230 protein-coding genes and 8 tRNA genes (2 of these 238 running past the window's edge) are annotated in these 224,362 nt (G+C 61.9%); 118 read left to right on the top strand and 120 right to left on the bottom strand.

Going from position 1 to position 224,362, the window contains the following annotated elements; all coding sequences use genetic code 11:
• Positions 1–2,162 carry the 3' portion of an alanine--tRNA ligase gene (gene alaS / locus IEY38_RS04065; protein WP_188975528.1) on the top strand. The gene continues 622 nt to the left of window position 1, outside the view, so only the last 2,162 of its 2,784 coding nucleotides appear in the window; its start codon lies off the left edge, out of view; the stop codon is at positions 2,160–2,162.
• A 350-nt stretch (positions 2,163–2,512) separates the two neighbouring features.
• A complete protein-coding gene (locus IEY38_RS04060; protein ID WP_005536973.1) occupies positions 2,513–2,704 on the top strand; it encodes a DUF7511 domain-containing protein in 192 nt (63 codons plus the stop codon).
• An 18-nt stretch (positions 2,705–2,722) separates the two neighbouring features.
• On the opposite strand, the gene IEY38_RS04055 is transcribed toward IEY38_RS04060, so the two are convergent.
• The gene (locus tag IEY38_RS04055) at positions 2,723–4,585 is read right to left on the bottom strand and encodes a cation:proton antiporter domain-containing protein (protein ID WP_188975526.1); all 1,863 of its coding nucleotides are present in this window, start codon (positions 4,583–4,585) and stop codon (positions 2,723–2,725) included.
• Positions 4,586–4,667: 82 nt separating this feature from the next.
• Here IEY38_RS04055 and IEY38_RS04050 point away from each other — a divergent pair, with 82 nt between their 5' ends.
• From IEY38_RS04050 to IEY38_RS04030, 5 genes are all read left to right on the top strand, one after another.
• Complete coding sequence (locus tag IEY38_RS04050; protein ID WP_188975524.1) at positions 4,668–5,429, top strand: alpha/beta fold hydrolase; 762 nt, start codon at positions 4,668–4,670, stop codon at positions 5,427–5,429.
• A 42-nt stretch (positions 5,430–5,471) separates the two neighbouring features.
• Positions 5,472–6,059, top strand: a complete 588-nt coding sequence (gene hisB, locus IEY38_RS04045) for an imidazoleglycerol-phosphate dehydratase HisB (protein WP_188975522.1) — start codon at positions 5,472–5,474, stop codon at positions 6,057–6,059.
• 74 nt (positions 6,060–6,133) lie between these two features.
• Positions 6,134–6,637 carry an ACT domain-containing protein gene (locus IEY38_RS04040; protein ID WP_188975520.1) on the top strand — a complete coding sequence of 168 codons (504 nt, stop codon included), beginning with the start codon at positions 6,134–6,136 and terminating at the stop codon, positions 6,635–6,637.
• Positions 6,637–6,972: a 2Fe-2S iron-sulfur cluster-binding protein gene (locus tag IEY38_RS04035; protein WP_188975518.1), complete on the top strand. Its 336-nt coding sequence runs from the start codon at positions 6,637–6,639 to the stop codon at positions 6,970–6,972. Before IEY38_RS04040 ends, IEY38_RS04035 begins: the two co-directional genes overlap by 1 nt.
• Positions 6,973–7,035: 63 nt before the next feature.
• On the top strand, positions 7,036–7,638 hold the full coding sequence (locus IEY38_RS04030; RefSeq protein WP_188975515.1) for an IMPACT family protein: 603 nt from the start codon (positions 7,036–7,038) through the stop codon (positions 7,636–7,638).
• A gap of 6 nt (positions 7,639–7,644) precedes the next feature.
• Here IEY38_RS04030 and ygfZ read toward each other — a convergent pair whose 3' ends face one another.
• From ygfZ to mutL, 4 genes are all read right to left on the bottom strand, one after another.
• Entirely contained in the window at positions 7,645–8,730 is a 1,086-nt protein-coding gene (gene ygfZ / locus IEY38_RS04025; protein WP_188975513.1) for a CAF17-like 4Fe-4S cluster assembly/insertion protein YgfZ, read from the bottom strand.
• A 38-nt stretch (positions 8,731–8,768) separates the two neighbouring features.
• The gene (locus tag IEY38_RS04020; RefSeq protein WP_188975511.1) at positions 8,769–9,941 is read right to left on the bottom strand and encodes a carboxypeptidase regulatory-like domain-containing protein; all 1,173 of its coding nucleotides are present in this window, start codon (positions 9,939–9,941) and stop codon (positions 8,769–8,771) included.
• A 114-nt stretch (positions 9,942–10,055) separates the two neighbouring features.
• Entirely contained in the window at positions 10,056–11,000 is a 945-nt protein-coding gene (locus IEY38_RS04015) for a sugar kinase (RefSeq protein ID WP_188975508.1), read from the bottom strand.
• A gap of 79 nt (positions 11,001–11,079) precedes the next feature.
• Entirely contained in the window at positions 11,080–13,218 is a 2,139-nt protein-coding gene (gene mutL, locus IEY38_RS04010; protein WP_188975506.1) for a DNA mismatch repair endonuclease MutL, read from the bottom strand.
• 134 nt (positions 13,219–13,352) lie between these two features.
• On the opposite strand from mutL, the gene IEY38_RS04005 reads away from it, so the two are divergent.
• The 4 genes from IEY38_RS04005 to IEY38_RS03990 all read left to right on the top strand — a co-directional run bounded on the left by IEY38_RS04005 (position 13,353) and on the right by IEY38_RS03990 (position 15,767).
• On the top strand, positions 13,353–13,496 hold the full coding sequence (locus IEY38_RS04005; RefSeq protein WP_170096710.1) for a hypothetical protein: 144 nt from the start codon (positions 13,353–13,355) through the stop codon (positions 13,494–13,496).
• A gap of 138 nt (positions 13,497–13,634) precedes the next feature.
• Positions 13,635–14,903, top strand: coding sequence for an HAD family hydrolase (locus IEY38_RS04000; RefSeq protein WP_188975504.1), 1,269 nt, complete (start codon positions 13,635–13,637; stop codon positions 14,901–14,903).
• A 92-nt stretch (positions 14,904–14,995) separates the two neighbouring features.
• Positions 14,996–15,502: a hypothetical protein gene (locus tag IEY38_RS03995; RefSeq protein ID WP_188975502.1), complete on the top strand. Its 507-nt coding sequence runs from the start codon at positions 14,996–14,998 to the stop codon at positions 15,500–15,502.
• 64 nt (positions 15,503–15,566) lie between these two features.
• Positions 15,567–15,767 carry a hypothetical protein gene (locus tag IEY38_RS03990; protein ID WP_050037213.1) on the top strand — a complete coding sequence of 67 codons (201 nt, stop codon included), beginning with the start codon at positions 15,567–15,569 and terminating at the stop codon, positions 15,765–15,767.
• 14 nt (positions 15,768–15,781) lie between these two features.
• On the opposite strand, the gene IEY38_RS03985 is transcribed toward IEY38_RS03990, so the two are convergent.
• The 10 genes from IEY38_RS03985 to mutS all read right to left on the bottom strand — a co-directional run bounded on the left by IEY38_RS03985 (position 15,782) and on the right by mutS (position 29,644).
• Positions 15,782–16,231: a molybdopterin-binding protein gene (locus IEY38_RS03985; protein ID WP_188975500.1), complete on the bottom strand. Its 450-nt coding sequence runs from the start codon at positions 16,229–16,231 to the stop codon at positions 15,782–15,784.
• 69 nt (positions 16,232–16,300) lie between these two features.
• Entirely contained in the window at positions 16,301–16,612 is a 312-nt protein-coding gene (locus tag IEY38_RS03980) for a DUF7521 family protein (protein WP_005536991.1), read from the bottom strand.
• Between the two features lies 1 nt (position 16,613).
• The gene (locus IEY38_RS03975) at positions 16,614–16,985 is read right to left on the bottom strand and encodes an ArsR/SmtB family transcription factor (RefSeq protein ID WP_049909028.1); all 372 of its coding nucleotides are present in this window, start codon (positions 16,983–16,985) and stop codon (positions 16,614–16,616) included.
• Positions 16,986–17,348: 363 nt separating this feature from the next.
• Positions 17,349–18,533 carry a LolA family protein gene (locus tag IEY38_RS03970; protein ID WP_188975498.1) on the bottom strand — a complete coding sequence of 395 codons (1,185 nt, stop codon included), beginning with the start codon at positions 18,531–18,533 and terminating at the stop codon, positions 17,349–17,351.
• 61 nt (positions 18,534–18,594) lie between these two features.
• A complete protein-coding gene (locus tag IEY38_RS03965) occupies positions 18,595–19,434 on the bottom strand; it encodes a LolA family protein (protein ID WP_188975496.1) in 840 nt (279 codons plus the stop codon).
• A gap of 107 nt (positions 19,435–19,541) precedes the next feature.
• Complete coding sequence (locus IEY38_RS03960) at positions 19,542–20,372, bottom strand: ABC transporter permease (protein ID WP_188975494.1); 831 nt, start codon at positions 20,370–20,372, stop codon at positions 19,542–19,544.
• 19 nt (positions 20,373–20,391) lie between these two features.
• On the bottom strand, positions 20,392–21,408 hold the full coding sequence (locus IEY38_RS03955; RefSeq protein WP_188975492.1) for an ABC transporter ATP-binding protein: 1,017 nt from the start codon (positions 21,406–21,408) through the stop codon (positions 20,392–20,394).
• A 600-nt stretch (positions 21,409–22,008) separates the two neighbouring features.
• Positions 22,009–24,474, bottom strand: coding sequence for a methyl-accepting chemotaxis protein (locus tag IEY38_RS03950; protein WP_188975490.1), 2,466 nt, complete (start codon positions 24,472–24,474; stop codon positions 22,009–22,011).
• 389 nt (positions 24,475–24,863) lie between these two features.
• Positions 24,864–26,804 carry a hybrid sensor histidine kinase/response regulator gene (locus tag IEY38_RS03945; RefSeq protein ID WP_188975488.1) on the bottom strand — a complete coding sequence of 647 codons (1,941 nt, stop codon included), beginning with the start codon at positions 26,802–26,804 and terminating at the stop codon, positions 24,864–24,866.
• A 74-nt stretch (positions 26,805–26,878) separates the two neighbouring features.
• Complete coding sequence (mutS, locus tag IEY38_RS03940; protein ID WP_188975486.1) at positions 26,879–29,644, bottom strand: DNA mismatch repair protein MutS; 2,766 nt, start codon at positions 29,642–29,644, stop codon at positions 26,879–26,881.
• A 97-nt stretch (positions 29,645–29,741) separates the two neighbouring features.
• Between mutS and IEY38_RS03935 the strand changes: the two genes are divergently transcribed.
• A complete protein-coding gene (locus IEY38_RS03935; RefSeq protein WP_188975484.1) occupies positions 29,742–30,134 on the top strand; it encodes a nuclear transport factor 2 family protein in 393 nt (130 codons plus the stop codon).
• A gap of 7 nt (positions 30,135–30,141) precedes the next feature.
• Here the strand turns inward: IEY38_RS03935 and IEY38_RS03930 are convergent, their stop codons facing one another.
• Positions 30,142–30,744 carry a class I SAM-dependent methyltransferase gene (locus IEY38_RS03930; RefSeq protein WP_188975481.1) on the bottom strand — a complete coding sequence of 201 codons (603 nt, stop codon included), beginning with the start codon at positions 30,742–30,744 and terminating at the stop codon, positions 30,142–30,144.
• Positions 30,745–30,909: 165 nt separating this feature from the next.
• Between IEY38_RS03930 and IEY38_RS03925 the strand changes: the two genes are divergently transcribed.
• Complete coding sequence (locus IEY38_RS03925; RefSeq protein WP_188975479.1) at positions 30,910–34,602, top strand: glycoside hydrolase family 97 catalytic domain-containing protein; 3,693 nt, start codon at positions 30,910–30,912, stop codon at positions 34,600–34,602.
• Here IEY38_RS03925 and hisA read toward each other — a convergent pair.
• A complete protein-coding gene (gene hisA, locus IEY38_RS03920) occupies positions 34,599–35,333 on the bottom strand; it encodes a 1-(5-phosphoribosyl)-5-[(5-phosphoribosylamino)methylideneamino]imidazole-4-carboxamide isomerase (RefSeq protein ID WP_188975477.1) in 735 nt (244 codons plus the stop codon). The genes IEY38_RS03925 and hisA overlap by 4 nt on opposite strands.
• A 110-nt stretch (positions 35,334–35,443) precedes the next feature.
• Between hisA and IEY38_RS03915 the strand changes: the two genes are divergently transcribed.
• The 6 genes from IEY38_RS03915 to IEY38_RS03890 all read left to right on the top strand — a co-directional run bounded on the left by IEY38_RS03915 (position 35,444) and on the right by IEY38_RS03890 (position 40,840).
• Entirely contained in the window at positions 35,444–36,364 is a 921-nt protein-coding gene (locus IEY38_RS03915) for a hypothetical protein (protein WP_188975475.1), read from the top strand.
• Positions 36,365–36,430: 66 nt separating this feature from the next.
• Positions 36,431–37,639, top strand: a complete 1,209-nt coding sequence (locus IEY38_RS03910) for an inorganic phosphate transporter (protein ID WP_170096724.1) — start codon at positions 36,431–36,433, stop codon at positions 37,637–37,639.
• 125 nt (positions 37,640–37,764) lie between these two features.
• Entirely contained in the window at positions 37,765–38,154 is a 390-nt protein-coding gene (gene fer1, locus IEY38_RS03905; protein ID WP_004959486.1) for a ferredoxin Fer1, read from the top strand.
• Between the two features lie 102 nt (positions 38,155–38,256).
• Complete coding sequence (locus IEY38_RS03900; RefSeq protein ID WP_188975473.1) at positions 38,257–39,279, top strand: A24 family peptidase; 1,023 nt, start codon at positions 38,257–38,259, stop codon at positions 39,277–39,279.
• Between the two features lie 47 nt (positions 39,280–39,326).
• On the top strand, positions 39,327–39,689 hold the full coding sequence (hisI, locus tag IEY38_RS03895; RefSeq protein WP_005537018.1) for a phosphoribosyl-AMP cyclohydrolase: 363 nt from the start codon (positions 39,327–39,329) through the stop codon (positions 39,687–39,689).
• Positions 39,689–40,840: a DUF7118 family protein gene (locus IEY38_RS03890; RefSeq protein WP_188975471.1), complete on the top strand. Its 1,152-nt coding sequence runs from the start codon at positions 39,689–39,691 to the stop codon at positions 40,838–40,840. Before hisI ends, IEY38_RS03890 begins: the two co-directional genes overlap by 1 nt.
• On the opposite strand, the gene glmM is transcribed toward IEY38_RS03890, so the two are convergent.
• Positions 40,825–42,204: a phosphoglucosamine mutase gene (glmM, locus tag IEY38_RS03885; RefSeq protein ID WP_188975469.1), complete on the bottom strand. Its 1,380-nt coding sequence runs from the start codon at positions 42,202–42,204 to the stop codon at positions 40,825–40,827. The two genes, IEY38_RS03890 and glmM, sit on opposite strands and share 16 nt — an antisense overlap.
• Before the next feature lie 86 nt (positions 42,205–42,290).
• On the opposite strand from glmM, the gene pyrE reads away from it, so the two are divergent.
• Complete coding sequence (pyrE, locus tag IEY38_RS03880) at positions 42,291–42,842, top strand: orotate phosphoribosyltransferase (RefSeq protein WP_004959471.1); 552 nt, start codon at positions 42,291–42,293, stop codon at positions 42,840–42,842.
• 85 nt (positions 42,843–42,927) lie between these two features.
• Positions 42,928–43,176 carry a glutathione S-transferase N-terminal domain-containing protein gene (locus tag IEY38_RS03875; protein WP_004590529.1) on the top strand — a complete coding sequence of 83 codons (249 nt, stop codon included), beginning with the start codon at positions 42,928–42,930 and terminating at the stop codon, positions 43,174–43,176.
• Positions 43,177–43,234: 58 nt separating this feature from the next.
• Here the strand turns inward: IEY38_RS03875 and IEY38_RS03870 are convergent, their stop codons facing one another.
• Positions 43,235–44,203: a transcriptional regulator gene (locus tag IEY38_RS03870; protein ID WP_170096730.1), complete on the bottom strand. Its 969-nt coding sequence runs from the start codon at positions 44,201–44,203 to the stop codon at positions 43,235–43,237.
• Positions 44,204–44,334: 131 nt separating this feature from the next.
• On the opposite strand from IEY38_RS03870, the gene IEY38_RS03865 reads away from it, so the two are divergent.
• The 3 genes from IEY38_RS03865 (at position 44,335) to IEY38_RS03855 (ending at position 46,184) form a co-directional block, all read left to right on the top strand.
• Positions 44,335–45,600 carry a tRNA(Ile)(2)-agmatinylcytidine synthase gene (locus IEY38_RS03865; protein ID WP_188975467.1) on the top strand — a complete coding sequence of 422 codons (1,266 nt, stop codon included), beginning with the start codon at positions 44,335–44,337 and terminating at the stop codon, positions 45,598–45,600.
• A 117-nt stretch (positions 45,601–45,717) separates the two neighbouring features.
• Complete coding sequence (locus IEY38_RS03860; protein WP_188975465.1) at positions 45,718–45,924, top strand: hypothetical protein; 207 nt, start codon at positions 45,718–45,720, stop codon at positions 45,922–45,924.
• Between the two features lie 56 nt (positions 45,925–45,980).
• Complete coding sequence (locus IEY38_RS03855) at positions 45,981–46,184, top strand: hypothetical protein (protein WP_188975463.1); 204 nt, start codon at positions 45,981–45,983, stop codon at positions 46,182–46,184.
• Here IEY38_RS03855 and IEY38_RS03850 read toward each other — a convergent pair.
• Together IEY38_RS03850 and IEY38_RS03845 are read right to left on the bottom strand one after the other, a co-directional pair.
• Positions 46,181–47,245, bottom strand: a complete 1,065-nt coding sequence (locus tag IEY38_RS03850) for a pyridoxal-phosphate dependent enzyme (protein ID WP_188975461.1) — start codon at positions 47,243–47,245, stop codon at positions 46,181–46,183. The genes IEY38_RS03855 and IEY38_RS03850 overlap by 4 nt on opposite strands.
• Before the next feature lie 196 nt (positions 47,246–47,441).
• Positions 47,442–48,398, bottom strand: coding sequence for a succinylglutamate desuccinylase/aspartoacylase family protein (locus tag IEY38_RS03845; protein ID WP_005537033.1), 957 nt, complete (start codon positions 48,396–48,398; stop codon positions 47,442–47,444).
• Positions 48,399–48,497: 99 nt separating this feature from the next.
• Between IEY38_RS03845 and IEY38_RS03840 the strand changes: the two genes are divergently transcribed.
• Complete coding sequence (locus IEY38_RS03840; RefSeq protein ID WP_446685124.1) at positions 48,498–48,749, top strand: DUF7536 family protein; 252 nt, start codon at positions 48,498–48,500, stop codon at positions 48,747–48,749.
• 7 nt (positions 48,750–48,756) lie between these two features.
• Here IEY38_RS03840 and IEY38_RS03835 read toward each other — a convergent pair whose 3' ends face one another.
• Positions 48,757–49,980 carry a potassium channel family protein gene (locus IEY38_RS03835; protein ID WP_188975459.1) on the bottom strand — a complete coding sequence of 408 codons (1,224 nt, stop codon included), beginning with the start codon at positions 49,978–49,980 and terminating at the stop codon, positions 48,757–48,759.
• 233 nt (positions 49,981–50,213) lie between these two features.
• On the opposite strand from IEY38_RS03835, the gene citZ reads away from it, so the two are divergent.
• Complete coding sequence (gene citZ / locus IEY38_RS03830) at positions 50,214–51,359, top strand: citrate synthase (protein WP_170096734.1); 1,146 nt, start codon at positions 50,214–50,216, stop codon at positions 51,357–51,359.
• Between the two features lie 337 nt (positions 51,360–51,696).
• Here citZ and IEY38_RS03825 read toward each other — a convergent pair whose 3' ends face one another.
• Positions 51,697–53,331, bottom strand: a complete 1,635-nt coding sequence (locus tag IEY38_RS03825; protein ID WP_188975457.1) for a potassium channel family protein — start codon at positions 53,329–53,331, stop codon at positions 51,697–51,699.
• Positions 53,332–53,618: 287 nt separating this feature from the next.
• Between IEY38_RS03825 and ilvA the strand changes: the two genes are divergently transcribed.
• From ilvA to IEY38_RS03805, 4 genes are all read left to right on the top strand, one after another.
• Positions 53,619–54,830: a threonine ammonia-lyase gene (gene ilvA / locus IEY38_RS03820; protein ID WP_188975455.1), complete on the top strand. Its 1,212-nt coding sequence runs from the start codon at positions 53,619–53,621 to the stop codon at positions 54,828–54,830.
• 175 nt (positions 54,831–55,005) lie between these two features.
• Positions 55,006–55,209 carry a hypothetical protein gene (locus tag IEY38_RS03815; RefSeq protein ID WP_188852489.1) on the top strand — a complete coding sequence of 68 codons (204 nt, stop codon included), beginning with the start codon at positions 55,006–55,008 and terminating at the stop codon, positions 55,207–55,209.
• A 29-nt stretch (positions 55,210–55,238) separates the two neighbouring features.
• Positions 55,239–55,320 (top strand) — tRNA-Ser (locus IEY38_RS03810).
• Between the two features lie 348 nt (positions 55,321–55,668).
• Positions 55,669–57,147 (top strand): polysaccharide biosynthesis protein, encoded by a 1,479-nt coding sequence (locus IEY38_RS03805; protein WP_188975453.1) that lies wholly within the window; start codon positions 55,669–55,671, stop codon positions 57,145–57,147.
• A 30-nt stretch (positions 57,148–57,177) separates the two neighbouring features.
• Here the strand turns inward: IEY38_RS03805 and IEY38_RS03800 are convergent, their stop codons facing one another.
• Together IEY38_RS03800 and IEY38_RS03795 are read right to left on the bottom strand one after the other, a co-directional pair.
• Positions 57,178–57,549, bottom strand: coding sequence for a VOC family protein (locus IEY38_RS03800; RefSeq protein WP_188975451.1), 372 nt, complete (start codon positions 57,547–57,549; stop codon positions 57,178–57,180).
• A gap of 59 nt (positions 57,550–57,608) precedes the next feature.
• Positions 57,609–58,487: a PhzF family phenazine biosynthesis protein gene (locus IEY38_RS03795; RefSeq protein WP_188975449.1), complete on the bottom strand. Its 879-nt coding sequence runs from the start codon at positions 58,485–58,487 to the stop codon at positions 57,609–57,611.
• A gap of 108 nt (positions 58,488–58,595) precedes the next feature.
• Here IEY38_RS03795 and IEY38_RS03790 point away from each other — a divergent pair, with 108 nt between their 5' ends.
• Complete coding sequence (locus IEY38_RS03790) at positions 58,596–59,207, top strand: DJ-1/PfpI family protein (RefSeq protein ID WP_188975447.1); 612 nt, start codon at positions 58,596–58,598, stop codon at positions 59,205–59,207.
• Positions 59,208–59,229: 22 nt separating this feature from the next.
• On the opposite strand, the gene IEY38_RS03785 is transcribed toward IEY38_RS03790, so the two are convergent.
• Both IEY38_RS03785 and rnz read right to left on the bottom strand, forming a co-directional pair.
• Positions 59,230–60,303, bottom strand: a complete 1,074-nt coding sequence (locus IEY38_RS03785; protein ID WP_188975444.1) for a Gfo/Idh/MocA family protein — start codon at positions 60,301–60,303, stop codon at positions 59,230–59,232.
• A 42-nt stretch (positions 60,304–60,345) separates the two neighbouring features.
• The gene (gene rnz / locus IEY38_RS03780; RefSeq protein ID WP_188975442.1) at positions 60,346–61,281 is read right to left on the bottom strand and encodes a ribonuclease Z; all 936 of its coding nucleotides are present in this window, start codon (positions 61,279–61,281) and stop codon (positions 60,346–60,348) included.
• A 372-nt stretch (positions 61,282–61,653) separates the two neighbouring features.
• Between rnz and IEY38_RS03775 the strand changes: the two genes are divergently transcribed.
• From IEY38_RS03775 to IEY38_RS03765, 3 genes are all read left to right on the top strand, one after another.
• Positions 61,654–62,832 (top strand): hypothetical protein, encoded by a 1,179-nt coding sequence (locus tag IEY38_RS03775; protein ID WP_188975440.1) that lies wholly within the window; start codon positions 61,654–61,656, stop codon positions 62,830–62,832.
• A 55-nt stretch (positions 62,833–62,887) separates the two neighbouring features.
• Positions 62,888–63,553, top strand: coding sequence for a potassium channel family protein (locus IEY38_RS03770; RefSeq protein WP_188975438.1), 666 nt, complete (start codon positions 62,888–62,890; stop codon positions 63,551–63,553).
• A gap of 385 nt (positions 63,554–63,938) precedes the next feature.
• Complete coding sequence (locus IEY38_RS03765) at positions 63,939–64,415, top strand: DUF7384 family protein (protein ID WP_005537054.1); 477 nt, start codon at positions 63,939–63,941, stop codon at positions 64,413–64,415.
• A gap of 7 nt (positions 64,416–64,422) precedes the next feature.
• Here IEY38_RS03765 and IEY38_RS03760 read toward each other — a convergent pair whose 3' ends face one another.
• The 10 genes from IEY38_RS03760 to IEY38_RS03720 all read right to left on the bottom strand — a co-directional run bounded on the left by IEY38_RS03760 (position 64,423) and on the right by IEY38_RS03720 (position 72,312).
• A complete protein-coding gene (locus tag IEY38_RS03760) occupies positions 64,423–66,126 on the bottom strand; it encodes a methyl-accepting chemotaxis protein (protein WP_188975437.1) in 1,704 nt (567 codons plus the stop codon).
• A gap of 132 nt (positions 66,127–66,258) precedes the next feature.
• Entirely contained in the window at positions 66,259–67,056 is a 798-nt protein-coding gene (locus tag IEY38_RS03755) for an SDR family NAD(P)-dependent oxidoreductase (RefSeq protein WP_188975435.1), read from the bottom strand.
• Complete coding sequence (locus IEY38_RS21610) at positions 67,046–67,168, bottom strand: hypothetical protein (RefSeq protein ID WP_268238735.1); 123 nt, start codon at positions 67,166–67,168, stop codon at positions 67,046–67,048. The genes IEY38_RS03755 and IEY38_RS21610 overlap by 11 nt, the downstream gene beginning before the upstream one ends.
• Complete coding sequence (locus IEY38_RS03750) at positions 67,158–67,829, bottom strand: non-canonical purine NTP pyrophosphatase (protein ID WP_188975433.1); 672 nt, start codon at positions 67,827–67,829, stop codon at positions 67,158–67,160. Before IEY38_RS03750 ends, IEY38_RS21610 begins: the two co-directional genes overlap by 11 nt.
• Positions 67,830–67,939: 110 nt before the next feature.
• A complete protein-coding gene (locus tag IEY38_RS03745) occupies positions 67,940–68,215 on the bottom strand; it encodes a DUF5808 domain-containing protein (protein ID WP_005537058.1) in 276 nt (91 codons plus the stop codon).
• 201 nt (positions 68,216–68,416) lie between these two features.
• Positions 68,417–70,078: a bifunctional N(6)-L-threonylcarbamoyladenine synthase/serine/threonine protein kinase gene (locus IEY38_RS03740; protein ID WP_188975431.1), complete on the bottom strand. Its 1,662-nt coding sequence runs from the start codon at positions 70,076–70,078 to the stop codon at positions 68,417–68,419.
• Between the two features lie 9 nt (positions 70,079–70,087).
• Complete coding sequence (locus IEY38_RS03735) at positions 70,088–70,222, bottom strand: 30S ribosomal protein S27ae (RefSeq protein WP_004590578.1); 135 nt, start codon at positions 70,220–70,222, stop codon at positions 70,088–70,090.
• Positions 70,223–70,531: a 30S ribosomal protein S24e gene (locus tag IEY38_RS03730; RefSeq protein WP_004516108.1), complete on the bottom strand. Its 309-nt coding sequence runs from the start codon at positions 70,529–70,531 to the stop codon at positions 70,223–70,225.
• Positions 70,532–70,713: 182 nt separating this feature from the next.
• Positions 70,714–71,721, bottom strand: a complete 1,008-nt coding sequence (locus IEY38_RS03725; RefSeq protein ID WP_188975429.1) for an AAA family ATPase — start codon at positions 71,719–71,721, stop codon at positions 70,714–70,716.
• 520 nt (positions 71,722–72,241) lie between these two features.
• Positions 72,242–72,312 (bottom strand) — tRNA-Gly (locus IEY38_RS03720).
• A 206-nt stretch (positions 72,313–72,518) separates the two neighbouring features.
• On the opposite strand from IEY38_RS03720, the gene IEY38_RS03715 reads away from it, so the two are divergent.
• Positions 72,519–73,352, top strand: a complete 834-nt coding sequence (locus IEY38_RS03715; RefSeq protein WP_188975427.1) for an NAD+ synthase — start codon at positions 72,519–72,521, stop codon at positions 73,350–73,352.
• Positions 73,353–73,373: 21 nt separating this feature from the next.
• Here IEY38_RS03715 and IEY38_RS03710 read toward each other — a convergent pair whose 3' ends face one another.
• Both IEY38_RS03710 and IEY38_RS03705 read right to left on the bottom strand, forming a co-directional pair.
• On the bottom strand, positions 73,374–74,150 hold the full coding sequence (locus IEY38_RS03710) for a DUF3105 domain-containing protein (RefSeq protein WP_188975425.1): 777 nt from the start codon (positions 74,148–74,150) through the stop codon (positions 73,374–73,376).
• A gap of 38 nt (positions 74,151–74,188) precedes the next feature.
• The gene (locus tag IEY38_RS03705; protein WP_188975423.1) at positions 74,189–74,863 is read right to left on the bottom strand and encodes an enoyl-CoA hydratase/isomerase family protein; all 675 of its coding nucleotides are present in this window, start codon (positions 74,861–74,863) and stop codon (positions 74,189–74,191) included.
• A gap of 60 nt (positions 74,864–74,923) precedes the next feature.
• Here IEY38_RS03705 and IEY38_RS03700 point away from each other — a divergent pair, with 60 nt between their 5' ends.
• The 4 genes from IEY38_RS03700 to IEY38_RS03685 all read left to right on the top strand — a co-directional run bounded on the left by IEY38_RS03700 (position 74,924) and on the right by IEY38_RS03685 (position 76,831).
• On the top strand, positions 74,924–75,580 hold the full coding sequence (locus tag IEY38_RS03700) for a DUF7114 family protein (protein WP_188975421.1): 657 nt from the start codon (positions 74,924–74,926) through the stop codon (positions 75,578–75,580).
• A gap of 67 nt (positions 75,581–75,647) precedes the next feature.
• A tRNA-Thr gene (locus tag IEY38_RS03695) sits at positions 75,648–75,719 on the top strand.
• Positions 75,720–76,334: 615 nt separating this feature from the next.
• Positions 76,335–76,571, top strand: coding sequence for a hypothetical protein (locus tag IEY38_RS03690; RefSeq protein WP_188975419.1), 237 nt, complete (start codon positions 76,335–76,337; stop codon positions 76,569–76,571).
• Positions 76,568–76,831, top strand: a complete 264-nt coding sequence (locus IEY38_RS03685; protein WP_004959237.1) for a hypothetical protein — start codon at positions 76,568–76,570, stop codon at positions 76,829–76,831. Before IEY38_RS03690 ends, IEY38_RS03685 begins: the two co-directional genes overlap by 4 nt.
• Positions 76,832–76,903: 72 nt before the next feature.
• Here the strand turns inward: IEY38_RS03685 and IEY38_RS03680 are convergent, their stop codons facing one another.
• From IEY38_RS03680 to IEY38_RS03650, 8 genes are all read right to left on the bottom strand, one after another.
• Positions 76,904–77,344 (bottom strand): acyl-CoA thioesterase, encoded by a 441-nt coding sequence (locus IEY38_RS03680; RefSeq protein WP_170096791.1) that lies wholly within the window; start codon positions 77,342–77,344, stop codon positions 76,904–76,906.
• 125 nt (positions 77,345–77,469) lie between these two features.
• Positions 77,470–78,018, bottom strand: a complete 549-nt coding sequence (locus tag IEY38_RS03675; protein WP_004590591.1) for a KH domain-containing protein — start codon at positions 78,016–78,018, stop codon at positions 77,470–77,472.
• Between the two features lie 118 nt (positions 78,019–78,136).
• Positions 78,137–79,270: a hypothetical protein gene (locus tag IEY38_RS03670; protein ID WP_188975417.1), complete on the bottom strand. Its 1,134-nt coding sequence runs from the start codon at positions 79,268–79,270 to the stop codon at positions 78,137–78,139.
• A 230-nt stretch (positions 79,271–79,500) separates the two neighbouring features.
• On the bottom strand, positions 79,501–80,550 hold the full coding sequence (locus IEY38_RS03665; RefSeq protein WP_188975415.1) for a PAS domain-containing sensor histidine kinase: 1,050 nt from the start codon (positions 80,548–80,550) through the stop codon (positions 79,501–79,503).
• A 274-nt stretch (positions 80,551–80,824) separates the two neighbouring features.
• The gene (gene rio1, locus IEY38_RS03660) at positions 80,825–81,760 is read right to left on the bottom strand and encodes a serine/threonine-protein kinase Rio1 (protein WP_188975413.1); all 936 of its coding nucleotides are present in this window, start codon (positions 81,758–81,760) and stop codon (positions 80,825–80,827) included.
• A 42-nt stretch (positions 81,761–81,802) separates the two neighbouring features.
• Positions 81,803–82,090: a translation initiation factor eIF-1A gene (gene eif1A / locus IEY38_RS03655; protein WP_004516096.1), complete on the bottom strand. Its 288-nt coding sequence runs from the start codon at positions 82,088–82,090 to the stop codon at positions 81,803–81,805.
• Positions 82,091–82,212: 122 nt separating this feature from the next.
• A complete protein-coding gene (locus tag IEY38_RS21605) occupies positions 82,213–82,341 on the bottom strand; it encodes a hypothetical protein (protein ID WP_268238734.1) in 129 nt (42 codons plus the stop codon).
• Positions 82,334–83,857: an aldehyde dehydrogenase family protein gene (locus IEY38_RS03650; RefSeq protein WP_188975410.1), complete on the bottom strand. Its 1,524-nt coding sequence runs from the start codon at positions 83,855–83,857 to the stop codon at positions 82,334–82,336. Before IEY38_RS03650 ends, IEY38_RS21605 begins: the two co-directional genes overlap by 8 nt.
• Positions 83,858–84,046: 189 nt before the next feature.
• Between IEY38_RS03650 and IEY38_RS03645 the strand changes: the two genes are divergently transcribed.
• Positions 84,047–84,763 carry a helix-turn-helix domain-containing protein gene (locus tag IEY38_RS03645; RefSeq protein WP_170096795.1) on the top strand — a complete coding sequence of 239 codons (717 nt, stop codon included), beginning with the start codon at positions 84,047–84,049 and terminating at the stop codon, positions 84,761–84,763.
• A 1-nt stretch (position 84,764) separates the two neighbouring features.
• Here IEY38_RS03645 and IEY38_RS03640 read toward each other — a convergent pair whose 3' ends face one another.
• Both IEY38_RS03640 and IEY38_RS03635 read right to left on the bottom strand, forming a co-directional pair.
• On the bottom strand, positions 84,765–85,601 hold the full coding sequence (locus tag IEY38_RS03640) for a proline dehydrogenase family protein (protein ID WP_188975408.1): 837 nt from the start codon (positions 85,599–85,601) through the stop codon (positions 84,765–84,767).
• Positions 85,602–85,672: 71 nt separating this feature from the next.
• On the bottom strand, positions 85,673–86,644 hold the full coding sequence (locus IEY38_RS03635; RefSeq protein WP_188975406.1) for a proline racemase family protein: 972 nt from the start codon (positions 86,642–86,644) through the stop codon (positions 85,673–85,675).
• A gap of 140 nt (positions 86,645–86,784) precedes the next feature.
• On the opposite strand from IEY38_RS03635, the gene IEY38_RS03630 reads away from it, so the two are divergent.
• The 7 genes from IEY38_RS03630 to IEY38_RS03600 all read left to right on the top strand — a co-directional run bounded on the left by IEY38_RS03630 (position 86,785) and on the right by IEY38_RS03600 (position 92,471).
• Entirely contained in the window at positions 86,785–88,080 is a 1,296-nt protein-coding gene (locus IEY38_RS03630; protein ID WP_188975404.1) for an ABC transporter substrate-binding protein, read from the top strand.
• 31 nt (positions 88,081–88,111) lie between these two features.
• Complete coding sequence (locus tag IEY38_RS03625) at positions 88,112–89,029, top strand: branched-chain amino acid ABC transporter permease (RefSeq protein ID WP_005537086.1); 918 nt, start codon at positions 88,112–88,114, stop codon at positions 89,027–89,029.
• Positions 89,026–90,135: a branched-chain amino acid ABC transporter permease gene (locus tag IEY38_RS03620; protein ID WP_005537088.1), complete on the top strand. Its 1,110-nt coding sequence runs from the start codon at positions 89,026–89,028 to the stop codon at positions 90,133–90,135. Before IEY38_RS03625 ends, IEY38_RS03620 begins: the two co-directional genes overlap by 4 nt.
• Positions 90,128–90,940, top strand: a complete 813-nt coding sequence (locus tag IEY38_RS03615; protein WP_005537089.1) for an ABC transporter ATP-binding protein — start codon at positions 90,128–90,130, stop codon at positions 90,938–90,940. The genes IEY38_RS03620 and IEY38_RS03615 overlap by 8 nt, the downstream gene beginning before the upstream one ends.
• Positions 90,937–91,659 carry an ABC transporter ATP-binding protein gene (locus IEY38_RS03610; RefSeq protein ID WP_008307449.1) on the top strand — a complete coding sequence of 241 codons (723 nt, stop codon included), beginning with the start codon at positions 90,937–90,939 and terminating at the stop codon, positions 91,657–91,659. Before IEY38_RS03615 ends, IEY38_RS03610 begins: the two co-directional genes overlap by 4 nt.
• Positions 91,660–91,776: 117 nt before the next feature.
• Positions 91,777–92,187: an SCP2 sterol-binding domain-containing protein gene (locus tag IEY38_RS03605; RefSeq protein ID WP_188975402.1), complete on the top strand. Its 411-nt coding sequence runs from the start codon at positions 91,777–91,779 to the stop codon at positions 92,185–92,187.
• Positions 92,188–92,225: 38 nt separating this feature from the next.
• Positions 92,226–92,471: a DUF7470 family protein gene (locus IEY38_RS03600; protein ID WP_004590621.1), complete on the top strand. Its 246-nt coding sequence runs from the start codon at positions 92,226–92,228 to the stop codon at positions 92,469–92,471.
• A gap of 11 nt (positions 92,472–92,482) precedes the next feature.
• Here the strand turns inward: IEY38_RS03600 and IEY38_RS03595 are convergent, their stop codons facing one another.
• Positions 92,483–93,529, bottom strand: coding sequence for a PAS domain-containing sensor histidine kinase (locus IEY38_RS03595; protein WP_188975401.1), 1,047 nt, complete (start codon positions 93,527–93,529; stop codon positions 92,483–92,485).
• Between the two features lie 117 nt (positions 93,530–93,646).
• Positions 93,647–95,623, bottom strand: a complete 1,977-nt coding sequence (locus IEY38_RS03590; RefSeq protein WP_188975399.1) for a DUF460 domain-containing protein — start codon at positions 95,621–95,623, stop codon at positions 93,647–93,649.
• A 165-nt stretch (positions 95,624–95,788) separates the two neighbouring features.
• Between IEY38_RS03590 and IEY38_RS03585 the strand changes: the two genes are divergently transcribed.
• The 4 genes from IEY38_RS03585 (at position 95,789) to IEY38_RS03570 (ending at position 98,204) form a co-directional block, all read left to right on the top strand.
• Entirely contained in the window at positions 95,789–96,349 is a 561-nt protein-coding gene (locus IEY38_RS03585) for a sugar O-acetyltransferase (protein WP_188975397.1), read from the top strand.
• Positions 96,350–96,426: 77 nt separating this feature from the next.
• Entirely contained in the window at positions 96,427–96,774 is a 348-nt protein-coding gene (locus IEY38_RS03580; protein WP_188975395.1) for a thioredoxin family protein, read from the top strand.
• Positions 96,775–96,836: 62 nt separating this feature from the next.
• Complete coding sequence (locus IEY38_RS03575) at positions 96,837–97,604, top strand: hypothetical protein (RefSeq protein WP_188975393.1); 768 nt, start codon at positions 96,837–96,839, stop codon at positions 97,602–97,604.
• A gap of 81 nt (positions 97,605–97,685) precedes the next feature.
• Positions 97,686–98,204 carry an HPP family protein gene (locus IEY38_RS03570; protein ID WP_188975391.1) on the top strand — a complete coding sequence of 173 codons (519 nt, stop codon included), beginning with the start codon at positions 97,686–97,688 and terminating at the stop codon, positions 98,202–98,204.
• Positions 98,205–98,231: 27 nt separating this feature from the next.
• Here the strand turns inward: IEY38_RS03570 and IEY38_RS03565 are convergent, their stop codons facing one another.
• Together IEY38_RS03565 and IEY38_RS03560 are read right to left on the bottom strand one after the other, a co-directional pair.
• The gene (locus tag IEY38_RS03565) at positions 98,232–98,669 is read right to left on the bottom strand and encodes a universal stress protein (RefSeq protein WP_188975389.1); all 438 of its coding nucleotides are present in this window, start codon (positions 98,667–98,669) and stop codon (positions 98,232–98,234) included.
• Positions 98,670–98,673: 4 nt separating this feature from the next.
• Entirely contained in the window at positions 98,674–99,768 is a 1,095-nt protein-coding gene (locus tag IEY38_RS03560; protein WP_188975387.1) for a sulfite exporter TauE/SafE family protein, read from the bottom strand.
• A gap of 166 nt (positions 99,769–99,934) precedes the next feature.
• Here IEY38_RS03560 and IEY38_RS03555 point away from each other — a divergent pair, with 166 nt between their 5' ends.
• Both IEY38_RS03555 and ddh read left to right on the top strand, forming a co-directional pair.
• Complete coding sequence (locus IEY38_RS03555) at positions 99,935–100,111, top strand: hypothetical protein (RefSeq protein ID WP_170096397.1); 177 nt, start codon at positions 99,935–99,937, stop codon at positions 100,109–100,111.
• 62 nt (positions 100,112–100,173) lie between these two features.
• Positions 100,174–101,100: a D-2-hydroxyacid dehydrogenase gene (ddh, locus tag IEY38_RS03550; RefSeq protein WP_188975385.1), complete on the top strand. Its 927-nt coding sequence runs from the start codon at positions 100,174–100,176 to the stop codon at positions 101,098–101,100.
• 37 nt (positions 101,101–101,137) lie between these two features.
• Here the strand turns inward: ddh and IEY38_RS03545 are convergent, their stop codons facing one another.
• Together IEY38_RS03545 and thiD are read right to left on the bottom strand one after the other, a co-directional pair.
• The gene (locus tag IEY38_RS03545; RefSeq protein WP_188975383.1) at positions 101,138–101,773 is read right to left on the bottom strand and encodes a DsbA family oxidoreductase; all 636 of its coding nucleotides are present in this window, start codon (positions 101,771–101,773) and stop codon (positions 101,138–101,140) included.
• 75 nt (positions 101,774–101,848) lie between these two features.
• Complete coding sequence (thiD, locus tag IEY38_RS03540) at positions 101,849–103,234, bottom strand: bifunctional hydroxymethylpyrimidine kinase/phosphomethylpyrimidine kinase (protein WP_188975381.1); 1,386 nt, start codon at positions 103,232–103,234, stop codon at positions 101,849–101,851.
• 122 nt (positions 103,235–103,356) lie between these two features.
• Here thiD and IEY38_RS03535 point away from each other — a divergent pair, with 122 nt between their 5' ends.
• The gene (locus IEY38_RS03535; protein ID WP_004590650.1) at positions 103,357–103,521 is read left to right on the top strand and encodes a DUF7331 family protein; all 165 of its coding nucleotides are present in this window, start codon (positions 103,357–103,359) and stop codon (positions 103,519–103,521) included.
• 5 nt (positions 103,522–103,526) lie between these two features.
• Here IEY38_RS03535 and IEY38_RS03530 read toward each other — a convergent pair whose 3' ends face one another.
• From IEY38_RS03530 to IEY38_RS03495, 8 genes are all read right to left on the bottom strand, one after another.
• Positions 103,527–104,408, bottom strand: coding sequence for an EamA family transporter (locus IEY38_RS03530; RefSeq protein ID WP_188975378.1), 882 nt, complete (start codon positions 104,406–104,408; stop codon positions 103,527–103,529).
• A 40-nt stretch (positions 104,409–104,448) separates the two neighbouring features.
• Positions 104,449–106,761, bottom strand: a complete 2,313-nt coding sequence (locus IEY38_RS03525; protein WP_188975376.1) for a peptidase — start codon at positions 106,759–106,761, stop codon at positions 104,449–104,451.
• 248 nt (positions 106,762–107,009) lie between these two features.
• Positions 107,010–107,303 (bottom strand): stress response translation initiation inhibitor YciH, encoded by a 294-nt coding sequence (gene yciH, locus IEY38_RS03520; RefSeq protein ID WP_004516073.1) that lies wholly within the window; start codon positions 107,301–107,303, stop codon positions 107,010–107,012.
• A 44-nt stretch (positions 107,304–107,347) separates the two neighbouring features.
• A complete protein-coding gene (locus tag IEY38_RS03515; protein WP_188975374.1) occupies positions 107,348–109,579 on the bottom strand; it encodes a transglutaminase TgpA family protein in 2,232 nt (743 codons plus the stop codon).
• Positions 109,576–110,550 (bottom strand): DUF58 domain-containing protein, encoded by a 975-nt coding sequence (locus IEY38_RS03510; RefSeq protein ID WP_188975372.1) that lies wholly within the window; start codon positions 110,548–110,550, stop codon positions 109,576–109,578. The genes IEY38_RS03515 and IEY38_RS03510 overlap by 4 nt, the downstream gene beginning before the upstream one ends.
• Complete coding sequence (locus IEY38_RS03505; protein ID WP_005537115.1) at positions 110,547–111,506, bottom strand: AAA family ATPase; 960 nt, start codon at positions 111,504–111,506, stop codon at positions 110,547–110,549. The genes IEY38_RS03510 and IEY38_RS03505 overlap by 4 nt, the downstream gene beginning before the upstream one ends.
• A gap of 194 nt (positions 111,507–111,700) precedes the next feature.
• On the bottom strand, positions 111,701–111,970 hold the full coding sequence (locus tag IEY38_RS03500; RefSeq protein ID WP_188975370.1) for a DUF7573 domain-containing protein: 270 nt from the start codon (positions 111,968–111,970) through the stop codon (positions 111,701–111,703).
• An 81-nt stretch (positions 111,971–112,051) separates the two neighbouring features.
• Positions 112,052–112,735 carry a class I SAM-dependent methyltransferase gene (locus tag IEY38_RS03495; protein ID WP_188975368.1) on the bottom strand — a complete coding sequence of 228 codons (684 nt, stop codon included), beginning with the start codon at positions 112,733–112,735 and terminating at the stop codon, positions 112,052–112,054.
• A 162-nt stretch (positions 112,736–112,897) separates the two neighbouring features.
• Between IEY38_RS03495 and IEY38_RS03490 the strand changes: the two genes are divergently transcribed.
• Positions 112,898–114,241: a tryptophanase gene (locus tag IEY38_RS03490; RefSeq protein WP_188975366.1), complete on the top strand. Its 1,344-nt coding sequence runs from the start codon at positions 112,898–112,900 to the stop codon at positions 114,239–114,241.
• 98 nt (positions 114,242–114,339) lie between these two features.
• Positions 114,340–114,558 (top strand): hypothetical protein, encoded by a 219-nt coding sequence (locus IEY38_RS03485; RefSeq protein WP_004590669.1) that lies wholly within the window; start codon positions 114,340–114,342, stop codon positions 114,556–114,558.
• On the opposite strand, the gene IEY38_RS03480 is transcribed toward IEY38_RS03485, so the two are convergent.
• The 8 genes from IEY38_RS03480 to IEY38_RS03445 all read right to left on the bottom strand — a co-directional run bounded on the left by IEY38_RS03480 (position 114,515) and on the right by IEY38_RS03445 (position 118,647).
• Positions 114,515–115,492 carry a 5,10-methylenetetrahydromethanopterin reductase gene (locus IEY38_RS03480; protein ID WP_188975365.1) on the bottom strand — a complete coding sequence of 326 codons (978 nt, stop codon included), beginning with the start codon at positions 115,490–115,492 and terminating at the stop codon, positions 114,515–114,517. The genes IEY38_RS03485 and IEY38_RS03480 overlap by 44 nt on opposite strands.
• Positions 115,479–116,252, bottom strand: a complete 774-nt coding sequence (locus IEY38_RS03475; protein WP_188975363.1) for a coenzyme F420-0:L-glutamate ligase — start codon at positions 116,250–116,252, stop codon at positions 115,479–115,481. Before IEY38_RS03475 ends, IEY38_RS03480 begins: the two co-directional genes overlap by 14 nt.
• Before the next feature lie 109 nt (positions 116,253–116,361).
• Positions 116,362–116,850 (bottom strand): metallophosphoesterase family protein, encoded by a 489-nt coding sequence (locus IEY38_RS03470; protein ID WP_188975361.1) that lies wholly within the window; start codon positions 116,848–116,850, stop codon positions 116,362–116,364.
• A 74-nt stretch (positions 116,851–116,924) separates the two neighbouring features.
• Complete coding sequence (locus IEY38_RS03465) at positions 116,925–117,221, bottom strand: winged helix-turn-helix transcriptional regulator (protein WP_170832126.1); 297 nt, start codon at positions 117,219–117,221, stop codon at positions 116,925–116,927.
• 121 nt (positions 117,222–117,342) lie between these two features.
• Positions 117,343–117,996, bottom strand: a complete 654-nt coding sequence (locus IEY38_RS03460; RefSeq protein WP_005537126.1) for a hypothetical protein — start codon at positions 117,994–117,996, stop codon at positions 117,343–117,345.
• A gap of 313 nt (positions 117,997–118,309) precedes the next feature.
• Positions 118,310–118,480, bottom strand: a complete 171-nt coding sequence (locus tag IEY38_RS03455) for a hypothetical protein (RefSeq protein ID WP_188975359.1) — start codon at positions 118,478–118,480, stop codon at positions 118,310–118,312.
• Positions 118,451–118,523: transfer RNA gene (locus tag IEY38_RS03450), tRNA-Asp, on the bottom strand. The genes IEY38_RS03455 and IEY38_RS03450 overlap by 30 nt, the downstream gene beginning before the upstream one ends.
• 51 nt (positions 118,524–118,574) lie before the next feature.
• Positions 118,575–118,647 (bottom strand) — tRNA-Asp (locus IEY38_RS03445).
• A 276-nt stretch (positions 118,648–118,923) separates the two neighbouring features.
• On the opposite strand from IEY38_RS03445, the gene IEY38_RS03440 reads away from it, so the two are divergent.
• Genes IEY38_RS03440 through IEY38_RS03415 form a run of 6 tightly spaced genes read left to right on the top strand, consistent with a single transcriptional unit; the run spans position 118,924 to position 127,065 of the window.
• Positions 118,924–119,151 (top strand): DNA-directed RNA polymerase subunit H, encoded by a 228-nt coding sequence (locus tag IEY38_RS03440; protein ID WP_004959115.1) that lies wholly within the window; start codon positions 118,924–118,926, stop codon positions 119,149–119,151.
• Positions 119,151–120,716 (top strand): DNA-directed RNA polymerase subunit B'', encoded by a 1,566-nt coding sequence (locus IEY38_RS03435; RefSeq protein WP_004959113.1) that lies wholly within the window; start codon positions 119,151–119,153, stop codon positions 120,714–120,716. Before IEY38_RS03440 ends, IEY38_RS03435 begins: the two co-directional genes overlap by 1 nt.
• 1 nt (position 120,717) lies before the next feature.
• Positions 120,718–122,544, top strand: coding sequence for a DNA-directed RNA polymerase subunit B (gene rpoB, locus IEY38_RS03430; RefSeq protein ID WP_023843439.1), 1,827 nt, complete (start codon positions 120,718–120,720; stop codon positions 122,542–122,544).
• Positions 122,541–125,450 carry a DNA-directed RNA polymerase subunit A' gene (locus tag IEY38_RS03425; RefSeq protein WP_005537131.1) on the top strand — a complete coding sequence of 970 codons (2,910 nt, stop codon included), beginning with the start codon at positions 122,541–122,543 and terminating at the stop codon, positions 125,448–125,450. Before rpoB ends, IEY38_RS03425 begins: the two co-directional genes overlap by 4 nt.
• 2 nt (positions 125,451–125,452) lie before the next feature.
• Positions 125,453–126,640, top strand: coding sequence for a DNA-directed RNA polymerase subunit A'' (rpoA2, locus tag IEY38_RS03420; protein WP_188975357.1), 1,188 nt, complete (start codon positions 125,453–125,455; stop codon positions 126,638–126,640).
• Positions 126,640–127,065 carry a NusA-like transcription termination signal-binding factor gene (locus IEY38_RS03415; protein ID WP_005537133.1) on the top strand — a complete coding sequence of 142 codons (426 nt, stop codon included), beginning with the start codon at positions 126,640–126,642 and terminating at the stop codon, positions 127,063–127,065. Before rpoA2 ends, IEY38_RS03415 begins: the two co-directional genes overlap by 1 nt.
• Before the next feature lie 57 nt (positions 127,066–127,122).
• On the opposite strand, the gene IEY38_RS03410 is transcribed toward IEY38_RS03415, so the two are convergent.
• Positions 127,123–129,510, bottom strand: coding sequence for a methyl-accepting chemotaxis protein (locus IEY38_RS03410; RefSeq protein WP_188975355.1), 2,388 nt, complete (start codon positions 129,508–129,510; stop codon positions 127,123–127,125).
• 470 nt (positions 129,511–129,980) lie between these two features.
• On the opposite strand from IEY38_RS03410, the gene IEY38_RS03405 reads away from it, so the two are divergent.
• From IEY38_RS03405 to IEY38_RS03385, 5 genes are all read left to right on the top strand, one after another.
• Positions 129,981–130,409 (top strand): 30S ribosomal protein S12, encoded by a 429-nt coding sequence (locus IEY38_RS03405; protein WP_004515440.1) that lies wholly within the window; start codon positions 129,981–129,983, stop codon positions 130,407–130,409.
• A gap of 2 nt (positions 130,410–130,411) precedes the next feature.
• The gene (locus IEY38_RS03400) at positions 130,412–131,032 is read left to right on the top strand and encodes a 30S ribosomal protein S7 (RefSeq protein ID WP_188975353.1); all 621 of its coding nucleotides are present in this window, start codon (positions 130,412–130,414) and stop codon (positions 131,030–131,032) included.
• A 264-nt stretch (positions 131,033–131,296) separates the two neighbouring features.
• Positions 131,297–131,869 (top strand): biotin transporter BioY, encoded by a 573-nt coding sequence (locus IEY38_RS03395; protein ID WP_188975351.1) that lies wholly within the window; start codon positions 131,297–131,299, stop codon positions 131,867–131,869.
• Positions 131,866–132,570 carry an energy-coupling factor ABC transporter ATP-binding protein gene (locus IEY38_RS03390; RefSeq protein WP_188975349.1) on the top strand — a complete coding sequence of 235 codons (705 nt, stop codon included), beginning with the start codon at positions 131,866–131,868 and terminating at the stop codon, positions 132,568–132,570. The genes IEY38_RS03395 and IEY38_RS03390 overlap by 4 nt, the downstream gene beginning before the upstream one ends.
• Positions 132,564–133,274: an energy-coupling factor transporter transmembrane component T family protein gene (locus tag IEY38_RS03385; RefSeq protein WP_188975347.1), complete on the top strand. Its 711-nt coding sequence runs from the start codon at positions 132,564–132,566 to the stop codon at positions 133,272–133,274. Before IEY38_RS03390 ends, IEY38_RS03385 begins: the two co-directional genes overlap by 7 nt.
• Here the strand turns inward: IEY38_RS03385 and IEY38_RS03380 are convergent.
• From IEY38_RS03380 to IEY38_RS03365, 4 genes are all read right to left on the bottom strand, one after another.
• Entirely contained in the window at positions 133,271–134,125 is an 855-nt protein-coding gene (locus tag IEY38_RS03380) for a hypothetical protein (RefSeq protein WP_188975345.1), read from the bottom strand. The genes IEY38_RS03385 and IEY38_RS03380 overlap by 4 nt on opposite strands.
• A gap of 76 nt (positions 134,126–134,201) precedes the next feature.
• Positions 134,202–137,300 (bottom strand): PAS domain S-box protein, encoded by a 3,099-nt coding sequence (locus IEY38_RS03375; RefSeq protein ID WP_188975343.1) that lies wholly within the window; start codon positions 137,298–137,300, stop codon positions 134,202–134,204.
• A gap of 151 nt (positions 137,301–137,451) precedes the next feature.
• Positions 137,452–138,246, bottom strand: a complete 795-nt coding sequence (locus IEY38_RS03370; protein WP_188975341.1) for a DUF5781 family protein — start codon at positions 138,244–138,246, stop codon at positions 137,452–137,454.
• Positions 138,247–138,312: 66 nt separating this feature from the next.
• Positions 138,313–139,506 carry a trans-sulfuration enzyme family protein gene (locus tag IEY38_RS03365; RefSeq protein WP_188975338.1) on the bottom strand — a complete coding sequence of 398 codons (1,194 nt, stop codon included), beginning with the start codon at positions 139,504–139,506 and terminating at the stop codon, positions 138,313–138,315.
• 203 nt (positions 139,507–139,709) lie between these two features.
• Here IEY38_RS03365 and IEY38_RS03360 point away from each other — a divergent pair, with 203 nt between their 5' ends.
• Positions 139,710–141,896 (top strand): elongation factor EF-2, encoded by a 2,187-nt coding sequence (locus tag IEY38_RS03360; protein ID WP_188975336.1) that lies wholly within the window; start codon positions 139,710–139,712, stop codon positions 141,894–141,896.
• A 202-nt stretch (positions 141,897–142,098) separates the two neighbouring features.
• Here the strand turns inward: IEY38_RS03360 and IEY38_RS03355 are convergent, their stop codons facing one another.
• Positions 142,099–143,196 (bottom strand): peptidase, encoded by a 1,098-nt coding sequence (locus tag IEY38_RS03355; RefSeq protein WP_390182258.1) that lies wholly within the window; start codon positions 143,194–143,196, stop codon positions 142,099–142,101.
• A 108-nt stretch (positions 143,197–143,304) separates the two neighbouring features.
• Between IEY38_RS03355 and IEY38_RS03350 the strand changes: the two genes are divergently transcribed.
• The 10 genes from IEY38_RS03350 (at position 143,305) to IEY38_RS03305 (ending at position 149,554) form a co-directional block, all read left to right on the top strand.
• Entirely contained in the window at positions 143,305–143,526 is a 222-nt protein-coding gene (locus tag IEY38_RS03350; RefSeq protein WP_004515429.1) for a hypothetical protein, read from the top strand.
• A 79-nt stretch (positions 143,527–143,605) separates the two neighbouring features.
• Entirely contained in the window at positions 143,606–144,139 is a 534-nt protein-coding gene (locus IEY38_RS03345) for an amino acid-binding protein (protein WP_170096839.1), read from the top strand.
• The gene (locus IEY38_RS03340) at positions 144,136–145,080 is read left to right on the top strand and encodes a homoserine dehydrogenase (RefSeq protein WP_170096840.1); all 945 of its coding nucleotides are present in this window, start codon (positions 144,136–144,138) and stop codon (positions 145,078–145,080) included. Before IEY38_RS03345 ends, IEY38_RS03340 begins: the two co-directional genes overlap by 4 nt.
• 275 nt (positions 145,081–145,355) lie before the next feature.
• On the top strand, positions 145,356–146,621 hold the full coding sequence (gene tuf / locus IEY38_RS03335; RefSeq protein ID WP_188975334.1) for a translation elongation factor EF-1 subunit alpha: 1,266 nt from the start codon (positions 145,356–145,358) through the stop codon (positions 146,619–146,621).
• A 3-nt stretch (positions 146,622–146,624) separates the two neighbouring features.
• Positions 146,625–146,936, top strand: coding sequence for a 30S ribosomal protein S10 (gene rpsJ / locus IEY38_RS03330; protein ID WP_004590697.1), 312 nt, complete (start codon positions 146,625–146,627; stop codon positions 146,934–146,936).
• 138 nt (positions 146,937–147,074) lie between these two features.
• Positions 147,075–147,146, top strand: a tRNA-Ala gene (locus IEY38_RS03325).
• Between the two features lie 191 nt (positions 147,147–147,337).
• Positions 147,338–147,601 (top strand): DUF7563 family protein, encoded by a 264-nt coding sequence (locus tag IEY38_RS03320; protein ID WP_188975332.1) that lies wholly within the window; start codon positions 147,338–147,340, stop codon positions 147,599–147,601.
• Positions 147,598–147,795 (top strand): helix-turn-helix transcriptional regulator, encoded by a 198-nt coding sequence (locus IEY38_RS03315; RefSeq protein WP_188975330.1) that lies wholly within the window; start codon positions 147,598–147,600, stop codon positions 147,793–147,795. Before IEY38_RS03320 ends, IEY38_RS03315 begins: the two co-directional genes overlap by 4 nt.
• Positions 147,792–147,950, top strand: coding sequence for a hypothetical protein (locus IEY38_RS03310; RefSeq protein ID WP_188975328.1), 159 nt, complete (start codon positions 147,792–147,794; stop codon positions 147,948–147,950). Before IEY38_RS03315 ends, IEY38_RS03310 begins: the two co-directional genes overlap by 4 nt.
• Positions 147,938–149,554: a DUF7845 domain-containing protein gene (locus tag IEY38_RS03305; RefSeq protein ID WP_188975326.1), complete on the top strand. Its 1,617-nt coding sequence runs from the start codon at positions 147,938–147,940 to the stop codon at positions 149,552–149,554. Before IEY38_RS03310 ends, IEY38_RS03305 begins: the two co-directional genes overlap by 13 nt.
• Positions 149,555–150,305: 751 nt before the next feature.
• On the opposite strand, the gene IEY38_RS03300 is transcribed toward IEY38_RS03305, so the two are convergent.
• From IEY38_RS03300 to IEY38_RS03270, 7 genes are all read right to left on the bottom strand, one after another.
• Complete coding sequence (locus tag IEY38_RS03300) at positions 150,306–150,695, bottom strand: hypothetical protein (protein ID WP_188975324.1); 390 nt, start codon at positions 150,693–150,695, stop codon at positions 150,306–150,308.
• Between the two features lie 160 nt (positions 150,696–150,855).
• On the bottom strand, positions 150,856–152,031 hold the full coding sequence (locus IEY38_RS03295) for a hypothetical protein (RefSeq protein WP_188975322.1): 1,176 nt from the start codon (positions 152,029–152,031) through the stop codon (positions 150,856–150,858).
• Positions 152,024–152,818, bottom strand: coding sequence for a DUF2062 domain-containing protein (locus IEY38_RS03290; protein WP_188975320.1), 795 nt, complete (start codon positions 152,816–152,818; stop codon positions 152,024–152,026). The genes IEY38_RS03295 and IEY38_RS03290 overlap by 8 nt, the downstream gene beginning before the upstream one ends.
• Positions 152,815–153,366 carry a hypothetical protein gene (locus tag IEY38_RS03285; RefSeq protein WP_188975318.1) on the bottom strand — a complete coding sequence of 184 codons (552 nt, stop codon included), beginning with the start codon at positions 153,364–153,366 and terminating at the stop codon, positions 152,815–152,817. Before IEY38_RS03285 ends, IEY38_RS03290 begins: the two co-directional genes overlap by 4 nt.
• 6 nt (positions 153,367–153,372) lie before the next feature.
• On the bottom strand, positions 153,373–155,208 hold the full coding sequence (locus tag IEY38_RS03280; protein WP_188975316.1) for a hypothetical protein: 1,836 nt from the start codon (positions 155,206–155,208) through the stop codon (positions 153,373–153,375).
• A complete protein-coding gene (locus IEY38_RS03275; protein WP_188975315.1) occupies positions 155,205–155,435 on the bottom strand; it encodes a hypothetical protein in 231 nt (76 codons plus the stop codon). The genes IEY38_RS03280 and IEY38_RS03275 overlap by 4 nt, the downstream gene beginning before the upstream one ends.
• Before the next feature lie 6 nt (positions 155,436–155,441).
• Positions 155,442–155,873, bottom strand: a complete 432-nt coding sequence (locus tag IEY38_RS03270; protein WP_188975313.1) for a hypothetical protein — start codon at positions 155,871–155,873, stop codon at positions 155,442–155,444.
• A 122-nt stretch (positions 155,874–155,995) separates the two neighbouring features.
• Here IEY38_RS03270 and IEY38_RS03265 point away from each other — a divergent pair, with 122 nt between their 5' ends.
• The 11 genes from IEY38_RS03265 (at position 155,996) to IEY38_RS03220 (ending at position 163,202) form a co-directional block, all read left to right on the top strand.
• Positions 155,996–156,178, top strand: coding sequence for a hypothetical protein (locus tag IEY38_RS03265; RefSeq protein WP_005537171.1), 183 nt, complete (start codon positions 155,996–155,998; stop codon positions 156,176–156,178).
• Between the two features lie 223 nt (positions 156,179–156,401).
• Entirely contained in the window at positions 156,402–156,659 is a 258-nt protein-coding gene (locus IEY38_RS21810; protein ID WP_390182257.1) for a DUF7386 family protein, read from the top strand.
• 115 nt (positions 156,660–156,774) lie between these two features.
• Positions 156,775–157,446, top strand: coding sequence for a hypothetical protein (locus IEY38_RS03260; RefSeq protein ID WP_188975311.1), 672 nt, complete (start codon positions 156,775–156,777; stop codon positions 157,444–157,446).
• Positions 157,447–157,503: 57 nt separating this feature from the next.
• Entirely contained in the window at positions 157,504–158,535 is a 1,032-nt protein-coding gene (locus IEY38_RS03255) for a hypothetical protein (RefSeq protein ID WP_188975309.1), read from the top strand.
• 61 nt (positions 158,536–158,596) lie between these two features.
• Entirely contained in the window at positions 158,597–159,220 is a 624-nt protein-coding gene (locus IEY38_RS03250; protein WP_188975307.1) for a hypothetical protein, read from the top strand.
• Between the two features lie 113 nt (positions 159,221–159,333).
• Entirely contained in the window at positions 159,334–159,858 is a 525-nt protein-coding gene (locus IEY38_RS03245) for a hypothetical protein (protein WP_188975305.1), read from the top strand.
• A gap of 70 nt (positions 159,859–159,928) precedes the next feature.
• Positions 159,929–160,981, top strand: a complete 1,053-nt coding sequence (locus IEY38_RS03240; RefSeq protein ID WP_188975303.1) for a Cdc6/Cdc18 family protein — start codon at positions 159,929–159,931, stop codon at positions 160,979–160,981.
• A 119-nt stretch (positions 160,982–161,100) separates the two neighbouring features.
• Complete coding sequence (locus IEY38_RS03235; RefSeq protein ID WP_188975301.1) at positions 161,101–162,036, top strand: uracil-DNA glycosylase family protein; 936 nt, start codon at positions 161,101–161,103, stop codon at positions 162,034–162,036.
• Positions 162,037–162,115: 79 nt separating this feature from the next.
• Positions 162,116–162,487, top strand: coding sequence for a hypothetical protein (locus tag IEY38_RS03230; protein ID WP_188975298.1), 372 nt, complete (start codon positions 162,116–162,118; stop codon positions 162,485–162,487).
• Between the two features lie 51 nt (positions 162,488–162,538).
• A complete protein-coding gene (locus tag IEY38_RS03225; protein ID WP_188975296.1) occupies positions 162,539–162,907 on the top strand; it encodes a pentapeptide repeat-containing protein in 369 nt (122 codons plus the stop codon).
• 58 nt (positions 162,908–162,965) lie between these two features.
• The gene (locus IEY38_RS03220) at positions 162,966–163,202 is read left to right on the top strand and encodes a hypothetical protein (protein ID WP_188975294.1); all 237 of its coding nucleotides are present in this window, start codon (positions 162,966–162,968) and stop codon (positions 163,200–163,202) included.
• Between the two features lie 7 nt (positions 163,203–163,209).
• Here the strand turns inward: IEY38_RS03220 and IEY38_RS03215 are convergent, their stop codons facing one another.
• A complete protein-coding gene (locus tag IEY38_RS03215; protein ID WP_229775213.1) occupies positions 163,210–163,554 on the bottom strand; it encodes an ArsR family transcriptional regulator in 345 nt (114 codons plus the stop codon).
• Between the two features lie 297 nt (positions 163,555–163,851).
• Between IEY38_RS03215 and IEY38_RS21600 the strand changes: the two genes are divergently transcribed.
• Both IEY38_RS21600 and IEY38_RS03210 read left to right on the top strand, forming a co-directional pair.
• Positions 163,852–163,974, top strand: coding sequence for a hypothetical protein (locus tag IEY38_RS21600; protein WP_268238732.1), 123 nt, complete (start codon positions 163,852–163,854; stop codon positions 163,972–163,974).
• Positions 163,971–164,993, top strand: coding sequence for a tyrosine-type recombinase/integrase (locus tag IEY38_RS03210; RefSeq protein ID WP_188975292.1), 1,023 nt, complete (start codon positions 163,971–163,973; stop codon positions 164,991–164,993). Before IEY38_RS21600 ends, IEY38_RS03210 begins: the two co-directional genes overlap by 4 nt.
• Positions 164,994–165,335: 342 nt before the next feature.
• On the opposite strand, the gene IEY38_RS03205 is transcribed toward IEY38_RS03210, so the two are convergent.
• The 4 genes from IEY38_RS03205 to engB all read right to left on the bottom strand — a co-directional run bounded on the left by IEY38_RS03205 (position 165,336) and on the right by engB (position 170,842).
• Positions 165,336–166,661, bottom strand: a complete 1,326-nt coding sequence (locus IEY38_RS03205) for a cohesin domain-containing protein (protein ID WP_188975290.1) — start codon at positions 166,659–166,661, stop codon at positions 165,336–165,338.
• Positions 166,658–168,508, bottom strand: coding sequence for a DNRLRE domain-containing protein (locus IEY38_RS03200; protein WP_188975288.1), 1,851 nt, complete (start codon positions 168,506–168,508; stop codon positions 166,658–166,660). The genes IEY38_RS03205 and IEY38_RS03200 overlap by 4 nt, the downstream gene beginning before the upstream one ends.
• Positions 168,509–168,838: 330 nt before the next feature.
• Positions 168,839–169,975: a hypothetical protein gene (locus IEY38_RS03195; protein WP_188975286.1), complete on the bottom strand. Its 1,137-nt coding sequence runs from the start codon at positions 169,973–169,975 to the stop codon at positions 168,839–168,841.
• 249 nt (positions 169,976–170,224) lie between these two features.
• Complete coding sequence (gene engB / locus IEY38_RS03190; RefSeq protein WP_188975284.1) at positions 170,225–170,842, bottom strand: GTP-binding protein EngB; 618 nt, start codon at positions 170,840–170,842, stop codon at positions 170,225–170,227.
• Positions 170,843–170,989: 147 nt separating this feature from the next.
• Here engB and IEY38_RS03185 point away from each other — a divergent pair, with 147 nt between their 5' ends.
• Both IEY38_RS03185 and IEY38_RS03180 read left to right on the top strand, forming a co-directional pair.
• Positions 170,990–172,270, top strand: a complete 1,281-nt coding sequence (locus IEY38_RS03185; protein ID WP_188975282.1) for a TIGR00341 family protein — start codon at positions 170,990–170,992, stop codon at positions 172,268–172,270.
• 61 nt (positions 172,271–172,331) lie between these two features.
• Entirely contained in the window at positions 172,332–173,042 is a 711-nt protein-coding gene (locus IEY38_RS03180; protein ID WP_188975280.1) for an SIMPL domain-containing protein, read from the top strand.
• A gap of 174 nt (positions 173,043–173,216) precedes the next feature.
• Here IEY38_RS03180 and IEY38_RS03175 read toward each other — a convergent pair whose 3' ends face one another.
• Positions 173,217–174,212, bottom strand: a complete 996-nt coding sequence (locus IEY38_RS03175) for an NOG1 family protein (protein ID WP_188975278.1) — start codon at positions 174,210–174,212, stop codon at positions 173,217–173,219.
• 94 nt (positions 174,213–174,306) lie between these two features.
• Here IEY38_RS03175 and IEY38_RS03170 point away from each other — a divergent pair, with 94 nt between their 5' ends.
• Together IEY38_RS03170 and IEY38_RS21595 are read left to right on the top strand one after the other, a co-directional pair.
• Entirely contained in the window at positions 174,307–174,624 is a 318-nt protein-coding gene (locus IEY38_RS03170) for an ASCH domain-containing protein (protein ID WP_188975276.1), read from the top strand.
• 103 nt (positions 174,625–174,727) lie between these two features.
• Positions 174,728–174,859, top strand: coding sequence for a hypothetical protein (locus IEY38_RS21595; protein ID WP_005537193.1), 132 nt, complete (start codon positions 174,728–174,730; stop codon positions 174,857–174,859).
• 5 nt (positions 174,860–174,864) lie between these two features.
• On the opposite strand, the gene IEY38_RS03165 is transcribed toward IEY38_RS21595, so the two are convergent.
• From IEY38_RS03165 to pdxT, 3 genes are all read right to left on the bottom strand, one after another.
• A complete protein-coding gene (locus tag IEY38_RS03165; protein ID WP_188975274.1) occupies positions 174,865–176,802 on the bottom strand; it encodes a hybrid sensor histidine kinase/response regulator in 1,938 nt (645 codons plus the stop codon).
• A 63-nt stretch (positions 176,803–176,865) separates the two neighbouring features.
• Positions 176,866–177,162 (bottom strand): phosphoribosyl-ATP diphosphatase, encoded by a 297-nt coding sequence (gene hisE, locus IEY38_RS03160; RefSeq protein WP_188975273.1) that lies wholly within the window; start codon positions 177,160–177,162, stop codon positions 176,866–176,868.
• Between the two features lie 36 nt (positions 177,163–177,198).
• Positions 177,199–177,792, bottom strand: a complete 594-nt coding sequence (pdxT, locus tag IEY38_RS03155; RefSeq protein WP_188975271.1) for a pyridoxal 5'-phosphate synthase glutaminase subunit PdxT — start codon at positions 177,790–177,792, stop codon at positions 177,199–177,201.
• Positions 177,793–177,958: 166 nt separating this feature from the next.
• Here pdxT and IEY38_RS03150 point away from each other — a divergent pair, with 166 nt between their 5' ends.
• The gene (locus tag IEY38_RS03150) at positions 177,959–178,993 is read left to right on the top strand and encodes a PrsW family intramembrane metalloprotease (RefSeq protein WP_188975269.1); all 1,035 of its coding nucleotides are present in this window, start codon (positions 177,959–177,961) and stop codon (positions 178,991–178,993) included.
• Here IEY38_RS03150 and IEY38_RS03145 read toward each other — a convergent pair.
• Complete coding sequence (locus IEY38_RS03145; RefSeq protein WP_188975267.1) at positions 178,990–179,568, bottom strand: riboflavin synthase; 579 nt, start codon at positions 179,566–179,568, stop codon at positions 178,990–178,992. The genes IEY38_RS03150 and IEY38_RS03145 overlap by 4 nt on opposite strands.
• Positions 179,569–179,696: 128 nt before the next feature.
• On the opposite strand from IEY38_RS03145, the gene IEY38_RS03140 reads away from it, so the two are divergent.
• Positions 179,697–179,843 carry a hypothetical protein gene (locus tag IEY38_RS03140; protein WP_188975265.1) on the top strand — a complete coding sequence of 49 codons (147 nt, stop codon included), beginning with the start codon at positions 179,697–179,699 and terminating at the stop codon, positions 179,841–179,843.
• Here IEY38_RS03140 and IEY38_RS03135 read toward each other — a convergent pair.
• Entirely contained in the window at positions 179,840–181,045 is a 1,206-nt protein-coding gene (locus tag IEY38_RS03135) for a phosphoglycerate kinase (RefSeq protein ID WP_188975263.1), read from the bottom strand. The genes IEY38_RS03140 and IEY38_RS03135 overlap by 4 nt on opposite strands.
• Positions 181,046–181,364: 319 nt before the next feature.
• The gene (gap, locus tag IEY38_RS03130; RefSeq protein WP_188975261.1) at positions 181,365–182,369 is read right to left on the bottom strand and encodes a type I glyceraldehyde-3-phosphate dehydrogenase; all 1,005 of its coding nucleotides are present in this window, start codon (positions 182,367–182,369) and stop codon (positions 181,365–181,367) included.
• 201 nt (positions 182,370–182,570) lie between these two features.
• Between gap and IEY38_RS03125 the strand changes: the two genes are divergently transcribed.
• On the top strand, positions 182,571–182,957 hold the full coding sequence (locus tag IEY38_RS03125; RefSeq protein ID WP_004590910.1) for an Hsp20/alpha crystallin family protein: 387 nt from the start codon (positions 182,571–182,573) through the stop codon (positions 182,955–182,957).
• Between the two features lie 57 nt (positions 182,958–183,014).
• Here the strand turns inward: IEY38_RS03125 and IEY38_RS03120 are convergent, their stop codons facing one another.
• The gene (locus tag IEY38_RS03120; protein WP_188975259.1) at positions 183,015–183,878 is read right to left on the bottom strand and encodes an ATP-grasp domain-containing protein; all 864 of its coding nucleotides are present in this window, start codon (positions 183,876–183,878) and stop codon (positions 183,015–183,017) included.
• 175 nt (positions 183,879–184,053) lie between these two features.
• On the opposite strand from IEY38_RS03120, the gene IEY38_RS03115 reads away from it, so the two are divergent.
• Positions 184,054–184,485, top strand: a complete 432-nt coding sequence (locus IEY38_RS03115; protein ID WP_188975257.1) for a universal stress protein — start codon at positions 184,054–184,056, stop codon at positions 184,483–184,485.
• 67 nt (positions 184,486–184,552) lie between these two features.
• On the opposite strand, the gene IEY38_RS03110 is transcribed toward IEY38_RS03115, so the two are convergent.
• Positions 184,553–184,750 (bottom strand): hypothetical protein, encoded by a 198-nt coding sequence (locus IEY38_RS03110; RefSeq protein WP_188975255.1) that lies wholly within the window; start codon positions 184,748–184,750, stop codon positions 184,553–184,555.
• A 245-nt stretch (positions 184,751–184,995) separates the two neighbouring features.
• Positions 184,996–185,529: a 50S ribosomal protein L16 gene (locus IEY38_RS03105; RefSeq protein ID WP_004515406.1), complete on the bottom strand. Its 534-nt coding sequence runs from the start codon at positions 185,527–185,529 to the stop codon at positions 184,996–184,998.
• Between the two features lie 218 nt (positions 185,530–185,747).
• Here IEY38_RS03105 and IEY38_RS03100 point away from each other — a divergent pair, with 218 nt between their 5' ends.
• Together IEY38_RS03100 and IEY38_RS03095 are read left to right on the top strand one after the other, a co-directional pair.
• Positions 185,748–186,746, top strand: a complete 999-nt coding sequence (locus IEY38_RS03100) for a glutathione S-transferase family protein (RefSeq protein ID WP_188975253.1) — start codon at positions 185,748–185,750, stop codon at positions 186,744–186,746.
• Positions 186,747–186,854: 108 nt separating this feature from the next.
• Complete coding sequence (locus IEY38_RS03095; RefSeq protein ID WP_005537210.1) at positions 186,855–187,322, top strand: type IV pilin; 468 nt, start codon at positions 186,855–186,857, stop codon at positions 187,320–187,322.
• A 36-nt stretch (positions 187,323–187,358) separates the two neighbouring features.
• Here the strand turns inward: IEY38_RS03095 and IEY38_RS03090 are convergent, their stop codons facing one another.
• The gene (locus tag IEY38_RS03090) at positions 187,359–188,411 is read right to left on the bottom strand and encodes a TrmB family transcriptional regulator (RefSeq protein WP_188975251.1); all 1,053 of its coding nucleotides are present in this window, start codon (positions 188,409–188,411) and stop codon (positions 187,359–187,361) included.
• A gap of 175 nt (positions 188,412–188,586) precedes the next feature.
• Between IEY38_RS03090 and IEY38_RS03085 the strand changes: the two genes are divergently transcribed.
• A complete protein-coding gene (locus IEY38_RS03085; RefSeq protein ID WP_188975249.1) occupies positions 188,587–190,605 on the top strand; it encodes a glycoside hydrolase family 15 protein in 2,019 nt (672 codons plus the stop codon).
• 144 nt (positions 190,606–190,749) lie between these two features.
• On the opposite strand, the gene IEY38_RS03080 is transcribed toward IEY38_RS03085, so the two are convergent.
• On the bottom strand, positions 190,750–191,916 hold the full coding sequence (locus IEY38_RS03080; protein ID WP_188975248.1) for an ABC transporter ATP-binding protein: 1,167 nt from the start codon (positions 191,914–191,916) through the stop codon (positions 190,750–190,752).
• A 92-nt stretch (positions 191,917–192,008) separates the two neighbouring features.
• Positions 192,009–194,099: an alpha-amylase family glycosyl hydrolase gene (locus IEY38_RS03075; protein ID WP_188975246.1), complete on the bottom strand. Its 2,091-nt coding sequence runs from the start codon at positions 194,097–194,099 to the stop codon at positions 192,009–192,011.
• Between the two features lie 211 nt (positions 194,100–194,310).
• Here IEY38_RS03075 and IEY38_RS03070 point away from each other — a divergent pair, with 211 nt between their 5' ends.
• Genes IEY38_RS03070 through IEY38_RS03060 form a run of 3 tightly spaced genes read left to right on the top strand, consistent with a single transcriptional unit; the run spans position 194,311 to position 197,642 of the window.
• Positions 194,311–195,591 (top strand): extracellular solute-binding protein, encoded by a 1,281-nt coding sequence (locus tag IEY38_RS03070; protein WP_188975243.1) that lies wholly within the window; start codon positions 194,311–194,313, stop codon positions 195,589–195,591.
• Positions 195,592–195,600: 9 nt separating this feature from the next.
• Positions 195,601–196,563, top strand: a complete 963-nt coding sequence (locus tag IEY38_RS03065) for a carbohydrate ABC transporter permease (RefSeq protein WP_188975241.1) — start codon at positions 195,601–195,603, stop codon at positions 196,561–196,563.
• Positions 196,563–197,642, top strand: a complete 1,080-nt coding sequence (locus tag IEY38_RS03060; protein ID WP_188975239.1) for a sugar ABC transporter permease — start codon at positions 196,563–196,565, stop codon at positions 197,640–197,642. The genes IEY38_RS03065 and IEY38_RS03060 overlap by 1 nt, the downstream gene beginning before the upstream one ends.
• Here the strand turns inward: IEY38_RS03060 and IEY38_RS03055 are convergent.
• Both IEY38_RS03055 and IEY38_RS03050 read right to left on the bottom strand, forming a co-directional pair.
• The gene (locus tag IEY38_RS03055) at positions 197,639–198,235 is read right to left on the bottom strand and encodes a DUF4864 domain-containing protein (protein WP_188975237.1); all 597 of its coding nucleotides are present in this window, start codon (positions 198,233–198,235) and stop codon (positions 197,639–197,641) included. The two genes, IEY38_RS03060 and IEY38_RS03055, sit on opposite strands and share 4 nt — an antisense overlap.
• Before the next feature lie 57 nt (positions 198,236–198,292).
• Positions 198,293–199,015 (bottom strand): nucleotidyltransferase family protein, encoded by a 723-nt coding sequence (locus IEY38_RS03050; RefSeq protein WP_188975234.1) that lies wholly within the window; start codon positions 199,013–199,015, stop codon positions 198,293–198,295.
• Between the two features lie 75 nt (positions 199,016–199,090).
• Here IEY38_RS03050 and IEY38_RS03045 point away from each other — a divergent pair, with 75 nt between their 5' ends.
• The 3 genes from IEY38_RS03045 (at position 199,091) to IEY38_RS03035 (ending at position 200,328) form a co-directional block, all read left to right on the top strand.
• Positions 199,091–199,249, top strand: a complete 159-nt coding sequence (locus IEY38_RS03045) for a hypothetical protein (RefSeq protein WP_188975232.1) — start codon at positions 199,091–199,093, stop codon at positions 199,247–199,249.
• Between the two features lie 42 nt (positions 199,250–199,291).
• The gene (locus IEY38_RS03040; protein WP_005537226.1) at positions 199,292–199,477 is read left to right on the top strand and encodes a hypothetical protein; all 186 of its coding nucleotides are present in this window, start codon (positions 199,292–199,294) and stop codon (positions 199,475–199,477) included.
• A gap of 110 nt (positions 199,478–199,587) precedes the next feature.
• Complete coding sequence (locus IEY38_RS03035; protein ID WP_188975230.1) at positions 199,588–200,328, top strand: DUF429 domain-containing protein; 741 nt, start codon at positions 199,588–199,590, stop codon at positions 200,326–200,328.
• A 166-nt stretch (positions 200,329–200,494) separates the two neighbouring features.
• On the opposite strand, the gene IEY38_RS03030 is transcribed toward IEY38_RS03035, so the two are convergent.
• Both IEY38_RS03030 and IEY38_RS03025 read right to left on the bottom strand, forming a co-directional pair.
• On the bottom strand, positions 200,495–200,689 hold the full coding sequence (locus IEY38_RS03030; protein ID WP_004515391.1) for a cold-shock protein: 195 nt from the start codon (positions 200,687–200,689) through the stop codon (positions 200,495–200,497).
• Positions 200,690–200,691: 2 nt separating this feature from the next.
• Positions 200,692–200,886, bottom strand: coding sequence for a cold-shock protein (locus IEY38_RS03025; protein WP_004515390.1), 195 nt, complete (start codon positions 200,884–200,886; stop codon positions 200,692–200,694).
• A gap of 223 nt (positions 200,887–201,109) precedes the next feature.
• Between IEY38_RS03025 and IEY38_RS03020 the strand changes: the two genes are divergently transcribed.
• Together IEY38_RS03020 and IEY38_RS03015 are read left to right on the top strand one after the other, a co-directional pair.
• Positions 201,110–202,306, top strand: coding sequence for an ATP-binding protein (locus IEY38_RS03020; protein WP_229775212.1), 1,197 nt, complete (start codon positions 201,110–201,112; stop codon positions 202,304–202,306).
• 52 nt (positions 202,307–202,358) lie between these two features.
• Positions 202,359–202,886 (top strand): hypothetical protein, encoded by a 528-nt coding sequence (locus IEY38_RS03015; RefSeq protein WP_188975226.1) that lies wholly within the window; start codon positions 202,359–202,361, stop codon positions 202,884–202,886.
• On the opposite strand, the gene IEY38_RS03010 is transcribed toward IEY38_RS03015, so the two are convergent.
• Positions 202,878–205,943, bottom strand: coding sequence for an FAD-binding and (Fe-S)-binding domain-containing protein (locus tag IEY38_RS03010; RefSeq protein WP_188975224.1), 3,066 nt, complete (start codon positions 205,941–205,943; stop codon positions 202,878–202,880). The genes IEY38_RS03015 and IEY38_RS03010 overlap by 9 nt on opposite strands.
• Positions 205,944–206,162: 219 nt before the next feature.
• Between IEY38_RS03010 and IEY38_RS03005 the strand changes: the two genes are divergently transcribed.
• Both IEY38_RS03005 and IEY38_RS03000 read left to right on the top strand, forming a co-directional pair.
• Entirely contained in the window at positions 206,163–206,663 is a 501-nt protein-coding gene (locus tag IEY38_RS03005; protein ID WP_188975222.1) for an Hsp20/alpha crystallin family protein, read from the top strand.
• 16 nt (positions 206,664–206,679) lie between these two features.
• Positions 206,680–206,823 carry a hypothetical protein gene (locus IEY38_RS03000; RefSeq protein ID WP_229775211.1) on the top strand — a complete coding sequence of 48 codons (144 nt, stop codon included), beginning with the start codon at positions 206,680–206,682 and terminating at the stop codon, positions 206,821–206,823.
• Here IEY38_RS03000 and IEY38_RS02995 read toward each other — a convergent pair whose 3' ends face one another.
• Both IEY38_RS02995 and IEY38_RS02990 read right to left on the bottom strand, forming a co-directional pair.
• Positions 206,824–207,069, bottom strand: a complete 246-nt coding sequence (locus IEY38_RS02995) for a hypothetical protein (protein WP_188975221.1) — start codon at positions 207,067–207,069, stop codon at positions 206,824–206,826.
• 98 nt (positions 207,070–207,167) lie between these two features.
• On the bottom strand, positions 207,168–207,737 hold the full coding sequence (locus tag IEY38_RS02990; RefSeq protein ID WP_188975218.1) for a hypothetical protein: 570 nt from the start codon (positions 207,735–207,737) through the stop codon (positions 207,168–207,170).
• A 159-nt stretch (positions 207,738–207,896) separates the two neighbouring features.
• Here IEY38_RS02990 and IEY38_RS02985 point away from each other — a divergent pair, with 159 nt between their 5' ends.
• Positions 207,897–209,144: a site-specific integrase gene (locus IEY38_RS02985; RefSeq protein WP_188975216.1), complete on the top strand. Its 1,248-nt coding sequence runs from the start codon at positions 207,897–207,899 to the stop codon at positions 209,142–209,144.
• Positions 209,145–209,156: 12 nt separating this feature from the next.
• Here IEY38_RS02985 and IEY38_RS02980 read toward each other — a convergent pair whose 3' ends face one another.
• From IEY38_RS02980 to IEY38_RS02970, 3 genes are all read right to left on the bottom strand, one after another.
• Entirely contained in the window at positions 209,157–209,345 is a 189-nt protein-coding gene (locus IEY38_RS02980; protein ID WP_011224159.1) for a hypothetical protein, read from the bottom strand.
• Entirely contained in the window at positions 209,342–209,488 is a 147-nt protein-coding gene (locus tag IEY38_RS02975) for a hypothetical protein (protein WP_188975214.1), read from the bottom strand. Before IEY38_RS02975 ends, IEY38_RS02980 begins: the two co-directional genes overlap by 4 nt.
• Before the next feature lie 507 nt (positions 209,489–209,995).
• Positions 209,996–210,295 (bottom strand): twin-arginine translocation signal domain-containing protein, encoded by a 300-nt coding sequence (locus IEY38_RS02970; protein WP_188975212.1) that lies wholly within the window; start codon positions 210,293–210,295, stop codon positions 209,996–209,998.
• 204 nt (positions 210,296–210,499) lie between these two features.
• Here IEY38_RS02970 and IEY38_RS02965 point away from each other — a divergent pair, with 204 nt between their 5' ends.
• Positions 210,500–210,700: a hypothetical protein gene (locus IEY38_RS02965; protein ID WP_188975210.1), complete on the top strand. Its 201-nt coding sequence runs from the start codon at positions 210,500–210,502 to the stop codon at positions 210,698–210,700.
• A gap of 69 nt (positions 210,701–210,769) precedes the next feature.
• On the opposite strand, the gene IEY38_RS02960 is transcribed toward IEY38_RS02965, so the two are convergent.
• Both IEY38_RS02960 and IEY38_RS02955 read right to left on the bottom strand, forming a co-directional pair.
• On the bottom strand, positions 210,770–212,650 hold the full coding sequence (locus IEY38_RS02960; RefSeq protein WP_188975208.1) for a DUF2075 domain-containing protein: 1,881 nt from the start codon (positions 212,648–212,650) through the stop codon (positions 210,770–210,772).
• 5 nt (positions 212,651–212,655) lie between these two features.
• Positions 212,656–213,003, bottom strand: a complete 348-nt coding sequence (locus tag IEY38_RS02955; RefSeq protein ID WP_188975206.1) for a nucleotide pyrophosphohydrolase — start codon at positions 213,001–213,003, stop codon at positions 212,656–212,658.
• 1,053 nt (positions 213,004–214,056) lie between these two features.
• On the opposite strand from IEY38_RS02955, the gene IEY38_RS02950 reads away from it, so the two are divergent.
• Positions 214,057–214,665, top strand: coding sequence for a transcriptional regulator (locus IEY38_RS02950; protein ID WP_188975204.1), 609 nt, complete (start codon positions 214,057–214,059; stop codon positions 214,663–214,665).
• A 67-nt stretch (positions 214,666–214,732) separates the two neighbouring features.
• Positions 214,733–215,365: a hypothetical protein gene (locus IEY38_RS02945; protein ID WP_188975202.1), complete on the top strand. Its 633-nt coding sequence runs from the start codon at positions 214,733–214,735 to the stop codon at positions 215,363–215,365.
• 7 nt (positions 215,366–215,372) lie between these two features.
• Here IEY38_RS02945 and IEY38_RS02940 read toward each other — a convergent pair whose 3' ends face one another.
• Positions 215,373–215,972 (bottom strand): site-specific integrase, encoded by a 600-nt coding sequence (locus IEY38_RS02940; protein ID WP_188975201.1) that lies wholly within the window; start codon positions 215,970–215,972, stop codon positions 215,373–215,375.
• Between the two features lie 561 nt (positions 215,973–216,533).
• Between IEY38_RS02940 and IEY38_RS02935 the strand changes: the two genes are divergently transcribed.
• Positions 216,534–218,198, top strand: coding sequence for an ATP-binding protein (locus tag IEY38_RS02935; RefSeq protein ID WP_188975199.1), 1,665 nt, complete (start codon positions 216,534–216,536; stop codon positions 218,196–218,198).
• A gap of 8 nt (positions 218,199–218,206) precedes the next feature.
• On the opposite strand, the gene IEY38_RS02930 is transcribed toward IEY38_RS02935, so the two are convergent.
• The 5 genes from IEY38_RS02930 to IEY38_RS02910 form a co-directional block, all read right to left on the bottom strand.
• Complete coding sequence (locus IEY38_RS02930) at positions 218,207–220,384, bottom strand: pentapeptide repeat-containing protein (protein ID WP_188975197.1); 2,178 nt, start codon at positions 220,382–220,384, stop codon at positions 218,207–218,209.
• Positions 220,385–220,609: 225 nt separating this feature from the next.
• The gene (locus IEY38_RS02925) at positions 220,610–222,655 is read right to left on the bottom strand and encodes a minichromosome maintenance protein MCM (RefSeq protein WP_188975194.1); all 2,046 of its coding nucleotides are present in this window, start codon (positions 222,653–222,655) and stop codon (positions 220,610–220,612) included.
• A gap of 211 nt (positions 222,656–222,866) precedes the next feature.
• Positions 222,867–223,436 (bottom strand): hypothetical protein, encoded by a 570-nt coding sequence (locus IEY38_RS02920; RefSeq protein ID WP_229775209.1) that lies wholly within the window; start codon positions 223,434–223,436, stop codon positions 222,867–222,869.
• A 69-nt stretch (positions 223,437–223,505) separates the two neighbouring features.
• A tRNA-Phe gene (locus IEY38_RS02915) sits at positions 223,506–223,579 on the bottom strand.
• Positions 223,580–224,061: 482 nt separating this feature from the next.
• Positions 224,062–224,135, bottom strand: a tRNA-Val gene (locus IEY38_RS02910).
• Positions 224,136–224,232: 97 nt separating this feature from the next.
• On the opposite strand from IEY38_RS02910, the gene IEY38_RS02905 reads away from it, so the two are divergent.
• On the top strand, positions 224,233–224,362 hold the 5' end (the start) of the coding sequence (locus IEY38_RS02905; protein ID WP_188975190.1) for a DUF192 domain-containing protein. Its footprint extends 461 nt past the window's final position; only the first 130 of its 591 coding nucleotides appear in the window; it begins with the start codon at positions 224,233–224,235; the stop codon falls past the right edge of the window.

Below are 224,362 nucleotides of genomic sequence, written 5' to 3'. Positions count from 1 at the left end.
CCGGCCCGGCCATCGAGGTCATCTACCGGGGAGCCGAACTCGCGACGCTCGTGTTCATGTCGATGGAGCAGGACCCCGACGGCGAGTACGAAATGAAAGACGGCAACCGGTACTCGCCGATGGACACCTACATCGTCGACACCGGCTACGGGCTGGAACGCTGGACCTGGATGAGCCAGGGGACGCCGACGGTGTACGAGGCTGTCTACCCCGACATGATCGCCTTCCTCAAGGACAACGCCGGCATCGAGCTCACCGACGAGGAGGAACGAATCGTCCACGAGGCCGCGAAACTGGCCGGCCGGATGGACATCGACGAGGCCGAAGACATCGAGGCCGAACGCGACACCATCGCCGCCGAGGTCGGCGTCGAGGTCGAGGAGATGCGGGACCTGATGGCACCACTGGAGGACATCTACGCCATCGCTGATCACTGCCGGACGCTCGCGTACATGCTCGGCGATGGTATCGTCCCGTCGAACGTCGGGACGGGCTATCTGGCCCGGATGGTGCTGCGCCGAACGAAGCGGCTGGTCGACGGTGTCGGCGTCGACGCGCCGCTCGACGAACTCGTCGATATGCAGGCCGAGCGCCTCGACTACGAGAACCGCGACACCATCCGCGACATCGTCCGCACCGAGGTCGAGAAGTACCGCGAGACGCTGGACCGGGGTGGCCGGCGCGTCCGTCAGCTGGCCGACGAGTACGCCGAGAAGGGCGAGCCGATCCCGACCGCAGAACTGGTCGAGCTGTACGACTCCCACGGCATCCAGCCGGACATGGTCGAGGAGATCGCCGCCGAGAAAGGCGTCGCGGTCGACGTACCCGACGACTTCTACGCGGTCGTCGCCCAGCGCCACGGCGGCGACGACACCGCCACCGAGGAGTCACAGACGCCCTACGAGGACCGGCTCGACGAACTGCCCGAGACCGACCGGCTCTACTACGAGGACCAGCAGCGGACCGAGTTCGAGGCCGTCGTTCTCGAGGTCTTCGACCGCGATGAGGACACCTACGACGTGGTGCTCGACCAGACGATGTTCTACCCCGAAGGTGGTGGCCAGCCGCCGGACGAGGGGACGCTGTCGACCGACGACGTCTCCGCCGAGGTGACCGACGTCCAGCAGTACGGTGACGTTATCGTCCACACCTGCGACGACGACCCCGGCAAGGGCGAGTTCGTCCGCGGGCAGGTCGACGCGACCCGTCGCCAACGCCTGATGCAACACCACACGGCGACCCACATCGTCATCCACAGCGCCCGGCAGGTGCTCGGCGAGCACGTCAGACAGGCCGGTGCCCAGAAGGGCACCGACTCTGCCCGCATCGACATCCGCCACTACGAGTCGGTGAGTCGCGAGGAAGTCAAGGAGATTGAACGCCTCGCAAACGACATCATTCAGGACAACATCACCGTCTCTCAAGAGTGGCCCGACCGCAACGAGGCTGAGGAACGGTACGGTTTCGACCTCTATCAGGGCGGGATTCCGGCCGGTGAGCAGATCCGGCTCATCACCGTTGGCGATGACGTGCAGGCCTGCGGTGGTACCCACGTCGCCCGAACCGGTGACATCGGGGCTATCAAGCTCCTGAACACCGAGCGGATTCAGGACGGCGTCATCCGGCTGACGTTCGCGGCGGGCAACGCCGCCATCGAGGCCACCCAGCGCACCGAGGACGCGCTCACCGAGGCCGCGGATATCCTCGATGTCGCGCCCGATGCCGTCCCGGAGACTGCCGAGCGATTCTTCGACGAGTGGAAGGCCCGCGGCAAGGAGATCGAACAGCTCAAAGAGCAACTCGCCGAGGCTCGTGCCAGCGGCGGCGGTGATAACGAGGAAGTCGAGGTCGGTGAGGCGACCGCCGTCGTCGGGCGTATCGACGCCGACATGGACGAACTCCGCGCACAGGCGAACGCGATCGTCGAGCAAGGCAACATCGCGGTGCTTGGCTCAGGGCTGGACGGCGCGCAGTTCGTCGTCTCTGTGCCCGACGGTGTCGACGTCGACGCCGGTGAAGTCGTCGGCGAACTGGCCCGTCGCGTCGGCGGCGGCGGTGGCGGCCCGCCGGACTTCGCACAGGGCGGCGGCCCCGACGCGGACGCGCTGGACGACGCATTGGACGACGCGCCGGAGATCCTCCGAACTGTCGCAAACGCCTGAACCGTCCCTGTTTTCTCTCGCCGCTGGTCTTGTTTTCCGCGCCGTTGCTTCGCACAGTTGTCCGATTACGGATCGACGTTCTGCCCGAACGATTCGAATGCACCTAATGGATACAATTACATTTAGTTGTATTAGGTATATCTGGATGGGTTTCCAAAAGTGTTTTTAGTAACTGCCCATCTATAGCAGATATGAGCGGAGAACGTGACATCGCACACATTCAGTCCCACACCGAATACGTACGGTCACAACGGACGTGTCGGCGGTGTGGGAGCAGTATTCCAGCTGCTAGCGGCCGTGCTACCGACGAACTGTGTGAAAACTGCAGTGTTACCCACGCTACCTGACTCATGAGTGCTACCACGTCACCCCTGTCGGACACCGATCTGGACGAGACGCCGGAGTTCGAACTGGACTGCCTGTACGACGACCCCGAGAACCCATCGGAACTGACTATCTTCCCTTCGGACTGTCAGCAGTCCGTGACAGAGTGGGTTACCGCGGACCGTTCGGCGACCGTCTCGCTTGAGGAACTGCGCTGAGCGGCACGCGTCGCCCGGCTATCCGCCCTGACACAGTCTTCTGGCGTCCTGCATTGCCTCGTTGGTCTCGCAGACGAGTGTCAGGTGATCGCCGTTCGCGAGGCGGAAATCGCTGTCGGGGACTCTGTCTGTGCCGTTGCGGCTCACCATTGCGACCAGACAGCCGTCCGGGAGCTTGTCGGCGGTCTCCTCTATGGTCCGGTCGACCAGCGAGTCGTTGCTGAGTTCGACTTCCAGTACGTCCCCTGTTCGGCCGGAGTCCGACAGCCAGTGGGCCAGCGCTGGTCGCTCGACCGCGTCATCGATTGCGTCGGCGACGGCGAAGCCGGCGGAGATGGTCTCGACGTCGAGATCCTCGAAGGCCTCGACGTTGTCCGGCTGGTTCGCTCTGGCGACCACGGTATCGACGTCGAACCGGGTCGTCGCCAGCTGTGCCACGAGCAAGTTCACGTCGTCGTCTGCGGTCGCAGCGACGACGACGGATGCCCGATTCGCCCCTGCTTCTTCGAGGACGGTCGCGTTCGTCGCGTCCCCGTGAACGACGCGGTGGCCGTCGGCCCGGGTCCGCTCGACGGTGTCCTCGTCGCTGTCGATGAGGACGACCTCCTCGCCGCGTGACTCGTACCGGACTGCCAGTTCCCGGCCGACACGACCGCCACCGACGATGAGTGTTTGCATAGGAAGGATATCAAGCGCTTGCGCGAAGTGACGGGCCAGCCCGCCTTGAAACATGACGGTCGCGAAGATGACGAGAAAGACGGTCCCGACGAGAACCGTCGCGGCTTCGGGGTTCTCGGGACGCAGTTCGATGGCAAACAGCGTGGCGACGCTGGCCGGGACGATACCGCGCGGCCCCATCCCGCCGACGAACATCCGCTCTCGAACTGTCAGTCGGCCACCCAGCGTCGAGAGGAACACGCCAAGCGGGCGGACGAGCGCAGCGACAACGATGACGACGACGAGCCCGCCGACCCCGAGCGCACGCAGGTCGCCGAGTGAGAGCTGTGCCGCCAGCACGATGAACACGAACGAGAGCACAAACAGCGTAATACCGCCCTTGAACCCAGCAACCTCCTCTTTGTGGGGGATCTCGGCGTTCCCCAGTACGATACCGGCAACGGCGGCGGCTGCGATACCGGCCTCAGAGAGCCACATACTCCCGAGCGCGTACGCCAGCAGTGCCGCGGTCAGGACCACGACCCGGGCGTTCTGAAGGGCATTGTCCGCCGACAGGTGCCACCGCTTGAGCAGTAGTGCGGTGCCGCCGCCGACAGCGATGCCGACGACGTGGCCAACGGCCAATCGGGCGACGAACGCTTCGATGACGACGACCGGCGAGGACTGGCTCGCGATGACGAACTCGAACGTCGCCACCGCGAGGATGGCGGCGGTCACGTCGTTGATGATCCCCTCCGTCTCCAGCGCCGCGGCGACCCGGTCCCGTACTGGAACCACCTGCATGATCGGCGTGATGACCGTCGGCCCGGTGGCGATAAGCAGGCTCCCGACGAGGACGGCGACCGGCCACGTCGTCCCGAACACGACTTTGACGGCGACAGCGGTTCCGACAAGCGAGACGAACGCCCCGATTGTCACCAGTCCAAGCGCCTCTCTGGACGCTTCACGGACTCGATCGACAGTGAGGTGGAACGCCCCTTCGAAGACGATAATGCCGACGCTGAGGCCGACGATAGCCTGCAACCCGGCCTGCCCGAATATCGCGGGGTCGACAAGGTCGAGCGCCTGCGGGCCGACGAGGACGCCGGCGACCAGCAGGAACGCGACGCTCGGGATCTGGAGCCAGTCGGCGACCAGTTGTGCGGCGACCCCCAGACTCACGACCAACACGACGGCGCCGATAAGTGATTCTGCTCCGGACACAGGACTGACGATCCTTCGACAGCCAGCGCTAAAGACCTATTCACCGAAAGAGACACACCATCGGCGAAGGAATCGACAGCCAATGCCGACCGCACGTAACCGCGACGTGTCTCTCTACTACGAAGCCGACGGCGACGGCCCGACCGTCGTGTTCATCAACGACGTGGGGTACGGCGCATGGCTCTGGGGCTGGCACTACGACGCTGTCGCCGGCCCCTACGAGACGGTGGTGTGGGACCTCCGCGGGACCGGCCGGTCGGACGCGCCCGCGGGACCGTACGATGTGGGAACGCTGGCGGCCGACCTCGAAGCCGTGTTGGCCGACCACGGCGTCGGAAGCGCCCACCTCGTCGGGGCCGGCCTCGGCGGGATGATCGCGCTCGAATACGCACATCAGTACAGCCGCGCCCGCTCGCTGACACTGTACTGCACGGCCGGATCTGGCGATGCGATTGACCGGGACGCACTCGACGCGCTCGCGCTCGATGCTCCGTCGTCGCTCGACGGCGCGTTCTCGCCGGCGTTCCGCGAACACGACCCGGACCTCATGGAGCAGATCGCAGGCTGGCGCGCCGATGAGGACGCGACTGGAGCGGCCCGTGATGCACAGGCCAACGCGATGACAACCTTCGACGCGTCGCCGCTGTACGAGATCACCCAGCCCGCCGAGGTGTACTACGGGCTGGACGATCCCGTCGTACCTCCGGAGGCCGCACAGTCGCTTTCGGCCGACCTCCCCCGTGGGACCGCGGAGGCTGTCGAGGGTCGCCACTGCTGTTTCGTCGAGCACGCACCGGCGGTGACCGACCGATTGGTGGCGCTGCTTGACGAACAGACCGAGTGAGCGGACGCAATCCACAAATACGCGGCCTGATACGTGTGAAGTATGACTGACCGGACGGCAGCCGTCATGCGGACGACGGCCGAAACGGACATCGAGGTCACGCTCGACGTCGACGGTGACGGCGACAGCACCATCGACACCGGCATCGGCTTCTTCGACCACATGCTCGACTCGTTCTCGACCCACGGGCTGTTCGACCTGACCGTGCAGTGTGACGGCGATCTGGACATCGACGACCACCACACCGTAGAGGATGTCGCCATCACGCTGGGCGAGGCGTTCACCGAGGCGCTGGACGACAAGCGCGGCATCCGCCGGTTCGCCGACCGCAAGGTCCCGCTTGACGAGGCCGTTGCGAGCGTCGTCGTCGACATCTCCGGCCGGCCGTACTTCGCGTTCGACGGCGAGTTCTCGCAGGACTCTGTCGGCGGGATGACCAGCCACATGGCCCAGCATTTCTGTCGCTCGCTGTCGATGAACGCCGGGCTGACGCTGCACTGCGGCGTCGACGGCGAGAACGCCCACCACGAGATCGAGGCGCTGTTCAAGGGGCTTGCCCGGGCGCTTGACGACGCGACCAGAATCGACGAGCGCCGGTCCGACGTGGCGAGTACGAAAGGCGAACTGTAGTCGACTGCAACGCGACTCCCTCCTGTTTCAACTGCTGCCGGCACCGATTAGTGGCCTCACGTCTACCACTCCGTATGTTCGACGAGATTATGCAGAAATTTGAGGACTCTCCCGGCCAGCAGGATGTCATCCGGTTGCTGCTGGAACGAGGGTTCTCCGTCAACGAGGACGGCCGCGTCGTCTCAGGCGGCATCGAAATCCCGAACACGGGTATCGCTCGCGAGGCCGATGTCGACCGCCGGGTTGTCAACGCGACGACGGACGCGATTCTCGACGACGACGACCTGCGGCGCATCTTCCGCAACATCTCCTCCGTGCCGAGCCTGCTCGACCTCGCACCGGTGCTCGATCTGCACGCGGTGACCGTCACCGTCCGCGCCGCCGACGAGTCCGGCATCGTCTCGACGGTCACGTCGGCTATCGCCGACCACGGTATCTCTATTCGGCAGGTCCTGAGTGAAGACCCCGAGTTCACTGACGAACCGAAACTGTACGTCATCACCGACGAGGAACTCCCCGGCGACCTGATCAATGACATCCGTCGGCTGGCGTTCGTTCGGACTATTGAACTGGCATAATGCCGGCAATGCTCACCGTCGAGACGCCCACCGGCGAGACCCACGAACTCACTGCCGAACGTGGGGCCGTCCTCCGTGACGTGCTGCTCGATGCCGGCCTCTCGCCGCACGGCCGCTACGCCGAGCGGGTCAACTGCGGCGGCCGCGGCATCTGTGCCACCTGCGGCGTCCGACTCGCCGAACCGCCCGACCCCAACCACTGGCACGACGACCTCGCCGACCGATTTGGCTACCCCCGGTTCTCCTGTCAGCTCCGGGTCCGCGATGGGATGCGGGTCAAACTGCTCGACAAGCGAGTCTGGGGGTCACGACAGGCCGGCGACGGCATGGAGTAACTCGATGCCGTACGCAGGGAGCGAACGACAAACGCTATTCCGCCGCCGGGCGTACCCCGGTCCGTGACGGACAGCTATCGGACCGTTCCGGGCCGCGGCGAGGCGCGCTTCGAGGTTCGGGGTTCGGAGTTCATCGGCCACATCGCCCCGGTGACGACTGTCGAAGACGCCGAGGCGTTCGTCGACGCCATCACCGAGGAGTACGCCGACGCGACTCACAACGTCCCCGCCTACCGCGTCCGGTCCGACCCTTTCCGGGAGTATTCCAGTGACGATGGCGAACCAAGCGGCAGCGCTGGCGACCCTGCGCTGAACGTCCTCCAGCAGCGCGAGATCGAGAATGTCGTCGCCGTCGTCACGCGCTATTACGGCGGGACAAACCTCGGCGTCGGCGGCTTAGCCAGTGCCTACTCCCGAGCGGTGAAGGAAGGCGTCGACGACGCTGGTGTCGTCGAGGAAGTTCCCCACGAGCAGTTCACCGTGACCGTCGCCTACGACGATTCGGGCAGCGTTCGGAGCCTGCTCGAATCCGCGGGTGTGGAATTCGAGGCTGACTACGAGGCTGAAGTCGTCTTCGAGGTTCGAGTCCCCACTACGGAGGGCAGCGAACTGCGGGACCGCATAAGGAGCGCAACCAGCGGGCGGGCGGCTATCGAACTAGCCTGACCCCCGCTACTCGTAGGTCGGCAGCCGCGCCGACTCCGCCGAGCCGTCGATAAAGGGCAGGTCGACCTGCTGGGCGCTGACCGGCTCGCCGTCGATGCGGATTTTCAACGCTGCTTCGGGCCGTTCCCAGCTGAGATTCGCCAGTGCAATCGGGGCTTCTCGCATCGGACTCTGCGTGGCGCGGGTCACGTCGCCGACGTGCTCGTCGCCGGCGAACACCGCGGCACCGGGGTCAGGGCACGCCTCGACGGCGAGGCCGACCAATCGCTGCGTGGGGTGGCCGCGGTTCTCGATGCGGGAGACGACCTCCTGACCGACGTAACACCCTTTCTCGAAGTCCAAGGCGTTTCGAAGGCCCAGATCGTTCGGGAGCGCCCCCTCGATCTCGGTATCGAACAGCGGCGTCCCGGCTTCAAGCGTCAGCGTCTCCCAGGTCTGGTAGCCGAAGGGGACGGCGTTGAGCCCGCGGTTGACCAGCGTATCGAAGACCGGTTCGGCGTCGTCAGCGCTACAGACCACGTCGTAGCTCTCCTCGCCAGTGAGGTCGTCCGTCCGGATGACGGAGACGCCTGCGTCGCCGAGTTCGCCCCGCTCGAAGGTCAGCGGTGCCGGCGGGGTGCCGGTCTGGTGGAGGACGCTGGCGATTTTCTCTGTCGCTTTCGGTCCGTGGACGCCGAAGACGGCGAAGTCGTCGGTCGCCACCTCGAACTCGACGTCCTGAATGAAGGTCTTGTCCGCCCACTCTCCGGCCAGTTCCTCGGCTTTCTGGGGCGGTGTGAACACGAGCAGGCGCTCGCCGGCGTTGTACACGTACATGTCCGTGTCGACGCGGCCGTCGGGGTCGAGCAAGAGCGCGTAACAGCCCGCACCGTCCTCGTCCGGGACGCGGTTCGAGACGGCATTGTCGACATAGTCGACGCGGTCCTCGCCGGTGACGACGATCACGCCGTAGCCGTACTCCATCGCGCCGACGACGTTCCGAACCGCGCGGTGGGTCCGCTCCGGTCGCCCGTAGTTGTCGACGACCCGCCGACCACCGACCTCTCTGAACGTCGCTCCATGGGCCTCGTGAACGGACTCGAGAACAGTCATTGTACAGGTGTGCGGCCCTCGCGGGGAAAAACGTCCCGTTAGCGCCGTCGGCGTGCGAGGACAGCTACTGCGAGCAGTGCGGCCATCGTCAGAGCGACGGTGAAGCCCGGACCGCTGCCATCCGTCGTTTCTGTCGCCGTCTGTTCCGGCGTCGGGGCCGCCCCTCCTGTCGTCGATTCCTCACCCGGTCTGAACGCGGTAATGTTCGTCGTCGTGGTGAGGTCTCCGGCTGTCGCGGTGAACGTGACGTTGCCGGCTGTGGGGACCGGTGCCGTTATCTCGCCGTCCGGGTCTGTCTGTCCGACCTCGGTCCCGTTCCGGGTCACTGTCGCGTTCGCCACCGGCTCGTCGTACTCGTCGGTGACCGTGAGCCGGACGGTCGCATTGACGACGACCTGTCTGTTGTCCGGCGTGAGCGTAATCTCCGGGGTGCGCCGGATGTCCACGTCGATCGACGTTTCGTCTTCAGCCACGCTGACGCGTCTCTCGACCGTTTCGTATCCTTCCTTGGTCACTGTGACGTCGTAGCGGTCGTTGACCGGCACGCTGACCGACGCTGTCCCGTCGGAGAGCGTCGGTACGGTGCCGTCGAATCCGCTGCCTGATTGGACCCGGACGCTCGCGTCCCGGATCGGTCTGGAGTCGTTGAAGTGGTCGTCGACGACCTCGGCCTGCAGCAGGACCGACCCCTCGCTGATCCGGACCGTCGTCGCCGCCTCGCCAGTGACAGACACGGCGGTCAGGTTTCGGTAGAACCCCGGCTTGGTGACGATGACGCTGTACTCGCCTTTCTCGACAGGCTGTGTCGTGACGGTCCCGTCACTGCCTGCGTTCCTGTCGACTACGTAGTTCCCGTCCCGATACAGCCGGATTCGAGCGTTCTCGGCCGGCTGGCCGTCCGCCGTCACCGCGTTGACTGTGGCCGTCGCTGACTCCGAGACCACTACCTCGATGGACTCCGCCTCGGCATCTTCGACGACGTAGGGGACGTTTCGGACGTACTCGTCGTCATCTATCTGGAGCATGACGTCCGCTCCCTCGGGAACATCGATAAGTGCCTGCCCGTTTGCCCGCGTCGTCTCATTGGACGGCCCGCCTGCGCCGTCGTCCCACGTCGCCGAGATATCGATCCCGCTGAGCGGGTCACCGTCTTGATCGACGACGGTGACGGAGAGCGTCACCTGCGACTGTGCACCAGCTGTTCCCGCCACTACTCCGGCCCCTACCAGTAGTGTCAGCACCACAGTTGTTAACATGGCACGGTGGCCGAGCATACCTGATTAATAAAAGAGTGGACGTAAATCAGTACTGCCGGTAGGGACTCCCTACGGTCGCCTAGACTGCTGTGAATCGACGAGCCGCTCGACTTCGGACGGTTCGAGCGGCGTCAACGGTCCGGACAGTGTTCGAGAGAGCGCTGCCGCCGCAACACCGTGGAGCAGCGCTTCGTCCGTGTCGGCACCGGCGGCCAGTTGCTGGAGCGTCGCGCCGATGAAGGCCTCGTGTTGTCCCGATTCGTCCACTGCCGACGTCTCGATGGCATCCTGCTCGTGAATGACGCCGTCGTGGTAGGCCACCGCACCGTACTCGCTCCGGGTGAGAATCACGCGGGTGAGATCGTACTCCGTTGCGAGCGTGTGCACGACTTCGCGCGGACTCCCTGTCGTATCAAACACCGCGGATACCTGCTCTTCGGCGGCAAAGAGGGTATCGACGGCCGGCAGCAGGTCTGCAAGCGCGTCCTGGGCATCCTCGGCGTCCCACAGCCCGGGATGGAAATCGAGATCGAATGCCCGCATCCCTGCGGCCGCTCTGAGCAACGCGCCCGTCGTATCGGCGGCTGTGTCAGACAGTGAGAGGGTTGCGCCCGAGGTGAACACCACGTCCGCGTTCTGTATCTCGCCCATCGGCAGCTCGCCGGGGGTCAGCGTCGCCATCGCGGTGTTGCTGCGGTCCTGTAGCAGCCGCTCGGCACGGGGTGGGTCCGCGTCCTCGTGGAACGTGAGCCCCTGCCGTCCGGCGCCCGGGTCTGCCCAGACAACGTCCGTCTCCAGCCCGAACTCGTGGAGCTCCGCGACGACGCGCCGCCCCAGTGGTGTGTCCGGAACCTTCGATAGCCACCGTGCGTCAGCCCCGAGTCGGCCGGCCGTCGCCGCGACACCGCTCGCGGTCCCGTCGACGCGAATCGTTGCCTCGCGGGCCGTTTCGAACCGCTGTCCGTCTGGGGGTGCAAATCTGAGAGCGGTCTCGCCGAACGTAACGAGTGACATACCGCGTGCATCGGGAGATGGAGGTTTAGTTTAATCGGCTGTATCGACTGCTGTGCCGGGGGCGGACCGGACTTCCTCGCTATCGTCGCCGACCGCCGTGTCCGGGGTAATCACGCTCGAACCGGTCTTCGAGTTCCTGCCGGTCGATGTGAATGACCGTCGGTCGCCCGTGGGGGCACGCGTAGGGGTTCTCACATTCGTCCAGTGCGGCGAGTAACTCCCTGACGGACCCCTCAGTGAGCGACGTGTTTCCGGTCACGGAGGGGTAACACGCCAGGTCGCCGAGCAGTTCGTCGGCCGCCGCTTCGACCGTCGCCGCAGCTTCGTCGTCGCCGGCGACAAACGCACCCAGTACATCCCTGACGATGTCCGGACCGGCCGCATCGGCGATAACGCCCGGGAGAGTTCGGACCTCGACGCTTCGCTCACCCGTCCGCGCCGTGTGGAACCCCAGACTCGCTAGCGCGTCGCTGCGCCGGTCAAACACGTCGGCTTCGCGGGCGGTCAGTTCCAGTTCGACCGGGGTAGCAAGTGCCTGTGTCGTCGTTTCGCCTTCGAACTTGGCCTTGAGCCGTTCGTAGTTGACCCGCTCGTCAGCTGCGTGCTGGTCGACTAACACGAGGCCGTCGTCCGTCTCCGCGACGACGTAGGTGTCGGCTAACTGTCCGAGAATCCGCATCGAGGGCAGCGATTCGTGGGTCGCGTCCGGTTCGTCGCCGAGACGTGCCTGCTCCTGACCGCCGGTGAACTTCCGTTCCCCGCTCTCTGTCTCCGTTCGGGCCGTTGTGGATATCTCGCTTCCCTGATCATCGCTATCTCCACCCGAAACGTTACCCCCGGTCCCCTCCATCTTAGATTCGCCCGACGTGTCGTCTGTTGGGTCGGCTGCAGGGGTCTGTTTCGTGTCGGCTGATTGAACGGATTGGGCTGTGTCGGCGGACTGGCGACCTGCTGTCTCTGTCTGGGTAGTGTCCGGTCGGTCTGTGGGCTCAGTGGCCGACTGCTGTGCTGTTGTATCAGCACTGTTCTCCGTTGTGGTGGTGTCCGAGGTTGCTGCTTTATCTGTGGTGTCCCGGCCCTTCGGGCCCGACCGCTCACTGTCGTCTGCTACGCCCGAGTCCGGCGTTATCTCCGTTTGTTCGGGTGCTGATCGGCCACGCGGTGCTGTCGAACGCAGCAGCCCTTCCCGTAACAGCGCGTCCTCGACGGCGGTTCGGACCTGGTCGCGAACGCCTTCATCGTCGGCAAAGCGGACCTCCAACTTCCGGGGATGGACGTTCACGTCCACGTCGCCCGCGGGCACGTCCAGAAAGAGGACGGCGAAGGGGTAGCGATCCGGCGCGATCTGTGTCCCGTAGGCGTCGATGACGGCGTCTCGAACGGTGCCGGCCCTGACGTAGCGACCGTTGACGTACGTCGAGAGGTACTCGCGGCCGGCGCGGTTCGTCTCGGGATGTGACACGAGGCCGTGGACGCCGTCGAGCGGCCCGTCGGGGAAACTGTCCGTCCCGTCGCCATCCGCGTTCGCTCCCGACCCCGCACCGACCGAAATCATCGACTCGGCCACTTCCCGGCCGTAGACAGACATCACCGTCTCGCGCAGGTCGCCCTGGCCGGTCGTCGAGAACGTCTCGCGGTCGCCGTGGGTCAGCGAGACGGCCACGTCCGGGTTCGCCAGCGCGTAGCTGGCGACGACGGTGTTGACGTGTGCGAACTCCGTCGACTCCTGCTTGAGGTACTTCCGGCGGGCCGGGACGTTATAAAAGAGGTCTTCAACCGCTATCGTCGTCCCCTCCGGACAGCCGGCGGGGCCGACTGACGTGACGTCGCCGCCTTCGAGCACGAGTTCCGTCCCGACGTCGCCGCCGCGAGGTCTAGTCCGGATCGTTAGCCGTGAGACCGCTCCGATCGCGTGCAGGGCCTCGCCGCGGAACCCGAGCGTTCCCACGCCACCTTCCAGATCCGCAATATCGCGGATCTTCGAGGTCGTGTGTTTCTCGACCGCCGTCTCGACGGCCTCGCGGTCCATCCCGACACCGTCGTCCGTGACCCGAATCCCGTCAGTTCCGCCGGCCTCTACGACAACCTCGACGCGGTTCGCATCGGCGTCGATGGCGTTCTCGACCAGTTCCTTGACGACGGAGGCCGGCCGCTCGACCACCTCGCCGGCCGCGATGCGTTCGACGGTCCGGTCGTCGAGTCGCTGGATATCGGTCATACGTGCCTCCGCATGTGATTGCCACCGGCTAGCGGTCGAAGCGACTTGATACTGTCTGCCCTCGCCGCGCCTATCAGTCTGGTCATGAAAATAGTTAACACAGAACAGTCCTGACCCTCGCATGGTGACGACCAATGTGCCACCACACAGAACGTTCCTGGACCGAAGCGACGGCGGACGACGAGGCAACTGACGAGGACGAGGAGGAACTGCCATCCTTCCTCAACGAGGAGGCGCCCGAAACCGAGGTGCTGACCGACGGCGGCGACGAGGCGTAGCAGGGTTTCCCCTCGGCAGCGGTGTTGGCAAACCGGCTTTTTTATCCTGTGTGAGTACCGCAGACCCGCAAGTTAGTCGTGTGTGAGTATCGCAAACCCGATAGCTAAAGTACGCTCGCCGTCAGTCGCCACTACCCTGTGGATATCGACATGGAACAATACGACCAACTCTACCGGCTCTACAAGAGCGTGGACACGACGACGCTGCGCGGCTATCAGGAGTTCGTCGACCTGTTTCCCCCGCTCAGCTCGACCGTCGCGCTGGAACAGTGGGAAACCGCCAGTGAACGCCTCGATGCCCTCAAATCGGATATCACTGCCGAGTTTCCCGGGACCGGCGAGACCTACGCGGAAATCGCGGCCCGGCTGACCCGTGACGAGGCCTTTACCGCGCTCGATCTCTACTCGAAGTACGACCGGTCGGTGAACGTGCTCGTGCTGGACGTCGACGAGACGCTCCGGTCGGCCGGCGACACCGACAACGAAATCCCCCGCGATACGCTGTATCTCCTGACGCAGTTCCACGAAGCGGGCGTCCCCATCGTCGTCTGTACCGGCCAGACCCTGGAGAACGTCAAGGGGTTCATGATACAGGGGCTGGGCAACAACCTCGTTTCCTCCGGACAGATGAGCATCGTCTACGAGTCCGGTAACGGCGTGTTCACGCCCAAACACGGCGAGGACACCAAGCGCCTCCTCTACGAGCGCCTCGACGATGCGGTCGTGGACGTGTTCGAGACCGTCCGCCGCCGGGTCCTCTCGGAGGCCCCCGACGCCGTCGGCAAGCGCTGTCATCTCCAAGGCAACGAATTCAACGTCACGCTGAAACCCAACGCCGAGGTCGGCAGCGACAACGCCGTCGAAATCATCGACGAGTCGCTGCGGTACCTCTGTGGGTTGGTCGGCGACGCCATCGCCGCACAGGTCGACGCCGAAGTCGAGGACCCTGCAGGCTACGCGCGGGCCTACTTCAGCCGCGACCCTGAGATTCTCGACGTGCTGGCGGCGGGTGATCTGTCGACCGACGCCGACATCGACGACGCGCCCGAGACGTTCCGCGACATCCTCGAACGCGTTGACCTGGGCTACTACGAGGGCGATGCGGCCGAACTCGTGAGTCTCGAACTGGACAAGTCTGCCGGTGTCGAAGAGGCCTTGGACGTACTGGGCATCGACGACCCGTTCGCGCTCGTGATGGGTGACAGCAAGAGCGACCTGCGGGTGATGCGCTGGGTCGACGACAACGATGCCGGTATCGCCGCCGCACCCGCCCATTCCTCGCCCGATGTGCTCGACCACGTCAGTTCGCGAGACGATCTGGTGTACGAGGCCGGGGACGCCAGCACGGTCCTGCGGACTGTCTATGGCATCAGCCTCGTCGAGCAACTGGACGAGCAGGGCGAGTGAGCTACGACTCCCCGCTTTTTGACGGTCTCGACCGATTGAGTCCCACGGGCTACCCACCCAACAGTTAGGCGTCTCCTCGCCGAATTACAACCATGAGCCTCGATAACGTGTTTGGGCAGGTGCCGGACCCGCAGTCGTACTCCTTCCCGGACTACTCGCTCCCGCAGGGCGACCCCGTCAAACCCATCGCGCTGACCGACGATGAACTGACGGCGCTGCTCGACCTGTACGACGCCTTTAGTGCCGTGGACCCGACGGGTATGGATTCGAACCCCTTCCTGCGGGCGACGAGCGAGTTCCTCCAGCAGACGCTCGGTGCGCCGCTCACACGGCCCGATGAGCAACTGAACGATGATATCGCCGGTCTGCTCAACGACTTTTCGGACGACATCGGTGGGCAGTCGATGGGCGTCGTCGATGCGACGCCGGCCCATCACCGGACGCTGTACTTCTTCCTGACAAGCTGTAAAGCGTATCACATGGCCCCGCATCTGCGGTTCGACCCCGACCCGGCCGCCGTCGAGACGCTGTACGCGGTGTACAAACGAGTGACCGATCAGGCGTTCTACCTCAAGCGGCCGAAGAGCGTGCTTGAGTGACTGCCGGCGCATGCCCGGCGGGCGCTCCGGTCCGTTTATCGGGGAGCGAGGTAAACTGCCGCCAATGACAACCGACCAGCCCGAGATTCCGGTCGTGTGCGAGGAGTGCGGGACGCGGACATCGGTCGCCTTCGAGGACGTCGAGGACGCCGTCGCGCGCCACAACGAGCAGCTTCACGACGGCGAGCCGGTCGCTGAGGTCGACCCCGACGTACTGGAAGAACTCGCCGACCGTCTGGCAAAGGACATCGGCTTGCTGGAATAGTCCGCTGTCCAGCGTCAGTCGTCCAGCGGGAGCCGCTCGTAGGCTTCGCGGTCAGCGCCAGCAGCGAGCGTGCGCGGCCGCAGCCGACAGACGTTCTTCACGGTACGCGGGCCGAGCACGCGGGGCGAGACGAACCGTGGTCGCCCCGACTCAGTTCCAGGGCCGTCACCCAGTGCGAGCACCGCGCCGTTGAGGTCGGCGAGTGGGATACACGCCAGGTCGCCGTTCGCCGATTCGAACTGGACGTGGGTCGTATCGCCGGGCATCGACGCCGCCTCTAACAGCTCGAACACGGCGATACCGGTGTACTCCCGTTCGATACGGTCGCCGGAGGCACACTCGAATGCGACCGGTCCGGAGATGACATCGAACGGGAGGCGCTCGGGTGCTACGTCCCAGGGGACCAGCAGTGGGTCAGCCCCGTCGATGCGGACCGTCGGCCGCTCCTCCGGTGTCTGCGTCATACGTATTCTTTCCGCCTGAGGACCTTCAGCGGTTCGGGACGGCTGTGATTCACCACCCACATCCGACTCTCACTCCCGGGAGTGGAGCGAGTACGCGATAAAGAGAACGCCGACGAACTGGAAGGCGCGAGTGACGAGCGTCAGCGGTTGCTGGAACTGACTGGAGAGCAGGTCCTGACGAAGGAGGACCGAGCCGGTGAACGCGACGACAAAGGCCACCGCAGTGAGGCAGAACAGCCCGACAGAGAGGTACTGCATCGCACGGCTATTGTGTCGCCGATACCCTCGGTAGGCCTGGTAGCCGACGTACCCACCCAGTACTGTCGAGCCAAACGCCAGGGCGGTGATGAGCCAGTTCATGAGCGTCTCGATGGCGACCATGTCAGAGATTCTCCCACATCTTTGTGAATCGGTCCGCAGTGTCCTGTTCGTCCTGTCCCGGGAACGCCGGCGGTTCGGCCCGCTCGATTTCGGTTTCGAAGTCACCGTCAGCAAGCGCTAGCGAGAACTCCGAGAGCGTGGCAGCGAACACGCTGTAGTCGTTGCCGCCCGTCTCTATCTGGGTCTGCTCCTCGATGAGGCCGTACTCCTGAAGCCACTCGACCCGTCTGTACACGGTCGGTTGTGACATCTCACACTGGTCGGCGAGCTGTTTCGCGGACATGGGTTTGACACTCGTTGCTGCGAGGATGTCCCGGGCGTACTCGTCACTGAGCAGGTCGAGGATGTCGCCCACGGCCGGGTCCTCACTCACGTACTGGACCAACGCCCCGTCCCTGAATAAAAGGTCCTGTCAGTTTCCGAGTCAGAAGTCAGCCACGTCAGAGAATGGGGCAGTGTCAGCGGAGACCGGTGCGGGCAGGGCATTGCCTTCGGGCGAAGGTGGGGCGAGGGAGGGGACCAGTTCACGGGCGGTTTGGCCCACATTCCTTCCCAGAGTGGCACTCCGGGGAACCTTAGGGCAGTGTGGTGGACAGACAGCGGCCATCGCCGGAGGGCGCTGGTGGCACGGTGTTGTTAGGGCCGCTGCACTCGAATTAAGGAGGGGTTCCATAATATAACGTGCAGTCGAACTTCTGGCCCAGAAAACGGCGGCTTGATATGCCAGCGTGGGCGTTCACTCGCCGCTGGGACAGCCGATCGACTGGCCAACGATGACGAGTCGGTCCGCGGACACGCCTCTACCGCGAACCTTGTACCGGTAGCGCTCGCAGTTCCACGACACTGATGTTGTCAGCCCGTAGCTGACCTGCGCCGGTTGCCCGTCGATTGTCCTCCCCTCGCTGGCGTTCTCTTCGACAGCCAGCCGGTCGTACTTGGCAACAGTGATCAGACTGGTTCGGTTCATGTAGCGGAGGCCGACGCTGTGGACCCGCCCCCGTGTCTGGGTCGCATAGGTCAGTTCGTACCCCGGCGGGATGTCGGGCTTCGGAACCTGAATCTCGGTGTCGGCTTCGAGCGCCCCGACCGATTCGTAGGTCTGTTGATCCGGCGTCTCTGGGACCCTGACAGTCGTGTTGTCGGGGAAGTTGGGGGTAAACACGTCCTCGGACACGCCGGTGTCGTAGGTGACGTTCGTGTACGTCGTCGTCACGACTGTTCGCTCATCGTCGGCTGTCCACGCAGTGCGCTTTTTCACCGGGAAGAACTGCTCTGTGTCCACCCAGACCGTCTGCTCGTAGGCCGCTGTGTCGTCTTTCGGTGCCACGTGAATGACATAGGCTTCACGCCCGTCGATTGATTCGGTACCGCGGTAGCTGACGGTCATCGTGCCGGCAGAGACGGTCGGCCGCTGCTCGCCGCGGGGAACAACGGGCAACGGCTCAACCGACGGTGAGTCGGTCGTCGTGTCGGTTGCCGTCTCCATGTTGAGATTCGCAAACAGACGCTGCAGCCGCTCACCCTGGTCTGAATCGGTTCTGCTGAGAGAGATACGTGTGGCGTTCGTGCGGCGCTGGTCGTACAGCCACAGCATCGATCCGTTCGACACCCGTCGGTCGTATCGCTCGACAGTGCTGTTGACGACCGCCAGCCGTTTCTTCTGGGTCCCCGGCCGGAGCGCGGCGTCGTAGGTCGTCCGGCTCGCAACTGTCCCGTTCCGGGTAATCGTCGTCGTCTGTGTCGCGTTCACGCCGTCTATCGACTGGTAGCGTTGTTGCACGTCCGCATCGATCTGGGGCTGATCGGCGGTCCCGGGACTCGCGAACGCAAGCGACCAGATCGAAACAGCCAGTACACCAACAACGACTACCGTCGCGATGGTGAGAACCAGTCGTTCCGATGTGAGGTGTCGAGTGACCATATCTCGGGCTATCGGGCGCAGGGGACTGTCTGGCTACGTTCGATCTGTCTGAGCGACAATATTATGTAGCACATAACTGGCAGCGCAAGTAAAACCTCCTATCTGCTGGTTCTGGATCACTGATAGTTGTATCATCCGGGAAGTCGGGGGAAAATGCGTCACTGGACACATCGGTGTCGTACGAGATGTTCGCGTACCTCGTCGTCACAACTGTGTGCTTTCCATCTGCTGTCCAGGCAGTCCGCTTTTTGCTCGGGAAGAACCGCTGTGTTTCGACCCAGACTGTTTGCTCGTATGCTTTTGTCTCGTTTCTCGGCGTCACATGGACGACGTACGCTTCGCGGCCGTCAACTGGTTCCGTGCCCCGGTAGCTGACGGTCATCTCCTCGGTCGACTTGACTGGCCGCCGTTCGCTCTGGGGGACAACAGGCAGTGGTTCAACCGACTGCGGGTCCGTTTTCGACTCATCGAGTTTCGTGAACAGGCGCTGTAGCCGTTCACCCCTGTCAGACTCAGTCTCAGGGAGAGGAACTCGCGTCGCACTTTCACGACGGTCGTTGTACAGCCATAGCGTTGACCCGTCCGAGATCCGCATGTTACTCGCCCGTGCCGTACTATTGATGGGTACGAGCCGCTTTCTCTCCGTCCCCGGCTGGAGCGTCGCGTGGTAGGTCGTTCGGCTTGCAACTGTCCCGTTCCGTGAGACGATCGTCGTCTGGATCGCGTTGACACCGTCTATCGACTCGTAGCGTTGCTGCACGTCCGCATCGATCTGCGGGTGGTCGGCGGTGCCGCCGCTTGTGGCCACGAGCGACCACGCCGAAATAGTTAGAACACCAATAACAAGGACTGTCGCGACGGCAGGGACAAGTTGCTCCGTTGAGAAGTGTCGAGTGACCATAGCTGGAGTACGGGGCAGAGACCGCCCGGCGCTGTGTGCGCAGCCCGAGCGACAGTGTTATCTATCAAATCGTCGGCATCATAAGTAAAAGCACCTGTCTACGCCAGTCAGTAGTCACCGAGTACGCCGAGCCGTCTGGCCCGCCGAGTCGTGTACTGAAACACGACGTACCCCAGCAGTACGTAGCCGGCTGGGACACCGACGAGGAGCCCCAAGTCGACGGCGGAAAACTGCCAGAGCCGGGTCCCGTCGACCATCGCCCGCTGGAGAAGCGCGCTTCCGTGGGCCAGTGGCAGGACCCGCGTCCAGCCGAGTTCGAACACGGGCGCGGAGATGAGGACGATGAACCCGAACTGGAGCAGATTGAGCCAGTTCCCGATGCGCTTGTACAGCACCGCGACACCACCGGCAGCGAACCCAAGCCCCAGCACGGAAGCGATAGTCAGGGACGCGACGACGACGACAGTAAGGACGTTCAACTGGAGCGTCGTGCCGGTAATCGCAAGCATCACTGCCAGCACCACCGTCGAGGTGATGAACGTCCGGACGACTTTTGCGACGCCCTTGCAGAACGCGACCGGCGCGAAGCCAAACGGCGTCATGACGTGCCGTTCGAGCGTTCCCCACTGTGCCTCGCTCCCGATATCGTTCGAGATTGACTGGTACGCGCCGACAGACAGCGACCACAGGAAGTAGCCGACGATGATACCCTCGATAGAGTCCGTTATCGCCTGTCCGGCAAGCATCCGACCGCCGTAGAACAGCAGGCCGAAGAAGAACACCGAGATGACGATGCCGCCGACGGCGTTGGCCGGATAGCGGACGAAGATGAGGTACTCGCGGTACAGCACCGCCCGTGCGAGGTCGAGATAGCCCGCCTGCATGGCGGCACTGGAACCGTCACTGTCGTCCGCGTGCGTGTCAGCACTCGCAGTCATCTGCCTGATTCTGCCCCCATCATCGTTCTTGTCCCGTAATTTCGACGAATACGTCCTCTAGGTCCGGTTCGACCGTGCCGACAGCCGAAAGCGTCACGTCGTGGTCTCGGCACAGGGCCAGCAGGCGATAGAACCCGTCGCTGTCGGTCGCTACCTCGACACGCCGGCCTCGCTCGACATTCGTCACGTCGGCCACCTCGAAGCGCTCCCGGATCGTCGCGAGCAGGTCGTCGGTGATGTCTGGGCTGGTGACGGCAAAGGCGTTCGCGGTGAACTGGTCGAGCACGGCAGCCACGCTGTCGTCTGCGATAATCTCTCCGTTGTTCATGATGATGACCCGATCGCAGACATCCTCGATGACGTCCATGTCGTGGCTGCTGACGACGGCCGTGAGGTCGCGCTCGTCGACGATGCGGCGCAGTTCCCGCCGCAGCGTCAGCGAGCTTTCCACGTCCAGTCCCAGCGTCGGTTCGTCGAGAAACACCAGATCGGACTCGCTGGCCAGCACGCTCGCCAGCGACACCTTCTGTTTCATCCCGCGGGAGAGGTCCCGGACCGGCTCGTCGGCCTTCTCAAGGAGATCGAGTTTCGCCAGCAGGCGCTCGTGTCGGTCGGCGACGGCATCCGGCTTGACGCCCTTGATCGTCGAGAAATAGCGCAGGTTCTCCCGGACGGTCAGCCGCCAGTAGTCGTTTCGCGCCCCTTCGAGCATCCCGTCGACGTGACGGTAGGCCGCTCGCGGGTGCTCGCTCATGTCGATACCCTGTATCCGAACACGTCCGGAATCAGGCAACACCAGCCCGAGAATTGATTTTATCGTCGTCGTCTTGCCCGCGCCGTTGGGTCCCAGCAGGCCGACGACCGTGCCCTGCTCGATGCGAAACGACACGTCGTCGACGGCCGTCACCGCGTCCGCACCGCTGCCGAACTGCTTCGACAGCCCCTCGACGGCGAGTGCGGGCGTCGCTCCGTCCCTCGGCGCAGCCGACTGCTCGGCGGTCCGCGAGCCCTGCCGAGGAGGGCGCTGGGATGACATTACCAACACTGAGGGCTTCAGAACCAAAAGGCCAGCCACGCCCCGCGGTGGTCTGCTGGTGTTACTGGCCTATACCCACTGTTTCCCGTGTCTTCTCAGGTGGTGTTATTTATCCACTAGGATTACAGTACAGTGGCAGATACGCCATGCCGGTTCGATATCGAACCAGTGGATATCCAAAGGTGTATTCAGTGGGCCTGCCCGCTGATGTCCGGCAGAGGTTCGGTATCTCCGAAGAGTTCGCGTACAGTGCTGAGACCATGGTGACGGCGAGATTCACTACGAGAGCAGGTCCCCGACTGTTCGCGATGAGCCGCTCCTTGTCTGAGTTGGGGACCTAGTCGGAACTAGCGGAGCGGTTACGAGATCTTGACTCCCGATCAGATTAGTTACTACAAACGATACGTTGACTGATACAACTGTCATAGAATCATCCGGAGAGTGTCATACAGTTCCACGAACGGCGGGAATCCGCTTACCAAATGTTCACCCAGTCATCCGCTTTGGCGAGGTCAAACGCGGCACCCGAGTCCGGTACGATCTCGGGATGACTTCACGCGTCGGATATGGCAGTTCCTTCCACTCCATTCATCCTTTTCATTAATTCTCTGAGTGAGAGGAATACCGTGTCGAGCTATTGTCAGCAGATTGTGGGGAATATGTATTACTGAATCCCTGTTCACCCATCTCTCCGGTGGTAACTTCTTCGGAGGTAGTGAATTCTCCGACGAGCGAACGCAGGTCACTGGCTTGTTGAGAGAGTCCCTGGATATTATTGGTTACTTCGGTGACTGACGCCGCTTGCTCTTCGGCAGAGGCCGCAGCGTTTTCTGACTCCGCAGTCGTCTCCTCGCTTATCGAACCAATCTCTTCAACCATTGCGACGACTTCCTCGCTTGAGGTGGCCTGTTCAGCTGTCACATCGCTAATAGATTGTACACCATCATTTGCGGATTCGACTTGTCTGGCAATATCGGCCAGCGAATCAGTCGCTTCTTCAACTGTTGTGTGCCCATCTTCAATCTGAGTCCCAATTCCCTGCATATCGGTAACAGTCTTGTCAGTAACTGATTGCACGTCGGCGATGATTGAGCTGATATCGTCTGTCGCCTCCTGAGTTTCCTCTGCGAGTTGCTTGACTTCATTAGCGACGACGGCGAATCCCTCTCCGTCACTTTCGCCATTACCGCCGCCAGCACGGGCCGCCTCTATATTTGCGTTGAGTGCAAGCATGTTCGTCTGCTCGGCGATATCGTCGATAAATGTCACAACCTCGTTAATTCGATCTACCTCTTCAGCAAGTTCCTCTACCTGCTCTATTGTTGCCGCCGTCTGTTGCTCAATATTTGCCATCTGTTCCGACGCCTTTTCACCGCTTTCTCGACCAGCCACAGCCGTTTCAGCCGCTTCTTCGGACTGCATTGCAACCTCATCCGCCGAGGAAGAGATTTCTTCAATGGTCGCCGACATATCTGTCATCTCATCTGTAACTTGCAAGATGCTCTCGTTTTGATTTTCTGCTCCAGTCGCAATCTCTTGGACAGCTTCGCTTACCTGCTCACTCGCCGCCTTGATTTCAGCGGCGCTTGCAGAGATCTCTTCTGTAGAGCCGTCAACGTTGTTGGCAAATGACTCGATCTTGACGATCGTTCGTTCAAGCTCTGCAACCATATCGTTGAACGCCTCCGCAATATCACCCATCGCGTCGGTGTCCGTGTCTTCGTCAAGTCGTTGTGTCAGGTCGCCGTCAGCGGCTTTCCCCATCACTTCACCAAATTCTTCTGCACGGCGTTCAAGCGACGTTGCCAGATCCTCAGCTTCAGCTTGCGCCTGCTGAGCGTCCTCTCGTGCTTCGGTGATGTCCGAAATGAACCCTTCCAAGTCGGCTTGCATCCCGTCTAGGGATTCGCCGAGACGGCCCGGTACGTCTTCTTCTAGAACATCGGCGTTGAATCGTTGCTCTGAGAGCGCGTCAGCTTGGTCTGCGACCACTTCGAGATACGCCTTGATATCTCTGAATGCGGTTCGCACCTGTCCAACTTCATCAATACGACCTGCATCGGTCACTGGCTCATCTAAATTCCCTCTGGCAACAGCTGTTGCTTGGTCTGTAAGCTCTCGCATTGACTGGATAGGACCACGGTTCACTAACCAGCCCAAAAGAAGCAAGCCAGCAATCGATACACCAACGAGTGCAACAACATTGGTCGTGACTTTCTGTTGGATTGCAAGCGCTGACGATTTGGGGACTCGCTTAACAGCAACCCAATCAGTCCCTCCGCCGACAGGGGCAAACGCGACAAGCGAATCAGGGGTGATTACCGTTCCTTTACTCTGTTGGCCAATTGCAGACAGAATTTCTTCCGAACCCTGTGCACTGTACGGTGAAAGTAGTGCCGACTCGTTCAGACCAAACACTACGTCGGTCGTCCCAGCAGCAACAACTACAGTTTCCGTGCCATTAATCGAGTTCCGAAACCGCTCAGCCCGTTCGCTTGTGTGCGTGACTAGCACCACCGCTCGGTCTGAATTCGGGACGGGAGAGATGAACGCTATAGATGTTTTCCCGTCGTCATCTCTGTACACCCATGAGCGCGATACTTCATCTGCACTGTTGAACGACAAATCTTCATATGCAGTCTCCATTGGCCAGACGATGCTGGTTTCCTGAATGCCAGCTCCTTCAACTTCTGAGTTTGTGCTTGCGATAATCGTGCCACTTTCCCGCTCAATGTAGTGAAGTGCAGTGACATCCGCTGACAGGTCGGACTCTCTATCCAGTAGCGTCTCCCGGGCACTAGTTTCGTTGCTGGCAAACCCACGGTGCTCAGATAGCGACCTCGTGTTCTGTTGTTGTGTAGTGAGCCACTGTTCTAAGCTATCACCCTCCATTTCCGCGTTTGTTAGGAGGTTCTGTTGTTGCTGCTCTGTCACATCGTTAGAAACCTGTGCTTGTGTTATCCCGCCAATAGAACCAACGACTATTAGAATAAGCAGTGCTGATAGCGCGAATTTTCTTGTATAGCTCTTCCGTATTGCTTTAGGAAGGTGATTTTCAAGATTCATATATGGAGATGGGTTCTGTTTTCGCTTTTAGCACTCATGATGGCTGGGTATAGGGCAGGATTTCTAATGGTTAAAACTGCTGGCGAGATTATTTTTGTTGATACTCATGAAGGAGATAAGAGCAGATGATGTATTATCAAGGGTAGAATTCACCACCTAAAGCGGTACCGAGGTAATATCCGCAGACAATATAAGGAAATCATAGCATAGTCGACGAACTTGCGGACCCGGACGGTTGCGGCGGGTTCACCTGCATCGTCGCCAATTCTCTTAGCGAGCCAGACCGACTGCTCTGTGACGTGGGAATAGGGTTTGCACAATCACTGCACTCTCGCTTCAAATCCTTTCATGAATCGAACCATCGACGTCACCTGATTACACACAGGCAATCAGGCAGGTTCGAGACCCGTCACCTCGAACCGCGCGCCGCCGGCCTCGCTCTCGGTGGCTGTGACCGTCCACCCGTGGACCTCGGCGAGGCGCTGAACGATTTTGAGTCCGAACCCCGTCCCGTTCTCGCCGGTCGAGTAGCCCTCTTCGAACACCTGCTCGCGGTCGTCCTCCGGGATGCCCGGCCCGTCGTCGGCGACATAGAAACCGTGTCGGTCCGCGTCCTCGACGGTCCCGACTCGCACAGTTATGCTCTCGCCGTCGTGTTCCGCGGTGCGGCCGGACGGTGCCTGAGTGTCTGTGGACCCGTGTTCCACACTGTTGCGAACAAGGTTCGATAACAGCCGACGGAGTTTCGCCGTGTCTGCCCGAATCTGGCGGTCGTCCTCGACGACAAGCGTCGCCTGGGCTCCCTCAACGGTCTGCCAGCAGTCCTCGACGATGTCTGTGAGCGTGACGGATTCGAGGTCGGTCACCGTTTCGCCGGCTCGTGCGAAGGTCAAGAGGTCGTCTATCAGCGCTCGCATTCGCTCGTGGGCGCGCGATACTTTGTCGAGTGCGTCGCTGTCACATTCTGTTCTGGCCAGTTCCAGGTTCCCCTCCGCGACCGTCAGCGGGTTCCGGAGGTCGTGGCTGACGATGCTTGTAAACTCATCGAGGCGCTCGTTCTTTCGCTCCAGTTGCCGTTCGTACGCCCTGCGCTGTGAGATGTCCCGACCGATACCCACTGTCCCGGCTGTCGTTCCGTCAGAGTCGGTCAGCCGGGTTCCGGCAAACTCATACGGAATCCGCTCTCCATCGGCAGTCAGAATCTCCGCTTCAACAGTCACCCGGCCGCTGGTTCGCGTCTCATTTATTGCCGCAGCGATTGTCTCATGCTCGTCACCCGGGAAAAACTCGGAGACGGGCATATCGTCAATCTCGTCATTGCTGTATCCTGTGACTTCGGGGATGCGCTCGTTCCACCGCCGAAGGCTACCGTCCGTGTCGATGACGTAGAACAGGTCGTCAAGCGTATCGAGCGCCTGATCGATGAACTCGCGTTCCTCGCGGAGCTGGCGGTCACGGTGGAGGCGGTTAAGGGCCGCTGTCGCGTGGACCGAGAGCGTCCGCGCGAGTGTGATGTCCGTGTCATCGAACGCACCCGTCTCGCACGATCCGATGAGGAGGACACCGTGGTCCCCGAGCGGGAGGATGATCTCGCTGCGGATATCTGTCTCCGGATTGTACCGTCCTGGGATCGACGTGATATCGTCGTGGACCCGCGCTTCGCCGGTCTCGAAAACCTGCCACGCGAGCGATTCCCCAGCCTCAAACGCCGGTGGCGTGCCGAGGAGCTCCTCGACCTGTGCGGTCCAGGCGACCGGATACAGGCTGTCGCCGTCGGCGAAGTGGACACCGTTAGCCGGCATATTGAGAATGGCTCTGGCGGTGTCCACTGTGATCTGCGCAACTGCATCCTCAGTCGTGGCCCGCATGAACGCCCTGGCGGTGGAGTGTAGCTCCTCGATAGCACGTTCGCGCCGCGTGTTCTGTACGTGTTTGATGCCATCGACTGTCCGCTCGACGGCGTCGACGACGGTGTGTGCGAGTCGTGCGTACGGCTCGGCACCGCCGTCGACCCGGAGATAATCGGTGACACCGGCGGAAATCGCGTCGCTGGCGGCTGCTTCGTTCCCCTCGCTGGTGAACAGGATGAACGGAAGGTCCGGCGATCGCTTGCGGACCGCATCAAGGAATTCGACGCCGTTCTGCTCCGGCAGGTCGTAGCCGGCGACGACACAGTCGAACGCTTCACTGTCGAGCCGTTCGATGCCGTCGGCAACGTTCGTCGTTGTCTCGACCGTGATGCCACAGTGCTCCTGTTCCAGAGCGCTCGTGGCCGCTTCGACGACAGCCGGGTCGTCGTCGACGTGGAGAACGCGGATCCGGTCGGGCATTGGCTGCTAGCAGTGACAACTCCCGTATACACCTTCCGCCGTGAGTATCTCCGTTGAAAATCGGGTCGCGTCCGCTACTCGTCGTCCAGTTCGGCCTGCCACTCCTGTACTTTCGCCATCAGCTCGACCGGCGGCGTCTCGTTGACGTCTAATTCCGTCAGCTCCGACAGGACAGCCTCGGTCTCCGGGTCGAGCGACGCTGTTGCCTCGTCGCCCTCGGAGGCCTCAGCCACGGACTCGCCAAGCGCGTGTTCGGGGTCGCCGTCGGTCACCATCGGCTCAGTAGTCGAACCGGTCGACGTGCCCGCCGACTGGGCCGGCCCGTCCCTGAACTGCCCCGAATCCAGATCGAAGACGGCCTGTGTCGTCCCGCCGTCGTTCCCCTCGCTACCTCGAATCTCGATGGCCTTGTCGTCGCGTAGCCGGTCGAGTACTTCCTGTGAGCGGTCGACGACCGGTTCGGGGACGCCGGCGAGGTCGGCGACGTGGACGCCGTAGGAGCGGTCGGTCGGCCCGTTCCGGACCGTTCGCAGGAACGTCACGTCGCCGTCGCCCTCAGCGGAGCGGGGCTCGCCGTCGACCGCGACGTGGACGTTCTCGACGGTCGGCAGCTCCTCGCCCAGCGCCGTCAGTTCGTGGTAGTGGGTCGCAAACAACGTCTTCGACTGGATGGCGTTGACGATGTACTCCGTCGCTGCCCACGCGATTGAGATACCGTCAAAGGTAGCCGTCCCGCGACCCACCTCGTCCAGTATCACGAGTGATTCGTCGGTGGCTGAATGAAGGATGTTCGACAGTTCCTGCATCTCGACCATGAACGTCGAGCGGCCCTGTGCCAGTTCGTCCAGCGCGCCGACGCGGGTAAAGATACCGTCGACCATCCCAACCGTCGCTGACCGCGCTGGGACGAAACTGCCTACCTGTGCAAGCAGCGTGATGAGCGCCGCCTGACGCATGTACGTCGACTTCCCGCTCATGTTCGGGCCGGTGACGATGAGGAACTGCCGGTCGTCGTCCATGTAGAGGTCGTTCGGGACGAACTCCGTGGTCTGCTCGACGACCGGGTGGCGGCCGGCCTCGATGGACAGCTCGTTGCCGTCGACGACCGCCGGGCGAGTCCAGTCGTTCTCGACGGCGTGGACCGCAAGCGACGCGAACGCGTCCAGTTCCGCCAGCGTCCGACCCACGTCCTGCAGCAGCGTCGCACGCTCGGCCACCCGCGCTCGGAGTTCTTGGAACCGGTCGTACTCCATGTCGTGGCGGCGTTCCTCCAGACGCAGCACATCCCGTTCTTTCTCGTCGAGTTCTGGCGTCGTGTAGCGTTTGGAGTTTTTCAGCGTCTTGATGTGCTGGTACTTTTCAGGGACAGCGTCGGTCTCGCTCTTGCCGACCTGGATGTAGTAGCCGTCGGTCTTGTTCCGGTCGACCGAGAGGTGGGTGATGCCGGTCCGCTCCTTCTCACGGTCCGGCAGCGTTTCCAGCCACTCCAGCGCGGCTTCGTGCTCGTCGATGATCTCGTCGAGGCCGTCGTCGTACCCCCGTTTGAACAGGCCGCCCTGGCGCACCGTCCCCGGCGGGTCCGCGACCAGTGCGCTGTCCAACTCGGCGGCCAGCGAATCTGCCGCCTCGCGGTCGGCACCGTCGAGGGAATCAGCGAGGGGCGACCCGGCCAGCCGCTCGGTTTCGGTCACGGCGTCGGCGACCTGCCCCAACAGTGCCAGTGTCTCCTGCACTGCACGCAGGTCCCGCGCGTCCGCACTGCCCGACGTGGCCCGCGCGGCCAGCCGTTCGAGGTCGTAGGCGTCCGACAGCGTCTCCCGAATCCGCTCGCGGGCCATCGCCGCCTCCGACAGCGCCGCCACGCAGGACTGCCGGCGCTTAAGTTCGCCCCGGTTTCGCCGTGGTCGTTGGAGCCACTGCTGGAGCAGTCGCCCGCCGGCGGCCGTGACCGTGTGGTCGATCGTGTCGAACAGCGAGCCCGAGCTGTCGCCCTGCATCGTCTCGGTGAGTTCGAGGTTCCGCTGGGTCGTCGCGTCGAGGCCGACGTGATCGCGCTCCCCGTACGCTTGCAGGCGCGTGACCGCCGCCAGCGTGCCGACACCAGTGTCCTCAACGTAGGACAGCACCGCGCCGGCGGCCTGTAGCGCCACGTCTTGCTCGCCGATGCCGACGCTGTCGACCGTCTCACTACCGAACTGTTCGCGGACGGTGTGGCTCGCTCGACCCGGCTCGAACGACGCCGAATCGTGGAGCGTCAGCGCCGCGTCAGTCCGCTCGCGCAGGCGGTCCAGGAATTCGTCGTCGTTCCGGAGTTCCGGGCCGGGGAGAATCTCGGCCGGCCCGAACGTGTACAGTTCCGTCAGCGCCTCGCCCGCGTCGGCGTCGTCCAGTTGCGTGACCTGAAACTGGCCCGTGGTCACGTCCGTCGCGGCGATGCCATAGGTGTCGCTGCTGTTCCGGCTGGTCTCCCGGACCACCGCGGCGAGGTACTGCGCCGACTCGTCGCCGGTTTCCAGATGGGTGCCGGGCGTGACGACCCGCGTTATCTCGCGAGCGTGGCCGTTTTCGGTCTCGTGCTGGTCGGCGATAGCGACCCGGTAGCCCCGTTCGACCAGCGCGGAGACGTACGGCGTCAGGTCGTCGACTGGAACCCCCGCCATCGGGTACGACGAGCCGTGCGAGGATTTCTGGCTCACCTTCAGGTCGAGTTCGTTGGCGACGATCTCGGCGTCCTCGGCGAAAAATTCGTAGAAGTCGCCACACTGCATTGCCAGCAGGTCCGCGTCGGTCCCCTGCTTGAGTGTGAGGAACTCCCCGACGATTCCCGTCGCCTCTGTCATACACGTCCGTGTGGCCGTCCGCGGCGTAAGGATTGCGGGTCGGGAGAGCGGCCGCCGGGCGTAGCCAGTGAAGGGGCCACAGGCCGTAGGGCTGAGTATGAACGCAGCAGAGACCATCGAGGCGTACTACGCGGCGCTCCGGGCCGGCGAGCCGCTCGGCCCCTTCTTCGCCGACGATGCGGACCGCTCGGTGGTCAAGTTCGGTATCTCTGAACAACTGATCGGAACCGCCGCTATCAGGACAGGACTACGGGAACAGACCGAGACGACGACGGACTGGACTGTCGAGAGCCACGCGCTCCGGGTGACAGAACGCGAGGGCTACGCGTGGTTCAGCGACGACGTGGAACTGTGCTGGACCGACACCGAGAACGGGATCCGCCACGAATACGACACGCGCTGGAGCGGGGCGCTGGAAGCCACAGACGAGGCGCGCGAGTGGCAGTTCGTCGGGATGCACGTCAGCACCGCCGACGAGCTAGCTGAGTAGGCGGCCGCTAATCGCCGCCGAGCGTGGCGAAGACGAACTCGCTGTCGCTCCCCAGCGGGTCCGTCGCAGTGACGGTCTCCGTCTCGGTGAAGCCGGCGTCGGCCAACTGGTCGAGCGTCGCCCGCCGACCCGGCGCTGAGAAGAACATCGACCCGCCCATCCAGCCGCGACGGACGGTCTCGAACTGGCCGCTCGGCAGCGTCATCAACACGGTGCCGCCCGGCCGGAGTACACGGGCGAACTCCCGGTAGACGGCGGGGTGCTGGTCTCGCGGGACGTGAAAGACGGCGTGATAGGCCGTGATCGCGTCCACGCTGTCGGTTGCGATGGGGAGCGCCGTCACGTCACCCTGCACGAGCCGGCTCTCCGGCACTGTCTCGGCGGCGAGGTTCAGGCCCGCTCGCGAGAAGTCCAGACCGACACTATTCGACGGAAGGTTTGCAAGTGTCCGCGCGCCGTCGCCACAGCCCACATCGAGGACGGTCGGCGCTTCGGCGAGGCGTTCGAGTAGATCGTCGAGCAGGGCTGCGTCCGACCCGGTCGGATCGCGCCGTTCGGCGTAGGTCTCGGAGACGCTGTCCCACGCGCGGCGTACCTCGTTGCGGTCCATGTCTACACTATGTGTGCGAGCCGGATAGGCGTTCAGCTACCTCTCTACAGCCACCACCCTATTTCGACTGCAACGCGATATTCCGATGGTGTTCACTGATTCGTTGACCAACTGGTATGAAATATGGGTGAACTTTTATTACTTATCCGGGGGAGAGAAGAATCGATGTTTGAAGAAAGATCACAGCCCAAATCGAACCCGAGCCGCAGACAGTTCCTCGGTGGTGTCGGTTCGCTGCTTGCCGCGTCGGCATTCTCGGTTTCCGTCTCCGACGACGCTGCCGCACAGGTGACAGACGGCGACGACTCGGCCACACAGACCGTCTCGTCACCCAACGGGGCAGTAACACTCACTGTCGATGTCAGCGACGGTGTAGCAACCTACGAGGTTGCACACGACGGGACGGCCCTCATCGAGAAGTCGGAACTGGGCTTCGAGTTCCAGAATCAGGACACGTTCCGCTCGGGTCTGGCAGTCACCGGGAGCGAGCGAACCGAGGTCGATACCACTTGGACGCCGGCCTGGGACCGCTACGACGAGATTGAAGAGCGGTACACGGAACTCCGGCTGGGGGTTGTGGAATCGACCGGGGCAGACCGGTTCGGGACGCTCGTCTTCCGGGTGTTCGACGACGGCGTCGGCTTCCGGTTCGTCTTCGGGGAGCCGTTCGGCGACCAGTTCGTACTCACGTCTGAGAGGACCGAGTACAACTTCGCCGGGGACCACACTTCGTGGTGGATTCCCAACGACTACAACAACTTCGAGGTGGAGTACGAGGAGACGCCGCTGAGCGAGGTCGCCGGCAAACTGGACGGCACCGGCTTCGGCGGCATCCACACGCCGCTGACGATGCGGACCGACGACGGCCGCTACCTTGCCGTCCACGAGGCCGACCTCACGGACTACGCCTCGCTCGCGCTCGCACCGTCTGATGCCGGCGACACGACCTTCCAATCGACGCTCGCACCGCTACCTGACGGTACCAAGGTGTCAGCCTCGGCCCCGCACGTTACCCCGTGGCGAACGGTACAGGTTGGGACCAGCGCCGGCGACCTCGTCGAGTCGAACCTCGTCGTCAATCTCAACGAGGACTACGACGAGGCGGTGTTCACGCAGGGCGTCGACTGGATCGAGCCCCAGAAGTTCATCGGCGTCTGGTGGCTGATGATTACCGGTCGAGCGCAGTGGGAGTATCAGGGTCCACAGACCGGCAACCACGGCACACAGACCGGGCGCGCCACGCAGTACATGGACTTCGCCAGCGAGCATGACATCCCCGGCGTCCTCGTCGAGGGCTGGAACGAGGGCTGGTCGAGCTATCCGGGCGATGGCAGCAGTTTCGATTTCTCCACACCGTATCCGGACTTCGATCTGGCGGAAGTGACCGACTACGGCGCGAGCCTCGACCCGCCGACCCAGATGACGATGCACAACGAGACGGCAGGGGACTTCCGGAACTACGAATCACAGCTCGACGAGGCATTTTCGTTGTACGACGAGCTGGGCATCCGAACGATCAAGAGCGGCTACGTCTCCGACAGCGGCGACCTTGCGGGCGAGAGTTACAGCCACCACAACCAGATACTGGTCAACCACCACACGCTGGTCGCCGAGACGGCGGCGGCCAACCGACAGATGCTCGATATACACGAGCCGATTCATCCGACTGGCCGTCGGCGAACCTATCCAAACCTGATGACTCGTGAGGGGGTCAAAGGTCAGGAGTACGATGCCTTCGGCGACGTGAGTCCCGAGCACCACGTCACGTTCCCCTTTACGCGGATGCTGGGCGGGCCGGTGGAGTACACGCCAGGCATCTTCGACATAGACTCGGGGTCGGGTGGCATCGAGACCACGCGCGCCAAGCAACTGGCGATGTATCCGACGTACTTCAGCGGCCTCCAGATGGCCGCCGACCTGCCCAGTTCCTATCTGGCCGACCAGCCGTCGACGGCCGCCGTCGGCGAGGTCGCCCAGGCCGAATGGGGAGACCTCGACGGGTTCTCGACGGCCGCCCGCTGGGCCAACGCCCAGGGCGAGCAGTACGTCGCTATCGACCCCAACAGCGCCGCGCCCGGCGCGACTGTCTCCTGGTCCGTCGAAGGTGCGAGCGAGGGCGAGTACGACCTCCACTTCCGGTACGCCAGCGACGCCGAGGAGAACGCCGTCGGTCCGGATACTGACCGCACTGCGACGGTGCTGGTCAACGGCAGCGAGGCCGGCCAAGTCACGTTCCCACCCACCGACTACTGGGATGTCTGGGAGAGCGTCTCGACGACTGTCTCGTTGATGGGCGACGAGGACGAACTCGCCCTCTCGCTGACCAGCGAGGACACCGGCGGTTTCAATCTCGACTCGATGGCGGCCACCGAACCCGGCGCGTCGATGCCCGAACCTGAGACGGCGCCCATCCGCGGGGAGACCGTCGAGGAGTTCCAGTTTATCGAGGACGTGCCAGCCGCTGGCTGGGACGACACGCGAGTTATCGACGCCGAGATCGGCGACTACATGATTACGGCACGGCAGCAAGGCGACGAGTGGTACCTCGGTGCGATGACCGACGAAGGTGGCCGTGCTATCGACGTGCCTCTGTCGTTCCTCTCGTCCGCGTCGGACAGCAATGGACGGGGGCCGGGGAACGACAACGGCAAGAAGAACGGAACGGGCAACGGCCCCAACGGCTCGAAGTACGTCGCCGAAATCTACTCCGACGGCATCGACGCGGCCTACGACGAGAACCTGACCGACGTTCGCGTCGATGAGGCCGTCGTCACACCGGGGACGACCCTGCTCGCGTCGATGGTCGGCAGCGGCGGGACGGCCGTCCGCTTCCGCCCCGCTGAGGGCCAGGAGATCAACGACCTGCCGGAGTACGAGCGACCCGAACAGAATGTCGATGTCGATATCAGCGACGAGGTGTTCATTCAGGAGCCGTTCATCCGGGCTACCGGGCGCAACGACGGGGTGTTCATTGGCGGGACCACGGTGACGCTCCGTGTCGACGGTGAGGCTGTCGGGACGGAGAACGTCCGCTTCCCGCCCAACGCCAGCGACGCCACCTACGACTTCGGCTACAGCATCGACGCAGCCGGCGACTACGACGTGTCAGTCGCGCTCCCGGACGGCACGACGCTCGCCAGCGGAACGGTGACGGTCAAGCCGCCGGCGACGGTGGCCGAACTCGCTGACCCGTCCGGCGACGACACCGGCCCCGGCGGCTACACGTATCCGACCAGCGGTGACTTCGAGGACGGCGCGTTCGATCTGGAGTCGCTGACGGTCGAACAGACGCCGAGCCTCCATCGCTTCACCTTCGAGGTGGCGACTCTCTACAACGCCTTCGGCAGCAGCCGCGGCTTCTCGCCGCAGTGGTTCGTCCTCTGGCTGCGCGACCCGACCGCCGACAGCGGGTCGACGAGTAGCCTCGACGACCTCGGTGCGAACGTCGACTTCGAGGACCCGTGGCAGTACCGCATCGAAATCAGCGGCTTCTCGAAGAGCGCGGTCGATGCCAGCGGCACGGCGCTGACCGACGCCGACGGGGACGCGGTCTCACTCGGCGAGGCCGTCGACGTGGACGCTGGGACAGTCACGCTCTCTCTCGATAGGGAAGCCGTCGGCGGCACTGACGCGGAGGATCTGGAAGTCGTCGCGATGGTGCAGTCCGAGGACCGCGGGTCGCTGCGCCCCGTCGCCGAAGAAGCCGAGGGCTACGTCTTCGGCGGTGCCAAGCCGGACGCGGTCGAGAACGCTCCGCGTATCATGGACCTGACGACGCCTGAGGGCGTCAGCCAGTCCGACGCGCTAGCCTACAGCGCCGATTCGCAGCCGACGCTGCCGTTCGTCTCGCTCGATTAGTCCTCGGCGAGCGCGTCAATCGCCGCGTCGAGGGTGAAATTCCCCTCGTAGAGCGCGCTGCCGACGACGACGGCGGCGGCTCCAGCCGACCGAAGCGCAAGCACGTCGTCGATGGTCGCGACACCGCCGCTTGCGATGACAGGGATATCGACGCTGTCGACTAGACGACGAACGGGGTCGGTTCGCACTCCGTCCAGTTGTCCCTCCACGTCCACGTCGGTGAACAGGATGCCACCCGCCCCGAGGTCGGCGTACCGCTCGGCAGCCTCGGCGGGGTCCAGACCGGTCCCCTCGGTCCAGCCCGACACCACGACCTCGCCGTCCCTCGCGTCGAGGCTCACGAGGACACTGCCGGGGTGTTCGTCGCTGATTTCGTCGACGATCTCTGGCGTCTCGACGGCGGCGGTCCCGAGGATGACGCGGTCAAGCCCGCGGTCAAGCAGCGAGATGGCGTCCTCGGCGGTCCGGATGCCGCCGCCGAGTTGCACGTCCACGTCGGCTCCCACCGCGTCGAGGACGGCGTCGATGGCTGCCGCGTTCTGTCGCTCGCCCTCGAACGCGCCGTCGAGGTCGACGAGATGGAGTGTCCGCGCACCGGCGTCCACCCACCGCTGTGCGGCCTCGACTGGGTCACCGTAGGTTTTCTCCGTGCCGCGTTCGCCGCCGACCAGCTGGACCACCTGTCCGTCCTGCATGTCGACCGCGGGAACGACCTCGAACTCGGGATACATGGCCGGTGGTCCGGCGGCAGCCGTCGAAAGCGTGTCGGTCCGATACGTACAGGCGGCTGTCTGACCCAGTGTACCCCCATGCTTTTACGCCGTGATAGGAAAGGTCAGCTATGGTTCTGGCAACAGCTGTCCTCACACCGCTCGCCCGTCGGCTCGAAGCAATCATGTTCGGGCGGTACGAGCGCGAATACCAACTCTTCGAACAGGCCGTGCTGGTCGTCGCTGTCGGGCTGGCGCTGGCCTGGGGACTGGCCGCGTTCGGTGTTTTGCCGCTCGGTGCTGGCACGGAGTCACTACTTGCGACCGCTGCGAGCATCGCTATTTCGGCGTTCGTCGTTGTTGGCTTGCTGCAGTTCCTCGTCCTCGCGAACGTTCTCGAGCGGACAAACGAGGATGTCGCTACCAAAGCCGCTGAACTCGAAGAGGCAGCCGAGCAACTAGAGACGACTGCCGAGGAGCTAGAGACGACCGCCGACGAGGTCGAAAACGCCGCTGAAACGGTTGACGAGGCTGCAGAGGACGTCGAGCAGACAGCGGACGAAGTCGAGCAGACGGCCGACGAGGTGGAACAGACCGCGGGTGAGGTGGAAGAAACCGTCGACGAAGTCGAACAGACAGCCGAGGAGGTCGAGCAGACGGCCGACGAAGTCGAACAGACTGCGACCGAGACCGGCGACGAAGACGCCGCCGAGAAGGTCACCGAGGTCAAGGACAAGACGACCGAAGTCAAGGACAAGACAACTGAAGTCAAAGACAAGACGACTGAGGTCAAGGACAAGGCGACGGAAGCGAAAGACAGGACGACCGAAGTGAAAGACAAGACCACGGAGGTCAAGGACAAGACCAGCGACGCGAAACAGACCGCCGAATCAGTCACTGACGAGGTCGAAGCGGCCAAGGAGACGGCGAGCGAGGTCGAGGAGACCGCGGCGGAGGTCGAAGAGACGATGCCGGCCGACGACGAGCACCTCGCTGACGAGGCCGGCGAGGCCGACACCGACGACGAGGGCTCTAACGAGCCATCGCCGTAGCAGCAGGCGCTACGTGATGAATAACCTGTTCGGTACGTTTTAACCCAGTGAGGGACTGGCACCTGTATGGTCGAAGTCCTCTTTGCACTCGGTGTTCTGGTGGCCATCTTCGTCGGATTCAATATCGGGGGATCTTCGACGGGTGTCGCGTTCGGGCCCGCAGTCGGGTCAGATACGCTTTCGAAACTGTCCGCGGCGGCCCTGATGACTATCTTTGCCTTGGCTGGCGGACTCATCGTCGGGCCGGAAGTCGTCGAAAGCCTCGGCAGCGACCTCGTCGAGACTGCCTTCTCGCCGCTCATCAGCATCGTCGTGCTGTTTTTCATCGGCGTCGCGCTGTTTCTCTCGAACGTGGTCGGCGTTCCGGCGTCGACCTCGATGACGGCCGTCGGCGCAATCGCTGGTCTCGGACTCGCTCGTGGGACGCTAAACGCCGCCCTGATGCTCGAAATCGTCTCGTGGTGGCTCGTCTCCCCGATCATCGCCTTCTGGGTCAGCGGCGTCATCGGCCGGTACTTCTACCCGCGTCTCGTCGAGTGGTTTGCTGTCTCCCAGAGCGAGGGATCGCTGCTGGATTTCGACCGCTCGGGCGCGATACCCCGCCCCGCTCTCGGTGAGAACACGACACAGCGGGAGTTCGTCGGAACCGTCGTCGTCATCGGTATCGGCTGTTACATGGCCTTTTCTGCGGGCGCGTCGAACGTCGCCAACGCCGTCGCCCCCCTCGTCGGGAACGGCTCGCTGGAGATGTACCCGGCTATCCTGCTCGGCGGTGGTGCCATCGGCCTCGGTGCGTTTACAATCGCCCGCCGGACGATGGACACGGTCGGCAACGACCTGACCGACCTCCCGCTGGTCGCCGCAATCGTCGTCGCGGCAGTCGCCTCCACCATCGTTACCTTCCTCTCCGCGCTGGGTATCCCGGCGAGTTTCGTCATCATCGCCACGATGAGCATCGTCGGGCTCGGCTGGGGCCGTGCAACGCGAACGACGAGCCTCTCCGACACTGTGCAAGGCGAGGCACCCGTCGCGTCTGTCGGCGCGCTGACCACCGACGCGGAAGCCGCGGATGCGCCAACCGTCGGCGGAAAAAAAGGGACGCCGAAGCCGGCCGAGACCGAACCCATCGGCGAGGAATCGCGGGAGGACATCCCGTCGGCGTCGGATCTGTTCGAACCCGGGACCACTGCCAGAGTGATCTTCCTCCAGAACGTCGTCCCGTCGATTGCGACGCTCGCGGCCTATCTGGTGTTCAGGTTTCTGCCGATCGCCTGAGCAATAATCGGCCCCGAACAACTGCCGTCAGTTCTCGACGAATCCCCGCGTTGTCCCTCATTATTTTGCACGGCCTAAAACCGAAGGGCAAAGTCTAACAGGGCGGGGTTCGAACCAATCAGGTGATGCCCACGGTAGAGTACCTTAACTACGAAGTAGTGGACGATAACGGCTGGGACATGTACGACGACGACGTCTTCGGAGAGGCGTCGGATATGGACCTCGACGACGAGGACTACGGGTCCCTCGAGGTGAACGAAGGCGAGTACATCCTGGAAGCCGCCGAGGCACAGGGCTACGACTGGCCCTTCTCGTGTCGCGCCGGTGCCTGTGCGAACTGTGCCGCCATCGTTCTCGAAGGCGACATCGACATGGACATGCAGCAGATCCTCAGCGACGAGGAAGTCGAAGACAAGAACGTTCGCCTGACCTGTATCGGCAGCCCGGACGCCGACGAGGTCAAGATCGTCTACAACGCCAAGCACCTCGATTACCTGCAGAACCGCGTCATCTAACGCGGCTCCTGCAGCGCACTACACTTTCTTCTTCCAGCAGCGACTGCGTCCGACAGCCGTCGTACCGGAACCATTAGGGGAACCCCTGTACTGCGTATAGCCGTGCTCGGGTCGATACCGGACCTGCTTCGGCTGGTCGCCGTCCCGGTGTTCGGGTGGGCGGCCTACCGCGACGTGAAAACCCGCCGGGTGCCGAACCGGACCTGGACCCCGCTTGCCGTGCTGGCGGTCGTCCTCCTGCTGTGGGACGCCTACACCGTCTGGGCCGGCCCGACAGCGGTCGGCCAGCGGCTGTTCTTCATCAGAGTCGCGATCAGTCTCGGCTTCGTCATCCCGCTGTCGTACGGCTTCTGGCTCATCGGCGGCTTCGGCGGTGCTGACGCGAAGGCGTTCATGCTCGTCGCCGTCCTCTTTCCCGTCTATCCGGTGTACTATCTCCCTGGCGTCGCCCTCCCGCTTCAGCAGACCGCTATCGGCGTCTTCTCGCTGACAGTGCTCTCGAACACCGTGCTTGCCGGCGTCGTCTACCCGCTGGCCGTTGCCGCCGGGAACCTCGCCCGGGGACGGTTTTCGCTGGCGATGTTCATCGGACGGCCCGTCGCCGCCGCCAACGTCACAGAGGAGTACGGCCGGCTGCTCGAATCGCCCGACGGGTTCGACCGCGGCGGCCTCGATCTCGACGCGCTCCGGATGTACCTCCAGTGGCGCGGCTGCTCGCTCGCCGATATTCGTGCCGACCCCGAACAGCATCGGCTTCCAAGCTCTCTACCGGCGGTCCCGAACGATCCCGGCGACGGCTCGCTGGCGACCGACGGCGGCGGCCCGGTGGCCGGCGACGGGACAAGCGGTCGTGGTGACGATGCCACGACGGATGCAGTGACTGACGCCACCGACCAGATCGACGATCCGTGGGGTGCCGAGCGGTTCCTCGCGGATATCGACCACTCGGCATACGGCACGTCGCCGGCTCAGCTCCGGGACGGGCTGGACGTGCTTGCCGAACAGGACGAGGTGTGGATATCGCCGGGGATTCCGTTCCTCGTCCCGATGTTCGCCGGACTGGTCGTCTCGCTCACCTACGGCGACGTGCTGTTCTCGCTGTTGCAGGCGGTCGGGCTGGCCTGACTCCTGACAGCAGAAGACCTATTTTGCGGACACGCCTCGGCCCGAGTATGACCGATGTCGACCTCGCCTTCGACGAGCAGGAGTACATCCCGGCGGTCGCTCAGGACGCCGACTCCGGTGAGGTACTCATGCTCGCCTACGTCACCGAGGAAGCGCTTCGGAAGACCCGCGAGACGGGGGAAGCCCACTACTACTCGCGGAGCCGGGACGAACTCTGGCACAAGGGCGGGACGAGCGGCCATACACAGGCCGTCGAAGAAGTGCGGGTCGACTGCGACGGGGACGCGTTGCTGTACATCGTTGACCAGACCGGCGGCGCCTGCCACACCGGCTACGAGTCCTGCTTCCACCGGACTGTCGACGGCGAGACGGTCGGTGAGCAAGTGTTTGATCCCGACAACGTGTACTGATGGTGCGACCTGACACTGAGATCGAAAGCGGCGCGGGACCCCCCGACGCCGTGGAGCAACTCGAACAGGCCGCCGACGCGTACGCCCGGGCACAGGCACGCGTCGAGGAAATCGGCGCGGACGCACTCCGTGACTGCCGTGAGATCTACCGCGAACTGTGGAACCTGCTCGAAAGCTACGACGGCCGGGCGACCGGTGGTGGCGACTTCGAGGCGTTCATGGAGTTTCAGGGTCAGGTCGGGACGCTGACCGATGACCTCCCCGAGGAGTTGCCCGAACGGGAGACCTTCGAAGAAATCGACGATTTCCTCCAGCAACGGCGGCTCACCGAGGATGATTTCGAGCAGGCCCGACAGATGCTCTCTCCCATCGGTGACCTCGTCGGGCGACTGGACGAACTCGATGACGCACGTGAGCAGTACAAGAAAGCCCGAACGGACGCAGGGCGTCGGCGCGACGAACTGCGCGACCGCATCGACGACCTCGAACGCCTCCAGCGGCTCGGCGACGCCGACCTCGACGCGCCGGTCGAGCGTCTCCGTGAGCCAATCGAGCGCTACAACGACGCCGTCACCGAGGCGTTCACCGAGTTCAGGCGCAACACGCCGGCCCGAGACGTTCTGGCCGTCATCGAACGGGCGGACGCGTACCCGCTCGTCGAGTTCCAGTCCCCGCCCTCGGAGCTGCTGACGTACGTCCGCGAGCACGACGCTGGGACCGAGCCGATTCCGAAACTACTGGAGTACGCCGACTACTCCGCCTCGAAACTGGACCACTACGTCGACGACGCCGCAGCGCTTCGCAGCGCCGTCGCCACCCGACAGACGTACCTTCGGCGGCTTGACGCCGAACCGGTGCGGATCGACTGGCCGCCGCCGGCGGCCGACGCCCTGCCGTGGTATTGCCGTGAGTACCGCTCAGTTGTCGCCCGCTTCGCCGACGAGTCGGTCGTCGCCGCGCTCCGGGACGTGCGTGGACTCGCGGAGCGAGACGACTACGAGCGGCTTCGGGAGAGCGCCGTCGCTCGCTCGGAACTCACAGAAACGGAGCGCGAACGGCTCGCAAGCGGTGCTGTCGAGCAAGAACTGTCGGCTGCCCGTGAGGCCAGAGCAGCTATCGAGGACGCGCTGGACACTTATTCGTCGCTGTAGGTATTCGTCCGCTGGGTCGCCCGGCTGACCATCGTTTCGGCGAGTTCTTCGGCGCGGTCGAGCGTGCGCGCTTCGGCGTAGACGCGGACGACGGGCTCCGTCCCGGACGGTCGGGCAAGTACCCAGCCGTCGCCGTAGTCGAGGCGGTAGCCGTCTGTCGTATCGAGGTCGGCCGTCGCCTCGTTCGCATGGGCCTCGATACCTTCGAGCATTGATTCGCGCTCTTCCTCGGTCTCGTATTCGAGGTTCCGACGGACGTTGTAGTAGTCGTCGTAGTCCGCAGCAACCTCGCTTGCAGGCCGGTCAGCGACGAGTTCGAGGAACTTCGCGGCGGTGAACGCGCCATCTCTGGCGATGCGGTAGTCGGGGAAGAGGATGCCGCCGTTGCCTTCGCCAGCAATCGCGACGTGGGTCCCCTCGTTTTGCAGTTTGCGGATGCGGCTGACGATGTATGTCGACCCGATGGGGGTCAGTGAGAGGGTCGCACCGGCGTCCTCGACGACGTCGACAAGTCGCTGGGAGGCATTGACCGCCGAGACGACGCCGTCGCCGGACTCGATTTTCGCCGCCGCGAGCGCGGCCAGCGCGGCATCGCCTTCGATGTGTGTGCCGGTCTCGTCGACGAACATCCCACGGTCGGCGTCGCCGTCGTGGGCGAATCCGAGGTCGGCGTCGGTCGCGCGAACGAACGCCCGCAGGTCTTCGAGGTTTTCGGCGACGGGTTCGGGGTCGCGGCCGGGGAAGTGACCGTCGGGCTGGCTGTTGACGGTGTGGACTTCACAGCCGAGCTCGCGGAACAGGTCGGGGCTCGTGAGGGAGCCGGCACCGTGGCCGGAGTCGACGACGATGGTGAGGTCGGCGTCGGCAATACGGTCGCGGTCGACGGCGGAAAGCACCTGCTCGCGGTATCGGCGGCGAGCGCTGTCGATGGCGGTGTCGGACCCGACAGTCTCCCAGTCCGCGTAGTTTGGAGTGTCGTCCCGGAGCGACTGTTCGACGTGGTCGAGCGTACTCCGTGTCAGTTCGACACCGTCCGCGCCAATGAGCTTCACACCATTGTACGCGGCCGGATTGTGACTCGCGGTAATCATCACGCCCGGAACTCCCTCGCGCTCGCAGTAGGCCTGCAACCCAGGTGTCGGCACGACGCCGAGCCGGTCGACATCGAACCCAACGGTCGTCAGGCCGCTGGTCGCGGCATTGATGAACGTCCGCCCGGTCGTCCGCGTGTCCCGGGCGATTGCCACACGGTCGTGGTCGTCACGCCAGACGTCCCCGGCGGCCTGTGCAACCCGAAGGACGTACCGCGGTGTCAGCTCGTCGCCCGCGACACCCCGGACGCCACTCGACCCGAACACTTGCATTCGAGCGAGTGTCTGATGCGGAGGGGCTTAGGAATGTCGCTGTCCGAATTCAACAATCATTAGCCCCGTGACCGTGCAGTAAGCGTATGGCAAACGACGAACTCATCGCGGCGCTGCGAGACGCTGACGCCGTCAAATTCGGGGAGTTCGAACTCTCCCACGGCGGCACGTCGAACTACTACGTCGACAAGTACGTCTTCGAGACCAACCCCGACTGTCTGGACCTCATCGCCGGGGCCTTCGCCGAGCGCATCGCCGAGTGGGACACGGACGCCACGCTGGCCGGTGTCGCCCTCGGTGCAGTTCCGCTGGTCGCGGTCACCAGTGTCGAAACCGACATTCCATACGTCATCGCCCGCAAGCAGGCCAAGGAGTACGGAACGGGCAACCGAATCGAAGGGGACCTGACCGACGGTGAGGAGGTCATCATCCTCGAAGACATCGCCACGACCGGCCAGAGCGCGGTCGACGCCGCTGAGGCGCTCCGCGAGGCCGGCGCTGTCGTCAACCGCGTGCTCGTCGTCGTCGACCGCGAGGAAGGGGCCAGCGAGAACCTCGCCGACCATGACCTCGAACTGTCGTCGCTCGTGACCGCCTCTGACCTGCTCGCCGACGCGCCCGACGACATCGACGTGTAGCGCTGGCCGGAACGCTTTCGCCCCTGCGCAGCCGGAACACACCACCGATGTGTTCTTGACGCTGGCTCGCCTACATATGTGTGCAATGGCCAATCTCGAACTCTACGAACTCGAAGGCTGTCCGTACTGTGCAAAGGTAATCAAGAAACTCGACGAGCTGGGCCTCGACTATGAATCACACATGGTTCCGCGGTCCCACGGCGAGCGGACCGAAGTGAAGGAGGTTTCGGGCCAGACTGGCGTGCCGGTTCTCGTCGACAAGGACAACGGCGTCGACGGGATGCCCGAATCCGACGACATCGTCGAGTATCTCGAAGAGACATACGGGCAGTAAACCCGGCGCTTGCGGTGGTTCTCGTTTTCACTTGGCAGCAACGACGGTAAGCGACCGCTCAGGCGACCTCTTCGCGGTCCTCGCCACGCTCCATAATCAGGTCGCGCAGATCGATGGCGTCCTCAATGTTCTCCATCTCCTCTTTCTCGATGAGCGCGGTCCCTTCGACAGACTCCCGCCGAAGTTCGTCGACGACGTACACCGACCGGGTCCGGGTCACCTCGCCGACTGAGGACATGATTCGGGCCCGTTTCTCGGCCGTTTCGGTGAACGCCGAATGGCCGGCAAGGACCTGCCCGTGCTCGTCCTCGCTCTCGTTGACGCTCTTGAACGGCGCGCGGTCCGTCGGGTGGACCTCGAAGCCGATACGGGTGAACACCGTCACAATCGGCTCGTCCTCCGGTGCAACATCGGGGTCGTCCGGTGTCGGCTCGTCGTCTCGGACCTCTTCGGCGCCTTCGAGGACGCTCACCGGCGAGGTCAGCGGCGCGTCGAACAGGTCTTCGAGTTCGGCGGCCACCTCGACGGACGCGTCCATCCCGTCCTCGTATTTCGAGACTGTCCGCCGGGAGACGCCCAGTTCCTTCGCCAGGCGGCCCAGCGACCAGTCGCGGTCCTCGCGCACGTCGGCGAGAATCTCGGAGTCGATGTTGACGTAGAGTCCACCCGGTGCGGCGTAGATGAGCGGCGGGACCTCCTCGACGAACAGGTCCATTGCGGTGTCGGGCGACAGCACGGGGACGCCGTGCCGGAAGTAGACGACACCGGGTTTCAGCTCCTCGTCGCGCGTTCGGAGGCCGATCACGATTGGGGTGGCATTCAGATACGTGCCCAGTCGCCGCATCTCGCCTCCGGTCTGTGCATCGAAGGCGTCGATGTTGCCCAGTATCTTCAGGAGCAACACGTCCTCACCGCGACGGGCAGCGATGTCGAAACTCTTCGGCCGAATCGCACAGCGGTCGCTGACGAGGAAGCCAGCGTCTTCGAGCATCGCCATGACGTTTTCCACCAGCGCCGACCGTGACATAGTACTCTGTACCTCTACTGAGTCTAGCCCGCTCACCCATTATATGTATTGCGCCGTCCGTTTCCTCTCAGGCTGAATCGAGGGCTGGGCGTGACGAAAGGCGTTTGACTGTTTCGGGGCTACAGCGTAGCGTGACCGTCGTCGGCATCGATGATACGGACTCGCGCGAACGAGGAATGTGTACGACCTACGCCGCCGCGACCCTCGCCGAGTCGATACGGAACGCTGGGGGGACCGTCGAGCGGCTGCTCCTCGTCCGTCTGAACCCCGCCGTCGAACACAAGACCCGCGGGAACGCGGCGTTGGCGGTGCATACGGACCTCGACGCCGACACAGCGCTTGGACTGGCTGAGGACACACTCGACATGGCTGAAACCGACGACCCACGGACCAACCCCGGCGCGATCGTCGCCGACTGCGACCCCGAAGACGTCCCGCCGCAGGTCGCAACGTTCTCTCGTGAGACAATCCAGTCGATACAGGACCCGATGGCCGCGACGTCGCTAGCTGACGTGGTCGGGTTCGCCCGCTGCCAGCGGGGCAACGGCCGCGGACTCGTCGGCGCGCTCGCGGCGGTTGGAGCTTGGGCCGCGCTATCGGACTGGACGTACGAGCACATTGCGTACCGGGAGCAAGACCGGTGGGGCACTGAGCGAACGGTCGACAGCGAGACCGTCCGCACCGCGGCCGAAGAGTACTACCCCGACGTGTGGGACACTGTCGACCGAGAGTCGGGGTATCCGGTCTGTGTGCCGCGGACACCGTGTCCGATCCTCTACGGTATTCGCGGTGACGACCCCGACGCCTGTCGCGCCGTCGCGGGTGCAATCGACAGCGAACCCATCGCTCGCCGGGCGACGTTCGTGACGAACCAGGGGACCGACGTGCATCTACAGGACGCCGCTGTCGACGCAGTCACAGCCGACAGCGCTTACCGCGTCACCGGCGACGTGATCGAAACGCCGGAGACGCGGGCGGGGGGACACGTGTTTTTCACCCTCGAAGGCGACGGCGCGACCCTCGACTGTGCGGCCTTCGAGCCGACGAAGGGCTTTCGCGACCGGGTCCGATCGCTCAGGGTCGGCGACCGAATCACCGCGTGTGGCGAAGTGAGCGACGGGACGCTCAAACTCGAGAAGTTCGCGGTTCGGGAACTCGTTCGGACGGAATCCGTCACACCGGACTGTCCGGACTGTGGCCGGTCGATGAAATCCGCCGGCCGGAACCAGGGCTATCGATGCCGGGACTGCGAGACCAGCGCTGACGGCAAGACTGAACAGTCCATCGAGCGGGGACTGGAACGCGGCTGGTACGAAGTGCCGCCGGTCGCGCGCCGCCACATCGCGAAGCCGCTGGTTCGCGGCGGGTTCGACGCACCTACCTACCCATCTCGCTGAGACGGAGCGGTTCGAACCGGCTACCGGTGAGTAAGCACCACGAATATTCCGGTAATACGGGGATATACCTCGATTTAGACTACGGATAACAATATTGATATGCCGTTATGTGCGGCCATGAGCACTGAGAGGTCGGATACCCAGCAGCGAAATACGGCAGACGGCGAAGTCGCCGAGAAGCTACTGACTATCGAACACGAACCGGCTGCGGGTGGCGGACAGCGGTCGATCCTGTATCCGCCCGGCAGCACGGGCTCCGAACTGGAAGCGAACTGGCTGGCCGTGTCGTCGGACCTGCTCGTCTCTCTCGACGACGTTCAGTAGTCCTTACGCCCGATAATCGACTGGTAACAATAATAACACCTGTCGTGAATCAGGACATGGACTCCGATACCCGGTCGACGAGCGAGGTGACGGCGGCGACTGACGCCGACGAGGGAACGCTGCCTGCCGTGGTACGCTCCCGTCCCGACGGCAGCGAGCGACTCATCTGCTATGCCCCGGATGTCGACACGGCAGACGTTGAGGAGCAGTGGCTCTCCGTCGATGCCGAGTTCCCGGTTTCGACACTGCTGATGCGTTAGTCGTTTCGTCCGGTCAACGCGACAACCACGTCGTCACCGTCTTGGAGTTCTCCCCGCTCTCTGAACTGGGTTAGCGCCGCTGTCGCCGTTGCACACGTCGGTTCGACGTGAAACCCCGCTGCACCGAGCCGATCACGTTCCCGCGCCGTTGCCGCCGCGGAGACGGCGACGGCGGCCCCATCGGTCTCATCGATAGCGTGCCGTATTTGCCGGCCGCGCGGCGGGTCCCGGATGTGAATCCCGTCGGCGAGGTCGTTGGCGGCAGCGTCGTCCGAACCACTCCCGTCCTCGTCGGCGATGGGACTGTACCCGACTGCCTGCGTTCCAAGTATGCGCGGGATGGTGTCTGTCCACCCGGCTTGCTCCAGTGCCCGGAATCCACGATAGAGGCCGAGAAACAGTGTCCCATGACCGAGCGGCGTCACGACGGCGTCCGGGGCGTTCCAGTCACGCTGGGCGGCGATTTCGTAGGCGGTCGTCGCCGTCCCGGCGAAGAAGGCAGGGTTCCAGGCGTGGCTGGCGTACCAGCCCGCCCCGCTCTCCACGGCGTCGATACAGGCTTCGGTTACGGCCGCTCTGCTCCCCTCGACTGGGACCACGTCTGCGCCGGTCCGCTCGATGCGGCGGACTTTCGTCTTCTTCGCGCTCGCGGGAACGTATATCTCCGCGTCCAGACCAGCCCGTGCCGCGTAGGACGCGACTGCCAGGCCAGCGTTGCCCGAGGAGTCTTCGAGCACGCGGTCGGCCCCAACTTCGAGCGCTTCGGCGATGACCGTCGCCGCGCCGCGGTCCTTGAAACTCCCCGTCGGGTGGAGATACTCTAGTTTGAAGCTGGCGTCCCACTCGGAGGCGTCGACCAGCGGCGTCCAGCCCTCACCGAGGCTGACTCGCTCGTCCATCGGGAGGAACTCATCGAAGTCCCAGACGCCGCTGGTCCGTGAGAACTGTCCCGGGCGGCCGTCAGGCAGTGGCTGCGTGGCGTAGTCGAGCGGTGCCCCGCAGGAACACCGCCAGGGCTCCGCACGCGGGTACTCCCGGTCGCAGACGCTACAGGTGCGCATAGAGGTACTGGGGCACCCACCGTTCAAAAACCGGCGGCATCTCCGGCCACAGTCCTCAGTGTCTGTGGCCGCGGCGGAGCGCACAGAGCGGCGGCCGGGCGGCCGCTCCGTCGGCCGCCACGGGGAAAGGCAGGTCTGGCAGCGGGCATACGCGGCGCTTTGTGCCACGCGAACCCCCGGAATAAAAACGCGAGTCCTAGTAGGTATCGATGTTCGTCCCGACCGAGCAGACGTACTCACCGGTCGCGACCTGTGGGAGCCGGCGCGCACGCCAGAACACGCCGCTTGAGTCGGCAGTGATTTCGGCCTTCGGCTCGCCGAACACGTCGGTCACTTCGAACAGCGTCTCGCCGCGGGCGACGCGGTCACCGAGGTCGGGCTTGAGGTCGATGAGGCCGCCGACGGGAGAGCCGTACTGCTCGAACCCAGTGGCGCGGGTCTGGGGGCGCGTATCGTGATGGCCATCGAGGAAGCCGTAGTAGTGCAGTACGTTGAAGACGCCGTCGACGCCCCGTTGGATGGAGTCCTCGTCCCAGCCGACACAGCCGCCGAGTTCCGGGTCGATCGTCGGAACGCCTTCGTCAGGGGCAGCGCGGGCCAGCTGCCCGTCGGGGCCTTTCTGATCGAGGATGTAGCCGCAGCCGAACACTTTCGCGAGCTCGAGACACTCCTCGTGGAGGCGATGGCGGGTGCCACACCGGACCCGCACCTCGTCGATCATCTGCGAGGTCGACCCCTGATGCAGGTCGAGGACGTAGTCGGCGCTGATGGCGGCGTTGAACGTCGCCGCGGCGATGCGCTCGCTCGATGTGCCTGTCTTGTCGCCCGGGTACGCCCGGTTCATCTTCGTGTCGTCGACCGGATTGCGGTGCTCGGCAACTTGGAACGCGTGGTAGTTGACGACGCCACAGACCAGAATCGTCCCGGACAGTTCCGTTGGATCGAGTTGCGGGAGTGTCCGCTGGATGACGCCGACACCGTTCAGTTCGTCGCCGTCGCTGGCCGCCTGTATGTAGAGCGTCCGTCCGTCGTCGACACCGTTGACGACGGCGACCGGTAGCCCGAACGTCGACCCATCGCGGGTCTCACCGACCTCCAGCCGCCCCGTGTCTTTCTCACCGGGAGCGGCGGTCGCCGTACCGAAAGTAACCATTGTTCCCACGTTTGCCTTGGGAGCCTTTACTGGTTCGGATTTCGCCAACAGTTGCGCCGGACCGACGGCATCTTGGGACCGCCGACCCTACCAGCCGGTGTGTCCCAGTCCGAGTCACAGAGCGGCAAAGCGGCGATGGTTGCGGCACTGAACGTGCCACGCAATGCGAAAATCGGTTTTGTACTCGCTGGCCTGTTCACCGCGGGGCTGTTCGCTCTGTTCGTCCTGCCGGGAGCGCAGCGGCCGATCGGATTCTACGTGGCGCTTTCGTTCGTCCTTGTGACATCGCTTGGCGGGCTGCTGACAGCGCTGTTCACTGCTGTATCGGCCGTGCGACTCGCAAGGCGGTAACAGACCGCTACGTGTCCTTAGCCAGGTCGGTAAGCCGGTCGCCACCGGTTCGGGTCCCTTTTGCGATAAGCACGTCGCCCGTCTGGATCTGCGTTTCCGGGCCCGGTGAGACGACCCAGTCGCCCCCTTCGCGTCCGGTCCGCTCGCTTTCTCCAGCGCCGCGCCGTATCGCGATGATCCGCATACCCGTCGCCGTTTTGACTTCTGCGTCACCGATGGTCGTCCCGGCGAGGTCGCTATCGGGGTACACCGTCGTTCGGACGATGATCTCGTCGGACTCCTGTACGGCCTCGGCGACGACCGGATGTGTCGATAGTCCCCGCAGGACACCCTCGCTCATCTCCAGTGCAGCGTCGGAGATGACCTCCGTCGACCGGGCCAGATGGACGAGGCCCCGAAGGGAGACTGGGTCGTCGATGTCGGCGGCGGCCCGGAGCGTCCAGGCCTCGAACCGTGACTGCAGCGCATCGACCTCGGCTTCGAGTTCGACGACTTCCTCGGCGACCTCCGTGCTGTCGAACAGGACCGCGCCGTAAGCTAGGTCGACAGCTAACTCACCCATGTCCTTCATCAGAACGATGGAGTCGACGGCCCGTTCGAGGTCGCGGACGCCACCTTCCCGGGGCTCCGGTGGTTCGTACACTTCGCCCGTCGCGTTCTGATACACTTCGGCGATACCGTCTTCGGGCCCCCGGAACAGCACCACGTCGCCCGCTTCGAGGCGCGTCTCCCGGTCGGGGTTGAGCAGCCAGTTCCCCTGCCGACGGATCGCCAGCGCCCGGACACCCGTCTCGGTTTCGAGATTCAGGCTCCCCAACGTCTCATCGGCTAGCGGAGAGCCTGAACCGATCGTCGCCCGCACGAGTGTTTCGACGGCCTCGGGCAGGGCCGCCCGCATCGTATCCGGTAGGCCGATGTCCTCTAGCACTATTTTGGCGATATCACCGGCCGCGTCGCTGATCTTCTCGGCGGCCCCGACCATCCCCAGGACTGGCGCGAGCGACTCCGCGTCCGCTGTCGACCGGCAGGCCATCAGGAGACTCATGCGTGCGCGCAACTGGAGCACGTCCATCTTTTCCTCTAATTCCAGCACCTCCGCAGCCACGTCGTCGCTACCCAGCAGAACGGCCGAGTACGAGAGGTCAATAAGCAACTCGGCGGTGTCTTTCATCTCGGCCAGCACCTGCTTGACGCTGACCGGTTCGTACTCGACCGCCCCTGTCGGGTCCATAGCCGCCGGTTCGATGGCCCCGAGCAAAAACGTTCCTCACCGTGTGTCGAGGTAGCGCGGACCGCTAGCAGCCGTGACTGGCCGTTTGCATACCAGTGTGGGTGCCACGTTGGGATATAGACGCAAATAGACCGGTAATCAGCTGGACAGTCGTCCAATAACGGTTCCTGACATTGTGCCACACACGCTCAGAAAGAAAATGTTTTTCCCGGAAGGTAGGGAACTGATTGCGTATGTCCGACGACCTCAAGAAGGGACTCGAGGGTGTCATCGTCGCCGAGTCCGAACTCAGCGTTATCGACGGCGACGCTGGCAAACTCGTGTATCGGGGGTACACCATCGAGGACCTCGCGAAGGGTGCCAGCTACGAAGAGGTGCTGTACCTGCTCTGGCACGGCCACCTGCCGAACCGGGACGAACTCTCCGAGTTCAAGCAGGCGATGGTGGCGGCACGCGACGTAGACGACGACGTCATCTCGACCGTGCGACAGCTCGCCGAAGCGGACGAGGACCCGATGGCAGCGCTCCGGACTGCGGTGTCGATGCTTTCGGCGTTCGACCCTGCGCCCGAGGACGCCGAACCGACCGACGAGACGGTCAACCTCGAAACTGGGCGGCGGATCACGGCCAAGATCCCGACCATCATCGCGGCGTTCACTCGTATCCGCGACGGCAAGGAGCCCGTCGAACCCCGCAACGACCTCGACCACGCCGCGAACTTCCTGTATATGCTCAACGGCGAGGAACCGGACGATGTGCTCGCCGACGTGTTCGATCAGGCGCTCGTGCTCCACGCCGACCACGGCCTCAACGCCTCGACGTTCTCGGCTATCACGACGGCGTCGACGCTGTCGGACGTTCACAGCGCGGTTACCTCCGCTATCGGGACGCTGAAGGGGCCGCTCCACGGCGGGGCCAATCAGGACGTTATGGAGATGCTAAAGGAGGTCGACGACGCCGAATCCGACCCGCTCGACTGGGTCAAGAACGCCCTCGACGAGGGCCGCCGTGTCTCCGGCTTCGGCCACCGCGTCTACAACGTCAAGGACCCGCGCGCGAAGATTCTCGGCGAGCGCTCGAAGGAACTCGGCGAGGCCGCCGGGACACTCAAATGGTACGAGATGTCGACCACCATCGAGGACTACCTCATGGAAGAGAAGGGACTGGCCCCGAACGTCGACTTCTACTCGGCGTCGACGTACTACCAGATGGGCATCCCCATCGACATCTACACCCCCATCTTCGCGATGTCCCGCGTCGGTGGCTGGGTCGCCCACGTCTTCGAGTACATCGAGGATAACCGTCTGATCCGCCCGCGCGCCCGCTACGTCGGCAAGAACACCGACGAGACGGAGTTCGTGCCGCTGGACGAGCGGTAACTGCGGTACCACTGCCAGCCGTTGTCCCTGCCGCGTGGCCGTAAAGGCGTTCTATCGTGTGAAACCTCGCTAGAACAGCGATCTGACAGGCTTGTTCGCTCCGCTCACGAAGACGGAAAGAACTGGGCGACCAGTGCCCGGTGGCAAAGCTGCAGGCTCTCCGGAATCGGTGCAAGATTCGTCTATCGGCGGTTTACCGGAACAGTACTTGCAGTAGTTGGCCGCGAACGAAGTGAGCGGTTCACCGAACTCGCGGCGATGTCGCGAGTTCGGTCTTTTTCGCCCACGTTTTTGCGCCGAGAGGTGCGCGAAGCGCACCCGAGGCGAAAAAAGGTGGTTAGCCAAACACTGACTTGAACCGCGTCACGCCGTCATCGGTGCCGGCGATGACGAGCTTATCGCTCGGGTCGATAGTCACGTCAGGGCCGAGGTCGGTGATGACTGCGCCGTCGCGTTCGATAGCGACCACCGTACAGCCCGTCCGTGAACGGATATCGGCTTCGCCGATTGTCGTATTACCGAGGCCGTCGGCAGCGACGCGAATGACCTCGACCTGCTGGTCCATCGAGATGACGTCTTCGTCTTCGAGAATCGTGGAGGCGAGCATCCGGCCGCTGACCGTCGACAGCGCGAGGACGTAGTCCGCGCCTGCACGGTACATCTTCTGGACGTTCTCGCTTTCCTCGGCGCGGGCGATGATTTCGACGTCCGGGTTGAGGTCACGGATAACCAGCGTCGCGAATTCGGTGTCGGTATCCTCCGATAGGGCGAGAATGACCGTTCTGGCTGCGCCGACGCCAGCGTGTCGCAGGTCTTCCGGCTCTGTGGCGTTGCCGACGACATCGACACCCGGCTCGTCGGTCTGATCGAGTACCGTATGTGGCACCCCGGCGTTCGTAAGCGCCGATGTGATCGTCTGGCCGACCTCGCCGGCACCGATGATGACCGTCTCCCCGCGGCGAAAGCCACGCACGCTGGAGAGGGTCATCTCCTTGAGCCGCTCCAGTTGGCGTTCGGTTCCCGAGACCAGCAGGACCGTACTGCCGTCGAGTTCGGCGTCGGGGTCTGGCGGACTCACGAACTGGCCGCGGAACCACGCGCCGATGACGTTGACGCCGGTTTCCTCGCGGATACCGCTGTCGGCCAGCGTCGTTCCGACGAGGTCGCTCCCGCGGTGGATCGGCAGTTCGGCGATGTCGAAGTCCTCGCCGATCTCTATCGAGTCCCCGAGTGTCGTCGAGACGCCGGTCGTCACCTTGCTTGCGAGGCTCTCGCCGAGCAGGCCACGCGGCGACAGGACAGCGTCAGCTCCGGCAAGGTCGTGGTACTTCGCGCGGTCGGGCTCTTTGACGACGCTGACAGTCTGGACGGATTCGTCGACTTCGCGGGCGGTGAGGATGATACTGGTGTTCACTTGGTCGGACGCGTCGGCCACGACTGCCCGGGCGGACGACAGGTGGGCTCGTTCGAGCCCGTCGACGGACTGCGGATCGGCGTGGATGACGTAGTATCCGTCTTCGTAGAGGTCGTTAGCCCGGTCCCGGTCAGGTTCGACGATGACGTAGTCGACGTCCCAGGTGTCGAGTTCGGTGACGAGCGTCTCACCGCGGGGGGAGAACTGACAGATGACGACGTGGTCGCTGAGGCTGTTCTCGACTGTGTTCGGGGCTTTCGTCTCCATCGCCTCTTCGAACAGCGGAAACAGCAACACCGGCAGCGCGAGGAAAATGAGCACGACGCCTGTGATATCCATCACGATGACGAGCAGCCGCATCTCCGTGGTACTCCATGGGGCGTCCGAGCCGTACCCGGTCGTGGTGAACGTTTCGACCACGACGCGAAGCGACCGCAGGAACGGTTGCGGGTCGTTTTCGAACGCCGCCATTCCGTAGTCGTATGCGAACGCGTACCCCAGAATGATGCCGCCAAGCGCGACGATATACAATAGCGTCCGTCGCAGCCAGGTATCCATCTACTACGTTCTGGGATACCGAGTGTAAAACAGTTCTGTCCGGCTAGCCGACGGTCGCTTCCCGTGACGAGCAGTAGCGGTGCGCAGCCCTATCCGGTTGCTGTCTTGCACTTTCACTTTCACCGCGCTACGACGGGATTTAAGTCAATCGCGTTCGTTCTCCCGCGTGCAGTCACACGCTCCCCCTTTCCGTTTCATGACACTACCCGTGTAGTTGCGACTACAACATCTGTCGAGACTGCATAGTCGGCCCACAGTATAACATGGTCCGGTGAATAGCCACTCCCATGCTCTCATTTGAGGATGTCCTCGCGGCACAGGACACCGTCTCCGAGACGGCCAGACATACACCGCTTGATTACTCGCACACGTTTTCGGCGATGACGGGCGCGGATATCCATCTCAAGCTCGAACTGTTCCAGCGCACGGGGTCGTTCAAAATACGGGGTGCGACCAACCGTATCGCGTCGCTTTCAGATGCTGAACGGGAGGCTGGTGTCGTCACTGCGAGCGCCGGCAACCACGCCCAGGGGGTTGCACTGGCCGCCACACGAATCGGCGTCGATTCGAAGATCGTGATGCCGGAACGGGCCCCGGTCTCGAAAGTCAAGGCGACCCGGAGCTACGGTGGTGACGTGGTCCTCCACGGTCGAGACTACGACGCGGCCGCCGAACACGCCCACGAACTCGAGCGCGAGGAGGGCCGGACCTACGTCCACGCCTTCGACGACGAGAAAGTGATGGCGGGGCAAGGGACAATCGGACTGGAGATCTACGAGGACCTCCCCGGCGTAGACACGGTCGTCGTCCCTATCGGCGGCGGCGGGCTCATCAGCGGCATCGCGACGGCGCTCAAAGGCAAGGATGAACGCATCCGCGTCATCGGCGTGCAGGCCGAGGGGGCGTCCAGCGTGGCCGAATCCCTGGAGAAGGGCCACCGCATCGAGCGCGACAGCGTCGAGACTATCGCCGACGGCATCGCCACCCGTACCGTCGGCGAGCAGACGTTCGATGTCATCAAGGACCGCGTCGACGAGGTCGTGACGGTGTCGGACTCGGAAATCGCTGTCGCGCTGACGACGCTGCTAGAGCGCTCGAAAACGCTTGCCGAGGGTGCAGGTGCCGTCGCGCTGGCCGCCGTCATGGAGGAGAAGTTCGACTTCGAGGACGACGAGACGATCGTCCCCGCGCTGTGTGGCGGAAACATCGACCTGAACATGCTGACCAACGTCATCATGCGTGGCCTCGTCGAGACCGGCCGCTATCTCAAAATCCGAACCGTCCTTCAGGACCGCCCCGGCGCGCTGGAGGAACTCGTCGAGGTCCTGTCACGCGAGCAGGTCAACATCTACGGCATCGAGCACGACCGGACCAGTCGCGACGTGGCGATGAGTTCGGCCGAGGTCGAACTGGACTTGGAGACTCGCGGCCACGACCACGTCGATGAACTCATTGACGCGCTCACCGACGAGGGGTACGAGGTCGACGTACTCGTCTGACCCGAAGCAGCCGCGTCGCGGCTCTCCTGCTGTCAGCTTCCTCTTGATGCAGGCTCTCGCCATCGTCCTGCGCTGATTCCGGCGGGGTTTTAGCCGCGGCGGCCACCGCTTCGTGTATGGGACGGCCCGCACGGACAGTACCTGCCGAGACAACAGCACGGAGCGGAGGGCGCTGATGGACCCACGAACGAAGGCCAGCCTCCTGTGGGGCGTTGTCGGGGGCCTCGCGTTTCTGGTTCTCATTCAGGGCTACGAACTGCTGGCCGGGGCACCGGTATCGATACCGGCCAAAGCTGGTGTCGCCGTGGCTGTCGGTGTTGGGGCGACACTCGCATCATACCGTATGCAACCCCGGCTGTTCGGAAACGAAAGCCCTTAATCGCCCGCCCTCACACTCTCGAAGTACGAGCCAGGATGGCCGAACGGTAAGGCGCACGCCTGGAAAGCGTGTTCCCTTTCGGGATTCTGGGTTCAAATCCCAGTCCTGGCGTCTTCTGCGACTGACTGTGAGTGAGGAGCGACAGCGACGACCGAGCCAGCAGTCGTGAAACGCTGACGACTGGGATTTGAGCACGGTAGTCGCAGCCCCGGAACGGCCGAACGAAGTGGAGGCCACACGCCCGGAACGTCTACCATCTGTTCAAATCCCAGTCCTGGCGTCGCGAGGTTCGAACGTCGTGAGAACCTCGGAGAACGCGAACGGTGAACGAAGTGAGCCGTGAGCGGGCGTCTTCTGCGACTGACTGTGAGTGAGGAGCGTCCACTTCTGGCACATTGGTGCGTCTCTCACCGCCGAACCACCGTACCGTTTTGCCGCCCCAGTACTGATACTCGGTCGATGGTTGAACAGCGCGACGGTGACGAGATAGACCTGCTGGACTCCTCAATTCGGACGACCAGCGGAGCGCTGGTATCAACGACGCTGTTCGTTCTTAGCGGCATCGTCTACGCGTTCGTTACGTCGCCTGCGGCGACCGGGACGTATTTTTTCATCGCCCTCTCTGTTTCGCTGGTCCTGCGTCCGATTCGAGGTATCAGCCAGGCGCTGAAGAAGGTCGGAAGCGAACGGGGGGAACTCGTCGGCCCGTATCTCGGTCTGGCGGCGCTGTTTGCCCTCGGATATCTCCTCATCGTCGGTGTAATTGTGGCCGCGCTGGCCGGCGTAATCGTCCGCAACACGGTGATTTCGCCGGGACTGATCGCCCCCATCGGCCTGTTTGCGGTTTCGGTCGCGCTGTCGATGATTGTGTCGAGTCTGGTCGGTGCTATCGGCTACCCGAGCGTGGAGACATGGCTCACCAGTACGCAGAGCGCTATCCAGCTCATCATCCTGCTGGCGCTGGCCCCGACACTGACGAGCGCCGTCGACCTGTTGCTGATCGTCGCCGGCGTCCGGCTGGCGGTGCTCGGTCCTGTCGCTGTCGCGCTGGGTGTCGTCCCAACCCTGCCGGACCGACACGCCGTCGAGCGTGCCTGGGACTTCGCCAAGTGGAGCATCCCGGACCAGATTTTCGACCGCCTGTCGTACAACATGCCGGTGTACGTGCTGGGCGTCGTCGCAACGCCAGCGGCCGTCGGTATCTACGAGGCCGCCGACCGGTTCGCCGACTTCGGCGCGACGATCTCCTGGCATCTCTCTTCCCCGCTGCTCACGAAGGTCAGCGGGGACTCCTCCGCTGGCGACACACAACTCGCCTACCTTGACGGTGCGGTCACCGGTGGGACGGGCGTCACCTTCGTGGTCTTTGGCTACCTGCTGGCTGCACACGACGTGGTCGCGCGGATCGCTTTCACCGGTTCGGAGGGCGTCTTCTCGGCGACTGTCCTGCTCGTCGGGGGCGTGAACATCCTCCGTGGCTTCTGGACGCTTACATCACACGCCATGGAGGGTATCGGAAAACCAAGCGTGAGCTTCCGCACGAAGCTCTACGGACTGGTGTTCAGCGTTCCAGTCCCAGCGATATTCGGTGCGGAGTTCGGAGCTGTCGCCGGGGCCGCCGGGTACGGCGTGATGAATCTGGTCATCTTCGGGTACGTCATCTACTACTCGCGGGGCGTCTTTGGACGGATTCCGCTCGAACCCAGGGTGGCAACAGCCCTCACTGTCGGCCTCGGTGTCTCGTTCGTACTCACGACGGGCACAGTCGCCGGACTCACGCGCGCCGGTCTCTCCCCGATTGTCGTTGCCAGCGTAGCCGCCCTGACGTGTTTCGTCGGCTTCGGCGGCTTCCTCGTTGTCGTGTCCACACCGGCCCGACTCGTCGCCGTCCGGACGGCAACACTGTGGCGCAGTCGCGCTCGCTCCCTGTTCGGGTGAGCGACGCCCGTTCGTCACTGCCACCGCGGCTCAGAGCCAGCGGTAGAACTCTAGGGTGTACCCTTCGGGGTCCTCGACGAAGGCGGCGAAAGCGTCGGCGGCGTCGACTTCAGTCGGTTCGAGAACCGGCGCAGCGCCGGCGTCGATGGCCGTCTCGTAGATCTCCTCGACGTCGTCGACGGTGAACGCGATGTGGTCCACGTCGGCACGGTTCGGTGCGATCGGGGTGGTTCGGTCGGGGTCGTGGCGCAGTTGCAGGTCACCGTCGCCGTCCCGACCGAGGTAGACATTCTCGACACCGTCCAATGTGAACCGATTCGTCTCCTCGAAGCCCAGCGCATCGTAGAACGCCATCGCACGGTCGAGATCCGAGACACAGATAGCGGTGTGTGCGAGGTCCATGCCGCGGCGTTGTGGACGGGGCGAAATGAGTGTGCCGGTAACGCGGCTGTCGCGGCCAGTTACAGGAGGTCGCCGCGAGCGACGGGAACGACACTGCCCCCGACCCGGACGCTGATATCCTCGCCGCTGCCGTCAGTCGAGAGGTGTAGCAGTGACGGTCGCCCCATCTCGTAGCCCTGCTCGACGCGGGCCTCGACGGCGGGGCTTCCGAGCATCTCGTGGCGGGCGAGATACGCGGCCAGGCAGCCGTTCGAGGAGCCGGTCGCGGGGTCTTCCGGGACGTTGTAGAACGGCGCGAACACGCGGACGGCGAGGTCGTTGTCGTCGCTCTGCGGCTCTCGACAGACCGCAAGGACGTTCTTCGCGTCTCGGTCGCCGGTCACGGCGTCGTATGCGTCACGGTCCAGATCGATGGCTTCCAGCGCGTCTCGGTCGGCCACCGGGACGACAATCGTCGCCAGCCCGGTGGAGACGATTTCGACCGGCCAATCGTGGTCCAGTCGGTCAGCCGGAAGGCCAAGCACGGCGGCGACGTCATCGTGGGCCAACTGCTCACCGAACTCGGGGGCCTGCTGTGTCATCCACAGGGTTTCGCGCCCGTCCCGTTCTCGCACTTCGACCGGGACTTCGCCGACGGGCAAGTCCAGCGTCACCGTTTCAGGGTTCCCGCCGGCCAGGTGGTCCCGGATGACTTGTGCTGTCCCGAGCGTTGGATGGCCGGCGAAGGGTATCTCGGCGGCGGGGGTGAAGATGCGGACCGGCCACGCACCGTCGGCTGGCTCGCCGGTAACGAACGTCGTCTCGGAGTAGTTCATCTCAGCGGCGATGGCCTGCATTTCGTCCTCGTGGAGGTCGCCGGCGTCGGTCACGACGGCAAGTTGGTTCCCGGCGTATCGCTCCTGTGCGAACACGTCGACGATGTGGAACGGGTGGGACATACCTGTTCGCTCGGCGTCGCTCCCAAAGAACGCTCCGGATAACTGTCGGATGGTATTGAGCCACGCACAATCACGGGGCTATTTGCCGCTGTCAGTCGTGTCGTGGGCATGGACACTGTCGCAATCGCCTGTTTCGACGGGTTCGACGAACTGGACGCCATCGGCCCCTACGAGGTGTTCGAGAACGCGGCGCGCTTTGGTGCGTCGTGGGACGTGACGCTCCGGTCGGTACGTGACTCGGATACGGTCACCGCGAGCCACGAGCTCCGGGTCGAACCGGACGGCCCGCTCGCCGACGTGACCCCGGACCTGCTTGTCGTGGCCGGCGGCGGGTGGAACGACCGGAGCGAGGCCGGCGTCTGGACGGAGACCGAACGCGGAGAGCTACCCGAGGCCGTCGCGGCAGCACACGACCGCGGCGCGACTGTCGCCGGCGTCTGTACCGGTGGCATGGTGCTCTCCCGGGCCGGCTTGCTCGATGGTCGGCCGGCGGTGACACACGGCGGCGCAATCGAGGACCTGCGGGCGACTGACGCGACGGTGGTCGACGCCCGGGTCGTTGATGACGGCGATGTTCTGACCTGTGGCGGTGTCACGTCCGGGCTGGACCTCGCCGTCCACCTCGTCGAACGCGAGTGGGGCGCGGACGTGGCCGCCGCTGTCTGTGAAGAGATGGAGTACGAGCCCCGCGGCGATATCTTCAGCGGCGACTCGGCATAAGAGCGCTCGACGGACGGGCGTCTCAGGCGTTTGCGCGGGCGTCGTCAAGCAGCGCCTGCACGTCGACGGCCTCGCCGGTCTCGCTGCTCTCAATGGCGGCGAAGACGATGGCCATCGACTGGAGGACGCTGTCGACGTTCGTCGGCATCGGCTCGCCGCCGTCGATCCAGTCACAGAACTGCTCGATGAGCCAGGCGTTCTTCCAGTGGGGCCGGTCGGCAAGCGGCACCGCCTCGCCGTCGCCCTTGCCGATGCTCTCGAAGTTCCCGGTGTCGTACGCGTCGGCGTGGAACCGCTCGACATCGCGGCGGTCGAGAAGGACCGTCTGGTCCGAACACTCGGCGCGGAACTGTTCGTGTCCCCAGCCGTTCAGCGTCGTCGCGTTGGCGTAACTACCCTCGTACTGGGCGCGGGTCCCGTCGGCGAAATGCAGCGTCACGAGGCCGCTGCAGTCTCCGTCGTAGTCGGCCTCCTCGGGCGTCCACGTCTCGGCGTACACCCGCTCGCAGGGTGAATCAGCCAGCGATGCGAGGATGTCCAGGTGGTGGATTGCGCCGTCGAGCAGGAGCATGTCGTCCATCTCGTAGACGTAGTCGGCGTAGAAGCCGCGTTCGCGGACGTTGCCCGTGTATCGGGCCGTCAGATAATCGATGTCGCCGGCTTCCTCGACGGCCCGTCGGAACGTCGCCTTGTCACGGTCGAACCGGTGGCTCATCGTGACGCCCATCTTCTTGCCGGCCTCGTCGACCTTCTCGGCGACGCGGACCGACGCCTCGAGCGTGTCAGCAATCGGCTTTTCGGAGATGATCTGCAGGTCGTGGGCGAGCGCCGTCTCCACGACGGCCTCGTGGGTCGACGGCGGCGTCACGATGGAACAGATGTCGGCCGGGCGCTCCGAGAGCGCGGTTTCGAGGTCGGTGTAGCACTCCTCGGGCGACAGGCCAAGTTCCTGCTCTGCCAGTTCGTGCCGTTCCGGGTCGGTATCGACTGCGGCGACGACCTCGATTCGGTCGTCGTGAACGTTCGGCGGAATCGCGTCTGTCGCCCAGGTAGAGCCCTGGCCGCCCAGACCGACGTGGACTAATCGGTATGTCATGGCTCCGCTATTGCTTCAACGAATAAATGCTGCACTATCTCATCAGTACTCGTCCGCGTCCGGGAACTCGACACGTCGCTCCATCCCGTCTTCCGCGAGCACCACTTCGCCGTCGAACGCGTCGCGGGCTTCGTCGACTAGCTGGTCGGCACTCGCAGCGTAGCGCGTCGAGATGTGCGTCAGCGCCAGCGTCGACGCGCCGGCCTGTCGCGCTACGTCGGCGGCTTCCCGGGCAGTGGAGTGGGCCGTCGCCTTCGCCCGTTCCTTCCGGTCCTCGGCGAAGGTAGCGTCGTGAACGAGCAGGTCCGCGTCCTCGCTCGCCTCGATGACGCTCTCCGTCGGCAGCGTATCGCCGGTGTAGACGAATCGCCGACCGGGGCGGGCCGGACCGACGACAGCTTCCGGCTGGATAGTCTCACCTTCGTGTTCGACGGCCTCACCGCGGTGGAGCTTGGAGTACTTCGGCCCCGGTGGGATGCCGAACTCCGCTTCGGCTTTCTCCCGGTCGAACTTCCCTTTCCGGTCGTCCTCATCGAGGACGTACCCGACGCTGGCACAGCGATGGGCCGTCTCGATTGCCCGAACCTCGTACTCCGACCGGTCGAGGACTACGTCGCCGGCCGATACTTCGTTGATGCGGACGGGAAACGAGGGGGTCGTCCCGTTGGCCTGGATGAGCTGTTTGATGTTCCCGCGCGTGCCCGCCGGCGTGTGAACGGCGATCGGCCGCTCGCGTTCGTTGAAGTCCCACGTCTGGAGGAGTCCCGGAATCCCGAGCACGTGGTCGCCGTGGAGATGCGTGACGAACAGGTGGTCGATAGCGAAGCCGGTGCCGTAGCGCATCATCTGTCGCTGTGTGCCCTCGCCGCAGTCGAAGAGGAGGTAGTCGCCGTCGCGATTGACGAAGATGCTGCTCGTGTTGCGCTGGGTCGTCGGCACGGCCCCACTCGTCCCGAGAAACGTCACGCGCATAGTCATCGCATCCTCTACTGTCGACGGGTAAACCGGTGTCGAAAGGGCGTCGTCACAGTAGCACTCTTCGTCTGGTTTAGGCGGGTCGCTACGACGGTCTTTGTGTGTCTAGTAGTGACATGGCTATTCGTACTGGGCGGAAATAACGGCCGCTTTCCGACGTTTCTCTCCATCTCGCGCTCGTCTTTGCCGAGAGCTTAATCACCAGCAAAACAATTTAACAGCGAGTACGTATCGCTCAGTCTCACTTTCCTGATTCGGCGGTCACAGGGATCGGCTTAGCAGGTTATTATGTTTTTCTGAACTGTCTCGCCGGTTTATGTGTCGTTCACCCGTCCTATCGTTCGCATTGCCTGCCGATCACTGCATGACCAACTCATGATAAACGCTCGCACACTTGCCGTTTTCGCTGCGTTGCTCGTCGTTGGCGGCCTCACCGCACAGGTTGGGGCTGTACCGGGCGTGACAGCGCAACAGGAATCGCCGTCGGAACAGGCCGGGAACACAGGGATCGCTGTCGACTCCCTGACTGCTCCAGAGAGCGTCGCACCGAACTCAACTGCTGACGTAACCGCAACGGTCACGAACAACGAGAACACCTCGGTGACTGAATCCGTGGCGTTCCGGTTCGACGGAGCTGTCGTCGACCGGACGCTCGTCACGCTTGAGCCCAACGAGACCACCACAGTCCAGTTCTCCACGGACACGACCGGCATCGAACCCGGTGACTACCGCCACGGTGTCTTCACTAGCGACGACGGCCAGGTCGCCGAGATTACCGTCTCCGACTCGTTCACGCTGGAGAGCCTTGACGCACCGACGAGCGCCACCGCCGGTGACAACATCACCGTTGATGCAACCGTCGCCAACCCGAACGACTTCAACACGACCCAGACCGTCGAGTTCCGACTGGGTGGCCAGCCGCTGGCCTCCGAGTCTGTGACGCTTGACGCGAACGAATCCACTGACGTGACGTTCACCGTCGATACGACCGGTGTCGAGCCGGATACGTACATCCATAGCGTCTTCACGCGCGACGACGGTGCGTTCGCCGAGATCACCATCGAGTCTGCTACTGACACGCCTGAAGAGCCAACTGAAGACGAAACCGAGGAGCCGCCAGCGAACGAGACCGAGGAACCGACTGAAGACGAGACTGAAGAGCCACCAGCGAACGAGACCGAGGAACCGACTGAAAACGAAACCGAGGAGCCACCCGCAAACGGGACCGAAGAGCCGCCAGCGAACGAGACTGAAGACGAGACTGAAGAGCCGCCCGCAAACGAGACTGAAGAACCAACTGAAGACGAAACAGAGGAGCCACCCGCAAACGAGACCGAGGAACCGACTGAAAACGAAACCGAGGAGCCACCCGCGAACGAGACCGAAGAGCCAACCGAAGACGAAACCGAAGAGCCACCCGCGAACGAGACCGAAGAACCGACTGAAGACGAGACTGAGGAGCCGCCAGCGGACGAAACTGAGGAGACTAACGAAAGCGACGAGACCGACGAAACGGACAACGCGACCGAAGAAGCCGGGACGACAGAAGGCTAACGCGCCACCCTGTCACCCGTTCACATTTTTAATGGTGGCCGTCGTACCGTAGTCCATGAAGTTCGTTATCGTTGGCTATGGCCGCGTCGGCATCCGGACCGCACGGATTCTGCAGAGCGAAGGGCACGAAGTCGTTATCATCGACAACGATCCTGTGAAAGTCGAACGAGCCAGAGAAACCGGGTTCGAGACGATCCAGGGTGACGGCAACGAGGAGAGCGTCCTTGTCGATGCCGGTATCGAAAGTGCGGACGCTATCGGCGGTCTCACGGGCGATCTGAATACGAACTTCACCGCCTGTATGATCGGCAAGGAGTTCGGCTGTCGAACCGTTCTGCGGATCGACGCCGACTACCGCGAGGAGATCTACGAGAAGTACGCCGCCGACGTGGACGAGATCATCTACCCCGAGCGGCTGGGCGCAGCCGGCGCGAAGACGGCGCTACTGGGCGGTGACTTCAACGTCCTCGCCGATCTGACCGAACAGCTCTCGGTCGCGAGCATCCGTATTCCCGACGACTCACCGTTTGTCGGGAAACGGGTTGTTGAGGTGGAACTGCCCGGCGACGCACACATCTACGCACACGGCAAAGACCACGAACCGATGACGATTCCACTTCCACAGACCGAGATCGAACCCGGCGACAGCGTTGCGATCATGGCTGATCCCGGCGGGCTGGACGACATTCGAGCGACGCTCCGTGGTGACGCGTCAGCCTGAATTCCGGGTGTCCGGGCCGCTTTGTCGAAATATCTCTCAGACTGACAGTATCTGCTGTGTTCGACGAAAGCCGGGGGGAAGTAGGATATGAAAGGGAGGATCGCGGTGTCCGGGCGCGTCTGGGGAGGATAGGATGGCACGCAGTGGCACCGACATCCACTGCAGCCGTGGAAGCGCGCCCGTACCGGGTGGAATGCTACCGGTAGACATAAACACCCGTCAGACAGGTGGCCGACGGACGACAGACGACACGGCTTTTTGCCCGGCCAACCACTGCTTTCTGTTATGACATGGGCGACGCTGTTCGAACGTGCGGCGCACTACCAGACCACGGGCGAGGCCGTCTGTGCGGCGCTTGACGAGCACCGGACGGAGGACGAGGACGATGCATGAGCCGTCGCCAGCGCGCGTCGTCGCGGACGCCGATGTCCTCGCCGCCGACCTGTTGTGTGGGCCAGACAGTGACGCCCGTGACGCTCTCGACCACGTTCGGCGCCACTCGTGGGTCGTGCTCGTCGCGAGTGACCACCTGTTAGACGATGCTACTGCCGTCATCGCCGACCTCGCCGACGACGCCTTGGCGGCTGACTGGCGGGCGCGGATCGAACCCGACTGTGACATCGTCGACCACCCGGCCGGCGACCACCCCGCGCTGGCCTCGGCCTACCGGGGCGGCGCACAACATCTCCTTTCCTACGATGACGACCTGCGAAGCGCTCGGACCAGCGCGTCGCTCAACCGTCATATGTCTCTAAGTGTCAGACCGCCGGACGCCTTCGCTCGCCTGTTCGATCCGGAATCACTGTACCCCGTCGTCGAGAACGGCGAATACCCCGGTCCTGACCGGGACCCGCGTGCGTAGCGAGTCCTCAGTCGTCAGCCGTCGTTACCGTGGTTGCAGAGACTGTTCCTGACGGCCCGGCCGCGTTCTCGGCAACCTCGAACGCCGCAAGTACCTCGCGCAGCTCGTCTGTCTGGGCTGCCATCTCCTGCACTTCGTTGGTCACTTCGGTAATCGTCGCAGTCTGTTCCTCGGTCGCGGCGGCGACGGCCTCGGACTCCTCGTTGGTCTGCTCGCTCACAGTCGCGACTTCGTCGACCATATCGACGACCTCCTGCGTGGTCTCCGCCTGCTCGGCGGTCGCCCCCGAGATCTCCTGAATCGAGGCGTTGACCTCGCCGAGCACGTCGACGATGTCTTCGAAGTCCCGGAGCGCCGACTCGATGGTCGCAGCGCTGTCGGTCACTTGCTGATTCGTCGCCTCTACGTCGCTGACAGTCTCGCTGGCCTCGTGCTGGACTGATTCGATGCGGTCCGACACGTCCGTCGCGGCGTCGCGGGTCTCTTCTGCGAGTGTCTTCACCTCGTCGGCGACGACAGCGAATCCGTCTCCGCTTGCGTCCGCGCGAGCCGCTTCGATAGAGGCGTTTAGCGCGAGCATGTTCGTCTGCTCGGCGATATCCGTGATGACTTCGACGATGTCGTCGATCTCGCTGATCTGGTCGACCAGACTTTCGACCGCGACGGCGATGTCGTCGATACGAGCCTCCATCTCGTCGAGTTCGTCGATCGCCTGCTCGGCGTCCGCGCGTCCCTCGCGCCCTCGCTGCGTCGCCTTTTCTGCGGTGTCGGCCGCGTTTTCGGCGGTGGCGGCGATCTCTTCGACGGTGGCAGATAGCGTGTTCATTTCCGAGGCGACGTCGTCGTGGCGCGACGCCTGCTGGCTGGCTCCAGCCGAGATCTCTTGAATCGACCGGGAAATCTCGTCGCTCGCATTGTCGATCTCTTCGACGCTCCGGGTGACGTGGTCGCTCGTCTCGTCGACGTCCTCGGCGAACGTGGCGACGGTTGCGACCGTCTCCCCCAGCGTCGTCACGAGGTCGTTGTAGTTCTCGACGACGGCATCAAACTGCTCGTCGTCGGCCGCGAAGTCCTCATCGATAGTGGCCGTCAGGTCCCCGTCTTTCGCCTGCTCGGCGGCGTCACCGAAGGCGACGACGAGGTCGTTGAGCGCCTGAGAGCGCCGTTCGAGGTCGCTGGTCATCTCCTGTAGTTCGGTCGTGTAATCGTCCATGCTGGCGGCCATCTTCTCCAGCGACTGTCCGAAGGTTCCGGGCACGTCCTCGTCGAGGACGTCGGCGTCGAACTCCTGCCGAGAGAGCGCGTCGGCCTGCCGGGACACCGTCAGCAGATAGGATTGCATCGAGCGAAACGACGAGAGCAGTTCGGCGACCTCGTCGTCGCGCTCGCTCTCGGGCAGTTCGACGTCGAGTTCGCCGGCCGCGATGTGGTCCGCACCCGCGGCCATCGCTGTGACGGGTTCGACGAAGTCTTCGCGGGTGATGAACACCGTGTTGGCAAACGCGACGATAGCGCCAGCCAGCAACACGCCAGTGACGACGAACCGGACGGTCCCGCTGGCGACAAGCGAGACAGCTGCCAGCGCAACCGAAGCGGCGAACTGCAGACCGACGGCTGCGAGCACCTTCCGTTCGACCGAACCGGAGACACCAAAAACATCGAGCGATCTACGTATCACCGACTTGTACTGTCCGACGGGGTCTGTGAGCATACGCACCTTTTTCTTACAGTGTATAATAAGGTTCGAGTCCAATTCTCGGAGATTGAAAAGGAGTCTGTGGACAAAAACTAGGCTGGAGACGAGACGGGCTCCTGAATCAATGGCAGTCTCGAAATTGATTCTCTACCTGTCCCGATTGACCAGTGCCGCAACGCGCCGGACGAGCCAGCGCGGTGTCATCCTCACCAGACGGTCGATCAGCCGCATCGACCGCCGCGGAATGACGACAGCCTCCGCGGCGGCGGCCCCCTCGTAGGTCGCCGATGCGACTGCGTCGGGCGTATTCGAGGTGACTGATCCGACTGTCGAGTCCGCCATTCCGGCCCGCTCCTGGAACGCCGTGTCGACCGGGCCGGGACAGACTACCGTCACGTCGACCGGTGTCCCCCGAAACTCCTCGGCGAGCGCCTCGCTGAAGCTGTTGATGTACGCTTTGCTCGCGTAGTAGCCTGCGAGGTTCGGCCCCGGCTGGAACCCGGCGACTGAACCCATGTTGATAACCGCGCCGCCATCGTCGAACTCGTCTATAAACAATCGCGTCAGCTCGACGGGGAGCATGACGTTCAGCCGCAGTTGCGTTCGCTCCGCGTCGAGGTCGCTTTCGGCGAACGGCCCGTAGGTCCCCACGCCGACGTTGTTGACGAGGACATCGATGTCCAGACCGCGCTCGGTCACCTCCTCGTACAGGTCCTCGGCGGCCGCCGCGCGGTCAAGGTCCATTGCGACGGGCGTTGCCGTGATACCCCTCGTTTCGAGGTCTTCGGCCAGTCGCTCTAGCTTCCGCTCGCTCCGGGCAACTAGCACCACGTCGTGGCCGCGTGCGGCGAACTCGCGTGCCAACGCTTCGCCGATGCCCGTTGACGCACCGGTTATCAAAGCAGTGCCACCGGTCCCGACGACCGGTACGTCGCTACCGCTCACCGTACCACTCCGCGACCGTTGTCGCTTCGGGTTCCAGCGCCGTCGGTCCCTCGTCGCTGGAACTTCCGAGGGATGCGGCCCATCCCTCGACGGACGGTTCGCTACCGCTCACCGTACCACTCCGCGAACTTCGCCAGCGCCCGCCCGCGGTGGGAGATCGCGTTCTTCTGCTCGGTGCTCATCTCTGCGAACGTCGTTCCGTCGTGCTCGAAGATAGGGTCGAAGCCGAACCCGCCTTCGCCGCGGGGCGCGACGATTTCGCCGTTCACGCGCCCCTCGAACAGCTTTACCGGCACCGTCTCGCTGCTCTTCTCCGCGCTCCCGTCGTGGACCTGTGCGTCCGTCGTCGCTGCACCACGGTCGTCGGCCGCCAGGTCCTGTCCGCGCCGGTCCTCGCGGTCGATCCCGTCCGGATCCGGCGTCGCCTCGAACCCCTCACCGTCGCAGTAGGCGATGACCGTTTTGAACGCCGCGCCGCGGTTGTCCTCCGTCTCGGTCATGCGCCAGACGCGCTCAACCCCAACGGTATCCTCGACGTAGGAGGAGTATGGCCCAGGGAACCCGTCGAAGGCGTCGATGAACAGCCCCGCATCGTCGACGATAACTGGTCCGTCAGCCGCTCGGTAGGCCGCCCGTGCTCCCTCGGCCGCGACCGTTTTCAGGTCGTCGGCCTGGACTTCCGGGTAGTCGAAGTCGAACTGCTGGACGTCGTCGTCGAGATACTCGGTCGCCTCCCGGACTTTCCCGGGATTGGTCGTGACAAAATTGAGCATACCGGCACACGGCGACCGGCGATAAAAGAGCCGTCGAAACTCCGCTCGGGCGGACTGCTGTAGAGTATTTCCGGACCGTACCGGGGGCCGGTGCGGACCGCACCTCGCTGTCAGTCGACGACGACTTCGACCGGTTCGTCCTCGCTCTCGGAGTCGAACTCCTCGCTGCTGCCGCCGCGTTCGAGATACAGCATCACGCCGGCGACCGCCAGCACGACCCACGAGCGCCAGTTCGCCAGGTTCAGCGTGTAGCCGATGCCGAACGGCTTCTCGACCAGCATGTCGTCGCCCGGCTTCCAATAGGCCGACACCAACCGCTTGAGGCTCGGTCGTTCGAAGTTGTACGGCACGCCGAACAACGTTCCCGACTGGGGTTTTTCTGCCATACTGCGTTCTACTCGGGCCGAGGTTAAACCATTTGTCCACCACCTTTTTGCTGCGAGGGGTGTCCTCGGCCGCAAGGCGGCCTGCGGGCACCCCCGCTTGCAAAAACGTGGGCGAAAAAGGCCGGAATCGCCACCGTGTGGCGATTCCGGAGAACCGGCGGCGAAGCCGCCGGATACCAACCATACTGCTACCGCACAGCCCTACTGATACCGACCTCGACCCTCGATGTCGTCGAGGCTGGCGAACACCGCGTCGGCGTGGCCGCTCTCAGTCCGGTAGGCGTCTTCAGCGGCCGACAGCAGCGCCTCGGGGTCGTCCGCGGTCCCGGCGAGCGACTGAGCGAGGACGTGGAGGTCCATCGCGTGGTCCTCGGCCTCCTGCGTGTAGTACCCGAGGCCGAAGTCGATGAGGAATGTTCGGTCCGCCTGTCCGCTACGGCCACCCACCCGGACGTTCCGCGTCGTCGGGTCGCCGTGCACGAAGCCGGCGTCGTGGATGCGAGCGAGCCAGCGGCCCACGTCTGCGACGCGCGACTCGGACAGCCCTTCGCGGAGGTCTGTGTCGCCGACGCGCTGGAAGACAATGCGCGATTCGTTGGGGTCGACATCCCGAACCAGCGGCGTCGGGACGCCGTTGCGGCGCGCCTCGCTGGTGAGCCGGGCTTCCTGCCGGGTCCGCTCAATCCTGAGGCGCTCGTCCAGCGTCGGGTGGCGGTAGCTCCGCGGCACGCGCTCCTTGATCACCCGGTCGCCGTCAAAGCGGACGGTCGCCTCCGCGCCCTGAACTTCGTCGCCTCCCATCCTGTAGCTGTCCACCGACTCCTCGGTACCGCGCCAGGTGACGGCTACCTCGTCGGGCCGGAAGTTCGAGTCGATGCGCGAGTCCTCGATGGCGACGGTGTCGCCGGCCGCGTACATCTTCGCGCCGAGCATCGCTATCATCCCGGCGTTGTCCCGCAGGAAGCGGTTTTCCGGAGCGTAGAACTCTGCTCCGCGTTGCTTGCACATCTCGCCGAGCATCCGCTGGAGGCGGTCGTTCTGGCCGACGCCGCCGCCGAGCACTAGTTCGTCGGCCCCGGTCAGCGACAGCGCCCGCTCGGAGACTTCCGTCAACATCGCGAAGATGGTCTCCTCCATCCCGCGACAGACGTCGTCTACTGGGACGCCATCGTCGACGGCCTGCTTGGCGGCGCTCATGATACCCGAAAACGAGAAGTCCATCCCCTTGACGACGTAGGGCAGCTTGTGGTATTCCCCGTCGCAAGCGTGCTGTTCGACCTTCGGTCCGCCGGGATGAGACCAGCCGATGTGGCGCGTGAATTTGTCGATAGCGTTGCCGACGCCGGTGTCCATCGTCTCGCCCAGCACGCGGTACCGGCCGTTTCGATAGCCCAGGATGTGGGCGTTCGCGCCGGAGGCGTTCAGGCACACCGGCGAATCGAAGCCCGAGCGGTGGCGGCCCACTTCGAGGTGGGCGACCATGTGGTTCACACCGACGAGCGGCACGTCGAAGCGCTGGGCGACTGCCCGGGCGGCTGTGGCGACAATACGCAGACAGGGCCCAAGTCCCGGGCCGCGAGCGAAGGCGACGGCATCGATTGGCGCACCGGTTTCGCCGCTCCCGTCCGCCCCGCCAGCGGCCGCTCGCTCGTGTGCGTGTTCGATGGCCGTCTCGACGACGGTCGGGATGGCTTCGCCCATATGTTCAGCGGCCTCGCGCGGGTGGATGCCGCCGCTGTCTGGCGCGTACGCGTCAGTTTCGATGAAAACGTGGTCGTCGTCGGTTACCTGCGCTGGGTCCGGTGTTTCAAACACCGAAGCACTGGCTGCCCAGGCGGTACCTTCGATACCCAGAATACGCATCGGGTGGCCTTACTTCCACTCGGTGTAGCCGCACTTGCCGCAGTGCTGGCGGTCCTCGTGCTCGGCGAGGACGGTGTCACCGCACCGGGGGCAGGTCTCACGGTCGAGTTCGCCGTCGTCGCTGTAGTACTCGTTGTGTGGCATCTATGCTTCCTCCGCTTCCTCTTCGCCGTCGGCGACGATCTTGTTGCGTTCGAGCATGTGGTCCTGCTCGACGTCGCGGGCGTACTCGGGGTTGTCGTAGACCTTCGCGTAGCCGACCGTCTTCCGCATGCCGAACTTGGTGTCGAGCTTGTGGATGACGACTTCCTCGGCATCCTTGTTCAGCGTGGCCGCAAGAGAGTCGCGGACAGAGAGACGGGAGGGGGTGGCTTCGTCGTGGACGACCTCGAACCGGACGTCCGTGCGGTGCAACATGGGATTCTCGTCTTCTTCGATGATGTCGATATCCATGGTTCGTTGTCCGTATCTACCCGCCGAAGCGCGTAAAAGGATTTCGAAGCGGCTGACGCCGTCTCCGTCCGCGATTCCGTGTTGCCGTGCCGTGCAGCGATTCGGCGATAGGACGGGAACGTGCTGTAGCGGTTAGCTGTGCCCGGTACAGCACTTCCAGAGCAATAGCGGCTGGAACCTCCCTACTGCTCGCCCAGCTGTGCGAGGAGGTGTGAGAGATGGATTCGCTCGTTGGCCGCGTCGACGAGCGCCATATCCGTCTCGCCGGCCATCTTGTGGATCTCGGCCAGTCGGTCGCCGGAGTAGCGTGACTGGGCCACTGCCAGCATGTCGTCGAGGATGTCGGACGCGCCGTACCCTTCGTCGACGAGTAGGTCGTCGAGCGTCGACCGGGCATCGGTAAAGCGCCCCTCTTCGGCCGCGTCGATCATCTGTTCGACCTGATCGTCGGCTTCGACGGCGTTCAGCGTCTCGAAGGCGGCGTCCATCGTCACCTCGCCCTCGGCTTCGGCGGTCGTCTGGGCGGCCAGCACTGCCGTCCGGAGGTCCCCCTCAGCGTAGCCGGCGACGTACTCGATGCCCTCCTCGTCGTGGTCGACGCTCTCCGCAGTGACGATATCCTCAAGCACCGACGCCGTTTCCTCATGGGTCGGCTCGCGCATCACGACCGGGAAACACCGCGAGCGGATCGGCGGGATGACCGCCGAAGGTTGACGCGTCGCGATGACGAACTGCGTCGCCTCGTAGTACTGCTCCATCACCCGACGCAGCGCCTGCTGGAAGTCCTCGCGCATCCCCTCGGCGTTGTCGAGCAGAATAGTCTTGTAGCTACCAGATACCGGCGAGTAGCTGGCGGACTCTTTGAGAACGTGATTGATGAGATCGGCCTTCGAGGACTTGCGCCGTCGCTTGCTGTCGATGAACGACGCGAACCGCGGGTCGTTGGCGACTTCCTTTTTTGTCATCCCGAACACGTCGGCCATGTTGAGTTCGGTGAAGTCCGCGTCGGGGTTCTCGTGGACCTCTCGGGCAAAGGCTCGGACGGCGGCCGTCTTCCCGCTCCCTTTTGGCCCGTGGACCAGGAGGTTCATCGGCTCCTCGATGGCTCCCTGCAGGTGCTCGCGGGCCTTCGGCTGGCGGATCTCCGACAACTCCGGGGCGTGTGTCTCCGTCCACAGCGGCGCGTCCATCTGTTGGCACTGGGTATGCCCGGCCCCGACAAGTATCCCGCGGTCCGCGGGCTCACACTACCCGCTGGTACCTATGGGACAGTAGCGGCGCGTTCGGTGACCCCTCTCACGACCGAGATCCAACAGCGACCGACACACTGAGACCGGCAGTCCTCGATCCTCGCTTAGGAGAGCAGACTGTCCTCGGCTGGCTGCCAACCGCATTCCACGCACTCGAACTCCTCGTCGTCCGTTTTGATTACCGGCTCGTCGCACTTCTTACATTCCCGGAAGGGATTTTGGGGCCGAGTGGATGGTCGCGGCATACGTTAACTCACTACACATTCTTTTCATATAACTATTCGTTCTACGTACCTAGAATCATGTCGCTACGATTTGCGATGCCGGAGCTGTATGGTCTGTGAGTGGAGACTTCCGACTGCATTTACTGCTCGCGAATTACTCGCAGCAAAATGCGCCGGCCGGGAGTGAGCGAACGCAGCGCGTTCGCGAACATCGGGCGGCAAACGACCGCAGGGAGTGCGCCGGCCGGGAATTGAACCCGGGCTATTGCCTTGGGAAGGCAATGTCCTACCACTGGACCACCGGCGCTCGTTGCAGTCGCACCGTGGCTCGCGATTCCTGCGGAATCGCTCACCATCGGCGCGCTGTGGTAGACTGCAGGTCGGTCGGACCTGCGAACCCCGTACCGAACTGTCAACAGCGACTGCACTTGAACGTAGCGTTTTGACTGGACGCGTGTCCGAAAATATCACGTCGATAGATGGGTATTAGTTCCGTCCGTCCAACTAGAGAATATGGCAACGGCCGAATCCATTGTCCGTGCCGATGAGCCGCTGAACCTGACGTTCTCCGAGGCTGAGTTGGAGGCGAACCGCGACCATATCACCTCGTTTATTCAGGAACAGGTCGACGCCGCCGGTGTCGACACGGTGGTCATGGGGCTCTCGGGCGGCATCGACAGTACGCTCGTCTCGCATCTGGCCGTCGAAGCGCTCGGCCGTGACGCCGTTCACGGACTCGTAATGCCCAGCGAAGTCAACCGTGCGGATAACATGAGCGACGCCGAGCGGGTGGCCAACGACCTGCTCGGCATCGAATACGACGTCATCGAGATCAACCCGCTGGTCGACGCGTTCCTCGACGCCTACCCCGAGGCAGAGGGAGACCAGCTCGCCGTCGGCAACCTCCGGGTTCGCTGTCGGGCGGTACTGAACTACCTCGTTGGCAACCACGAGCAGGCGTTGGTTCTGGGCACCGGGAACCGTAGCGAGGCGCTGGTCGGCTACTACACGAAGTACGGCGACGGTGCGGTCGACTGCCATCCTATCGCGGCGCTGTACAAGCAGCAGGTCCGGCAGCTGGCGAAACACGTCGGCGTCCCCGATGACCTCGCGGAGAAGACTGCCAGTGCCGAGATGTGGGCCGGCCAGACCGACGCCGACGAGATGGGGATGGACTACGACACGCTCGACTCCATCCTCGCCCTGCACATCGACGGTGGTGTTCCGGCAGCCGCGACAGCGGACCGGCTCGGTGTCCCGCTCGACGTCGTCGAGACTGTCCGCGAGATGTACGAATCAAGTGCCCACAAGCGAGCCATGCCCCCGGGTCCGGACCCGCTGTACTGAGTCTGTTTCCCGTTTCAGTCGCTAGCGAACCGGGTTCTCCGGGCCACGACCCAGATACTCCGAAAGGAACGCATGGGCCGTTTCGGCGTCGTAGCTATCCATCAGTAGCTCGTGCTGCCACGCCGTCACGACGTAGGTCGCCCGTGGTTCGTCCTTGGGGTTTGGAACGGCAACGACGCTCCGCCAGGTGCCGGTATGAACACTGGAAAATTCCCGGAGGCTCTCTCTGGCTTCGGGCGAGATCTCGTCGGGATCGTAGTAGACGATGACCGCGCCGTGTTCCAGCGTATGGACGAGTGAACCGAGCAGCGGCGTCGCCTCGTAGAAGCCTGCACTCACCGTTGACGCATAGTGTGTCCCGGAGAGTGGCGGGACTCGCTGGTAGTCGATAGCACTGCCTTCTTCGACATGGTTGTTCCCCCGGTCCGGGAACTGCTCCACACTGGACAGTCGGTCACTGTCGCCGGTCTCGTCCAGTGACGACGCTTCGACCCCGGTGGCCTCGACCGCGGAGAGCGGCTGTGCACCTGTCGTCCCGACCAGGTCCGCGTCACTTCCGCTGCCGCCGTCACCACCGCTCAACTGAGTCACGTACACTGTGAGCCCAATAGCGAAGACCACGACGACGCCGATAACAATTGGCCCGACCGGGAGGGCGTTCCCCTCTTCGCCACCGGTATGCTCTTTGACGCGCCGTCGATCAATCGCGCCCAGTTCGCCGTCGTGGGCGTCGGCGAGATGGTCAAGGTAGGCGTCGTCGCCGTCGAACGATTCCGCGCAGTACTCACAGTCGACCATTGGCGGCCCGTATGCGAGGCGTCGTCTTGTACCCTTTCCTACTCTATCTCTGCGTTGAGGTCTGCGAAGGCCTGCTGCTCGCGGCGCTCCTGTGTCTCCCTGTCGGCGTCGTCGCGTATCCGTGCTTTTAACATTCGAAGCGCGTCCGCGTCGACGGCCGCCAACTCCTCAGCGACGCCTCGAGGCTCTGTGGTCACCCGCGAAACCAGCCCCATCTGTTGTGCCGTCTCGGCGTCGAGCGTTCGGCCGGAGAGCGCGATGTCGAGCGCGTCGCCGGTCCCGACGATGTCGGGGAGCCGCGCTGTCCCGCCCCACGCACCAAAGAGGCCGAGTTTGACCCCTGTTTCGGCCAGCGTCGCATCTGGCGTCGCGACACGGATATCGCAGGCCAGCGCCAGTTCGACGCCGCCGCCCCGTGCCGCGCCATCGATACCGGCGACGACCGCCCCGTCGTAGGATTCGAGCGTCCGGGCGACCCGCTGACCCAGCGCCGCAAACGTCTCGGCGCTCTCTGAATCGAGAGCCTTGACCTCATCTAGGTCCGCGCCGGCACAGAACGCCTCGCCAGCGCCGTGGAGATACAGCACTGGCTCGGTCGCAGACTCGACTGCCGCCTCGAGGTCACGCAGCGCCGTGCTGGTGAGCGCATTGCGCTGGTCGGGTCGGTCGAGCGTCAGGGTCCGGATACCATCGCCGCTCGTGGTCTGTACCATGCCTCCTGTGACTCTGCGGTTTCCAAAGGTCTTTGCCCTTCCCGTCGCTAGACCCTCATAATGGAGGAAGTGGCGGCAGTTCGCCGAGCGGCGTTGGCGGCAGTCGACGATGTCGAGCCTGACCGGCTTCACGAGCGGATCGACACTCGCCTTGACGACGCGTCGCTGGCCCCCGGCGTCCTGACGCTCGTCAGCGCGGGCGCAACCAGCGACCCACCGGTTGATCTGGCTGATGGCGTCGCTGACCGAGCCGCTGGCGTCCAACTCATCTACGAGGGGCTCTCGCTCACCCGGCAACTGGCCCACGACGACCCCTGGGTCAACGGCGACCGCGACACAGCCGACCTGGATATCCTCATCGCCGATATCCTCGTCTCGCGTGGGTTCTACCTGCTCGCCAGGACCGAAGCCGCCGACGCCGCTGTCTCTGTCGTCCGCTCGTTCGGCCACGACCAGACAGTCCGTCAGACGACTGACGACGAGAGCCTCGACACCGCGCTCGAAACTGACATTCTGGAGCTCGCCGTGGTCGCTGGTGTCACTGCCGCCGGCATCCGACCAACCCCGACGCTCCGCGAATACGCGACCGAACTGGCCGTTGACGGCCTCCCGTCGAACGCCGACCTGCTCGGTGAGGACGTCGCCGACGCCCTTCGGGCCCGCGCGGGAACTGAACAGCCATCCGGCGACGGGACCGAGGCCGCCGCCGACCACTGAGACTAATCGACACACCGGCCCTGAATCGAAACGACTTTAGACAATTGCCGGATACACACTGTTGCGTGCCTGGGTAGCTTAGCGGTAAAGCGCGTCCTTGGTAAGGACGAGACCCCGGATTCAAATTCCGGCCTAGGCTCTTCTCGGAAGCAACCTGCAAGTGGCGCGTCTCGTCGCGCCACGTCACGTGTCGATGTGAGAGACTGCTCCGGGATTTGAATATTTGGTTCAAATTCCAGCCTATGCTTTCTGCGACGAACGAGTTTCGCGGAGTCCCATCTCTGCGCAATCCCGCCGCGTGTGTCCCGCTGAGGCCTTCTACAAGTGAACCAACCGCGCAGGCTCCTATTGGTTCGTAAGTGGATGGTGTTGCTAGTGGCAGTTGCAATCCCGACGGTTGACCGACTGGGGACATTTGAGGCCGCCAGTTCTGTTGACCCCTTGCAAAGGGATATACCGGAGTAGGCCTAACATTGCATGTGAGTGCCACGCAGGGAAAGATAGACGCGGCCTCGCAAGCTGAAGCGACCGCCGCTCCGGCGTCTGTTGCGCTGACGCTGTATTTCTACGCCCTCCGCGGCGACAAACAGTCGGACCAGTTTATCGGTTTCTGGCCCACACATCCGCGGCCTCACTTCGCACCACGAAATCAAACGGCTGCTCCAAGCGGACGCTAACTGTCCAAGTGTTGCCGTCGATTCACACCATGTATCAAACGCCGCGTAATCGCGTCCCGACCAGCCACCACCGCCATATGAGCTCAAGCTTCACACAGACCATTGCACGCATTGACCTCGACACAAGAATCCAGTACGGCATGATGCTCCTCTTCGGAGGGCTCTGTCTGGTAGCAGCCGCCTCTCCGCTTGGCACCCTCACCAAAGCTGTCGTCGTCTCCGCCCTCTTCGGATTTACGGGCGGACTCTGGGTATCGCATCTCGTACAGATTATTCAGGAGGCAGCGACGGCACAGTCTGAGGCCGACCAATGAGTGAAGATGTCGTTGAGGAACAACAGCCACAGACGTCGGGCTTCCTCAATGGCCTCGAATTTCTCACCGGTGAGGACCCAAGCGCAGGCTCGTTTCTCCTAGTCGTTGGGATGGTTACCTGCGTATTTATCGCTGGCTTCCAGTTTCTGCTGAACCCACCGATTTCGACACTTCTCACTGGGCTTGTTCTGGTCATCAGTGTCATCAGCTTCATCATGGGCGCGGTGCTGGATATGCTCGATTACTTTGAAACCCCGTAGCAGTCGCTACTTGACTACAGAGAGCCGCAGTTAGTGGCCAGGCGGTGACGTTGTGCTACCGGTTGTCGACTGCTACCGATCCGGCTCTTCTGCAAGTGCTGTCTCGCGCAACCGTTTGCACTCCTCGCTTTCGGCGGTCAATTCGGGGACGGGCGTCGGTTTCCCGTCGTCGACGGCGACGAAGGTGGCGTACGCGCTGGTCGTCTCCTCGGTTTCGCCCGTGTGTGGCTCCTCGCGGGCGACCTCGATGCGGACCCGGACGCTGGTTCGACCCGTAGCGTAGGCATAGGAGTCGATGAGGGCAGTGTCGCCGATGGGAATCGGGCGCTCGAAGTCGACGCGGGACATCTGTGCGGTCACGCAGGACTCCCTGGCGGCCCGCATGGCCGACATCGCGCCGATTTCGTCCATCCACTTCATGACGATTCCACCGTGGGCGCTCTGATAGTTGTTCGCGTGAGTCGGCTGAACGCGCTCGCGGTTGACGATGTGCGTCTCGGCGATGGTCGGCATACCTCCTCGTAGAGCCTGTTCCGGCAAAACGGTGTGGTGCGCCCGTGGCAGGACTGACAGCGACCGCACGCGCTTATACTGTCGCCGTGGCGTGCAGTCGCCAGTCACGCAGTCGAACTACCGGCTTATCCGGTGAACTGGTGGTATTCGAGGCCCTTGTGCTTCATCTCGTTGTGTTTGCGTTCGAGGAACGAGTAGACGGAGCCGTGTGGCGCGCCGTCGAGGATCATCTCAGCGGCTTCTCGCACGGCGTCGACCTGTTCCGGACCGCCGATGATGCCCAGCGTCGACCCGTAGATGACCACGGCCGCGCCGGAGAGTTCCTGCATGAGTTCCCGCGTCCGGCCGCCCTCGCCGATGAGACGACCCTTCTGGCGACGGAAGTCGTTCTTGTTGCGGGAGGCGGCCTCGATGTCGATGAGTTCGAACATCATCATGTCGTCCTCGAGGAGCGCCAGGGCGTCGTCGGGCGCGAACCCGCGGCCGATAGCCTTCACGATGTCGGGGCCTTTCAGCGCCGTCACGGGATCGCCGACGGACTCGACTTTCACCGTGCCGTCCTCGGAATCGATATCCAGTCGGACCTCTGCGCGCTCCTCGATCTCGCGCATGGTCTCACCGCCCTCGCCGATCAACACACCGATACGGTCCTGCGGAATCTTCACGTGTTGCATAAGTATACCTCTCTGTAGGAGGGTCTGCCTGTTTAAAACTTCGGCGTCTGGCGTATCCGGTACCGTGCCACATCCGTTGGCAGGTACGGACTGCATATCACCGTCGAGATGTGGCCGATCAGCCACCCAATACCGTGGTGAGGAACCAGATGAGGCCGAATATACTCCCGGCCGTACCGACTAGTTTTGTAAGCATGACGTTCCAGTCGGCGGGCTCGACGTCGCCAGAGCGGGTTGTGCTCCCGATGGCGTCCAGCTGTTCGTTGAACTTCGTGACGCCGTACGCATACCGGTACATGAGCGCCCCACCGATCGCGATGAGCGGACCCAAAAAGAGGCCGGACTGGGAGTCCTCGGACTCTCCGTCCTCGGGACCGACATTGTAACTGAAGGTTTCCGGTGTTCCTGTTTCATCACTCTGCGCCGCTGAGGCTGTGGACTGGACAGGCGACGCTGCTGACTGTTCGCTGTCTTCGAGGTCAGCCTCTCCGGTGCCAGCCTCCTCGGTGGCAGTCGGCTCCGTGTCGTGGGACCCAACCGCGATTTCGTCGAGATACGCCCGACCGTCAAGCTGGACCTGCCAGGAGGTGTTTTCTGCCTTGGTCGAGACCGTTCTGGTCATGCGTTGCTGGCGCTGCCGGTCAGTATCCCACAGCGCGACCTGTGCGGTCCCGTTTGGATACCACTGGATTTCAACCACGAAGAACCGACCGGTAGGAGCTGTGACGCGCTCGGATGTCACCACTGCGCCGCTCTCGTTCGTCGAAACGATGTCGACGCGGTCGTTATTCTCTCGACCGACATTCCGGATGGATACCGAAGCCGTGGTGTTTCCGTCAGGGCGCTCGACGACCCGAAACGCTCCGCCACGACCCACGTCGACGACGCCGGTCACAGTGCCCTGACTGGTGTTGACTGTCGTCGCGGTCAGTGTCGCGGTGTCGTTGGCACGGACGCCGAGCGAACAGTCCCCGTCTGCGCCGATACGCAGGGTTTCGCCGGTGGTCCAGTTGGTTGTCGACGTGGCTCCAAGCCCATCGAGGTAGTGGTACTCCGAGTCCGTATCCGGTGGCTCGGGGCGCTCGTCTTGCACCGAGCACGCTGGCTGTGGCGTCGCTGCCTCGGTTGTGGTGGCGTGGCTGTGTGTGGTACTCCCCGAGTGTGTCTCATCAGGTACCGCGTTGCTGAAGCCGGCGGCGACTCCGGAGACGGCAATAAGGGCGGCTATCCCGAGCAGGGCAACGAGCGGCACTATCCGTCCGGTCGTGGGGGTTGGAGGGCGTCCCATAGGTGGATGGCGGAGGTCGTGTAGCCGTGGCGGTCTCTCGTCGTTGGGCATCACTGCCCCATCGGTTATTGCTCTTCTGCTTCTATGGGACACTCACTCACGAGGAGCGCGCGGACGTGGACTCCCCCTCTGCAATCGATGGGTGAGACAAGAAATGGACGCTGTAACCGAGCAGGGCGCTGTCGACCCTGCTGTCAGCCCAGAAACTCGACACCGGTGACTTCGAACCGTGCCCCGCCCGTGTTGCTGTCGGTGGCGAGGATGTCCCAGCCGTGTGCGCCCGCGATGGTCCGGACAATCGAGAGTCCGTAGCCACTCCCGTCCTCGGCAGTGGTGAAGCCGTGGTCGAACACATCGTCCTTGATTTCTGCTTGGATTCCCGGGCCGTCGTCTTCGACGTAGAAGCCGTTCTCAAGCGGACCGACGTTGACGATAACGGCCCCATCGCCGTGCCGAATGCTGTTCTGAAAGAGGTTCTCGAACAGTTCGATGAGGCGGTCGGCGTCTGCGCTCACTGCGCCGATGTCCGCGTAGTGGAGTGTGGCTCGCTCGGTGCTTTCGCCGCTCCCTTCCCAGGCAGTGTCAACAACGGCCCGTACGTTCGTTGTCTCCGGGTCGGTAACGACGTTTCCCTGTCGCGCGACGCGGAGCAGGTCCTCGACGAGACGGGCCATCCTGTCGCTCGTCTCTTCGAGAGCATCGAGGTGTTCTTTGTCACCTGTCTCGCGGGCCAGATCGACCCGCGAAGAGATGACGCTGAGCGGACTCTTCAAATCGTGGGCGAGGATATCGGTGAACTCCTTGAGCCGGTCGTTCTGGCGTTCGAGCATCTTGTCGTACTGGTGCTTTTCCGTCGTATCCTGGCTGACTGCGACGAACCCTTCGGGGTCCCCGTCTCCGAGCGGCGAGAGCGAGAGGGTCGCCCAGAACACTGACTCATCAGCCCGCCGATGCCAGTGCTGTGTCTCGACGGGGCCGTTCGCCGCCTCCGTCAGCAGTGATTCGACGGTCGTCTCCATCTCCTCGGGGTCGGCAAACAGCATGTCGACGTGGTGGCCGACCGTCGCGTCCCGGTCGTAGCTGTACAGCGACGCTGCCGGCTCGGGCCACGTCGTGATGATGCCATCTGTGTCGAGCATGAACACTGCATGCGAGGATAGCCCCTCGATGAGGCGCTCAGACACCGAGCTGTCACTGTGTGCTGTCTGCTGGTCCGAACTGCTGTCTGCTGGGTCGGTGTCCATCAGCCACACCTACTCGGGCCAGGCCAGTGCCGGCCCACACGGCACGAGAAACACTGTGACAGATCACTCATGCTGAGATATATTCAATCTAACAACTTACACACTGTGGTTTTCACGATCAAAACGAGTTGTGAGGAAGCGGGTAACAACGCCGGAGTGGTGTGGTTTGTCTGCCGGAACTCAGTGCCATAGGTGAGAATGGCTACAATTCACATGTCTACGTAGCGACAAGGCTCCTCCTCGCAAAACTCATCAGCGAACAGAACGCTGGTGGTTACTCGTCCTCATGACGGTCGGCTGGCGTCCCCTGCGGGACGGCGTCGTCGTCGCTGCCCGGCGCGGTGTCGGTCTTGTCTTTCGGCGTCGCGTACTCTCGGACGTACGCGAGCAATTCCTCCGGCGTGGCGTCGACGCCCTGTCTGGCGAAGAAGTTCGCGACGTTGCGGCAGTCCCGTTCCAGAAAGTCGTCGGCGTTGGGATGGTGGATGGTGACCGCTTGCCCGAGGTCGATGATGTACAACTGCCCTTCATGGAAGACGATGTTGTACTCAGAGAGGTCCCCGTGGACGAGGCCGGCGTCGTACAGCCGGCGGGTGTACTCTTTGACGACCTCGTAGGCCGTCTCGGGGTTCTCTATGTGGACCTCGCTGAGACGTTTGCTACGGCCTTCCTCGGTTCCGAGATACTCCATCACGAGGACGTTCCGCTCGACGGCGATGGGCTCCGGCGTCCGGACCCCGGCCCGGCGGGCGCGCTTGAGGTTCGACGACTCTTTCCGGACCCACGCGGTAACGACCTTCTTTTTGTCAGAGCCGATTCCCTCGAAGCGGGGGTCGCCGTCGAGATAGCTCCGCATATCCTTGAAATCGGAGGCGTTGATGCGGTACACCTTGACAGCGACCTCTGTCTCGCCCGACAGCGCCGTGTAGACGTTGGCCTCTTTCCCGGTCGATATCGGCCCGCCGAAGGCGTCGATATGGCCGTCCTGCACGAGCTTGTACAGCGCGCCGTAGGTGGCATCGTCGAAGACGCTGGCCTCGACTTTGAACTGGTCGGCGTCCTTGATGCGCTCGCGGAACTCGCTGAACTCGCGGTCCCGCTTGCGGGCGATGCGGTCGGCTTCCGTGTCGGAGACGTCGACCTCTTCCCACTCGTCACCGGGGGAGTCAACATCGTCCGTGTCGAGCAGGCCGAACTGCCCCTCTGTCACGCTTGCGCCTCCGTCGAGCGCGCGGCCAGATACATAATCGGGCTACTCCTGGATGTGGCCCTCCTCACGCAGTTGGTCGGCGTCCTGTTTCTCGTAGCGCCACGTGATGTCGGCTTTCTCGTCCTGCCAGTCCCATGGTTCGACGAGGACCACGTCGTCCTCGCGTATCCAGATGCGCTTTTGCATCTTGCCCGGAATCCGGGCTGTGCGCTCGACGCCGTCCATACAGCGTACCTTGACGCGGTTCGCGCCAAGCATGTCCATGACGACGGCGAACACCTCGTCCTCTTCCGGCATCCGCAGGTTCTTTCTGCTGTCGTTGTCGCTCATAGACGGTACTTCGACGGGGAGAGGTTTAAGGTTTGGAAAAGTTGGACCGTGAACCCGGTCCGTGGCCCCCGTCACGGTGTGGGACAGACGCTGGGGCCGTACGGAAAAACGCGGTCGCCGCGTCAGTCAGCGCCGAGGCAGCCGACCCACGAGCAGTCGGTGCAGGTCTCGATGCCTTTCGCCGTCGTCGTCTCACCGCAGCAGCGCGGACAGACGGACCCGACTTCCGGCGACTGGACGGACTTACTCATCGGTGATGATGTCCGCCGACAGACCCTGTGCCATCTCGATGTCCTTGGAGTTGTTCAGCGTCCAGGCGGTGCGCTCGGTGACGGCCTCGATAACCTCGCGGCCGCTCGGGAGGCCGTTGCCGGACTTCTTGACGCCGCCGAAGGGCAGGTGGACCTCCGCGCCGATGCACGGGAGATTGCCGTAGGCGAGGCCGATTTCGGCCTCGTCGCGGAACTGGTTGATCTGGCGGTAGTCCTCGGAGATGATAGCGCCGGCGAGGCCGTAGTCGACGCTGTTGTGCATCTCCAGCGCCTCGTCGAAGTCACCGGAGTACTCAAGCAGCGCGACGTGGGGACCGAACACTTCCTCGTTGATGCAACGCAGGTCCTCGTCGTAGTCGATCTCGTAGACGAACGGGCCGACCCAGTGGCCCTCTTCGTGGCCCTCGGGGATCTCCTCAGCACCGAGGTCGGCACGGTCGACGAGCACGTTTGCGCCCTCCTCACGGGCGAGGTCGTTGTAGCGCTTGAACTTCTCGACCTGATCGTCCTCGATGAGCGGCCCCATGAAGGTGTCTTCCTCCAGCGGGTCGCCGACGGCGATGTCTTCGGCAACGTCGACAAAGCGTTTCTTGAATTCGTCGTACACGTCCTCGTGGACGATGAGACGCTCCGAAGAGACACAGCGCTGGCCGGTCGTCTTGAAACTCGACATCACGGCCGAGTGGACGGCGATGTCGAGATCGGCTTCCTCGGTGACGATGACAGCGTTCTTCCCACCCATCTCGCAGGCGGCGATCTTGCCGGGCTCGCCGCCGACCTTGGAGGCGATCTTGTGGCCGACTTCGGCGCTCCCGGTGAAGAGGACCGTCTCGACGCGGTCGTCCTCGACGATGGCGTTGCCGGCGTCGCCGTAGCCCTGCACGAGGTTGAAGACGCCGTCCGGGATGCCCGAGTCCTCGAACATCTCGGCGATGATGTGGGCACACCACGGGGTCTGTTCGGCGGGCTTCCAGACGACCGTGTTGCCCTCGACCAGCGTCACTGCGAGGTGCCAGAACGGGATCGCGACCGGGAAGTTCCACGGGGTGATACAGCCGACGACGCCCTTCGGCTTGCGCCGCATATAGGCGTCCTTGCTGGCGATTTCCGACGGGACCACGTCGCCGTGGGGGTGGCGAGCGTTGCCGGCGGCCCACTCAACCATGTGCCAGGACTCGGTGACGTCGGCCAGCCCTTCGCTGATCTCCTTGCCACACTCCATGGTGACGATTTCGCCGAGTTCCTCGTGGCGGTCACGCAGCTCGTGGTAGATGTCCCAGAGGTATTCCGCGCGGTCGATGTGCGAGAGCGAGCGCCACTCGTCGTAGGCGTCCTCTGCTGCGGCCAGTGCGCGGTCGACATCGGCTTCTGTTCCGCGGTGGAACGAAGCGAGCGCCTCGCCCGTGGCCGGGTTCTGGCTTGTGAACGTTTCGTCGCCGGTGCCTGTCGTCCATTCACCGTCGATGTAGTGTCGTCGTGAGTCGTCTGTACTCATGGTAGGTACTGTACGCGTCCCCCACCAATATGTTCCACCGTCCATGGTCAGGGGGCCGGCAATAACCTGAGATATCCTCTACAACCCGACATTATCTACCATGGTCGGTGTTCCCCTTATGAACCGCACCTTTATTTGCGTCCATATCGTGACTACCCTTAGCACCCCTTCATACGGAGGGCGTCAAATATGAGTGAAGCACAAGTAGAACACGGGGGACTCCAGCTTACCCTGAGCATCTGGCATCCTGACTGCTGGACGCTCGAAGTGACCGACAAGACGGCGGCTGGTTTGCTGGCTCACGGCGTGTACAACACACAGAACGGCAGCGTGAAGGGTCTGTTCACCGCCTACGCAGACAGTATTAGCGACGTCGAGGACCTCATCGACGCGACTCGTGATTCGTCGCTGACCGACTCCGTGCTGGAGTTGCGCGAGCGCCACGGCGCGACTGGCACAGGCTCGTCGCCGGGCAACACGACCCGGGAGCTGTTCGTCGAGTACGATCCGGACAACACCATCAGCGACAGCCTGCTCTCGCGCGGGTTCATCCACAACGATCCGGTTCGGGTCCGGCACGGTCGCGAGCACTGGCCGGTGTTTTTCCCGGACTCCCGCGACGAAGCCGAGTCGCTCCTCGACGAGATCCGCGAGGAGCAGTCGGCCGACATCGAAGTCACGCGAATCACGTCCGCCGGTGGCGGCAATCCGAAGCAACTCCGGCGGATGGACCGGCTTTCGGATAGCCAGCGCGAAGCGTTCGAACTTGCCCGGCAGGAGGACTACTACGCGTGGCCGCGTGGTATCTCGACGCGCGAACTCGCCTCGAAACTCGGCGTTTCGAAGACGACGCTGCTCGAACACCTTCGGAAAGCAGAAGCGAAACTCCTCGACCCGGACCAGTAGTTCAACTCAGAACGGCCCGGACGGCGAACAGCGCGTTTTCCTTGCGCTCACGGACGCGCCGATAGAAGTAGGAGAACCACTTGTCGCCGTAGGGAATGTACTGCCACATCGGGACGCCTTCGGCGGCGAGGTCGCGCTGTTCGTCGTCGCGGACCCCCATCAGCATCTGCACTTCGTAGTCGGTGCCGTACTCGTCGTGGAGCTCCTTCGCGTGGTCTATCATCGCCGGGTCGTGGCTGCCGACGGCGACGCCACCTTCGAACTCCTCGAACATCAGTTCGAGACAGTCCCGATAGGCCTCATTGACACGCTCTTTCTTCTTGTAGGAGACCTCTTTGGGCTCGGAGTAGGCACCTTTGACAAGTCTGACTTTCCCGGGGAGGGGCGCGAGCCGTTCGAGGTCCTCGGGCGTCCGTTTGAGGTTTGCCTGCGTACAGACGCCGACGCCGCCCTCGTGTTCCGTAACGAGCCGCTCGTACGCGTCGAGGGTCACGTCGGTCGTGGTGTAGTCCTCCATATCGACCCAGACGAAGACATCGTGGTTGTCACCCACCGCGACGATGCGTTCGAGGTTCTCGACGAACACGTCGTCGCCGACGTCGAGGCCGATCTGTGAGGGCTTGACTGAGATACAGCAGTCGAGCCCGCTCTTGTCGATCTCCTCTATCAACTCGATGTACTGGTCTGCGTCCTCGTCGGCTGGCTGGCGCTCGTCGTAGTGTTCGCCAAGCAGATTTAGGATACCCTTGACATCGTCGTCGTTGAGCGAAGCGACGTGGTCGAGCGCTCCCGGCGCTGTCTCCCCGGCGACGAAGTTGTTCGCTATCGGCGGAATCATTATCGAAACTACGCCACTATATGGGCCTAAACGCACCCCCTACCAAAAAAATCATTCTTCGAGGGGTGAAATCAAGCGAGCGTGAAACTGCCGAGCGTATCGTCGTCGGTCCGGTAAAACGTGTGTTCGCCCGTGATGTGCGCTGTGCCAGAAACGACCGGGCTGGTCACGGTGATACCGTTGTCGACGCTGGTGTCGCTGATGTACCCCTCGAACGCTGACCCGACCGGGCCAGTCACTTCGACACGCTCGCCGACGGCGAGGTCGCCGTCGACGTGATGGAGCGTCAACCGCGCACACGTGCCTGTTCCGCAGGGGGAGCGGTCGACGGAGCCGTCGGCAAACACCACACAGCTCCGGTCGCCGTCGCCGCTGGCGGTGAGCTCGACTGCAGAGACGGTCGCCGGCGCTCCGGTGACCGGGTCCTCGGGTGCGGCATCGTTGACTGCTCGCCGGAGGTCCAGTGCGGGGTCGATACACTGCGTGGCGTCCTCGCTGTCGAGCGTGACGCCGAGACTGTCAGCGTCGACGACGGCAAAGTAGTTGCCGGCATAGACGATACGAGCCTCGACCGGGACGCCGTCCTGTTCGACGGGAACCGTCTCACAGACGTAACTGTCGACGTTTTCGAACGCAACGCGGCGGACGACGCCATCAGCTATCTCGACTGTTACGTCGACCAGTCCGGCGGGAGTTTCGACGGTCAGTTCGGGCGACTCGGGAAGTTCGCCCCGTTCGACGAGTGCGGTCACGACGCCGATGAGGCCGTGGCCGCACATATCCAGATAGCCATCAGTGTCCATGAAGAACACCCCAAGGTCGGCCCGGTCGGTTGGCACCGGGACCGCCCCGAACATGTCCGCGTGGCCACGGGGCTCCTGCATGAGGAGTTGCCGGACGCCGTCAGCCGTGGCTTTGAACCGGTCGCGTCTCTCCCGGACGGTCGCTCCGGTGAGCGTGTCGGCTTCGATACCGTTGAGGACGATGCGCGTCGGTTCCCCGCCCGTATGCGTGTCTACCGTGGTAAACTCCGTTTGTTCCATAGCCGTAGCGATACTCTATACGGCAAACGCGTTCCAGAAGTATTAATTCACGGCTTCTCGTATGCTGTCCAGAACGTGGTGCCTACCATGGACGGTGACAGGGTTATACAGGGACTTACGAAAAAGGATATCAGTATACCATGAACGACCATGACACGCGTTCGATTGACAGGCGAAGCGTAATCAAAGCCGCTGCGAGTGCCGGACTCGTCGGTCTCGCCGGCTGTTCCGGTGGTGCTCCCGACGAAGGTGACGGTGGTGACGGCGGTGACGGGGACGGCGAATCGACGGATGCCTCGACGGACTCCGGATCCGAAACCTACACCATCGGGATGGTTGACAGCCTCTCCGGTTCACTGTCGGCGTTCGGTCAGCGGAACCAGCGCGGCAAGGAAATCGCGCTTGACGATATCAACTCCGTCGGTGTCAGTGGCGGCGAACTGGCGATCTCACAGCAGGACGACCAGAGTACGAGTCAGGGTGGAGTCAGTGCAGCCCAGACACTCGTCAATCAGGAAGAGGTTCCGCTGCTCATCGGTACTGTCGGGAGCGGCGTCAGCACGGCTATCCACGAAAGCGTCGTCCAGAACACGGACGTCGTCCAGATCAGTCAGAACAGCACCAGCCCGAACCTGACGAACTTCCCGGACCTGCTCCGGATGCCGCCGGCCGGCAAGGCACAGGCGGAGGCAATTTCGTCGCTCCTCAACGAGGACGGCAACGAGTCCGCCGCGCTGGCCTGGATCAACAACGATTACGGCCAGTCCGTCGGTGAGGCTTTCATCGAGGCCTACGACGGGGAGATCGTCTACAACGAACCCCACGACCAGGGCCAGTCCTCCTACAGCAGCACCATCTCATCGATGTCTGACACCGACGCTGACGCGTGGGTGTTCATCACCTACCAGCCGGAGTTCGCGACGATGTCCCAGGAAGCGTTCGACCTGGGTGTCACTGACCAAGCCGCTTGGTACGGCGGTGACAGCGTCAAGGGCCCGAAAGTCCTCGAATCTGCTCCCGAGGGCAGTCTCGATGGAATGAAGGCCGTGGTTCCGAGCGTTCCGCAGGACGCCGAGAACTACCAGGCGTTCGTCTCGGAGTTCGAAGAGCGCTTCGGCGAAGAACCCACGTCGTGGTCGGCCTACGCCTACGACGCTGTGGTCGTCAGCGCGCTCGCTATCGAAGCCGCCGACGAATTCACCGGCTCGGCGCTCATGGAAGTCGTCCGGGACGTGACCCGTCCCGAGGGTGAGGAAGCGACTACCTACGAGGAAGCGCACGAAATTCTGGCAAACGGTGGCTCGCCGTCGGACGTGGACTACACCGGCGTGAGCGGCCCCATCGACCTCGACGAGAACGGTGACCCCGTTGGGTTGCTGCAGGTGTTCGAAGTCGTAGACCACGCGTACGAACCCGCCGGCTTCATCGAGGGCTAACGCAGCCACAACCCTTTCCCCATTTTTACCAATGGCGCAGATATTACAGTACCTGGCAAACGGGCTCGTTTTCAGTAGTATCATTATCCTCGGGAGTATCGGGCTCTCGCTGGTCTACAGCATCGCCGACTTCGCGAACTTCGCACACGGCGATACGATGACGCTTGGTGCCTACGGAGCGTTCGTCGCGTTCGGCGTGTTCGGCGGTCTCGGCGGCACTGTTCTCGGTCTCCCGATCGGGTTCTTTCTGGCCCTTGCGGTCGGGATGGCGCTCGCAGCGATCGTCGCCGTCCTCACTCATATTCTCGTGTACAAGCCCCTCGATACGGACTCGATCGGGCTGCTCATCACGAGCATCGGTGTGGCGTTCGTCTACCGCGCGGTGCTACAGGCGTCCTTCGGGACGGACTTTCTACAGTACGACATCCGCCGCAGCGGTCCGATTCCGCTGCTGCTGGACACGCTCGATGTCGCAGTGACACAGCGGGACGTGGCGATCATCGTCAGCGCGGCGGTCCTCGTCGCCGGCCTGCATCTCCTGCTCCAGCGGACGACGCTTGGTCGGAAGATGCGCGCGACGGCTGACAACCCCGACCTCGCACGCGTGAGCGGTATCCGAACCGACCGCGTCATTCTCGTCATGTGGGTCGTCGGAAGTGCGCTGGCCGCCGCTGGCGGCGTCTTCCTCGCGCTGTACAGCCAGCTCGACCCGCGCATCGGCTTCAACATTCTGCTGGTCGTGTTCGCCGCGGTCATCCTCGGCGGCATCGGCTCGGTGTACGGGGCGATGCTCGGTGGCCTACTCATCGGGATGCTCCACGAACTGACGCCGCTGCTCAGTGATGTCGGCCTTCCGATCAGCAACGCCTACGCGCCGGCTGTCGCGTTCGTCATCATGGTCGCGGTCCTGCTTGTCAGGCCCCGCGGCATCGCAGGTGATATGACATGAGCACGCTCGATGTCGGTGCGTACTCGCCCCGCGAAAAGGGCGTCGTGGGACTGCTCGGCGCGCTTGGCGCACTCCTGCTCATTGCGGTCGTCACCGGCTTCCTCGCCCCGGCGTACCTGCTGTATCTCGTCGGGCTGTCGGCGATGTACATGCTCCTCTCGATGGGGCTGAACGTCCAGTGGGGGTACGGTGGCATGATCAACTTCAGCGTCGCGGCGTTCTTCGGCCTCGGCGCGTACGGGACCGCGTTGCTGACGGCGTCCGGCTCGCCGATCTCCGGCGGCGTCAGTCCCGTCATCGCACTGTTCGGCGGTCTCGCCCTCGCTGCGGTGCTCGCGGTCATCATCGGCTACCCGACGCTGAAGCTCCGCGACGACTACCTCGCAATCGCGTCGCTGGGTCTTGCAGAGGTCGTCCGTATCTTCATCCTCAACGAATCGCAGTGGACGGCGGGCAGCGCCGGCTTGACCGGCATCCCGCTGTTTTTCTCCGACTGGCCCGTGCTCGGCGACCTGACCTACCCGTACGTCTTCTACGCGGGCGGGACGCCGGTGTTCAACATGAGCCAATCGGTCGTCACCAGCTTCCTGAACGTCGTCCTCGTCACGGTCATCGTCGCGGCCGTCTATCTGTTCCTCCGGCGGATTCACCAGTCGCCGTGGGGCCGCGTCCTGCGGACGATCCGGACCGACGAGGACCTCGCGGAGACGCTTGGCAAAAACACGTTCGCGTTCAAGATGCAGGCGTTCGTCATCGGGAGCCTCATCATGGCGCTCGCGGGCGTGTTCTACTCACACCTCGTGCTGTTCGTCAGCCCGCAGGACCTCCAGCCGATCACGACGTTCTACGTCTGGGTCGCCGTCATCCTCGGCGGCACTGGCAGCGACCGCGGCGCGATGCTGGGCGGGTTCACCATCGTCGCCATCCAGCAGGGAACCCGGTTCATGACCGACACCGGCGCGCTACCCATCGGTGCCGCACCGCTTCGACTCATGCTGGTCGGCCTACTTATCATCTTCATCGTCAGGCTCCGCCCGGAGGGGATTCTCCCGCCGGAGCGCGAACTTATCTGGCCCGACTCGCTGGGGGGCGGTCGCGATGAGTGAGCAGTCGCTCGTCTCCGACGGCCCCGTTCTCGGGAAGACCGACCCGGTACTTCGGGCTGAGGGACTGGAGAAACGCTTCGGCGGCCTCGTGGCGACGGACGACGCGTCCATCGAGGTCGAACGCGGCACGATTACGGGCCTCATCGGCCCGAACGGAGCCGGCAAATCGACGCTGTTCAACCTCGTCTCGGGCTTCTACGAGCCCGATGCGGGCTCTGTCTCAGTCAACGGCGTCAACGTGACCGGCCAGAAGCCCCACGAGATCGCCGATCAGGGGATGATCCGGACGTTCCAGACGCCGCGCAAACCGGAGGGGATGACCGTCCGGGAGGCGCTGCTTGTGGGGCCACACAACCAGACCGGGGAATCGATAATCCCGTTGTTCACATCGCCAAGTACCGTCGAACAGGAGGAACGGCGCTCGCTGGAACAGGCCCAGCAGATGCTCGAACGGTTCGAGATCGGTGATCTGGCCACCCAGCCTGCGACGGATCTTTCGGGCGGACAGATGAAACTGGTCGAACTGGCCCGCGGAATGATGGCCGAACCCGATCTGCTGCTCCTCGACGAGCCTGTCGCCGGTGTCAACCCCGTGCTAGCCGACAAACTCGCCGGGTTCATCGAGGAACTCAACGAGGAGGGGATCACCTTCCTCATCATCGAACACGACATGAACTTCATCATGCGGCTGGCCGACCCCATTATCGTCCTCAATCAGGGGAGTGTCCTCGTCGAGGGGCCGCCCGAGGCGGTCCGGAGCGACGAGCGTGTCATCGATGCCTATCTGGGAGGGCCGTCGGAATGACCGACCCCATCCTCACCGTCGACGGCGTCGACAGCGGCTACGGTGAAGTGCAGGTGCTTGATGACCTCTCGCTAACGCTCGGCGAGGGGGAGATCGCCTGCCTCGTCGGTCCGAACGGGGCCGGCAAGTCCACCGTCCTCAAGACGGTGTTCGGCATGCTGGAGCCATGGACCGGATCGGTCCGGCTTGGCGACCGCGAAATCGGCGGGATGGCCCCCGAAGACATCGTCCGTATCGGCGTCGGCTACGTCCCACAGACCGAGAACGTGTTCGGCTCGCTGACCATCGACGAGAACCTCCGGATGGGCGGAGTCGCTCGTGACGGCGGCCTCGACGAGGTCGTGGCCGAACTGTACGACCGGTTCCCGATCCTCGACGACAAGCGTACTGCGAACGCCAAGACGCTCTCGGGCGGCCAGCGGCAGGTGCTGGCCTTCGCCCGCGCGCTCGTGATGGAGCCCGACGTGTTGCTCATCGACGAGCCAAGTGCCGGGCTGGCTCCCAACACGGCCAAGGAAGTGTTCGACGACGTAGAGACGGTCAACGAACTGGGCACGTCCATCCTGATGGTCGAGCAGAACGCCCGCGAGGGACTGGGCATCTCAGACCGTGGGTTCGTCCTCGACCAGGGGACGGTCAAGTTCGAGGGCGAGGCCGACTCGCTGCTCGACGACCCCGAGGTGTCTCGGCTGTATCTCGGCGGCGAATCGCGCCGCTGAGGCCACGTTTCGCTGTTTTCCTCGCACTCGGCGCGGAGCCACAGCGACGATTTCCCGGGTGTTGCACTCGAAAGGACAAGGCAACACAGAAAAGCCCCCCTTGCATACCGCCTGTCAATGACTGTGACGCTGCCGACGGAAGCCGATGACTGGGCTGCGGCGTGGCGCGACCGGATCAACGAGCGGGCCGCGTTCGCTGACAGCGCCGACGGCTTCACTGCTGCGTTCTGTTTCGAAATCCGTGCTGACGACGCCTACTCCGGCGAACCGATACAGTTCTCCGTCGTCATCGAAGACGGCGTCTGTACCGCCGCTGGGACGGTCGCGGACCCCGACTACGACTTCGCGTTCCGTGGCCCCTACAGCCAGTGGGTCACGATGCTGCAGGGCGATCTGGACATCTCCGCCGCCGCGATGGACGGAACCTTTGACGTCGAAGGCGACACGATGCGGCTGCTTCGCCGGCAGGACACCATCGCCGAGATGGTCGCGGCGGCACAGAACGTCGACACCGAGTTCGAGCACTGACCGACGGGCTTTTGTCTGCCCGCTTGGCCTACACGGGTATGCTCGACAAACTCGGTGCGGTTGGTATCGGCGGCATCGTCGTGTTGCTCGCCGGCATCGGTCTGGTCGCGTGGAAGGCACCTATCGTCGCCGTCGGTATCGCTCTGGTCGTCGGCGGTCTCGGACTGGTCGTCTACGGGCTCGTCACGAGCCTGCTCGGCGCGTTCGGCCTCGGTGGCGGCATGGGCGGGATGGGTGGCGGCGGCATGGGCGGTGGCGGCATGGGTGGCGACGGGATGCCCTGAGACGAGGACAACTAACAGGCGGTGTCCGCATCGATATCGAATTCGAACCGTGCACCGCCGTGATCTCCTGCTGTGGCACGTACTGTCCAGCCGTGGGCTTCGGCGATCGTCCTGACGATGTAGAGGCCGAACCCGGTCCCGTCAGCCGCCTGTGACGCGCCCGGTTCGAACACCCACTCCCGTTCGTCGGGGTCGATCCCCCGTCCGTCGTCTTCGACAGCGAAACCGTCAGCCGTCGGCACGACACGAACTGTGATGTCGGCAGTGCTCGCTTCGCGCTCCTCGCCAGATACGCGCTTGCCGCCTCCAAGGGCGTGTGTGATAGCGTTGACAAAGATGTTCTCGAACAGTCGGAGCAGGCGTTTCGGATCAGCCTCGACCAGTATCGACGGCGGCGGTTCCAGCACTGCGTTGTCGGTTTCGACGTGGGTCCACGCCGTCGTCGCCACGTCGGCGATATCGACCGCCTGCTCGTCGGTTGCCAGTGCCCCCTCCCTGGTCGCGGTCCGCATATCGTCAATAATCGCTTCTAACCGCCGGAGCCCGTCTCTGGCGGCGTCGATACGCTCGGCTGACAGCTCTTGGGCGGCGAGTTCGAGGTGGCCGCTGGTGACGGCAAGCGGCGTCCGGAGGTCGTGGGCCAAGAGGTCGGCGAACTCGGTGAGCCGCTCGTTCTGTCGCTGGAGATGCCACTCGCGCTCGCGCCGGTCAGTGATGTCGCGGCCGACACCGCTGAACCCCTGAACTGTACCGTCGTCCCCTGTGAGAAGTCGACCACTGAGTTCGAAGGTCACCACTCCCTCGGTCGTCTCAGCCCGCGCTTCGACGGTTGTTTGACCCGACTCGAACACCTCCTCGATGGCTGCTTCAACGGCCGGACGGTCGTCAGCGACGAAGAACTCGGTCGGGTCCGAACCCGACAGTTCACTGTCCGTCCGGCCAAACAGTTCGTTCAGCCGAGCGTTCCAGTAGGACAGCCGGCCATCCGCGTCATAGATGTAGAAGACATCGTCGAGAATCTCGACCGCGGCCGCCAGAACACGACACTGGTCTTCCATGCAAGACAGACGCACCCAAAGGACATAACTACGCAGTACAGGTAGCGCGCTATCGGAGCAGTGTCACACCGGCGATGGGGTCGGCTAGCTACTGTCAGCCGACAATCCGGACAGCACTTAGTTCTCGCTTGTCGGCCGGTCCGCCCGATGTTCGCTGATGATCTGGTCGACCATCTCCGCGTTCTGCTCCTTCCGGCGGTCGGCGGCCCGCTCCTCCCAGTCCTCGATTGCCGCCTCGATTTCGCCTTCACGGGCGACGGCCAGTTCGTCCACTTCCTGCACAGTGACCATCTCCGCTGGCGCGACGGGGATCTCGTTGTCGAACAGCACCTGATCGGCGATGTCAGAGAGGTTCCCGTTCCGGAGCACGACTTTCGGGTCGATATCCGCCAGTTGCTGGGCGGTCGACCGGCCCGCGCCCGAGGCGTCCCGGAACATGACGATGTCGTCCTCCACGAGGCCAAACCGCTCGTCGGCGTCGGCGATGGCGTCCTTGGTGAACTGTTCGACCACCTTGACCGGGGTCAGCCCCTCCTGCTTCTCCGAGACATCGGCGAAGTTCGAGTGATCGAGCTTCCACAGCGCCTTCAGCCGGTCGAGCTTGTCGGCCAGCGCCTCGCGTTTCTCCTCTTCCTCCTCAACCTTCCGTTCGAGGGCCTCGTTGCGTCGCTGGAGCCGCGTCACCTCGCGGTCTTTTCTGACCTCGCGCCGGCCCTCGCTACGAGCCTTCTCCAGCTGTTTATCCTTCTCCGAGAGCTGGTCGTCCTTGCGCTTGATCGTCTCTTTGAGGTCGTCGACGTGTGATTCGAGCCGTTCGATGCGGGCGTTCAGCCGTTTGATCTCCTTCTCGTCGTCAGTGAGTTCCCGCGGCTCGTGCGCGGTGGTGTCCTCGTCCTCACTATCGTCGTCTTCGAGGTCCCGTAACACTGTCTCGACGCTCTCCTCGCCAGCGACGACCCGGTCGATGACTGGCCCCACGTCGTACTGTGGTGGGACCTTGCCCGCGACGCGCTCGAACTGGTCGGCGTGGTTGTCGAAGGCGTAGAGGGCGGCGGCCATCGCGTCCCGCTCGTGGTCGTTGTCGTAGGCCTCCTCCCGGGTCCGGTGTTTCTTTTCGTCGACCGGGAGGTCGGTGTCGGGCTCCCAGCCCGCGGCGCTAAAGGAGCGTCGGAGCTTCTCGACCGTTTCGGGCATCGGCGTCACGTCAGCGGCGACGATGACCGGTCGCCCGCGCTCGATGATCCACTCTGTCGTCGCGGCGGCGTCGTCGGTCCGCGAGGAGTACACGTCCAGCACAGTGCCGTCGAGGGAGACGATGGCGACGGCCGTCGTCGTTCCAGGGTCGACGCCGACGACGACGTGGTCGCGCCGCTTTGCCAGTGGCTTGAACTCGATGCCGTCCCGCCGCTGGCGCTCGATTTCGACGCGCGTGTCGCCCGACCGGGCTCTCGATACCGGGATATCCTGTGGCCGGGCCGAAACTTGGAACACGGCGTTGGAGAACCCGCCGTACTTCTCGGTCACGTCCCGTTCGTACTCAAGACCGGCAGCGTCCAGTTCGGACTCGATTTCACGCGCTCGCTTCCGGACTGCGCCGTGGATGCGCCGGGTGTACCGGTCCTCTGACCACCCGCCTTTGCCGGTCGAGCGGCCCCGCGAGACCTTCACCTCCGTCGTGTCGGTGAAGGCGGACACCTCCTGCCCGACGTTGGCAGCGGCCAGCCTGGCCGCGGCTTCGGCCTCTTCCATCGGGTCCTTGCCGTAGGGGACGCCGTGACGTTTGGCGACCCTGGAGAGCGGTTCGGGCCGCTCGTCGCCGGTCACCTGCACCAGTTTCGTTTCGTCGGGGAGGGACCCGAGGACGTGGATCAGGGCGTCCTTGTCCTCGGCGAGTTCGTACATATTGTCCGTCGCGACGATGGCCGGCTCCTCGTTCTCGATGCGCCGGCGGAGCTTCCGCCACGAGACCACGTCTCGCTCGACTGATTCCCCGTCGAAGACCACCAGTGCGTACGACGGTGCGTCACCGCGCACGTCGCCGCTCTGGATGTCGACACCGAAGACGACTGCGTCGAGCGCTGCCGTGCGGTTCACGAACCATGGTAGGCGACGGTCGACTATAAATCCGTTCCGGGCTCGAACCCGATTTCCGATCCGGTTTCCGATAGCCAACCGCAACGTCTCTTAGCTGGGCGGGTCAATCGCAAGACATGACCGCACAGCGATACCGCGATAGCCGCATCCCGGAGGCTGGTCGGCATGCCCTCTGAGAAAGAGAAGATGCTCGCTGGCGAGCGCTACGACGCGAGCGATCCGGAACTCGTCGCCGCCCGTGAGCGTGCGAACGAACTTACCCGGGAGTACAACCGGACCGACCCGTCGGAGGCCGACACCAGACAGGCGCTCATCGCGGACCTGTTCGGCTCGGTCGGCCCGGACTGCCACGTCGAACCGCCCTTCCGGTGTGACTACGGCGACAACATCCACGTCGGCGAGGGGTTCTACGCGAACTTCGACTGCGTCGTGTTGGACGTCTGCCGGGTCGATATCGGAGATGATTGCCTGCTCGGGCCGGGCGTCCACATCTACACCGCGACGCACCCGCTTGACCCGGATGAACGACGTAGCGGCGTCGAGTACGGGAAGCCGGTGACTATCGGTGACAATGTCTGGATCGGCGGTCAGGCGGTCATCAACCCTGGCGTCACTGTCGGTGACGACGCCGTCATCGGGTCTGGTGCGGTCGTCACCGACGACGTTCCCGCTGGGGTCGTCGTTCAGGGGAACCCCGCATCGGTCGTCCGTGAAATCGAGGACTGACGGCCCCGGACAGCAGCCACAGCCGAACGGGCGTGACTCGTCGCGGGGTTCTTCGCGCTGTGGCACGTACTGCCCCCATGGAGACGAAAACGGAACACAGCGTTCAGACGGTCGAAACACGGGACGAACTCGACGACGTACTGGCGACAGCCGACCGCGTGCTGGTGATGGTCCGAACGACTGGCTGTACTATCTGCAAGTCGATGGAGCCGATACTCGATATCGCTGCGAAGGCCACTGACGCCACAGTGGTCGTGTTCAATCCGAAACACGACCTCGATGCTGTCGAGGCGTTCGATGTCCGGAGTGTCCCGACGCTCCTGCTGTTTGCCGACGGGGACCTGATTCACCGCCGTGCCGACGGGTTCGTCCCGGCGGAGGAACTTATCGAGTTCGTCGAGCGCGGGTCGGAATCGGACGTGTGAACTGGGTTGTAGTGTCACACTGAGGCAACACTTTTGTCCGTAGTTGTCGAAGCGGTCCGACGATGGCCCTCCAAATCGGCTCCGCCCTCGAAGAGGCGGGGTACCGGCTGTTCAGTCGTACCGGCGGGATACTACTCGCAGCGTTTTTAGCCCTGATAGTTAGCTTGCAGGCACTGCTAAACACTATTCTGGCGACAACCGTCACCAGAATGGGGTACGGCGAGGTTACCGCAGCCATGCCGCTCACCTTCGACATCCCGCTTACTGTCGCTGGTGCCGGTATCGCTGTCAGCTCCGTGATCTCACTGTATCTCACTATCGTGTCCTTCCGAACGTTTGTCGCTGGGGCACGCACCAGCTTCCCGGAGGGTGCGTTCACGCGGAACGTGCCACTCGCGATGGTGAACGTGCTAGTTGGCGGACTCGTCTACGGGCTACTGGTGTTCATCGGATCGATCTTGCTCATTATTCCCGGCATCTTCGCGTACGTCGTGTTCATCTTCATGGCACCGTACATCATCGCCGAAGACCGGAACTTCATCGCGGCGCTCAAAGCGAGCTACCGGCTCACCGAGGGCGACCGGATAGCGCTGTTTGGACTGCTGTTCATCGTCGTTGTTGCTGCGGGGCTCTTCGGCGGAGTTATCGGACTCCTCAGCCCATTGGTGCTTTCGGGACCGGCCTCGCAGTTACCGACTGTCGTCCTCCAACCGCTGCTGTCGCTGTACAGCACTGCGGTTATCGCAGTCGCGTTTGAGCAACTCCGCGAGAGTGATGGGCGGCCACCGTCGGCCCTGAGCGAGGACGACACAACGATGACGGCTCTCTAACCGCTGTCGTCTCCATTCGGGACGATACGGTTATTTGTCGGACCGTGACTGTCTTACCCGTCCAGTTTCCTATCGGGAGCAATGCGACGGCATCGGGTTGGAACGAGCCTGTACGCTGGCGTGCTGTTCGTCGTCCTCGGGATACTCGCGTGGGTGACCGGCCAACCGTTCATCTTCCCGAGTCTCGGCCCGTCTGCGTTCATGCTCGCGTTTCAGCGGGACCGCGACCGGACGGGACTGGTCCGCGTCGTCGTGAGCCATCTCATCGGCGGTCTCGCGGGGCTTGTCGCGTACGTCCTGCTCGCAACAGGCGTCTCGCTGGTCGCGGACCCGGCGGCGTTCTCGATGGCCGGGCTCCGCCTCGTCGCGAGTGCGACGCTCTCGCTCGTCGTGACGAGTTGGGGGATGATTGCGACCGATACGGTGCACGCGCCGGCCTGTGCGACGACGCTCATCGTCTCGCTAGGGCTGCTCTCGACCCCGCTGCAGGTCGCAGTCATCATCGTCGGCGTCGGCGTCCTCGTCGCGTTTCACGCGCTCGTGCTATCCGCGTACCACCGAGCGACTGATTCGTCCCGGCCAGGGCTGGTCGATGGCTGATGCGGTCGACAGGTGGGGTCGCCGCGCTCACTCCTCGGATAACTGGACGGTCAGCACTGGGACCGGCGATTCGCGGACGACCGTCTCTGCGACGCTGCCGATGAGATAATGGTCCAGTCCGGTCCGGCCGTGGGTTCCCATCACGACGAGGTCCGCCGGAACGTCCGTGACCGCGTCGACGATCTCCGTCTTCGGGACGCCCTCTCGCCGCGTGGTCTCGACTGAAACGCTGTCGGGTAGCTCGGCGACGGTCGCTTCGATGGCCGCCTCGGCGCGGTCGCGCTCTGCTTCGACCCACGCGTCAGCTGAGAGCCCACTCGACGGGCTCTCAAACCGGTTTCGGGTATCGACGACCGAGAACACGTGGACCGTCGCGTCGAACCGGTCTGCAATTTTCCCGGCATGTCTCGCGGCCGTACCGATACCGTCGCTGCCATCGGTCGGGAGGAGAATCGTGTCGTACATCGGTTCAGACACCACCCGCCGCCATCAGAAACAGCGCGGCGGAGACGATTGCGAACAGCCCGCCGACGAACTTCTTGATGGTCCCGGTATCCAGTGCGGTCGAGACGTACGGTGCGATCTGGCCGCCGGTGACGGTCGCAGGCACGGTCCAGACGACCATGTTCCACGGCGTCGACGCGAGATCGATAGAGTGTGCGCCCGGGACGAGGCCGCCCCCGAAGACGTGGACTAGCGAGGCCAGAACCGCCGTCAGCGCCACGACGATGTGGTTCGTACCGATGGCAACTCGGACCGGAACCTCGGTTCGGAGCATCGAGATAATACCCAGTTCGCCGACGCCGAAGCCGGCCAGTCCCTGGAAGGCACCCCCGATGCTGTAGTTCGCGAAGCGTTCGAGATAGCCGCTGCGCGTGTAGCCGTAGTCGTTGCCGTCGCGGTCGACGCGCGTCACGGTACCGTTGTCGGCCGTTTCGACGCCGGCCGGCCCGAGTTTGTTGGCGTCGTCGGGGAGCGTCGCGTCGCCACCGTCAGCCGACACCTCGGGGTCACTGTCGCCCGCCTCGCCTGGTTCCTCGTGGCCGAGGTCAGCCTTGAAAAGCAGGTATGACGCGGCCAACAGGGCGATACCGAGCAACGCGTGAAACACCGGCTCCGGGATGACAAACGACAGTAGCGCGCCGGCAACGACGAAGGGCACGCTCCCGAGGACGAGGCTCAGTGCGAGCCGTCGGTCGACGAGCCCGTACTGGATGAACGCGAGTGCTGAACTTGAGAGACCGAACGATTCGCTGATGAGTCCGACCTTCACCAGTGTCTCCGGTGTCAGCGTCTCCCCGGCGAGTAACGGGAAAATGAAGATGAGAAACGGGACGAACAGCGCCGACCCGCTGATACCGACCGTGTTGACGATGGTAGCACCCGTAACGAAGGCGATACAGAGCCACCAGTACTCGAACCAGTAGCCGGTGCCCGCGTCAGCGGGCGTCGGTGCGGCGGTGTACACACCGACGACGAACAGCAGCGGTGCCAGAAACACAAAAACGTGCTGGTACTTGAGAAACCCCTTCTGGAGTCGACTGGACGGTGACGACGTGGTCATTGACGCGTGAAGCCAGCATTGTGAACTATCGCTTAAATCCCTTGTTGTCTGTACTTGTTTCAAAAATGATGGCAAAAAGTCAGCGAAGACGGCAAAAACGCATGGCACCGCCGGCTCCCTAATATCCCTAATATTTATTTCACACCCCGTGGTAACGTGTACCGTTATGAGTTTTCCAGAGGGACCGATGGAGTCAGGCGGTCGGTCGAGTTACGATGAAGACGCTGCTGCCGACGCCGGGAACACAGACGGACTTCTGGCACCGCTGCGTCGGTTCTCGAAGCGCTGGTCTCGCCGCTACATCGAGATGCGTGTCGACGCGCTCGATAGCCGCCGGGACTGATCGCTCCGATACGTCCCTGCGTTCCGGAAAAGGACTATACTACCCCCGACGCAGGGACGGGTATGGACATCTCCAGAATCGCTGTCCACGAGTCGGTTGCGAAGGCCTGTCCGCTGGAGTTGATGGTCGCCGCGCTACAGGGGCCTGACATTCCCGTCGAGATTGTCGGCGACGACGCCTCATTCGATGCCGGTGATTGCGTCGTCACCTTCTCGCCGCGGGACGCGTTTCTGAACGCCATCTGGGTCCACGGTATCCGGGCGGGCTACGACGAGTTCGACGTGGCTGCCTACGAGGCCGCCGGGACCGCATTGACGAACAGCACCGGCATCCACGGCGACACCGTCCCGGAGACTGTCGTCGGCTACATGACGGCGTTTGCCCGCCGTCTCCACATCTATCGGGACCACCAGAGCGACAGCGACTGGACGCAGGAACCGTACGACGCGCCGTTCACGCTGACCGGCGAGCAGGTGTGTGTGATCGGCCTGGGCACCATCGGCCAAGGCATCGCCGACCGGGCCGACGCGCTGGGGATGGAGGTCGTCGGCGTTCGCCGCTCCGGTGACCCTGTTGAGAACGTTGAGCGCGTGTACACACCCGACGAACTGGACACTGCCGTCGCCGACGCGCGCTTCGTCGTGCTGTGTTGTCCGCTCACCGAGGAGACTGAAGGCATGGTCGACGCCGCTCGCCTTGCGCAGATGCGAACCGACAGCTACCTCGTCAACGTCGCTCGGGGACCGGTTGTCGTTGAGGACGCGCTGGTGAGGGCCCTTGATGACGAGACGATTGCGGGGGCGGCCCTCGACGCCCACTGGGAGGAACCGCTCCCGGAGGAGCATCCGCTCTGGGACCACGAATCAGCCATCGTGACGCCACACGTCGCCGCGTTCACGAACCGGTACCACGAGGACATCGCCGCCCTCGTTCAGGAAAACGTCGAACGAGCCACACGCGGCGAGTCACTACGGAACCGCGTTGCGTGAGGACGGGCTGTCTGGGGAAAGCCTCTAACCGCGCCGCTCAGGAACCTTCGACCAGCCGTTCGAGCTGCTCGGGCGGCACCGCGCCGCGGGCGGCGTGGCCATCGTAGGCGAACGTCGGGACGCCGGTGATGCCCTGACGCTGTGCCGTAGTGAATTTCTCGCGGACCTCCGACCGGAGAGCGTCGTCTCCGAGTGCCGACCGGATTTCGCCGCCGTCGACGCCCGCGTCCTCGGCCAGATCGACCAGCAGGTCTTCGTCGCCGATGTCCTGTCCGTCCTGCCACAGCGCCTCGAAAACCGCCACGTCGAAGGCCAGCCACGTCTCGTAGTCGTAGTGCTCTTTGACGTAGTACGAGGCGATCTGGGCGGGCAGCGAGTCTATGTCGGTGGCGATGTCCAGATCCATCTCGACGTCGTATTTCGCCTGCAGCCGGCGGACGCTCTCTTTGGCCTGCTCGTAGTAGTCCTCGTCTTTGCCATCGTCGACGGAGTGATCGATGGAGCCGTCCGGATTGCGCTTCCCGCTCCGGAGGTCGAAGGGATGCCAGTCGATCTCCAGTTCGTCCTCGCGCGTCGACTGGTACTGCCTGAGCGATTCGCGTCCGAGATAACAGAACGGGCAGACGTAGTCCGAGAAGACTGTGATCTGCTCGCTCGACTGTGTCTCACTCATACGTCCGGGTCTGCGTTGCTCGCGGTTAAACGCGGCCACCGTCTGTGCTGGACCAACGCACGACCGACTGACCGGCTACACGCTGTCCTCGACGGTCCCGTGGATGGTTTCCACACGCGAGACGAGGTCGTCGGCGCTTTCTGCGAGCAATGTCACGCGCTCGCCGACACCGACGCCTTCGCGGCCGACGACGGCGACCGGTGTTCCCTTGCTGGTCTCGAAGGCCTGACCGACGCCCCACGCCGTAGCGTCGTCGGAAACTGCGTCCGGGCGCTTGTCAGGGTCGTACTCAGTGACGGGCCCGTCCAGCGACGCCAGCGCGTCCTCGATGCTGTCGGTCAGCCGGCAGTCGACTGCGAACCGGACCGCTGGGTCGTGTTCACGGGCGGCAAGCAGGGCGCGAGCCACTGTCGTGGATGCGCCGAAGCGGACGCCGCGGTTCGGCCGGACGCCGTCCATCGTACGGGTGATCCGGCCCTCGACGGCAGCGACTGCGTCCGGCCGCTCGGCGTACGGCGTCGCGCCGGCGACGGTCATCCCTCGCTCAGGGACCAGCGCTGACACGTCCGCATCGACGAGGGCAGATACAGCCCGCTCGACGGCCTCGCTCGTCGGATGGCGCGCGGCATCATTGCGCGTCTGGACGAGGTGGTGGACCGCACCGGGCCCCTCCCCGACGTCGACGTTGTACCGGACCGCGCTCGCAAGCAGGTCGATACTGCTGCCGACCGCCGTCGGCAGGTCGTCACCGTGGGCCAACTGCGTCGCGATGGCCGAGGACAACGTACAGCCGGAGCCGTGGGTGGCCTCGGTTTCGATGCGATCGTGGCGGAACGTCGTCACCCCGTCTTCGGTCACAAGGGTGTCGACGACCGCGTCGCCCGGGACGTGGCCCCCCTTCACGAGCGCGCTGTCGGCCCCCATCTCGACGAGGTCACGGCCCGCCTGTTCCGCGGCCGCAGGGTCGTCGACATCGCGCCCGGTCAGGACGGCGGCTTCATCAGCGTTCGGCGTGACGACCGACGCTTCGGCGATGAGGGTCTCGTAGGCGTCTTCGGCCTCGGCGGCCAGGAGCCGGTCGCCCGAGGCCGCTACCATCACCGGGTCGACGACGAGGTTCGGCAGGTCGGTGGCGTGGTCCACAACCAGATTGATGACCTCGCTCGTTGCGAGCATACCCGTTTTGACTGCGGCCACGTCGAAATCTCCCGTCACCGCCTCGATCTGGGCCTCGATCTGTTCGATCGGGAGCAGATGCTGGCCCTGTACGCCCGTGGTGTTCTGTGCCGTCACGCTCGTGATCGCGCTGGTCCCGAAGCCGCCACAGGCTTCGATGGTCTTGAGGTCGGCCTGGATGCCGGCCCCACCACCGGAGTCGCTGCCAGCGACGGTCAGCACGACTGGCGGCGTTACTGGGGCGTCCGTTCGTGTCATATCTGATGCCTTTGCCGGCGGCCACATATCGGTGCTGGTCTCTCAGTAGGACTCTGTTATGTGGCAAAATCCTAGTATGCTAATAATACTTCATACTACATCTGAGAAACATTTATGTAGCGCTGTGTCGGATGTGCCCTTGTACCACAATGGAACCAGCGTCGCGCGATACTACCGACTCCGACGAGCAGTACGGCAGCTTCACTACTGGCGGCGGCGACGTCGTCGTCTACGACACCGAGAACCCGACCGCGTGGCTTCAATCGAGCTATGCGGTACAGGTTGGCTGCTCGTCGGAACGAAAGTCGGCCTGACTGTTTTACCCGACCGATATCATTGCGATACCGACGATCGCCAGCCCCGCAGCGGCCAGGCGTGCCCGGAACTGCGCTTCATCGAGCACAATCGCACCCAGAATAACGGCGACGATAGCCTGCCCGTTGACGATGGGCGAAACGATACTCGCCGGGAGCAACTGGAAGGACAGTAACACGATGTGGTTCGCGTAGGCGACGAACATCGCCGCGACGACGAACTTCGGGAGGTCCCCTCGCCATCCTGGCGGGACCTGGTATCGGAACGCGAGCGGCGTCATCAAAACAGCGATGCCGACGGCCATTACCGGGATGTAGGTCGTCGGTTCGATAGCCAGTTCCTGCATCAGTACCCGCTTGCTTACATCGACGAGCGCGAACGCCGCTGCGGACAGCAGCGCCAGTTGTGCGGGGCGGGACTGCCGAGCCCGCTTGAGCGGGGCCAATAACGCTGTGCCCTGCCAGTTCGCGACGTAGACGGCGGCGGTCGCGACGACGACACCGCCGACCTGCAGCGGCGAGAGGTGCTGGCCCAGTAGGCCGACTTCCAGCGGCAACACGAACACGGGAACGATTTTGCTGATCGGCGAGACGTAGGAGACTTCGCCGACACGGATCGCTCGAAAGAGGGTGAGCAGTCCCACTGCCGTCACCGCCGTCACAGCGAGTATCGACGAGAGGACATTGACGCGGTTTCCCGCCGGGAGGAAGGGCTCGTTGCTGACGAAGACAATCGGGAGGTAGACGATGGGGACGAGGCTGTAGGTAAGCAACAGGAACACCGGCGACGGATACTCCGTGAACCATCGCTTCATCACGAACAGGTACACCCCGAACACCAGCGCCGACAGGACGGCGTACGCGATTCCGACGTTCACGGTTGACAACGGCTAGCCGACTGCAATAACTGTTCCCTTCGGGCTCGTGTCAAGAACTGTGATGGCGGCCGAGCAGCGCCACAAGCACCACTGCGAGACCGGTCACGAGCGCAGTAAAGCCGTTGCCCTCGCCGGCTGTCGTCTGTGTGTCTGTGAGCATCGCCGTCGGAGTCGACGTTGGTGCCGCCGTTTCCGTCGAAACGACCACGTCGACCATCGTCGTGGTCTGTCCGTCACCTGCCGACAGCGACACCGTTCCGGGCTCGCCGAGGGTGACTGGCCGAGCGACCGTTGTCGTCGTCTGTGGCGGGAGATACAGCCGCTGCTCGGCGAACACGACACCGTTGCGGCGGAACGTGACCGCTGCTGTTCCCGGGATCTCGTTGTCGTTAACGACAGTGGCGGTCACGTCGACCTTGTCACCCTGCCTGACTTCTCTCGGACTCGCGGTGACGTCGGTCACGCTGGCGGCTGCCGGCTCCGTCACCACGACAGTGACGGTGTCGCCGTCGACGCTGAGTACGTATCGGCCGGGGTCGGCAAACGCGTGTGTCAGTTCGACCTCTGTCCGCACCCCCGGTTCGATCTGGCCCTGTTTTGCGGCGACGACGGTCTCGTTGACCCCGAGCGTCACGTTGTACGCCCCCGCCTCGCCGCCGGCGTTCTCGACGACTGTGTCGACCGCGAGCGTCTCGTTGGTCACCAGCCGGATCGGTTCGCTCCCGCCGACTGGTGCATCCGACCGGTAGAGACTGTCTGCGCGGTAGTCGTCCGCGCGGTCGATCGGTGGGAGGCTGTAGCCAATACGGGCGGGAATCGCACCGAACAACCGCTGCTGTGTCGCCTCGTTCCACATCGCCACCGTCGCTGTCGTTTCGGTCTCCGTCGCGGTCGTGTTCCGGACGCTTGCCCCGCCAGCGGCCTCGACCTCGGTGAGGAACTGCGATTGCGTGACCGGGTCACGGTAGCCGTTTAGCGACTGGAACACAGTCTGGAGTGTCTTGTTGCGGTCCGTGGCCGAGCGGATATGGACGTCAGTCCGTCCGGCGACGAGCGCGCCCTTCCGGTAGTTCGCGTCGTTCGTCCAACTCGACCTGTCGGCCAACGCCACGTCGCTGTAGACCGGTTGCTCGCCCGCTGCGAGCTGCGCTTGGAACTCGTCGAACCCGATCCGGTCCTGTTCAAGCGTCAGGATAGCGGCGTAGTACGTCGCCCAGCCCTCGACCGTCCACCGCGTCTCCCGTGTCGTCTCGTAGGCCTGCCGGCTGTGGACGTACTCGTGGATCCAGACGTTGTTGGCGGCATCCAGCGACCGTTGGGACTGGACCCACATATCTGCGTCACCGATCTGATACCCCTCGACACCCCAGTTGACGGCCCCAGATGGTGCAGCGACGACGAACACCTGCTCGTCACGGTCGCCGACTCGGAGGGCGTTCGACGCGTTCGCCATCGAGTCGAGGACCGAAATCGGCGAGGCCGTCATCGTCGCCCGCTCCGGCACAGCCAGCGTGAATGTCTGGTTGTGCGCCGTCTCTTCGAAGGTCGCCACTTCGCCGAGGTACACGATCTCCTCGCCCGCCGCACCCGGGCCCGCCGTCCGGAGCGTGCGGTTGTACCTGACGGGCTCCTGACCAGTGTAGCGCCAGCGCGTCGGCGTCAGTGATCGTGTGAGTAGCGCCCACTCTCCCGTATCGACGCTGAGATACCGTCCCTCGGCACCCTCGGGCCCGCTCTTCTCGATGGTCCGGTTCGGATTGATGCGGTAGCTGATCGTCGCCGTATCCGTCGATTCGTCCCACTCGTACACGGACTCGTTGACGCGCTCGAACCCGTCGGTGTCGGTCATCGTCGCCTCCGCTGGGACGTGTGCTTCGAGGTCGACGACCCGGTCCGGGACCTCGTAGGTCAGGGTTACCGCGACTTCGCCCGGCTCCTCCGGTACGCGCGCGTAGGTCTGTGTCTGCTGAATCACGTCACCGTCGCTGGTCTGTGTTGCACCCGACGTGACTGTCCCCACCTCCATGCTGGCCGCTGCTGTGGCTGTCGTTCCGGCTGTGTCTCCGCCCTGTCCTCGCGGCTGCCGTCGATGCGTGTCGGCGCTTCTCGTTCGGACTCTCGAGCTATTTGACTCGCTAGTGGCTGCCGACGACTGCACCGCCTCAACTGCCTGTCCACGCTGAGCCGACGCAGTCTCGGGCTTGTATGTGCAGTTCTCACCGACGCCAGCCGCCGCTCCGTCGCTAGCCCCGGTCACCGCCCCGTGGTCAGCGGTCGCCGCCACCGGGAGCGACGCGATTCCCCCACCAAGGAGAAGGACCACGAGTCCGACGGCCACCACCCGCCGGGGTACACCGAACATTGCAAACAGTTACCGCCCGGTGGTTGAAATACTTGACCGCCGATTTTGGGTGTCGGTATCATGCACCAATACTTGGGTTGACCGACCGCTTCCGGAAGCTCCCACGACGGCAAAAAACGGCCAGACCTGAACCACTCGTAGCCGACCGCAGCGAACACTCGCGAGCAGACTGAGCTGAAAAGCTGGCGAGCAGGTTATACCAGCAGCTTGCCACGGCGCTTTCACGAGAACCGCTGGCAGTCAGGAGTTCAGGCGACGTTGAAACCTTTGTCGCGGAGGAAATCCTCGACGCGGCCCGTGTGATTGCCCTGGAGCTCTATCTGCCCGTCCTCGACAGTGCCACCGCAGGCGAACTTCGATTTGAGGTCTGAGGACAGCGAGTCCATGTCGACGTCTTTCGGGTCGAATCCCTCGATAATCGTTACCTCCTTCCCGTAACGGCGCTCGTCGATGCGGATGTTAATCTCCTGGGACTCCTTAGCGACGTCTTCACAGACGCAGAGCTCCTCAGGCAGCCCGCACGTCGAGCAGACTTCCGACATTACAATCGCGCCTACGAACACGACCTATTAAACACTGTCGGGGACTAGTGCTCGGAGACGATTTCGTCGGCAATCTCCACGGCTTCGTCGGCCATCGCCTCGCTCACTTCGCCGCCGTACCGGAGTCGCTCCCGTAGCGCCGCCAGTCGACGGACCCGGTTGTCAGCCTCTATCGCGTCGAGATACGCCCGTACCGTCTCACCGCTCTTGCGGCTCCGGTGTTCTATCGCAAGGACGTGCATGGCCCGCTGGAACGCCCGCTCGACGTCGGTCTCGGGGTCCACGCGGCGCTGGTAGCGCAGCCACACCGCCCGGTAGGCTCGCTCGCTGAGGCCGGACCGGCGCGCGCCCGCTGCGATGCCGAGCAACGCGACGACGCCCAGCGTCACCTCCTCGCGCGACGGGAGTTCCGGCAGGCGCAGCCCCCTTCCCTCGTCCGTGTCCGACGCCCCTGCTGTGCCGGTGGACGTGTCGGTTTCCGTGGCCGTTGGTGTCTCCGTCGGCCCGGTCTCGGTTCCGTCGGTCTCGGTCAGCGGGGCGGGTGTCGACGTGTCGGATGGCGTGTACTGCTCTACCGGGTTCCCGTCGCCGACGGTGGGCGACGATTCGTCCGAACTCGCGTCCTCGATACGCTGTTGTCTGATTTCTTCGCGCGGCCCGGACGGCGTCGGGTCGAACTGTACCCAGCCCTGATCGGGGAAGTACACCTCGACCCAGGCGTGGGAGTTGAGCCCGCGCACGACCCACTGGTTCTCGTCGATTCGCTGGCCGGACGTGTACCCGACGGTCATGCGCGCCGGGATGCCTTGGGTTCGGAGCATCGTCACCATCGTTGTCGCGAAGTAGACGCAGTACCCCTCGTCCATCTCGAAGAGGAAGGCGTCCGCGACGTTGAAATCGGGGCGGTCGACATCGAGTGAGTAGCCCTTACTGTCCTGCAGCCACCGCTCGACGACCAGCGCCGTCTCGTAGGGGTTCTCGGCGTTCGCGGTGAGAATCGCCGTCCGTTCCGCGACCCGGTCCGGCGTGCTGTCGGGGAGCTGGGTGTACAGCTCGATAGTCGCGTCGTCGTAGTCAGTGCCGGCCGCACGCAGCCCGTCCGGGGTCGCCACGAGCAGCTCGCTCCTGACCTCGTAGCTGTCGCCCGTCGACAGCGTGCCGTCTGGCTGGAACCCGCCCTCGCTGGAGACCGATACCGACGGCTCCCCCGAGTAGCGGACGGGCTTCCAGGCGGCCGGGACGGTCCCGATAGTCGATTCCGCCCGGAACTCCTGTCGGAGCGTCCGTGTCTCTCCTTCAGGTGAGTCGAGGCGCTGGTCGTCGTACGGGGTGGGGTTCCCTGTCCGCACCCACCCGTTGCCGGTGTAGCGGTCGTAGGAGGTGACCCGCCAGTAGCGCGGTTCCTCGCTTTCGACCGTGTACCGTATCTCCGGCGTCAACGAGATGCTCCCCTGTACTGAGAGAGATTCCCCGGCGTCGAAGAGGCTCCCTTCGACGGTCTGGCCGTCTGATCCGTCATCGTACGACAGCAAACTATCGCGGGTAATCGGGACCTGCGAGAGCGCCGCCGGGACGACGATTATCGCCGCCAGCTGTTCGAGGACGGCACGCCGCCCGGCGTCGATGCCGTCGTTGTCACCGCCCGCGCGCTCCGTACCGTCACTGTCGGTCATCGCGTCCGGTCGCTTCGTCAGGTCTGTCGGCTCATCCGCCGACAGGGTATCGAGCGTCCCGAAGCCGATCGTCGCCGCGATGCCGACCACACCCAGCAGCGTTGTCACTACGCCGGCGTCAGTCGTCAGGGCGAAGAACGCGAGCGCCGTCCCGGCCGCCAGCGTCGCCGTCACGTACCAGCGCCGCAGGGCGAAGTACCACGTCAGAAACACCGGTGCCGGCGCGAACGACAGCACCCACAGCCTGACCTTGGCGATCTGGAGCAGCGACCGCCCAGTCAGCAGGGCGGCGGTGTCGCCCAGCAGCTCCGTTATCGCCGGATTCGTCGAGAGGTTCAGTATGTACGCGCCGAGCCCGCCGGCGAACAGCACTGCGCCGACACCGACCGCGAGGGGCGGTCTGAGCACGCGGGCCAGCAGTGTCGCGCCGACGAGTGAGAGCGCGGTAAGCGCCAGAAACAGAGTCGGGTCGCCGACTACGTCGCTGAGGTAGAACATCGTCCGCAGCGGCGCGCCGATAGCCAATGCCGCCGCAAGCAACGCCAGCATTCTCGACTGGCTCCACGGGACTCGGCGTCGGACTCGTTCCACGACGCTGCTCATCCGTTCACCTCCCCTGCGATAGGGTTGTCCCGGCTGGCGGTCACGTCGGCGAAGGACCGGCGGCGGCCATCGACCGACACCGTGACACCGTCACCGGTGGCCGTGACGACCACGTCAGCGTCGTCCACACGGCCGGTCTGGCCCGCGTCGGCCCGGGCCAGCAGTTCGAGCAGTCGCGTCCGGTGAGTGTCGCCGTATCCCTGCTCGACTGCGCCGTTCGGGACGGCGAGTTCGACCGCGAGACCGCTCTCCAGCGCGGCCATCGTGATCGTTGCCGCGGCGGCGGCCATTTCGTCGGCATGGCCTTCGCGGGCCTCCGCAGCGACGAGCAGGGCCCTGTCGCTCCGGCTGTCGGCGAACTCCTTGACCAGCAGGTCCTCGCGCTTGGCGCTGGATTTCCAGTGCACGTCCCGTAGCGAGTCGCCGCTGACGTACTCCCGCAGTCGGTCGAACGACTGCCGGTCCTCGCTCTCCGGCGTGAACGTTCGCGCGAACGCGTCTGCTCCGCCCAGCCGATAGACGGGTGGATACACCAGCACGTCGGTTTCACTCTCGACAGTGTACCGCTCCGTGACGAGTCCCAGCGCGTCAGTTACCGTCACGTCGACCGGGCCGACCCGTTGCTCGCCCCGGTCCGTGTAGGTGACCCGGTAGGTCACCGTCGCCGGCAGGGACTTCCTGACTGTCGTCTCCCCATCGAGGCCCTCGGACAGCCGGTCGGTGATCGTCACGATGCCGCTGCCGTCGACGTGGAACTCGACGGGCTTCGTCTCGCCGGGAAAGCCACGGCGGAGCCGGCTCCGTTCGACGGTCGGCGCGCCGCCCCAGCGGACCTGGACGGCGGCGGCGAACACGCCGACGAACAGCGGGGCGGCGACGGCCGTAAGCCCAGGCTGGCCGAATCTGGCGCTGAGTAGAAGGGCGGCAACGGCGACGGCGAGGGCGGCGAAACCGCGTCGTGTCGGTCTCATTCGACGTAGACGGTGTCGAGCGCCTCCGCAACGAGTTCCCGGGCGTCCTGCTCGCTGCTCTCGGTGCGGATACGGTGTGGCAGGACGACCGGCGCTTCCGTCTGGATGTCGTCGGGGATGACGTAACTGCGGCCATCGAGGACGGCACGGGCCTGTGCCGCCCGGAGCAGCGAGATGCTCCCCCGTGGGCTGACGCCCAGTTGCGCGTTCTCCCGCGTGTACCGCGCCAGCCGGGTCGCATACGAGCGGATCGGCTCCTCGACGGTCACGTCGGCTACCGTCTCCCGGGCGGCGGTCAGCGCATCGAGGGTGGCGACCGATGTGAGTTCCTCGATGGGGTGTTGCCCCACCACGTCACCCAGCATCTCCGTCTCCGCCGCCTCGTTCGGATAGCCGAGATGCAGCTTCATCATGAACCGGTCGAGTTCGGCCATCGGCAGGTCGTAGGCCCGGTTCTGTTCGACCGTGTTCTGCGTGGCGATAACGGTGAACGGCTGTGGCACTGGGTGTGTGGTTCCGTCGACCGAGACCTGCTGTTCCTCCATGGCTTCCAGCAGCGCTGACTGCGTTTTCGGCGGGGCACGGTTGATTTCGTCGCCGAGGACGACGTTGGCGAAGATCGGACCCGGCCGAAATTCGAACTCCTGGGTCTTCTGGTTGTAGATGTTGACGCCGGTCACGTCGGTCGGGAGGAGGTCCGGCGTGAACTGGACGCGTTTGAATTCGCCGTCGAAAGACGCCGCGACCGAACGGGCCAGCATCGTCTTGCCGACACCGGGGACGTCTTCAAGTAGGACGTGGCCGCGGCCTAGGAGTGCGATGACGATGTGTTCGATGGCGTCGTGTTGCCCGACAATGACCTGTTCGACGTTTTCGATCACCTGATTGGCGACGCGTGTGGCGTCGCGGAGGGGGCTGTCCGACTGTTGACTGCGTGAGGTGTCAGTGTCTGTCATAGTCGCGATCTCGTGGGACGACGCCTCGGCACGGGGACTGGTAGGATAGTCTGCCCTGTCGACCAGTAAGTGTCTTGTGTGGGGTACCACGTCCTCCGGGCCGTTCAGTTGTAGCCGCGTCTATGGTGTGCGCGCATGTAACTCTGTGGATGGGTGAGAACAACACACATTCGGTTTACGGCCGGTAGCGCCGTTCACCAGGACTTACACGCCCCACAGACGAGGTGCCCGTCCTGTGTCCACCGCCGCTCGACGACCTCACCACACTCGGCACAGGCCGCACCGTCGGGCGACCAGGCGTACGTCGTCACGGCCGGGTCGACCGCGTCGGTCGAAGCTTCGGTGTCGGGGGCGTCGCTTTCGGTCTCTGTCGTATTGTCTTCCGCAGACGTACCGCTCTCTCCCTCGTCCTCGCTCTCGTCGCCAGCGTCGAGAAAGTCCTCCAGCGAGGTGTCTTCGGCCATACACGTTGGTTTTGCCCGCCACCACAAAATACCCTGTCGGTCGTTCCGCCTTCGATCTGCGTCTCGACTGGCTATCGGTCGTTATTCGGTAGCGAGGCCGACGGTCAGCAACGTTCCCAGTTCGCGGTAGCGTTCGACCATCGCCTCGCGCGTCTCGAACTCGTCCGTGGGGAACGCGTCCGCCGGCGGGATCTCTACCTCGCGGTCGGGAATAGTGTCCTGCGACGCCACGGCCAGGCCCGCTTCCCGGAAGGCCGCGTGGTACTCGTCGGCGCTCCAGCGTGTCATCTCGATGTCGATGAACTCCTGCCACTCGTGGGAGTGGACGTTCTCCTCGTAGTAGTTCACCGCGATGTGGGCGGTCCCGCCCGGTCGTAGCACCCGCGCGATTTCTTCGAGCGTGTGCGGGGGGTCGCTGGCGTAGTAGAACGCCTCCATCGAGAACACGTGGTCGATGCTGTCGGTCGCAAACGGCAGGGCGTCGAAGTCACCACGCAGGAACCCGATGCCGTCGTCGTCCGTGTACTCCCGGGCGTTCCGGAGCATCTCCGGTGACCCGTCGAGGCCATAGCAGGGACCGGCGTCGTTGGTGTCCCGGAGCGCACGGAGCGCATAGCCTGACCCCGTCCCGAGATCGAGCACCGTGTCACCCGGTTCGACCGGCATCCGGGCGAGAACGTGCTTGGCGGTGTGCCAGTGCCGGTCCTCCATCCCTCTGTCTTTGCCTTCGGCCGCCCACGCGTCGAATTCCTCGCGAACACTCATACGTCCCTCCAGCAGTTGCGGCCTCAAAATGCCCGCTATTTCGGCCTGTCAGAAACACGTGTCCACCGATAGCCGTACCCGTCTGGCGATGGACATCTCAGCCCACTTCTGTACACAAAATATCAGATGGGGAATAAGACGGTCGGCGTACTGCGACACAGTATGCGCTCGTACAAGGCCAAATCGGTAACCTCGATACAGCTTCCGCCCCGTGACCGACGTGAGACTGCGCTCACCGAGGCCGGACACAACGTCTTCAACCTCGCCGCGGATGATGTCTTTATCGACTTGTTGACTGATTCTGGGACTGGGGCGATGAGTGACGACCAGTGGGCGGACGTGGTTCGAGGGGACGAGGCGTACGCCGGATCGCGCTCGTTCAAACGCTTCAGTGAGGCGGTCGCCGACGTGATGGGATTCGACCGCGTGGTCCCGACACATCAGGGCCGCGGCGCGGAGAACGTCCTGTTCGGGGCGCTACTGGACGACGGTGACGTCGTTCTCAACAACACGCACTTCGACACTACCCGCGCACATGTGACGAATCAGGGCGCGACCGCGGTCGACTGTCCGGCGGAAACTGACCTGACCACTGATAGCGTCGGGACGTTTGCCGGAAACTTCTCCACAGAGAGGGGGTGGGATGCCGTCGAGGAGCACGGACAGGACGCTGTTTCGGCCGTCGTCCTGACGATCACGAACAACTCCGCTGCCGGCCAGCCGGTGTCGATGGCGAACATCCGCGAGACAGCCGCCTTCGCCACAGAAATCGACGCAACGTTCGTCATCGACGCTTGTCGGTTCGCCGAAAACGCACAGTTCATCAAACAGCGGGACCCCGAATACGCCGACACGCCCCTCAGTGAGATCGCCCGCGAGCAGTTACGTCCTGCCGACGCAATCACGATGAGTGGCAAAAAGGACGCACTCGCAAACATCGGCGGGTTCACAGCCGTTCGCGACGCTGCCCTGTTCGAACAGTGCAAACAGCGCGCAATCCTGTACGAAGGGTTCCCAACCTACGGTGGCCTCGCGGGTCGTGACCTTGAAGCGATGGCCACCGGTCTGCGGGAGGCGGTCCAGCCGCCCTACGTCGCCGAGCGGATCGAACAGGTCGCGACCCTCGGCGACCTTCTGCGTGAGCGCGATATCCCGATCGTCACGCCGACCGGCGGTCACGCCGTCTACATCGATGCGGCCACCCTGCTCCCGGATATTCCTGTCGACCAGTTCCCCGGACAGCGGCTCGTCTGCGAACTCTACCGCGAAGGCGGCGTCCGGACAGTCGAACTCGGCTCCTTTGCCTTCCCCGAGACCGATCGTCCGGAACTCGTCCGTCTCGCCCTCCCTCGCCGAACGTACTGGCGCGAACACCTCGAACACATCGCGGAAACCGCTGCACGTGTTCGTGACCATCGCGAGGAGTACTCCGGTCTGGAAATCGTCTGGGAGCCTCCGATGGAAGAACTCAGGCACTTCTCAGCCGAACTCGAACCCGTTGCGTAGGGTCGTTCGCCTGTGATGCTGTGCGATAGCGACTCCCGGGCGTCCACGAGGTGACCGGGAACGCAAACGCAAAGTAGGGCCACACGAACGTTCAAGTAATGCAAGGACTGCTGTCGGAACTGCTCCAGAGCATCATCGACATGCCCGGCTGGTTCCTCGACGTGGCACTGAACGACCCGCTGGCGGCACTCATGCTCGCCGTCGGTGCCGTCATCACGACCGTCTCGGTCGTCTTCTTCGGGTACCTGTCGCTGGGGGCCGTCCTTTCGCTGTTCAGCGGCTCCGGCGGTCGAGGACCGCCCCAAGCAAATCGATAGCCGTCTCGACGTCCGGCCCGAGCGGCGACGCGAACACCACGCTATCAGCGTGTTCTTCTAACGCCGCCGTGCGCTCGGCCACCGTCTCCGGCGTCCCGGCGATACAGAACGCGTCCAGCATCGCCTCTGTCACGCCCTCGAACGCGGCCGAGAACTCCCCGGCCGAAATTGCCTGTCCGATGTCGTCGGCGGCCTCGTGGTCGATGCCGTGGCGGTCGAGCACCGGTGGCGGCGACCCCGCGGCGACGAACGCGACCGGTGGCCGGGCGGCCTCCCGTGCCTCGGCCTCGTCTTCGGCGATCGAGACGCTGGCGTAGGCTGCGAGGTCGAACTCGCCATACTCCTTGGGCCGCTCGTCGGCCATCTCTTCTACCTGCTCGCGTGCCCACGCGAGGTCTTTCGGGTGTGCCCCGTTGTACAGCGCACCGTCGGCGTGTTTCGCCGCCATCCGGGTCATATGCGGCCCCTGTGCGCCGACGTACACCGGAATATCGCCGACCTCGTAGTTCAGCCCGGCGTCGACCGCTTCGAACGTCCCGTCGTGGTCGACTCGCTCGCCGTTCCAGAGCTTCCGCGCGGTCGTGAACGTATCGAGTACGCGCCGTAGCGCGTCGTCGTGGCCGAAGCCGAGGTTGCTGAGCGTCGACTTATCGCCCGGCCCGATACCGAAGACGGCCCGGCCGTCGCTCAGTTCCTCAAGCGTCGCCACCCGCGAGGCCAGCGTCACTGGGTGCGTCTCGTAGGGGTTGGCGATACCGGGACCGAGCAGCACCTCATCGGTCCGCTCGGCCATCGCAGTCAGCGCCATGAACTGATCGCGGTTGTTGTAGTGATGGCTGACGTAGACGGCGTCGAGCGCGTTCGATTCGGCCTGTTCGGCAAACGAGGCGAGCTGTGCGACCGGGTGTTCCGGGGTAATTTCAATCGCGTACATGGGACCACTCTCTGAGTGCTTGTCTGACTACGTCTTTCTCCGGGTCGCGGAACAGTTGCTCGCTGCCCGCGTGGTCGCCGAAGTCGAAATCGCGGACGACTGCGGCGGGTGTTCCGCCGTCGCCTTCGCCGGTGACGAGGTTGGCCGCGGCGGCGAGTTCGTCGACGACGGCCTGAACGGTGGCTTCGAGTTCGCGGCCGTCGCGGTCGTGCTCGCCCCGCCAGTCTCGCGAGGCAGAGAGCCCGGCCCAACCCAGTGCGACGCCGCGCTGGCCGAGGCGGAACGGTCGCCCCGACGTGTCGGTAACGATGACGCTGGGTTCGACGCCCGTCCGCTCGCGGATGCCATCGCGGATCGCTTCGGCCTCTGCTGTTGGGTCTTCGGGGAGCAAGAGGAGGTCCGCGCCGGGCACGTTCGAGCGATCGATGCCCGCGTTGACGGTGATGTGCCCGAACTCCGTCACGCCGAGGATGAAGGGGGCTTCGACCAGCACCTCCTCACACTCGTCGAGAATCGCCTGGGCCATCCGCGGATCCTTCTCCTCGTTGGCGATGTCCTCGATGGTCGCTGCGATGCGCTCGGCACGCTCGCTTGGCTCGTACGATGACAGCGACCGCCCGCGTCCGTTGGCCTTGGAAACGATAGTGCTGGCGACACAGACCACGTCGTCGTCCCGCAGGTCGGCCTGTCTGACGAGTAGCTTGGCCACGTCGTCGCCAGGGCGGACCTCGGGCAGCCCCTCGACCGCGAAGACTTCCATACCACTTGTGCGGTCTCTGCCCGAAAAAGACCCGCGTTCGCTGCAAAGCCGGACAACAGTGGCAACAGCTGCCGGTACATCGCGGTCGCGACGGCGCTCACTAACCGTGCTACAGTTCGTACTGGGCCACGTCAATCGAGCCGTCCTCGACTGTCGCGGTCAGCATCGTCGGACGGTCTGCCGGCGATGCGCCCGTGACGCTGCCGGGGTTCAGGAGTCGCACACCCTCGTAGACGGTGTCCACACGTTCGTGGGTGTGGCCGGCGACGCCGACGGCGCTGCTGTCGGCTTCCTCGCGGACCGCAGCGGCGACACGGTCCGCCCAGCCCTGCGGCGATCCGGTGCCGTGTGTCACGACGAACGTGACGCCGCCGAGTTCGACTGTCGCCCGCTCCGGCAACCCTATCTGTGGGTCGATGTTGCCCGAGACGGCGGTCAGTGCCGTCGCCATGTGGCGGATATCAGCAAGCGCCCCTTTGCTGTCGAAGTCACCGGCGTGGATGACGTGGTCGGCGACCTCGATGCGTTCCCGGAACGACGGCGGAATCTCGTGTTCCCGGGAGGGGATGTGCGAATCGCTGATGAGAGCGACATCCATACCGACCCATCACGTCGGCGTTCGAAAAGGGTTACTGCCACGGAAACGGGTCCCGACTGCTCGTCCCGGCGGCGCTACTCTGTGGACGAAAACACGTCTCGCAGCCCGTCCAGCTGTTCGACCAGCCGGTCGATGCCGCCGTTGATGGTTGCGACCCGCTCGTCGATGTTGTCGACCGGGATCGCGCCCTGTGGCGTCGGCTCGATGAGTTCGTCGTCTTCCAGCATCCGTAGCGAGTACCGTACCTTGTGTTTCGGGACCCCTGTCTCCTCGGCGAGCCGAACGATACCGATCGGCCCGTTTTCGATGACGGCTTCGAGGATCGACAGGTCCCGCCCCTCCTTTTCGACTTGGTCTTCTAGTCGGTCCATTCCCATAGCAAATCGTATCTGTGCATTTAGGGTCGTGACACATAAACGCCTCAGTTGCGGCACTGCGACGCGGGTTGTCCTTCTGTACCGTTCTACGAATCCGTCTCTGAACTGTCAGTCGCTACTCGTCCGAAACTGGCGTGCGACGAAGTTCGTCGAGCTGGTCCCGGAGCTTACTCAGCTCGGTTTCCAGTTCCTCGCGGCGGTCGATGAGCGCACTCAACTCCTCCGTGTTGACCGAGTAGTCGTTGTCCATCGCCACGTCCAGCGCGTCGGTCGTTGCGCTCGTGAGGTCGGACGCCACCCGCAACACCTCGCTTGGTGTCCCGCGAGATTCGTACAGCTCCTGTTCGCCCGACAGCGGGCTGTAGGTCACCATTGGTGACTCGACGCCGCGGTGGTAGCTCACGGCGTAGCTCGTGTCTGTCACCGGATTGAGGCGGTCGTCCGCCCGCTCCGTCCGGACGATATTGAACGGCTCGGCCAGCGCGGGAAACGTGTCGGCGAGGTCCCGAAGCCGGTCCGCGGCGGTCACGTCCAGTTGTGCCTCTACGTCCCCGAAGAACTGCCGCGAGTTGGTGAGGCTGAACGCCACGGTGTAAAACACTGACTCGTCGCTGTCCGCCAGATTGCGAACCCGGTCGCGCACCTCCTCGTGGCGGCCCTCGATAGTGAGCTTCTCCAGTTCCTCAAGCAGCGCCCGGACGCCCTCCTCGCGTTCGAGGAACGCCTCGACGATCGCGCCGGGCATCTCCTCGCCATCCACGTCCTCCATGGCCCCTCTTTTGCGGGGCCTCGTAAACAGTTTGTCGCTGGCAGCCGCTAATCGGCACGCCTTACAACCAACACAAAACATATGCCGCCCCGCGTGAAGTGATAGCACGTCCGACCCCGGTGGACGGACACTATGACAGGCCAAGGGGAACATTTCCCCGGACGTCTGCTATTGTGCCGGGTGTGTGATATCAGTATATGCCGTCTTATCGACCAGTAGGCGGTGTTTACTGCCTACTGTATAGTTACTAAAGTGTGTACTGGGGTGAGATGTAGAGCGATCGCGATGAAACGCGTCGCTTGTCGAGTTGATTTCAGAGGAACGCCCGGAGCGGGATTTGAACCCGGGCAAACGCTCGCTGCGCTCGCGTTTGCGTGATGCAAATCCCTTTCTCCTCGAACTCGCCGTCGCTCGGCGACGAAACGCCTCGCTGGGGAGTTGGGTTAGAGAGAAACGCCCGGAGCGGGATTTGAACCCGCGTCACGACCGTGACAGGGTCGTATGATGGGCCACTACACCATCCGGGCAGCCTACGAGCACACACTGCACGGTGCTCGTCAGTTGGGTTGCAATAGGAACGCCCGGAGCGGGATTTGAACCCGCGTCACGACCGTGACAGGGTCGTATGATGGGCCACTACACCATCCGGGCCTTCGTTGCATTTCTTCGTACCTTGGTGTCGGTATTAAGACTTTCCAAAGCGACCCGCCTCGGGATGAATGCACATGACGGGACCCAAAGTTCTATGTCCGGTCTGCTTCATGTGGTTGGTAGGAGCAACCACGCCCGCAGGCCGTGAGGGTGGGCGGGTCCGATAGCCACGGCAGAGCGACTTGGCAAGTGTTATATGAACCCCGACAGTATGACCCTGTAGTATCTCGTGACAGCCACCTTCTCCAGCAGCAGGCCAAACGCACACGCACACACATGGTAGATGTAAGTCAACACGACCTCGTCCCAGACCACAGTGTCGTCGACGAGGACGACCTCGAAGCAGTACTCACCGAGTATGAAATCAAGAAGACGGACCTTCCGAAGATCAAGCGTACCGACAAGGCGCTGCCCGATGATGCCGAAGTCGGTGACGTGGTTCGGATCGTCCGCGACTCCAGAACGACGGATGAAGCCGTCGTGTACCGACTGGTGGTAGAATAATGGACACACAAGATCGCCGCGCTATATCGCGTGAATATTTTGCCAAGGAACGACTCGCCGAACACCACTTCCGCTCGTTTAACGCATTCCTCGACCGAGGGATGCAGCAGGTCGTCGACGAGAAAGAAACCATCGAGACTGACATCGGTGACAAGGAAGGGCAGGAACCGGTGTGGGTCGAACTGGGCGATGTCCGCGTCGTCACCCCACGGGTTCGCGAAGCTGACGGTAGCGAGGAACTGCTGTACCCGCAGGAAGCCCGTCTCCGCAACATCACCTACTCCGCGCCGGTGTTCATGGAGATGGCCATCGTCCGCGGTGGCGAGGAAGAACCGGAGGAAGTCGTCGACCGGACCGAGACCAAGATCGGGCGAATGCCCATCATGGTCGGGTCGAACAAGTGTAACATCGCGGGCTTCACCGACGAGGAGCTTATCGATATCGGCGAGGACCCCGCAGACCCCGGTGGCTACTTCTGTGTCAACGGCTCTGAGCGGGTGCTGATGACCAGCGAGGACCTCGCCCCGAACAAGATTCTGGCCGAATACGACACCAAGTACGGCGACGAGGTGCAGGTCGCCAAGACGTTCTCCCAGCGCCGTGGCTACCGCGCGCTGGTGCTGTGTGAACGAACGCGGGACGGACTGCTGGAAGTCTCGTTCCCGTCCGTCTCGGGCAGTATCGACTTCGTCACGCTGGTCCGCGCGCTGGGGCTGGAATCGGACGAGGAGATCGTCCACCGCGTCAGCGAGGACCCGGAGATCGTGAAGTTCATGCTGGAGAACCTGGAGGAGGCCGAGGTCCAGACGACCGAGGAAGCCATCGAGACGCTGGGCAAGCGTGTCGCTTCCGGGCAGGGCAAGAACTACCAACTCAAGCGGGCGAACTACGTCATCGATCGCTATCTCCTCCCGCATCTGCACGAGGAAGGCGTCGAAGAAGAAGAGGTCCGCATCAACAAGGCGTTCTACCTCTGCCGGATGGCCGAGGCGTGTTTCGAACTGGCACTGGGCCGCCGTGAATCCGACGACAAGGACCACTACGCCAACAAGCGCCTGAAGGTCAGTGGCGACCTGATGACCGACCTGTTCCGGACGGCGCTGAACAAGCTTGCCCGGGACGTGAAATACCAGCTGGAACGGGCCAACATGCGGAACCGCCAGCTGTCCGTCTCGACGGTCGTTCGCTCGGACGTGCTGACCGAGCGGCTCGAACACCCGATCGCGACGGGGAACTGGGTTGGCGGCCGCTCCGGCGTGAGCCAGCTGGTCGACCGGACCGACTTCATGGGGGTGCTGTCGCACCTCCGCCGACTGCGCTCGCCGCTCAGTCGCTCCCAGCCACACTTCGAGGCACGGGACCTGCACGCGACCCAGTGGGGTCGCATCTGTCCCTCCGAGACGCCGGAGGGCCCCAACTGTGGGCTGGTGAAGAACTTCGCCCAGGCGATGGAGCTGTCACAGGACGTATCGGACCCACAGGGTCTCAAACAGGAACTCGCAGAGATGGGGGTCCAGGGCATCCCCGGTATCGAGTCGATCGAACAGCAGCCCGCGGACGATTAACATGAGTCAGGGACGCGAAGCCAAAGTATACGTAAACGGTAGTCTGGTTGGGACACATCCCGACCCGGAACAGCTCGCAGAACAGGTACGACAGGCGCGGCGACGGGGAGACGTCTCCCAGATGGTCAACGTCTCGGTCAAGAACCGGACCGGGGAAGTCATCATCAACGCCGATGCCGGCCGTGCCCGACGCCCGCTGCTGGTCGTCGAGGACGGCGAGCCGTTGATGACCGACGAGGAAGTCGAGCAGGTCAAAGAGGGCGAGCTCGAATTCGAGGAGCTCGTCGAGCGCGGCCTCGTCGAGTTCATCGACGCCGAAGAAGAGGAGGACATCCTCGTCGGCGTCGACGAGGACGAACTCACCGAGAAGCACACGCACCTGGAAGTCGACCCGCAGCTAATGTTCGGTATCGGGGCCGGGATGATTCCTTACCCCGAACACAACGCCTCGCCCCGGATTACGATGGGGTCGGGGATGATCAAGCAGTCGCTTGGCCTGCCGTCGGCGAACTACCGTATTCGTCCGGACACTCGCCAGCACCTGCTGCACTACCCGCAGCTGTCGATGGTCAAGACCCAGACCACCGAACAGATCGGCTACGACGACCGACCGGCGGCACAGAACTTCGTCGTCGCCGTCATGAGCTACGAGGGGTTCAACATCGAGGACGCACTCGTGATGAACCAGGGGTCGGTCGACCGCGCACTCGCCCGCTCGCACTTCTTCCGCACGTACGAGGGCGAGGAACGGCGCTACCCCGGCGGTCAGGAGGACCGCTTCGAGATTCCCGACGACGAGGTACGGGGCGCACGCGGCGAGGAAGCGTACACGCACCTCGACGACGACGGCCTCGTCAACCCCGAAACGAAGGTCGGCGAGAACGCCGTCCTGCTGGGCAAGACGAGCCCGCCCCGGTTCCTCGAAGAGCCGGACGACATGGGTGGTCTCTCACCGCAGAAGCGCCGGGAGACGAGCGTGACGATGCGTTCGGGCGAATCTGGCGTCGTGGACACGGTTACGCTGATGGAAGGCGAGGACGGCTCGAAGCTCTCCAAGGTCTCTGTGCGTGACGAGCGAATCCCCGAACTCGGGGACAAGTTCGCGTCACGGCACGGCCAGAAGGGTGTCGTCGGCCACATCGCCCCGCAGGAGGACATGCCCTTCACCGAGGAGGGTGTCGTCCCGGACCTCATCATCAATCCGCACGCGCTGCCGTCGCGGATGACTGTCGGCCACATCCTCGAGATGATCGGTGGGAAGGTCGGTGCACTCGAAGGCCGCCGCGTCGACGGCACTGCCTTCACCGGCGAGGACGAGGAGGAGCTCCGTGGCTCGCTCGAAGACCACGGCTTCGACTCCAGCGGTAAGGAGACGATGTACTCCGGCGTTACCGGCGAAAAGATCGACGCCGAGATCTTCGTCGGCGACATTTTCTACCAGAAGCTGTACCACATGGTCTCGAACAAACTGCACGCCCGCTCGCGTGGGCCGGTGCAGGTGCTCACCCGCCAGCCGACCGAGGGGCGCGCCCGCGAGGGTGGCCTCCGTGTGGGTGAGATGGAGCGGGACGTGCTCATCGGGCACGGTGCGGCGATGGCGCTCAAGGAGCGCCTGCTCGATGAGTCCGACCGCGAGTGGATCAACGTCTGTGGACAGTGTGGGATGACCGCCGTCGAGAACGTCGAGCAACGGCGCATCTACTGTCCGAACTGCGAGGAGGAGACTGACATCCACGAGGTCGAGATGTCCTATGCGTTCAAGCTCCTGCTCGACGAGATGAAGGCGCTCGGAATCGCCCCGCGGATCGAACTGGAGGACGCAGTATGAGTTCACAACAGACACCCCAGGAAATCGGTCAGCTCAGCTTCGGGCTGATGGACCCAGAGGAGTACCGAGAGATGTCGGCCACGAAAGTGATCACGGCCGACACGTACGACGACGACGGCTTCCCAATCGACATGGGGCTGATGGACCCGCGACTCGGGGTCATCGACCCCGGGCTGGAGTGCAAGACCTGCGGGAAACACAGCGGGTCGTGTAACGGCCACTTCGGCCACATCGAACTCGCTGCGCCCGTCATCCACGTCGGCTTCGCGAAGCTCATCCGCCGGCTCCTGAGGGGGACCTGCCGGGAGTGCTCCCGGCTCTGTCTCGACGAGCACGAACGCGACGAGTTCGCGGACCGACTGACACGAACTCAGGACCTCGGTCGCGACCTCAACGACGTGACCAAGGCCGCCATCCGGCAGGCCCGCAAGAAGGACCGCTGTCCGTTCTGTGGCGAGAAGCAGTACGACATCAAACACGAGAAGCCGACCACCTACTACGAGGTGCAGGACGTGCTGGCCTCGGACTACCCCGAGCGGATCGCTGCCGCGATGGAGGAGTCCGAGGAGCCGATTTCGCCCATCGAGCTCTCTGAGGAGACCGGTATCGACAGCAGCCGCGTCCAAGAGATACTCAGCGGCGAGTTCCGACCCCGGCAGGAGGACCGCAAGGCGCTTGAGAAGGCACTGTCGGTCGACCTGACTGAGGAGGACATGAACAAGCTGATGCCCAGCGATATCCGGGACTGGTTCGAGGACATCCCGGACGAGGACATCGAAGTGCTGGGGATGAAGCCGGCCCGCTCCCGACCGGAGTGGATGATTCTGACGGTGCTGCCGGTGCCGCCGGTCACCGCTCGCCCCTCGATTACGCTGGACAACGGCCAGCGCTCCGAGGACGACCTCACTCACAAGCTCGTGGACATCATCCGCATCAACCAGCGGTTCATGGAGAACCGCGAGGCGGGTGCGCCACAGCTGATTATCGAGGACCTCTGGGAACTGCTACAGTACCACGTCACCACGTTCATGGACAACGAGATCTCGGGCACGCCGCCGGCGCGACACCGCTCTGGCCGGCCGCTGAAGACCCTCTCCCAGCGCCTGAAAGGCAAGGAGGGCCGCTTCCGTGGCTCGCTGTCCGGGAAACGCGTGAACTTCTCCGCTCGTACCGTCATCTCGCCGGACCCGACGCTCTCGCTGAACGAGGTCGGTGTGCCGGACCGAGTCGCCAAGGAGATGACCCAGACGATGAACGTCACCGAGCGCAACCTAGAGGAAGCGCGACGGTACGTCTCCAACGGGCCTGAAGCACACCCCGGCGCGAACTACGTCAAGCGGCCGGACGGCCGCCGGCTGAAGGTGACCGAGAAGAACTGCGAGGAACTCGCGGAGAAGGTCGAAGCGGAGTGGGAAGTGTCCCGCCACCTGGTCGACGGCGACATCATCATCTTCAACCGCCAGCCGTCGCTGCACCGGATGTCCATCATGGCCCACGAGGTCGTCGTGATGCCGTACAAGACGTTCCGGCTGAACACGACCGTCTGTCCGCCGTACAACGCTGACTTCGACGGGGACGAGATGAATATGCACGCGCTTCAAAACGAGGAAGCCCGGGCTGAGGCCCGCGTCCTCATGCGCGTGCAGGAACAGATGCTCTCCCCGCGCTTCGGCGAGAACATCATCGGCGCGATTCAGGACCACATCAGCGGGACCTACCTGCTGACCCACACTAATCCGAAGTTCAACGAGACGCAGGCGCTCGACCTGCTCCGGGCGACCCGAATCGACGAACTGCCCGAGGCCGACGGCGTCGACGAGAACGGCGAGGAGTACTGGACCGGCCGCTCGCTGTTCTCGGAACTGCTGCCGGACGACCTGAACCTGGAGTTCACGTCCTCCGCCGGCGACACGGTCGTCGTCGAGGACGGCCAGATGACTGGCGGCACCATCGACGAGGACGCCGTCGGCGCCTTCGGCGGCGAAATCGTCGACACCATCGCCAAGGACTACTCGCGGACCCGTGCCCGGATTCTCGTCAACGAGGTCTCGGCGCTGGCGATGCGGTCGATCATGCACTTCGGGTTCTCCATCAGCATCGACGACGAGTCCATCCCGCGAGAGGCCGAAGAGCAGATCAACGACGCCATCGACAGCGCGTACGACCGCGTCGAGGAGCTCATCGAGACCTACGACCGCGGCGAGCTCGAATCACTGCCGGGTCGGACCGTCGACGAGACGCTCGAGATGAAGATCATGCAGACGCTGGGCAAGGCACGTGACTCCGCCGGTGACATCGCCGAGGACCACTTCGGCGAGGACAACCCGGCCGTCATCATGGCCGAGTCCGGTGCGCGTGGGTCGATGCTGAACCTGACCCAGATGGCCGGCTGTGTCGGCCAGCAGGCAGTTCGTGGCGAGCGGATCAACCGCGGCTACGAGAACCGCACCCTCTCACACTTCGAGGAGAACGACCTCTCGGCGGACGCCCACGGCTTCGTGGAGGCCTCCTACCGCTCCGGGCTCGGCCCGAAGGAGTTCTTCTTCCACGCGATGGGTGGCCGCGAGGGTCTGGTCGATACGGCTGTCCGGACGTCGAAGTCCGGATACCTGCAGCGCCGTCTCATCAACGCCCTGTCTGAACTCGAAACGCAGTACGACGGGACCGTCCGGGACACCTCGGACACCATCGTCCAGTTCGAGTTCGGCGAGGACGGGACGTCGCCTGTCGACGTGTCCTCGAATCAGGACGGCGACATCGTGGACGTCGAGCAGATCGCCGACAGCGTCCTCGACGAGGAGTTCGAGAGCGAGAAGCAGAAAGAGAGCTTCCTCGGGACCCGCACCGAGCGGACCAACCTCTCGGAGCACGCGGACGACTGGTGGATGGCCGAGGGTGACGACTAACAATGACAGCACACGACGTATCAGCAGACATCGAAGCCGTCGTCGAGGACACTGAGCTGCCGCGACGGCTGAAAGACGAAGTGTACAGCACTATCGAGGAACGCGGCGTCGGCGTCGACGACGCCGACCGTATCGCCAAGGCCGTCGAGACGCGCTATCTCGACACGCGTGTCGACCCGCTGGACCCGGTCGGGACCGTCTCGGCCCAGTCTATCGGCGAACCGGGAACGCAGATGACGATGAACACGTTCCACTATGCGGGGGTCGCCGAGATCGACGTGACACAGGGCCTGCCACGGCTCATCGAGCTGGTGGACGCCCGGAAGACGCCGGACACGCCGATGATGACGGTCCACTTAGACGAGGAGTACGCCGAGGACCGCGAGCGTGCCCACGAGGTCGTCTGGAAGATCGAGGCGACGCGCATCCTCGCGCTGGGCGACATCTCGACGAACGTCGCGGACATGCTCGTTGAGATCGACCTCAACGAGGACACGCTGCTGGAGCGGTGGCCGACGGTCAACGACACGGACGCCATCGCCGAGGAGATCGCCGAGACGATCGAGTCGAACCTCGGCGTCTCGACCCGGCAGGCCGGCACGGTCATCGAGTTCGGCCCGGAGGAACCCAGCTACCGCGACCTGCTGCAGTTGGTCGAGGAGCTACGGGAGATCGTCTTCAAGGGCATCGAGGAGATTACCCGCGTCGTCATCCGCAAGGAGGAGACCGACAACGGCGAGGAGTTCGTCCTCTACACTGAGGGGTCGGACTTCGGCGAAGTGCTGGACATCGAGGGCGTCGACGCCTCCCGAACCACGTGTAACAACATCCACGAGATCTACCGGGAACTCGGCGTCGAAGCGGCCCGCGAGACGCTCATCAACGAGACGATGAACACGCTCGAAGAGCAGGGGCTCGACGACGTGAACGTCCGGCACCTGATGCTCGTGGCCGACATCATGACCAACGAGGGGACTATCGAGTCCATCGGCCGCCACGGCATCTCGGGGTCGAAAGACTCCGTGCTCGCCCGTGCAGCGTTCGAGGTGACGGTCAATCACCTGCTCGACGCCGCCATCCACGGCGAGGTCGACGAACTCGACGGCGTCACGGAGAACGTCATCGTCGGGAAGCCGATCAAACTCGGCACCGGTGACGTCAACCTCCGGATGGGTACGACCCAGGACTGATGCGGGTCGAACTCTCGGACGAAGCACGTCGACTGGTCGCCCTCTTCGAGGACGAGGCAGCCGTCACCGTCCGGGATTGCATCGTCGACGAAGACCACGACCAGGTGGTGTATCTGGTCAAACGCGGGGAGATGGCTGACGCCATCGGCCCGGGTGGCCAGACGGTCGAGCGCGTCGAGGAGCGTCTGGGCCGCGAGGTCAAACTCGTCGAAGCCGCCGAGACAGCCGAGGACTTCGTGGCCAACGCGCTCGCGCCGGCCGCGGTGTACAACGTCACCGTCTCGGAGAACGACGACACCGTCGCCTACGTCGAAGTGGCACAGGAAGACCGCGGGGCTGCAATCGGCCGTGAAGGGCGGAATATCGATGCCGCTCGGCAACTGGCGAAGCGACACTTCGAGATCGACGGTATCGAACTGACCTGAGTGGGGCGGTCCCGCTCGTATCGTCCTTTTCTAAAGCTTACCGGAAAGCGACTGCGTTCAGTCGTCGCCCACTGAGACATCCGACGCGTCGTGCTCGTACACGTCGGTATCACTGTGTGTGGTTCCGCTCTCGACATCGAACGTCTGCAGGAGTTCACTGAGGTCGCCGGCCTGGTCCGACAGGGATTCGATACCGCTGGTGACCTCGTTGATCGTCGCGGTTTGTTCCTCCGCCGCGGCGGCGACGTTCTCGGCGCTGGAGGCGGTCTCCTCGCTGATCGTCCCGACCTCGTCGGTCATCGCCACGACTTCCTCCGTCGTCGCGGCCTGTTCGTCGGTAGCGTCGCTGATGGACTGAATGCCGTTGTTTACCTCTTCGACGCGGTCGACGATGGCCTCAAGCGATTCGATGGCGTCGTCGACGGTCTCGATACCATCAGTGACGGAGTCGCCCATCTGTCTGATGTCGGTCACGGCGTTGCCGGTGGTGTCCTGCACGTCTTCGATAACCGTCGAGACTTCCTCGGTGGCTTCGGTCGTCTCCTGTGCGAGGCCTTTGATCTCGTCGGCGACGACGGCGAACCCTTCACCCGCTTCACCGGCACGGGCGGCCTCGATGGAGGCGTTCAGGGCGAGCATATTGGTCTGTTCGGCGATGTCGTCAATCAGGTCGACGATATCGCCGATCTGCTCCATCTCCTCGTCGAGGGACTCGACGCGGTCGATTGTTTCGTCTGCTCGTCCCTCGATATCGTTCATCACCTCGATAGCCTCCGATGCGCGCTCACTGCCGGTTTCGCCGATCTCGGCGGCCTCGTTCGACGTGGCCGCAACCTCGTCGGCCTGTGCTGCGACCTCCTCGACCGTCGCCGAGAGCCCGGACATCTCGTCGACCGTTTCTTCGATGTTCTCGTACTGCGTCTCTGCGCCGTCGGCGATCTCTTGGACGGATTCGCTGACCTCCTCGCTGGCACCACGGACCTCAGTAGCGCTTGCGGTGATCTGGCCGGCGGAGCCATCCACGTCGTCGGCGAACTCCCGGATACGCATGACTGTCTGGCCGAGCTGGGCGAGCATATCGTTGAACGCCGCGGCGATATCGGCCATCGCATCGTTGTCCGTGTCGGTATCCAGCCGCTGAGTGAGGTCGCCGTCGGCTGCTTTCCGCATCACGGCCGAGAACTCCTCGGCCTGCTGTTCGAGCGTTCCTGCTATCTCTTCTGCCTCCGCCTTGGACTCCTCAGCCTCCTGCTGGGCCTGTTCGAGGTCGCTGATGAACGATTCGAGGTTCCCGTGCATGTTCGACAGCGACGTTCCGAGTTGGCCGGGGACATCCTCGTCGAGTGCGGGGTCGTCGAACGCCTGTCTGGAGAGCGCGTCCGCCTGTGCGGCGACGGTGTCGAGATACGTCTTCATATCGTAGAAGGCGTTCTGGACGTCGCCGACCTCGTCGAGGCGGTCAGACTGTTCGATGTCGGTGTCGAAGTTCCCAACCGCGAGGGCTTCCGCCTGTGTCGAGAGCCGTCTGAGTGACTGCATGATGCCGCGACCGACAAGAACGCCGATAAGGGCAAACCCAGCCAGCGAGACGCCGATGATGGCAATAAAGCTCCCCTGAATACTGTCACGTAGTGCGAAGGCGGTCGATTTCGGGGCCTGCTTGATGACAATCCATGGCGTGTCGTCGACGGACTCCGCGGCGACCAGATACGACCCGCTCCGGGCCACGCCGCTGTCTTCCGCTGTGAGTGCGGTCAGGTTGGCGGAGACGTTGTACTGCGTGCCGATGGTCGAGGCGTCCTCGGCGAATTGGACCGTCCCGTCCTGTCGGATGATCCGCGTTTCACCGCCCTCGATGGAGTTGCGGAACTGGGCCGTCCGCGCGGTCACGTTGTGGACAACGACGACCAGTTTGTCGCTTCGGGCGACCGGGCTCGCGAAGGCGATGTACTTCCCCCCATCGTAGGTGTACACTTTCGACATATCGACCGAGTTCGACCCGGTGACCGAGAGGCTCCCGCCCTCCCACGCGAAGTCGTCCGTCCGGAGCGACGTCTCCCGTCGGTCGCTCAGCGACGATTCCCTGATTTCCAGAGTCTCTTCATTGACGTAGTGGATGGCGTACACCGAGTCCGGCTGGTAGAACGCTTGCCGCTGTAACGCGCCACGGATCATCGTCGGACTCCCCTCCTGAACGTCGGACAGCGTCGAGAGGGTTCGAGCGGCATTTCGCTGGCTCCGAACCCAGTCAGCCGTTGTCGTGGCCGTCTGGACGGCCCCGGTCTGTAGTTCGTTCTCGCGCTGTTCTGTCAGTTCGTCTGCAACCGTCCGCTCCGCGGTGACGCTAACACCTGCAACGAGCAGGGCGATACAGAGAATGATAAGCGCCAGCTTCCGGAGATACGTTTGCCGGACGACATCTGGGAGACGTTGTTCAAGTTTCATAGCTACTACGGCAGGTCTGTCTGAATAACTCAAGCGCCGGTACTAGAAACCACCTGCCCAGTTATCACACCTGATTCCGTACGCGCGTGCTGTCCCCTCCGTTTGACGGGCTGTGGCACCGTGACCTGTGGCTTCTGGCGTGCAGACTGTTGGCTATGCGGCTGTGAATTGCCTTGTCAATTCAGGCTATCTCTCCATCGAAGTGGTTACCGCCGATAGTATCAGTCGACTCCGACACGCGGACGAGGTTGTAGAGAGCAGGTTCCCGACGGACGGCGGGAGTACTACGTGACACCTCATCCCGGCTGAAACACCGTGCTGACCGTTTCTCTCCCGTTGTTGTGGCCCACCCCGCGTTATCCACCGTACTTTTTCACCCGTCTATGGCACAGAACGCCACACACGCCGACGCTACCGGCTGAGTCCGAAAGAGGAGTCTTAAGTACCTCCGAAAGGTACCAGTGCCTACTATGGCGAACGGCAAGTACGCCGCGCGCAAGCTCAAGAAGGACCGCCAGAAACACCGGTGGTCCGACACTGACTACGCGCGTCGCGAACGCGGCCTGGGCAAGAAGTCCGACCCACTCGAGGGTGCGCCCCAGGGACGAGGTATCGTACTGGAGAAAGTCGGAATCGAGGCCAAGCAGCCTAACTCCGCTATCCGGAAGTGTGTCCGCGTCCAGCTCATCAAGAACGGTAAGCAGGTCACCGCGTTCTGTCCCGGTGACGGCGCTATCTCTTTCATTGACGAGCACGACGAGGTCACGATCGCGGGTATCGGCGGGGCGAAGGGCCGCGCGATGGGCGACCTCTCCGGTGTCAACTACAAGGTCGAGAAGGTCAACGGTGTCTCTCTCATCGAACTCGTTCGCGGGAACGCGGAGAAACCGGTCCGATAACCATGAGTGCCGAAGATACACCCGAGGCTGACGCTGATGCGGCTGAGGAAGGCGAGTCGGAGACGGCCCGCGCGAAGCTGTTCGGCGAGTGGGAGATCGCGGACATCGAGTACTCCGACCCCTCGACCGAGCGCTACATCACTGTTACGCCGATCGCCCACACGATGGGTCGTCACGCGGACAAGCAGTTCAAGAAAAGCGAGATCAGCATCGTCGAGCGGCTCATCAACCGCCTGATGCAGACCGACGAGAACACGGGCAAGAAGCAGCTCGCGACCTCGATCGTCACTGAGGCGTTCGAAATCGTTCACGAACGAACCGACGAGAACCCGATTCAGGTGCTCGTCAGTGCTGTCGAGAACAGCGCCCCACGAGAGGAGACCGTCCGCCTGAAATACGGTGGCATCTCGGTCCCGAAGGCTGTCGACGTCGCACCACAGCGCCGTGTCGACCAGGCCCTGAAGTTCATCGCCGAGGGCGTGTACGGTGGCTCGTTCAAGACCACCACGAGTGCCGCTGAGGCGCTCGCACAGCAGCTCATCGGTGCTGCTAACGACGACGTTCAGGCCTACGCGGTTAACCAGAAAGAAGAAAAAGAACGCGTCGCGGCTGCCGCTCGCTAATCCGGCTGTCTCCGACATCTTTATGCTTCTTTGTTCTGCAGTGAAATCTCTGCGAAAACCGTGCCGGGACGGCCGGTCTCGCCCCAAGTATCTTCGCGTGCTCGCTGGTACCGGGGCCACTGGGCTGGCCGGCTGTTGCGGTGAGTCCGGGACACAGGACGAGTCCTCGGACTCGACACCGACGGCAGGCTCGGCACGGGCGGTCGGCGGAAACGCGCTCTGTGAACCACTGGCTATATTTCGGTTGACGAGAGAGGGAGACCCATGGCAACAGAGCAATCCGTCGACCTTGTCGACGACGAGACTGTGGGCTTGTTCACGAAGGCGGTGCTACTCGCGGCGCTGACCGCGGGGCTCGCACAGCTATCTATCCCGATCGGACCGGTGGTGTTCTCGCTGCAGCCGTTCGGGATGTTTTTTGCCGGCCTGCTACTGGGGCCGCTGTGGGGCGGCGTCGCTCTCCTGTTGTACCTGCTGGTCGGTATCGCTGGCGCTCCGGTGTTCTCGAACGGGACCGCAGGTATTGGGTATGTCATTGCCGGGAAGACCGGCGGCTTCCTCGTCGGCTTCCTCGTCGGCGCGGTCGTCGCCGGCGCTATCGCACACCGGGGCATAGCGCCGAAACCGGTCGCTGACCTCTCTGTTCCGGTTCAGGTCGTCGCGCTCACCGCGGCGGTTGCCGTCGTGTATGCGATCGGCATCCCGTGGATGGCGGTGGTCACCGGGCTGCCGTTCGCCCGCGCCGCGGCCCTCATGGCTCCGTACATCCCGCTCGACCTCCTGAAGCTCGGTATCGCGATCGCCATCGTGCAGGGTGGGTATCTCGCCGGTCGATGATCGAGGTCAGCGACCTGCGCTATCGGTACGGCGATGTCGATGTCCTCGACGGGGTCACACTGTCGATACCTGATGGTCAGTACTGTCTGCTCGTCGGGCCGAACGGGAGCGGCAAGACGACGCTCGTCCGGCATCTCAACGCCCTGCTGACGCCCGACGCCGGAACGGTCACCGTCGACGGGACCGACGTGACGGACGACCCCGTCGTCGCCCGGACACGTATCGGGATGGTGTTTCAGCACCCCCGCGACCAGTTCGTCGCTGCGACCGTGGCGGCTGACGTGGCCTTCGGCCCGGAGAACCTCGGGCTCGACAGGGTTGAGATCGATCGCCGGGTCGACACGGCACTCGACGCTGTCGACCTCGGTGATGCCGCCGAGAGCCGTATCGACGCCCTCTCGGGTGGCGAACAGGCCCGCGTCGCCATCGCGGGGGCACTCGCCATGGAACCGGACTACCTCGTGCTCGACGAACCGCTCGTCGGGCTGGACTGGCCGGCGAGGCAGTCAGTACTCGACCACCTCGACGCGCTCGCCGCTGATGGCACGGGTGTCATTGTCGTCACGCACGACCTCCGGGACCTCCACGAGCGGGCCGACCGCCTCGTCGCACTGCACGAGGGGCAGGTCGTTCTCGATGCGCCGCCAGCCGAGGCGCTCGATACCCTTCCGGACCTCGGCATCAGAGACCCACGATGTTGAGCTACCGACCCGGCTCGACGGTCGCACATCGGCTGGACCCGCGGTCGAAGCTCCTATTTCAGTTCGGGTTCGCTATCGCTGCGGTCGCTCATCCAACGCTCCCGTGGCTCGTCGGGACGACCGCGTTCGCGCTGTGTGCGCTCGCGGCGGCCCGGCTCTCGCCGCTGGCCGTTCTGCGCTCGTATCGGATCGTCCTTGCCGTGCTGGCGCTGGCCCCGTTCGTCGCCGGTGTGGCGCCTGGCCCACCGTGGTTTCGGGTCGACCCGGCGCTCCGCTCGGCGCTGCACGTCGGACGTATCCTCCCGGTGTTGCTCGTCAGTGCCGCCTACCTCACGTCGACGCCGGTTCGGGACACACGGGCGGCGGTCCAGCGTCTGATTCCCGGGAAGCCAGGCCAGATTCTCGGCATCGGGATGGCGCTCGTCGTCCGGTTGTTCCCGCTGGTGCTCGCTGACGTTCGGGAGGTGCGTGACGCCATCCACGCTCGTGGCGGCGAGGCCCGCCCGCTCCGAGATCGCGTTCGGTTGCTCGCCGTCCGGTCGCTGGAACGGACGCTCGACCGCTCGGACCGGCTTTCGGTCGCCCTGCGGGCCCGCTGTTTCGCGTGGAACCCGACGCTGCCGCCGCTTGCCTTCGACCGTCGTGACTACCCGGTGCTCGCTGTCGGTATCGCGTTGGCGGTATCGCCGCTCGTCTCGGTTTAGCCGGTCGCCTGCGTGGACTCGGCGGTTGTCTCATTTTCTCGGGGCTGTTGTTCGAGGGTGGTCGCCACCCACTCCGGACGCGTGACCGTCTCCGGGTCGGTGTTGAACCGAACAGTGCTGTTGGCGACAGCCGGCGCGCCGTCCCGCATCCCGGCGTAACGTACCGATGCGCGCTTAAGAACCCCCGTCCCGATGACGACCGCTCGGATGCGACTCGTTTCGACGCGGTCCAGATCCGTGCTCGTTCCCAACTCCTCACTCAGGTTCCGTGATTCAAGTGCGTACGTCGGCGGGTCGGCGTCGGTGTCGCTGGCGACGATGGCCGCGTTCTCGTCCGATAACGTCCTCGCGACGTTGTACGCGGTCCGCCGGTACGGATACCGCCGGTGGGACTCCCCGACCCTGTACCGCGTCGTCCCGTTTGCATACTGAAGACGGAGAACGTGAACGGACTCGTTAGTCCACGCGCGTCTGCTGACGATAGCGTCACCGCCGCCCCGTTCAGGCTCTGTCCGGTGACGCCACGAGAGAATCCTGCCGTCGGCACCCACCATCCGACCCTGCTCCAGCCGTCGCACTATCGTCCCGTTGGCGAACTGGACGGTTCGGGCAACCGTGACGGTGTAGCTCCTGTTCGTCAGCCGCCGCTCGTGGGCGCTGCCGAGTCGCTCGGGGTCGCTGATGCTGTTGGCAGTGACACCTGGCGGCAGGCTCGGGTCCGGCGTGGGGACCGGGGCGGGCGTCACGGTCCGCTCGCCGCTGTTTGGGCCGGCAGTGCTGAAGGCAGTACAGCCTCCAAGGACGACGAGCGAAACCAGAGCGATTCCGACAGCGAGTGAGCGGGGTTGCACGAGCGGGCCTTCGAACGCTTGGTTGAATTGGTCTTCGGCGGCCAACTACGGGCCGGAACGAACACGCGCCGGTCTGTCACTCCACGATATCGACGCCGGTAATCTCGAACCGTGCGCCGCCCTCGCTCCCCTCGTCGATAGTCACCGTCCAGTCGTGAGCGTCGGCGATTTCCGCGACGATCCAGAGCCCGAACCCCGTCCCGGCGTCTGATGTCGAGTATCCCGTTTCGAACACGCGCGACCGGTTCGCCTCGTCGATACCCTCGCCGTCGTCTTCGACGTAGAAGCCGTCGTCAAGCTCTCCGATGGTGACTACCACGTCGTCACCGCCGTGTTCGACGCTGTTGCTGAACAGGTTCTCGAGCAGCTGTTCCAATCGGCTCCTGTCGGCACGAACGACGGCGTCCGTCTCGACAGCGAGTTCGGCGTCGCTGGTTTCGACGTTGTGCCAGCACTGTTCGGCCGTGTCCGTGAGTGCCACGACGCCGGCGTCAACCGCCGACTGCTCGTCGCGTGCGGCCGCGAGCAGGTCGTCGATGAGCGTCCGCATCCGTTCGAGCGCGTCACTGGCGCTGTCGAGGTGTTCGCTGTCGGACTCCTGCTGGGCCAGTTCGATGCGTCCCTCGGCGACGGATAGCGGGTTCCTGAGGTCGTGGCTGACGATGCTCGTGAACTCTTCGAGACGTTCGTTTGTCTCCTCCAGCTCCTGCTCGCGGCGCTTGCGTTCGGTGATGTCACGGTCGATACCGATCGCCCGGACTGGAGCCCCGTCGCCGTCGGATTCGACGCGGCCCTTCGCCTCCATCCAGCGGACCTCGCCGTCACGGATGATTCGGAACTCGGCTTCGTACGTGCCAGTCTCGGTCGCCGATTCGATGCGTGCCGCTACGTCCCGCTGGTCCTCGGGATGGACCAGCGGTAAAAACTCGTCCAGCGACTCGATGTCGGTGCCATACAGTGTTTCGGACCCGGGGTAGTACGACAGGCCGCCGGACTCGAATTCGCGGTCCCAGACGACCGTATTCGTGGTCTCTAGCGCGATTTCCATCCGCTCGCGAGCCCCCTCCAGTTCGCGCTCCCGGAGCTTTCGGTCCGTGATATCCTGGACAGAGCCACGGAGTTTGACAACGTCGCCGTTCTCGGTGACCGGTTCACACAGCGCGCGGACCCACCGGAAGTGGTCTTCGTCTCCGATACGCACCTCCATGTCGTACCCCTCAGCCGTTTCTATCGCTCGATGGAACTCAGCCATGACCGCTTCCCTATCGTCGGGGTGGTACAGGTCGACGATGGATTCGACGCTCAGTTCGTCATCCGGCGTCAACCCATGTATCTGATAGAACTCGCTTGTCACCGTCATTTCCGGCGGGTCGGTTGTCACGTCTATCTCCCAGCCGCCGACACTCGCGATCCGCTGGGCCTGGTCGAGGAGTTCCTTCGTCCGGGTAAGTTCCTGCTCGCGTGCCTTCCGTTCGGTGATATCCCGACCGATACCGGCCAGCATCGGATTTCCGTCGGGGTCCTCGACGCGGGTCGCCGTGAACTCGTGAGGGATCTGATCTCCCGATTTCGTAATAAACGGTACCTCCACGCGGGTGGTATCACCCTCGAACACCGATTCGATCGCGGCCAGAACAAGGTCTCGATGCTCTTCCGGGAAGAATTCAGCTCCATGGGTTCCGGCGACTTCGGCAGCCGAGTAGCCAGTCACGTTCAGCAGACTCTCGTTCCAGCGCCGGAAGCGGCCATCGCTATCGAGGACGTAGAACACGTCGTCGATGGCGTCCAGCATGTCGTCGGTGTACTCCTTGTACCGTTCGAGGCGCCCCTCGCGCTGCTGACGTTCGAGTTCGTAGCTCACCCACTGCGCTGCGAGATGAACGAACGTCTTCTCGTCTTCGGTGAAGGAAGTCTCGCGGGACGACCGGTCGACGAAACAGAGTGTCCCCGAGTGCGTATCGCAGACGCGGACCTCACCGCTGATGTACGTCTCGAATTCCCATCGTTCGTACGCTGGATCGGATTCCCAGCCCTCTTCGGACGCTTCCGCGATTGCCATGACGCTTCCCGCGTCGGTCATCTTCCGGCAGTACGACTCCGACAGCGGCGTGACAGTTCCCGGCGTGAGCCGTTCGTCGCTCCCGCTCGCATAGCGAATGGTAAACTCGTCGCGGTCAGTATCGCTCGAGGACAGGAACGCGCCGGCAGTCCCGAGACGCTCCTGACCCAGATCCAGAACCGCCTGAATCTTCTCTTCAAACGAGGCGTCGGCGTCGGCGCTGATTTCGTAGAGCTTCCGGAGCGTCTGGTTGTGCTCCGCGAGCTGGTTCTTCGTGGCTTCGAGTTCGCGCTCGTGGTTCCGCCGCTCGGTGATGTCACGAGCGAATCCGGCCACGCGAACTATGTCGCCGTCGTCGTTCGTGATCGGCTCGCCCTGTATCCAGACCCAGCGCTGATACTCCTCTGTTGCGTTGACACGGCATTCGACGTCAGCCGATTCGCCGTTCATCAGGCTCCGCATCGTGTCTTTCATCAGTTCGCGGTCCTCGGGATGGATGCCGTTTAGGAAGTCGTACGGGTTGTCACGGAGCCTGGCCACCGACCGCCCCCAGATGTCCTCGTAGGCTGAGTTGATCACGAGCAGTTCGCTCAGGTCGGCGGTGAACTCCCAGAGGATATCGTGGGTCGCCTCGGTGAGTTCACGGACGCGGCGCTCTGACTCGGCGGCTTGTCGTTTCGCGCGGTACTCGGAGACCGCGTTTTCGATGCGGTTGGCCAGCAGTTCGTACACCTCGACGCCGAACGACTTCTGTAGATAGTCGGTAACGCCCATCGAGATCGCTTCGCTGGCTACCTCTTCGCTCCCTTTGCCGGTGAACAGAATGAACGGCAGATCCGGGTTTGTCTCCCGAATCGCGTCGAGCAGTTCGATGCCGTTCATCTTCGGCATATCGTAGTCGGAGACGACAGCGTCGAACCCGTTTTCGGCGAGCCGATCGAGCCCGTCTCGTGCGCTGGTCGCGGTTTCGACGGAGATTCGGTCGTCCGCGGCCTCCAGGGAATCCGCTGCGACAGCCACGAAATCGCGATCGTCGTCGATGTGTAACACCCGAATTCGTTCGCCGACGACATCGGTTTCCCCGTCGAGATGTCGGCCACGAAGCGCCTCGGTCATAGTCAGCTAGTTCACAAGTCCATGCAAAAACAGTTCTGCCGGTTAATCCGTGTTCGCGCGCGAGCGAAGCCGGCAGTCGTTGACGGCGAGGCCCTACCTGTGTGTGACGACACGGCCCGTCGGTAATCCGACAGCACCGGGACATCCGGCTTCAGTCTGCCGCACGACCGCCGCCGCCGGCGTACGCGCGAGTCACGTCGACGAGCGCCTTCCGGAATTCGGACTCGTCCGGTTCGGGCGAGAGTGCCGCGAAATGGTGCTTGAATTCCGCGAGATCGACCGATTCGGCGTCCTGTGCCGCGGCGTGCGCGAGGTCGTACAGGCGGTGGTCCGAGCCGACCAGATCGTGGCGCTCACACAGCGCAAGAGCGAACGCTGCGTTGACAGCTGTGATGTCCGGATCTGCAGCCGGCGTCAGCCGTGCGGCCGGTTCGCTGGGGTGGCGCACCCGGGTCAGCGATGCCGAGCGATCCCAGGTCGGCGGATCGCCGGGGCGGTCCGCGACGGCAGCCGCGAGGCTGGCTTCCAGAAACGGCACCAGCTTGTCGCCGGGAACCACCGGCATCCAGATATCGTCGGCGTAGACGTCCTTCATGTGGTTAGCGATCTGGTAACAGTGCGTGAGCTTTCGCTGTTCGACCGATCGCCCCGCCAGCGCGAGGTAAATGGCTTCTCGCGTCGATTGTGTGTGCGATGGATGCCCGCATTCGTGGTGGTGCATGTGTGCGTACTCGTGTAACGCGAGTTCGCGGGCCATTGCACTCGTGGCGGCCTGACGGGAGATCGTCAGCCTGTGGGCGTCCTCGCTGTGGCTGACGCGGGTACGCTCGTCAGGGTCCTCCCGGACCCGGACAGTCACTGGTCGTTTCAGGTCGTGTTCCGTCGAGAAGAGGTCCCTCGCTCCGAGAAACGGTTCGGCCGGCCCACCCTGCACGTGCACGTCCATGTGTCACTATCTCACGGGGCGAAGCGCTATTAATGCACGGGTGGGGGCAGCGTTCGCACGCAGCGCTCAGGACTCGAGCGCCGCGAAACCGCGCTCCAGGTCGACCCGGAGGTCCTCGACATCCTCGATCCCCACCGAAAGGCGGATGAGTGTATCGGAGATGCCGAGGTCGTCCCGCGCCGCCGGTGAGAGCGGTTCGTGTGTCATCGCCGCCGGAAGCTCCGCTAGGCTCTCGACACCGCCGAGGCTGACTGCCAGCGTCACCGTCTCTAACGCTTCGAGAAAACGCTTGGCATCGGCCATTTCTCCGGTCAGTTCGAACGAAAGTACGCCGCCAAAGCCCTGCATCTGCTCGCGGGCGAGGTCGTGCTGTGGATGGCTCTCTAGCCCCGGGTAGTGGACCGTTTCGACGCGCTCGTGGTCCTCGAGGTACCGCGCAAGGGCCATGGCGTTGTTCTCGTGGCGAGTCATCCGGACACCCAGCGTCTTGATGCCCCGCGAGATGAGGTAGCTGTCGAACGGGGCGAGCATATTCCCGAGGGCGATCTGCTGGCGGAACTCTACCCGTTCGGCCACCTCGGGGTCGTCGGTAATCAGCGCGCCGCCGACGGCATCGCTGTGGCCGTTGAGGTACTTCGTTGTGCTGTGGACCACGAGGTCCGCGCCGAGCGACAGCGGTTGCTGGAAGTACGGACTCGCGAAGGTGTTGTCGACCCCGACCGTCGCGTCGTAGTCGGCGGCGACGGCCGCAATCGCGTCGATGTCACACAGTCTGATACCCGGGTTTGTCGGGGTCTCGACCCAGACTAGCTCTGTTGCCGGTGTCATCGCGGCCGCTACAGCGTCGACATCGGTCGCGTCGACGAACTCCACGTCGACACCGAGCTGGTCCCGGAACAGCGTTTCAAACATTCGTCGCGTGCCCGCGTAGAGGTCGTCGAACGCGACGACGTGATCGCCCGGCTCGACCAGTGAGAGCACCGCTGTTGCGACGGCTGCCGTCCCCGAACTGAAGGCATAGGCCTGTTCTCCGCCTTCGAGCGCGGCTAACTCCTGTTCGAGGCCGTGTCGTGTCGGGTTCGACAGCCGCGAGTAGAGGAACTCCCCGTCTCCGGGGTCGATGTCCTCTAGAGACAGGTCCGTGTCGAGCCCGGCCAGTTCGTAAGTCGAGGAGAGGTGTATCGGGAGCGTGACGTCCCCTGCTGCTGACGCCGTCTCAGTATCGACTGCGATCGTGTCGAGGTGTGGACGCCGAGTCATACGCTTCCCTCTGCTGGCTGGCGCTAATACCTTTGCAATCATTACTCATTCGACTGCAAATAATTATAATCGCTGAGCATACGCCTTTAGCTATCGATCGGTCGGAATGCCAGACCATGCCACGCGAACGGCCGGATTTCGAGCGGTCACGGCCGTAGTGAAACACTATCCTTTTGACCCTGCTGTTGATAGAATGCTGTATAATGGGCCGACGTAAGAAAATCGTCCAAGAATGTGAGACACTGATGGACGATCCGGAGCACATCCGGAACATCGCCATCGCTGCTCACGTCGATCACGGAAAGACGACGCTGACAGACAATCTGCTGGCCGGTGCCGGCATGATTTCCGACGACACTGCCGGCGAACAGCTGGCGATGGACACCGAGGAAGACGAACAGGAACGTGGGATCACCATCGACGCGGCTAACGTTTCGATGACCCACGAGTACGAGGACCAGAACCACCTCATCAACCTTATCGACACCCCTGGCCACGTCGACTTCGGTGGCGACGTGACCCGCGCGATGCGTGCCGTCGACGGCGCGCTGGTGGTCGTCGACGCCGTTGAGGGCGCGATGCCCCAGACCGAGACGGTGCTCCGGCAGGCGCTCCGCGAGGGCGTCAAGCCGACGCTGTTCATCAACAAGGTCGACCGCCTCATCTCCGAACTTCAGGAAGGCCCTGAAGAGATGCAGAAGCGCCTGCTCGCGGTCATTCAGGATGTCAACGAACTCATCCGCGGCATGACCGAGGAGATGGACGACATCGAGGACTGGACGGTCTCCGTCGAGGAAGGCACCGTCGGCTTCGGCTCCGCGCTGTACAAGTGGGGCGTCTCGATGCCGTCGATGCAGCGGACCGGCATGGACTTCGGCGAAATCATGGAGCTTGAGCGCAACGACAACCGCCAGGAACTCCACGAGCGCACGCCGCTGTCCGACGTGGTGCTTGACATGGTGTGTGAGCACTTCCCCAACCCTGTCGACGCCCAGCCGATGCGCGTTCCGCGTATCTGGCGTGGTGACGCCGAATCCCAGCTCGCCGACGACATGCGGCTGGTCAACGAGGACGGCGAAGTCGTCCTGATGGTTACTGACATCGGTGTCGACCCACACGCCGGCGAGATCGCCGCCGGTCGTGTCTTCTCCGGTACGCTGGAGAAGGGTCAGGAGCTGTACGTCTCCGGGACCGCGGGCAAGAACCGCATCCAGAGCGTCGGCATCTACATGGGTGGCGAGCGCGAGGAAGTCGACCGCGTCCCCGCCGGGAACATCGCCGCCGTCACGGGCCTCAAGGACGCTATCGCTGGCTCCACTGTCTCCAGCGAGGAGATGACGCCGTTCGAGTCCATCGAGCACATCTCGGAGCCGGTCATCACGAAGTCCGTCGAGGCGCAGAACATGGACGACTTGCCGAAGCTCATCGAGACGCTCCAGCAGGTCGCCAAGGAAGACCCGACCATCCAGGTCGAAATTAACGAGGACACCGGCGAGCACCTCATCTCCGGGCAGGGTGAACTCCACCTGGAAGTCATCGGCCAGCGTATCGAGCGCAACCAGGGTATCCCGATCAACACCGGTGAGCCGATTGTTGTCTACCGCGAGGCCCCGCAGGAAGACAGTCGCGAAGTCGAAGGTCGGTCGCCGAACAACCACAACCGCTTCTACATCAGCATCGAGCCGCTCGGCGAGGACATCGTCGAGACGATTAAGATGGGCGAGGCGTCGATGGACATGCCAGAACTGGAGCGCCGTGAAGCGCTGCAGGAGGCCGGTATGGACAAGGACGACTCCCAGAACATCGAGCACATCCACGGGACCAACATCCTGCTCGATGAGACGAAGGGTATCCAGCACCTCAACGAGACGATGGAGCTCGTCATCGAAGGTCTCGAAGAGGCCCTCGACGACGGTCCGCTCGCGTCCGAGCCGGTACAGGGGTCGCTCATCCGTCTCCACGACGCCCGCCTCCACGAGGACGCCATCCACCGCGGTCCGGCTCAGGTCATCCCGGCTGTCCGCGAGGCTGTGCACAACGCACTTATCGACGCCAGTATCAAGCTGCTGGAGCCGATTCAGCAGGTCCGCATCGACGTGCCCAACGACCACATGGGCGCTGCCAGCGGCGAGATTCAGGGCCGCCGTGGCCGCGTCGACGACATGTACCAGGAAGGCGACCTGATGGTCGTCGAAGGCGTCGCGCCGGTCGACGAGATGATCGGCTTCTCCTCCGACATCCGCTCCGCGACCGAGGGTCGTGCCTCCTGGAACACCGAGAACGCCGGCTTCCAGGTCCTTGCCGACAACCTTCAGCCCGACAAGATCAGCGAGATCCGCGAGCGCAAGGGGATGAAGCAGGAACTGAACCCGGCCATCGACTACTTCTAAGTACCTTTTTACGTCACCCCCCTCTCCTCGCGCGCTCTGTGAGCGCGCTGCGGGGAGCGGGTTCGTAAAAATCTACGCTAAAAACGACCTCCGAGTCGCGTTCTGCGAACGCGCTCGGAGTGAAACCGCGCTCGCTCCGCTCGCGCGGTATGCGTGTCCGCTCCGCCTCGTCTGATTTCACTGCGTCTGTACTCGTTTTCGGCTATTCCGCTTCTGCCTGCGCCCGCAATCGGTCGATTCGGTTCCCCAGCGGCGGCGATCTCGAGAACGGGTTCGCGAGTCGTCGTCGGGACGGTTCAATGTCGTGGACGTCGGCGTACCGTTCGAGAGCGTCCGCGACGGTCTCCGGGCCAACGCGCTCGGCCGCGTAGTCGTCGGCTGCCCGGACGCCGCGGCGAGTGACCCACAGGCTTGCGATGGCGAGTCCGAGACTCACGCCGACGAGAGGCCACAGCGGGCCGATGTCTGCCAGTGCCACGAACAGCGGGACGACTGTAATAAGCAGGCCCACCATGACTCGGGCAAGCACTCGGGCGTTCTGGCGGCCGGCCTGAACCGCAAGGAGGGCCGCTGCCGTTTCGTCGTCGAACATGTCGAGGAACGTGATAGTCACGAACAGGCGACGATACCCAGAAACGCCGCGAACGGTCAGGCTCGCAGTCCTCTCTTGTTCGGTGTCGAAAATTCGAACGTCTCGGACAGTAAGTCCCGCACGCTCTTGGAGTCGCTCTAATGTCTCCGCTGTCGGTTCGTCCGGTCTATCGACCGACCGAATTAGCGTAATGAACCACGGGGAGGCGGCCTGTACGGTGACAACGAAAACGGTAACGAGCGCCAGCAGCCCGACTGACGACAGTCCGAGTTCAACGGGTACCACGGCGACAGTCACCAACGCAGTGATTCCGAGGACGTACCGTCCCATTCGGATGACTGCACGGCCAGTCGAGAGTTTGATGTCCCGAACGTTGCGGACGCCCGGGACAGTTGGTGCGTAGGCGGCCAGCCAGATGATGCCGGCGGCGAGCAACTCGGTGAACGTCGCCAGCACTGCTCCAACGACTCCGGTCTGTCCGCCGGGAACCAAGTGGCCGAGTCCGAGGGACAGAAAGACGACCCACGACAGCAGTGCGAACGGCAGCAAAACCCAGAGATATAGCTGCCGATATCTGGTGACCGGATTCGAGAGGCGCCGTACGACTGCACTTCCGAGTGCGCCGAGGACGATTCCGACGACGGCGAGGACACCGACGAGGAACACCGCCGTCCCTATCGCTATCGGTGATGACTGGAGGGCGTACACATACGACACGCTTCACCGGTGCGAAAAAAACGTAGCGTTCCCTTGTCATCAATTGTCTCGACGGAGGCAGGCCCCACGCTTAGGTCGTCCGGCGTCGAACGGCCAGATATGAGCGACCGCCTGCATCAGATTGTGGACCTTCTTGTGGCTGCTGTCATCGCCGGCACGTCGACGTTCATCTGGAGTTTCGTTCTGCCGACGGGGCTGGCGCTGACGCTTGCGGGGATGTTCGCGGCGATGTACTACTTCTCCCGCAACCCCTGGGGATCGACTCGTGGCGAAGCGTACAATGAATGGATCGACGACCTGTACGACCGCTTTCTCCCGTGAGACCAAACGAACGGTTTCTTATACGTGCCCCTGCTGAGTCATCCACAATGAGCCGAGATACTCAGGAGGTGAGCGGGCGATGAGCGACTCGACCGACGAGGTACGGTCCTACACAGTTCGGCTGGAACTGGTCGACGAACCGGGCGAACTGTTGCGGGCGCTCGAGCCCATCGCCAACAACGGCGGGAACCTCCTCTCTATCTTCCACGAACGGGGGAACGTGACCCCGCGGGGCCACATCCCCGTGGAGGTCGATCTGGAGGCGACCCCCGAGCGGTTCGACGGGATCGTCGACGCACTCCGGGACGCGGGCATCAACGTTATTCAGGCCGGGGCCGAGCAGTACAGCGAGGCGCTGACGATTATTCTCACAGGTCACCTCGTCAACACTGACCTCTCCGACACACTCTCGCGGATCCACGAATCCACAGACGCGACCGTGACCGACCTCTCGCTGTCGGCACCGGGGGGAACGGACGATGCCTCCAGCGCGCGCATCCGACTGGCGACCGAGGAGGGAGCGGTCGACGAGGCGATGCGGTCCATCCGTACCGTCGCCGACGAGAAGGGGCTCCACGTCATCGAACCCCTCGCTGCGGGAGGTGACGCATGAGGCTCGCCGTTATCGGAGCCGGTGCCGTCGGCTCCGCCGTCGTCGAACTGGCGAGCGACCACGGCCATTCGGTTACTGCGTTTGCCGATTCCAGCAGCGCCGTCATCGATAGCGCCGGTATCGACACTGCTGCGGTCCTCGACCGGAAGCGAACCGACGGTATCGTCGGGAGCGACGCACCCGAGGACGCGCTTTCGGCCGAGTACGACGTGCTCGTCGAGGCGACGCCGACGACGCTCGGCGACGCCGAACCGGGCTTTAGCCACGTCCAAGCCGCCCTCGAACGGGACCGCCACGCCGTGCTGGCGAACAAAGGTCCGGTCGCCGAACGGTACGCGGACGTTCGCTCGCTAGAACACGAAAGCGAGGGGTCCGTGCTGTTCGAGGCGACCGTCGGCGGTGCGATGCCGATTCTCTCGACTATCGACGACTTCGACCCGAGCCACATCACCGCCGTTCGCGGCGTGCTCAACGGCACGGCGAACTTCATCCTCTCGCGGATGGCGACCGAGGGTCTGGATTACGAACACGTTCTCGCGGAAGCGCAGGATCTGGGCGTCGCCGAAGCCGACCCGACCTTCGACGTAGACGGGACCGACGCAGCGCTGAAAGGCGTCATCATTGCGAACGTCCTGTCAGACGACGAAACGGAGTACACGCTCGACGATGCCGAGGTCGAGGGAATTCAAGAAATCTCTGGCAGCGCGCTCGAACTCGCCCGGGCGGACGGCCGGACTGTCCGACTCATCGCTGAGGTCGTCGAGGGCTCTGTCCGTGTCGGCCCGCGACTTGTGCCGGACAATGCGCCGCTCGCTGTCTCTGGAACCCGGAACATTGCCCAACTGGAGACCGAGCACGCCGGCCAGCTCAACATTTCCGGTCGCGGCGCTGGCGGTCCGGAGACGGCGAGCGCGGTGCTTGCCGATATCGGCCGGCTGTAACAGGACAGCAGGATTTCTAACGCGGCCGCGTCGTTTCTCGCATTCGCTGCCTTTCCCACCCACCAGTTCCGTTTGCCACTCCGAAAGACACTGATCCGGTTGTGACTGCCGGTATCAGTAGTCTCTCACACCAAGTCATCGGGTGTCACACTACCATGGCATGGCGTGCCGAATCGCAAGAAAGCGACGGGCTGACGCTTACACGCTTTCGAAATCGTTTTATGAACCACCAGCTAATAAACCCGATACAGCGCCTCTGCGCGTGAGAGATAACAATGAGCGACGAACAACACCAGAACCTGGCCATCATCGGTCACGTCGACCACGGGAAAAGCACGCTCGTCGGCCGACTCCTGTACGAGACAGGATCGGTACCGGAGCACGTCATCGAACAGCACAAGGAAGAAGCCGAAGAGAAGGGCAAGGGCGGATTCGAGTTCGCCTACGTCATGGATAACCTCGCCGAAGAGCGTGAGCGTGGTGTCACCATCGACATCGCCCACCAGGAATTCAGCACTGACGCCTACGATTTCACCATCGTGGACTGTCCTGGTCACCGCGACTTCGTGAAGAACATGATTACCGGCGCGTCCCAGGCCGACAACGCCGTCCTGGTCGTCGCCGCCGACGACGGTGTCCAGCCGCAGACCCAGGAGCACGTGTTCCTGGCCCGCACCCTGGGCATCGGCGAACTCGTCGTCGGTGTCAACAAGATGGACCTCGTCGACTACGGCGAGTCTGAGTACAAGCAGGTCGTCGAAGAGGTCAAGGATCTCCTCACTCAGGTCCGCTTCGACCCTGACAACGCCAAGTTCATTCCGCTCTCGGCGTTCGAAGGCGACAATGTCGCCGAGGAGTCCGAGAACACGGACTGGTACGACGGCGAAATCCTGCTGGAAGCACTCAACAACCTGCCGGCTCCGGAGCCGCCGACGGACGCGCCGCTCCGACTGCCGATTCAGGACGTCTACACCATCTCCGGTATCGGTACGGTCCCGGTTGGCCGTGTCGAGACGGGTATCCTGAACACCGGCGACAACGTCAGCTTCCAGCCGTCTGACGTCTCCGGTGAAGTGAAGACCGTCGAGATGCACCACGAGGAAGTTCCGAAGGCCGAGCCCGGTGACAACGTCGGGTTCAACGTCCGCGGCGTCGGCAAGGACGACATCCGACGCGGTGACGTCTGTGGTCCGGCCGAGGACCCGCCATCGGTCGCCGAGACCTTTCAGGCCCAGATCGTCGTGATGCAGCACCCGTCTGTCATCACTGAGGGTTACACGCCGGTCTTCCACGCTCACACGGCACAGGTCGCCTGTACCGTCGAGTCCATCGACAAGAAGATCGACCCGTCCTCCGGCGAGGTCGCCGAGGAGAACCCCGACTTCATCCAGAACGGGGACGCTGCCGTTGTGACGGTCCGCCCACAGAAGCCACTCAGCATCGAGCCGTCCTCCGAGATTCCGGAGCTCGGCTCCTTCGCTATCCGCGACATGGGTCAGACCATCGCCGCCGGCAAAGTCCTCAGCGTCAACGAGCGATAACGTATGTCCCAGCAGGCACGCGTTCGGCTCGCGGGCACAAGCCCCGAGGACCTCGACGACATCTGCGCCGACGTACGGGAGATCGCGAACAAGACCGGTGTCGAACTCTCCGGTCCTGTTCCACTCCCAACCAAGACGCTGGAGGTTCCCAGCCGCAAGTCCCCCGACGGTGAGGGGACTGCGACGTGGGAACACTGGGAGATGCGCGTCCACAAGCGGCTCATCGATATCGACGCCGACGAACGGGCACTGCGCCAGTTGATGCGCATCCAGGTTCCCAACGACGTCTCCATCGAGATCGTCCTCGAGGACTAATCTCCGGGGGCTGTCGCTTCGCGACAGCGTCGGTGTGCCACCCGTCCGAACCGCTGGCCGGGACAGTGTGAATCGCTATCGAAGGCCGCTCTCACGCGCAGGGTTTTTATAACTCCGCGTTCGAGTGGCAGACCACGCGGGCTCGTAGATCAGTGGCAGATCGCTTCCTTCGCAAGGAAGAGGCCCCGGGTTCAAATCCCGGCGAGTCCATAGCGGTATCTCGTCCTGTAGAACTATCCTGAAAAGCGACTGCTATGCGCTTCTACTGGAATATTACTCGCAGACCCATCTGCGTATAAACTCGAAATCAAATCGAACCACGAACGGTTACGCATCATCTGGGGTGCAGTCTTGCGATTTCGCGAAGGAATTGGCGGATTCCCGAGCGGGGGTGGTTTCTCTTGAGTAACCGACTTGTCGAGAGCGCAACTATCGAGAAGTCGAACTGCCAGCACTGCGGGGCGCACGTTTCGCGTGACTTCCGGCGGACGTTCGGCGACGGCGATGACATCGCTCACCGCTGTCCAGCCTGCGATTGTATGCCCCGTATCTCGCGGGGAACTGCAGCTGGGAAAGAACTCGATTACCCTGATCCGGAAGACCAGCCACAACGGAATCAGGGCGGTCGAGTGGAAGCCCGGACTGACGGGGGTGAGAGTCTGTGAGCCCACAGTCGTCACTCTTCGATTACGAACCCGACCTGTCGCCACTGACTGACGCCGAGCAAGAGGTGTACGAGGCTGTGGGCATGGGGCAGTATGGGCCACGGGAATACGCCCGGAAGACTGGCCGTTCTCCCGGTACTGTGGGCAACCTCCTTGGTCGTGCTCGTGAGAAACTGGAGGTGGTTCCGGCGTGACTGGATTCGTCCGCGCCTCAGAACTGTACGACGTAGAAGAGGGTGAACCCCTTCATTTTGACTGGACAAATTTCCAACCGCTTGCGGAGAGTCAGGCCGAGGTCGAGCGGGCGGTGGCCGCCGTCAAGATTGACGGGGGGCGATGCGAACGATAGGGCTGGCCCCTCACGAACTCCACGCCAATCTCCTGTTCAATAGCGACGGCCTTGCGCCGTTTTTCGCACTGGACAGTGAGGTGAAGGCTGGTGAGGGGTCAAAGAGCGGCGAGTTCCTGCAGGATGGCGAGCGGTGGGTCGTTCGCCTTTCCTACCAGGACAGCAATATCGTTCACCCCGGCGAGCGGACGCCACAGGGAACGGACTGGCAGCTGCAGAATATGCGTGAATACCGGCTGAAGGTTGCCCGCCATCCAGATGAAGATTCGGTCGGTCAGCAGGATTTCGTAGCCCACGTTGCGCCACGCTGGCCCGGGATGCAAGGCGAGCGTGACGATGGAAGCCGTATCGAGATCCCCGTGCCGGACGGCTTCGGTGAAGGTGTGAACGTCCGCGTGAAAGGGTCGAATATCGCGTTTCACCGATATCCTGAGCTACTGCAGCGGGCGGCTATTGAGGTCGGCGTCACCGGTCGGTACTTCGAGGAGCCACATCCCTACAGCAACGTGCAGGACGCAGAGAAGTACGCCCGAGTTCATCGGGACGCCAGTGGGCCGGTTCACGCTCGCGATGGGCCGATTGCGGCGATGGGTCACCTGTTGGAATCCGACCGCTGCGGCTATCGGAAGATCGTCCAGAACGATGACGATGAGCGCGGCCGGAACCTGCCAGGATACTACCACACGGCCACACTCGGCCCGAAGCGGATTCGAGAGGCATTCCCTGACCATCACCTCCCCAAGGAGGTGAAGCACTACTACGCCCGTGAGGCGCTGTCTGTGCCCGACGATCACCCGCTATCGCACCCGAAAGTGGGTTCATCTCTGCAGGCATCGCTGCTGGATGATGATGAGACTGTCCGATGGCGCGACTTGGAGACGCTGGAACGGGAGTTAGATCAGACTGTGCTGTCGGTACTGGCCGATGCGGGTATCGACATCGCTCCGTCGGGTTCTGGCCCATTTGTCGAAGATTCATACTTCGAACCGGAGGTTGACCACTCCGGTCCTGAGCCGGTGGGCTTGGATCTAACGCGAGTTGAGCAGAAACAGGAGAGTGTCGTGGTGCGCCACCTTTCAGATGGGCTCTCGCCGGTACAGTGGGAAGCCCTGGAGATGCTGGTAGCAGACGGTGGGCAGGTTGCTCCGGCGGATATCGCAGACGAGTACGGCCGTCATGTTGAAAGTGTTCGGCGAGCGCTTCGAGAGATGGAAGACTTGGTGATCTCGGACTATGCCGACGTGTCGCTCCGGTCGGAGTACGTCGCAGAGATGGTTCATGTAGCGGTTGACGAGGCGCGTGAAGCCACTCGCCGTGCTGTTGACACCGCCGCGAAGGCCGCAGAAGCCGCCGAGCGTGGGCTGGAGAATACGATGAGCGCGTTCATCGCATGGGCCGCCCGCCACGGTGTCGATGTGAACGACGCTCGCGAGGCACAGATGACCCTGCGGTTCGGGGAGATCGAGAAGCACGGGAAGGCGATTCGCGAAGGCTTCCGGGTTTGGAAAGATGCCGGAATGCCCGAAGAGCGCTACCGGCAGGCCCGGGTGCAGCTCGCGGACGGATCGCGAGGGACGGCCTGGCGCTGGCTCGCCACCGGGTAGCGGCCCGCCTGCTGAGAGGCATCACTGTTCAGCACCCCGAAAAACCGCTTGTTTTGCCGTTTCCCTTCCCTGTCCGGCACGGTCGCCGACGTGATCGTGGCTCGACCGAGCCAATGGCCCGGTCATCGCCCGAACGGAATCAAACCCGGGGGGTTGTGATTCCGTTTAGAGGTGTGGCTAAGGCCACATCATCAAAATACACCGCACAGTTGTTTTGAACAGAAAGCTCTCGTCTTCACCTGTTTGAGACTATTTATATCAGCGAATTATATGTCTGATTATGACGTTAGATGAACCAAATTGGGCAAGAATACTAAGGTATATCTACAATTCTTCCGGACATATAGTTTGTACTACTAATGTATTTGATGAACACCATCCATTTTGTTCAGAAACAAATCTTAGCCGTGAGGGTGCTGAAACTGGGTGGAAGATGCTCCTAATGCAAGATCTAGTAACCATCGAGCAAAATAGTGGAAGTCAATTTTGCAACATCAAGCTCACACAAGATGGTCTAAAAATAGCCCAAAGCCGCGAGTTTGATGAAAGAGAACGACTCATGCAGATAAACAGGCATTTGTTCTTGTATATGTCGCCAATATTCACTTTTATAGGCGGGTTTATAACTATATCGCGGCCAAAAATACTGCTCGCTACGTTCTTGATTAGCATATTATCGATCCATATTATTCTGAATATCTTGAAAAGGTTCTCTTCTACTTGGGGTACAAACGAATTGGTCGATGTATGATCAGACTATACTAAATAGATTGCCGATTTTGATCTTTGCCTGTGATGCATTCCGATGAGTACCACCTCCATGCCATTCGAGACGTGGTAACCGCGACGAGTGACGCATCTCCCACTCTATTACCTCCACGCCTCGCCCACGAACTCGGTACACGCCGAACACGTACCATCCATTCGCATACCGTAGCTTCTCGTGGTACTGGTCGTAGAGCTTGAACGTACCGGGCTGTCCATTTGCGTGGCGGTACATCGCGGCTTTGATTTCAACCGGCGTCCCGTCTGGCCGCTTCGCATCATGCCAACTGCTCCGATCTAATTCGAGGTCGTAGCGCTCGGCGGCTTTGCGCTCGACGAGTGTGCCGTAGTGATTGGCCTTGTGGCTTCGACTCATCTTCGTGCCTCACGTGCGTCATATATAGATACTCCTCCGGGCTGTTCGCGGCCGTTGCCCATGGCTCGCGCGTGCTCGCACCGCGAGCGCACGCCATGGGCCAACAACAGGGCTACGCCGGGGGGTTGGTTGTTGTTGGGTTGTCCGAATCCTGTCGCTGTCATGCGGTTAGTTCCGTCACCTCACCAACCACGTTTCGGTGCTTTCCGTCGTCCTGATACTCGTTCCAGCGTTGACGGACCCACTCGGCGCTGTACGGCACGAAATCAGCAATCTCGTGGTTTGGTCTGTCCGGCTCAGACTGCTTGGCTGTAATGACTGTGTAGATCGCAAGCTTTTGAGAGAGGTCTGCCGGGTCCACCTCGTCACCGCCATCCTCGCCGCTCGACCAGGACCACGTAGTCGGTTCCTTGTCGTCATACCGCCAGTCCGTCTCAGGGATACCAGATACGGAGAAGATCGGGTTGACGCCCTTCCGGTTCCGCACGTCTTCGTAGAACGTCGCTTCTTTGAGCCCTTCCTTGTGAACGCACACGCCGAGTTCCCGAACGAGCGGATGTACGTCGCGGCCGTCGTGGCCGATGATGATGAGTGAACCACCGTACTTCCGGATCTTGTACGTGAGCGGTCCAAGTTTCGTCTTCGTCTCATAGCCGTCCGACCCACTCCCACCGGCGTTGCTGCTGGCCTCGTCGAATATGAACAGCTTCGGGACCTGCTCGTTGTGCATCGGGTCGCCGTCCTGTTTCAGCCACTCGTTCAGCTCGCCGTAGTTGGCGAGCCAGCCGTCACGACGGTCGCCGTCCGAGTCGGTCCATTCGTCGGTTTCTTCGAGTGTACGGATGTTCGAGGCGACGAGCGCATCCGGGGGATGCTGCTCCTTCCAGAGCTGTCCGAGTAGACAGGCAAAATTGGATTTACCAGTTCCGGGTTCGGCCCACTCGTAGAACATTGGAGCGGGGCCGGTCATCTGGGCGCGAAGCTGGTCGATGGCCTTGATTCCCGAGATGTCGGCCCGCTGGCCGGCGTCCCCGGTGAAGTGCTTGAGTGACTGCATATCGCCGTTGGCCATGGCCCGCCGTGCTGTCTCGGTTCCCTCGATGCGGACGATCTCCCGAACGTGAGAGAGGTCCTTGGCCTGTCCCGGCATCTTTCCGGGCCGGTCGCAGTGTCGGGGATCGTAGTGGGTTTCGAGTATCGAGAGATAGCGTGATAGCTTCTCATCGCGAACGATTCCGGCGTGCTGGTGTACCTCATCGGGATCACGTTGACCGTAGCCGTCCTGATACTCGCGGAACTGTGCAGGCGTGTAGAGGTCGTTACCGTCGTCAGTCATCGTTTAGTCGTGGCTCCTGCGGTTGATCGTTGGCCGGTTCGTCCTGCCCATAGCCCACAGCAGCATCTGCTGTTGGGTCGGGCGCATCGGTGAGGTCGTGGATGGTCGGCGCGTCTTCGGGATCTTCGCCGTCTTCGATGAGGTCGCTGAAGGTCTCTTTCGCTGCTGTCTTCTGGATCATCTGGCCGCGTTCGTTGGCTTCGGCGTCAGCGGTGACGAGTTTCTTCTGTAGTTCGACGCTGCCACGACTCCACCGGCCGCGAATCGCTGCCAGTTCCTCGGCGCGGTCGATGAGCCAGCCGTGGATATCTTGCATCTGCTTCTTGCTGGTCATCAGCTGCGTATCCTGACAGCCTTCGAGCCAGACGCCCTCGACGCGGAGCTGGCCGATATCTTCCAGATACTCGTACTCGCGGACAGCCCACGCACTGCCGCCGTTGACTGGGTATGGATCGGGGCCGTCGATCTCTTTCTTGCGCCAGAGTTCGGGTGGGACGTAGTACTTCTCGGTCGTATCGTCGATTGCGTTGACGTGGTGGACTTCGACCCAGTTCCGGCGACGGAGCCAGCGGGCGATCTTCGCCCCGACGAGATAACAAGGAATCGCCAGGACCAGCCAGCCGACGGCGACAGCGGGAATCCACGTCGGGAGGCTCGGCAGCTGTGGCTGGTAGTAGGCGAACAGCACGGCCGCACCGACGAACATCCCACCGATGAGTAGTTTGTACTCAGCCAGCAGGTAGACAAGGCGGTCGCGGTTGTTCTGGAAGGTCGGTGCGGGCTTCATGCTACCTCCGGACGGCCGTTCTCGCCGCGGATTACATTGTAGCCGGCGACGATCATCCAGATGAACGCGACAGTTGCTCCAGCGAGCCATGCCTGTAACGACGAAAGAGCACGTAGGATATCCAGGCCACCACCGGACGGCTGTTGTACGATCTCGGCGTACAGTGGCGTGTTCTCTGTGGAAATGGCGACACCAATGTAGCCGTCCTTCTCAGTGACGGGAATCTCGATGGTGGCAGTGTCGTCCGAGTGCATGGCGACCGTGCGGACGGGAATCTTCCCGCCTTCTTGGAAGCGGCCGGCGTCAGAGATCGTCACGGTCTGGACCGCGCTCGACCGGAGCGTGATGCGAGCGATACTCTCGTTCGGCAGGTACTCCGAGGCGATGATCTCTGTCTGTCCGTCGATACGGGTGGTTTCGGTGGCGTTGGCTGTGGGCTGTGGGCCGGATGTTTCGGCGGGGAGATTGCCCGCGGACTGTGCGGCGGTCGGGGCGCTGACGCAGCCGAGGCTGACCACGAGCAGCGCGGCGAAGAAAAGTGAGCGCATGGGTGGTTAGTTCTGGAGTACGACGATAGCCAGTAACGTGCCGATGACAGCCAGCGCCACGACAGGTGGAACACTGCCGCCACCGAGCAAGCCACCGCCAGCGGATTGTTTCAGTGCCTTCTCGCGGGCTTCAATCTGTGCGCGTTTGTAGGCAAGATCCTCGTACTGCTGTTTGAGTTCGGTGACGTTCGTCGTCTTGTAGGTGGTTTTCTCAATTGTGACGTTCTGAACCTGTTCGCCGCTTGAGTCGGTGATATTGCCGATGCTAAACCCACCGTGTAGCTCGACAATGCGATCAGAGGTAACGACGTACTGAGTGCCGCGTAGAGTGCTTGCATTGTAGGAGTTGCCAGACTCAAATTGCCCGCTGGCAGGGTTTGTCTGACTAAACAGCACTCCCTCGTACTCTGAGCCGTCGTTAGAGATTTCAAAGCTCCCGATTTGGTCGAAGTTCTCCGGAGAGTTGGTGCCCATGAGAGTGAGTTGACTGGCGGCCCAACCCTGAAAGTCGTCACCTGCCGACTGCTGGTTGGCCAACACATACGGATCAACGAGGTCGCTATTGTTGATCTCTCCTCGCTGATAGGAATCATATGTGCCATTGATTACTGTGTCTATCTGAGCCAGCGCCGCACTGTGCTGAGTCTCGATCTCGTTGAAGGCCGCACTTGTCTGGTTAAATCGCATTGCATCAATGCGACCATCACCGGATGGTGGAGAGTCAACAGTAATGCGGGTGGCAGTGGCGTCAAACGCCGGATCATTGCCATTTATGTTGCTCTCGAAGCGGGCAACCTCTGTTACCCCATCTGTGGGGCCGATAGTGGAGACATAACCATAACCTCCAGCGGAGTCGCCTCCCTGGGCTTTGAGAGTCATGGCGGTCGCACTCGTCCCGTTAACGAGCGGAACAGAGGTTGTCCCAACGCCACTCATCTTTATTCCGATCATATCGGACACGTCACCGTCGTTAACATCCTCAAGAGGAATCGAAACAACATCCCCACTAACTCCAGACTCATTGACAACAGTCGAGTTAAGATGATGGATGGTCGACACCGACGTATCCCAGCGAGCGATCAGATTAACCTGCATCCTCGCATAATACTCATTAATGGCTCTATGGGCCTCAGTCTTGGCAACAGCCTTTGTGGAGCCGTTATTGAGTGACTGGATGTAAGCGTTTTTACCCTTAATTAAGGCGACTGTCTGAGCGTCGTTTAGGTTGTTGTCGATAGAGTCATGATAGAGCGAGTGCCCGGTTTCCAGAGTCAACGCAGACTGGTAGACGTCAAGCTCGATTTGCTCGGCGTCCGTGTTGGTCGTGTTGACTGTTGTTTCTCCGGGCAGTCCGGTTCTGTCGAGTTGGACAATGGACGGCATCATCGTCTCCCCGATCTGCTCGCTCAATTCGTAGTTGAAACCGGGGTCTCCTCCCGTGTCTCCGAGGAATTTGCCGTCATCACCGGGTTTCCACGCGTCCGTGACGCCGCCCTTCGACATGGACACCGGCCCATCAGCGCCTTCGACGCGGATGGTGAACTGTTCATACGCACCAGCGTTTCGAAAGTGTGCGCTGTTGTGAGAGCCGCTGACGGTCTTTCTCAGTATCGCCGTGTTGTCGCCAACTGGCGATTCGTCCGTAATCACGGTGATGGTCGTTTCTGAGGATACATCGAAGAGGTCAATCTTGACCTTGTGCGGGCCTGTCTCGAAGGTTTTCGTCACCGGTCCGCTATCGGTGGCCGTCTCCGTCGACTGTGCAAGTGCGGGCCCGGCGGCCCCGATGATGGCAGAACAGACAATGAGCGCGGCGAACAGGACCGAACGAGCGCGGGTCACTGTTCGCGCCCTCCGTCGGTTTCGACCTGTTCAACGCTGGTGCGAACGTCTTGATCGTCAGCACCAGTCGTGGTGTCTCGCTCTTTGACGTGGTGCGCTCCGATGACGCCGGCCGCGACGATGGCCGGAACGACGACGGGGAAGGGATCACCGACGATAGCCGAGGCAATCGTGGAAGCAGAGACGCCGATAGTGCCCACAAGCCCATAGCTGAGTATGCGGTCCATGGTTGGTCACCCCAGATAGCTGATGACGTAGTAGCCGGCGGCCTCGACGGCGACGACGACTAGGCCGATGGCGGCTGAGCCGACAACGATATCCTGTGCACCGAGGATGTTCAGCCCGGTGAATAGGACGATGACGAGCGTCCCGAGCGCGAGGTAGGTTTCGACAGTGGCCGAGCCCTTGGCGATCTCGACAAGATCGGTGTCGAGCTGGTAGTTCTTGTTGCGACTCTCATTCACGCGGTTAGTAGCGTATGCCATCGCCAGAGCAGCGAGCGACAGCAGAAACGCGAGGTCGATGCTCGTGCCCTGAACTGTGAACACGGACGCGCCGAGGTCGTAGCCGAGCATACTGATCGAAGCGATACCGTTGGTGACGAACGCGCTGGCGGTGAAAATCACACCGGCCAGGGCGTCTTCGATGTCTATCTTTCCGAACATAGGTTGCACCGGCCGTGAGTACGACCGTATTCCGGCCGTGCAGTCTGCTGGCTAGAAAGCACCGAATCGCGGTATTCCCGGGACTCAGTAAATTTTAGTACCGGGACTGCACCGCCGGCGGCATGGAGATGCGAAAACTCTCCCCGGCAGGTGGCTGTGTGACCGTCTCGATACCGATAGACGATCTCCGCGAGCGCGGTGTCGTCGACGAGGATGGCGAGCTGGTGGGTAACCACTGGGCGAAGGTCGAGAGTCTTGACCAGGACGACGAAGGTGACTACCGATTAGAGTTGGTCAGCCCATGATCCGAGCCCGACCCCGTGGGGTTAGACTCAGATGTAACGCCAATCCTCGATGTATGCACCTGTGGGCTGTGGGCCGCGGGATAGGGTGCATAGAATCGAGCTGGTCCCGGTGGCGGTTCGGCACAATCACGTCGACGGCCCGACCCCAGTTTATGAAGAACCACCCTGTCACTCACTCCAGAACGACGCGAATCAACCCCCGGTACATACACCAGTTTAAACCATGACTCGACGCACCAGTCTCAAGATCACCGACGAACGGCAGCGACTACTGGATAAGGCGAGTGCGATTGTCGCGAGTGACCAACACGATGATCCGCCGATGTCTGACGTATTGGACGCGGCGCTGACGCACTTGATCGAGAGTGAGGAGAATATTCAGAATGCGCGTGAAGAGTTGGACCCCGGTACGATTCAGCGGTTCAACACTAGTGTCCTTAGGTTGCGGTATCGGACGAGTGTCGAGAGCAGATGGCGGTGAAGCTCAGATACTTCATAAGCAGATCTATAATGAGTCATGGTAGTAATCAGATCGGTCCTCAGTAGAATCAGGAATCAACCGTATTATTACTATCCGTCGATTGGTTCCCTGCACTATGAAAGCTGGAAAATTGGGCGTGGTGAAAGGTAATTTCGACAAGATCTCAGATATGGATCGAATAATTGACCAGGGGGACGAGAACTTACATCAGTGTATCGAGGTACAGAGAGAATTAAAAACTGATCAGGGTATTCCTCTTTATGAGGGGCGTGCTGCAGTTGAAACAATAGAAGAACGAGAGCAGGTCGACATCTCTGATGGAGAGATCACACAAAAACAAACGCCTACAAAAGTCACCAAATACACTCGGTTTCTCTCGTGTCCTGGCGAGTTTGTTGTCGCTGGTGACAGCTCTGGGGTTTTCGTTTTTGATCTCATTGCAAGCCAGCATCCTAGCGCTACTGTCATCGAGTCTGAATTTGATTTAAGAGGCTATCTGTTAGAGCAAGAGAATGCAGACCCTTGGAAAGCAGGTTTCTACGGCAAAAGTGGGAAGGCAGAAAATGGAGTTATTCATGGTGATCAAGTTTTTGACGATTCTGACTTTGGAGAGGTTGTTGGAGATTGTCAGCTCAACCAAATAGGTCTACAAATCAAAGACGAGACGAGCAAAATCAAAATGACCGCGGCTGAGTCGGGCTATATCGAAGTATATCAGCCGAGTGACTTTTCTTCCGAAGAATTTGCTGACTATATTCTGAATAATGTTATTCATCATCTTGACTGAAGCGTCATAATTGTAGACAGCTTTTTATACTTGTCTACCACACCAAATTTATAATACATGGCAGAGGACGAGAGGCCGGACTTCGATTATAGCGGTCGACTTGTATTCAATGGCCTACGTCGAACGGTCGTTAACCATGACGACCCTGAAGATATGCGTGAGGAACTATTGAGCGATCTACGCGAATTCAGTCGTGGAAACCCACATGACGAAAAGAAAGGGTTTCGCGACCTTGACCTATCTAGTCTCGTCAATGGACAAGGATACGTACTAGAGAGTGACTTGGAAAATCTAGCGTCGGATCTTATAGACAAAGAGTATGTCTGGGAAAACTACGAAGGTTCAGAAAACAGAGAATTCGTCGATAATGATGGCAACACGACCTCTGCATGGCTAAGAAACACGAGCAATGCGTACGTCTACTGGGATTTCCCCGACTACCTTCTGGTTCAAGGCTCTAAGGATAAAGTCGAAAAAACGCTCTCACGAGTTAATTCCTCACTGGGTGAGGAGGTCAAAACGGAAGAACTTGATTTTGACTCAGATTTCTTCTTGTGGCTAGTGTATCGATACGTTGACGACGAGGTTAATGTACCCGGCCCAATCTCTGTTAGACGGCTTGAATCCTCTGAGGTAATGGGAGACCAGGACGACTATGGCCACCGTGGGCGTGTTGAAGACTCACAAAATATTGCAAAATCCCTTCCAATAATCGTCGCAATTCTGCAGGAAATGGATTTCCAAATGATCGAGGGGATGTTCAAAGTCAATGGCTACGACGTAACCGCTGAAATAAAGACCAGCGGCAGAATACACGTGAAAGTTGCTGGTGACGTCGATAACGCCGAAACACAATTGAAACGTGCCCTTATCGCCTTATTCTTTGTCGATGAATTTGTAGGTTTGTATACTAAGTGGGAGCAGATGGACGATACAGAAAAGTACCCTCCCTTCTCATTCTTTGATGACCTCATCGGTGCCGCATCTGAGAACAATGTTGAGTTAGAGTTTGATCTGGATGATTTGATCGAAGATTATGAGGATAAACGCGGAGAAGACGCTGAACCGTCCGATTTCGACAATGCATAGAAATTTTTGCTCGGTCACAAGAGGTAAATCGGGTGCGTTCGTAGTACTCCCTACATAACAGATGGCTGTTGAAACAGTTCGGGAAGCGCTGGTCAGAGGGTCCGACCAGCCATCTGTTCAAGAGTCAGATATCATTGAGATCAGTTGGGACGAAACCTCTACTCCTCCCGAGTTCAGTGATATTCCAACCTATCCATTTTCGGGACAACAAATTATCCGGGGAGAATACAAATACGAATCCAACCCGCGGTTTGGGAGTCCAGAAACTTCTGAAGGTTCCTTGCAGATTAGGACTGGCTCTGGATTGATGTTGGTAAGAACAGAACGAGACCGTCCGAAACCTAGCAAAATTGTTTCGGCGATCGAGGAAACCCTCAACGGTGGATTTGAAATTGGCGGAAGTTTCGTCCCTAATCAGCAGAAGGTCTGGGATTTCATTGATGCGGCAAACAAGGTTATTGACTTGAAAGTCTACACTCCACACGGGGAAGTCAAGCGAGCTGAGGAGATTGCATCTGGGAATGTTGAGCAGTTCTCTCCAAAGATCGCAGATATAAGATTTGATCATAATGGCGAGTCTGTTGAGGTTGAATACCGTGACAACCGCTTATCAATCAATTCGGATAACGAGGAGCTTAGAGAGTATGTCATTCAGATCTTCGAATCTACTATCTTTGATGCCTAATGATCTGGCGGAAAATACTTAGTTTCTTACCCAGAAAAGTAAAAATATTTGGAAAATCATACACCAACACATTACGATTTAAACTCAGCTCACCTTTATCTAGTGGGTTTTGGATGTTGTCAGCAGTTGCTGGGGCACCTAACAAGCCCGATTATCTACAAACTGTAGAACTTGTATTAATTCTCGTTGCCTTGGCAACTCTATTTGTCCCCGCAATAATATTCTGGTATAATAATCAACCATTTCATATATACATTGACTGGGACCCAGCGGATCCTGAACCGATTGACAGACGACTCAAAGACAAGGGGCTAGTTGATTCAGAAAAAGGCGATGTATCTGAAGTAGACCCATCTGCAATCATCCGTGTTTATATTGACAAGTCTATCTCAGGCTACAAACTGAAGATTAAATCCAGAGGGTCAATTGAGGCTGAGCCGGTCTATGGGCCTCCGAACTCCACCTTCAACTCAGACACTAATACTCTGGAATGCGATGAGATCAAGGATTGGAAATTTTATTTTCCGCTAAAGATTGCAGAGCACGAAGAGTATGAGGGAGGGGATTTGGAGCGGCTAACGGAAATAAAAGATGTCGGTCAATCTGGACGTACTCTATTGACACTTGAAGTACTGTAATATGTGAATACACATCTCTCGGAAGTGTCGCACCTGTTTATATTGCTGTCCGTTCTCACCCACACCCAAGATGATCGCCGACCCTGCTGTCTTTGATGATGAGCACCTCCCGCGTCGCCTCCTCCATCGAGAAGCCGCCGTTGACCACCTATCCCGTGCGTGGGAACCTGCACTTGGTGGCGATCGGGCCCACGACGTACTAATTCACGGCCCACCAGGCGTAGGGAAGACCGCGTTGACCAGACATTCCCTGAAGAAACTCACCGGACACGTCGACGTTCAGACGGCACATGTTCGCTGTCTTGGGAAAACGACCGCCGGTGTTGTCCGCTCAGTTCTTCACGATCTCCCTGGTAGTGACCCATCGGTGAACGTCCCCCGTGAGGATCTTTGTATCCAGCTGCAGGAGCGCGTGACCAGTCCGGTGATCGTTGTCCTCGACGAGGCTGACGGCCTTCCATCGACGGATGCACTGGACCGTCTGGTGGATGTCGAGAACCTGTCTGTCGTCGTCATCTGCCACAATCCTGATGAGTGGCTATCCCGACTTGACGGGAGACTCCGGCGACGACTGTCATTCACGGAGTTTGGACTGGACCGCTACCATGTCGACGAGCTGGCGGACATCCTCGAAGCACGGGCGCGGCGTGGGCTACCGTCTGGTGTGATCACACGCGAGCAGTTGGAAGCAATTGCCGACAAAGTGGCCGGCGTCGCCCGAAAGGGCATTCAGGCGCTTCGACAAGCGGCACTGCTGGCCGAGGAACGGGATCACAGCGAAATCGAGAGCGACGACGTAGCGGATGCGTTCGAGCGCGCGAAGCGGTACATTCTGGAGCAGAATCTGAAATCGCTGCCGTTCCACCACCAGCTACTGTACGAACTGATCCGTGTGGGCGGTGGGCTGCAGGCTGGGGAGTTGCACGAGCGGTACGAGGCGGTGGCCGACGATGTGTACCGTGGGCGTGGGCAGACTCCGGTATCGGAGAGGTCGAGACGGCTGAAGCTCTCGAAGCTCGAAGAGTACGAGCTGATTAAAGTAGAGGGCGTGAATCGTCACCGAACTTATACTGCTTCTGATCAAGAGGTTGAGTCTCCAATTCTAGTGAACTTGACTGTCTAAATCTCGGACACTATAGCGCATCGTGTTGTAAGGGCGGGAAGCAAGGTGGCGATGAAATGAATATGTGAAAATGTCCTGATAATGTAATGCTAAGTGCCTGACCTAATAAGGCACAATCAATGGTAGATCAAGGGCCAACAATTGAATCGCCACTAGAAATTTTTGAGTACTGGAAAAAAGCGACTGTAAGACAATATGACGGTCAAAAACCTAGTAAAAACAGCAAAAATCCCTGTAAGGGATGTGGACGGAATGATAGAGATAATATCTGTAGTCCATTTTTTGGGTACGGATCGCCCAATGCAGATGTGGTATTTCTTGGGGAGGCACCGGGCGGTTATGAAACTGCAAAGAATATCGATATTGAACGAAATGATAGACATTGGAAAGATTTCAGGGAAGTGAAGAACGGTGATCACTCATATGATCGACCAGTTCCGTCCCCAACCACACTTCCCGAATTAGACCAGGCTGGAAATTATGGATATTGGGAAATGTTTGCTAAAGAATTTAATAAGGCATTTAATAAAGAGCTCGGGAAAGATTGTAATATATATTATACCAATTCTGCAAAATGTTCGGACATTCATTCAAATGACGATATCGAAAGAGAAATCGACGCTGATGTATCCGATTTGAATAGTTCTGGAAAATCTACCTGTCTACAGTGGTTACACTCTGAACTGGAAAAAATTAATCCTAATGTGGTAGTGGTGTTTGATAAAAGGAGTGTCAATCAGGTTGACAATATATTCAATGAATTAGATGTAAAATGGGATTCCAATTATGATGATTTCATTTCTGATTTGGTCTTTGATACTGAGGCTGAAAGTAATCCAGTGAAAGTCTATAGTTCAGATTTATACGACTTTAATCTGGTTTGCAGCCCTCACTTCACCTCACGAGGCTGGGGAGATGTTTCGAAATTGTGGTCAAATCATAGTTTTAGCATGGATGATTTTGGTTACCCAGAACGCTACAACTGGAACTCTCCCGGTGGAAAAAAGAGATTGGTTGCCAGTTCCCTGGCTAGAGCTGCGGTCGATTGTATGTAATATTCGACCATTGGTCCCCCGTATTAAATATGCTAAACCGGTATTCTTAATAGGAATACTCGACCGGTTAGAAGTCCGGATGTCGGAAAAAACAACATCACGCTGCCGCTACGAATGGTGTCTGACCGTTGTGGTGGACGGTGAAGAATTCGAATCTCTGTACCAAGGAACTGAAAGTACCTCTGCACTTGGCAATCTCTTTACAATGTGGGTGCAAGATCAAGGAGAGCTTACAAACTGGACCGATGCGCCTCAGTTTGGCGAAATTGTAGTGAAATATAGCGATCTCACGCCCCGTGTCATCGCAGTCTGGCTTGGTCTCTCTCCCGATACGTTCTCGGCACAACCTGCTCCGGAGGGTGTGTCGGTTCCGGTCAAGCAAGCACTGTCTTGGCAGTTCACCAGTCCAGATGGACATCCAATGACACTCGAACGGATTATCCGGGAATAGAACCGTCGGCTCAGAAGCTTAAGATACGGCTACCAAAATTCCAGTCAACACATGCACATCACAGACGACGACGTGACACCTGACGACATTCGCCCAGATGCAGACCTCAGTGGGGCATCCCTTGAAGATGCAAATCTCCAGAACACTGACCTCTCTGGTGCAAACCTCTCGAATGCCACACTTCGAAACGCAGACCTCTCCAATGCGAATCTACAGCACGCCAATCTCAACACGGCAACTCTGTCTTACGCGGATCTTTCTGGTGCAATCCTCTACGGTGCTGATCTAGCCGGTGCAGATCTTCGATTCGCTACCCTAACTGGTGCGGATCTTCGGAAGACCGGCCTTTCACTTACCGAATTCAAAAAAGCAGGCGCGGCTGTCTGTGGGCAAGAAATACGCAGCGTAGAACACGAGTAGAATTCTCCCGGAAATATAGCGCCTTTTTAACCCGTTTCCTCCCCTCGGCTCACAGTGTATGGAAGGAACAGTCGAAGTCTACACTGGTGAGGTGGTGACCGTTGAACACATCAAAGCCCTCAGAGACGGAGGCGCACGCTTCGACATCACCGCCGAAGACGGCCGGAAGTGGCGCGTCGACCTGACCCGAGACGGTGAAACCCAGGTCGTGACGAGCTGGCGCGACGGCAAGTTAGCGGATCTCGAATTACCGGAGTGGGCCGGCGATGTGACGGCACGACTCGCGAGGGTCTAAGAGAATGTCAGTCGGCGTCTTCGACGATCTGGGGCGGTTTGATATCAATGCCCTCCGCACGTTCATCAACAAGATCCACGAACTCGTCCTGTTCGTACTGGTCTTGGAGCCGCAGAGCCGCTACACCTTTTGGTGTGATCTCGTACAGACCGGAACGTTCGGACGGTCCCACGCGGTCAAGGAGTTCGTAATCCTTGAGCTGTGGGAGTCGGGTGTTGATGTAGCTCCGGTTTCTGTCGAGACGCTGAGCGACGTTCACACCGACATCACGCTGACCGTCGCTAAGAGCCTCCAAAATCTCGAAATCTACCGGACGTTTCAGCTTCACTATCGGGTTCTGGGAGGCAGTCATCCAAAAGTACCATTGGTATCAAGTAATGTGATATCTTCGGTGGCTATTAGACGTAGCTACCAACGGTATCTATAAGTACTATCTTGCTAATAGTGGAATGAAGCCTCCCCGTTCACGGGCCTCGCAGAAGGTCCGGCGTGCTGGTACACGCCGGGGTGGCTTCCAATCCCAGTGAGAGATTTGCGAAGCCATGAAAGACGAGAACGAGCGGGCTATTGAAAGTAGCCCAACGACCAGCGGTATAGCCAACATAATAGCCTGCGGAAATTGGCAGGTATTATTTGGAGGTGCACGTACGTGAGCGACCGCGTCATCGAAGACGTGGACAGGTGCGAGACGGATGGCTGTGAGGAGTTCTGCTACCCCGGCCAGTCACACTGTCTGGGTTGCCATCGAAAGCGAAGCCGGGGGCGAGCATGAGCGAGGATCTGATGGATCTCTCGCCAGAGGACGGCATTGAGCGGTTCCTCCGACACCGCGAGCCGTCCGTCCGCGAGAGTACGATGCGGAACGCGAAGACACGGCTCCGGTTCTTCAGAGAGTGGTGCGAGGAGCGGGATATTGAGAACCTGAACAACCTCACCGGCCGTGACTTGGCTGATTTCGTGGCCTGGCGACGAGGTGACATCGCGGCACTGACCCTCCAGAAGCAGCTCTCGACGATTCGCGAAGCCCTCCGTTACTGGGCCGACATCGAGGGCGTTGACGATGGGCTGGCCGAGAAGGTCCACGCGCCCGAGCTGCCCGACGGAGCCGAGAGCCGCGAAGTCCACCTGAGCGCAGACCGGGCACACCGGATACTCGACTACCTTCACGAGTACCGCTACGCGAGCCGGGATCACGTCGTCTTCCTGATCCTGTGGAAGACGGCGATGCGCCGGTCGGCCTTGCGGTCACTGGATGTTGACGATCTTCGTCCCGACGACTACGCGCTGGTGCTTGAGCATCGAATCGACGAGGGTACGAAACTCAAGAACGGTGAAGACGGCGAACGGTGGGTCTACCTCGGTCCGAGCGATTACCAGGTCGTCGACGATTATCTCGACAACCCTGACCGCTACGATCGAACCGACGATTACGGCCGCGAGCCACTCGTCACCTCGATGCACGGCCGACCCGCGGGTGACACTATCTACAAGTGGGTGAACAAGCTCACCCAGCCGTGCGTTCTTGGTGGGTGTCCCCACGATGCCGACCCGTCGGACCCGTCTACCTGCGAGGCATTGGGAGCGCGTGCGGCCCACAGCAAATGCCCGTCTTCTCGGTCACCCCACGGACTCCGGCGTGGCAGTATCACCTACCACCTGAACAGCGACGTGTCTCCGGAGATCGTCAGCGAGCGATGCGACGTATCGCTCGAAGTGCTGTATGAGCACTACGACGTGCGGACGAATCAGGAGAAAATGGCGGTTCGAAAGAAGCAACTGGAGAGAATCTAACATGACCATTACCAAACACAACCCCCCGCTGTCGTGTAAATTTCAGACTACTACCCGGCGAGTCCATACCAATTCTTCTACAGTAGAACACGGCAGATTAGCGACAGCACTGCGCCTGAGTGGCAGTTATCGATGTAGAGATGAGGCATCGCGAGTCTTGCACTGATTTCATACAGTTGCTGTCGCGGATACTCGGCCCTTTCAGCACACCCGGTGTGGTAATCTGGTATTTTTTCGCAGGAGTACTCGCTCCAAGACTCAACTATCGGAACGACCGCTTTCGGTCTAAGATTCTCACCGTGCAGAATATGGTGGAAACAACTGACTATCTGCAGTCGCGACTCATTGCTCCCCGTTCCGTCGATAGCCGAGCCAGCCAAGCAACAGCGATAGCGAGACGACAACGGCAGCGAGATCGAATCCGGGGCCGGAGCTATCCGTTGTTGTCGTCTGCGTCTCTGAGGCGAATGTCGTCGTGCCAGTCCCAGCGTCCGAGGCTGTGGTCTCTGCGCCAGTCTGCGTCGTGGTGTCGGTTACAGTGGTCGACGCTGTCGAATCTGGTGTCGATGAGACAGTCGCAGTTGTTGTGCCACTTATCGTCTCGTTTCCAGTTGCGTTCATCGTCCCGTTCGTGGTGCTGTTGGCCGTTCGAACGGTCACGTTCCCCACATTGGTTATATTGAGTTTCACGGCGTGGACACCGGATGAGTTGAACCGGACTGTGAGGTTCACCTGACGCTGTTCTCCCTCCGGGATTTCGAGGCTTGCGTTCGTCCCCGTCACTGTTCCGTTATCATAGACACGCGCCTCGAACGTCCCGTCGTCGTCGCCATCATTCTCGACGGTTCCGGAGACCAGGACGGATTGGCCAGGCGCGACCGATGTTCTGTTGAGCGACGTGTTTACGACCGAGAATGATGGTTCAGGGGGGGAGATAGCACCGCCTCCACCTCCACCCCCACCGCCCCCGCCGCCGTTGTTATCATCATCGTCGTTATCGTTGCTGTCATCATCGCTATCATTGTTATCGCTGTCGTTGCTGCCGGTAGAATCGTCGGTGTCGTTTTCTGCTCCGCGATCAGTCTCGGTTGCTGTTTCCGTAGCCGTTGGCGTGTCCGTTTCCGATGGTGTCGCCGTGTCTGTTGGGGTCGATGAACCAGTGTCGACGCGTAGCTCAATACTGTTGTAGGCTTCGGGTGTGACAGTCTCGCCGTCGCTGTCGGACAGTTTCGTGTCCGCGTCGACGAAGTCGAGCTGTGTGGACCCAGACGCATTTTCCGGGACTGTGAGCGTGATTTCGGCGAGAATAGGGTCGTCCGTCTCCCCGGACCGAAGCTGATTGAACGCAACCCAGCCGGCCTCGTTGTTCACGTTTGTGACGGGGTCGTCGAAGTCGTCGCTCCCGGCAACGGTGTTGATCTCCGCGACAGTTGGGTCGAACGTGACATTGGTCTGGTACCCACGCACTGCCGTTGCGTTGGCCCAGACCTGCACGGTGACTGTTTCACCGGGAGCAACGGCGAGGCCGTCGCCGGACGCTCCCGAGACGGTGGTACCGACCGAAATCGCGCTTGCTGACCCCGGAGCTATGGTAGCGACCGCTATCGGGAGCGTCCCGACTACGACTGTCAGGGCAACGGCGATAACAAGCGTTCGGCTGGCTCTCATGGGTTATCTCCTGCCAAGTTCCGGGCGGCAACGGCATCGCCGATGTCGACGTCGCCGTCGCCGTCGACGTCTGCCGCGTCCCGGTCGATGTCGACGTCTTCGCCGGCAATCGACCGCTGGAGTCGGTCTACGTCGTCAGTGTCGACGTCACCGTCGCCGTCGACATCACCGGCCACTGTTTCGCTTGGAGTGTAGCTGATAGTCAGCGTTGGTGGTCTGGAACTGTCGGCGCTCTGGATGTCCCAGCCGTCGTTCCCGAGCGGGCGAAACACCCACCCGGCGTTCTGTGCGCCGTTTGCCCACGCCTGCACGCTCGCCGTCACATCAATCGAAGTCTTACCCGTCTCTACTGCGCCGGTTCGTGTGACCGCCTCGGCAACGGCCTGGGAACCATCTGCCTGGATGCCACCGTCGAACGACGCCCACGTCGAATCGGCGCTCCAGTCCGTTCGCAGTCGATGGACCGCTGCGCCATCCCCCTCGTCCGACGTTTCAAGCGCTACAGTGGCCTGTTTCACGTCCGATCCGGGCGGTATCTGCCCGCCGTTTGTCCCGATGATACCGTCGAAACGGAGGAGAACCTGCGTGGTACTGCCCGACCCCTCCGGATCGCTGCTGTCGATAGACAGTGTCTCGGCGGTGCCGTAGCTCGCCTCCGGTTCGGCGGCGCGTATCACCGTGTCAGTCGCCCCGCTGTAGCCGTCCGTCCCCTGCTGGAACGTGACAGTCGGTATGTCTGGCGTGTCCGGTGTCGCCGTCGGTGTCGGCGTCCCGGGTGACGACGAACCGAACCGAGCGTCGAAGTCGAGGTCGAATCCGAACTGCGAGTCCTCGTCGGTCTGTTCCTCGTCCGTGCTCGGCGAGTACGTCCGGACCTTGATCCGATCCGGCGCGTCCGAACCGTCCCCCGGACGGAACTCGATGCGGCGAAGCAGGCCGTGCCCGCCATCGTCTCGGGTCTGGTAGTTCGCGAGCAGTTCGTACACCGACGAGCCGTCGTCGTTTGTCGACACCTGATGGGCTTCCCCGCTGCTCTTGCCCGTGCCATCGTGCCAGTGGCCACAGAGAACCATGAATATCTGGTTGTTCGGCGCGACGAACTCCTCCCAGACGGTCTGTCCCATGCTCCCGATGCCGTTCGCCTCCTGCACCTCCCGGGTCCGTCGCTGTGGCCCGTCGCGGAGATACGAGTGCGTCGTGAGTATCGTCGCCCGGTCTGGATGCTGGTCGAGGACACTCTGTGCCCAGCCCAGCGTTGTCGACTGGTCGTCCACCGGTCCCGGCGGCTCCCACTCCAGGGCGAGATGGAGGAAGTCGTAGCCGCCGGCAGAAAACAGCTGGTAGGTGCTGAGGTTGTCCCGACCTTCGCCACCGGCGGTTGGCCCTGCCCCGCCGAACCAGTCCCGGTCCTCGTACCGCGAGGGGCCGAAGTACTCTCTGTACTTCGCAACAGAGGAATTCCGATCCCACAGTGTCGCGTAGTCGTGATTACCCGTCACGGTGGCGTAGGGGACCACCCCATCGAGCGTGGACATGGCTTCGTCCATGTACTGCCACTCCGCATCGTTGTCACCGTGATCGACCACATCGCCCTCGTGGCTGACGAACGCGATGTTTTCGGCGTCCGCGTTGTCAGCGATCCACTGCGTCTGGTCCTTGCCGTAGGGCGTTCCCTCTTTGGCATACACCTGCGTGTCCGGCAGTGCAACGACTGTCCAGTAGTCCGACTGCTGGCCGGTACTGGCGGTGGTTCCCAGCGCGGTGAGGCCCACGCCAGCACCGGCGGCTTTGAGCACCCGTCGTCTGGTCGTGGTGGCCAGCCGTTCGGACCTGTCGCTACTGTCCATACTCACACCCGGAACAGGTCCTGTGGTGAGTCTGGGCGCAACCCCATCGCTTTGTGATCCACCTGTTGTCTCGCCAGCCACGATGATACTGTTGCGTCTGCCACCGGCCGGTGGCCTCGGCATGTGATCGATACATTGCTAGGCTCTCGAACACAGACCCGTTCGCCGAACGGCGATTAGTTATTGATCGGTTACTGCGAGTATGCTGTTGTTTTTCGGCGCTATCGTTACAGGGACTCTTCGTCACAACTATCCACTGACTCACAGCCAGGGGGCTCACCGTCACTCTCGGTTTCACTCCGTTTTCATGACGCATATACGATACTCGGCTCAGTCCATCGCCTGTATCACACGCGGGGAGTCAAGCGATTCGACGGCCTCGACGATGGCGGTGTCGAGGTTGTGGTCGCCCCAGTCCCGTTTCCGGGGGATGTGTGCGCGGTAGGTCGCTACGTCGTCGAACAGCTCCCGGAACGTCGCTCGCTCCTGTTCGACGACCGCATCCAGAGCGGCAACCATTGAGCCGTCGTCGACGAGCGAATCGTAGGCGTGGAAGTATTCCCTGAGCCGCCCATCCCACTCGAAATTACAGATCGACGACGTGGCCGACATCGCAGTGTCGGTCGAGATGCCTTCTACAGTGATTGTCTCCAGGTTCGGTGCGGCCTGAAGGAAAACGACAGAATCGACAGTCGACCGCTCGACGTATTCCGCGCGCGGATACAGCTCCGAGATATTCGTGAAGTCCCGGCTATCATCGCCGAGAAACGTCTCGTTCAGGAATTTGAGCGCTGTTTCCGGGAACGAACCGGTTCTGTCGACTTGCTCGTCGATAAACCCGTGGAGTTCACTGCACAGCCGGTCCAGTTCCGTGTCGTGCTGTCGCTTTATTTCGGGGAACGACTCGATATTGAACGACTGGAGGTTCACACCGAGTGGGTAGCCGACAGCCGTGCCGTCCGCGCCGACCCAGAGCCGATCATCGGAGAGGAAGTCCGCACCCTCGCGCAACAGCGACAGCAAGGTGTTGGTCTTGCCGGCCCCGCGCCAGGCCGGAAACAGCGTCGTCCGGCCGTCGAGTCGCACGCCCGAGGCGTGTATCAGCGCCTGCTGTCGCGCAGCCCGCTGCTGTCGGATGTGGAACTCGACCGGATAGATGGAGTAAAACGGCTCAAAGCCGTGTGTCACTCGGATGTGCTGCCAGCCCGGCGTCACCGCCATGAAGTCCGCCCCGTTTCGGATGACGAACTCGTCGCCAGTCCAGGCGTAATGGTCGTCAGGGTCCCCGAGAACGATTTCCGCGTGGACCTCGTCTGTCGTCTCTTCGATGACGATGTCGGGATCGTTGACAGGTGTGTCGGTCTCGAACTGATCGTACATCTTCCGGTACTGCCGGCTCGTCCGCCCGCCAGCCCCGAGAACCGTTACGACAACGTCGCCAAAGAAGTCGTACGAGCGTTGGTTCATAGCCACCTCGATAGATGCTGGCCCGGTATCGGACCGAGATAGACAATCATCTGACTCATCGTTCTCGTCTGTACGCGGTTACTGCATATTGTTATATATGCGACAATATGCTACATTTCACTACTAACGAATGATTAGTTCTCGAAAGCAACATATACGGTCCGAGACGACGCATGATACCAAACGCTGGATTTCAGCCGTCACACGAGATATCTTCGGGTAAGGCTGGGTTATGAACGATTTAGCCGCTCAGAAGAACTGAAACAGATCGTCCCGCTGGACCTCGTGGAGGTGGTGTCGGACGGCTTCGTTCAGTGGCTTGGTGGAGCCGCGCTTTGCGCTGATCGGTGCGATAGTTTCCTGCCACTGCTGCCACGGCGGGTGCAGACCGAGGCGGTCACAGAGTTCATTCAGGCGTTCGTCCTTGTCGTCGACCTTGTCCATCTTGTTGACAGCGACGACCGGTTCGACGCCGACCTCCCGGAGGAAGTGAAACATCTCCACGTCGTGGGGGATCTCGTCGGGACCGGAGTGACGGTCGATGATATCGATAACCGACTTGCCGTCCACGACGAGGATACCGACGAGAATCTGCTCGGCGTTCCGCTCAATGTACTGGACCACGTCGGTCTTGATTTCCTCGCGGACGTCTTCGGGGACGCCTTTCATGTACCCGAAACCGGGGAGGTCACTGATGACGAAGTCGGCGCTGGCCCAGTCGAAGTGGTTGGGCGAACGCGTGACACCGGGTCGCTGGCCTGTGTCGAACGTGTGGCCCGTTATCTCGCGCATCAACGTCGATTTCCCGACGTTGGACCGACCGACGAGCACCACCTCGGCGTCCCGGTCCGGTCGTGACTCGAACATACCCCGTGTACTCCGCCAGCGGGGAAAAGCGCGTCCGTTTCGCGGGGACCGACTGTTTCGTGATTCACGATCGCATTTCAATCCAGTTCTGCACCCACGACCCGCTAACTAGCCGCTTTTTTACCCTCGCGGGTCCCACCCGGAGCCGTGCGGCTGGTACAGATACTGATTCCGACCGGGAAGCGTGATGCCGTGTTAGGCGTGTTAGCCGACGAGGGCATCGACTACGTGCTCACCGACGAGACGAGCGGTCGGGAGTTCACCGCTGTCGTCACCTTTCCAGTCCCGACAAACGCGCTCGAACCAGTCCTCGAAGAGTTGCGAGATGTCGGCATCAACGACGACGGCTACACGGTCGTCGTGGACGCGAACACTGTCATCTCCAGCCAGTTCGACGAGCTAGAAGAGAAGTACGCCGAGGAGGAAGACGAAGACCGCATCGCCCGGGAAGAACTCACATCGAAGGCGAACGATCTCGCGCCCTCGATGTCGAACTACGCGCTGATGACGGTCATCAGCGCGATTATCGCGACTGCGGGGCTTCTGCTCGACTCCCCCGCTGTCGTCGTCGGCTCGATGGTCATCGCACCGCTTATCGGCCCGGCGATGACCGCCAACGTCGGCACCGTCGTCGACGACCACGAGATGTTCGCACAGGGCATCAAACTTCAGGCCATCGGGCTCGGACTCGCTGTGGCAAGCGCGACTGTCTTCGCCTTGTTCGTCCGGCACGCCAACGTCATCCCGCCGCTCGCTGACGTGACCGCGGTGGGCCAGATACGCGAGCGGGTCGCCCCCGATTTCCTCTCACTGGTCGTCGCACTCGGCGCTGGCGCGGCCGGCGTCGTCAGCCTCACCAGCGGCGTCTCGACGGCACTGGTCGGCGTCATGATCGCCGTCGCGCTCATCCCGCCGGCGGCCACGGTCGGCATTGGCATCGCCTGGGGCCAGCCGCTCGTCAGTCTCGGTTCTGCCGTGTTGCTGCTGGTGAACGTTCTTTCGATCAACCTCGCAGTCCTCGTCGGACTCTGGTACCAGGGCTACCGCCCGGAACACTGGTTTCAGGAGAGCGACGCGCGATCGGCGACTCTCAAACGCATCGGCGTTCTCGTCCTGTCGATACTCGTCCTGTCGGCGTTTCTGGGCGGCGTCACCTTCGACTCCTACCAGCAGGCGACGACGGAGTCGGACATCCGCGAGGGCATCGAGGGAAGCGTCAGCCCGCCTGCCAGCGTGCTGTCGGTCGAAGTCGAGTCCACCAACACTGCGATCTTCCAACAGCCCCGTCGGGTCGTTGTCACCGTCGGCCTGCCGCCGGATGCGACGCGGCCGACGCTCGTAGACCGACTGGACGCGATAGCCGACGAACAGGCCGGCCGGAACGTCACAACGGAAGTCCACTACGTCACTATCGAACGCAGCGATTAACGCTCAAAACCGACTTTGAGCGTTCGACGGCATAAATACCGCGGGGTGTGTCGGAGACGATATGGTATCACGACCACTCGCAATCGCTGGCGTGCTAGCACTGCTTGTTGCCGGCGGCGTCGGGTTCGCATTCGCGGACACCGGGGCCACCGCGCCATCGTCGAACTCGACTGTGAGCGTCAACGCGGACGCCACCGTCGAACGCGCACCCGACCGTGCAACTGTCACCGTCGCTGCCGTGGGTCGCGGTGAGACCGCCGAAGCGGCACGCAACAATCTCAGCGGCGACGCCGACGCCATCACGTCGGCGCTGGAAGACGAGGGCGCAACCGTGACCTCCTCGCGATTCCAGATCCGCCCCGAGTACGAGGAGAGTAGAGAGGGCCGCGAACAGGTGGGCTACGTGGCGATCCACACCGTTGAGGCCGAAACGAGCAACGTTTCGACTGCCGGGACACTCATCGATGCCGCCGTCGATGCCGGCGTGGACCGCGTCGAGGGTGTGCGCTATTCGTTGAGTGAGGAGACAAGGCAGGACGCCCGTGAAGAAGCCCTGACGACCGCTATGGACAACGCTCGGACGGACGCCGAAGTCGTCGCCGCTGCGGAGGATCGATCCGTCGGTGACGCTGTCACGGTCCAGACCAGCAACCACGGCCGCCCCGTCGTGTACGCGGAAGCAATGGCGTCCGATGCCGGCGGACGGACGAACATCCAGCCTGGCGATGTCACCGTCGACGCTTCGGTTAGCGTCACGTACGAACTAGAATAAGCCGTTCTTACTCACACTTCGGTTCCTTGTTCGGCGTTTTCAAACGGCCGCTTGGTAGTGACTGCAGTTCTTCTGAGAGTGACCACAGTCCTCGCGACGGCGACAGCAGTCCTCGCGGGTCGCTACGCTCCCCGCTCGGCGCTCTCGAGACGCCTCCCGGTGGTCGGCGTCTCGCTACTCGTCAAACGGCAGTTCGAGTTCGTAGTCCACCGCGTCGATAGCGGCCTGCAACACGCCGTCGACGTTGTCGTCTTCGGTAACGCTCATGTAGTGGTCGGCCTCCACGTCCGTCGAGAGGTCGCTCTTGTTCGCGATGGTCAGCACCGGCACGTCGAAGCGCGCTTCGATGGCGTTTCGCAGTTCCAGCTGGTCCGCGAGCGGATAGCCACACTCGCCACTCGGATCAATGAACACGAGGACGGCGTCGGCGAGGTGTTCGAGCGCACTCACGGCCTGTGACTCGATCTCGTTGCGGTCCTCCGGCGGGCGGTCGAGCAGGCCCGGCGTGTCGACGAGCTGGTAGCGGATGCGCTGGTCCTCGAAGTGGCCGACACGGATCTGTGTCGTCGTGAACGGATACGAGGCGATCTCGTTGTCGGCCCGCGTGACGCGGTTGACGAACGACGATTTGCCGACGTTGGGGTAGCCGGCGACGACGATGGCCGGCTCGTTCGGGCGGATGTCGGGAATGTCTTTGAGGGCGTTGTGCGCGGTCGAGACGGCGGCGAGGTCGTCTTCGACTTCCTCGACGACGTCGGCGATACGGGCGAAGGCCTGCTTGCGGAGCTTCCGGGCGGTGTCGATGTCGCCGCGGGCGACGCGGCTCTCGTACTCCTGCCGGATCTCGACGACCTTGTCGGCGGCCCACGAGATCTCCGAAAGGTGCTGTTTCAGCGCGTCGATGCCGGGGTCGTCGTCCGCGGGGTAGGCCTCGCCGACGACAGCGTCGGCGAGTTCGACGTAGAAGGGGTCGAGGTCGTCAATCGTCGGCCACGCGGTCACCACGTTCTCCATGTTGTCGGAGGCGATGTTCGACGCTGTCATCAGCATCGACTGCTGGGCTTCGTTCCCGTCCTTGGCCCCGCCGGCGCGTGACGCCCGCGAGAAGGCTTTGTCCACGAGCTCCTCGGCGGTAGGCGTCGTCGGCAGACCCTCGAAGGGATGGCTCATAGGTCCCGTTGACGGCCGGAGCGTAAAAGCGCGTTCAATCGCTCCCCAAACTGTTGCGAGTCACGTTTTTCAACGCCCCGACCGCAACTCCAGTATGGCACAGATTGACGCCGGCGAGATCCTCCCCAACGACCACGTCCAGCAGATGGCCGCCGAGGGACGGGTCACCCAGATGCACCGCGGCCACCAGTATGCTGACGAGGGTGATACCTTCGAGATAGACGGCACCGAGTTCGAGGTGACAGACGTAACACACCGGACGCTTGGCGACATGACTGACGAGGACGCACAGCGAGAGGGGTCAGAGGACCTCACTGCGTACAAGGAACGAATGAAAAAGGTTCACGGCAGCTTCGAGTGGGACGACGACAGCGAGGTCGTCAGGCACCGGTTTGCGCCCATCGACGAGTGAGACGGGAGCTTCTGGTACCGGCCGGCGACTGCATCGACAGCTAAGCAGTCTGCCACTGGATCGCAGGCAACCCTTATCAACTCCGGTAACTCTCAGTAACTACATGACAGAGACGATGGCGAAGTCGAAAGCAGACGACCCGGAGCGGGCGCATCTCGCGGACGTTGAGGACGGCTGTGGCTGTACCGAAATCTGGGAGCACATGAGCGAAGCCCGCGACGAAGACGACGACTGAGCGCCCTATTCTTCCGATACCACGTCGGCGCCGGTAAACTCGAAGCGTGCGCCGCCGGCATCGCTTTCAGTGAGCGTAACCGTCCAGCCATGCGCAGCGGCGATCTGTGAGACAATTGAGAGCCCGAACCCGGTGCCGTCAGTCGTCGTCGAGTAGCCGCTTTGGAACACCGTTTCCCGGTCGGCTTCGGGGATGCCCGAGCCGTCATCCGAGACGGCGAACCCGCCCGGAATCGCACTCATCGTTATTGTCACGCCCGGACCGTCGTAGTCGCTGGCACCGCCAGACTGCATCTGCTCGTCCGTAGCGCTGTGTTCTACGGCATTTCGGATCAGGTTCTCCAGCAACTGCTTGAGCCGCGTCGCATCTGCCTGTATCTTGCGGTCGGTGTCGACCACCAGCGCTGCGTCGCCGGTGTCGACGACCTCCCAGCAGTCCTCGACTGCCGTTTCCAGTGCCACCGTTTCCATTTCGGTGATGCTGTCGCCGGTCCGGGCCAGCAACAGGAGGTCGTCTATCAACGCCTGCATCCGGTCGAGTGCCTGCTCTATCGCAGCGATATTGTCGTCGTCACACTCCTCTTTCAACGCACCCAGCCGACCGATAGCGACGTTCAGAGGGTTGCGAAGGTCGTGACTGACGACTGTTGCGAACTGTTCCAGACGGTCGTTTTGCGTCGACAGTTCCTGCTCACGGTCACGGAGCTGTTTGTCGCGCTCGACGGCGGCGAGGGCCGCCTCCATGTTTGCCGCGAGGACCCGTCCAGCGACGATGTCTGCTTCGTTGAAAGCGTCGATAGTCGCCGATGCGGCGATGAGAAGGCCGTGTTCCCCCAGTGGCAGATATAGCTCGCTGCGTATTGGCGTCTCGGGGTTCTGCACGTCCTCTTCCAGCCGCACGTCTGGAACTGCAGTCGCCTCGCCACGTTCGTACACCCGCCAGGCAATGCTGTCGCCCTGCTCGAACGTTGGGATATCACCGACCAACTCCCGAGCCGACGCGGTCGCGGCGACGGGTTCTAACTGCCCGTCATCGTTGATGAGGTGGACGGCGTTTGCGTCAAGTCCGATAATCTCCGCGGCGGCGTTGACACCGATACCGGCGACTTCGTTGTGGACTTCGGCGGCCATCAAGTGCCGGGTGGCCTCGTGTAGCGCTTCGAGTCGATGCTCGCGCTCGTCGGTATCACTTCGGTCGCTGATGACCGACACTGTGCCGTCGTTGCCGTCCCAGGTCACGTCACACGCTGTGATGCTGGCTTGGACGCTGTTGCCGGCCAGCGTTCGTATCATCCGTCTGACCTGACCAGCCGTCCGGTCGTCCCCGACGACGCGTTCGACGGTCTCGACTCCGCCGTCAGCCGTCGGTTCGACGAGGTCAGTCAGCGGCCGGTCGCGGAGTTCGTCGCTGTCGGTGGCACCGAACAGTTCAGTTGCCGCCGGGTTCGCGTACACGACGGTGTCGGCGACGCTGACGAGAACCGCATCGCTCGTTGCGTCGAGAATCTGTTTTGTCCGTGTCTGTGCGGCGTCGGCTGTTGCTTTCGCTCTGACTCGTTCGACTGTGTTTCGGATTCGCTGCGCGAGTATGGCGTACTGCTGGGACCCATGTCTTTTCTGAATATAGTCAGTGACGCCGGCCGAGACTGCCTCGCTTGCGAGCGACTCGCTCCCCTGGCTTGTAAACAGCAGAAACGGCATGTCCGGGTCTCTGGCGCGGACCGTTTCCAGAAACTCCAGCCCGTCGATACCGGGCATGTCGTAGTCGCTGACGATACAGTCTACGTCGTGTTCGTCCAGATACGACAGCCCGTCCGCAGCGCTCGTGACGCCGGTGGCGTCGATCGCCTCGTCGTTGCGTTCGAGATGTGTCGCAATCAGATCTGCGTACGACGGTTCATCATCGACACAGAGGACTGTAATGCCCGACACCACATGGCCCATACCTCCTGATATGAACTGTGTCCGTGTCAATCTATCGTGCCCCACTCCTGGTGACGGGTCGCCTTACCGCCGCTTGGCCAGCTCTGTACGCAAATCGTCGACATCCATCTCCTTCATCGACAGCAGAACGAGCAGGTGATAGACGATGTCGGCCGACTCGTGGGCCAACTCCTCGGTATCGTTGTCCTTGGCCGCCAGAATCAGCTCCGTCGTCTCCTCGCCGAGTTTCTCCAGTACGGCGTTTTCGCCCTTCTCGTGGGTGAACAGCGACGCAGTATAGGAGTCCTCGGGCAGGTTCGTCTTGCGGTCCTCGATGACAGTGAACAGTTCGTCGATAACGTCACCGGTGTCGTCGCTCATAGCCGCCGTTCGGTCAGCGGGGCCTTCAGGCCGTCGCTACGACTCCACCGAGTCGAAAAAGGCCAGATCGTGGATGCGCGGGTCCTCGGTCAGCTCGGGGTGGAACGACGTGCCGACGACCGGCCCGTCACGGACGGCGACCGGACGGTCGTCCCACGTCGCCAGCACTTCGACGTCCTCGCCGACGTAGTCGATGACTGGTGCGCGGATGAACACCGCCGGGAACGAGTCGTCGAGCCCGGTCACGTCAAGCGGGGCCTCGAAGCTGTCCTTCTGTCGCCCGAAGGCGTTGCGTTCGACGGAGACATCGATGACGTTCAGCGTGTCGACGCGGTCGTCCTGTGCGTCGGTCGCGCTAACGATGAGCCCGGCACACGTCGCCAGCACCGGCTTGCCGGCGTCGACATGAGATTCGATTTCCTCTGCGATGCCTTCCCGGTGGATAAGCCGCGAAATCGTGGTCGATTCCCCCCCCGGTAGCAACAGGACATCGCAGTCCGGGACCAGCCCTGCCTCGCGTATCTCGACGACCTCTGCAGTCCGGTCGTGGGCCGTTGCTGCCCGCTCGATTGCGTCCCCGTGTTCAGAGACATCGCCCTGAACCGCGAGTACACCCGCGCGTAGCGTCATATATCCCTGTTGGTGACCCCGTGCGAAAAGCCTCTCGTCTCCTGCAAGTGTCCGTTTTGGCAGGGACTGTCCTGACTGAATACAGTGACAGCCATACCGCCGCCCAGTGCTCGCTCGGTTATAGCCGAACCAAACGGTTAGGTGAGACGGGATGTAGACGTGGGACATGGGAAAGCACCGGCAGGACCCGGTTGAGGCAAACGCTGACGGGTCTGCTGATCTCTACGAGATATCGACTTGGGAGCCCCGGTCGACGCTGGACCGGTTCGCCCACTGGCTCTACCACATCGGAATACGGACGCTGCGGTATCTGGTCATCCTTGCGGCCATTCTGATTCTCCTCTTGCAGGTGGCGTTCGGGAGCCTCGGCGCACTCAGCGACCAGCCGCTGTTTGCCGGGATGGCAATTCTCTCTGCTGTGCCGGCGTTTGGTCTCGCGGCCTACATCTACTACGCTGATGTGACCACGGAGGAACCGCTGACGCTGCTCGTGGGGACGTTCCTTCTGGGCGTGCTGTTTGCCGGCTTTGCCGGTATTCTCAACGGCCGCTTGGGCGAGCCGGTGCAGGCTATCGGCTCCGGATTCGGTCTGGTCCCGTTCCTCGGTCAGGTGTTCGTTTTCTTCCTCATCGTCGGTCCCGTCGAAGAGACAGTGAAGTTGCTGGCGGTGCGCCTGTACGCCTTCCGCGACAACCGCTTCGACGCCGTCGTCGACGGTGCAGTGTACGGTGCTGCCGCCGGCCTTGGCTTTGCGACCATTGAAAACGCGTTGTACATCACCCAAAACGCCGAGATGGCTACGGGGACGGTTGAGTTACTCGCGGCCAGTAGTGACATCACCGCGGTCAGAGCACTCGCAGGACCGGGACACGTCATCTACTCGGCCTTCGCCGGCTACTACCTCGGTCTGGCGAAGTTCAACCCCGATGATGCCGGCCCAATCGTGCTGAAGGGACTGCTCATCGCTTCGCTCATCCACGCCGTCTACAACACGCTGGCCGGCCCAGTTACCGCCATCGTGGCCACGATATACAACGTCGACTTCCTCGTCGCGTTCTTCGGATTCGTCATCGTGTACGACTCGTTCTTCGGCCTGCTGTTGCTGAAGAAAGTTCACACCTACCGGCGGGCCTACAAGCGCGCTCATGAGGACCCGGACGAGACTGCGCTTCGGCCGGAACAGACCGAGTTTGACCCTTAAACCAGCTGTTCGACGTACTTCGCAACTACGTCGACCTCCAGATGTACCGGATCGCCGACCGTCTTCTCCGACAGCGTCGTCTCGGCGTACGTCGTCGGGATGATCGCCACGTCGAACTCCTCGGAGCGCCGGTCGGCAATAGTCAGGCTGATGCCGTCGACCGTTATCGACCCTTTCTGGACTAGATAGTCCCGATGGTCCTCGGGCAGAGAGAACGTGAACGTCCAGTCCTCGCCTTCCTGCTCGATACCGACGATTTCGGCCGTCGTATCGACGTGGCCCTGTACGATGTGGCCGTCGAATCGGCCGTCAGCGGGCACCGCCCGCTCGAGGTTCACCTGATCACCACCTGCAAGATCGTCGAAGAACGTCCGGGCAAGGGTTTCCTGAGCGAGAAATACCTCGAACCACTCGCTGTCGGCTGCTTTCTCGACGGTGAGACAGACGCCGCTGACGCTGATCGACTGGCCGTGGTCGAGTCCCTCGAACGGCGCGCCGATCCGCATCCGACGCCCGCCCTCGTCGTCAATAACCGCCTGCACCTCGCCGGTCGTCTCGACGATTCCGGTGAACATATGCCAGATACGGCGCGGCTGGCGGAAAGCACTTCGCTTCCCGGAGACGTAATATAGACTCGGAATCGAGTAATTGTTTACACCAATATTGCAGAAGGAATTTATCATCGCCGCTGGTAACGCAGTGTATGGCAGCCACGCCCGACGCTGACCACGACTGGACTGGCCGTCACGCACGGACGGAGCCGACCGAAACCGGGCGAATCGTCGAGGTGCCCGACGAAATAATCGAGGACTGGGACCTGCGACACGCCGAGACGAAAGGCCGCAGTTAACGCTGCAGCACTTCGACGCCGACCAGTTCCGCGCCGGTCAGTGCCCGGATGTAGGCCCCACCCGCGATAGAGACGTGGCCGAACTCGTCCTCTTCCATTCCGTACATCTCGATGGCTCGTGAGGTGTCACCGCCGCCGACGACGGAGAAGCAGTCGGTGTCGGCGATAGCTTCGAGCACGCCGGCGGTCCCGACCGAGAACCGCTCGTCCTCGAACATCCCCAGCGCGCCCTTCACGAAGACGGCCTCGGAGTCGCGGATGATCGGTGAGTACTCCATGACCGTCTCGCTCCCAACGTCGAGGTAGGAGACGCTCTTTTCCTCGATGTCGTCGACGGCCTGCTCGGCGCGGTCGCCGTCGTCGTCTTCGTAGGCCAGATCGACCGCGAGTGTGATCTGGTCGCGATGGTCTTCGAGCATGGATTCGATCTTTTCGCTGTTCTGTTCCCACTGCTCGTCGTAGAGGTTCGCGTCGTCGATGTCGTAGCCGACCGGGTAGCCAGCGGCTCGCAGGAACAGTTCGCCCGCGATACCGCCGAGCAGGAAGTCGTCGACCTTCTCGTCGAGGTGGGTCATCACGTCGATGACGTCGGTGGCCTTCGTTCCGCCGACGACCATCGTCACCTGCCCGTCGAACTCCTTCTCGGCGATGGCGGTGTTGGCCTCGTACTCGGTTTCCATCACGCGGCCGGCGTAAGCGTCCATTACCAGCGGGAAGCCCACGAGCGAGGCGTGCGAGCGGTGGGCCGCGGAGTAGGCGTCGTTGATGTAAGCGTCGAACTCCCCGGCCAGCGTCTGGACGAACTCCGTCTGTGATTTGATCTCGGGGTCCTCCTCGGGCAGTTCATCGTCGCACATCCGCGTGTTCTCCAGGACGAGCACGTCGCCGCCGTCGAGATCGGCGATGTCGTGAATCGCCTGTGGCCCGTAGGTCTCGTCGACGAAGTCCACATCGTGGTCGATGTGGTCGGCAAGGATATCTGCGTGTTGTTCGAGCGAAACGAAATCGTCGCGGCCCGGGCGACCCTGGTGGGCCAGCACCGCGACCTCGAACCCACGGTCGATGAGTTCGCTGATCGTCTCCGCGTGACGGTCGAACCGTCGATTGTCCTGTACCGTACCGTCCTCCACCGGTGAATTGAGATCGAGTCGGACGAGGACGCGCTGTCCGTCGTCAAGGTCATCGAGCGTCTGGAAAGTCATCACTCGGGAGGACACCTGCCGGCCGCTTAACGGTTTCCGAGTCCGAACAGTGAGTGGCCTGTTAGGGGGAGTAGCACCGGTATCTGCTCTGGTTGCCAACGCAAAAGTGAGGGTGGGAGAGGGGTGGGGTGGGGAGTTGGTGGGGACACTTGCGCCGTACACAGCCGACGCCGGGACACGGCGCGTCAGCTGCGAACACGGGCTTGTGCCGACACACAGAGCCGACCAGTAGTCAGGTACTGGCTCAGGCTCTCTGTGTGTAGTGTCTTTAGTGAATAATAATTATAAACTTTACTGGCGCTGCAAACCGTTTCTGCGCTTACTCGGTGATGTACTCGGCCACGTCGAGCATCCGGTTCGAGAAGCCGTACTCGTTGTCGTACCACGTGAGGATCTTCGTCATCCCGGAGACGACGTTCGTCGACTGCAGGTCGACCTGTGTGGAGTACGGGTCTCCAAGGATGTCGGAGGAGACGACATCGTCGCTCGTGACGCCCAGCACGCCTTCGAGTTCGCCAGCGGCGGCCTCCTCGAAGGCGGCGTTGACATCGCTCTCCGTCACGTCGTCGTCAAGGTCGACGACGAACTCGGTGATGGAGCCGTTCGGCACCGGGACGCGGATGGCCATCCCGTCGAGCTTGCCCTCAAGTTCGGGCAGGACCTCGGTAGCCGCCTGCGCGGCACCGGTCGAGGTTGGGATGATGTTCTCGGCGGCCGCGCGGCGACGCCGGGGCTTGCCGTTCGGGCCGTCCATCAGGTTCTGGGAGCCGGTGTAGGCGTGGACCGTCGTCAGCTGGCCGGCGTTGATGCCGAACTCCTCGTCGAGAACCTTCGCGACCGGTGTGATGGAGTTGGTCGTACAGGAGGCGTTCGAGACGACGTCTTCGCCGTCGTACTCGTCGTGGTTGACGCCGTAGACGAGCTGCTTGACCGGCTCGTCGCCCTTCGGCGGCGCGGAGATGAGGACCTTGTCGGCCCCGGCGTCGAGGTGCTGGCTCGCGTCCTCCTTGGTGCGGAAGATGCCGGTCGCTTCGAAGGCGACATCCACATCGAGGTCTTCCCACGGGAGCTGTGTGGGGTCGGTTTCGTGGAAGATGCCCGCCTCGAAGTCGGTCCCCTCGACCGTGAGGACGCCGTCGTCGACGCTGGCTCCTTCGAGTTCACCCATGACAGTGTCGTACTGGGCGAAGTAATCGATCTCCGAATCGTCCATCACGTCGTTGATGCCGACGATTTCGACGTCGTCGTTGTGTAACGATGCGCGGAGTACGTTGCGGCCGATACGGCCGAAGCCGTTGAGGCCGACACGGACTGGCTTACTCATTGGTGTCTAGAAAGGCAGTCGGTCAGTGTAAAATGTTTTCGGATTTGTTGTAAATTTGTGTTTGTTTATGCGTGTTCGGGCACGAATGATTAATAGTGAGGGTGCTAGCTCAGATGAGAGCGCCCGCTGGACGGTATCTGTTGGCAGGTACTAGGTTCGTCCGAAGGCTTTTGAAACGGACGGACGTACTGGTGTATAGGAATGAGACGCGATGACAGTGACGACCCGTTCGATGAGTTCTTCCGGGAAATAGAGCGGATGATGGACGAGATGATGGGGGCCGAAGGCGACGTCCACATCGACCGGGACACCGGTGGCGGCGGGGCCGATCTCCACGTCGACGTTCACGAAACCGACGAGGAGATCCGAGTTGTCGCCGACGTTCCGGGTGTCGACAAGGACGCGATCGACCTCAAGTGCGACGGCACTGTCCTCACGATCAACGCCGAAAGTCCAGAGCGCGAGTACCACGAACGACTGACCCTGCCGACCCGCGTCGACGAACACTCCGCCGCCGCGACGTACAACAACGGCATCCTCGAAGTCACCTTCGACCCCGAAGAGGACTCCGCGGACATCGAACTGTAGCACACCTGTCAGTCGCTTCTGGTTTTTTTGCGCGCTAGCCGCAGTACGCCTGTTCCGCTACTGCTCCGCTGTTTTCCGTATCAACGCCGCCAAGTCGTCCCAGAAGCCGTCCTCGTACTTCGTCGCCGAATCGATCGTCGGCCGGGCGTTCGTCTCGTTGACGACCGCGCGGTCGTCGGTCACTAGCAGGTCGACGCCGAGGTACGGAATCCCCAGTTCGTCGGCCGCGTCTTCGGCCAGTTCCCGCAGCGCCGCTGGCAGTGCCTGCCCTTCCGCCTTGGCCCCGCGATGGACGTTGTGCTTCCATCGGCCCTGGTCACGACTCGCTTCGGGGAGGCGGCGCTCGACCGCGCCGACGTACTCACCGTCGACGACCATCACGCGGTAGTCGGCGGCGTCGGCGATGTACTCCTGCACGAGAAACGACTGGTCGCCGACCGCGCGGTAGTCGTGGACCAGATCGAGGTAGTCGACGATGCCGAGAAACGAATCCAGATCGTGGGCCTTGGCCACGCCGACGCCGCGGGTCGTCGAGTTCGGCTTCACGACTACGGGTAGGTCAAACCGCTCGAAAGCCGCCGTTAGCTCGGCCTCGCTCGCCGGGTTCGACACGACGACGGTCTCGGGAACCGGAACGCCTGCCCGGCCGAGACGCGCCAGTACGTCGGCCTTGTTTCGCGAGCGGAGAATGGCCTCGCGGTCGTTGACCCACGGCACGTCCAGCATAGCATCGGCGACGGCCCCCTCCATGATTCGGGAGGGGTAGACAAAGCCCACGTCGTACTCGTCGTAGGGACTCTCGTCGAGTGGTAGCGTCCGCTCGGCCGTCTCGACGTGGCCCACCTCGATATCGCGGGCCGCCAGCGGGGCCTGCATCCGCTCGAAGGTCTCGGCGTTCGTGGCGACGGCCAGCCTGTACATGCTGTTTCGTTGTCTTGGACGAATAAAACACGCTCGCAGCCCACAGTCGAAGCCCTGTCGCGCGCCGCCCTCCGGCAACTACAACCCACAGAATGTTGGGTTGTGTGGATGAATACGCAGCTATCTCCGATTTTGTCAAATAAATACTAAGTGTTCTGGGGGAAATTGGCCACGTATGTACGACGATATTCTCTTTCCGACCGACGGGAGTGACGGTGCAGACGAGGCGCTCGCACACGCGCTTGAACTGGCGGAGACGCACGACGCGACGATTCACGTGCTCTCTGTCGTCGACTCGACGTATCTCGGGAGTGCCGCGGCAGAAGCAACGACCATCGAATCGCTACAGGAACAGACTGAACAAGTCATCGACGAGACTGTCGACGAGATCACCGACCACGGCGCGGCCGTTGTCGCCGAGCACCGAATGGGCGACCCATACGAGGAGATTATCGACTATGCAGCGGCTGCGGGTGTCGATATGATCGTCATGGGAACCCACGGCCGGAGCGGTCTGGACCGGTTTCTGCTGGGTAGCGTCACCGAGAAGGTCGTTCGGACGGCGGACGTGCCGGTGTTGACGGTCCAGTTGTCCGGCAACACGTAGCGGGCAACCGGTAGCAGCGCCGGTCACCAGTGTTGTGTGGCGGTCGTTTTCCAGCCGTTTTGCCGAGTCACTCGCCGCCACAACGCCGCCGGAGCACCCACAGCACGAGGAGCGCGCCCTCGACGCGGGCGGCGCTGTACACCCACGGGCGAAGGTTGATCTCGTCACCATCTGTCGTTGCGAGCCCCATCCAGAAGTCGACGACTTTCCGGGGCCGGAGCAGTTCGAAGACGCCGAGGGCCAGGAGTGTGAGTCGGAGTACCATATGAGGAGGTACGCGGGACGGGTCGAAGAGTATTGCGGGTACTGGTAACATGAAACAAAGAAGTGGCTACGACTGTGCTGTCTAACGACTGGGACGCCACTCGGTACTTTTCGGAGCGGCGCGGAAAAACGAAGTCGGGACGGTTGCTCCGCCGTCCAAACGGTGAGCGAACGCCGCTGTCCGATTTACTCGATCAGCTGCTCTTCGCGCGCTCTGCGAACGGTGAAAAGACGTTGCTGATTGACTTACGCGATCAGCAGTTCTTCGCCCCGCTCGACCTTGATGCGGCAAGAGGGCGTGATCTTGTTGTAGGCACGGCGGAACGCTTCCTTGACGTGCTCTGCGTCCTCGACGTTGCAGTAGGCGGTGAACAGCTGTTCGCCAGCCTGGACGCGGGCGGCGGTACCGACGATCTTCCCGAAGGCGGCACGCATCCCGTCGGAGACACGGTCGGCCCCGGCACCGGTCGCCTGCTTGTTCTCGCGCAGGACCTGGTGGGGGAACTTCCGCAGCGTCATCTTGTAGTCACCCTCTTCGCCGATCTCCTTGATCAGGTGGCGGTTGGCCGACAGGCGGGAGGCCTCCAGCGAGCCGTGACGGAGCTGGACAGTCTCCTCGACGATGAGGCTGATCTGGACGGGGTAATCGTCGGCGTCCTTCTGTTTGCGGCCCATCTTGTGCTGTGCGATCTTCGACCCGGGAATGCCTGTGATGTATTCGCGTCGGGTGTACGCGGGCTTGTCGATGTCCCGGTACATTGAGGCGGGTTTGTCCGACATAGGTACTCTTGGAGAATACGTCGCCGAGCGGCCCAATAAGGGCTTCGAACCCGCCCGGCGGCGTGTCGCGGTGTCCCATACACCGGCCCGCGACCGCGAGCGGCCCCAGACTGACCGTTGCTGGGCACCTGCTCTCGGTAGTATCGGGAAACGGTGTTGGTCCGGTAACACCGCTGTCACCGCGCTCTTTTAGGCTTTGCACGCGTACGACTGTTACCATGAATATGCTCGTCGACGGCGAGTGGCGGACCGACGCGTACGAAACGACAGACGAGGACGGGGCGTTCGACCGACAGGACACGACCTTCCGTGACCGGGTCGAGGACGACCCCGACGCACGGTTCCAGCCTGAGGCCGGCCGGTACCACCTGTATGCCTGTCGCGCCTGCCCGTGGGCCCACCGGATTCTGGTCGCCCGGAAGCTGCTGGGACTCGAAGACGCCATCACCGTCGACTACGTCGACCCGTTCCGCGGCGAGGACGGCTGGCAGTTCACGCCCGAGAAGGACGGCTGCACATCGGATACGGTCAACGGATCTGACTACCTTCGTGAAGTCTACGTCGCGGCCGACCCCGACGCGACCTGCCGCGTGACGGTTCCGGTGCTGTGGGACAAACAGGAGGAGACAATCGTCAACAACGAGTCAGAAGAGATCCTCCGAATGCTCGATACTGAGTTCGACGATGTGGCTGACAACGACGTCGACCTCTACCCCGAGGGGTATCAGGACGAGGTCGACCGCATCATCGACGATATCTACGAGCCCATCAACAACGGCGTCTACCGCTGTGGCTTCGCGAACAGCCAGTCGGCCTACGACGAGGCCGTCGAGGAGCTGTTCGACGCGCTGGACCACTGGGACAGCGTGCTCGAAGACCAGCGCTTCCTCGCTGGTGACCGCCTGACTGAGGCGGATATCTGTATGTTCACGACGCTCGTGCGCTTCGACGAAGTGTACCACACCCACTTCATGTGCAACCACAAGCTCATCCGCGAGTACGACAACCTCTGGCCGTACCTCCGGGACCTCTACCAGCTCCCCGGCGTCGCCGAGACGGTGAACATGGACCACATCACGGAGCACTACTACACCACGCACCCCGACGTGAGCCCGAAGCGCATCGTCCCGATGGGTCCCGATCCCGACTTCGAGGCTGCGCACGACCGCGACGAACTGCCGGGCGACCTCCCTGAAACGCTACTTCCGACGGCGTAACCGGGCAGTTTCGCGGCCGGATATCGAACGCTGAGCCGACGCTGTTCCTTTTATACACCCAGCTCTCACCTGTGGTCAATGAGTCGGGTAGATGGGCGAAGTCGGGCCGTGAGCCCAGTCATCGGCGTCGTCATCCTCGTCGGAATTGCTGCAATTCTCGCGGCCACCGTCGGCGTGTTCGCGCTCGGTTTCAGCGAGCAGCGACCCACGCAGGCACCGCAGGTCGCTATCGTGGCCGACTACAACGAGCGGACCACCGGTAACGGAGAGTATCTGAACCTCAGCTTCAGCAGTGGTGAAACCGTCTACAGGGACAACCTCACTGTTGTCGTCTCCGGTGCCAAGCGAGCTGACGGCAGCGACGTGACGCTCGACACCGATCCGATACAGGCACAGGCTTCGACGCGGATCACGTCGGGGACACAGATCACGATACATCAGGGACAGTTCACTGGAAGCGGCGCACCGCTGGACCTGAGCGACGCGACGCTTCGACTCGTCTGGAACCCCGTGGACGATCCGGAGTCGGAAACGTACGTCATCTACCGCTGGCCGGACCCGAGCCAGCGCAACTGAACGGCTGTTTCGGCTCCGCTGTCGGACTGGCTCTCCTCACTCGGCTAGCGAGAGCGTGACTTCGTCGGTTTCGTAGTCCTCGATGAACGATCCGGGGCCGCCCAGCGAGACAGTCCGGTCGCCGATGTCGACGACCAGCGTGTGTTCGATGGGGTAGGAGTTGGTCTCCGGTTCGACGAGGCCCTGTTTCGTCTCGACGACGGTCCCCTCGATGGTGGTGGTGTCGTCGTCGGCCTGTACCGCCCGTACGTCCGCGGAGACGTGGATGTCGTGGTCGGCGCGCAGATGGAGCGTCGCCTGGAGGACGGCGTGGCGGAAATCGTGGTAGGTGGCCGGGAGCGAGGCCGGGTCGGTGACGGTCTCCTCGGTGGCCATCAGCCAGTAGTTCCCGAGGAACGACCCCGACAGCACGGGGACGAGCTGTTGCTGGACGAAGGCAATAGCACGCTGGTCGGAGTTGGTGCGTGTCACCATCTCGGTCGGGGAGACGAGGCCGAACTGGGCGTCAACGGTGAGCATTATCGGCATCGGCTGGTCCCACGACCGGACCACGGAGGCCAGCCCGCTCGCGTCGTCAGGGCGCAGGCCGTCGGCGCTGCTGACGACAAGCATCGCGAGGACGCCGCGGTCGACGGCCGCAGCCAGTTCCTCAGCGATTTCGGGGAGGTACTGCTGTGGAACCGACAGCATGATCTCGCGTTCCGCGTTTCTGATGTACTCCGTGAGTCGCTTGATGACTGTCACCCGCGACTTGATGACGTCGAACTGCTGGGGTTCCCGCGCAGTCGACGAGTATCGTGAATCGAGCGCCCCGCTCATCTCTTCGAGCCGGTCGGTCAGGGCGTCGATGACTTGCTCAGGCGGCCGGGCGCGTATCGTCGTGGGCACGACGTGGTCGTTGACCTCGATGAACCCGCGATCTTCGAGCGATTCACTGATGCTGTAGACGTACCGTTTGGAGACACCGGTGTCGTTGGCGATTTCGCTGGCCGTGGCCTCGCCGCTGCCGAGAATCGACAGGTACGTGTCGACTTCCTTCTCCGACAGGCCCAGTTGCCCCAGCCTGTCCCTGAGAGTCGAATCGTCCATCTGTTCACATCTGGTAACGGCGGCGGATAATTGTGTTTCGGTGCTGTATGGCCCGCCAACACCTCCGAAGCCGTCACAACGGAGCCGTATCGTCGACTAGCCCACCACCGCCGTTCACAAGAATGAAAAACTATTACACCATATTTTATATTCCCTGCAGTGGTGTCTCTCACCAATGACGCTCCGGACGGCACTTAACGACTTCAAGCGGACCCGGGACCGCCGTCACCAGTTCCCGGGCGAGTTCCGCTCTACGACGGGCACTTTCTCCGGACTCGACAGCCGGTTGGTGCACGTTGACAGCGACGGCTCGCTGCGGGACTACTCCTATCCGCTGTGTGGGCTCACGGGGATCGACCGCTCGCGGTTCGGTATCGACACGGGTTCGACGACGTGGTTCAGCGCCGACGCCGACCAGCGGTATCGCGGTGACGCAGGCGTCGTCGAGACGGTCCACGACTGCGGCGATTGGGCCGTCGTCCAGACGGACTGTACTATCGAGCAGGCTCACGTCACCCGGTTCGAACTTCGTGGCGACGCACCCGCCGACGTGTCGCTTCGGGCGTTCGTCGGTTTCGCACCCGACGGGCGGGACGGCCGACAGAGCCTGCTGATGCACGGAAACACCGTCGAGGCCTACCACCGGTCCGAACACGACTTCGTCGGTGTCTCTACCGAATTCGACGCCGTTCAGGGCCAAATCCCCGAGCGGTTCCCCGAACTCGTCGACGACGACCCGGTCTCGTTCCCCCGGGCAACTGGGGAGCGCCGGTACGAGGACACGACGCTGACCGGTGGTGTACTGCTGTCCGCGCCGTTTATCGACGGGGGCGTCACACTGGCGACGCTGCTGACGGACACGGACGACACCGACCGCGACGCGGCGCTGTCGACCATCGACCGGCTGGTGAGCGACCATTACACCTCGGAGACGTTGCTCGAAGCAGGTCAGGCACAGCGGCGGTGGAGCGTCCCCGCGGACACGCCGAGTCGCGAAAGCGTCGTGGCCGACCTCCGCGTCCTCTCGCTGCTTTCGGCCACGAACGGTGCCAGAATCGCTGCACCGGACTTCGACCCGTACTACGTCACCTCCGGCGGCTACGGCTACACGTGGTTCCGCGACGATGCCGAGATATCGGCGTTTCTGCTCGAAGCCGACGGGACGTTCGACCTCGGACTCGATGCGTGGCATCAGCGCTCCGCTGAGTTCTACTGCCGAACCCAGCAACCGGACGGGAGCTGGCCGCACCGTGTCTGGCCCGGCGACGAGACGCTTGCCCCGGGTTGGGCAAACGCCCGGCTCGAAAGTGGTTCGGACGCGGACTATCAGGCTGACCAGACCGCGAGCGTCACCACCTTCCTCGCGACGTACCTCCGGATCGGCGACCCGGCCGACCCGGAGTGTATCGAAGCCACACTCGGGCGCGCCGTCGAGAGCATCGACGACACGCTGGCCGACGACGGCCTTCCCGTCGCTTGTCAGAACGCCTGGGAGAACATGCAGGGCCGGTTCACGCACACCGCTGCGACTTTCTTGCACGCCTACGCGGCCGTCGCCCGCGCGCCCGTCTGTGCCACGCTCCGAGACCACGCCCGGTCACAGGCCGAGACGGTGCTGTCATCGCTGGACGCGCTGTGGACCGGTGACCGCTACGCTCTCCGCGAACACGACGGGACCATCGACGACCGACTGGACTCCGCGACGCTGGCCCTCCCCGCCGCCTGTCGCGTCGCCACCGAGGCCATCGACCTGCCCGCGGAGACCCGTGATCGGCTCTTTACCCACGTCGAGACGACACTCGACGGGCTGGAACGGGACACCGGCGACATCCGCGGCCTCGTCCGCTTCGAGGGCGATGACTGGCGGCGCGGCTCACAGGACCGCGAGAAAATCTGGACCGTCTCGACGGCGTGGGGCGCAAACAGTGCCGCCCAGCTGGGTGCGCTCCTGCGTGATGCCGACGAAAGCCGAGCGACGGCGGCCTACGCCTGGTCCCGGGATCTGCTGGGGGAGATTCTCCCCGGTGGCTCGCTCGTTCAGTCCAGCGGCTACCTCCCCGAACAACTGTTCGACGATGGGACGCCTGACTGTGGCACGCCGCTCGGCTGGCCCCACGCACTCCGGCTGGCCACTGTGGCCCACCTCGATGACGCCGGGGAGCTCACTGCCGAACCACTGAGCGCCCGCGAGTGAACTGCTGGGTCACTGGTCGTCCGCGGGTACCCTCTTTCGTGGACCACGCTGCTTGACGTTCGAAAGCGTAGCGGATGGCCGTAGGGACTCTACAAGTAGTCGAAAACAGCGATTACGTCTGAACTTGGAACACTGGCTATCGCCCTACTGCGGTGTTGCGACAGGCGCGTCCTCGCCGGTCGTGACCGCCTCGCCGGTCTCCGGGTCGAACAGGTGCACGGCAGATTCGTCGAACGACACCTGCACGCGGTCACCGATGGCCGGCTCCACGTCGGTGCTCACTCTGGCGATGAAATCCGGCGCGCCGTCGCCCTCGAACCCGGTCTTCGATTGGCCCAGATCGAGATAGAGGTAGTTGTCGCTGCCGATGGGTTCGAGCACGTCGACCGTCGCCGGGACGGCGTTCTGGTCGCCATCGTCGCTGACGGAAACGTGTTCCGGACGGATACCCAGTACGTACGACCCGCGCTGGCTGTCGCCGAATGCACTGACGCGGCCGCCCATGAGGTCATAAGAGAAGTCGTCGTTAGCGCCGGTGAGCCGCACGCCGCTGCTGAGCGGCTCCGTGGTCACGTCGAGGAAGTTCATCGAGGGCGAGCCGACGAAGCCGCCGACGAACTGGTTGGTTGGATTCTCGTACACCGTCTTTGGCTGGCCGGCCTGCTGGAGTTCCCCGTCATTGAGGATGACGATGCGGTCGCCCATCGTCATTGCTTCCTCCTGATCGTGGGTGACGTAGACGGCCGTGATCCCGAGTTCCTCCTGCAAGCGCTGGATCTCCGTCCGCATCGTCGTCCGGAGCTTCGCGTCGAGGTTGCTGAGTGGCTCGTCGAAGAGGAACACGTCCGGCTCCCGGACGATGGCGCGCCCGAGCGCGACTCGCTGCTTCTGCCCGCCGGAGAGCTGGTCCGGCGTGTCATCGAGCAGGTCCCCGATACCCATCATCTCCGCTGTCTCGGTGACTCGCTCTTGCCGTTCCTCCTTCGAGAGGTCCGTGCTCATCCGGAGGCCAAAGGCCATGTTCTGTCGGATAGACTTGTGCGGGTACAGCGCGTAGTTCTGAAACACCATCGCGACGTCGCGCTTGCGGGCGTGAACGTCGGTCACGTCCTCGTCGCCGATGCGGATACGGCCGCTCGTCGGCCGCTCAAGCCCGGCAATCATCCGTAGGGTCGTCGATTTTCCACACCCCGAGGGCCCGACGACCGTTACGAACTCCCCGTCGTCGATGGACAGATCGATGTCATCGACCGCCACGATGGAGCCACCGTCGAACTCCTTGCGGAGACCGTCTAGTTCGAGACTCGCCATTACACAGGGTCTCACACCCGATGATAATAAGTTTGATGGGATTTTTCATAGAAGTTCTAGCAGAGTCGATGCAGGCATGGAACCGAGCGCCGTCAGCGGCCGTTCGGCGCTGATACCACAACGATATCGCCGACCTTGACCGTCCCGTCACTGCCGACCGGGTCACCGCTGAGAAGGTCAGTGTCCGCGACCGGGGTGTCGAGTGAGACGCTCACCGTGCCGTCGCCGAAGTGCAGGACGACCACCAGCGTCTCGTCGCCGTCGGTGCGCTCGTACGCGACGACGCTGTCCGCATCGCCCGTTTCGACGGTGTAGGGAATCGGGTGCACCCCGGGCGCGCGCAGTGCGGCGTGGTCCGACCGTAGTGCCACTAGTCGCCGGTGGAAGTCGGTTAAGTCGTTGTCGCCGTCGTGCCAGCGCATCGTCCCGCGTTGCTGTTCGACGCCGCGCTCCTGCCCGGCATATATCATCGGCGTCCCGGGGAGGGTGAACGTGGCCCCGACAGCCGCCCGTAGTGACGCGTCCCCGTACTTGTCGAGGTAGCGGTCTTCGTCGTGGTTGTCGACGTACCGCATATGGCCGGCGCGGTCGGGGTAGCCGTGCTCGGCCGTCGCGTCGAGCGCCTCGAACAGCGCCGACGCCGGTTCCTCGCCGGTCCCGATATCGCGGAGCGTGTCGAACAGGTCCGTGTCGTAGTGGACATCGAACTCGTTTTCGGCGAAAGCGGCGTCACGCGGGACCGTCTCGTCGAGCAGCAGGAACTCTGGGTCGTCGGCTTTCACCCGCCCCCGGACCTCCTTCCAGAACCCGTGTGGCACGCCCCAGGCCACGTCACAGCGGAACCCGTCGACCACGTCGCGCCACTCGTCGACCACGTCAAGCATCCAGCGCCGGACGTCGAGCGAGTCGTAGTTGAGGTTCGGGATCCGCGTCCAGTTGAAGTAGTGTCCCGGCGCGTCTTCGCCCGCCCAGTCGACGTCGGAGATATCCTGCGACGCCGGGATTCGCTCGTAGTAGTCGGCGTACTCGGGGACACCGGCTCGGTGAAGCTGGAACGCCGGATGGTCCCGCGAGCTGTGGTTGATGACCAGGTCGAAGACGACCCGAATCCCCGCGTCGTGGAGTCGGTCGACCAGCGATTCGAACTCTTCGCGTGTTCCCAGGTCCTCGGCGGTGTCGAAGAAATCAGTAATGTGGTAGCCGTGACGGGTCGGACTCGCCTGAACGGGGGTGAGCCACACCACGTCGACGCCCAGCGACTCGATGTAGGGGACCCGTCGCTCGATGGCCTCGAAGGTCGTGTCGACGGTTTCGCCGGCGAACGACCGGACGAATATCTCGTAGATGGTGGCGTCGCCGGCCCAGGCCGGCGGGTCGGCCGGCCGCGAGACAGATACCGTCTCGCCCGCGCCTGCGTCCTCGCTTTTCCTGCCACATTCCACGACTAGCGTGTCCGCGACACTGTGGCGCTCGGCGACGGCGACCGCGTGAACTCGGGCCGTTTCGGGCAGTGCTTCGCGTGGGACTCGGAGTTCGTCACCGTCGGTGGTCACGGCCGACTCTCCCAGCGTGTCTCGGCCGTCAAGATGGAACTCGACTTCCGGTTCGCTTCCCGACGGGGCCGCGCGGGCGTCTGCCGCGACGACGAGGTCCCCGTCCTCTGTCTCGCCGGTGAGTTCGACCTGAGGGCGACCCGGTCCCTCGACGGTAACCTCGTCAGTCGCGGTCGATTCGAAGGAGCCGTCGAAACTGAAAATCGCGTGGTGGGTCCCCGGCGGGAGTTCGGTCTCGATGACCCACTCGTCGCCGTCGCGCTCGGCCCAGTGGGTTCCCATCGTGAAGTCGTTGAACTTCCCGATGACGATGGCGCGGTCGGCGACGGCGAGGTCGCCACCGTGTTCGAAGTCGTCCGTCGTGACGCTGAACTGGACCGCCTCGGTGACCTTCGGGAACGCTCGGACGACTTGCTCGTGTGTGCCGTCCGGTGCGGTTAACTCGGCTCGATAGACACCCGGTGTGTCTGGTTCGAGGTGACTGATTGGGCCGTCGCGAAGCGTTGCCGTACTCGCAGTTGGCCGCTCGACTAGCCGCCACTCAGCAGCCATGTCGGGGTCGGGCTGACGCGGGGCTAGTTCGACCGACTCGCCGACGGCGGCGAACCGCGGCGGGCCTGGATGGTGCATACGCCTACGGTGCGGGGACGGTACTGTGAGTGTTACGTTTCGAGCTGAATTTAAGAAAAACTATCACATCGTAATTTCCGGCCACTTGGGTTCACTAAAACCGACACACATCGGAGCAATTCGCTGTCGAGTCTCGGAATCTATCATCATTGTATCCTTCTATTTCCGAATGATTTAAGTTATGAAGGACTATTTCATCCAATATCTATCCATGACAATGGAACGACGGACCGTGCTCAAGCGGATCGGCGGCGTTGGTGCGGCTGCAGCCCTGGCTGGCTGTAGCGTGCAAGAGCAGGGTAATGGCGGCTCGGACGGGGGAACGGCGTCAGGCGACGGGTCCAGCAGCGGGTCCAACGGCGGGAGTCAGCAGTCCAGCGGGACTGCAACGGCGTGGTACCAGCTCCAGGATTCGGAGATCCCCGCACGCAAGGACGCGATGGAGACGTTCACGAGCGAGACGGAGTTCGCCGTCGAGGGGTCGGACATCTCCAACATGGAAAAGAAGACTACGAGCGCGATTCCGGCCGGGCAGGGGCCGGAGATCTTCGAGTGGGCGCACGACTGGGTGGGCGACTACTACCAGCGCGAGTTCGTCGTCGACCAGTCCGACGAACTTTCTGTGAGCTTAGACCAGTTCACGGACGCCGCCGCCTCCGCCGTCCAGTTCGACGACGCCGTCGTCGGCCTTCCGCACTCGGCGGAGACGGTGACGCTCATCTACAACACCGATATCGTCGACGAACCACCTGAGACTATCGACGACATGGTGTCGGTAATGGAGGAGTACCACGACCCGAGCAGCAGCCAGTACGGCCTTGCTGCGCCGTTTGATCCGTACTTCACCAGCGGGTGGATTCAGGCCTTCGGTGGCTACTACTTCGACCCGGAGCAGGACCCGGCGCTCGGGCTGGATGCCGACGAAGCCGTCGAAGGGCTTCAGTTCGCCCTCGACACCCTCCGTCCGTACATGCCCGACGACCCGAACTACGAACCGCAGGCCGCGACGTTCTCGGAGGGGAACGCCGCCTTTGCGGTCAACGGGCCGTGGTACCTGGCGACGCTGAACCAGAGCGACGTGAACTACGAAGTGGCGACGTTCCCTGCCATCGACGGCGGCGAGGTGACGCCGTACACCGGCATCTCGATGTGGTACTTTGCGGACGCGATGAACGAGGGCGGGGCCGACGCCACGGCCGCCCGGAACTTCGTCGAGTGGTTCGCCACCAACGAGGACCACGCGACGCGGCTCGCCGAGGAGCAGGGCGCGATTCCGGTGCTCGACAGCCTCGTCGGCAGCGACGAACTTCCCGACCACGTCCAGACGTACTCCCAGACCGTCAGCCAAGGAATCCCGATGCCGACCGACCCGCGCATGAACAAGGTGTGGTCGCCGCTTGAGAACGCTCTCATCGAAGCGTTCAACGGCGACGCGAGCGCCGAAGACGCACTGACGACCGCCGCCGAGGAAATCCGTAGCAACTGGGAGTGAGAAACGCCCATGAGTACGGTTTCACGAGCGGCGGACCGGATCGAGTCGGTCCCGTTTCTGACGCGGGACGACGCGTCGTTACTGCTAGTGCTCCCGGGACTGTTCGTGTTCTCGGCGTTCATGCTGTTCCCGGTGCTTTACCTGCTGGGGATCTCGTTTACCAACGCCGAGCCAGCGAACCTGTTCGCCGGCGAGGGCGTCGTCGCCGTACTCACGTTCGGTGACGCGCTGTTCGTCGGGCTGGAGAACTACGCCGACGTGCTGACCGACGGCCAGTTCTGGAATTCATTCGGCGTTACTTGGCTGTTCGTCGCCACGAGTGTCACGCTCAAAATCGGGGCGAGCCTGGCTATCGCGCTTATCGTGACAAGCGAACTCGTCCGCGGCAAGCGCGTCCTGCGCTCGCTCATCATCTTCCCGATGGGGCTGCCGCCGATATTCACTATCACCGTGTGGCGCGGCATCTTCAGTTCCGCCGAGTTCGGGCTGATGAATCAACTGCTGACCGCGTTCGGGGCGAGTTCGGTCGCGTGGCTCTCGGGCCGCTGGACCGCCTTCATCGCATACAACGTCACGGAGGCGTGGCTGGCGTACCCGTTCATGGTCATCATCACCGTCAGCGCGCTACAGGACGTACCCGAGGAACTCCACGAGGCGGCCGTCGTCGATGGCGCGGGGTTCCTCGCACGCTTTGCGCACATCACGCTTCCGTCAATCAAACGGCCTGTCCTGTTTGCGTCGATTCTGACATCTGCGGCGTCGTTCCAGCAGTTCCTCATTCCGTTCGTGTTCAACCAGGGCGGCCCGGCGCGGGCGAACGAACTCATCGTCGTCTACGGCTACCGTGAGGCACTGTCGTTCCAGCAGTACGGCCGTGGTGCGGCCATCAGCATCATCGCGCTCGTGTTCATCGGCGCGTTCATGTGGCTCAACGTCAAGAAAGGCAAGCTCGCCGACGGGGTGAACGACTGATGTTGCTCGATGCGATCGCCAGGAAGCTCGGCGATGACATCAAGACGTTCGCGACGATGCCAGCACGGACGGTCCGAAAGTGGTCTTACACCGTGCAGGCGGTCCGTCGGGGCGAACTGCCCGCGTCCGAAGTTCTGAAGGTCATCCTCTCGACCATCGGTGCGACGCTGGTCGTGCTGGCGCTGCTCTTCCCGATCTACTGGATTCTGATGGCGGCCCTCTCCGGCTCCGGAAGCTCGCTGTACACCTCAGAGAGCTTCTCACTACTGCCCACCAATCCGACGGTCAAACCGTTCATCTGGGTAATCGGCGACCTCATCGTGCCGTCGTACTCGGTTACCGCGGCCATCCCGTTCACCGACCTCGCCTTCGTGTTCCAGACGCCGGGGATCGAAATTCTGGACGCCTCCGACTACGGCGTCACCCGTCCGTCGGAGTTCAAGCGCTTCCTCTGGAACAGCCTCATGGTGGCGATTCCAACTGTTCTGATCGCGATGTCGCTCATCATTCCGGCGGCGTATGCTCTCTCGCGCCGGGAGTTCCTCTTCCGCCGGAAGATCCTGTTCCTCTACGTGCTGATGACGCAGGTCGGGGGCGGTCTCGGAGTCGCCCTGCTCATCGGGATGTACGCGCTGTACGTCCAGTTCGGCATCAACGACAGCAAGCTGGCGCTTGCGGTGTACTACGCGGCGACCGCTGTCCCGTTCAACACCTGGCTACTGAAGACCTACATGGACGGCATTCCGGTCTCCTACGAGGAGGCCGCCGTCGTCGACGGCGCGCCGCCGTGGCGGGTCGTCACCGAGGTCATCATTCCGATGTCGACCGCCGGGCTGGCGACGGTGTTCATCTTCGTCTTCCTCACCGGGTGGACGGAGTTCGTCGTCGCCCAGACGCTGCTGGGGACGGAGAACTACACCCTGCCGGTCGGCCTGTACGCGATGGTCGACGAGTACTCCATCCCATGGGCGCGCTTCTCCGCGTTCGCGCTCACCTTCGCCTCGCCGATCATGCTGGCGTATCTGTTCGCCCAGCGCTACATCGAGGGCGGCCTCTCCTTCAGCGGGATGGAAGGTTAGGCCGGCGTGACGCCAGCCGTCATCCAGCAGCCCTCGTAGGGCGCTTCGGTCTGCTTTTTCACCGTCCACTGGTAGCTTGTCGTCGCTCCGGTCCCGTTGACGACCGTCACCGACTGTGAGGCGGTGTCGCCGTCGCGGTCCAGCGGCCCGTACCGCACGCCCGTCGCGTTCAAGAGCGGTTCGAACCTGCTCTGGATTGTCCGGACGAAGTTCGCGTACGGTCCCGTCAGGTCCCGGTTCGACGGGGACGCGAACTGCCAGGTGGTGTTGATGCCCTCGTTTGTCGCCGGGTCGTTGTTCCGCAGCGCCAGCACCTGAATATGGACGACCAGTCCCGGTGGCCGCTTGCAGTTCGGTCGTAGTTCGAGGACTCGCGGCTGTGTTACCGCTGACCGGTTGGCGTCGACGGAGACGTTCCCCCAGTAGCTTCCTTCGTCTGTCGCTTCCACCGCCTGTGGCTCCTCTGTCGGCACGGTGGCGGGCGTTATCGTCGGTTCTGGCCCTGTTTCCCCAGTCCGAAAAAACGCACCACAGCCCGCCAGTGAGACGAAAACGGTGAGTACGACGAGTACGAGCGGTCGGCTGGCTGTCATACCCCTGTATTGGGGCGGACTGCCTTCGGTGTTCTGTCGGGGACGACGAGTCGCCTGTCAGCCCCCGACGCTCTCGCTGAGTCGCTGTTCGACGGTATCGATGTCACCCGGTTCGTTGACGTTGTGACACCACCCCTCCAGTTCGACCGCCTCGACCCGGTGGCCGGCGCTCAACAGCAAGTCAATTGCGTCGGGCAGTTCGTACTCGCCACGCTCGGAGGGGCGCGTCAGCGCGCAGGCGTGGCCGATGGCCGGTTCGAACGCGAAGAAGCCTCGGGTGACAAGCGTCGACGGCGGGTCCGACGGCTTCTCGACGAGGCCGGTCACCCCGCCCTCGCCGTCTGTCGTGACGACACCGGTCGACCTAGCTTCCGCCCGCGACACGTCCTCGACGAGCAGCGTCGCGCTGGCGTCAGTCTCGCGGTGTCGGTCGAGCGCGTCGCCAAGGTTCGCCCGGCAGACGTTGTCGCCGTTCAGCACGACGAAGGTCCCGTCGACGGCGGAACTGGCCTGTTCGAGCGCGTGCGCCAGCCCCAACTGCTCGTCCTGCTGGACGTACGCTATTGGCGTGTTCTGGTACTGGTCGCCGTAGTGAGATCGGATGTCGTCGCCGCGGTAGCCGACGACGACCACCAATCGGTCGACGCCGACCGACAGCAGCGTCTCGAAGCAGTGTGTCAGCAGTGGCTTTCCGTCCACCTCGACGAGTCCCTTCGGTTTGTCCGCAGTGAGCGGCCGCATCCGCGTCCCTTCGCCGGCAGCGAGTACGACGCCGTCCATATCCGGCCCCACGCTCGGGCCGGCTAAATGCCTGTGGGCGAGCGGGTTTTGTCCGCGGCCTGCCAACCCCGACGTATGGTCGAGGAGTGTGACACCTGCGGCCGGTCGGTCTCTGCCGAGGAAGCCATTCGACGGGAGACGTTCGCCGACCTCGACACCGACCGCTGGCAGACGCTGTGCTGTCCGAACTGCGGTGCACGACTCCGAACGATATTCGTCGGGCCGGACTCCTGACGGGGGAAAGAGACAGGTGGCAGCAGTGTGTGGGGATGACACATGGAAGACGAAGCGTGGCGCTCGGTCGACATCATCCGGGACAACGACGGCGTACCGCACGTCCTCCAACAGAAGATGCTGGTGTTCACCAGCGGCGTCTCCGAGGAGTCGGCTGGCTACACGAAGCCAGCGATGGAACACCGGCTCGTACCGCTCAAGGAACTCACGAAGTTCGGGCAGTCGTAACGACCAGCCGTCGGGGCAGCCAGCGCTTGGACAGCTAGCCGGAGACCAGACCAGTTGGCCAAGAAACACCTCGGGGTACACTTTTGCGCCCGTCGGAACGAGTATCCACAATGGCGGAACCGCTGTACGTCGGCGTTGATCGGAGCGACGAGTCCTGGGTCGCTGTCGCGTTCACCGGCGACGGTTTCGACCACGCGTCGGTGTTCGACAGTATCGGTGAGTGCTGGTCAGCCTACGAGGAGCGCGCCCGCCGGATTCTGGTCGGGGTGCCGATCGGACTCGTGGAATCCGGCGAACCGGACCGCCGGTGCGACGAACTCGCCCGGTCAGTCCTCGGAGCGCGCAGCACGACGATCCACACGCCGCCGGTACGAGAAGCGACCCGAAAACAGCGCTACTCGACGGCCAATCGCGTCCACAGGCGCAAGACCGACCACGACCTCTCCGAACGGGCGTTCGCGCGCAGCGACAGCCTCGCCCGGGTCGACGAGCTCTTGCAGGAACTGCCCGAGGCCGCCGCCGCTATCCGAGAATCCCACCCGGAGGTCTGCTTCCGGGCCCTCGCCGGTGAGCCGCTTAGCTACTCGAAGCGCACTGCTGGGGGATACGCCGAGCGGATGCGGATTCTTGCACAGCACGACCGCGACGCCGCCCCGACAGTCCAGAAAGCCGCCGAAGCGACCGGTGGTGCAGCGGTGGCCGTCGACGACGTACTGGACGCCGTTGTGCTCGCGTACACGGCTGCCCCGGGTGACGGGGAGCTGTACACGCTCCCGCCTGAGCCGCCGCGGGACGCGGTGGGCCTCCCGATGGAGATCGTCTATCGGGCGGCGTCGCCACTCCTCACGTAGAATTGCCTATCGAGCGATGTCGCGACCGCTCACGTAGTGACGTGTCTCGACGAGCGCTGTTGCTCGTCGTGAGTTATGTACGTGCCAGCGCCACCGTCGTGTACGCTATGGTACACCGCGACCGCTGACAAGTGATTATAGTGCTAGACTGTAGACAGAAGCCGTCTTACAGTCGCGTGAGGTTGGTCGCACGCGGACCCTTGTCCGCCTGCTCGATGTCGAACTCGACTTCCTGTCCCTCTTCGAGGTCAGGGCCGCCGACGTCTTCCATGTGGAAGAAGACGTCTTCGTCCGCATCGTCGGTTTCGATGAAGCCGTAGCCACCAGTGTCGTTGAAGAAGTCGACAGTGCCTTCCGCCATTGTTAGAGCCTCGTGACGTTGTTGGCGCGCGGACCCTTGTCCGCCTGCTCGATGTCAAATTCGAGCTCCTGTCCTTCCTCGAGGTCCGGGCCGCCGATATCTTCCATGTGGAAGAAGACGTCCTCGTCCGCGTCCTCAGTGTCGATGAAACCGTAACCGCCAGTGTCGTTGAAGAAATCAACCGTTCCTTTCGCCATTGCAACCAAAGAGATGCCAGCACCACGGATAACAGTGTCGGTACGATGCTCTGGTAGGAAACAGAGAAAACCGACCGTCGTCTGGCGATTAGGGGATGGGTAATACTGTCATGGCGCACACGCAGCCAGCTCTCCCGGCTGGCTGTAGGCGCTCCGGTCCCGCGCTCGGTCTTACCGGCTTGCTAACCAAATGGAATTAGCCATTCGAGCACAAGTAGTAACCATGTACCGCGGTGTCCGGGCCCGCCTTGCGCCGTGGCTGCTCGCTGGCTTCGGCCTCGCTCTCACAGGTGCAGCCATCGTCTGGCACCTCGGTATCGAGACACAGCGTATCGGTCAGATCGGCGGCCCCGCGCTCGCGTTGGCCCTCGACGGGCTACTACCGCTGGTGCTGGCGTATGGCAGCTATCGCCTCGTTTCGTCGTCGATACCGGGTGAGCAGATCTGGACCGTTTTCGTCTGGAGCGTCGTTGGCAGCCTCGCAGTCGGGACTGTCATCGGTCTGAGCGTCCTCATCCGTATGATGGAGGGCCGAGTAATCGCCGAACCGGTGTTCGTCACCCTGTTGGCGATGGAGACGGGCGCTGTTACGGGACTCATCGCGGGCACGCTCGCGGTCCGGGCCCGTCAGGATGCCAGCCGTGCGACCCGAACCGCGAGCACGCTGTCGTTCGTCAACGACCTGTTTCGGCACGACATCGCGAACGGGCTTGTCGTCATCGACGGCCGGGCGACGATCATCCGGCGTAACGCCGACTCGGAGACGGTTCAAACGGCGGCGGACGCGATCCATGAGCAGGTAACCGAACTCGACAGTCTGGTCGACAACGCCGGGTCTGTCGTCGAAACCCTCGGTTCTGACCCGTCCTTCGAACCGACCGACATCGTTGGGATTACTAAGGCGGTGATACGGCGGATCGAGCAAACACATCCCATCGCTATCGAGCTTCGAGCCCCGGACAGCGCGATGGCATACACCAACGAGGCCGCTCGCCCGGTTCTCCGGAACCTCATAGAGAACGCTATCGAGCACGGGACGCCGGCGGCCGAACTCTCGGCCGAGGGGACCGCGACGGACGGGGCAGTGCTGCAGGACGAGGCACAGCGAGCGGAGACGGCCCAGTCGACGGGAGACGGCCACGATCACCCGTCAGTATTTGTCGCGATCCGCGAGACCGACGACATCGTCGAGATTCACGTGGTCGACGGCGGCCCGGGGATTCCCGAGGGCCAGCGCGACAGGATTTTCGACCCACGGGCGGGCGACACGCATGGTGGCGGCCTCCATCTCGTCGAAACACTCGTTACGAGCTTCGGCGGTGATATCTACCTTGCCGACACCGCTGGGAAAACTGACCTTGGATTGACTAATCCCGATCTTGACGGTGCGCACTTCGTCGTCGAACTCCCGCGAGCGTGACACGGTACGGCACGACCGACGTTTCTTGATTGTGGGGGGCACAGTGGGGGGTATGTTCCCTCGCCTGCGCGCACAGGGCCCGACTGTACTTATTCCGCTCGCGTGGCTGCTCGTGGGACTGGCCCATCTCGATGTGGTCTCTGACCGGACAGTGCTGATCTTCCACGTCGTCGCCGCCGTCCTCATCGCTGCGTTCGCCGTCCTTTCGTGGGACGAGATGGAGACGGGCGTCCTCCGGATCTGGCGCGACATCCTGCTCGTCGGGCTCGTGCTCACTGTTGGTGGTATTGTCGGCTTGCTCTACTCTCCGCTTCGGGTCCCGTTCTTGACGACGACGATACTGGGGTGGATGGTCGTTCCGGGTGTCGGCCTCTACTACACCGGGGCGCGCGTCCCAGCAGGTCAGCGGATGTACACGGCCGGCGCAGCGCTGAGCGTTCTCGGTGGGACGGTCTACGCCGGTGCACTGTTCCCGTCAGCGGAAACCGCGTTGCTCGCCGGCATCGGACTTGCGCTGGTTGGCCAGACGGTCGGCATCGTCCAGGCGGTCCGCCAACCGGGCGAGACCGGCTCAGGCTAAGGCAGCGTCGAGTTTCTCCACCGGATGCGGTGGCTCGCCGTCGCTTTCGTCCCAGTCGTCCAGTTGCGTGCGACAGGACGCGCCGGGCGCGACCACCGTGTCGCCGCGGCTCTCGCCGATCTGGTCGAACAGGATCGAGCCGATGGCCTTGCTCATCGAGAAGTGCTCGGCCTCGTAGCCGAAGGAGCCAGCCATGCCACAACAGCCCGAATCGAGCGGGTCCACATCGTAACCGGCCCGACGGAGGACGCCAACGGCGTGGTGGTCCTTCTTCGTCGCCTTCTGGTGACAGTGGCCGTGGTAGGTCAGCGTCTCGCCCGCCACGTCCCAGTCGGCCGCCTCGTCCAGCCGGAAGGTGTCGAGGTACTCACAGACACCGTAGGCGTTGACCGCCAGCGTCTCCACGTCCTCGCCCGATAGCAGGTCCAGGTAATCCGACTGGAACATCACGGCGTCGGACGGCTCGACCAGCACCACGTCCCAGCCCTCCTCGACTGCGGGGGCGAGCGCGTCCACGTTGTCCCGCGCGGTCGCTCGGGACTGGTCGAGAAAGCCCTTGGAATGAGCGGGCCGCCCGCTGTCGGTTCGGTCAGCCAACTGGACGTGGACGCCCGCGGCTTCGAGCACGCGGACGGCGGCTTTCCCGACTTCTGGATGGCTGTAGTTCGTGTATGTATCGGGGAACAGTAGCGCCCGTCGCTCAGCCTCGTCGGCCGGGACCTGCGGACCGCGCTCGTCGAACCAGTCTTGCAGCGTCGTCCGCTGGAAGCTCGGCAGCGTGCGGTCCGGGGCGATACCGATCACCTTTTCGAGGACGGTGCGAGCACCCGGAACCTTCGTCGCGAGGTTCGACAGCGGCGCGAACGCGCTTCCGAGTCCGGCAAGCGCGTCGACGTTCGCGAACAGTTTGTCCCGGAAACTGGAGCCGTGTTCCTGATGGTAGGCGTGGGTCACCTCGGCTTTGAGCTTCGCCATGTCGACCTCGCTCGGGCAGTCCTTCGCACACCCCTTGCAGCCGATACAGAGGTCCAGCACCTCGTGCATGAACTCCTCGTCGGTGGGGTCGTCCGGCAGGTCGCCGCTCATCGCCTGCCGGAGCATATTCGCCCGCCCCCGCGTCGTCGTCATCTCCTCCTCGGACGCGCGATAGGTCGGACACATCACGCCACCGGTCGTCTCCTGCGGGCCGCGACAGCCGCCACAGCCGTGACAGAGTTCGACCATTCCCTGCATTCCGTTGTCGTTGTCCCACTCTAGGGCGGGGTCGAAGCCGGCGTCGAACTCGTACTCCGGGTCGAATCGGAGGTTCTCGGTCATGTCGACCGTGCGTGCCCGCTTGGGCATCGCGCCGGACTCGACCTCGCCTGCGTCAACGCCGACGACCTGCCCGGGGTTGAGCAGCCAGTCGGGGTCGAACGCCGATTTGAGCTCTTGGAACGTCTCCCAGAGGTCCGCGCCGTAGAGCTTCTCATTCCACTGCGTTCGGGCGCGGCCGTCGCCGTGCTCGCCGGAGACGCTCCCGCCGTATTTCACGACGAGATCGGTCACCGCGTCGGCGATAGACTCCATCGTCTCGACGCCCTCGACCGACTTTGTGTTGATGAGTGGGCGGATATGGAGCACGCCGGGGCCAGCGTGGGCGTAGAAGGAGGCGAAGGTGTCGTGTTCCTCCAGTATTTCCTGGAATTCGGCGACGTACTCCGGGAGGTTTTCCGGCGGGATGGCGGTATCCTCGATGAACGAGCCGTGTTTCTCGTCGGTCGTCCGCGAGAGCAGTATCGGGAGGCCGGACTTTCGCATCTTCCAGAACTTCTCGCGCTTTGCCTCGTCGTGGGCCTCCATGGCGTCGAACGCACGTATCGGTGCGTCGACGACCGTCCGATCCGCAGTCGGGTCGGCGGCAGGGTTGACGCCGTTTGTTCGGTCCGCCAGCAGGTCGGCGACCTTCCGCCGGCCGGTCTCCGCGTCGTCGGCGTAGAACTCCACGATGAGCACCGTGCGGGTCCCCTTGGGCAACATCCCAACCACGTCTTCGAACTCGGCGGTGTCGCAGGCTAGGTCGATGAGCACGTCGTCGAGCACTTCGACGGCCGCGGGGTCGTGTTCGAGGATGTCCGCAACGTCCTCCATGGCCTCGATGAGCCCCTCGTAGGCGAGCAGCGCCATCGACTTGGTCTCTGGAATCGGCTCCAGCGACACCTTGGCCTCGGTGACGATGGCAAGGGTCCCTTCGCTGCCGGCCAGCAGCGAGGCGACATTGACGGTCCCGTCCTGTGCGTCTTCGAGCACCCAGTCGAGGTTGTACCCCGAGACGTTGCGCTTCAGGTCCGGGTAGTGGCTCTCGATTGCCTCGCCCTCCTCGGTGAGTATCCGCTCGATTTCGGCGTAAATCTGGGCTTCGAGATCGCCGTCGGAGTCTGCTCGGTCGCGCAGTTCCTCGCGGGTGACCTCGCTAAAGGTGGTGACGGTGCCGTCCGCGAGGACGACCTCGCACTCCTCGATGTAGGCGTCGGTCTTGCCGTACTGCAGGGAGTGGGCTCCGGTGGAGTTGTTGCCGATAGCGCCGCCGAGGACGCTCTTGTCGCCCCACGCTGGGTCTGGTGCGAATTTCAGTCCGTGGTCGGCCAGCTCCCCGTTCAGATCGCCGAGCTTGATCCCCGGCTGGGCCCGCGCTCGTCGGTCGTCGGGCCGGGCTTCGAGGAGGTCGTTCATGTACCGCGAGAAATCCAGCACGACGGCCTCGTTGACAGTCTGGCCGGCGAGGCTCGTCCCGCCGCCCCGTGGCAGAACCGGAATCTCCCGCTGGGCGCAGTAGGACATGACTGCAGCCACGTCATCGGTCGACCGCGGATAGACGACGCCGATGGGCAGCACCTCGTAGAGGCTGGCGTCTGTTGCGTACAACTGTCGCGAGTACTCGTCGAATCGTACCTCGCCGTCGACGCGCGCCTGTAGGTCATCGACGAGGCCAGACCGAGCGACAGTGTCGTTCTGATAGTCGTAGTTCGATACCTCGTCGGCCGAGGGGTCCATCCGGATGCCGGAATCGGTTGCCATAGTTTAGTTCGTGTACAGTTGCCCAGCCACCGACGGACCGGGCACTCGGCGGTTTGCTCTGGCTGTTCTAGCTGTACGCCTGACAAAACAGTTCCGCTACGGTATCCCATCACGCGCTTTCGAGTCGGCCGAACACAGGCTGGCACGGTATTTCGGATTTCCCGTGATAGCACGTGTTACGCAACTGTTAATATCAACACGAGCTTATATAAGGTGATTATGACACACCGCAACGACCCCTTCGAGACGATGCTCCGGTTCTTCGCACAGACGCAACAGGAAATGATGGACGACAGTATGGGCCAATGGACAGGGACCGATTCGGGACGCCGAATGTTCGACGCTCCCGAAAACCGCGCCGACCGACCAGCCGCTAACATGCGCTCGGACGACCACCGCCGATACGGCATCGACACGAACCTCCACGTCGACGAGACCGACGACGGATACGCCGTGATGGTCGACCTCCCGGGCTTCGAGCGCGACGACCTCGCCGTTCGCTTCGAGGACAGCGTCCTCAGCATCCAGGGCGAGACCACGGTCGCTACGGAGACCAGCGACGGCGCTCGCCGACACAGCCGACGGGTCGCCGAGCGAGTCGCCGTTCCCCAACCGGTCGTGGACGACGACATCACTGCCACATACCACAACGGGGTCCTCGAAATAACGCTGCCCCGTGCCGACGACGCCGACGATTCGAACCGAATCGATATCGAGTAGACCCGTTTTTCGGCTGTTGTCCGACGATGGATCACCGCTGATGCTCGCGAGCATCTCCGAGTCGGACGCATCGGCACGGCTTCTCGACCTCTACGAACGGACGCAGTTCGTCAAGTGGTGGACGCTCGTGGTGGGCGAGCGTCCCGAGTCTGTCGCGTGACTACAGGTCGACAGTCACACGCAGTTCGCTGTCGGTTATCGTCCCGATGGCATCGGCGGCGACCTCAATGTCGTCTTCGTCGGCGTCACCGAGCCCGAGCCCCTGGACCCAGGCTTCGGTGAGGTCCGGCTCCGGCTCGACGTACGCGACCTGCCTTTCCGGGTCGACCTCGGTCACGATACCGATCTGTTCTCCCTGTGCGTCCATGAGAAACTTTCCCTCGTCTTCTGTCGATAATACTGCCATTTCGTCTGACACCACAGGCCGGACCCAGTAATAAACGTCGGTCACGCCACTCCGCCAGCTTGCCCTTTGCCCCTGCTAGTCACATACGCTCTTGCTCGCTAGTACCGCGAGAAGTTCTCGTCGGGATAGATCCCCTCGTCAGTGATATCTACCACGTCCAGCGTCGCCAGGCGACTGAGACGGTCCGCCGCGTCACCCTCGTCGATCCCCAGTTCTACCGCCCGTGCCAGCACGCGGTCATGGCTGGGTACGGACTCGATGAACCCGTCGCTGTCCGTCTCCGTTTCCTCCGCGATGATCGCTTTCAGGATGGCCCCGTGTTCCCGCTTCGACGGCGTCGTGCTGTCGCCGGTCCAGTCCACGCTTAGGGTCCCGTCTTCGTTGACGTGGGAGACGACGAATCCGTCCGGCAGCGCTTCCGTCACCGCCGCTACCAGCGCTGCCCGGTCGAGCCGCGCCTCGAACCGGAACCGTTTGCCGTCTTTGGACTGGCCGAGACTCCCGACATTCGTACCCGCTTCTGCTATCGCCTCCGAAACCGCGTCGGCAAGCCGGTCCTGTACTGACGCCGCGACGGCATCCCGCTCCGCATCGAGGTCTGTGAGTTCGTCGGTCAGGGTCGCGTGGCGCTCCATCTGCTCGTGTGCTGGCTCCTCTGTCATACCCATGCTACTCGTCGCCACCGAAGTACCTGTTCCGGTGACTAGGACGGACCGACGCAACAGTTAGTCGTTCATGGTCACAGTAACTGGAGATACAAAATCGGGATGCCGCCTCCCGGACCTCAACTGGTGGTTTACATGCCCATATGACATTTCCCCATGTAGATGACGAGAAACGCAGATCGTCGAATCGAGAATCTGCAGGAACGTATTGAGCACGCCGAAGAGATGAGTGGAGACGACCAGAACGTGCTGCAGGCCTTCGACAACAGACTCGCCCTGCTCGGGAGTCAGTACGGGAAGGAACGCCGTGAAAAGCTCCTCAGGCACTGTGTGCGTATCGCCGAGGAAGTCGGCGGACTGGCCGACTCTCTTGACGACAAGCGAGCTGCCGAGGACATTGTCCGCTGGATTCACGACACCTACGACAACGAGGAATCCAACCGGGACTACCGGGTTGCCTACAGGATGTTCGGGAAGCATGTCACCGACGGCGACGAGATTCCCGATAGCATCTCGTGGGTGTCCGCAACCACGTCGAAGGACTACAATCCGATGCCGAACCCGGCCAAAATGCTCTGGTGGGACGAGCACATCAAGCCCATGCTCGATGAGTGCCGTCACGCCCGCGATAAGGCGCTCATCGCTGTCTCGTGGGACTCCGGGGCCCGGAGTGGTGAAATCCGAAACCTCACCGTCGGAGACGTTTCTGACCACAAATACGGTCTGCGTATCTCCGTCGACGGGAAGAAAGGTGAGCGGTCGGTCATCCTGACGACCGCCGTTCCCCAACTCCAACAGTGGCTGAACGTGCATCCAGCCCCGGAACAGCCCGATGCCCCGCTCTGGTCGAAACTCAACAAACCGGAGGACATCAGCTACCAGATGAAGCTCAAAATCCTCAAGAAGCACGCACGGAAGGCGGGTGTGAACCACTGCGACGTGACTTTCACCCGTATGCGGAAGTCCTCCGCTTCCTATCTCGCTTCGGACGGCGTGAATCAGGCCCACATCGAGGACCACCACGGCTGGGACAGAGGATCGGACGTTGCCTCTCGCTACGTCGCTGTCTTCGGCGACGCCAACGACCGCGCTATCGCACAGGCACACGGCGTCGACGTTGAGGAAGACGAGTCTGACCCGATTGCGCCGGTTACGTGTCCGCGGTGCCGAAACGAAACGCCCCGAGACGAACCCACCTGTGTCTGGTGTAGTCAAGCGATGGACGCGGCTGCGGTCGAGGAACTGGAAGCGGAGCAGCGGGAAACTCGGGCGGAACTGCTCCGTATCGCTCGGGACGACCCCGAGCTGCTCGACGATCTCGACCGCGTCGAGCAGTTCATCGAACTTGGAGACGAGAACCCCGAAATCCTCAGAGAAGCGCGGGAGTTCGCCACTACCGGACAGAGCTGAAGCGGACACCGACTACACCTCCTCCTTAGCGCGCTCGATCTCGTTCTGTACGTCGTGTAGAGCCGGTTCATCCCCGTACCGAATGAGTGCCCGCAGTGCAAGTGCTCGGACGAACTCGTCGTCACCGTGCTTGATGATGCGGACGAGCGTGTCCTTGTTCTCCTGGACGAACTGGTCCCCGTCTGCGCTCTTCGCCGTCATTGAATCACCCCCTGCGGCGACAGTCCGAACTCACTCGGTCGATGCGATGCGACGTGGTGGGAGACTCGCTTGTTCCGAAGGTCGATGCCACAGACCGGACACTCGACGAGTCGAATCTTGTCGTGGCCGAACCGCTCAATCATCCCGCTCACTCCCAGACTGGCGACTGTTCAGGTGGTGTGCGATACTTCGCTGGGTCGACGTTAGCTCATCGTGTCTGAATTCCATCGTCCGATGAAGGCCGGTTAGGCCGGCGACACCGGACCGGGAGTGAGTCGTCCCCAAGTGCTAAGTATCTAGCTCTAGTAACTAAGATTGGGAAGACATCTTCCCGGTCCAATCGATTCAAAACGTATGGCCCAAGCCTGGTGAGCTTGTCAGGGCCATACGTTTGCACTTTACCACGTTTGAGAGTCATCTGTCTGAATCCTGTAAGTTGTTTGTTGGTTGTATTCTGTGTATTGAGTCCTTATTCGGTGATTTCACTTAGTTTCTGTTGATTAGTTAATAAGTTAATTAGTTAGTTAATTACTAAGCAATTCATCTCCGTTCTCGGATTGGTATTGTGCTGCATGTGTATCCCATAGTGACTGGCTCTACTTAGTATATGTCAATGAATGAATAATTGATTGAATGAATGAGTGAATGGGTTAGTTACGCCTCCTATCGGGGTGTGTCTCAGTCTCCTCTCGGAGTTGAGAAAGGGCGTCTTCGAGCTTTGGGATAGCTTCTGTGCGGTCGTAGTCCGGCCGTGTCAGAGTCCGAAGGGCCGGTTCAACGTGTTCGGTGGCGACGTGTGCGGCGAAATCATCCGAGATAGCGGGCTGTGGCTCCGCTGGTGGGTCGACCGAGAGCGCAGCGACCGCGGCCGCAGCACCGAGGAACTGCCGTCGGCTTGGGTCGTTCGTCGAGGCGATGCTTTCATTTCCGCGTGTATCATCGGTTGACATGGGTTCTTGGCTTGTGTTGAGAACCCGCGGTCGGTGTCCTTGCACCGGCCATTTCCAAATGGCGTAGCCGCGGTGTTCTTATTCCCACTTGTGGCAACATGGGACTTAGTCTTTTGCCATATATGGGAAGTTGCCGCAAATGGGAACCTTACAGGCCTACGAAGGGCACAGTATAATGAGATGCCCCCCAAACAGGCTTCGCAAATGGGACGCCGCCGCGCACTACTCACAGATACCGAGCGGGAACTCCTCGAAGCCGAGGAGAAGTCCGACCGGTACTACCAAGCTGTTTCTCGAATCCGCCGGAAGATCGATGAAGAACTGTCTCAAGATCTTGATATTCTAGAAAAGCATCATCCAGAGTTATTCGAAGAACTCCGTGACGCTGTTGAGGAGCAAGGTTAGAACTCCTAGAATCCCGATAGAGCCCTCTCAGGTATTATACACACGCTGAAAATAGGATTTATTGACGATTTATTCAGCAACCGCATCAAGTCGCTCTTGCAAATAAGCCTGCAACTCATCATCGCAACAGTAGATATAGCACCCTTTCATCCCTCGTGTCATGAGTGTCCGGTAGGTATTCTTGATTAGTTCATCAGCCAACTCCTGTGCTTTCTCAGGCTCTTCGTCAAACATCTTCTTCATACCAAAGACAGAGCGATCACTGCTGGCGCGTTCCTCGTGGTCAGTAACTATTTCGCCGTCCTGATACCGGAGATCAGGACCAATGATCACTCCCGCATAGTCGAACTCGAGCCCCTGGCACGTATGGATGCAGCCTACCTCGTCGATTGACCCTTCGGCGATAGCCCAAGGGTCGCTACTTTTGAGATTCCAGCTACGTCTGTAGTCACCTATCTCGATATCGACGTAGTCTGGGTCACTCTGGCCATCTGTATCCCACTCCCAGCAATAGCCGGCCACGACTCGAGATAAATCGGTTTTTTCGTTCTTTCGTTCAATGGCCTCGTGGAGTGCTTCTGGTGAATCGAATAACCGAACATCAAAATCAAGATCAATGTCTTCGGGTGTTTCTGTATCGCCTATCTGCAGCACACCGTCAACCCACTCAATATAGTCTCCGGACCCGCCACATCGTAACTGAGACTCTAGCGCAGTCTCCTCTATTTCTGCGCCCAACTCATCTGCAAACTTTCTGATTTCGTCCTTGGATCCGATATCGTCGATATGCACGCGCTGACTCTCGTCAATAAAGAATACGCTGAACTGCGCGGCGTTGATGATTTCCATAATCTGGTTCTCGCCACGACCAAAGAAGTTCGACTCCTCGTTGAGACGATGTGCTTCATCGGCGATGAGCGCTGGGACAGCGTTCGCCTCTTCGTCAACATAGCTTCCAGCACCCTTGAATAGATGATTGATCGTCTTGACCATCATATCGCCTCTGAGCTTCTGTTCGTACACATCTCGGGGTGCAGCGTTCTTCGAGACGTACTGTGCGGTCAGATCGTTTTGCAGCAGCTCTGCTAGGATGTTAATCGCCACAACGGTCTTGCCCGTCCCTGGTTCTCCCTCAACGAGAAGAACACGTTTCTGTCCGTCTTCTTGGCACTGCTTCGCCAGCTCGATTGCCCTTTCGAAGACGACCTTCTGGGAATCTAGTAGGGTGAATTCATGATTGCCGTTGAGCATCTCCCGAACCGAATCCTGCAGCGATTTACTGGGCCTGAGACCGCTGTCCGCAATCTCGTGGAGCAGCTCACCTCCATCACCGACTTGAATTCGCTCCTCCAGATAATCCCGGAACTCAACGGCATCGCCCTTGAGGTACAACGGTGCTTCCTCTGTATACGGTGCGTAGATTTCGTTATCGATAGCCGAGCGATACTCAGGTTCGTAGTTGTGGAGGTATGCGACCGGATGGAGGTTGATTGGTGTCTCCTGAATTTGGATATTGAAGTCTCGAAGGAAATTCGCGTAGGCCCACGCTTGGTAGCTCGGATGCGTTGTCTCCCGAATACCACCACCGACGTACGTCTCTACGATGCCGTCTTTCCCATCGACTCGCTCGGTGTCTTCGCCTTCCCACTGTTTCAGCTCCACCACGACGACATTCGCGTTACCGTCTTTGTCTCTCCCAGAGATCATGAGGTCGACACGCCGCGATGTTAGTGGAATTTTGAACTCAATGGCAACGCCAGCGTCGTCTGGAATTTCACTTCCAGCGAGGACCTTATGGATATACTGGAACGAGTTCCGCCAAGCCCGCTTCTCATTGGGACTCACCCCACCGAGCCCCTTCGCTGCGTACTCGGCTTCTATTCGTGAAACAAGGTTATCCGACAGAATATCGTCCAGGAGTCCCGATTTGGTGCTCTCGTAAATCAGCATTTAGTCTACTCGTTATATTTTCTGTTGCTAGACTCGTATTCTTCTTTCGGGTACCGCTCTCGGTTTTTTTCGATCTTCGTCTCTAGCGCGTCCTCAAGATCAATGTCATGTAAATCTGCAAATCGCAGGAGGAAGAACAATACATCGGCGAGCTCGTCTTCAACCTCGGACTGCCTGTCTGGGTTGGATATTATTTCTAATTGCTCTCTTTGGCTCTTGAATCGAAAGATGTCGAGCAGTTCGTTGGATTCAGTGGATAGTCCAATAGCTAGGTCTTTCGGACTGTGGTACTGACTCCAGTCACGCGTCTCGCAGAACTCTCGGATTTCTTTGTTTAGGTCGTCGAACTGCATATCTCTGACTGGGCGTATAAAATACATAACTGCAATGCTGTGAGCGAACTATACTGGGGACATCGACTAATTACAGTGTAGCGTACTTGATTGTAACAATGGAAAGCTAGTCTTCTGAGGGATGCTCTCCGTATAGAGAGTACAAATCCAGTGATGGGTGGACGCTTGCTATTGGTTTGATTTTGCTTTCCCCGTTGCGCTCACCCGAACGGACACAGGAGCCGGTGTGGATCTGCTTATCCTTTCTGGCTGCTCTTGCCCCTTCGCCTGAGATCGAGCCGAAAATACCACCGTTCAGGCGGATTTTAGCCACTGGTCATCTTGCTGTTTGAGCGCTGCTTGAGGGCGCTTGTTCCCCTGTTTTGCTGCTCTCCGAGCCCGGCCACCGAGACCACACCTTCAGCGGGGGTAAACCACCCTTCTCTGGTTGCTCTCGCCCCTTTGTTCTATATCGAGAGTGAACGACCACCGCTCACAGTGTGCTTTCGCCGCTGGTAGTTCTACCGCTTAAGCGCTGCTTGAGGGCGCTTGTTCCCCTGATCTTGCTGCTCTTCGATCCCGTCGCCACCGGGAGGGAGAGAATATTGCTACTACCACCCACTTTTCTACACCCACTCAAGCGAAGATTTGCGTTGCTTGAGGGCGCTCTATTCCCTGCTCTTGCTGCTCTTCAATGCTGACCACAAGACCACTCCTTCAGTGGGGGCAAACCACTGCTTGAGCACCCCCTTACTGGTTGCTCTTACCACTCCGTTTCGTATTGAACGGGAACGACCACCGGTCAAGAGGTCCTCCGCTGCTGGTCGTTCTGCCGCTTGAGGGCTACTTGAGACCCCTCTTTCTCCTGTTTTTGCTCGTTGCAAAGACGAGACGAAAGAGCAGCCAATTTGCAAGAATGATTTCACCCCCAATACGCCTGTTAAGAGCTGCTTGATACTGCTCTACTACTCGTTTTTGCTCGACATGGTTGAATTGCCCCCTTGAGCACCGGTCTACCCCCTGCTTCGAGGGAATGTGGAAAGTGCTATTTACTATCCGAAGCCATCGAAGTTCATGTCGAATCCCTCAGTGGTCCTCCAGCGTGTCGCTCGTGATTTTGCCGACGCGATCCCACAGGCCGATGCCGACGCACAGCACAGCCGGTGGAAGGCTGGCATCGGTCCCTTTGAGGAGGAGAATCAGATTGAGATGATCTTGGACGAACTGCCAGCGGAACGCGCTGGTGAAATCAAGACCGAAGTTCCGTATCCGGGCAACCAACAACGGTGTGACTTGGTGGTCGACACCGACGGTATCCGCTTCCCGATTGAGGCCAAGCTGCTCCGGTTCCGGCTGGATAACGGGAACATCGATCCGAATATGTACAAGAGCGTCTTCAGCCCGTTCCCCGAGCAGGGCTCGTCGTCGATGCTCACCGACGCTCCGAAGCTTGTCGAGTCAGGTTTCGACCAGCCGACCGGGCTACTCGGGCTCTACTACGAGAAGGACGGCGAGGAGTACGACCAACTACGGGCGGAGGCGATAGCCGAGAAGTTCCAGCGTGACGTTTCGTACTGGTACGACATCAACGTCGAGACCACGGCCATCGAGCCTTTCGATGGGCTCCAGCACCCGCACCACCAGCACGGCGCAGTCATCACTTGGCTGCTCTTGGATGACTAAATGCTCTGAGCTACGTGATTCGCTGGCCCTTGCGGTTTGTAATCTCCGTTATCGAGTCATCCTGTCGATGTATTCCGCCATAACCCACCGGAAAGCGATGAACACTGCCGCTCTTGATGATTGGTCGCTCCTCCTAACATGTGGATTACAACCGAACCGGCACATATCACGGACACACATGGTTCAGTTCCACACATCCCCCTCGACGAAGGATTCCAACACTCAGCAGACTCCACACGAGAACGAATCTGATGCGTTCAAGCGGCAGATCGGAGAGGTAGTTGTGACCCATCTCAGTGGGGCGCAATCGGTTCGCGTCTGGTACGCCGATGGGATGATTCAGGTGGCAGAATCTGGCCAGTCAAGTGAACGGGCGAACCCAGTCACAGAGTCCTCTCCTTCCAGCGATAGGGAGACAGAGAGAAAAGCAGAAAATCTAGAGATAGCGTCCTCGCATCTAGCAGACTCACGGGCTGGCGATAGAGAGAGTTCTCTATCGGCGGATAGCGCGATAGCAGGTCACGAATCGAACGACCTTTCGAACGTTCAAAACCTCACAGAGAAGCAGGCCAAAGCGTTCCTGCTCTTGGAGCAGACAAATGGCGAGATCTCGATCAGTGAGTTAGCTGAACGAGCAGGCTATTCCAGCAAAGGTGGAGCCCACAGTGCGAAGGAGAAATGGCGAGACTCTCGGGCCTGATCTTAGCTCATGAGAGGGTTGTTCCCTCGAACTCCTCGTTGACTACGCCAGCGGTCGGCGCATTCAGATACGGTTCGATGGCAGAGAACGACGACCAGCCACCGACTTCCATCACTACACGGGGATTCATCCGCTCTCTGACGAGTAGTGTCTGAGCATAGTAGCGCCGGAGATCATGACTCGATACTTTTTCCCAGTCGGCATTTCCCGTCTCCTCCCCCACGCGCTCCGCTGTTTCCTTCACACGTCGCTGGACAGATCGCTCGGTCAGATCGATGATCGGCTCGTCGCGGTCAATCTCTTCGACGTTAGCATAGCGAAGGACTTCGCTTTCAACCTGCTCCGGGAGATATGCATCTCTGGGCTTCCCGCCACTACCTTCGGTGTCCTTTCCCTCGGGAACACGGAGCCGAGCATGCCCATCAACTTGTGTAATATGCTTTGGACAGACCTGAGGGATCTCAAAGGAGCGGAGCCCGACTTCACCGCCGAGCTGAACGATGAGCGAATCTCGATAGCTCCCAGCTGTTTGTTTGAGTTGCTTGTACTCATCCGGGGTAAGCCAGCAGCGATACGAGTGATGATTCTCGTTACGCTTGATTCGCATGGATAGTTCTCAATGATAAGTCCGACATCATAAACCACCGTTTGGCCCGAAGCAGTCAGCTATAGCCCGATATGTTGGGTTTTGTGTCGTAGTTCTTGGTCAACTACGAAATTCAAATGCCCTATCTCTACCTCATAGCTCTCAGGCAACTCATCAATGCGGACATTGACGACTATTGGACGTACCCTGTTGTAGCTTCGGCAATCCTCTGGAGAACCTCTTGCTGATCCGCTTCCAGTTTAGCGTACTCTCATGTCTTAATTTCGACGGGGAATCTATCCACCTCATCTCGTAACTCACGGCGGGTTCGGCCACTAGCTTCGTCCTATAGCCACTGGATTAAAGCACTACAAGACGTTTGTCTTTCGTATTATAACGAAATTGAGTTCACGCTACCTAATTAATGCGTAGTACTGCACAGTGGGTCGCAGTTGCTATGATAATATAATATTTGAGTCAGAATCCGTGATATCTTTATCTATTTGGGCTTTGGACCACAGGTAAGGGAAGGACTTTTGAATGAATGGTGTTCAGTTCATACACGACAGACAGTGAGTGAAAATGTCTACTGATTCAGATAGCACACAGCAGAGCCTCATATCTCCCCGGCTATTCATAAAAAGTGTCCGAGACCTAGGTCTCGATACCATAGATGCAGTCAATGAATTTATAGATAACAGCTTTGACGCAAATGCTGCGAACATCTGGATTACCGTTGAAAACAACGATAGAGGAGGTCTTAGATTAGTTGTTGAGGACGATGGAGAGGGTATCCCAGAAAATGAAATTATTGAAGCGCTGAAATTCGGAGGGCAGATTGACCGTGATCGGCGAACAACTGGGAAATTTGGTTTTGGTCTCCCCTCATCGGCATTTTGCCAAGCGGAGCATACAGAAATTTACTCTACTACTGCTGAAGAAGATCAGTTTTACAAATCTCAATTAAAGGTTGAACAGTTACTTGGAATGGACGAAGAGGATATTCACATCCCATCCCCGGAGCCAGTAGATGAGCTCCCTGAAGAAGTATCTAATAATTTAGATGAAGATAGCACGCAAGGCACGATAATTCATATTCCTAATCTTCGGCGCCCGGATCGTAAGACCGCATCCGCACTGTCTTCTTTTCTTAAAGAGAATGTGTCACAGACTCAACGAGAAGTCATCCAGGAGGGTCATAAAATCCACATGAATGGTGAAGAGGTCCCGATTCATGACCCCCTCATGTGGATCGATGAATCATATGAAGTTCAAGAACTAGACAAATCAAAGAGAGAAACAGAGTTCACTATCGAGTATCCCGACTGGGGGGAGGAAGACGAAGTCCCTAAAGTAACGGTCGAAATTTTCCTTCTTCCAATGCGGGAGATAATCCGAAGAGAAGCACAGGATGAATTCAACATCAACCAGAGCAATCAAGGGTTTTACATAATACGCGAAAATCGAGAGATTGGTGAAAGCCTAACACTAAGTTTATTCACTCGCCATAATAATCTAAACTATTTCAGGGGTAGAATACATTTCCCAGAAGAATTAGATGACCTATTCGGCGTACAAACAAACAAAAGCCGGTTCTCATTGGATAGTGAACTTAGGAACGACATAAAAGACCATGTCGGGAAAACTACAGCCTCGCTCCGAAACACTATTTCGCAGAAGCGCGAGATGCTTAAAAATGAGTTTTCTTCTGCCGAAGAGTCGTTTAGCCGAGCAGAAAGGGTAGCGAACGAATTGGTCGATTTTCTTCCTCGGAGTGACTATAATTCAGACAGTAATGAAATAAAGAATCAAGAGACGGATATTAAGAATTTGTTAGAAGGATTAGAGGAAGATGATGAGCTCTCGCCTCAACAAAAAGAAAGTCTCCGGGAAACCTATGAGCTAATGCTGGAGAAAGACTACTATTTCGAAGTTACAGAGGCGAATCCAGCTTCAGGGAATTTCTATGAGGTTGAATGGAGTGGAAAAGAAATAGAGGTTCAAGTAAATACTCAACATCCATTTTATGAAGAATTGTACCGTCCGCTCACAGCCGATTCTGGGAAAGAGATAGATAGGTCCGATATTAAGCTGCTGGTTGACCTCCTTCTGATTACACTTGCAAAACGAGAGGATGCAGTCTATGGGAATGAGCAATTACGAGACTTCTATGAACGCGAACGTCGAAAATGGACTACTATCCTATATGACCTCTATGAAAATGCAGATGATCATATTGGCGGATAACCGCGTAGTTACAGCGTCGCCCTCCTGACGAGGACGGCCACAAAAACCGCCACAAGAACAGCTCCTATTATTGATTCTGCTCCCTGGAGTAAGCGGATTGAAGTAGTCGTGATCTCGAGACCGCTGGACCCTGTAGACGTGAAAGAACCTATGCTCAGAGCGACTGCCTCAGAGAATGAATTTATCGTGGTATTTGAACTCCCAGAAACATCTCGAACAGTACCCGAAATATAATACACTAATGACCAGACGAAAATAACTACGCCCGAAATTACCACCACTGGGAAATAACTCTCGCCATATCGAGAAGTAATACGTAGAAGAACCAATTTTAGCCATTGGGAGTAGTTCTGATTTGCCTTTGCCTTCTTACGCTGGGTATGGCGCTCCCTAATGCGATACCCTCGGAAATCATGCATCAGAGCATTTTGGCGGAGTAAATTCTGATACATTCTGTAAACCCGAATCGCATTATCCAAGAGCTCAGTATCTGTTTTATTTCTCTCCTCTGAAAGCCTTCCACGGTTTCTGAGTCTGCGGAATCCAGGACGAAGGCGTTGATAGAACCGCCGATTTTCTATTTCTCTCCCTCTCTGCTTCCAATCAACATGGTCCAAACTGTCCTCGCCACAATCCATTTCTACCATTCTATCGGCGCGTAATTCGTAGGGAGAATACGATCCGAGGCTGGTTTCACTATTGATTCTAGTTGAAGAGGTATGCACATCGTGTAACTCAGCCCCTGCTAAGTCAGCATCCCGCAGATCAGTTTGTACTAAAAGACAACCTCTGAGAATGACTGAATTTAGGTTTACTTCAACTAATGAAGCGTGGGAGAAATCAGCCCCATTTAAAATAACGTCGATAAATGTGTTGCCGTCCTTGAAAGTCGTACTGGCCATATCTGCGTCAGAGATACATGAGTCAGAAAATGTGCAGTTAGTCAGAAGGGAATTGGAAAAATCCACATCGTTAGATTCTTGCAAATTTATAAAACAAACACCATCAAACACTCCATCTGATATTTTTACAGATGAGAGTCTCACTTGTGAAATATGCACAGTCTCGAATGTGCCATCGCACAACTTTGATTCAGTAATTTCACCACCACTTATTTCAACATTGTCCAATTCCGGAGATTGATTAGCCACGATCGCTTCAGCTTCGATTGTCTCAATATTTGATTCAGCAAGTTCAAAGGTTGAGAAGTCGCTCGATTCTAGGTCAGCCGATACGATATCAGGACCATCTACAATTAGACCGCTTTGATCCTGAACCTGCCGTATAGTCAGCGATTCAATCTTTGCTTCGGGACTTCGCCCTTTGAATTCAAATTCTGTATTTTCACAAGATGATGCAGAAAACTCGACGTTTTGTGAGGGGATATATAGAGTTATATCCCCTTCATCAAGCTGTTTGAAATTCACACGACATCGCTGATCCTCTTTTTCTGGCGGCTCGAAGTGGAAATTTCCACTCTCAATTAAATTATACTGGAAAGAAATGTCTGCGTCTGATATCTTTTCAAAGGTGGGGGAGATGATTTCAACATTATTAAAATCTACTGCAATGGTTCCTCCTATTATATTGAGGTTTTCTGCCTTGCCTCGCTGAAACTCCGTACCTGAAAGTTCTGGATTTTCAAGTGAGATATTTTTAATATCGCACTCTCTGAGTTCCGCATCTGAAAATATAGTTTCATTATATATACCACGTAAAAATTTAACATCTCTGAGATTTGACTCTTTCCGCTGAACCTGTACTGAAGATTTATCAGTTTCAGACCTCTCGCGAATGTTACGTGTCCCAGCACTAAAGTCACAATGTGAGAGATTAGTTCTATTAAAAACAATATTATACAAATCAGAACCTTGGAAGTCAGTATTTCTCAAGTCACACTTGATAAATTCCAAACCACCGATTACGCTGAATCGGAAATCCGAATCTACGAACCCGACACGATCAAGTTCAATTCTTTGCTCCGGTAAATTGGTCTTGGAAAAGTCGAGATTCCTAAATTCAGCACCATTGATGTCACTACCCGAATCAAGTCCCTGTAGTGAATCAACAACTTCTTCGGCAGATTTGTTCTCACTTGGAGTATGCCAAATGCACCAATCAGACCCGGTTTTGGCATCTCTTTGACAGTCATATGTCTCAGTATATCCATTTTCTGAAGCAGACACATCAAATGAACATATATCAGACATAATATTCCCACATGCTCCTAAGGATATCTTCTGTTGTCGAGGCGTTCATTTATTTACTTTACCCTCCAATCATGTACAACAACGGTTTGTGAGTCACTTGTCCTTACTTGAAAACACGGCAAGGTCGTTCGATTTTATGTTAGATGTGTCCCTAAGTGCGACCCAAACAAAGAACCCTAATTCCTCTGATCACTCTCACTGCTATGTCTTCCTAATCTCGCCGTCCATGGAATATATCCTTCCCGCCTCTTTCAGTATTCCAATATCACGCTTCAGTAACTCTTGCTCGAATTGTACTTTCTCAGCGATATCGTCCACTGTTGCACCATCCAATTCTCCTACCAAAGTAAGAATCGTCTCACGGCGCTCACGTTGATCTTTCGACTGCCCTGTCTCAATGATATCGGCATCAAACTCGCCGCTCTCGGGATCATAGCCAACCTGCTTCATCGACTTCGTCACAAGCTTAATCGCCCGCTCTACGTCTCCAATCTCCACAGTATCCGACAGACGAACCCGTGCACTGGACTCGGCGAGCCGCTGTATCGCTTCGACCTTTCGGAATGTGACGGGAATAGGTGAATCGTCGTCTTGCTCACCAGTCCCAGCTCGGAACTCGATGAAGAACTGCTTCAGTCGCTCCGCTACTTCGTTGTCCTCAATGATTGGCCGACAGGTCTGCTTGGCGTGAGCGACGTAGGCCCGCATCACTGACCGGTCTATCGCGGGCTCGACCCGTTCCTGCTCCTCTTCACTCAGTTCTTCACCCCGAGTGTGGCGGCCCGCAGCCTGCCGGCTCTGGACCATGTGTTCAACGACATCCGCATCGTCCTCTCGATCTGGCTCATCGGATACCATGAACATCAGATCGAACCGAGAGAGTAGCGTCGGACCCATATCTATCTGCTCTCCTTTCGGACGGTAGCGCTTGAAGCGTCCGTCCTTCGGATTCCCTGCCGCCAACAGGGAAGTCCGAGCGTTCAGCGTGGCGTTGATACCAGCCTTGTTGACGTGGACCTGCTGACTCTCCAGGGCGTCGTGCATCGAAGACACGGCGTCGGACTGCATCTTGTCGATCTCGTCGACACAGGCGGTACCGCCGTCAGCAAGCACCAGCGCGCCGGCTTCCAGCCCCCACTCGGTATCTCCGAAGTCGTCCGATACAGCCGCCGCAGTCATTCCTGCCGCGGTCGCCCCCTTCCCTGAGGCATACGTCGACCGCGGGGCTATCTGGTCGACGTAACGGAGGAACGTGGACTTCCCACAGCCCGGGTCACCGAGGAGGAGCATATGCCAGTCCCCGCGGTCACGGCTTCCGTCCGGGTACTCGTGGGCCCAGCCGCCGAAGAGCTGCAGCGCGACGGCCAGCTTGACATGCTCGTCGCCTCGGTGCTTTGGGTTGATTGAGTCGACGAGTAGCTGATACGGGTCACCGTGTTCTCCATTGGCGATGGCTTCGATTTCGTCTATGTACTCGTCGACGTTGACATCGTCGTAATCGCTCTCTTCTTTCACAACTGAGCGCGCGTCGAGGTTTGTGTCGAAGTCGAGCCCCTGGTCGGCTCCGGGCTCTTCGATGTCGAGAATCCCGGTCAGAACCACCCTGTCACCGGCATCGAAGACTTCAATCAGATCCTCTTCGAGGTGCGCGTCGACGCTTTGCGCTTCTCCGCCGTTCGTTTTTTCCGGCGGTTGCTGGATACGGGCATACTGGTGGTCGATCCAGCTACTGGCCCTCGCATCGAGCGAGAATGGCCCTTGTCGTTCGCACCCTTGGCACTCGTGCGGTTCTTGCAGACTCTCGCCGTGCTGTGGGATTTCGGTCTGGGTCCCACACCGCTGGCACTCCCACACGGCTTCTGTGAGGCGGGGCTTCACATCGGACACCTTCTGGACCTGTCCCCGGATGTCGAGCAGTTGGCCAATGTTCTCGTGACGAGACACACCGGAGGGGTCGAAGACGTGCATCTCCGGGAGATTGTAGATGCGTACATGGGCGTTGTTGAGCTCGACTGCTACCGGCAAGTCGTAGAGGCGAAGCGCTTCCTCTAGGTGTTCCTGCATCTCCTTCGGATGGTTCCGTACGTCGTCGGCGAGATCGGGGTCGAACCGGTACAGGTCGTCGTAGTCGACGTGGAGTGACTTCTGTTCTCGGGGGTAGCGTTGTGCGAGCTGTGCGATCTCTTCCGGGTAGTAGTCCCGGAAGAATTGTATCAGTTCTTCGGTGAGTTCGTGATTTTCGGGCATCGGTGATTTCTGTGAAGTCTTCACAACAGCCGCGGAGGCTGTTGATTCGTCTTGACTGCGAGCGGTGCGAGCGGTTTGCAAGCGTACTAACAGCTAATCGACAGTTGTTTACACAACCGTCCTACCCTGCAAACTCTAAGGGTTCAGACGGTTTCGTTCAGACTGACCCAATCCGGTGGGGGCTTCCCCCATCGCATCTGTTGTGAGGACTTCACAGATTCTCGCCCTCCCGATCAGCCGTGTACTTCCGGGGAACGCTTCCAGCGTCGAGATCGAGCCGTAGCTCTCCGTTCGTGTACTGCAGCGCGTCACTATCGATTAGCCGCGCCGCGCGCTCCATGTCGCGGTAGATCGTCGTCCGGTCGATGTTCGGGTAGTGGAGTGCTTCTTCAGCTTCGTCCCGGTCGACGGTCGCTGCAGGCGGCTCGTCTCGCCGCTCACGCGCTTTTGCCGCTCTGTGAAGATGCTGGACCAGCGTGACCGCGCGCTGTTCACCGGACATCTTGTCGGCGTTCTCGACGACTTCGAGGATGTCGGTGCGCGCGTCGAGTTGTGCGACTTCCGCTTCGAGTTCGTCGATCCGTTCGTCGCGCGCTTCCAGCTCGTCCTCTAACTCCGCGCGTTGCTCTCGCTCGTCGTGTAGTTCCTCACGGAGACCCGAGACTTGCGTTGAAAGAGCGTCGAGCCGAGCTTCCAGCGCTTGAACGGTGGTTTGGAGACTCTCGCCTCCGGGGTTCGCGTCGAGAGAAGTGCCCTCGCTGTCGGAGTCCGAATCGGTCACGCCGACCACCCCCTGACAGACCCCCGGCTAAGGGGGGTTGTCTTTTGGGCATCTAAACCGAGAAGGGTATGCCGCCTCCCGGATTTGAACCGGGGACAGCTCGATCTTCAGTCGAGTGCTCTCCCAGTCTGAGCTAAGGCGGCGCGCACTCCAATCGATGACGAGGGTAGAAAAAAGCATTTCGAAAGCGGGCGCAGGTTTTGTCGCATTCGTCGGGAGGTTTGACTGCCGATTACGGGAGAAACAGGTCCGCGCTGTCGAACGTCTCGCCACAGTCGTCGCATTTGTACTCAGTGCCATTGGTCGTCGAGACGTGCCCGCTACAGGCCGGACACGTCGAGCCGTCTATCATGCCACGCACTACCACCACTCCGGATATATGGATTACGGGCGACTATCAATCGAGATAGACGCCCTGATATCCGGGCTACGATGGTGCGCGCGACTGGCAGGCATCGAATCCACAGGGACCATCCGCCCGTCACGTCTGTTCGTCGCAGGATGGGTCCGGGCGGATTCGAACTGAAGGAAGACTCACCGCGTTCGTCTTCCAGGGTTCGAATCACCATCTCCAACACAGACACCGCTGGCTCCGCGTTGCACTCGTCGCAGTCGGTGTCAGAAGTGGGTCCGGGCGGATTCGAACCACCGGCCTCGGCCTTGTAAAGGCCACGTCATAACCAACTAGACCACGGACCCGTATCCCACCGTTTTCCATCGGCAGGAATAACGCTTTCTCTCTCGGTCGACAGTGGGCACCGACAGTATTACCCACGGCCTGCCCTTCACACGGGGTATGCAGCGCCCCGCCGTAGTCGTGCTCGGACTTGTGGGCCTTCTCGTCGCCGCCGCCGTCGTCCTCCAGACCGGCCTCTGGGTCGAGGTGCTGGGAACCGACGAGTACGAGGAAGGCACAGTGACGGTCC

It is taken from the genome of Haloarcula sebkhae (genome assembly GCF_014647415.1).
GTDB classification, from domain to species: domain Archaea; phylum Halobacteriota; class Halobacteria; order Halobacteriales; family Haloarculaceae; genus Haloarcula; species Haloarcula sebkhae.
Note: the sequence above shows the minus strand (reverse complement) of the source record. Positions and strands in the feature narration are given on the sequence as shown.

Bases quoted from the DNA above. Each gene is read 5' to 3' on its own strand.
- IEY38_RS04060 (WP_005536973.1), top strand. From the start codon at position 2,513: ATGAGTGCTACCACGTCACCCCTGTCGGACACCGATCTGGACGAGACG.
- IEY38_RS04050 (WP_188975524.1), top strand. From the start codon at position 4,668: ATGCCGACCGCACGTAACCGCGACGTGTCTCTCTACTACGAAGCCGAC.
- hisB (WP_188975522.1), top strand. From the start codon at position 5,472: ATGACTGACCGGACGGCAGCCGTCATGCGGACGACGGCCGAAACGGAC.
- IEY38_RS04040 (WP_188975520.1), top strand. From the start codon at position 6,134: ATGTTCGACGAGATTATGCAGAAATTTGAGGACTCTCCCGGCCAGCAG.
- IEY38_RS04035 (WP_188975518.1), top strand. From the start codon at position 6,637: ATGCCGGCAATGCTCACCGTCGAGACGCCCACCGGCGAGACCCACGAA.
- ygfZ (WP_188975513.1), bottom strand. From the start codon at position 8,730: ATGACTGTTCTCGAGTCCGTTCACGAGGCCCATGGAGCGACGTTCAGA.
- IEY38_RS04015 (WP_188975508.1), bottom strand. From the start codon at position 11,000: ATGTCACTCGTTACGTTCGGCGAGACCGCTCTCAGATTTGCACCCCCA.
- mutL (WP_188975506.1), bottom strand. From the start codon at position 13,218: ATGACCGATATCCAGCGACTCGACGACCGGACCGTCGAACGCATCGCG.
- IEY38_RS04005 (WP_170096710.1), top strand. From the start codon at position 13,353: ATGTGCCACCACACAGAACGTTCCTGGACCGAAGCGACGGCGGACGAC.
- IEY38_RS03995 (WP_188975502.1), top strand. From the start codon at position 14,996: ATGAGCCTCGATAACGTGTTTGGGCAGGTGCCGGACCCGCAGTCGTAC.
- IEY38_RS03990 (WP_050037213.1), top strand. From the start codon at position 15,567: ATGACAACCGACCAGCCCGAGATTCCGGTCGTGTGCGAGGAGTGCGGG.
- IEY38_RS03985 (WP_188975500.1), bottom strand. From the start codon at position 16,231: ATGACGCAGACACCGGAGGAGCGGCCGACGGTCCGCATCGACGGGGCT.
- IEY38_RS03980 (WP_005536991.1), bottom strand. From the start codon at position 16,612: ATGGTCGCCATCGAGACGCTCATGAACTGGCTCATCACCGCCCTGGCG.
- IEY38_RS03970 (WP_188975498.1), bottom strand. From the start codon at position 18,533: ATGGTCACTCGACACCTCACATCGGAACGACTGGTTCTCACCATCGCG.
- IEY38_RS03965 (WP_188975496.1), bottom strand. From the start codon at position 19,434: ATGGTCACTCGACACTTCTCAACGGAGCAACTTGTCCCTGCCGTCGCG.
- IEY38_RS03960 (WP_188975494.1), bottom strand. From the start codon at position 20,372: ATGACTGCGAGTGCTGACACGCACGCGGACGACAGTGACGGTTCCAGT.
- IEY38_RS03955 (WP_188975492.1), bottom strand. From the start codon at position 21,408: ATGTCATCCCAGCGCCCTCCTCGGCAGGGCTCGCGGACCGCCGAGCAG.
- IEY38_RS03950 (WP_188975490.1), bottom strand. From the start codon at position 24,474: ATGAATCTTGAAAATCACCTTCCTAAAGCAATACGGAAGAGCTATACA.
- IEY38_RS03945 (WP_188975488.1), bottom strand. From the start codon at position 26,804: ATGCCCGACCGGATCCGCGTTCTCCACGTCGACGACGACCCGGCTGTC.
- mutS (WP_188975486.1), bottom strand. From the start codon at position 29,644: ATGACAGAGGCGACGGGAATCGTCGGGGAGTTCCTCACACTCAAGCAG.
- IEY38_RS03935 (WP_188975484.1), top strand. From the start codon at position 29,742: ATGAACGCAGCAGAGACCATCGAGGCGTACTACGCGGCGCTCCGGGCC.
- IEY38_RS03930 (WP_188975481.1), bottom strand. From the start codon at position 30,744: ATGGACCGCAACGAGGTACGCCGCGCGTGGGACAGCGTCTCCGAGACC.
- IEY38_RS03925 (WP_188975479.1), top strand. From the start codon at position 30,910: ATGTTTGAAGAAAGATCACAGCCCAAATCGAACCCGAGCCGCAGACAG.
- hisA (WP_188975477.1), bottom strand. From the start codon at position 35,333: ATGTATCCCGAGTTCGAGGTCGTTCCCGCGGTCGACATGCAGGACGGA.
- IEY38_RS03915 (WP_188975475.1), top strand. From the start codon at position 35,444: ATGGTTCTGGCAACAGCTGTCCTCACACCGCTCGCCCGTCGGCTCGAA.
- IEY38_RS03910 (WP_170096724.1), top strand. From the start codon at position 36,431: ATGGTCGAAGTCCTCTTTGCACTCGGTGTTCTGGTGGCCATCTTCGTC.
- fer1 (WP_004959486.1), top strand. From the start codon at position 37,765: ATGCCCACGGTAGAGTACCTTAACTACGAAGTAGTGGACGATAACGGC.
- hisI (WP_005537018.1), top strand. From the start codon at position 39,327: ATGACCGATGTCGACCTCGCCTTCGACGAGCAGGAGTACATCCCGGCG.
- IEY38_RS03890 (WP_188975471.1), top strand. From the start codon at position 39,689: ATGGTGCGACCTGACACTGAGATCGAAAGCGGCGCGGGACCCCCCGAC.
- glmM (WP_188975469.1), bottom strand. From the start codon at position 42,204: ATGCAAGTGTTCGGGTCGAGTGGCGTCCGGGGTGTCGCGGGCGACGAG.
- pyrE (WP_004959471.1), top strand. From the start codon at position 42,291: ATGGCAAACGACGAACTCATCGCGGCGCTGCGAGACGCTGACGCCGTC.
- IEY38_RS03875 (WP_004590529.1), top strand. From the start codon at position 42,928: ATGGCCAATCTCGAACTCTACGAACTCGAAGGCTGTCCGTACTGTGCA.
- IEY38_RS03870 (WP_170096730.1), bottom strand. From the start codon at position 44,203: ATGTCACGGTCGGCGCTGGTGGAAAACGTCATGGCGATGCTCGAAGAC.
- IEY38_RS03860 (WP_188975465.1), top strand. From the start codon at position 45,718: ATGAGCACTGAGAGGTCGGATACCCAGCAGCGAAATACGGCAGACGGC.
- IEY38_RS03855 (WP_188975463.1), top strand. From the start codon at position 45,981: ATGGACTCCGATACCCGGTCGACGAGCGAGGTGACGGCGGCGACTGAC.
- IEY38_RS03850 (WP_188975461.1), bottom strand. From the start codon at position 47,245: ATGCGCACCTGTAGCGTCTGCGACCGGGAGTACCCGCGTGCGGAGCCC.
- IEY38_RS03845 (WP_005537033.1), bottom strand. From the start codon at position 48,398: ATGGTTACTTTCGGTACGGCGACCGCCGCTCCCGGTGAGAAAGACACG.
- IEY38_RS03835 (WP_188975459.1), bottom strand. From the start codon at position 49,980: ATGGACCCGACAGGGGCGGTCGAGTACGAACCGGTCAGCGTCAAGCAG.
- citZ (WP_170096734.1), top strand. From the start codon at position 50,214: ATGTCCGACGACCTCAAGAAGGGACTCGAGGGTGTCATCGTCGCCGAG.
- IEY38_RS03825 (WP_188975457.1), bottom strand. From the start codon at position 53,331: ATGGATACCTGGCTGCGACGGACGCTATTGTATATCGTCGCGCTTGGC.
- ilvA (WP_188975455.1), top strand. From the start codon at position 53,619: ATGCTCTCATTTGAGGATGTCCTCGCGGCACAGGACACCGTCTCCGAG.
- IEY38_RS03815 (WP_188852489.1), top strand. From the start codon at position 55,006: ATGGACCCACGAACGAAGGCCAGCCTCCTGTGGGGCGTTGTCGGGGGC.
- IEY38_RS03805 (WP_188975453.1), top strand. From the start codon at position 55,669: ATGGTTGAACAGCGCGACGGTGACGAGATAGACCTGCTGGACTCCTCA.
- IEY38_RS03800 (WP_188975451.1), bottom strand. From the start codon at position 57,549: ATGGACCTCGCACACACCGCTATCTGTGTCTCGGATCTCGACCGTGCG.
- IEY38_RS03795 (WP_188975449.1), bottom strand. From the start codon at position 58,487: ATGTCCCACCCGTTCCACATCGTCGACGTGTTCGCACAGGAGCGATAC.
- IEY38_RS03790 (WP_188975447.1), top strand. From the start codon at position 58,596: ATGGACACTGTCGCAATCGCCTGTTTCGACGGGTTCGACGAACTGGAC.
- IEY38_RS03785 (WP_188975444.1), bottom strand. From the start codon at position 60,303: ATGACATACCGATTAGTCCACGTCGGTCTGGGCGGCCAGGGCTCTACC.
- rnz (WP_188975442.1), bottom strand. From the start codon at position 61,281: ATGACTATGCGCGTGACGTTTCTCGGGACGAGTGGGGCCGTGCCGACG.
- IEY38_RS03775 (WP_188975440.1), top strand. From the start codon at position 61,654: ATGATAAACGCTCGCACACTTGCCGTTTTCGCTGCGTTGCTCGTCGTT.
- IEY38_RS03770 (WP_188975438.1), top strand. From the start codon at position 62,888: ATGAAGTTCGTTATCGTTGGCTATGGCCGCGTCGGCATCCGGACCGCA.
- IEY38_RS03765 (WP_005537054.1), top strand. From the start codon at position 63,939: ATGCATGAGCCGTCGCCAGCGCGCGTCGTCGCGGACGCCGATGTCCTC.
- IEY38_RS03760 (WP_188975437.1), bottom strand. From the start codon at position 66,126: ATGCTCACAGACCCCGTCGGACAGTACAAGTCGGTGATACGTAGATCG.
- IEY38_RS03750 (WP_188975433.1), bottom strand. From the start codon at position 67,829: ATGCTCAATTTTGTCACGACCAATCCCGGGAAAGTCCGGGAGGCGACC.
- IEY38_RS03745 (WP_005537058.1), bottom strand. From the start codon at position 68,215: ATGGCAGAAAAACCCCAGTCGGGAACGTTGTTCGGCGTGCCGTACAAC.
- IEY38_RS03740 (WP_188975431.1), bottom strand. From the start codon at position 70,078: ATGCGTATTCTGGGTATCGAAGGTACCGCCTGGGCAGCCAGTGCTTCG.
- IEY38_RS03735 (WP_004590578.1), bottom strand. From the start codon at position 70,222: ATGCCACACAACGAGTACTACAGCGACGACGGCGAACTCGACCGTGAG.
- IEY38_RS03730 (WP_004516108.1), bottom strand. From the start codon at position 70,531: ATGGATATCGACATCATCGAAGAAGACGAGAATCCCATGTTGCACCGC.
- IEY38_RS03725 (WP_188975429.1), bottom strand. From the start codon at position 71,721: ATGGACGCGCCGCTGTGGACGGAGACACACGCCCCGGAGTTGTCGGAG.
- IEY38_RS03715 (WP_188975427.1), top strand. From the start codon at position 72,519: ATGGCAACGGCCGAATCCATTGTCCGTGCCGATGAGCCGCTGAACCTG.
- IEY38_RS03710 (WP_188975425.1), bottom strand. From the start codon at position 74,150: ATGGTCGACTGTGAGTACTGCGCGGAATCGTTCGACGGCGACGACGCC.
- IEY38_RS03705 (WP_188975423.1), bottom strand. From the start codon at position 74,863: ATGGTACAGACCACGAGCGGCGATGGTATCCGGACCCTGACGCTCGAC.
- IEY38_RS03700 (WP_188975421.1), top strand. From the start codon at position 74,924: ATGGAGGAAGTGGCGGCAGTTCGCCGAGCGGCGTTGGCGGCAGTCGAC.
- IEY38_RS03690 (WP_188975419.1), top strand. From the start codon at position 76,335: ATGAGCTCAAGCTTCACACAGACCATTGCACGCATTGACCTCGACACA.
- IEY38_RS03685 (WP_004959237.1), top strand. From the start codon at position 76,568: ATGAGTGAAGATGTCGTTGAGGAACAACAGCCACAGACGTCGGGCTTC.
- IEY38_RS03680 (WP_170096791.1), bottom strand. From the start codon at position 77,344: ATGCCGACCATCGCCGAGACGCACATCGTCAACCGCGAGCGCGTTCAG.
- IEY38_RS03675 (WP_004590591.1), bottom strand. From the start codon at position 78,018: ATGCAACACGTGAAGATTCCGCAGGACCGTATCGGTGTGTTGATCGGC.
- IEY38_RS03665 (WP_188975415.1), bottom strand. From the start codon at position 80,550: ATGGACACCGACCCAGCAGACAGCAGTTCGGACCAGCAGACAGCACAC.
- eif1A (WP_004516096.1), bottom strand. From the start codon at position 82,090: ATGAGCGACAACGACAGCAGAAAGAACCTGCGGATGCCGGAAGAGGAC.
- IEY38_RS21605 (WP_268238734.1), bottom strand. From the start codon at position 82,341: ATGAGTAAGTCCGTCCAGTCGCCGGAAGTCGGGTCCGTCTGTCCGCGC.
- IEY38_RS03650 (WP_188975410.1), bottom strand. From the start codon at position 83,857: ATGAGTACAGACGACTCACGACGACACTACATCGACGGTGAATGGACG.
- IEY38_RS03645 (WP_170096795.1), top strand. From the start codon at position 84,047: ATGAGTGAAGCACAAGTAGAACACGGGGGACTCCAGCTTACCCTGAGC.
- IEY38_RS03640 (WP_188975408.1), bottom strand. From the start codon at position 85,601: ATGATTCCGCCGATAGCGAACAACTTCGTCGCCGGGGAGACAGCGCCG.
- IEY38_RS03635 (WP_188975406.1), bottom strand. From the start codon at position 86,644: ATGGAACAAACGGAGTTTACCACGGTAGACACGCATACGGGCGGGGAA.
- IEY38_RS03630 (WP_188975404.1), top strand. From the start codon at position 86,785: ATGAACGACCATGACACGCGTTCGATTGACAGGCGAAGCGTAATCAAA.
- IEY38_RS03625 (WP_005537086.1), top strand. From the start codon at position 88,112: ATGGCGCAGATATTACAGTACCTGGCAAACGGGCTCGTTTTCAGTAGT.
- IEY38_RS03620 (WP_005537088.1), top strand. From the start codon at position 89,026: ATGAGCACGCTCGATGTCGGTGCGTACTCGCCCCGCGAAAAGGGCGTC.
- IEY38_RS03615 (WP_005537089.1), top strand. From the start codon at position 90,128: ATGAGTGAGCAGTCGCTCGTCTCCGACGGCCCCGTTCTCGGGAAGACC.
- IEY38_RS03610 (WP_008307449.1), top strand. From the start codon at position 90,937: ATGACCGACCCCATCCTCACCGTCGACGGCGTCGACAGCGGCTACGGT.
- IEY38_RS03605 (WP_188975402.1), top strand. From the start codon at position 91,777: ATGACTGTGACGCTGCCGACGGAAGCCGATGACTGGGCTGCGGCGTGG.
- IEY38_RS03600 (WP_004590621.1), top strand. From the start codon at position 92,226: ATGCTCGACAAACTCGGTGCGGTTGGTATCGGCGGCATCGTCGTGTTG.
- IEY38_RS03595 (WP_188975401.1), bottom strand. From the start codon at position 93,529: ATGGAAGACCAGTGTCGTGTTCTGGCGGCCGCGGTCGAGATTCTCGAC.
- IEY38_RS03585 (WP_188975397.1), top strand. From the start codon at position 95,789: ATGCCCTCTGAGAAAGAGAAGATGCTCGCTGGCGAGCGCTACGACGCG.
- IEY38_RS03580 (WP_188975395.1), top strand. From the start codon at position 96,427: ATGGAGACGAAAACGGAACACAGCGTTCAGACGGTCGAAACACGGGAC.
- IEY38_RS03575 (WP_188975393.1), top strand. From the start codon at position 96,837: ATGGCCCTCCAAATCGGCTCCGCCCTCGAAGAGGCGGGGTACCGGCTG.
- IEY38_RS03570 (WP_188975391.1), top strand. From the start codon at position 97,686: ATGCGACGGCATCGGGTTGGAACGAGCCTGTACGCTGGCGTGCTGTTC.
- IEY38_RS03565 (WP_188975389.1), bottom strand. From the start codon at position 98,669: ATGTACGACACGATTCTCCTCCCGACCGATGGCAGCGACGGTATCGGT.
- IEY38_RS03560 (WP_188975387.1), bottom strand. From the start codon at position 99,768: ATGACCACGTCGTCACCGTCCAGTCGACTCCAGAAGGGGTTTCTCAAG.
- IEY38_RS03555 (WP_170096397.1), top strand. From the start codon at position 99,935: ATGAGTTTTCCAGAGGGACCGATGGAGTCAGGCGGTCGGTCGAGTTAC.
- ddh (WP_188975385.1), top strand. From the start codon at position 100,174: ATGGACATCTCCAGAATCGCTGTCCACGAGTCGGTTGCGAAGGCCTGT.
- IEY38_RS03545 (WP_188975383.1), bottom strand. From the start codon at position 101,773: ATGAGTGAGACACAGTCGAGCGAGCAGATCACAGTCTTCTCGGACTAC.
- thiD (WP_188975381.1), bottom strand. From the start codon at position 103,234: ATGTGGCCGCCGGCAAAGGCATCAGATATGACACGAACGGACGCCCCA.
- IEY38_RS03535 (WP_004590650.1), top strand. From the start codon at position 103,357: ATGGAACCAGCGTCGCGCGATACTACCGACTCCGACGAGCAGTACGGC.
- IEY38_RS03525 (WP_188975376.1), bottom strand. From the start codon at position 106,761: ATGTTCGGTGTACCCCGGCGGGTGGTGGCCGTCGGACTCGTGGTCCTT.
- yciH (WP_004516073.1), bottom strand. From the start codon at position 107,303: ATGTCGGAAGTCTGCTCGACGTGCGGGCTGCCTGAGGAGCTCTGCGTC.
- IEY38_RS03515 (WP_188975374.1), bottom strand. From the start codon at position 109,579: ATGAGCAGCGTCGTGGAACGAGTCCGACGCCGAGTCCCGTGGAGCCAG.
- IEY38_RS03510 (WP_188975372.1), bottom strand. From the start codon at position 110,550: ATGAGACCGACACGACGCGGTTTCGCCGCCCTCGCCGTCGCCGTTGCC.
- IEY38_RS03505 (WP_005537115.1), bottom strand. From the start codon at position 111,506: ATGACAGACACTGACACCTCACGCAGTCAACAGTCGGACAGCCCCCTC.
- IEY38_RS03500 (WP_188975370.1), bottom strand. From the start codon at position 111,970: ATGGCCGAAGACACCTCGCTGGAGGACTTTCTCGACGCTGGCGACGAG.
- IEY38_RS03495 (WP_188975368.1), bottom strand. From the start codon at position 112,735: ATGAGTGTTCGCGAGGAATTCGACGCGTGGGCGGCCGAAGGCAAAGAC.
- IEY38_RS03490 (WP_188975366.1), top strand. From the start codon at position 112,898: ATGCGCTCGTACAAGGCCAAATCGGTAACCTCGATACAGCTTCCGCCC.
- IEY38_RS03485 (WP_004590669.1), top strand. From the start codon at position 114,340: ATGCAAGGACTGCTGTCGGAACTGCTCCAGAGCATCATCGACATGCCC.
- IEY38_RS03480 (WP_188975365.1), bottom strand. From the start codon at position 115,492: ATGTACGCGATTGAAATTACCCCGGAACACCCGGTCGCACAGCTCGCC.
- IEY38_RS03475 (WP_188975363.1), bottom strand. From the start codon at position 116,252: ATGGAAGTCTTCGCGGTCGAGGGGCTGCCCGAGGTCCGCCCTGGCGAC.
- IEY38_RS03470 (WP_188975361.1), bottom strand. From the start codon at position 116,850: ATGGATGTCGCTCTCATCAGCGATTCGCACATCCCCTCCCGGGAACAC.
- IEY38_RS03465 (WP_170832126.1), bottom strand. From the start codon at position 117,221: ATGGACCGACTAGAAGACCAAGTCGAAAAGGAGGGGCGGGACCTGTCG.
- IEY38_RS03460 (WP_005537126.1), bottom strand. From the start codon at position 117,996: ATGGAGGACGTGGATGGCGAGGAGATGCCCGGCGCGATCGTCGAGGCG.
- IEY38_RS03440 (WP_004959115.1), top strand. From the start codon at position 118,924: ATGGTAGATGTAAGTCAACACGACCTCGTCCCAGACCACAGTGTCGTC.
- IEY38_RS03435 (WP_004959113.1), top strand. From the start codon at position 119,151: ATGGACACACAAGATCGCCGCGCTATATCGCGTGAATATTTTGCCAAG.
- rpoB (WP_023843439.1), top strand. From the start codon at position 120,718: ATGAGTCAGGGACGCGAAGCCAAAGTATACGTAAACGGTAGTCTGGTT.
- IEY38_RS03425 (WP_005537131.1), top strand. From the start codon at position 122,541: ATGAGTTCACAACAGACACCCCAGGAAATCGGTCAGCTCAGCTTCGGG.
- rpoA2 (WP_188975357.1), top strand. From the start codon at position 125,453: ATGACAGCACACGACGTATCAGCAGACATCGAAGCCGTCGTCGAGGAC.
- IEY38_RS03415 (WP_005537133.1), top strand. From the start codon at position 126,640: ATGCGGGTCGAACTCTCGGACGAAGCACGTCGACTGGTCGCCCTCTTC.
- IEY38_RS03410 (WP_188975355.1), bottom strand. From the start codon at position 129,510: ATGAAACTTGAACAACGTCTCCCAGATGTCGTCCGGCAAACGTATCTC.
- IEY38_RS03405 (WP_004515440.1), top strand. From the start codon at position 129,981: ATGGCGAACGGCAAGTACGCCGCGCGCAAGCTCAAGAAGGACCGCCAG.
- IEY38_RS03400 (WP_188975353.1), top strand. From the start codon at position 130,412: ATGAGTGCCGAAGATACACCCGAGGCTGACGCTGATGCGGCTGAGGAA.
- IEY38_RS03395 (WP_188975351.1), top strand. From the start codon at position 131,297: ATGGCAACAGAGCAATCCGTCGACCTTGTCGACGACGAGACTGTGGGC.
- IEY38_RS03390 (WP_188975349.1), top strand. From the start codon at position 131,866: ATGATCGAGGTCAGCGACCTGCGCTATCGGTACGGCGATGTCGATGTC.
- IEY38_RS03385 (WP_188975347.1), top strand. From the start codon at position 132,564: ATGTTGAGCTACCGACCCGGCTCGACGGTCGCACATCGGCTGGACCCG.
- IEY38_RS03375 (WP_188975343.1), bottom strand. From the start codon at position 137,300: ATGACCGAGGCGCTTCGTGGCCGACATCTCGACGGGGAAACCGATGTC.
- IEY38_RS03370 (WP_188975341.1), bottom strand. From the start codon at position 138,246: ATGGACGTGCACGTGCAGGGTGGGCCGGCCGAACCGTTTCTCGGAGCG.
- IEY38_RS03365 (WP_188975338.1), bottom strand. From the start codon at position 139,506: ATGACTCGGCGTCCACACCTCGACACGATCGCAGTCGATACTGAGACG.
- IEY38_RS03360 (WP_188975336.1), top strand. From the start codon at position 139,710: ATGGGCCGACGTAAGAAAATCGTCCAAGAATGTGAGACACTGATGGAC.
- IEY38_RS03350 (WP_004515429.1), top strand. From the start codon at position 143,305: ATGAGCGACCGCCTGCATCAGATTGTGGACCTTCTTGTGGCTGCTGTC.
- IEY38_RS03345 (WP_170096839.1), top strand. From the start codon at position 143,606: ATGAGCGACTCGACCGACGAGGTACGGTCCTACACAGTTCGGCTGGAA.
- IEY38_RS03340 (WP_170096840.1), top strand. From the start codon at position 144,136: ATGAGGCTCGCCGTTATCGGAGCCGGTGCCGTCGGCTCCGCCGTCGTC.
- tuf (WP_188975334.1), top strand. From the start codon at position 145,356: ATGAGCGACGAACAACACCAGAACCTGGCCATCATCGGTCACGTCGAC.
- rpsJ (WP_004590697.1), top strand. From the start codon at position 146,625: ATGTCCCAGCAGGCACGCGTTCGGCTCGCGGGCACAAGCCCCGAGGAC.
- IEY38_RS03305 (WP_188975326.1), top strand. From the start codon at position 147,938: ATGCGAACGATAGGGCTGGCCCCTCACGAACTCCACGCCAATCTCCTG.
- IEY38_RS03300 (WP_188975324.1), bottom strand. From the start codon at position 150,695: ATGAGTCGAAGCCACAAGGCCAATCACTACGGCACACTCGTCGAGCGC.
- IEY38_RS03295 (WP_188975322.1), bottom strand. From the start codon at position 152,031: ATGACTGACGACGGTAACGACCTCTACACGCCTGCACAGTTCCGCGAG.
- IEY38_RS03290 (WP_188975320.1), bottom strand. From the start codon at position 152,818: ATGAAGCCCGCACCGACCTTCCAGAACAACCGCGACCGCCTTGTCTAC.
- IEY38_RS03285 (WP_188975318.1), bottom strand. From the start codon at position 153,366: ATGCGCTCACTTTTCTTCGCCGCGCTGCTCGTGGTCAGCCTCGGCTGC.
- IEY38_RS03275 (WP_188975315.1), bottom strand. From the start codon at position 155,435: ATGGACCGCATACTCAGCTATGGGCTTGTGGGCACTATCGGCGTCTCT.
- IEY38_RS03270 (WP_188975313.1), bottom strand. From the start codon at position 155,873: ATGTTCGGAAAGATAGACATCGAAGACGCCCTGGCCGGTGTGATTTTC.
- IEY38_RS03265 (WP_005537171.1), top strand. From the start codon at position 155,996: ATGGAGATGCGAAAACTCTCCCCGGCAGGTGGCTGTGTGACCGTCTCG.
- IEY38_RS21810 (WP_390182257.1), top strand. From the start codon at position 156,402: ATGACTCGACGCACCAGTCTCAAGATCACCGACGAACGGCAGCGACTA.
- IEY38_RS03260 (WP_188975311.1), top strand. From the start codon at position 156,775: ATGAAAGCTGGAAAATTGGGCGTGGTGAAAGGTAATTTCGACAAGATC.
- IEY38_RS03255 (WP_188975309.1), top strand. From the start codon at position 157,504: ATGGCAGAGGACGAGAGGCCGGACTTCGATTATAGCGGTCGACTTGTA.
- IEY38_RS03250 (WP_188975307.1), top strand. From the start codon at position 158,597: ATGGCTGTTGAAACAGTTCGGGAAGCGCTGGTCAGAGGGTCCGACCAG.
- IEY38_RS03245 (WP_188975305.1), top strand. From the start codon at position 159,334: ATGTTGTCAGCAGTTGCTGGGGCACCTAACAAGCCCGATTATCTACAA.
- IEY38_RS03240 (WP_188975303.1), top strand. From the start codon at position 159,929: ATGATCGCCGACCCTGCTGTCTTTGATGATGAGCACCTCCCGCGTCGC.
- IEY38_RS03235 (WP_188975301.1), top strand. From the start codon at position 161,101: ATGGTAGATCAAGGGCCAACAATTGAATCGCCACTAGAAATTTTTGAG.
- IEY38_RS03230 (WP_188975298.1), top strand. From the start codon at position 162,116: ATGTCGGAAAAAACAACATCACGCTGCCGCTACGAATGGTGTCTGACC.
- IEY38_RS03225 (WP_188975296.1), top strand. From the start codon at position 162,539: ATGCACATCACAGACGACGACGTGACACCTGACGACATTCGCCCAGAT.
- IEY38_RS03220 (WP_188975294.1), top strand. From the start codon at position 162,966: ATGGAAGGAACAGTCGAAGTCTACACTGGTGAGGTGGTGACCGTTGAA.
- IEY38_RS03215 (WP_229775213.1), bottom strand. From the start codon at position 163,554: ATGACTGCCTCCCAGAACCCGATAGTGAAGCTGAAACGTCCGGTAGAT.
- IEY38_RS03210 (WP_188975292.1), top strand. From the start codon at position 163,971: ATGAGCGAGGATCTGATGGATCTCTCGCCAGAGGACGGCATTGAGCGG.
- IEY38_RS03205 (WP_188975290.1), bottom strand. From the start codon at position 166,661: ATGAGAGCCAGCCGAACGCTTGTTATCGCCGTTGCCCTGACAGTCGTA.
- IEY38_RS03200 (WP_188975288.1), bottom strand. From the start codon at position 168,508: ATGGACAGTAGCGACAGGTCCGAACGGCTGGCCACCACGACCAGACGA.
- IEY38_RS03195 (WP_188975286.1), bottom strand. From the start codon at position 169,975: ATGAACCAACGCTCGTACGACTTCTTTGGCGACGTTGTCGTAACGGTT.
- engB (WP_188975284.1), bottom strand. From the start codon at position 170,842: ATGTTCGAGTCACGACCGGACCGGGACGCCGAGGTGGTGCTCGTCGGT.
- IEY38_RS03180 (WP_188975280.1), top strand. From the start codon at position 172,332: ATGGTATCACGACCACTCGCAATCGCTGGCGTGCTAGCACTGCTTGTT.
- IEY38_RS03175 (WP_188975278.1), bottom strand. From the start codon at position 174,212: ATGAGCCATCCCTTCGAGGGTCTGCCGACGACGCCTACCGCCGAGGAG.
- IEY38_RS03170 (WP_188975276.1), top strand. From the start codon at position 174,307: ATGGCACAGATTGACGCCGGCGAGATCCTCCCCAACGACCACGTCCAG.
- IEY38_RS21595 (WP_005537193.1), top strand. From the start codon at position 174,728: ATGACAGAGACGATGGCGAAGTCGAAAGCAGACGACCCGGAGCGGGCG.
- IEY38_RS03165 (WP_188975274.1), bottom strand. From the start codon at position 176,802: ATGGGCCATGTGGTGTCGGGCATTACAGTCCTCTGTGTCGATGATGAA.
- hisE (WP_188975273.1), bottom strand. From the start codon at position 177,162: ATGAGCGACGACACCGGTGACGTTATCGACGAACTGTTCACTGTCATC.
- pdxT (WP_188975271.1), bottom strand. From the start codon at position 177,792: ATGACGCTACGCGCGGGTGTACTCGCGGTTCAGGGCGATGTCTCTGAA.
- IEY38_RS03150 (WP_188975269.1), top strand. From the start codon at position 177,959: ATGGGAAAGCACCGGCAGGACCCGGTTGAGGCAAACGCTGACGGGTCT.
- IEY38_RS03145 (WP_188975267.1), bottom strand. From the start codon at position 179,568: ATGTTCACCGGAATCGTCGAGACGACCGGCGAGGTGCAGGCGGTTATT.
- IEY38_RS03140 (WP_188975265.1), top strand. From the start codon at position 179,697: ATGGCAGCCACGCCCGACGCTGACCACGACTGGACTGGCCGTCACGCA.
- IEY38_RS03135 (WP_188975263.1), bottom strand. From the start codon at position 181,045: ATGACTTTCCAGACGCTCGATGACCTTGACGACGGACAGCGCGTCCTC.
- gap (WP_188975261.1), bottom strand. From the start codon at position 182,369: ATGAGTAAGCCAGTCCGTGTCGGCCTCAACGGCTTCGGCCGTATCGGC.
- IEY38_RS03125 (WP_004590910.1), top strand. From the start codon at position 182,571: ATGAGACGCGATGACAGTGACGACCCGTTCGATGAGTTCTTCCGGGAA.
- IEY38_RS03120 (WP_188975259.1), bottom strand. From the start codon at position 183,878: ATGTACAGGCTGGCCGTCGCCACGAACGCCGAGACCTTCGAGCGGATG.
- IEY38_RS03115 (WP_188975257.1), top strand. From the start codon at position 184,054: ATGTACGACGATATTCTCTTTCCGACCGACGGGAGTGACGGTGCAGAC.
- IEY38_RS03110 (WP_188975255.1), bottom strand. From the start codon at position 184,750: ATGGTACTCCGACTCACACTCCTGGCCCTCGGCGTCTTCGAACTGCTC.
- IEY38_RS03105 (WP_004515406.1), bottom strand. From the start codon at position 185,529: ATGTCGGACAAACCCGCCTCAATGTACCGGGACATCGACAAGCCCGCG.
- IEY38_RS03100 (WP_188975253.1), top strand. From the start codon at position 185,748: ATGAATATGCTCGTCGACGGCGAGTGGCGGACCGACGCGTACGAAACG.
- IEY38_RS03090 (WP_188975251.1), bottom strand. From the start codon at position 188,411: ATGGACGATTCGACTCTCAGGGACAGGCTGGGGCAACTGGGCCTGTCG.
- IEY38_RS03085 (WP_188975249.1), top strand. From the start codon at position 188,587: ATGACGCTCCGGACGGCACTTAACGACTTCAAGCGGACCCGGGACCGC.
- IEY38_RS03080 (WP_188975248.1), bottom strand. From the start codon at position 191,916: ATGGCGAGTCTCGAACTAGACGGTCTCCGCAAGGAGTTCGACGGTGGC.
- IEY38_RS03075 (WP_188975246.1), bottom strand. From the start codon at position 194,099: ATGCACCATCCAGGCCCGCCGCGGTTCGCCGCCGTCGGCGAGTCGGTC.
- IEY38_RS03070 (WP_188975243.1), top strand. From the start codon at position 194,311: ATGACAATGGAACGACGGACCGTGCTCAAGCGGATCGGCGGCGTTGGT.
- IEY38_RS03065 (WP_188975241.1), top strand. From the start codon at position 195,601: ATGAGTACGGTTTCACGAGCGGCGGACCGGATCGAGTCGGTCCCGTTT.
- IEY38_RS03060 (WP_188975239.1), top strand. From the start codon at position 196,563: ATGTTGCTCGATGCGATCGCCAGGAAGCTCGGCGATGACATCAAGACG.
- IEY38_RS03055 (WP_188975237.1), bottom strand. From the start codon at position 198,235: ATGACAGCCAGCCGACCGCTCGTACTCGTCGTACTCACCGTTTTCGTC.
- IEY38_RS03050 (WP_188975234.1), bottom strand. From the start codon at position 199,015: ATGGACGGCGTCGTACTCGCTGCCGGCGAAGGGACGCGGATGCGGCCG.
- IEY38_RS03045 (WP_188975232.1), top strand. From the start codon at position 199,091: ATGGTCGAGGAGTGTGACACCTGCGGCCGGTCGGTCTCTGCCGAGGAA.
- IEY38_RS03040 (WP_005537226.1), top strand. From the start codon at position 199,292: ATGGAAGACGAAGCGTGGCGCTCGGTCGACATCATCCGGGACAACGAC.
- IEY38_RS03035 (WP_188975230.1), top strand. From the start codon at position 199,588: ATGGCGGAACCGCTGTACGTCGGCGTTGATCGGAGCGACGAGTCCTGG.
- IEY38_RS03030 (WP_004515391.1), bottom strand. From the start codon at position 200,689: ATGGCGGAAGGCACTGTCGACTTCTTCAACGACACTGGTGGCTACGGC.
- IEY38_RS03025 (WP_004515390.1), bottom strand. From the start codon at position 200,886: ATGGCGAAAGGAACGGTTGATTTCTTCAACGACACTGGCGGTTACGGT.
- IEY38_RS03020 (WP_229775212.1), top strand. From the start codon at position 201,110: ATGTACCGCGGTGTCCGGGCCCGCCTTGCGCCGTGGCTGCTCGCTGGC.
- IEY38_RS03015 (WP_188975226.1), top strand. From the start codon at position 202,359: ATGTTCCCTCGCCTGCGCGCACAGGGCCCGACTGTACTTATTCCGCTC.
- IEY38_RS03010 (WP_188975224.1), bottom strand. From the start codon at position 205,943: ATGGCAACCGATTCCGGCATCCGGATGGACCCCTCGGCCGACGAGGTA.
- IEY38_RS03005 (WP_188975222.1), top strand. From the start codon at position 206,163: ATGACACACCGCAACGACCCCTTCGAGACGATGCTCCGGTTCTTCGCA.
- IEY38_RS02995 (WP_188975221.1), bottom strand. From the start codon at position 207,069: ATGGCAGTATTATCGACAGAAGACGAGGGAAAGTTTCTCATGGACGCA.
- IEY38_RS02990 (WP_188975218.1), bottom strand. From the start codon at position 207,737: ATGGGTATGACAGAGGAGCCAGCACACGAGCAGATGGAGCGCCACGCG.
- IEY38_RS02985 (WP_188975216.1), top strand. From the start codon at position 207,897: ATGACGAGAAACGCAGATCGTCGAATCGAGAATCTGCAGGAACGTATT.
- IEY38_RS02980 (WP_011224159.1), bottom strand. From the start codon at position 209,345: ATGACGGCGAAGAGCGCAGACGGGGACCAGTTCGTCCAGGAGAACAAG.
- IEY38_RS02975 (WP_188975214.1), bottom strand. From the start codon at position 209,488: ATGATTGAGCGGTTCGGCCACGACAAGATTCGACTCGTCGAGTGTCCG.
- IEY38_RS02970 (WP_188975212.1), bottom strand. From the start codon at position 210,295: ATGTCAACCGATGATACACGCGGAAATGAAAGCATCGCCTCGACGAAC.
- IEY38_RS02965 (WP_188975210.1), top strand. From the start codon at position 210,500: ATGGGACGCCGCCGCGCACTACTCACAGATACCGAGCGGGAACTCCTC.
- IEY38_RS02960 (WP_188975208.1), bottom strand. From the start codon at position 212,650: ATGCTGATTTACGAGAGCACCAAATCGGGACTCCTGGACGATATTCTG.
- IEY38_RS02955 (WP_188975206.1), bottom strand. From the start codon at position 213,003: ATGCAGTTCGACGACCTAAACAAAGAAATCCGAGAGTTCTGCGAGACG.
- IEY38_RS02950 (WP_188975204.1), top strand. From the start codon at position 214,057: ATGTCGAATCCCTCAGTGGTCCTCCAGCGTGTCGCTCGTGATTTTGCC.
- IEY38_RS02945 (WP_188975202.1), top strand. From the start codon at position 214,733: ATGTATTCCGCCATAACCCACCGGAAAGCGATGAACACTGCCGCTCTT.
- IEY38_RS02940 (WP_188975201.1), bottom strand. From the start codon at position 215,972: ATGCGAATCAAGCGTAACGAGAATCATCACTCGTATCGCTGCTGGCTT.
- IEY38_RS02935 (WP_188975199.1), top strand. From the start codon at position 216,534: ATGTCTACTGATTCAGATAGCACACAGCAGAGCCTCATATCTCCCCGG.
- IEY38_RS02925 (WP_188975194.1), bottom strand. From the start codon at position 222,655: ATGCCCGAAAATCACGAACTCACCGAAGAACTGATACAATTCTTCCGG.